The sequence below is a fragment of the Rossellomorea sp. NPDC077527 genome, assembly GCF_044542955.1.
Classification (GTDB): domain Bacteria; phylum Bacillota; class Bacilli; order Bacillales; family Bacillaceae_B; genus Rossellomorea; species Rossellomorea aquimaris_E.
Genome location: NZ_JBITVL010000003.1, coordinates 575,341 through 806,026 on the forward strand (window position 1 = coordinate 575,341; position 230,686 = coordinate 806,026).

The following is a 230,686-nucleotide window of genomic DNA, read 5'->3' on the forward strand; positions in this document are numbered from 1 at the left end:
CCTGAGACAACCAGCAGACTCAAAGTGTGGGCCGGGGTTAATTTTGCAACATCAAATAATAATTGACCGATCACACAGATGATACCACCTATCGTAAAGGCCCAAAAAAACATCGCTAACACTTTGTTTCCTCCTTTCCATCCCTACAAATACTCAATCGACACCGCATGAGCAATACAAGGGATCGATTCGCCTTGTTGAAATGTCAGGGGTGATAACAATGCCCCAGTCGCAATGACTAAGATGCGTTTATAGGTTCCTTTTTTCATTTCATTCAACAAATGCCCGTAAAGAACGGTAGCAGAACACCCTGGCCCACTTGCTCCTGATTGGACCGGTTGGTTTTCATTGTAAATCAGCATCCCACAATCTTTAAATTGTTGATCCGCCAGTGTGTATCCTTTTTGCTTAAGCATTTCGAAAGCCGTCTTTCTTCCGATTCTGGCAAGATCACCTGTAACGATGAGATCATAATAGGAAGGGTCTCTACCCAGGTCTTGAAAATGACCTGCAATCGTATCAACGGCCGCAGGTGCCATCGCACCTCCCATATTAAACGGGTCTTTCAACCCCATATCCATTACTTTCCCGATAGTTGCAGATGTCACTCTGGGGGTCGGTCCCGTGACTGATGATCCTTCTCCAATTACGGCGAACCCCGCCCCGGTTACGGTCCACTGAGCTGTTGGAGGTTTTTGGCCACCATACTCGGTTGGGTAGCGGAACTGTTTCTCTGTTGCGGAGTTGTGACTGGAAGCCCCTGTAACCACATGATGAGCTCCATGATAGTTGACTAAAAAAGCTGAGAGAGCTAGCCCCTCCATGGAGGTCGAACACGCCCCGAATAATCCGAAATATGGAATGCCATTCGTTCTTGCCGCAAAGCTTGAAGGGGTGATTTGATTAATCAGATCACCCGTCAAGAAAAACTGGACATCACTCTTTTGAAGGGACTGTTTTTCCATTGCAATCTGAACGGCATCTTCAATGAGTGTACGATTGGCTTTTTCGTACGTATCCTGTCCCATCCATACATCATCGTAAAACTGATCGAAGTCAGCCGAGAGGTTTCCTTTTTTCTCAAATGGTCCTCCTACTACTCCTGTAGAAAGGATGGCCGGGTTGGCAGGAAACATCCATGATCTTTTACCTTGCAGCATCAAATCACCCCCAACTGAATCAAAATAGTCTTGATTAACGCAACGACAAAGGCTGAGAATACCCCGAACACTATGACAGATCCTGCCAATTTAAAAATGTTACCACCGACACCGAGGACGAGGCCCTCTGTTCTATGTTCAATGGCAGCGGAGATGACGGCATTCCCGAATCCCGTGACAGGTACAGCACTTCCCGCCCCTCCAAATTGGCCAATATGGTCATATACTCCGAAGCCAGTAAGAAGCATAGCCAGGAACACCATTGTGGCAACTGTTGGATTTCCAGCCGTCTGTTCGGTGAAGTTGAAATAATAGATGTACACATACGTAACCGCCTGCCCGATCAAGCAGATAAAGCCACCGACAAAGAATGCTTTGATAACATTTTTCAGGAGGGGACGCTTCGTTTCATATTGTTTTTCCAACTGTTCATACTTCATCTGTTCGGGTGTTTTTGGTGTTTTCCCCACAAGGCATTCCTCCTACGTTTTTTCCTTCTGAAGCTTAACGATTTCCTGGAACCTGCTTTCAGCATCCTTCTTCGTAATCGACCCATTTTTAAGTTTTTCTTTCAAGCGGATGGTTTCAAGGAAAATTTTATAATCACTGGATAATATAAAATCTTCCCTGGGATATTTATCTTCCAGATAGTCATCCATTTTCTTTTCTATCTTTTTCATTTTGAATCTGTGCAAATGCTTCACTTTGTAAACTACAAGCGTTTCTTCTTTTCCCTGGATGACTGCCACATCATAAAGTTCATCCATTTTGGAGATCTCTCTTTTGATGGCATGACCATAGCTGTCTGTCTCAGGATTGTCCACTAATTCGATGGGCGGTGGATTGGTCTTCTTCATTAGTGCAATCTTGCTGTCGTTTCCATCTTCCTTATTTGCGCATCCGAACAAAACGCATAAAGCAAGTGGAATGATTATTGAGTTCTTGTTCATGCTCTATCCCTCTTTTTTTTGTACTCATCGTTTATTTTTTTCATAAAGTCATTTTTTATGAAAAAAAGACTGCCCAATTTGAGCAGCCTTAGCTTTTTTTCACTTTCGATCCACAACCGCATCCTTTTTTCTTAGTGGATGAGTTTCCTTGCTTCTTTGTATTTGTAGAGGTTTTCTTCACTTTTTTTATCCTCCTTTACCCTGTTTCCCTTTTTAGTATATGTGAAGAAACCCGAGCTTGTTTCCACTAATTACCTAGGTCTTCAATCCGTTTTCCAACTTTGGACGGCAGCTTCTAAAATAGCGGCAATCCCGGCAACGGCTAAAAGTGTGATGAGTGGGTTGAAATATAGAGGAAAGAAGAAGAAACCTCCATAAAGAAAGCATGAAACCCAGATTCCCGTACACCAGTAACACGATAATAACTCACCGATAAAACCCTTCACTCCTCCTTTTTTAGGTGTAAGATAGATCGCTTCCTCCCCATTCTCTTCCACTTCCGTATATTCATCAAAGAACGGGGCTCTTATAAATTCGGTGATTTTGTCTAAGACAATCAGATGGGTTAGCCGAAAGACGGCTAATCCAAGGGCAATCAGTTCAATCAATGTAAGCTGCAATGGAAAGACTCCCTTCACATTTCAAATTATACAAGCCCAAATTTCCAAAAGAGGGCAGATGTCCGTTACCTAATTGCCTACATCACAATATGTTAGTAATGTAAATGAAATTCATTTTAAGGAGGAACTTCTATATGGGTTGCGGAAGAGATAAAGACAGTTCAAAAAATCGTGGTTGCGTATGTCAAGCCGTCCGTGCTATTAAAGATATTCAAGACGTAGCAAATGAAGAGTGTAACGATTGTAAAAATGATTGTTTCCTTGAGCCACTTGGTTCAATGGTGAGTCCAAGTAATCGTTTAAATACTCGTATCTTCAAGTTATATCTGAAAAACGGTGAGACTTTTAAAGCGCACATCAAAGGATGCCCTTGGAAATCACCATTTTTCCGGGTAAAAGAAGTATTCGATAACTGTTGTGCAACGCTTCAAGTATTAAAGCCTGACTACGCTGATAGCACTGGTTCTAGATCAGGTTCTGGATCAGGTTCTGACATGGAGACCATGGGCAATAATACTGAATGGGTATTCACTGGAGAATGTATCACAGTTGATCTGGATTGCTTCTGTGCGATTCAATGCATCAAAGACGTACACGTATTCTTAGAATGCGAAGACTGATCATCACGTTTCATATGAAATAAGCCAGCCGGGTACCCCGCCTGGCTCCTTTTTTTATTGCAGTCCGATCATCTTAATGGATCTCACTTCATTCTTCTTCATTTCCACTTCTTCACCTTGAAAGCTTCTGATGGTAATGTGATCCTCATCGTCTTGTAATATGACGCCTTTCACTGATTGATGACCATCAGAAAACTCACATGGAAACGGCACTTTTCCGTTAATGCTCGCAGAAATATAATCTAATTTCTCATCAATGGACAGTTCCCTGAACGGTCTTAGTTTTCTAAAGGTGGAAGCGGCCGTTTTACGTTCTGGAGGCTGAGAGACCGAGTGTGCTTCATTCACTTCAGATACTTCTAAACCATCTGTATGATGGATGTGTACCTCCTCGTCAAGGTATTTCTCTTCACGTCTGTCTAGTTGTTCTTCCGGTGCAGTTAGTTTATTAGTGGTTAATGAGTGTTTATTCTCTGGTTGAATTTGAGGCTTTTGTTTCTTGGGTGTGCGATAGGTCACCTGCATATTCCCTTTTACTTCGTCTAATCTTGGCTGGTTTATATATAGCAAAGGTTCTTTCCCCGCTTTTTTCTCTGTTCTCACTGAGACACCTCCTAATTGTTCTCCACTTTTATATGTATGCAGAAAGCGCCCAGGGGTTTCATTTTCATGTGAATTTTACAACTTTTGAAGGTATGACGCCATAAAAAAATGGCAGCGGGAATGAATCCCGCCACCATTTCTTACATTACCCTAATACATGATAGCCTGAATCTACATGAAGGTTCTCTCCCGTGATGCCCCTTGAGTAATCACTGAATAGGAACACTGCGGTATCTCCGACTTCTTCCTGCGTTGTATTTCGGCGAAGTGGAGCACGCTCTTCGATTTCTTTCAGGATGCTGTTGAAGTCCCCTACACCTTTTGCAGACAGCGTACGAATCGGTCCCGCTGAGATGGCATTTACCCGGATACCATGTTTCCCAAGGTCGCTGGCCAGATACTTCACACTCGCTTCAAGAGACGCCTTTGCTACACCCATGACATTATAGTTCTGCATGACTCTCTCACCGCCGAGGTACGTCATACTAACGATGCTGCCACCTTCAGTCATAAGATCCTTTGCCACTTTAGCAACCGCCGTCAAGGAATATGAACTGATGTTGTGAGCAAGCAGAAAGCCGTCCCTTGTTGTATTCATATAATCGCCTGCAAGCTCTTCCTTGTTAGCAAATGCGATACAGTGCGCAAGGCCGTGAATCACACCCACTTCTTCTTTAATGGTGGCAAAGCATTTCTCAATGTCAGCATCACTCGTTACATCACATGGCAGAACGAGTGAATTCTCTCCGCCTTCAAGTGTTTCGGCAAGATCTCTGACCCCCTTTTCAAAGCGCTCGCCAGCATATGTAAATATTAAACGTGCACCGGATTGATGCAGAGAACGGGCAATTCCCCATGCAATACTACGCTTATTCGCAACTCCCATGACAACATATGTTTTTCCTTTTAATGAAAGAGTCATTATTATCCTCCTAATTAATACATGTTATTAGTACCTACTACTAATTCTAACTCAATCCCAGGCAAAAGAAAAGAAGAAACCTATCGTATTCTCCTTTTTACATTCTCAATCTGTTGTAGATGTCTCTGTTCATGCTTACCTAGAAGTTCCAGCACCTGCCAGATCGGCATCTCCCCAAAGCGGTGATGGTTCATAGATTGATGTTTTAATTTCTCTTTAGAATAGTTCTCAAGAAACTGCGTAGTGAGAGAACGAGAATCATCCAATGATTTTAATAAATCTTCCTTGTTTTGTTGACTTGAGGGAGGCTCGATCGGTGCCTTTAATTTTTGAGAAGGATCATCAAAAACGGATAAATCTACATCTGTACCGCTCCTTCCAGACGGTCTTTTTGCAGATTCCAGTGCCAATGTCAAAAAGCGTGTTTCCGCACCTGCGAGATGAAGTACGATTTGAGCGATGCTCCACTCCTCTTTTGAAGGCTTTTGGTTCAGTTCAACATAAGATAAATCCTCAAGACTTTTCTTTACATTATCCCGGATTTCTACTATTTTCTTTTCCCACATAGACCATTCCTCCTTATTTATTTCTTCTCTTATTAATTAGGTGATATAAGACATAACTCCTCTTTAAAGTAAAACTTCCCAAGAAAAAAGTTTCTTGGGAAGTGTGTAGCCTTATTAGCAGTATTCACAGAATTCAAGTTCTCGTTTGAGTTCATCTACATATTCTTTTGAGCCCGTGACAATCAGGCGGTCATTCATGTGAAGCTCGGTATCTCCATGAGGTACGATGGAATCCTTTCCTCTAAAGATCCGGACAAAGATGACATCTCCGGTGAATGGGAACTTCCGAAGGGTCATGCCTTCAAATTGGCTGTTTAACATCCGGATCTCATAAAGGGATGTTTCCTGATTTGTCAGGATACTCATGACGGATGGTGACTCAATGAGCGCCCTTAATAAAGCTTTGGTTGATAAGAATACGGAATACACTTCAATATCCTGATCACGCAGGCTTTCATGGAGGTCCGGACTTTCAACCCTTACAATGACCCTGCCTACACCATATTCTTTTGCCGTGACGGCGAGGGTAGCATTCAACTCTTCATCACCAGTGGAAATCACAAGGATATCCGACTCGAAAATATTCTTATCTTCCAAAGTCTCTAATTCATAATCATCGATCTCATTGATCGTAAACAGGGAATCAGCGATACTTCGATCTGATTTATCCTGTTTGGTATGATATAGAACCGGCTCATACAAGGAGGATTGAAGCTCTCTTGATACCGGCATGGTTAACTGATTGGCACCAAGGAATGTAATTTTCAGCTTCTTCTCTTTTGCACTTTCCCTCGGGAAAAGCTTTTTGAAAATGATCGGTGTGATGATACATGTGATTACAGCCACTAAAATGAGGGTACCACTCATCTGAGCTGTAATAATCTCGATCCTTTCAGCGATTTTGGCAGCAGCAATCACCAATGATAAGGTTGATGTAAGGAGAAATGCTGAAGCAATTGTGGTTTTCGTATCATACCAGTACCTCAATAGGTAGACAGGGATGATCTTTGAAACCAGGAATGCCAGAACCAATAATGGAATGAGTAAGAGCATTTTCTTATCACTGAGCAGGGACCCGAGATCCAACTCGACGCCAATCATGACGAAGAAGATCGGAATGAGGAACCCGTAACCAAATGAGTCAAGCTTGTGAACCATTTCCTGATTTGGAGCAAGCAGTGAAACCAGTACACCTGCAAGGAATGCCCCCAGGATATTTTCCGCCCCTACCGTCTCAGAAACCGCCACCAGTAAGATGATCAGTGTAAAGACGGCTCGTGTTCCGATTTGAACGGTTCCTGTCGACAAACTCTTGATGAAAGGATTGTTCTTCAACCTCTTCGCAAGGAAATATAACAGGAGTCCTACCCCGAACAATATCAGAAGGAGCCACATATTCCCATGTCCTTCTCCGTAAAGAGAAACGAACACAGCAAGTAGAATCATGGTCACAAGATCTGCAATGACCGCTACAAGCAGGATGATTTGCCCGATGGCACTTTTCATGATATGGGCTTCTTTGAGTGTTGGTACTACGACTCCAAGGGAAATCGTTGAAATGATCAACGTCATCAAGAACGCGTTATCGATGAGACCGAATAAGACAAATACATACGACAGACCAAGGGATACGAAGAATATTCCGATGAAAATAATGATCGCTAATTTCAGTCGATTCGGCTCTTCTTTACCACTCGGTAAAAGCTCTTTCTTCTTTTTCCCACCGGAAAAAGCGGTGAAATCTATTTCAAGTCCGCTTAAGAACATGAGGAAGATAAACCCTAGGGTAGATAATGTCTCAAGCCACATGTCCTGATGAACGAGATTAAATCCACTCTTCCCTATTACCAACCCCATAATAATTTCCGCAATAACGACCGGGATGAAATTCAACTTGAATCGATGCAGTAAAATGGGAGTTAAAAAAGCTACAAGAATAACAATGACAAGTGATGCAACGGATGCATGTTGTTCCATTCATTCCTCCCCCTCTTCTCTTTATATTAAGTAGTTCATAAACATTGTCGCTAAGCCAAGATATATCAAGGTACTGATGACATCATTAATCGTCGTGATAAAAGGACCGGAAGCGACAGCCGGGTCTACTTTTAGCTTGTGCATAAGGAGAGGCACTAATGTACCTGCGAGTGTTGCAACGAACAGTGAGATCAACACGGATACACCAATAAGGATTCCTAAGAAGAATTCACCTTTCCACACATACACAATGACGCTGACAACAATCCCGCACGTTGTGCCTGTAATGAGTCCGGTACCCGCCTCCCGGATGATCAGGGACATCTTGTTCTCCTTCTCCAGGTCACCTGTTGCAATTCCCCTCACCGCAACGGCCAGTGCCTGAGTTCCCGTATTTCCAGCCATACCGGCAATCAATGGGATAAATACGGCCAGAATCGCCACTTTATCCAGAGTATTTTCAAACCGGCCTATGAGGCTCGCTGTGAACATTCCTAAGAATAATAAGGCAATCAGCCAAGGAAGACGTTTCTTTGCTGCATTAATAGGGCTTCGGTCAATGGAATCTAAATCGGCGATACCGGCAAGTTTGGAGTAGTCATCGGAAGCTTCTTCTTCCATGACATCCATGATGTCATCGACAGTAATGATTCCAAGAAGGTGGTGCTGAAAATCAACAACGGGCAGAGCAAGGAAGTCATAATCCTTCATTTGTCGTGCGACCGCTTCCTGATCTTCACTTACCCCTACAGACATGACACGGCCACTCATAATTTCACCGATCATGACATCATCGTGGCTAATGATCAAATCTCTGAGGGAAATAACCCCTACAAGCTTTTTATCATCATCGACTACATAGATATAATAAATCGTTTCGGCATTAGGGGCTTCATTTTTCAAAATATACATGGCCGAACGCACGGTCTGATTTTGGGAAATGGCCACAAACTCAGTGGTCATGATACTTCCGGCTGTATACTCTTCATAGTGCAGTAATTCTTTGATTTCTTTCGCCGATTCATCATCCATGATTGTCAGATAACTGACAACTTGATCTTTATCCAATTCATTCAAGACATCCACAGCGTCATCGGCATACATATTAGATAGCATTTCGGCTGCATATGTAGGGTTCATCTCGGCTAAAATATCCTGATAATCCTCTTCATCTATATCCAGGCTCTCAAAAAGCTCTGCCATTTCTTCCGGTGAAAGATAATGGTACAAACGGTTTCTCAAATCTTCATCTATTTTAGAGAAAAATTTCGCTTGGTCATAAGAGTGCAATTGAACGAATTCTGATCGAAATAAATCCAGGTCTTCTTCTTGAAGGGCTCTAATGAGAAGATCTTCATCGTACATTTCTTTTTCCTGCTTTTCTCTATCTTTTTCCTGTTCTTGAGTCACCTCAGACATCAAAGACACCCTCTTTCTTATCTTAATTTGTATATAGTCTTAATAATACTAGCAAATCTTGAGACGATTGTCTCTGATGAAATCATAACCATATGTGTATGACTTTCGTTTATTATGTAATAATAACCCCTGTTGAATACGAAACGCACGATTTGAATACTGAATCATTAATATGTCATAAAATACGGCAAAAGAAAAGAAAAAAGGTACTCTTTAGAAAGAAGGTTGAGGATGAAAATTGATATTATCGGTGATGTTCACGGCTGTTATCATGAGTTAACAGAATTAACGATGAAGCTGGGATATGAATGGAGTACCGGGATCCCCATTCATCATGACGGAAGAATGCTTGGCTTTGTGGGAGATTTGACCGATCGGGGACATCATTCCATTAAGACAATAGCCACTGTATTTGAATTGTTTCAAAGGGATTCCGTTCATTATGTCCCTGGTAATCACTGCAATAAACTCTACCGCTATTTCTTAGGCAACAACGTAAAAATCCTTCACGGCCTGGAAACAACGGTGGCTGAGCTTAGCGCCTTACCTCCGAAGGAAAGAAATCGATATCGGGATATGTTCATTGAACTATATGAACAATCCCCATTGTATAAAGTATTGGATCATGGACGCCTCATTATTGCTCATGCAGGCATCAAGGAAGAGTTAATAGGTAAACAGAGCAATCGGGTCAAAACCTTTGTCCTATACGGGGATATTACCGGAGAGAAGAATGAAGACGGCACGCCTGTCCGAAAAGATTGGGCCCGTGACTATAAAGGGGACCCTTGGATTATATATGGTCATACACCCGTGAAAGAACCACGGATTTTGAACAAAACAGCGAATATTGACACAGGTGCTGTCTTCGGTGGGAAGCTTTCTGCTTTAAGATATCCAGAAATCGAGGTAGTTAGTGTACCCTCTACCATGCCCTTTGTGGAAGAGAAATTCAGGGAATTAGAATGATGCACTACATGTATATACTAAAAAGAGACCCTTTTCAGTCTAACCGAAAAGGGTCTCTTCTCTTTTGATGATCAAGCAGTGCCCTCATATCACTAGGCATCGGGACCTCCAGGCTCAGCCAAGATTTACGGATAGGGTGAAAAAAATGTAACCTTCGACAATGAAGGGCCTGTCTGCCTATCAGCTTTACACTTCCCCCATATAAATCATCTCCAGCTAGAGGATGTCCGATAAATGACATATGAACCCTTATTTGATGGGTTCTGCCGGTTTCCAGTCTTAACTCAATATGGGCAAAATCAAGGAACTGTTCCACCACCCTATAATGGGTTAAAGCAAATTGCCCGTCTGACCGCACCTCTCTTTCAATGATGCTGTCGGACTTTCGGCCGATTCGCTCTTCAATCATTCCCGAAATGTCCAACTCCCCTTCAGCGAAAGCTTCATATGTCCTTTGGATTTCCCTTTCTTTCTGCTGAAGGCTGAATAGATGATGAACATGCCTGTGTTTTGCCACCAGGACCAGTCCGGAAGTGTCTTTATCCAACCGGGTAACGATATGTACCGTAGACATAATGTCTTTAACTTCGAAATATCCCAAGATCGCATTTGCCAGGCTTCCTGTCGGTTCATCTTTCGTGGGAATGGTTTTCATCCCCCAGGGTTTGTCAACGACAAGAACATCATTGTCTTCATAAAGAATAGACAGGGGGATATCTTCCGCCACTAACGTCTTACTCGGCTTCTCTACAGGAAAACTCACCTTTAGAAGATCTCCTGACGAAAGAGGATAGCGAACATTTTCTTCCTTACCATTGATAGTGATGGATCCTCCGTCAAACTTGACAGACGTCAAAGTCCGCTTTGAAATCTGCTGATCCATAAGAAACTCTCTCATTAACTTCCCTTCATACGTAGAAGGAATGCTCCATTCTAGTGAAAAACCGCTCATCCTAATACCTGCCCTTATTCATCCGCTACAAATGAATCATGGACACGTTTCCAGAACGGGAAGGGGCGGAAGCGGGCAAAACGAATTTTCTCATCCGCAACACGATACTGAATGCTCTTCACATCTTTATGAAGGAGAGAAAGATGATCGATCGTCACCAGGAAATCCGGTCCATTCACTGGTTTCAGCATGCACGTATGATGCGCAGGTAAAATGAGCGGTGACCCGATGGTTCGGAAAACCCGATTATTGATGGACGCCATTTCAGCAAATTGAATGGCCGGTAATGACGGGTGAATGATTGCTCCACCCAGTGCCTTATTATAAGCTGTACTTCCGGATGGAGTTGAAAGACAAAGGCCGTCCCCTCTAAAGCGCTCAAAATGCTGCCCCCTGATTTCCACGTCCATGACAAGGGTCCCTTCAACGCTTTTGACCGTTGATTCATTCAAAGCAAGATATCGGGTTTCCTTTCCACCATGCTGATAACGGATAATCGTTTCCAAGAGTGGATATTCAATGATCTGATAGGGTGTCTTAGCAATGGCTATGACGAGTTTCTCGATCTCCTCTGGCACCCAGTCAGCATAGAAGCCGAGATGCCCCGTATGTACACCGACAAATGCCGTCTTATCCAGCCTGGATCGATAGCGGTGAAATGCATAAAGAAGCGTGCCATCCCCGCCAACGGAAATGACGATATCCGGTTGATCATCATCATAGATCAAGTTGAAATCTTGTAGATACGTTCTCATTTTATGCATTAAGGTATTAGACTTCGAATCACCTTTTGATGTTATCGCGAACTTCATACGTATACCCCTTTCAAATCACTGCTGTTTTGGTTCAGGATTTTCTCTCCGTTGATCCTTTTCTTTTTTATTCGTGAAAATGACTTGGGCTTCCTGGATCTCCTCACGGATCAAACTCATTTCCTCATCAAGCCTAAAGGCCGCTTCAGCAGCTCGTTGTATCCGGAGACGTACTTGTTCAGGAATTTGACCACTATACTTATAATTCAATGAATGCTCGATCGTCGCCCAAAAATTCATGGATAACGTTCTGATTTGAATTTCTACCAAGATGTTTTTCTCACCCTGGATGGTTTGCACGGGATAGTCTATGACAATATGATAGGATCGGTAGCCACTTGGTTTTTTGTGGGTTACATAGTCCCTTTCTTCTATGATTTTAAAATCATTCCGGCTCCGAAGTTTTTCCACGACGATATGAATATCATCAACGAATTGACACATCATCCTGAGTCCTGCGATATCCTGCATTTCTGTTTCAATATTCGATAGCTTGATTCCTTTTTGATTCGCCTTATCAAGAATACTTGCGATGGGTTTTACCCTGCCTGTGACAAATTCAATGGGAGAATGTGTGTTGTGGAGTTCATATTCTCCCCTCATCCCTTTAAGCTTAATCTTTAATTCGTCTACAGCCTGCTTGTAGGGAGCTAAAAATTGTTCCCAGTGATTCATTCCCCTCACCTCTCGCCTACTTTTCAAGAAATACCTTTTCTACCTTTTCAACCATTTCGTCACCGTAGTTCCCGTTTCCTTCTATATTCTCTACCAGATAGTCAAGTTCTTCTGTGAATTGATCCAATTCAAGTGAAACATGTTCACTTTTTGCTACGACTGCCGCTTTTTCCTTTAATGCTTTTTTCAATTCCGGCCAGATTGACTCTTCCAGATATAAATACACATATTCCTCTTCGTTTTCTGTTAAATACACGAAAGCATAGCGATCGGAATCTGCAATGATCTGACAGGCAGCCGTTGTATCTTGAATGAGATCGACCTGGTCCGTATGTAAGTATAATGTACCGTTTTCATATGTTGTGTGTTGAAATTGAACAATTTTCCTCATGCGTTTCTTCATCCTTCCATTAAACAATCAGTATCATTTTAACATAATACAACCAATTCATCTAAACATTGAAGTTCCCAATTATTAAAGAGATAATAGAAGAAGTTTGTAAGGAAAGGATGCTTACGCATGGCACAGGAAATAGAAATAGAATTCAAGAATCTCGTAACAGAAGAGGAATTCAACCGCTTGACCTCTCACTTTCATATTAAGGAAGAGGATTTCATCTCTCAGGACAATCACTATTTTGATACTCCGGATCATCAATTAAAAGAGAAACAATCTGCACTAAGAATCCGGGAGAAAAACGGGAAGTATACGTTAACACTAAAGACCCCTTTTAACGAAGATCTTTTAGAAACGAATCAATCCTTATCGAAAAGCCAAGCAGACTCTCTCCTAGGGGAAGGGACATTTCCAATAGGGGAAGTCAAAGATGTATTGAAGTCACTTTCTGTTTCTTGCACTGCACTCCAACACTTCGGGACACTTTCAACAAACAGGGCAGAAATGAACTATAGAGATGGACTACTTGTTTTCGATAAAAGTTCTTACCTTCATAAAGAAGACTACGAGCTTGAATTTGAAGTGAAGGAACGTAAATCGGGTGAAGAGATATTTCTTGATTTATTGAAACAGCATCACATTCCAATAAGAAAAACGGACAATAAAATCAAACGTTTTTACTTGGAGAAATTAAAACAGGAAGAGTCTTGACCGATATAAGTATAAGAGTAGCAGTTTACGAAATGAGGAGTCTTTCACATGAATGTTCAGCAATTGAAAACGATGATGGAGCTCAAAGCATTGAACAGCTTAGGTTCAGTTTCTTCGATTCAAGATACAAGCAGTCAATCGAATGATCTGTTTCAACAATTATTAACAGAAGCCCTTCATTCAAGCACAAATTCCAAGAACATGAATCAATCTCTTGGAGCCGTCAATGAAGCCTGGCGTATTAAGTCAGCCTTATCAGTGACGCCAAGCATCCATCCGCAGTCCATTGTGAACAATGCTTACCTGGCTGCACCACAGGAGATTGATGAAATCATCACACGAGCGGCTGATCATTATGGTATGCCTAAAAAACTGATTCAATCCGTCATTAAACAGGAATCCAATTTCAATCCTGGTGCCGTCAGTCCCGCAGGGGCCGCAGGGTTAATGCAGCTCATGCCAAGCACTGCAAGAGGTCTTGGAGTCACCAATATTTTCGATCCTGAAGAAAATGTATTTGCAGGTACGAAGTATTTAAAGCAAATGCTTGATAAATATAACGGGGACATCCACCTTGCCCTGGCAGCCTACAACGCCGGCCCTGGTAACGTTGATAAATATCAAGGTATCCCACCGTTTAAAGAAACAACCGCATATGTTAAGAAAGTGACAGATCACTATTTTGCCTAATGGTCCGTCTTCTTGGCAAGGCACTCCTCCCCTTTGAGGTCGGCCTTGCCTTTTTGATACAAGCCGTATGGTTCATTAGACCCCCCTCGCCTCTTGTGTCAAATCATCATTCATTCAGACAAAACAGGATAGAAACATAAAAGGAGGCTACACTAATTTAGGAATAATCAGGCAGATGTAAGACTATTTGTTTGAGATATAGATTAATGCTTGCTAGAATGAACATACAATCTAAGTAAAAAGGAGTCATTCTTATGGTCGAGAAACCACAAATGCCCTATAACCTTATCGGCGAAAAGAAACTCTCCATGCTCGTTGAAGCTTTTTATGAAAGAGTATCCAATCATCCTGAGTTGTCACCAATTTTCCCGGATGACTTAACCGAGACATCACGTAAACAAAAGCAATTCTTAACTCAATATTTAGGTGGTCCTGCACTTTATACCGAGGAGCATGGACATCCTATGCTGCGTGCCAGGCATCTTCCATTTCCAATTACAGAAGAAAGGGCTAAAGCTTGGTTAAGCTGTATGCATGAGGCTATGAATGAAGTCGATCTAGAGGGTCCAGTAAGGGATGACTTTTTTCACAGACTCGTTTTAACTGCCCATCACATGGTAAATACGGATTCTACCAAGGGTTCTGCCATTGACTAGGACAAATAGCTGGCATCACCTTAAAGGGTGCGGTCGTGAGAAGAAACCTCTGGAAATATATATGTTTGTTGACCCTCTTTGCCCGGAGTGCTGGGCACTAGAACCAATCTTAAAGAAGCTGCATATCGAGTACGGTCAGTACTTTCGTATACGGTATATCCTAAGCGGACAACTCGCCTCTTTGAATTTGGCGACCAAAAGGAAGCAGGAAGATCTGGCACAACAATGGGATAAAACGGCAAGTCGCTCCGGGATGTCGTGCGATGGAAGCCTGTGGATCGATAATCCGATTGATTCACCCTATCTCGCATCTTTTGCCATCAAAGCAGCAGAACTTCAAGGTAAACACTCGGGTATTCGCTTCCTTCGTTTTTTACAGGAACGGTTATTCCTGCAGAAACAAGACATTTCGAACATCGACGTTCTGAAGGAATGTGCCCGGGCAGCAAAGCTTGATCTGAGCGAATTCATGAACGATATTAACTCTTCTACTGCATCAAAGGCGTTTCAATGTGACGTCAAGATTACATCGGAAATGGAAGTGGATGAAATTCCGACCCTGGTCTTTTTTAATGAAAATATCGAGGATGAGGGATTAAAGATCACCGGTTTGTATTCTTATGAGGTGTATGTTCATATTATTGAAGAAATGCTTACAACAAAGCCTGAGAAGCAGCCTTTGCCCCCACTTGAGGTTTTCATGAAGTATTATCGGGTGGTTGCATCGAAGGAAATTGCCGTAGTGTATGATCTATCTATAGAAGAAGTTGAAAAGCAAATGAAGAAATGGACACTTCAGCAAAAAGTAAAAAAACTTCCGGCAAAGCACGGAACCTTTTGGAAATATATCAATCAATAATTATTGTAGTATAATTAAATCTTCATAAAACAAGAAAAGCCGATGTTGTTTCCAACATCGGTTTTTCAATACGAACAAAGGGGATGGGAGAAATTTTTCACGGTCAAACAAAGGGGTATATGTTTGCTTGTGATCAACTTCACACCGATAATATATCATGTATCCACTTGTATTGGCAAGTTGTTTGTATGGTATTTCACAATATTGTCAAAATCAATTCATGTTCTTCCCTTCCTCTTCATATAAATGGTAATAAGACAACGTTCGGAGGGAATTAACATGCTCGTAAAAATGAAATATGGGATCCTCCTCCTCTTGATCCTCATCAGCTTTTTCATCAACATCCTTGGCCTCATGCACCTGATCCCCATTTATATCACGTCTCCCATCCTCTTTCTCTCCCTCCTCCTCTTCTTCCACTCCCTCGGAAACCGCAACCGATTCAGGGGATTCAAATCGATGAAATGAGGGACGGACCTTAAAAAATGAATCCCCGGCCTGAAGGAAGATGCCCTTCTGGCGGGGGATTTATTTAGTGATTCTATTTATTGAAGCTTCTCCAGCAGTTCTTCCATTTCATTCAGCTTTTCCTCAAAAACTTTACAAGCATCCTCCACCGGTTTGGATGTAGTCACATCCACTCCCGCTTTTTTCAGCACCTCGATCGGGTAATCGGAGCTTCCCGCTTTCAGGAAGTCGATATAGCGTTCCACTGCCGGTTCCCCTTCTTCAAGTATTTGTTGACTCAGCGCCGTTGCGGCAGAGAATCCTGTTGCATATTGATACACATAATAATTGTAGTAGAAGTGTGGAATGCGAGCCCACTCCAACCCGATTTCTTCGTCAATTGAAATGTCATCGCCGAAATACTTCTTATTCAAATTATAATACTCTTTCGTCAAAAACTCTGAAGTCAGTGCTTCTCCTTCTTGTGCTTTCTTATGAATGAGATGCTCGAATTCAGCAAACATCGTTTGACGGAATACAGTTCCTCTGAATCCTTCCAGATAATGATTCAAGAGATATAAACGTTTCTTCTCATCTTCAATCGTATTCAATAAGTAATCATTCAATAATGCTTCATTGCAAGTAGAGGCCACTTCGGCTACAAAGATGGAATAATGACCATACGTATATGGTTGTGAGCTACGCGTATAGTAGCTGTGCACACTGTGTCCGAATTCATGGGCAAGTGTAAAGAGATTATTTACGTTATCCTGCCAGTTCATCAGGATGTAAGGGTTTGTGCCATATGCTCCTGAAGAATAGGCCCCGCTTCTCTTCCCTTTGTTCTCCACTACGTCCACCCAGCGGTTTTCGAAGCCCTCTTTCAGAACATCGGCATATTCCTTACCAAGTGGCTTTAGACCGTCAAGAATCATGGTCTGTGCTTCGTCATAGCTTATGTCCATTTTGACCTCTTTCACAAGCGGCGTATATAGGTCATACATATGAACCTCATCCAAGCCCAGAACTTTCTTACGAAGTTTTACATAGCGCTGCAGGAGATGAAGATTTTTATTAACGGTATCAACCAGGTTATCATAGACTTCTTCGGGAATATTATTATTTGATAAAGCCGCATGTCTGGCAGAATCGTAATGTCTGACATTCGCAATGAAATTGTCTTTCTTCACCGCGCCACTTAAAGTCGAAGCAAATGTGTTTTCAAATTTACCATATGTCTCATATACCTTTTTAAACGCCTCTTCCCGAATCCTGCGATCACTGCTCTCAAGGAACCTGATAAAACGGCCATGAGTGATGTCCACTTCTTCTCCGTTTTCATCTTTTATGCTTGGAAATTCAATATCGGCATTATTTAACATCCCAAATGTATTACTCGCAGCACCGAACACTTCAGATGCCTGTGCCAGTAGCGCTTCTTCTTCTGCAGAAAGAACATGTGGACGCTGAAGATTAATTTCCTCTAATGCATGCTTATACTTTTTCAGTTCTTCCTTTTCCTCCAGAAAGCCTTTTAGCTTATCTTCGTCAATGGAAAGCACTTCAGGCACCAGGTAAGCAAACTTACTTCCTAATTGTGTATAAAGACTTTTGGCACGGTCATCCAATCCCTGATAATACGAATTGGTCGTATCCTGATCATAGCGCATGTGAGAATATGTATAAACCCTACCCATCCGTTCCATTATTTCATCCTGGAAAGCGAATGCCTGGTAAAGCTGATCTGCACTTTCACCCAATGTTCCTTTAAATTGATCCGCTTTCTTTGATAGCTCTTTGATTTCTTTATATTCCTTTTCCCATGTCTGATCACTTTCAAAAATGTCTTCCAATCTCCACGTTAACTTTTCTTCTACCTCTTTTCTACCAGGCAGACTTTTCACTGCTGTATCTTTTGACATATACATCCTCCATTCTAAATCTACAGAAAATTCCTTATAGTAACATTCTCTCTCATCTAAGAATTTCCTGCAACAATCCAATTTTGATTACACCTTTTTTAATATATGCTTCCACTTGGGAAAAAAATCATGACGATGCTTCTCAAAGGCTGAAAAATGATTCGGGCAGCTCCAGGTATTGGTTTGCTGGAAATGTTGATCATCTGTTCTTTCAATCACCTTCAGCCCTTCAAGCAGACTTAAATATCCTCTAACAACGTTTCTTAACCCTTCTTCTATTTTTATTAACGGAAGTCCGCGGAGCTCGATATGACCTTCTATAAGCCTCTTATTTAACCCGTGATACACACTCTCCACTGTAAATGCCCCACACTTCTTCAAACTGTCTTTCCAAATATAGTATTGCCATTCCACCTCATGATTTTTGATCATCATTCCGTGTGGGATAACCGGAAGGCCGATGTAAAGGGGAAGATACAAAAATGTATCCCCTTCCCCGTACACTTCTCTTAAGAACGCATCTCTCCCCGTTTTATTATAATTAAGTTTGTTATATATCCATTTCATTCTATAATGGTTCCATGCGGAAAAGGGGTTAGGGTGTTGCAAGGAAGCATTCGGTATGGTGAAAGGTAGGGTAATCTGATCAACGGGGATTGTGACAGGGGCTTCTGTCAAGAAACGAGAATTTGAAACCGGATAGAGATGGGTATACAGGTGAAAGCTGCTGATTTCAGGGAGAAAATGAAGGAGAAAATAATGTAAGTCCGGTGAATACCGGATAAATGCTTGTTGGAAAGTAGATAGCTTCAGGAGTTCTTTACGCTTCAATGATTGAGTGAGGATCCAAAAAGGGGTTATGCCATTTCGATGATACCCATGTGTACGTTCCTCCATTTCAGGAATCGGGATAGTGGAACATTGTATTTCGATCGCAATCTCCCTGTCATCTGTTTTCACATAAATATCAGCGATCTGTTTGATCTCTTTCAAATAGTGCTCGAGTTTTACATTTTTATAGAGAGAGTTTAATCTGTCATACAAAAGCTGCTTGCTTAACAGGTGCTTCGGGGACTCATTTTCCTTTTCCACGATACATCCAGCATGGGAGACATGGGCAAAATGTGGGACATTTCGATTTCCGATGCGCAAAATCAGTCCCGAAGAACAATATGGACATTGGAATTGCATGCCATCACTTCTTACCCTTTTCAAATCTTCCCTGGTGAAATGGATCGTCGTGAATATTTTCTGATTTACTAAAGCGGTTAACATAGAACACCTCCTCATGATTCATTCGCCAAAAACCGTGAAATTCCTGCATAAAAATGCCTTCAAGCTAAAATAACTTGAAGGCATTGTATTATAGAAGAGGAGACATCAATCGTGAAGTGGATTCCAGAATCCTGTAACCAAGATGTCTTTTCTGAAATTCTTCCAACTTCAATTCTTCCGAGTCTTCCAAGTCATGAAGATATTCCTTTACAATGGAGGCTGCACTTTCCGTTTTATACAGAAATGCATTCACCTCAAAATTCAGGTGAAAACTTCTCATATCCATATTCGATGTTCCAATCGAAGCCATTTCTTCATCAACTATTACAATCTTACTATGCATGAATCCCTTTTGGTATTCAAAAATACGTGCGCCCGCCTCCAGAAGATCCGGAAAATAGGAGCGGGAGGCATGGAATACGATTCGTTTGTCGGGTTTATGAGGGACTAACAGTCTCACATCGACACCACTTAAAGCCGCAATCTTAAGGGCTGAGAAAATGTCTTCGTCCGGCACAAAATAGGGGGAAGCCACCCAAACACTCTTTCTTGCCGAAGTAATCATCGAGAAGAATATATTCTTTAAAACGCTCAATTCATTATCAGGTCCACCTGCAATCATCTGAACTCCGCCGTCATGACTATTTTCAATCGGATCAGGACTTAGATATCCAGGAGTCAGGAAGTCATCATTCGTCATATAATACCAATCCTGAAGAAAGATCAACTGCAAAGTCCGGACCGCTTCTCCCCTTACAAATAGATGAGTGTCCCTCCAGAAGCCGAAATGGGGGTTCTTGCCTAAATATTCGTCCCCGATATTAAGCCCCCCTACAAATCCGATACTGCCATCGATGACAATGATTTTACGATGATTGCGAAAGTTGAACTTATTATTGAGAACGGGAATTTTCACAGGACCAAAGGCAACCACTTCAATTCCTGCTTGTTTCAATTCATTGATATAGTCCCTAGATAACTGCCAGGCTCCGACAGCATCATATAGGAACCGGATTTTGACCCCATCGTTCGCACGTTCAATGAGAATATCCTTTATCTGATTTCCAATCTCGTCATGTCGTACAATATAATATTCCATATGAATATGATGCTTTGCCGTCTTTAACCATGTTAGAATTTCACCAAATGTCTCCGTGCCATTCGTCAAGAGTTTTGTTTCGCTTGAAAAAGAGATGGCACTATTCCCGATTCTCTGTGCAAGCTGGAAATGCTTCTCTTGGAACAACCCAAACATTTCAGCATTGATTTCCTTCGGTCCAGGCTCAAATTTGTTATACGTTTCCTGATCCAGTATGTACTTTTTCTTATACATTTTTTCTTTTCGATAATTCCGTCCAAATAATAAATAAAAAATGAAGCCCAAAAACGGAAAAGCTCCTAATACGACCAGCCATGTCAATGTTTGGGTAGGGTGGCGATTTTCAAAGAAAATGAGGAAGCCAATGACAATGACCGAGAATGTAAAGACAATACTAATATACTTTACCATTCCGGATAAATACTGATCGAAATAGAAAATATAACTCAATATGAGAACAGCAATAAATAAGAGGACCCGCACTGTATTTTTCATTCACAAAACACCTTCCACCGGCTTAATGTCTCTTAAATGTGAAGCACTGATAAAAATGAAGGAATCCACCCACAATACTAAAGGAATAAATCGTATGACAAGTAAATAAATATAAAAAATACCGATTTCTGTATGAAACCGGTATTGAATCTTACGAAAAGTGCTCACTAAGTGTCTTAAAGACATTCTCCTGAATGACGATTTTACCATACTCTTCAAGGCGATGGACGGTCATTCGTGATTCATCAGCATATTCAAGCAGTATACTTAACGTATTGTCGATATCTTCTTCTGCAAAGTGTTCTTCTGAAAATTTAACGTAAATAAAATATCTATCTTCGAATGCAAGCAGCTTTGTTTCCAAGTGCTCCACAGGCAAATCTTTCATTCGCTGGGAAAGAGAAATGGCATCTTCAAAATCGTTGAATTTCAATGTGAAATCCAATACTACTTCAGTTTCTCCGTCCTGGTCCTGCTTGATTTGGAAGTGTTGATCCAGAAGCTCTTCTATACGCTCATCTACAGGAAGTTCCTTGAGCTTATCCTCTGGAATCGGAAGTTCAAATCGTTGACCATCTTTTGAAACCTGAGCTCTTGTAACAAGTACTTCAAGTCCTTTATCCAACGCCTGAACTTGGATCCAAAGCGGTCCTTCAATTCCAAAATCTTCTTCCTGGTGAACTTCATCCATCATTTCCCAGAATAATTCTTCGCTTCTTTCGCGATTATACCAGATTTCTTCGCGGTCAAATCCACGATCTTCTATATCTCCGTAAGAAATGTAAAACTTGACGGTATTTTCATTAATGCGTTCGATTTCCAATTAACACCTCTCCCTTCTTGCATGATGTTAGTGAAGGGACTACACCCTCTGAGCAGGTAATGCTCGATTGCTGGTGAAGATAGAAGATACATTTAGGTTAGTTTGTACCTTGTACTTCTATTTTATGATAGTAACACTGAAAATGGAATTAAACTAACACCCATTTTTTTCTCACAAATCCCATTAGGTGTTTTTGACATTTTAGCGAATATTTGCAGAAAATTCAAGTGATAATACCTAATCTAATATAAAAGAGACTGACCCGAAAGGAGACGCAACGTTCCTTAAAGGGTCAGCCCCTTTCACTTATATATTCTCATGCAAAGGCAGCTCTAATTGACCATCCTTTGCGCTTCCAGAAGTTGGAATGTGCGAACTTTTCTTGGAAGGAATCGTCTGATTTCATCTTCGTTGTAACCCACTTGAAGACGTTTTTCATCGAGGATGATTGGACGCCTTAAAAGACCCGGGTTTTTTTGAATGAGTTCAAACAACTCTTGAAGTGGTAAAGTTTCTAGATCCACATTAAGCTTTTGGAATGTTTTAGAACGGGTTGAAATAATTTCATCTGTTCCATCCTCAGTCATGCGAAGGATTTCTTTAATTTCATCAATGCTTAACGGTTCAGAAAATACGTTGCGTTCTGTATATGGAATCTCATGCTCTTCTAACCAAGCTTTTGCCTTGCGACAAGATGTACAACTAGGTGAAGTGAATAATGTAACCACGAATCATTCACACTCCCTTAAGGAATTTTTAATGATAGAGTACTTTATTTAAACATCGGCTGTACATTAAAATTAGTTTAAATAAGAAATCTCTATTATGTATTATACATGAATAACAGTCCATTGAACATAGTTTTAACTAATTTGTCAAATTTCCTATACATAGGTATAACATAGCTGAATCTTCTGCTTCTAGTATCGCTTTACCCTGTACATCTTTAGCTTAAACATAATATTGAACAATTCCATTTTTTCATTTAGAAAACCTTATTGCGAATAGACAATAAGGTTATTCTGTCTTAAAGATTTTTAAGGACATCACCATCACGATCTTTATCTTTCTTTAATACCTCTTCTACAGGCTGATAGGATGCACCATAAAATTTTTGGTCATTATAGGTGTGAATCAGTTCATACGTTTTCTTCATCGAATCGAAAATAAGATCTTCGGATTCATCACTGGGTGCCCAATAAAGAATTTCCATTTCATTTATCTCGTTCGTTGCCAGTGAACGGCGGGCATATCCAATACTGACGGCGTGTTCAAATCCTTCTCGTTTATAGAACTTCAAGCGCTTTTCAGTATCAGTATCATCATAATCAACAGGTTCAACTTCCAGAATAATCGCTTTCTTTTTTTCCTTCAGCTTATCTAGCAATTTATGGCCCAATCCTTGTCCGCGGGCATCTTTAGATACAAACAGATAATCAATGAAAATGAACTCATCCAGTTCAGCATACATAAGTACATGATGAGGACCCTCATCCTTGTGGTAGATGTCGCTTCTATCTTTAAGAAGGGATTCAAGATGCTCTTTTGATTTCATTTCCTCTACAGGGAAATATTGATTTAACTTTTCATACCAGTGCATGGATCTACTCCTTCAATTGAATTTTTAAATGACTTTGACTAACGTGATACCATTATGTTTCTCAAGAATGATTTGTTTATGTTAGATGTTAGTCTTATCCGTGGGATAATAATACGGAATCACAGGCTGACTGCCCATGAAGGGGAATATGTGGTTGAAAGCGGTTAATCTTACCAATATCTTAATGATACCAATATATCTGTTATTTTTCAAACGGAAAGCCATTTTTCAGGGATATTAACACTGATTAAAATAAAAAATGACCTGTAACGTTACAGGTCATTTTCTTCTGTTAAGGCGTATAATCTACTCCTTCAGTGTATGAATTACCGGCATCCCAAAGAAGGAACTCATTGACCCCTTGATCATTTAAAGCTTTGATCTGGGCCTCTACTTCCGCTTTACCATATGGTTTATAGTTGCCGCTGCCCAACCAGGAAGCGGTGAAATCCTGGAGCCACGGCCTGGAAATAGGCTTATTCTTTAGCTCAGCTATTTTCGCCTTTTCAACCTTGGTGTATTCAGACACTAATTCATATGGTTGTAAATCAGGTTTTGCAATCCCGAAATAAGGGGTCCAGTGACTCGGATAGATCATGGATGATATGACATCTACATTCTCTGATATTTTAGAGAAGTTCTGACCGATACCGGGTGCTTCGGGAAGTGTTGCCGTGTAACCGAAGATATCAACTGATACTTTCACACCATAAGGTTCTAATTTTTTATGGGCGTATTCAACAAAGTCGGTAACGGCATGCACACGCTTCTGAACATTATCAATGTCCTCTTTTGCATATTCCCCGCCATTATATTTCAGTTCATTATCACGCTTTTCGAATCCTTCCGGGAATCGAACATAGTCAAATTGGATTTCCTGAAAGCCCATTTTTGCAGCTTCTATTGCAATCCCTACATTGTAATCCCATACTTCTTTAAGGAATGGATTGACGAAGGAGTCACCCCCTCCATTTGACCAGACCTTATCGCCGTCTTTAAAAGACAAGTCCGGTCGTTGATTGGCAAGGACCGTATCCTTGAAAACCACTACCCTTGCAATCGGGTAGATTTTCTTTTCCTCTAACTTTTTTAACACAGCTTTTGGATCCTTGATATATGGCTGACCCACTTTAGCGTATGGAGAAGACGATTCAGGTACATAAGTTAAATTTCCCACGTCATCCTTAATATCAATGACCATTGCATTCAGGTCAGTATCATCCATTAATTTAGTAAGAGTATCAAAACGTGCTCCACCAGCTGAATGTGCTGTTACATAAACGCCCCTAATCGCATCCGGATACTCAAAATTCAAGCCAGAGTCATATACAAAACGAGGTACTGGACTTGCTATCTCTTTCTTACTCATCGAGAGCGTTCTCTTCTCATGGCTTTTTGCCGGTCCTCCTTCAGCAGCGAGTGCTGATTGAAACGGCGTGACGCATAGTGTGACTAAACATAAAGATGTCGCTACCTTACTCCATTTCAACATTAACCTCTCCTCTATAAAACAAGCTATCTAGTAAATTATGTAACCTCCTATTCTATTTTAACAAGGAAATTACTTGTAAGAAAAGGGTGAATCCACCTAGTCTGTCGAAATTTCCAAGGAAATGAATGATCTTCTATATATCATATGATTTTCTTCAAATATGAGAAGTATCCATGAAAAAAGCTCCCCTCAATGAAGGGAGCTTTTTCACTTTATTAATTTTTGTATGATGCTTGATATTGGGCAAATTCTTTTTCAGAACAATGAACGAAATGTCCTGGTGCCACTTCACGCATTTCAAGTTGTTCATTCTCTGTATAGTTATGAACAGCTGGATTATACTCTTTTCTTCTGCGTGTGCGCTCATACTCGGGATCCGGTAACGGTATCGCAGATAGAAGCGATTGAGTATAAGGGTGAAGCGGGTTTTTATATAGAGCATCACTTGGTGCCAATTCAACCAGTTTTCCATAATACATAACACCGATACGGTCACTGATATACTTTACCATGGAAAGGTCATGGGCAATAAACAAATAGGTTAAGCCCTTTTCTTTTTGAAGCTCTTGCATAAGATTTACAACTTGCGCTTGGATTGAAACGTCCAGGGCAGAGATCGGCTCATCGGCAATGATGAAATCAGGATCTACAGCCAGGGCACGGGCAATTCCGATACGCTGACGCTGTCCACCTGAGAATTCATGTGGATAGCGGCCGGCATGCTCTTTGTTCAAGCCCACCGTTTCAAGAAGCTCATGGACTTTTTTTAAGCGTTCTTCTTTTGAAGAAGCTAAGCCATGGATATCGATACCTTCAGCAATGATATCCGCAACCTTCATACGAGGATTAAGACTCGCATAAGGATCCTGGAAGATCATTTGCATTTTACGGTTGAACTTCTTTAATTGTGAGCGTGACTTTTTACCATGAACGTCTTCACCATTAAAGAGTACTTGCCCATCAGTGGCGTCATATAAACGAATGATTGTACGACCGGTAGTGGATTTTCCACAACCTGATTCACCAACAAGACCAAGTGTTTCGCCTTTATAAATATCAAAACTGATATCGTCAACCGCTTTAACCATATTCGGTTTACCAGGATTGAAATACTGTTTAAGATTTTTAATTTCTAATAATTTTTCTGCCATTATGAACGAACCCCCTCAACAAGCACCGGTTCTTTAAAGTTTGACGGCATTTGTCTTTGTCTTACTTTCACTGCTTCCGGAGGCTCAACCTGTGGGGCACTCGGATGCAGCAACCAGGATTTCACATAGTGAGTATCTGACACCTGGTAATATGGTGGCTCTTGTTCGAAGTCCACTTTCAATGCATAATCACTTCGAAGAGCAAATGCATCTCCCTTAGGAGGATTCAATAAATCAGGAGGAGTACCAGGAATCGCAACCAGCTCCTGCTCACCTTCTGTTTCAGTTGTAGGCATTGAACCAATCAATCCCCATGTGTAAGGATGACGTGGATCGTAGAATATTTCATCTACCGTTCCAGTTTCTACGATTTGTCCTCCGTACATTACCGCAACACGATCGGCAACATTGGCAACAACCCCTAAATCATGGGTGATGAAAATGATGGATGTTTCGATTTTATTTTGAAGGTCCTTCATCAGTTCAAGGATTTGAGCCTGTATCGTAACGTCCAATGCCGTTGTTGGCTCATCGGCAATAAGGATTTTAGGATTACAAGCAAGTGCAATCGCGATGACGACACGTTGACGCTGACCGCCGGAAAATTGATGTGGATACTGTTTAAAGCGAGTTTCCGGACTTGGAAGACCTACTAATTTAAGCAATTCAATGGCGCGTTTCTTCGCATCATTTTTACTCATGTTCTGGTGTTTCACAAGAGGTTCCATGATTTGTTTCCCAATTGTCATTGTCGGGTTTAAAGACGTCATTGGATCCTGGAAGATCATTGAGATGTCCTTCCCACGGATCTTTTGCATATCTTTCTCTGGAAGCTTTGCTAAATCTTTTCCTTCAAAAAGGATTTCTCCACCCTTAATGAATCCAGGCGGGTTTGGAATCAATCTCATAAGGGCTTTCGTCGTAACGGATTTCCCAGAACCAGATTCCCCAACAATCGCTAATGTTTCACCTTTATCTAAATGGAAATCCACACCGCGTACAGCTTGTACTTCTCCTCCATGCGTATTGAAGGAGACGTGTAGATCGTTCACTTCTAAAATTTTTGACATATTATTATCTCCCTTCTACTACTTACGCATTTTCGGATCAAGTGCATCACGCAGACCATCCGCCATTAAGTTGAAACTTAAGATAAGTAACGAGATTACCACGGATGGAACGAGCATCATGTGTGGGAATGACTGAATAGATTTATAGCCGTCATTAACCAATGAACCTAAAGATGCTTTTGGTGGTGCAATTCCCAATCCGATGAAGCTTAAGAAAGCCTCTGTATAGATTGCTGAAGGAACTGTAAACATTGTTGTAATAATGACTGGTCCCATTACGTTTGGAAGTAGGTGCTTAAAAATCAATCGATTACTTGTTGCCCCCAAGGTACGTGAGGCGAGAACAAACTCCTGATTTTTCAATTGAAGTATCTGCCCTCTAACAATCCGGGCCATGGTTGTCCATCCAGTTATAACCATCGCCATTGTTATGGAAAATACACCAGGTTCAAAAATGAGAATGAATAGTATGACCACAATAAGATTCGGGATTCCTACCAGAATCTCAATGATACGTTGCATAATATTATCCACTCTTCCGCCATAGTAGCCGGAAATTCCACCATAGGAAATACCAATTATGAAGTCAATTACAGCAGCTAGGATACCGATATACAAGGAAATCCTCGTACCATTCCAAGTACGTGTCCAAAGATCACGACCCAAATCATCAGTACCGAACCAATAATTTTCCTCGATTTGCCTTGCTTCATATACATCGAAGCCGTCAGCATCCTTCCCATCAAACGGAAGCCAACTCAATCCTGAAAGCGCTTCAATTTTAGGTGGGAGTTTTGCGTGACGTATGTTTTGATCACTAAATTTATATTCGTTCATTCCCGGTCCAAATGTAGCAAACAGGATGATGACCAATGTAATGATCATACCAAGGACTGCCCCTTTATTTTTCCTTAAACGAATCCAGGAATCCTGCCAGAAATTTAAGCTTTTTCGTGAAATTTTTTCAGCCTGACCTTCATCTGCCTTTTGAGGTTGGAAGAGTTCTGGACTTAGTTGATCCAACTTCTTTTTGTTTGCTTCCATTATTTCTTCCCTCCAGCTAAGCGAATACGGGGATCAATGATACCGTAAAGGATATCCACCAAGAAAATGACACCAATGAATAGTGCGCTATAAAACAATGTAATTCCCATAATCACTGTATAATCATTTAACTCAATTGAACGGACGAATTGTTCACCCAATCCAGGAACCGCGAAGATCTTTTCTACTACTAGGGCACCGGTCATAATGTTTACAGTCATCGGTCCCAAAATCGTTATGATAGGGATCATCGCATTCCTAACTGCGTGCTTCACGATTGTCCCTGCCTTTGTAATTCCTTTTGCCTTAGCAAGAAGAATATAATCCGAGTTCAGGATTTCAAGCATTTCTGTTCTCATAAAACGAGCAATCGTTGCAACAACTAATACCGTCAATGCAAGCGTTGGAAGGATTGTATGTTTATACTCACCCCAAAGCGCTACTGGTAGCCATTGCAGTTTAACACCAACATAATATTGAAGGAGACCTGCAAATACGAATGAAGGAATTGAAATACCCAATACCGCAAGAGTAGTTGAACCATAATCAATCCAACTATTATGCTTAATAGCTGCTATGATTCCAATGATTAATCCTAGGAAAGTCCCTAATACCATTGCCTGAAAACCTATTAGAGCTGAAGGACCGATTCGGTCTCCTATCAAGCTTGTTACTGGGCGGTTATCATATTGGAAGGATAAGCCTAAATCACCTTTCGTTAACCCTACCATGTAGTTAATGTATTGTTCTGGCAGCGGGTCGTTCAAACCATATTTATCCAGGATGATTTGTTGTTGTTCCGGAGTAAGCCTTTCTGTGTTTTGCAGTGGAGATCCAGGTAGGAGCTTCATCAGAAAGAAAGTGGCGGTTGCAATGATAAGCAAAGTGATGATCATATAAACGATACGTTGAATTGTATATTTGACCATTCTTTAGCCCCCCTTTTTTATCTTATTTTTTCTACATTCTCAATTATAGCGAATTTCGACAAATTTTCAATAAATTTTTATTTTTGTGATAATTACCGACATTCACTGGAAAAGGAGAGCATATGCCTATGCATACGCTCTCCCTTTTAAGGTTTGTCGAATGAGTTAAATACTACTCAATTGAAGCCCATTTGTAAGATGCATCCGCACCAAATGAGTGACGTAACAGACCTTTAACATATGGACGCTCTAAGAAAGCAGTTCCACGTTGGTACATTGGGCTGATTGCTTGATCGTCGAAAAGGATCTTCTCTGCATCAACCATTGCTTGCCAGCGAGCTTCAGGATCATCAAGAAGTTCACCTTTAGCTTGTTCAATTAACTTGTCATATTCAGGGTTAGAGTAACCCATTTGGTTATGAGCACCGTCAGTCACGAACATGTCAACAAATGTCATCGGATCTGGATAGTCAGGACCCCAACCAGCGAATGAGAAGTCATATTGACCTTTCGATTCTAATTCAAGTTTTTGCTTGAATGGTTGTGCTTTGATGTTGACAGTTAAACCTTCAAGATTTTGCTCAAGTTGTTCTTTTAAGAACTCACCGATCTTTTTAGAGCTGTCAGAGTCATAGTTTAATAGTTCTAATTCAATAGAATCTTTACCTAACTCTTCTTTCGCTTTAGCCCAATAGTCAGCAGCTTTTTTAGTGTCAAATCCACCGAAATCGCCAACCGCTTCACGGTATTCAGTACCATCTGGACCCGTTACGAAATCTTTAGGTACTAAGTAGTTAGCAGGGATAGATCCATTGTTAAGAAGAACCTCAACCATACCTTCTTTGTCGTAAGCAGAGTCAATTGCTTTACGTGCGTTTACGTTTTTCAACACTTCATTTCCTTCGTTTAAACGCAGGAAGTATACAGCAGTATCCGCTTTTGTTTTGAAGTTTTCATCTGACTTGTATTTGTCTACAAATTCAGCTGAAAGACCAGCAACATCAGCTTTGTTTGTTTCAAAAAGGTTAACTCCAGTAGCAGTGTCTTTAACGATATTAAAGTTCACTTCTTTTAACTTAACAGTGTCTGCATCCCAGTAGCTATCGTTATGAGTTAATTTAAAGCTTTGTTCGTGCTTCCACTCAGAAAGAGTAAAAGGTCCGTTATATACTACAGTGTCAGCTTCAAGACCGAATTTATCGCCTTGAGACTCAACGAATTTTTGGTTTTGTGGATAGAATGTTGCGAAAGAAAGTAATGCTTTGAAATATGGTACAGCTGTTTCAAGCTGAACTTCTAATGTTTTGTCATCAATTGCTTTAACACCTAATTCTTCAACTGGCACTTCACCAGCGTTTACTTTAGCAGCGTTTTTGATATCGTACATGATGTACGCATACTCTGCACCAGTATCAGGGTTTAAAGCTTTTTGCCAAGCGTAAACGAAGTCGTTCGCTGTAACAGGATCTCCGTTTGACCATTTCGCATCACGGATCTTGAACGTGTATGTTTTACCATCTTCACTGATCTGTGGTTCTTCAGCAGCCATACCAAGTACAGCCTCGTCATTTTCACCTAATCGGTAAAGACCTTCGAATACGTTGTTCATTACTTTGAATGAAACAGAGTCAGTTGCTAGAGTAGAGTCCATTGATGGGATCTCAGACGCCTCCAGCAGGTTAAGTACTTGTTCTTTCTTTTCGTCAGAACCGCCTGCACCAGTTCCTTCCTCTTTGCTGTCAGTCTTCTTGTCGCCGCCACAAGCAGCTAGGAAAGTACTGAGAGCCAGAAGAAGAACCAGCAAGAATGAAAACTTTTTCTTCATCTTGAAATTGACCTCCTCGTAAATCTCATATTTATTTATCTTCTAATTTTCAGAAGATTTGTTACTTATTATACATGATAGAGAAATTATTGCAATATGAATTTAACAGTTTTTTTGCTAAATTATCAGATTAGTAGGTATATTGATATTGAAACCCTGTAATATCAACGTTTCTTTTAAACATTTTGGAGAGTTCGTCCTATTACAATTGTTACAAACGTAAATTCTCATAGGCTAAATATTACTGTCCTTTAAACAGGGTTCCTGCTCTTTGAAATTCTCTCTTGTTATAAATATTAAATTTCCAGACTAAATATAAATGATAGAATTCATACTTATTTCAGTTAACATCTTCAGCAATATTCCGCTCTCATCATATTGTATTCCCAAGTGGCTGTGTGTCGGTACTACTTATTCACTTTGAGAAGAATTGAATATCCATGAGTGAGGATTGAATTCTTTATAATCCTTCATGTATACTTTTGATAAAAACACTTAAAGGAGTATTATGAAACGAATCAATCTATTTACTATCCTTACATTCCTTTTATTCGTCATTGCTGTTGTGGTGGCGTCACTTCAAGAGAAAAACCTGCTTCTTTCAATTATAGACAGCTTATTTATTATCGGGATTTTGTATGTCTGTCTCGGTTCCCTTCTATATATTTTCGAAAAGGGTTTTTTCAATGGGCTCGTGTACGCAATCAAGCGTTTCCGAAAGAGCTCAAAACTCGGAAAGTACGCTTCTGAGTTCGATGAGCTGGACGAAACAAAGGAAGCCCATGAAGAATTCAGTGTCAAACGCTCCTATTCCATTACTAAGTCTTTATTGACACTCGGAGCTGTGACTCTGGTGTTGTCCATTGTGTTGACCTATCTTCTGTACACTTGAATTATTCAGCTCATTTTCATATAATGTACTTATATGAATTGAGTGAAAAGCAAGGATGAAGAGTAGTACTTTTCTATATGATTTAAAGAGAGCTTGTGGCCGGTGCGAACAAGTATTCATTAGAATAGGAATGGACTTCTGAGCTTTATTTGTGAACCGGAGTAGCTTATAACGGATTAACCTCACGTTAAAGGGGTTCCATGTTCAACATGGACTAAGCTGGCTCATTCGAGCACTTAGGGTGGCACCGCGGAAATGATCCCATTCGTCCCTATTTTTTATAGGACGGGTGGGTTTTTATTTTGTTTATATATAGGAGGAAAAAGAGATGAAAACAATCTTTAGCGGCATTCAGCCGAGCGGAACGATTACTCTCGGCAATTACATTGGAGCGATGAAGCAATTCACAGAACTCCAGGAGGAATATAATTGTTATTTCTGTGTAGTCGATCAACATGCCATTACAGTGGCCCAGGATAAAATGGAGCTGCGAAAAAATATCCGCAGTCTGGCTGCCCTTTATATCGCTTGTGGAATCGATCCTGAGAAATCGACATTATTCATTCAATCGGAAGTCCCTGCACATGCACAGGCAGGATGGATTTTACAATGTGTCACCTATATTGGAGAACTAGAAAGAATGACTCAATTCAAAGACAAATCCCATGGGAAAGAAGCCGTTTCTGCAGGGTTATTGACGTATCCTCCTTTAATGGCTGCAGACATCCTGTTATACGGAACGGATTTGGTTCCAGTCGGGGAGGATCAGAAGCAGCATCTTGAATTGACAAGAAACCTTGCTGAGCGATTCAACAATAAATACAATGATATCTTTACAGTACCTGAAGTCCGCATCCCTAAAGTCGGTGCACGAGTGATGTCCCTACAGGATCCATTAAAGAAAATGAGTAAATCCGATTCGAATCAGAAGGCGTTCATTACACTCCTCGACGATCCGAAACAAATTGAGAAGAAAATTAAAAGCGCCGTAACCGATTCAGATGGCATCGTGAAATACGATAAAGAAAATAAACCGGGAGTGTCTAACCTCCTTTCCATCTATTCGATTCTTGAAGGTAGTTCTATAGAAGAGCTTGAACAGAAATATGAAGGCAAAGGATATGGAGACTTCAAGGGTGACTTGGCTCAAGTGGTTGTAAATGCCATTAAGCCTGTACAGGACCGCTATTATGAATTGATCAATTCCGAGGAATTGGATGATATTCTGGACCGCGGTGCCGAAAAAGCGAACTTCACCGCAAACAAAATGCTTAAAAAGATGGAAAAGGCGATGGGATTGGGACGAAAAGAAAGAAAGAGAAAATAATAAAAACGACGAGACACGGCAATACCAGTGTCCCGTCGTTTTTTATTTACTTTTAACAAAAAACCTTAAGCCACTTTCTCGGCTCAAGGTTTAGAGGGATACATTAATTTACCTTTGGACGATTCTCGACTTCCCACAGTTTTTCAAAAAAGGGCTGTCCTTTAATAAGGTTCTCACACAGTGTCAGGTGCTTGTCCGACCAACCGTACTGGGTTTCTTCATAGAGCATCTGCCATATTTCTTCAAAGTCCATCGCTTGGATTGTCCGGTAGCGCTGAGGTGCCCATTCCGTATACCAGTATCGGATTTCCGCAGTATTATTCGAACTGTGAAGTTGATCCAATGCCATGAATAACAGCTGCTTCAATTGCCTTTCTTTTCTCGTCAGTCCACTCATCATATATGGATTCGGTGAAAGGATGTGATAGGCATCCTCTCTTTTCGGATCCTGCTGAATGGAGTACTGCACCGTTTCATGGCTTTCCACCATTTCGTAAACCAATTGCTCTTGTCTTGGTATCAGCCTGCTCTTCCTGATTGGCACAGTATACCCGATTGTGTCAATTGCAAGTATTCCCGTACCATCTGTGACGATAAAGCAATAATCCAACTGTATCCGTTCATGGTTTTTTCGCAAGTATGCTTTCTGATAGACATTATTAAGCAGTTGTTGAGGTAACTCTGATAAATCATTCTCGATGTAATGAAACAGTGACTTGTCCACTTTAATCAGAGGAACCTGATCTAATAATTCAATGACGTCCTCTTTTCTCCACTCATGAAAATGGCAGACATTATAGCCATTTTCTTCGCCTTCGAACCAATTTACCCATACATCATGAAGATATAACATGATTGACCCCTCGCTTTGCTTCAATCTTATTTGTCAATCAGTATAGGCTAATCTGTGTAAATTTATTCCTATTAATCAGGGTTTTATAGATAGTCATTGTTTTTTCTGCGGGGTATATAAATCGAGAGCGTAATGATGAGGAGTCCTAATAGAAGTAAATAACATTCGATTCTAGAGGACACGAAAAAAATATAGTCTGTAAAACTCATTCCAGTCGTGAGCAGATTTAAATACATGATTAAGCTTACCCCTCCTGAAACAGCCAGTCCAAATCCTATAAAGAGCCCAAACAATTGTCCCACCATACCTTCCGCCTCTATCCCTTACATTAAGATAATGGAGCTCGTCCATGCTTTCTATAGTTTATGAAAGGAATGGGAAGATATGACGGAACCCGGTGCCTATTTTCACGGTTACTGCCCTGAATTCTATGGTAAAAATATTGACGACGGTTTACCAAAGAGTGAAATCGTTGATGTATCCTGGTTTTTTAAATAGTTTTGGACTAATCGATAACCTGAAGAATAGCCTAGCATATTCGGATAGGATTTCTGACCAAGAAGAAGCTGATCATGCAGGGGGCTCCGTCGTTTCACATCCAAATTGGGTTCTATCCATTTATCATAGAAGCTTGACAACTCTGCTTCCTCATACGCTTTGGTCCATGGGGCTACATACTTCTCCCCACAGTATTCCCGGACGGCATTTTCTGCGAGCCCCTCAAAGATAATGGAATCAAGCAGCGTATATTGGTCTTCCTTTTTACTTAATTTCTTCATTCTGACACAGTGATGGTATTCATGTACAAATAGTGCTTCATATTCTTTTGGGTCTTCCTGGTCAGTGATAAAGAAGAATATTTCATCTTTGAAGCACACCCCTGATTTTTTCATTGAAGACTGAAACATCCCCCTTTTTTCCTGCACGGGGAATAAATAAATCGGAACACTCGGGCCATTCCATTTCCTTCTGTATTTCTTTTCATATAATGAAAATCTCGCCCAGATATCTTTTTCTTTCAACTTCTCAAAGATGTCACCGGCATGCTGTGCAGACCGGTACATTCCATGCTTCATCAAATAGTGGTAAAACGATTGTTGGTCCTCTTTACCGTTGATTGTTTTCTTCAGCAGTTCTAATGGCTTACTGATTAAATCTTCTAACCATACATCGGTAGGAGCAACAGCCACCTTCATCCCTCTTTTCCGGCTTTTTATATCTATATGTAAGGAAGAGTGTATTCACAACCGGAAAAGCATCAACGGGTAAGCTTTAATCGCCTATGGAGCTGAATGCAAAAAAAGAGCCCGCCAAATTCGATTGGGGGCTCTCATGTTTCATTTAGTCCGTATACTTTTTGAATACGATGGTAGCATTGTGACCACCGAATCCTAATGAGTTACTCATCGCTACATTCACTGCCTGCTCTCTTGCTTCGTTTGCTACATAGTCAAGATCACAGTCTGGATCAGGTGTTTCAATATTGATGGTAGGAGGCAGAATACTGTCTTTCATGGCAAGGACTGTGAAAATCGCTTCCACCCCTCCTGCTGCTCCAAGAAGGTGACCCGTCATGGATTTCGTTGAGCTCATCGCTAATTTGTATGCATGCTCCCCGAATACTTCCTTCACGGCCATCGTTTCGTATTTATCATTATATGGTGTACTTGTTCCATGAGCATTGATATAATCCATCTCTTCAGGAAGGATTCCGCCATCTTCCAGTGCCATCTTCATCGCTCTCGCCCCGCCTTCACCAGCTGGTGCAGGCGCAGTGATATGATAAGCATCTCCAGTACATCCGTATCCGACGATTTCCGCATAAATCGTCGCTCCACGTTTAAGGGCATGCTCAAGCTCCTCAAGCACGACGATACCCGCTCCTTCTCCCATTACGAAACCATCACGGTTTGCGTCAAAAGGCCTTGAAGCTTTTTCAGGGTCCGTGTTAGTGGAAAGGGCTGTGTTTGCACAGAAACCGGCAACGGACATTTTGGTGATTGGAGCTTCAGCTCCACCTGAAACCATTACATCAGCGTCACCGCGCTGAATGACTTTAAACGCGTCTCCGATGGAGTTGGTACCTGTTGCACATGCCGTTACGGTACAAGAGTTGAATCCTTTCGCTCCCAGCATGATGGACACTTGTCCTGCAGCCATATCAGGAATGATCATCGGTACGAAGAATGGACTTACCCTACGGTATCCGCGTTTTTGGAATGTTTCGTATTGTTGTTCGAATGTTTCCATTCCCCCGATACCAGAACCGATCCATACCCCGACTCGGTGAGCATTTTCCTCTGTGATGGAAAGTTTCGAGTCTTTAACAGCCATTAAGGATGCGGCAATCGCATAATGAGTGAAGCGGTCCATCTTTCGGGCTTCTTTTCTTTCCACCCCGAAATCTTCTATATTAAAGTCTTTTAACTCTGCTGCCACCTTTGCAGGATACTCATCAGCGTTTAAACGCGTTAATGGTCCTACACCCGTTTTCCCTGCTAAAATATTCGACCAGGTCGATTCAACATCATTACCCAACGGCGTGACACTGCCTAAGCCCGTCACGACTACACGCTTCTTATTCATTTAAATCCATCTCCTTTATCTGCATGTTGTAGATTGTCTTATGATTATCAATTATTTACCCCAGCGCATGATGATCGCGCCCCATGTTAAACCGCCACCGAATCCTACCATGACGACGACATCGTTCTCTTTCACTCTTCCCGCTTCCAGATCCTCGATTAAGGATACTGGGATAGAAGCCGCTGAAGTGTTTCCATATTTATTGACGGTCTTGGACATCTTTTCAACCGGCAACTCCAGCCGTTGTCTCGCAGCTTCCATGATTCGGATATTGGCTTGGTGAGGAATCAGGAAATCCACATCCTCTTTTTTCAATCCAGCTTTTTCAATGACATTGATGCTGGATTCACCCATTTGACGTACCGCGAACTTAAATACTTCGCGTCCGTTCATGATCAATTTTTCGTCTTGATACAAATGCTTAGCTCCAGATCCATCAGATCCTAATTCGAAGGCAAGAATTCCTTTACCATCAGGAACGGGTCCTAGAATGGCTGCACCTGCTGCGTCCCCGAATAAAACGGCTGTATTCCGGTCTTCCCAATCTGTGATCTTAGATAGTTTCTCCACACCAACGACTAGGACATGCTTGTAAGCACCATTATCGATAAACTGCTTTGCTGTAATCATACCATACATAAAGCCGGCACAAGCGGCACTGATGTCCATTGCCGCAGCCTTCTTAGCTCCCAATCGTTCTTGAAGAAGGCATGCGACAGAAGGGAATGGATAGTCAGGGGTAACCGTTGCAACCAAGATCATATCGATATCTTCAGGGGTGATCTCTGCATCGGCGATGGCCTTTTTAGCGGCTTCAAAAGCCATGTCAGAGGTATTTGTTTCATTATTAGCTATTCTTCTCTCTTCAATGCCTGTCCGTGTTCGAATCCACTCATCCGAAGTATCCACCATTTTCTCCAGGTCGGCGTTTGTCAAAATCTTTTCAGGAAGATAACGTCCAATTCCAATAATACCTGTATTCATACTGGCGTTCCCTACTTTCGTTTTATATTTTTTTCATATACTTTAGGTTTATTATCAATTATTATGACTTGGTACTAATTTTATCGAAGATTTCTACTTTCTGCAATTATTTTTTACTTCTTCCATTCTTCTACACGTTTGACCATACTCGTACAACCCCATCAATCATAGGTTAATTAGTAGTCAGAGGGGGTGATGATGTGTCTGAAGAAAAACGGCAACATCCATTTGAACAGATGATGTTCGGGGGACGCAGGAAGAACCAGGAAGTACCTACTTTACAACAAGGAGAGAATAAGACAGATGGGGGATCACTGCTTGACGGAGTTCAATCTATCATGAATTCCATTGATGAGTTAAAACCCCTTTATAAGAAAATCAGTCCATTTTTAAAAAACGGCAAATAAAGCTGTTGTAAATCATAAAAAAACGGGCCATCGTTATTCGATGACCCGTTCTTTCATACACTTACTCTTTATGTAAGGCGTCCTGTTTACCTAATTCATATGCCTCATTCATGACCTGTGTGAATAGCGTCATGAATGGCTGTAACATTTCAGGTGAGAATTCGACCCCTGCTTGATCCAGCTGTTCCTTCGCTTGTGGGAAGTACTTCATGGCAATCTGCATAAATTCCATTGTTTTATCTTGATTCATTGCTTTGATTCCTTTCCATTCGGCAATTTGCCGGTATCGATATAGTTTTGAATATGCTTTTTCATTTCAGATTGAAAATCCTTCGGAATGACGGGACTGAATTTGCCCATGGATATGACTCCGTCTTCGAAATCAAACTCCAGGTTACCGGAATCCAACTTGTCATTTACGAGCCTATCGGCCACAATACTATACAGCTTATCCGCATGCTGAACAGTGCTCGTCAAGACCGTTGATTCCCCAAGATCTGATTGATCCGATACATACCCAATTGCATAAAGTCCCTTTTCCTTAAGCTTTTCGATTACAGCTACATTATAGCCGTCACCTGCAGGATATACAACATCGACATCTTCGCTTATTAAGCGGTCTAACTCATTAAGTGCGGCAGTTGAATCATCCCAGTGATTGGTGTACTTCACCTCAAGCTCTGTGTCACTGTTTTGATATTTCGCCCCGTCAATAAACCCCTGAACCTCCGGCTGCCAATCGAAGGCAGCGATCACACCGACCTTATGTGTCTTAGAGTGAAAGGCTGCTGTCATACCTCCAAAAAAACCCATTGCGTATCCCTTGAATCGCAGACTTGTCGTGTTTTTCTCAGTGGCATCCCCATTAAAGCTGACAAAATGAATGTTAGGGTAGTCAGCGGACAGATTATTAAATACCTCGGCATACTCACTCCCGTGCCCAAATACTAAAGTAACATCTTTTTTATCAAATTCATTCACTGCTTGCTTGATTGATGTATCATTCTTCATTCCTTCTTTATAGAAGACATCTGCATTATATTCCGATTGTATTTTTAATAATCCTTTATATCCCTTCGTTCCCCATACTCCATCATTTACTGCCTCAGGAACCAATAAACCTACCTTGTCTATTTCTGCGCTATTCCCTGTTGAACAACCACTTAGCCCCAGCAGGAATGCAACCAAGAATAACGCGTAACATCTCTTCATCATATGCAGCAACTCCTTCAAAGCTCGTGCAGCATCTATAAAAAGGACAATAGAAAATTATTACATCATCCTTATTTTACCCTCACCTTCCTCCTCATGAAAAGGAAAAGTTTTCTCATTCCTGAATTTCATGCATGTGAATCCCTTTTCGCTGTTGATCAATAATGCTCTCATGAGACTTGGATGGTCTGACAATGATCTCTTTACCTTTTGGTGTGCCGTGGCGAAATTTTGTTGAAAACTCTTCATCCGATATATACGAAAGAGCTTCGTTCCAACTTCTTTCAGATAATGGTTTAAGGATGAATCGTTCTTTTTTTGATGAAAGATTGACTATTGCTCTGGCAGCATCCTTCACATATATCGCGCCCGTTGGATCATCTACAAATCCCGAGATTTCTTCCCTTCCCATTAACAGTTGTGCAAACAGAAAATCCTCCGGTTGATGCATGCCGTATAGTGTGGGAATGTAAAAGATTGATCCCTCCGATTCAACATTCCGAATTCCAAATTCATTCGAATAAATCCGAACCACATGGGGGGGCTGGTCCATTTTTCCAAGGAGCCCATCCACCGCTGTCAAGTAACTGCCCTTTTCCCCTCTTAATTGGTCATAATATGGAAGGAACACAGTACATTCTGAGTTTACGTTCTGATTCCAATCCCCATATGGAACGTACTCAAGATTTGCATTCCTTCCAATTTGCAGCCATTTATCCTCAAATGCTTTATTCTCATCAATGGCGGTCACAGTCCATCCTTTTTCCAGAAGGGCGTCACAGAGCTCAAATCCCAAAAACTGTTGTGCAGCAAATACAAATGCATGATCCAAATCAATCACTCCAATATGTTAGTTATAACTCTTTCTCATGTAAGGAAAAGTAAGAGGCAAATTTTCCTCCGAGGGTTCCCCGTTTCTCAGGAAGGACAAAAAACAGATCCGTTGAAATTCCATTTTGTAAACGCTCCGTATATATATCTTTTATGAGTGAGAACTGATTTTTATAACGATTAAGAGTCATCGACTGTACAATATATAGTGGTGTCGAGATGGTCTTGAAGATTTCGTAGTCATGGGACTGCTTGGAGATGAAGGCTTCACATTCCTCTTCCTTCACCCTGAGCATCTGTGAAAGCTCTTTTATCACTTTTTTATAAAAAAATTTCTGTTCCTTTTCTTGTTCCAAGTGATCATATAATGACACACAAGGTGAAAGAATGACGACGCTTCTAATATCATGTTCCAATTTCGGGTACAAATTTTTCAAAACTAATGCGCCCATACCTTCTGCTAATATATGGATTTTTCCATTGATGATTTCATTCCTCTTCACGTACTGATAAAGTCGCCTGGACAGTTGCACGGCTTGATCGCTACCCCAATTCGCTCCATATAGATTACTATAATACACAATATATCCCTTTGCGGTCAGGTCTTGAATCCACTTATGGCGTGCCTCATGCTGAATCCAAAAGCTGCTTTTCCCATCTACATAGTGATGGGAATCCCCAATGATCATTACAGCGAATCCGTTCGGGCGTTCAGGATAATGAATCATGCACCACTCTTGCTCTAATTGAAACAATCGCTGATACATTCAAATTTCTCCTTTTACATAGTAAGTCTTTATAGTTTATGTGAAAAATCAGTAATGGTAAGGAAGAACGCCCAATGCCACCCTATTATTTGCAAATTCCGTCTATCATGACAGGGTTTACATTTCACAGATTAGTCATTTATTAATTGAGTTAGCTGTGGTAAAATAAGAAAGATTGAAATGAGTGACAACATACGATTGATTTAGTTGATTACATAGGAATGAGGTGACTTGGCGTGAGATTTTTCTGGATGTTTTTCTGGGCTTTTGCATTATCTGAAATGTTGACTTACGTAGTAAGCTCCATGAATGGAATCGAATTCCATTTTCAAACTGGACTGATCCTTACCGTTTGTTTCGCGGTATTGGTATTCCTTATCACGCTTGTTATTCCAAACGAGCCTGTCGAAAACCATTAAAAAAAGCAGCCAATACGGCTGCTTTTTTTTAATGTATCATCAATCCATCTTCTCCTGCATCGATGGTGATGGTTTGACCCGTTCTGATATGCCCGGCAATGAGCTCCCGTGCAAGCCTTGTTTCGATCTCCCTTTGTAGGTACCTCTTTAAAGGTCGAGCTCCATAAACAGGATCATAGGCTGATTCAGCAATGAACTCTTTCGCCCTGTCTGTAAGGGAAAGCGTGATATGCTGATCCTCCACCCGATGCTGGAGTTCTTCTATGAGCTTATCAATGATCCCTTTAATATTTCCGATACTTAACGGTTTGAATAGGACGATGTCATCCACCCGGTTAAGAAACTCTGGACGGAAGTAAGAGCGCAGTTGCCCCATTACGAGATCTTTTGTTTCATTGTCGATCTCATCTTCTCCTTTATTCCGTTCGAGAAGATGAGCCGAACCAATATTGGACGTCATAATGATGACTGTATTTTTACAATCAATGGTCCTACCCTGTGAATCAGTGATCCGGCCGTCATCGAGCATCTGCAGAAGAATATTGAATACTTCCGGATGGGCTTTTTCAATCTCATCCAACAATATGACAGAATAGGGTTTACGCCTGATTGCCTCTGTCAACTGGCCGCCCTCTTCATATCCAACATAACCCGGTGGTGCACCAATCAACCGTGAAACCGCATGTTTTTCCATATATTCAGACATATCGATGCGAATCATCTGCTCTTCGCTGTCAAACAACGTTTGGGCTAGCGTCTTGGCAAGCTCTGTCTTTCCAACACCTGTAGGTCCTAAGAAAATGAAGGAACCAATCGGTCTATTCGGATCCTTGATTCCTGCCCTCGCCCGAATGACTGCATCGCTGACCAATTGAACAGCCTCATCCTGTCCAATCACCCGCTCATGCAGAATGCGATCAAGTTTCAATAACTTCTCTCGTTCCCCTTCCACAAGCTTTGTCACAGGTATTCCCGTCCATCTCGCTACAATGTTAGCGACTTCTTCTTCTGTCACTTCTTCACGCAGCAGCCTGCCATCTTGTTCTTTCATCATTTCCTGTTCTACTGCTTCAAGCTCCTTTTCCATTGCCGGAATCCGGCCATGTCTGAGTTCAGCGGCCCTATTGAGGTCATAATCGCTCTCAGCTTCCTCTAGCATGCGCCGAAGTTTCTCAAGCTCTTCCCGTTTCTCTTGAACGACTGCGATGCTTTCCTTCTCCTTTGTCCATTTTAATTTCATGCTATTGGCTTTTTCCTTTAGATTACTTAGATCTTCCCTGATACGCTCGAGTCTTTGAAGACTGGCAGCATCCTTTTCCTTATTCAAAGCCGCTTCTTCAATTTCAAGCTGCATCACCTTACGTGTTACTTCATCGAGCTCGGACGGCATCGAGTCGATTTCTGTTCGGATCATCGCACATGCCTCATCAATCAAGTCGATCGCTTTATCCGGCAGGAACCGGTCTGATATATAGCGGTCTGACAGCCTGGATGCAGCTACGATAGCGCGGTCATGAATATTGACTCCATGATGGATTTCAAATCGTTCCTTTAATCCCCTCAAGATGGAAATCGTATCTTCCACGTCCGGCTCCTGTACGAGTACTTGTTGAAACCGCCTTTCCAAGGCTGCATCCTTTTCAATATACTTTCTGTATTCGTTGAGGGTCGTTGCTCCGATACAATGGAGCTCTCCTCTTGCAAGCATCGGTTTCAGTATGTTCCCTGCATCCATGGCTCCTTCCGTCTTTCCTGCACCGACAATCGTATGAAGCTCATCAATAAATAGAAGAATGCGTCCTTCACTCTTTTTCACTTCTTGTAGAACAGCCTTTAACCGTTCCTCGAATTCTCCCCTGAATTTAGCACCTGCGACCAATGAGCTCATGTCTAATTCAAAAATCGTCTTATCCTTCAAGCCTTCAGGAACATCCTTCCTGACAATTCTCTGAGCAAGACCCTCAACGATGGCCGTCTTCCCTACGCCTGGCTCACCGATCAAGACGGGGTTATTCTTTGTCTTACGGGACAGAATCCTGATGACATGGCGAATCTCGCTATCCCTTCCTATAACAGGATCGATTCTTCCTGAACGGACATCTGCCACAAGGTCTCTTCCATATTTTTTTAGGGCTTCGTACTTCACTTCGGGGTTTTGCGTTGTCACCTTACTCCCTCCTCTGATCTCTTCAATAATGGCTAGCAACTCATTTTCAGTTACATTTTGTTTCGTTAAATATTCTGTTACTGCATGATTCTTTTGTTTCCACAACGCGAGTACAAGATGTTCAATAGAGACGTAGTCATCATCCCATTTATTCTTTAGACGTTCACTGTCCTGTAGAAGTTGGTGAACGTCCCTTGAAAGGTACTGTCCATATTGGATTCCCTCCCCTTCTACAGCAGGCATGGTATCTAACTTCTCATCTAACCACTCCAACATCCCTTGTATGTTCAATCCTGCCCGATCGTAAATGGTTCCAAGGAATCCGTCTTCTGCCTTTAAGAGTGACCTCCATAAATGAAATACACCGACATCAGTATGTAGCTTTTCTTGGGCCAATTGCCCAGCCGATTCCAATCCTTGTTGAATGCTGTGAGTCAGATTTTCAACATTCACCGTTTTTCACCTCTCATTTTGACCTTTATTGACCTTTACTTACATTATATCCCTTTCTACGAAAAAAGGGAAAGGAAAAGGAACAAGGACCGCCTCATCGTGGCATCCTTGTTCCTCTTGTTTATGGTTTTCTCACATACGACCAAATACGATTGTGATTGGAGTTTTCAGGGAACCTTTCCCCAGCTTTCAAACGAAGTTTTTGAGGATTTTTCACCATGCTCCCCGTTTCACCGATTTCTATATACTCACCGTTGTTAGGAGCTTTGTCCCCGGCCCTGAATTGGCGTGATTGTCCCATTGTTACCCCTCCTTTTTCGAAGCAATGCTTCCTTCCTATTTTTCTACAGTACAGAGCATTCATGCATGCCATATGAAGGATAAATATGATAAACACGTTACGGTTCGGTTAACATTCGGAAAAAGGCTTTACAGTCTTTCCCTTTATGGTGTTAAATTAAAAAATGTGGAGAATAAAAGCTTGGAGGATACACAATGGATTTTTATCTGATCATGAAATATTTATTTTTAGGGATTTTTCAAGGTTTCACGGAACCCATCCCGATCTCATCGAGTGGACATTTGCTGCTTGCTCAGCACTTTCTTGGAATTGAAGATGCTACATTGACTTTTGAAATGCTTGTCAACACCGCTTCATTGCTCGCTGTACTCATTATTTACCGTGAAGACATCATACGTCTGATCGTGAATGGATTGGGCTATTTTAAACATAAAACACCTGAAACGAAAAGAGATTTCCATTTCATTATCTACTTGATTATTGCAACAATCCCTGCTGGGTTAATTGGTGTTTTATTTGGGGACATAATTGAAAAACATTTAACTGGAATCACTACCGTAGGAATTACCCTGATTATTACCGGTATCGCACTGTGGCTGATCCGTAACCTTAGAGGGAGAAAGAATGATGGAGATTTAAATGTAAAAGACGCCATCATCATCGGTCTTGCCCAGGCGGTTGCCCTCATCCCTGGGATCAGTCGTTCAGGTGCTACGATCGTAGCAGCCATGGCCAGCGGAATGAAATCCGAAACAGCGCTGCGTTTCTCATTTCTTCTTTATATACCTGTAAGTGTCGGTGTCATGGTATTCGGCATCAGTGATCTAATGGACGACCCTGATTTAGCCTCTAGGGCGGTTCCGTACTTAGTCGCTTTCATTGCATCACTGATCGCTTCATACTTCTCATTAAAGTGGTTCATGAATATTATGGCTAAAGGAAACTTGAAATATTTTGCGATATACTGTGCCGTTGTTGGCGCTGCCGTCCTTATTTTCGCTTAATCCCCTTCTGTCCGTCCGGTGCCTTTGTTAAGCTTGTAATAAGACATTAAGATGGAAATGATGTGATTTCATGAGTGAATACCTTGAACTCCCTTCTGAGATTAAACAATTATTTATTGAAAATGAAACAGTCAAAACCGTAGAGAAAGGTCGTTTTTTGTTTCAGGAAGGAAAAGTAGCACACGAGCTATATTTAATCAAAGGCGGACGAGTTCAAATCAGCAAGATCATTCCTGACGGTCGTGAATTGTCCCTGCGCATCTGTTCGAGTAACGATGTGATCGGCGAGCTGACGTTATTTTGCAAAGAGGCTACTTACATGCTCAGTGCAAAGAGTTTGGAGGAGACGGAGGTCTTTGTGTTACCTAAGGAGGAATTTGAAGAAAAGCTTTCCCAGAACGGTGACCTGACAATTAAGTGGCTAAAATGGATACAACTTCAAAATCGGCAGAACCAAACAAAGTTCCGCGACCTGATCCTTCACGGGAAAAAAGGAGCCCTGTACTCTACCCTGATCCGCATGACCAATAGCTATGGAAAAAGCGTTAAAGATGGCATTCTCATCGATTTGCCCTTAACCAACCAGGAATTGGCCAATTTTTGCGGATCACCCAGGGAAGTGGTGAACCGCTTACTCAGTGAATTGAAGAAAAAAGACGTCCTCAGCTCGGAAAGAGGATACATCACCATTCACAATCTAGATTATTTAAAAGATGAGATCGATTGTGAAAATTGTCCGGTGTCCATATGCCGGATTGATTAAGAAATATACAAAAAAATCCCCAGGGACAAGGTTGCCTCCTGGGGATTTTTCATGACTATCAGGGATTACCGAATGCCCAATGCGATCTTAGCATAACGGGACATATTGTCTTTGCTCCAAGGTGGATTCCAGACGATGTCTACATCTGTTTCTTTGACTTCTGGAATGTCCCTCAATGCCGTTTTGACTTGATCAACGATGGTTCCTGCGAGTGGGCAACCCATTGATGTCAAGGTCATTGTGACAGTCGCTTTTCCTTCTTCGTCCAACTCCACATCATATACTAAACCTAAATTAACAATGTCTATTCCTAATTCAGGGTCGACTACCTGTTCCAAGGCACCCATCATGTTATCTTTAAGGTCTTGATCCATGCTAATCACTCCTTGTTCTTAATGCTTGTATCTCCTTCTTACTCATTACCAATCTTATCAAATATATAAGTAGAAAACAAAAGGTTAGGCTGATAAATGCTTTTCAAACCACTCGACAAGTTTTAATACGCCTTCCCGTGTCACTTTGTGATCGGCTTTATCGTCTTCGATAAAGAGCAGATGGTCTTCATTCTTTTGATAATAAGGTAAAATGCTGTCATAGAATTCCCTTGTAAGGTTAAAAGGTACGACTTTATCACGTTTTCCGTGCCAGAACATGAGTGGTCTTCCCCCGAGCTTATCAGGTTGAAGGCTCAGATCGTATTGTGCAAGCTCGTTCATCATGCTATCGATTTCCTCTTGGCTGAAGGGGATGTCATATCCTAACGATTCCACTTGAGACAATTGGGCTTTGGCAAACTTAACATACGTAGGATTTCCCATCAATGAAACAGCAGAGGATATCCACTGATATTGTGTCAGTGCACCCAATGTCACAATCCCTCCCATGGATGTACCGGCAACACCGATTCCACTCGGAAGGATTAGTCCTTTTTCTTCAAAATGTGCTTTTAAGACCGATAATTCATGAATCGTATTCAAGACAATCTTCCAAAAGACCTCTCCCAATTGATATTCTGATTTCCCGGTTGCCCGCTCTCCGTGCTCTAAACAATCGGGGAGAATCACCCTGAATCCCTTTTCCGCCAGTAGATAGGCGTAGTGAAGATTATGCTCTTTCGCACTCGTAAAGCCATGAATGAAAAAACATGTGGGTAATGGTTTATCTATGTATTCTTCCTTAACAAGGTGAAGAAATGGGATGTTTTGAATATTTGATTTATCAACTAAAATCATGATTGTCCTCTCCCTCCTGATTGCATTTCACTTTACTATGATATCCTACATTTGGTAGCATGTATAATATTTAAATCGTAAGCGAGTGTAAACATTTCTTAAAGTCAATAAGCAGGATATGGACAACTTTCAAGTTGTCACGGTACACTATAATAGCCTTAGACACCACTAAGATTGGGGATTTGTACAAATGAACTTACAAGAAAAACACCTGATTGTTTTAGATCTGGACGGAACATTATTAACCGATGAGAAGAAAATTTCGTCCAAAACTCACGATATATTGAAAAAAGCACGACTAATGGGGCATGAAGTGATGATTGCAACAGGTCGACCATTTCGTGCAAGTGAATTGTATTATCAACAATTAGAGTTGACGACTCCCATCGTCAACTTCAATGGTGCATTCGTGCATCATCCAACTGATTCATCATGGGGTCTTTATCATGAACCGATGGATTTAAAAGTCGCAAAACAAATCATTGATGCATGTGACGAATTTAAATTTCGCAACATTGTCGCTGAAGTTATGGATGATGTATATCTTCACTATCATGATGAAAAGATCATCGATGTGTTTATGATGGGGAATCCATCCATCTCTACAGGTGATATTCGCAATGTACTGACAGATCACCCCACCTCCATGCTCATCCATGCCGAAGAAGAGGATGTGGCCGAGATTCGTGCACATTTAGATGATGTTCATGCAGAACTGATCGATCATCGCCGTTGGGCTGCTCCATGGCACATCATTGAAATCGTCAAAACAGGGTTGAATAAGGCGGTGGGCATTGACCGCGTTGCCTCTTCCTTGAACATACCCAAAGAAAGAATCATCGCATTCGGGGATGAAGATAATGACCTTGAAATGCTGGAATACGCTGGAACTGGTGTCGCCATGGGAAACGCCATTGAGCCACTGAAAGATATCGCGAATGAAGTGACACTTTCCAATGAAGAGGATGGAATCGGCCGCTACCTGCAAAAGCGCTTCGACCTATAATCAATTGGCAACAGTGGGTATATCTTCTTACTTTATGTTCATCGTGAGAAAGCCATACTAGTAAGGAGCGCATCTCGCGTTCCAACTTGCAAAAGGGGTGGTAGTGATGGGTAGAAATAAATCAAAACGATTTGTACAACAAGGTAAGATTGCTGTATCAAAGCATGATGAGCGCATCCCGTATCATCTGACCTACGCTGAAGCAGAAGCGAAAAAGCTTGCTTCCAATGAAGGCTCAGGGGGGCTGGAATAATGAGCAATCCTTTATTCCAACAGGCCCGTAGTGCTGTATCTGCAGCCAAACAGGCGTGCAGTTCCGGGGAAAATGCTCAAATGTCCATTGATCAAGCAAAGAATGCTTTGTCCTCTGCTTATGCTAACTCAAATGTTGAAGAACAAAAGCAGCTGCATGCTCTTCAAGATGAGTTAAACCGCCTATCATAAATAAGATGAAAACAGGGTTGCCCGTGATGGACAACCCTGTTCTTTTTATGGAATGGTAATCAGATATGGATGAATGATCTTACCATCACCCGCATCCCTCTCATAGAGGCTTAAGAAGAGACTCCCATTTATCTTTTTCATCTCAGGAAGGATGATGGAAAACGTCGTCCAGTGAGGCGCTTCTTTATTTACTTTGAGGAACGTTTCAGAAACCAGAGTCCTATGACCATCTTCAACTGAATAATAGAAACTTCCGTTCGATACACGTGCTTGTCCACTTACCGTGTATCGGCCTTTAACTTCCCTAACCTTCACCCCTCTGAAAGAAGGATTTTCTTCAGGTACTGTAAATGAAGCAACAGCTCGAAAAGGAGTATTGAAACCACTCATATCTTCTCCCAATAGCATGGCTTCAATGGTATAGTCGCCCTTCCGGACACGCTTCCCGCTTTTCGTGTAATCCCATCTCTCTTTCCAGACCTTTGTTCCACCTTTAGAAATGTGTATAGTTTGAAAAGCTTGTAAGAATGATTTCCCCACACTATAGCGATACATTACATTTCCCGCTTTATTTTTGATCGTATAGTCAAACATCTGACTCGTACGAAACGTAATGTCCATATCACGAGAACTATTATTGTAAAGGATAAGCTGAATGTCGACTCCCTCTTCTCCAGGGAAGGCTTCCACGGAAAAAATCAAGGGAATATTCTCAGCTCTGGTACTCAGAGGTGCACATAAAAACAGGGAAAAGCTGAAAAGTATATACAGAATCGCCTTCAAGGTGATACCCCTTTCTAATTAGTTTCACCTATAGTATCTGTTAAACATCAAATTCTAATCTTTTCTAAAGAACCCAAAAATCCCGGTGGTTTGAACGATATTCGTAAACGCATCAGGATCTACATCCTTGATGGTATGTTCAAGCTCGTACAGTTCATAGCGTGAAATCACAATGATTAACATTTCTTTGTCTTCTCCGGAGAATGCGCCTTTAGCGGGCAAGGTCGTAATTCCCCTCACCAACTTGGAGTGAATGGCTTCCCTCAATTCATTCGATTTCTTGGTGACAATCATCGCGGTCAGCTTCTCATGTCTGGTATGGATGGCATCGATTACACGTGTGGAGGCGTATAATGTGACTAAGGTATATAAGGCTTTTTCCCAGCCGTAAAGGAATCCTGCAGACGTGATGATAACCGCATTCATCAAGAAAAAATAAGATCCGACCGGTTTATCTTTCATTCTTGAAAGAATCATGGCGATAATATCCATCCCCCCGGTAGACGCCCCCCATTTCAATGTGATCCCTACGCCAATTGCGGCAATAACCCCACCGAACACTGCGTTAAGCAGAATGTCGGGAGATAATTTAATGACAGGGATCACTTCCAGGAAAAAGGACGTTAAAAATACTGAAATAAAGCTGTATACAGTAAAGGAACGGCCGACTTTCAGCCACCCCAGGATGGTCACCGGGATATTGAGGATAAATAATAATATACCTGTTGAAATATTAAAGGGTGCAAATTCCTTTAATACACTCGACAACAGCTGGGCAAGTCCCGTAAAGCCACTCGCATAAACATTGGCCGGGATAAGAAAAAAGTTCATGGCAATGGCCCCTAACAGGGATCCCACCAACACCACGACAAACTTTTTCGCTTCCAGCTGAACATGATCTCTCGACATACACATACCTCCTGCATCTTGTTGTTATTTTTCTATGTTCCACATTTCATCTTAACTAAACTCCCTCTATTATTCATCTTTTTATGATAAATTCATGGTCAATCGATTGTTATTTTTGTCAAAAATAGCTAGACTAAAGCTATATGAAAAGTCAAAGGATGATGAGGATGACAGTAAAATTATTTGCAGATAGTGCAAGCGACCTTCCTGCTGCCTATTTCAACGAACACAACATAGAGCTACTGCCGCTTAAAGTACATATAGATGGTCAGGACTACGAGGACTTGATCGACATCGAACCTAAAACCGTCTTCAATAAAATCAGGGACGGGCATATGCCGAAAACGTCTCAAGTGTCACCGGACCTATTCCTTAAACAATTCACTCAGCTTGCAGAATCCAACCAATCCGGCATATACGTTGCGTTTTCTTCTCAGTTATCCGGTACCTATCAAACAGCGGTCATGATTCGGGATCAAGTAAAAGAGGACTACCCCCAACTCGACCTGACAATCATTGACTCGAGATGTGCCTCACTGGGTTACGGTTTGGTCGTCATGAAAGCTGCCGAACTTCTAAAAAACGGCGGCACAAAAGAAGAAATCATAGAGGGAGCCCGTTTCCATTCAGAGCATATGGAACATCTCTTCACTGTAGAAGATCTCGAGTACCTCGCAAAAGGAGGCAGAGTTTCCAAGGCTTCAGCCTTTCTAGGCGGCCTCCTGAATATCAAACCACTTCTGCATGTAGAAGATGGAAAGCTTGTTCCGATTGAAAAGATGCGCGGAAAAAAGAAACTTCTTAAACGCATTCTTGATTTAATGTCAGAACGAGGCGAAAACCTTTCGGAACAGGTCATCGCGATCAGTCATGGGGATGACGAAGAACTTGCCCTTGAAATGAAACAGCTGATCGAAGAAAGATTTTCACCGAAGGAAGTTTACATCAGTATTATTGGATGTGCAATCGGATCTCATACAGGTACAGGAACTTTAGCCATATTTTTCTTAAACAAGCACTCATAAACTTCCCTCCCCTTCCTCATACTAAGAAGGAAATCCATTATGGAAGGGTGAAGCACGATGCCACATACATCAGATAATGAAAAAAAGGCAAAAGACAACAATGCCCTGCGTCAGGAAAAGAATAAAATCAAAGAAGTGAACCGGAAAGCCGGTAAAAATCAATACTCCAAAAAAACCGATCATCTGTAAGAGGTGAAACGGACGATGGCACCAGTTCTTAAATGAGCTGGTGCCTTTCTTATCTTTGAAATGAACTTGATACTCAAAAACCTTTCTACAATCCATCCAAAGAAGTTGTCTGTACCATCATAGCTTGTCTATAATGAAGAGAGAAAAGATTATGGAGGGATTACATATGGCAAAGGAAAGTTCATTCGATATCGTATCCAAGGTGGATATGTCAGAAGTAAGCAATGCAATACAAATCGCGTTGAAAGAGGTTCAAACACGATATGACTTCAAAGGCAGCAAAAGCGACATAAAGCTTGACGGAGAAGAAATCGTTCTCGTTTCCGATGATGAATTCAAAATGAATCAGTTGAAGGACGTCCTTCTTAGTAAATTGATCAAGCGCAATGTTCCGGTAAAGAATCTTGACTACAGCAAACTCGAGGGAGCATCAGGCGGTACTGTCCGTCAGCGCGCCAAACTGGTACAAGGGATTGACAAAGACAATGCAAAAAAAATCAACACCATCATCAAAAACTCCGGGGTGAAGGTAAAGAGTCAAGTGCAGGATGATCAAGTACGCGTAACAGGCAAAAGCAAAGATGATCTTCAAAAAATCATCGCAGCCATTCGTGAAGCAGACCTCTCCATTGATGTACAATACGTAAACTTCCGTTAATACGGTTTTTCAAAGAAGTCTAATGGGTACAATAACTCCATTAGACTTCTTTTGTTTAGGAGGCAGAACATGAAGAAAAAGGTCATCATTATCGGTGCGGTTGGCGGAGGCGCCACAACGGCATCCCAAATTAGGAAAGTCGACAGCGAAATCGAAATCATCCTTCTTGAGAAAACATCGTACTTATCATATGGGGCGTGTGGAATGCCCTATTATTTGGGAGATGTGATCAAAGATCGGGAAAGTCTCTTTGCAGCCACTCCTGAAACGTTACATACGAAAAAAAGGATCGATGTCAGAATGCATCACGAGGCGTTACAGATTAACAGAGAAAATAAATCGGTAACGGTAAGGGATCATGATCGTAACAGGGATTACGAAGAAACATATGATTATCTGGTTGTGGCAACGGGTGCCTCTCCTTTTATTCCGGACATTCCCGGCCTTCATCAAATCCCAGCTTTCCATCTGAGAACCGTTGAAGACATGGACAGGATTAAACAGTTTGTACAAACCGAAAAGCCTGGAACATGTACCATCATTGGCGGTGGGTTCATCGGTGTGGAAATGGCAGAGAACTTCACTCATCTGGGAATGAAGGTGAATGTCGTTGAAAGGTCGGAGCACGTCATCAGCACGATCGATGAAGAGACTGCATTAACCTTACAGGATCATATCAGTGAGAATGGAGTAACGTTGTACACGAATGACGGACTGAAGGAAGTGTTACCTGAATGCACCCTGAAACTTGACAGTGGAGAAACCTTGCAGTCTGATTTCATTCTTCTTTCCGTAGGGGTAAAGCCGAACAATAATCTCCCAAAGGAAGCTGGGTTATCCTTAGGGGAATCGGGTGGGGTCCTCTGTAATGAATTCATGCAGACTGACGATCCATCCATTTATGCTGTCGGCGATGTCGTAGAATTCATTGACTATATTGATGGAACCCCGAAACAAGTTCCACTTGCCTGGCCCGCCCACCGGCAAGCCTACATCGTCGCGAAGTACCTGTCGGGAAATCCGATTCCTTTCAAAGGGATGCTTGGGACAGCGATAGCGAAAGTATTCGATCTTTCCATCGCTTCTACGGGACTGAATGAGAAAGAGTTACATGATAAAGGATACTGCTATCAAACAGCTGTTCATGAAGGGAAGTCTCACGCAGGATATTATCCCGGGGCTCATGACGTATATGTCCGCGTCCATTTCTGTCCTGATACAGGTAAGATCTTTGGTGGAAATGTCGTAGGAGGAGAAGGTGTGGATAAACAAATTGACACACTTGCCACTGCCATTTACGGTGGTTTGACGATTACCGATCTTCAGGAGATCGAAACCTGCTACGCTCCTCCCTTTTCTTCTCCAAAAGGGTTGTTAAATATGATTGGATATAAAGGTGCAGGATTGATGAATAAGAAATAGGAACTAACAGGCTTCTCTTAGCAGTGGCCTGTTTTTTTTGGGGGATGTAATCAGATTGAATGGTGTTGTCGGTATCGGTAAAAATTGTTAAACGGCTGAATTTTCACTGAAAACGGCTGGATATTTTGCTATTCCGGATGGATATCATCGGGAAACGGCTGGATTTTTCAGTAAAACCGCTGGATTTTCCAAAGATTCGGCTGGATTCCTTCCCCTCTTTTACACTCAAATAATCCTACCTCCTCCCTGATCCAACCTCACCTCCATCTCCTCCCAAAAACCACGTTAATAAATATTTTTTCCGGGTAAACACTATTCTAAGATAACCTAAACCACCAACAAAGGAGTGTTTTCATTGGCACAGCAAAATCAAAAGCAAACATTTCCCCCGCAGCATCAGGATCACCAGCCTGGTACGGTGGGAGAAATGAACCCTCAACCTATTCACACAGATCAAAACTATAAAGGAAGCGGCAAGTTGGATGGGAAGATTGCCCTTATCACTGGAGGGGACAGCGGGATCGGCCGTTCGGTTGCTTGGTATTTCGCAAGGGAAGGGGCCCATGTGGCCATTTCATATCTTGACGAGCATGAAGATGCCAATAAAACAAAAGAATTGGTAGAAGCTGAAGGAGTCAGATGCCTTCTTTTCCCCGGAGATATTGGCAGCTCCACTTTTTGCAACGATATCCTGAATAAGACGATTTCCGAGTTCGGTAAGCTTGATATACTCGTGAATAACGCCGCGGAGCAACATCCTCAGGCAGGGCTTACGGATATTAGCGATGAGCAGCTTGAGCGTACGTTCAAAACGAATGTATTCTCCATGTTTTACTTGACGAGAGCTGCTCTACCTCATCTTAAGAAAGGGGCATCCATCATCAATACAGCTTCGATAACGGCGTATAAAGGGAATAAAGACCTGATTGATTACTCCTCTACCAAGGGGGCCATTGTCAGCTTCACCCGCTCCCTGGCTGAAAATATTGCATCCGACGGCATTCGGGTGAACGGTATAGCTCCAGGGCCGATCTGGACGCCGCTGATTCCATCCACCTTTAGTTCTCAAAAGGTTGCTGAATTTGGTGGAAACACCCCGCTTGGCCGGGCCGGACAGCCATTTGAACTGGGACCAGCCTACGTATACCTGGCAAGCGACGATTCAAGCTATGTTTCGGGGCAGATGATCCATATCAACGGCGGGACCGTCATTAACGGATAAAAGAAAAAGCGACTGAAGACAATGATGCTCTTTCTTAGGAGCATCATCTTTTCAGTCGCTTTTTACTATTCATTCACTTTACGCTCACTACAAGAACATCGTTTTACAAGATGATGCGGAACAATGATTCTCTTGATCGGCTCTTTCGGGTTCTCAATTTTTTGAATCAGGCTTTTCGCTGCCTCGTTCCCAAGATTAAAAATGTTGATATCAACTGACGTGAGCGGTGGTCTGGACATCTCAGCAAGAAGTACGTTATTGAAGCTGACAATGGAGATATCTTCAGGTACCCGGATGCCCATCTCATCGAGTGTATTCAAGACACCAAGTGCCATTAAATCATCTGCTACCACAAGTGCCGTCGGGGGCTCATTCAGCTGCATGAGCTCATTAATGGCTTCACGCCCCCCTTCACGAAGAAATTCTTCATGAATGATATATTCGTCCTTCATCTCGATCCCTGCATTCCTAAGGGACTTTTCGTATCCTAACAACCTCTCCACTGTCACGACGAGATTAAGATCTCCTCCGATAAAGCCAATGCCTTCATGCCCGAGCTCCAAGAGATAATCCGTTACTTCCTTTGTCGCACGGTAGTTGTCATTGTCCACATGTGTAATTTCTTCACAATATTTATAAGGTTTTCCGACGACGACAAAAGGAAAATTCCGGTCTTTTAAGTAGTTCATCACTTTATCTTCAACTTTCGAGTAAAGCAGGATGATCCCGTCCACCCGTCCACCCTGGACCATTTGAACGACCCCATCATATATTTCCTCTTCGGATTGACCTGTCGACATTTGAAGGGCATACTGTTTTTCTTGAGCCCCTTCACTTAACCCTCTTAATACCGTCGGAAAGAATGGATTTTGGGAAAAAGTACTCGCCGAACCTGGTAAAACAAGTCCTAATACTTGAGTGGACTGATTTGCCAAACTCCGTGCAATGAAGTTAGGGTGATAACCCAATTGCTCCATTGCTTCCCGTACTTTTTGTTTTGTTTTTTCGCTTATTCTTGGATTGTTTGCTATAACTCGCGATACGGTGGATGGTGCTACGTTTGCAAGTTTAGCCACATCCTTTATGGTGACCGCCATTCGTTCCACCTCCCTCTTTCGAAAAAAGCGAATCCCTGACACGGGATGCTTTCTATTAGATTAAAACGCTTCCAATTTATTATTTATAAAAGGGACAGCAGGGACTTAATCTAGTACCCTGCAAGAATTTCATTGCTTCTTCTTTCCTTTCCCCCGCTTCCAAACGAGATAGAGGAATAGAAAGAATAAGAAGTACATGGTCCCCAGTGTAAATAGATAAGGATAATTCAGCCCGCTCTTGCCTTTAAGCAAATAAATCTCTGCTTCTTCACGGTCCATCACGAGGTGAAAGTTACCATCCTTATCACTCCGTACCAGGTCATCACCGATTAATCCCTTTAATTCATGATTATCCGCTAAATCTTCTTTCGTTAATTGAATATTTTGCGTTTCACTCGTATTGTTGATGGCTATGACGGTTGTTTGATCCTTGTACGTGCGCTTAAAGATCCCCATGCCATCTTTGTTGTAGAGGGGTTCGATATTCCCTCTCGTCAATGATGGGTATTGTTGACGAAGCTCACCAAGTCGACTGATATAATCAATCAGTTCTTCATCAGCCCGGAAATTCATAAAGCGGCGGTTGTCAGGATCGTTGCCACCGTCCATCGCAATTTCAGATCCGTAATACATGATCGGAATGCCCGGGGTAGTGTACATATACGTAAGAGCAAGCTTCCACCTTGTTCCCGGGAATAGCTTCTCTTGAACAATCATTCTCGTAAATCGTTCCATATCATGATTATCTATGAATGTTCCCATTAGATAAGGATTGTCATAATAGGTTTCATTGTATTTCCAAAAGTTGAATAGCCGCTCCATGGAGGTATCCGGCTTCTGGAATACGGTACGCATTTCTTCAGCCTGAGGGACGTTGACGAAGCCGTCGATCCCTACATCATTGTACGCAGCAATCTTTTGGGGATCCCGGTCGAACACTTCCCCTAACAGGTAGAAGTCATCTTTCACAGACTTCACTTCATCACTGAATTCGTCCCAGAACGCTTGAGGGACATGACGCACTGTGTCCAGACGATATCCATCAATGTCGGTTTCTTTGATCCACCACTTGGCAGCATCAAATAGGTAGTTTTTCACTTCGGGATTTTCTGTATTTAAATCGGGAAGATCATATAACCACGCATTCTGAAGACTTTCTTCATTATTAAAATTCATCGGCTGTTTCTCATGGAACCAATCGGCTTTTTCAGGGTCATTCACCCAAGGGTGCTCGGGACCGACATGATTGACCACAAAGTCGAGCATGACTTTCATGTCCCGCTTATGAGCTTCTTCCACAAGTTTTTTGAATGTCTTCATGGATCCGAAATGTTCTTCCGTTTTGTAGAAATCAGTGATCCAATATCCGTGGTAACCCATCGGCTGATTATCGAAGATCGGTGTCAGCCAAATGGCGGTGAATCCCATGTCCTTGATATAATCCAGCTTATCGATGATTCCTTGGAAGTCCCCGCCCTGATAGGCCTTCGGGTCCTCTGTGTTTACGTTCTTATCATTGCTCATATCCCCATTATTAAAGCGATCGACCATCAGAAAATAAATGGTCTCATCCTGCCATGTTCGTTCTTCTTTTTCAACTGCTCCTACCGGAAGGGCGTAAAAAAGAAGAAACGGGACTAAAATGAGAGATAATACTCTTCTTTTCATCTCCGCTCCTCCTAAAATTGTTAGTAACGCCTATAAGATTATCCTTTTGTACCCCCTGCCGTCAATCCTGAAACGAAGTATTTCTGGAAGAACAGGAATAATAGGGCAATCGGTACGGCAATGAGGACCGAACCGGCAGCGAAGGTAGTAAATTCCGCTCCGAATTGCTTCGCCACCATATCATAAAGGGCAACCGGTAATGTGTACATTTTTTCTGAACGTAATAGAATACTTGCAATGATAAAGTCTGCGAATGGTGCGATGAAAGAAAACAGTGCAACAACGGCAATAATCGGTTTTGCAAGGGGCATGACGATTTGGAAGAAAATTCTCAAATGTCCTGCTCCGTCCATCTTGGCTGATTCATCAAGCTCTTTCGGAATGGTATCAAGATACCCTTTCATTAACCATGTGTTCATCGGGATTTGACCTCCAACATAAACGAGGATCAAACCAATGTGAGTATCCAAAAGTTTCGTTAATAATGCTAATACGAAAATCGCAATCAGTGCGGCGAAATTCGGTATCATTTGTAAGATCAAGAATGTCATCAGTCCATTTTTACGTCCTGCAAAACGGTATCGAGAGAAAGAATAAGCTGTCAGACTGACAAGTAAAACGGTAAGGGCCATCGTAGATAAACTGACCTTTAATGAATTCCAGTACCAAAGCATATAATTACTTTTTTCTAAGTCAAATAGTTCCTTATAATGTGCCAATGTAGCATTTTTCGGAATGATAGATGAACCGGATAAACTTTGACCCGGGTTGAAAGAAGATCCGATGATCCAGGCAACCGGGTAAAGAATGATGGCAAACATGATTCCGATGACTGCGTATGAAAGTGTTAAACGTATGAGTTTCTGTCTCTTCATATTCATATTACATCATATCCTCTTCTTGGAATGATTTCGTTCTCTTGAACTGCCATATCGCTACCGTGATGACGATGATGGATAATAATAATGTGATGGCCGCGGCTTTTGAATACTGAGCGGATGTCATCGTCAAACTGTAGATCCACGAGATCAGGATGTCCGTTCCACCAGCGTTCTGTCCTGTTAAAGCTGGTCCGCCACCATTGAACAAGTAAATAACATTGAAGTTATTAAAGTTAAACGTGTACTGCGTAATGATGATTGGAGCCGTTGCGAAAAGAACAAGGGGCAACGTGATGTTTTTGAATTTCTGGAATGCCGATGCACCGTCAACCGTCGCTGCTTCATAAAGTTCATCAGGAATGGATTGAAGCACCCCTGTTGTCATGGCAAAGATGAACGGGAAGCCCAGCCAGGCTTGAATACAAATCAATGCAATTCTTGTATACATCGGTTCGGTCATCCATGGTAAACCTTCAATTCCGAAGAATCCAAGGATGTCCCGGTTGATTGTACCAAATGATTCATTGAACATTCCGGCGAAAACGAGAATTGAAACGAAAGCCGGGATGGCCCAAGGCAGGATAAAAACCGTACGTATGATGGCTTTCCCTTTCAAATCCTTTTGATTGACAAGGATGGCAAGGAATACTCCAAGTGCTACCTGAAGTGTTGTCGCTCCAAATGTCCATACGAGCGTCCAGGCAAGTACGGTAATGAATGTTTCCCTCCAAATATCAATTTTGAAAATATCAACAAAGTTTTGAATCCCCACCCAGTCGACCAATTTAGCCGGTGGTGAATGATACAAATCGTAGTTTGTAAACGCCAGTAGGACAACAAAGATAATTGGGAAGATGACTACAAATACAAGCAGTAAAAATCCAGGAGACATAATAAGGTATGGGAATCCATTGTCGATCAGATTTTTGTACTGCTCACGGATCGTGCTAAGTTTCTCTCCCCTGTCTCTCTTTTCTCCGTTCTTATAAGCGTCCCGAAGATTGAACAGGTAAAAGCCAATTCCAAAAATAGATACAATGATTGCTAAAATACCGTATACCATTAAGAAAATGGAATGATCTCCGTATGAGACGTCTGTCCCTAGGGTCGTAATTCCCCATAATCCGTAGCCGATCAAATCTCTGAAGACAAGGATAAAGGCGGCTGTCATGATCAGGAAAAATCCGCCCTTCATAAACTGCCTATGATACATCTGACCTAATCCTGGGATTAGGGAAAGGGCCAGCGCTGTTTTTCTATGTTTTGTTTGATAGGATTGTTGCTCCATCCTATATTCCCCTTTCTACGTTCACGATTTTGATAAGCTTCAAGAGCTTTTTAAGAAAAAAAGTGTTTATTTCCTTAAAAAGCCCTTGAATAGGTCTTTAAAAGGATAGCAGTACCTCTCAGGATGAGAAGGTACCGCTATTGTTTAATAATTAGTTAGAATGATTAGCATCAATGTTCTGCTCGATTTGTTTCACCGCTGCATCAAGAGCCGCTTTTGGTTCTTGCTTACCGGTTACAACCGTTTGAAGTGAATCAGCCATTGGTCCCCAAACTTCTCCCATTTCAGGAATGTTTGGCATTGGAACCGCATATTGTGATTGCTCGGCAACCGCTTTTGCACCCGGGTTGTCAGCAATCGCTGGATCGTCGATCAAACCTTGGTTCGTTGGAACTTCCTGTGTTTGTTCGAAACGTAATTTCGCATATTCGTCTTGAGTGATGAACTCGATGAATTTTTGAGCCCACTCTTTATTTTTAGAATAGCCTGACACGTGCCAGCCTTTCACACCCATGAATGTTTTCATTGGCTCTCCGTTTGGAAGCTTAGGCATAGCAGCGATACCGATGTCGATTCCGGCATCTTTATATCCTTGGAAAGACCAAGGACCGTTCATGACTGAAGCAACTTTTCCTTCTCCAAATAGACCGTCAAGTGCAGATCCACCGTTTTCCCCAATGATTCCTTTAGGGAATAATCCATCTGTGTACCATTTTTGAATATATTCAGTACCTTCTACAGCACTTTCATTGTTTAATCCAAGGTCTTTCGCATCCAATGCCCCATCATTTTCAGCAAATACATATCCGCCGAATCCACCGATTGGTGCATGTGCGAAATAGAAGTTGTCCCATAGAGCTAAGAAACCATAGTTTCCATCTTTCGTGAAATCTTTAGCGAATGTATATACTTCATCCATTGTCTTTGGCGCTTCATCCATTAACGCCTTATTGTAAACAAATACCGGCGTTTCAGAAGACTTTGGAAGACCATATAATTTCCCATCATAACTCTCAGCTGTCATGGAAGATTCAGTGAAGCGTTTTTCAATGTCCCCATCCACTTCTAGAGGAGCAATATGCCCTGCAAGAGCAAGTTCACCAATTTGGTCATGTGGTAATGTCAATACGTCCGGGCCAGTTCCCGCAGGACCGTCTAAACGTAATTGTTCTTTCATTTTAGTCGCCATTTCGACTTCTTTCACTTCAACTTTGATGCCAGTCTCTTCTTCGAACTTGGCACCTACTTCATCCAGCCATCCAGTTTTCTCTTGATCTTCCCAGACAACCAGTTTTTCAGGTTTGTTTGCATCGTCAGCCTTTTTCTCTCCGCTGTCGCTGGATCCTTCCTCACGGTTTGGACCACAAGCAGCGAGCGCCCCTAATACAAGCATGATTACCATCAGTAATGATAACGCTTTCTTCATCTTGACCCCTCCTAAGTATGGTAAAAACGATTAATCCATATTTTAGATTGAACAAACGATTGCACTAGAACGCAAAAGACATCGCTTACATCCACTTGTGAAAACGATTGCACAACCTATCTCTTATTATACAAACTATAATCCTTTTGACAATACTTTTTTGAAAATTTTTTATAGTATCCACTGAAAAAAGAAAACGCTTTATCCCTCTATATATGTTTTATTGACATCCCTCCCTGTTTCGAATACTCTTTAATTGAAATAAACATGAGGAGGAAACACGATGCTATTGGAAGCTGTTTATCATAGACCGAAAGATAATTATGCATACGCTTGCACTAATAAAGAATTACACATCCGTCTGCGCACCAAGAAGAATGACGTAACCTCTGTCACTCTCCTACACGGTGATCCCTATCAATGGGAAGACGGAAAATGGATGTACGATCGGAAAGATATGGTGATGACCGGTACGGATCATCTATTTGACTATTGGTTCGCTTCCATTACCCCTCCCTACAGGCGTCTTCGATATGGATTTCTTCTTCAAGATGAAAAAGAAGAAATATTTTATGGAGAAAAAGGGTTCAACGAATCCCCATCTGAGGATATTGGTGATTTTTTCTGTTTCCCTTTCTTGAATTCCATTGATGTGTTCAATGCCCCCTCCTGGGTGAAAGATACGGTGTGGTATCAAATTTTCCCGGAACGGTTCGCAAACGGCAATCCTGATAATGATCCTGAAGGAGCACTCGCTTGGAATAGTACAGATCCGACACCAACCAATTTCTTCGGTGGGGACCTGGAAGGCGTAACTCAGAACATTTCTTATTTAAAAGACCTTGGAATCACAGGAATTTATTTCACCCCTATCTTTAAAGCGCACTCCAATCATAAATATGACACAATAGATTATTTTGAGATAGATCCACAGTTCGGTACAAAAGAGACAATGAAGGAATTGATCAAGGTTTGTCATGAGAACGGGATCAAAGTGATGCTGGATGCCGTATTTAACCATAGTGGATTCTATTTCGAACAGTTCCAGGACGTTCTTGAAAATGGTGAAAAATCACGTTACCGTAATTGGTTCCATGTGCATGATTTCCCTTTGGATATTGAGAGTAAGCCTCCTAATTATGATACTTTTGCATTCGAGCCTTCCATGCCGAAGTTAAATACTGAAAATGAAGAGGTTCGTAATTATTTACTGGAGGTCGGACGTTATTGGATCAATGAATTCGATATTGATGGATGGCGCCTGGATGTTGCGAACGAAGTGGATCACCACTTCTGGCGTGAGTTCCGTAAAGAAGTCAAAAATTTAAAACCCGACGTATACATTCTGGGTGAAATCTGGCATGACTCCATGCCCTGGTTAAGAGGTGACCAGTTTGACGCGATCATGAATTATCCATTTACGACAAATCTCTTGAATCTGTTTGCCAAGCAAACGATCTCTCCTGCCGCGTTCGTTGAGAATATGACGTCTGTCGTTCATATGTATCCTAAAAACGTGAATGAAGTAAATTTCAATCTAGTAGGAAGTCATGACACGCCCCGTGTATTGACAGAATGCGGGGAAGACATTCGCCGAGTTAAACAAGTATATACGTTCATGCTCACTTTCACGGGAACACCTTGTATCTATTACGGAGATGAAATTGGTCTTACAGGCGTTCAGGATCCCGGCTGCAGAAAATGTTTCCCTTGGGAAGAAGATCAACATAACCAAGATCTATTTGCACATATCCAAAAGCATATCGCTCTCAGAAAACAGTTTCCTTTACTCAGTAATGAAGGAACTCTTTCCTTCTTACCAGGTGACATACACGAGCATTGTCTTGCCTTTACGAAATCAAACGGAGATGAAACCGTGCTTGTTCTTTTAAACTGCAGTGAAGAATCAACCACATTTACATTACCCTTTGCACTCAAGGGTAAGAAAATCACGAATCTTTGGAGTAACGAAGAATTTGCAGCTGAGGCAGAATCAATCGAAGTGACGCTGGAAGGATTCGGTTTTACCATCATCCAATTCTAGTAAAGTTTTCATAAATGAAGGGACTACACCTCTATGGTTAGTCCCCTTATCTATTTAAGAAGTCTGGCCCCGGCCAAATAAAGGAGCCCCCCTATGAGTAAGAATCAAAAGAACATGACTCTCTTCGCCTTGACCTGGCCGATTTTCATTGAAATCTTCCTTCATATGCTGATGGGAAATGCAGATACGTTAATGCTGAGTCAGTACTCGGATGACTCCGTTGCAGCCGTCGGTGTATCCAACCAGATCCTTTCCCTCATTATTGTAATGTTTGGATTTGTTGCAACGGGGACGGCCATCCTGGTTGCCCAGCATTTAGGAGCAGACGAAAATCGATCAGCCGGCGAAGTGTCCATCGTCTCCATTGCTGTTAATGTAGTATTCGGTCTGGCATTAAGCATCGCCCTTGTGTTTTTCAGTAAGCCGATCCTATTATCGATGGATCTACCTGTCGCTCTCATGAATGAAGCATCTTCCTATCTGAAAATTGTAGGAGGCTTCGCTTTCATCCAGGCCCTGATCATGACGGCAGGGGCCATCATGAGAAGCTATGGCTATACGAAAGACGCCATGTATATCACGATCGGCATGAATATCATCAATGTGATCGGAAACTACTTATTTATTTTCGGACCTTTCGGAGTTCCTGTATTAGGTGTGGAAGGTGTGGCCATATCCACCATCACCTCAAGACTGATTGGATTCGTCGTAAGTATCATCGTGATAAGGAGACGAATACCAAATGCTCTTCCATTCAGGTCACTCTTCAATATTCCCGTCTCACACGTAAAGAATTTATTACGGATTGGGATCCCATCTGCTGGAGAGCACCTATCTTATAACGGATCTCAAATGGTCATCACGTATTTTATCGCAAGTCTTGGAACGAATGCCCTGACGACAAAGGTATATGCCCAGAACTTGATGATGTTCATTTTCTTATTCAGTGTCGCCATCAGTCAGGGAACTCAGATCATCATCGGGCATATGATTGGGGCAAGAGAATTTGACAACGCCTATGAACGGTGCTTAAAAAGCTTAAAGATCGCCATTGTCATCTCTCTCATCATGGCAGGAATTTTCTCCTTTGCAGCAGAGCCTCTTCTCCGGATCTTTACAAGCAACGAAGACATCATTTCACTTGGTAAGGTGTTGATCTATCTGACGATCATCCTCGAACCAGGTAGAAGCTTCAATCTTGTGGTCATCAATGCGCTCAGAGCTACTGGTGACGTCCGGTTCCCAGTTTATATGGGGGTATTATCCATGTGGGGAGTCAGCGTCACTCTTTCCTATATCCTTGGAATCTGGTTCGGTCTCGGACTAATCGGAATCTGGATTTCCTTCATAGCAGACGAATGGCTAAGAGGCATCATCATGCTCAAACGCTGGCGGTCCAAGGTTTGGATACACAAACGGTTCATCCAAAATGATAAAAACGCCTTGTAGAGGGACGGACCTTCCTATGGCACTATGTTATAAAGTCGAACACATTCCCAAAAGAGTCAGCTCTGTTATCTTTGAGTTGGCTCTTTTTCTCTTTTCAAAACAAATTGAAAGCGCGTTCAATTATTTAATGTTAACTTTTTTTACATTAAAACGCTTACATAGCAAATTAATACTTGAACTTTTGTTATTTTCTGAATATGATAAATAATATAACTTATACATGTCATAAAACCTAACATCAAAGAGGCGTATTCAATAAACATTTTAAAAAGGAGGAAATAACGATGAAAAAAGTGGAAGCAATTATCCGTGCAGAAGCATTTCTGTCTCTACGGGAAGCATTATGTCTTCGTGGATTTAGTGGTTTGACCGTATCGGAAGCAGCAGGGTGCGGGAAACAAAAAGGAAAACAAGGGATCTTCAGAGGAAATAAATTCGAACTGCAGTTAGTCCCAAGAGTAAAAGTGGAAATGATCGTCGACGACACTCAAGTGGAAGACATCATCGATCTCATAGTTGAACATTGCAGTACCGAAACCGTGGGAGATGGGAAAATCTTTATTTATCCTGTTGAGGAAGTGATTCGAATCCGTTCAGGGGAACGAGGGAAAAAAGCTGTTTTATAAAACTAATGTTTAATACAACCGCCAAGGTAAAACCAATTATGGAGGGATATCATTGATTAAAAAAATTTCTGCTCTGTCATTTTTGTCATTATTCGTGAGCACTACTGCATTTGCAGCATCCCCTACTGCTGAGTCTGTTCAAGCTTCCGTTGACTCCTTATGGGTCATGATCGCGGCCGTACTCGTATTCTTTATGCACGCCGGATTTGCAATGGTTGAAACAGGATTCACACGGGCAAAGAACTCTCTTAATATCTTGATGAAAAACTTCTTAACTGTAGCCATTGCTTCTGTCTTGTATTTCATCGTTGGATTCGCCTTCATGTTTGGCGGGACTCAAGGTGGGATCATTGGATTGGATAGCTTCTTCCTCTCAGGACGTGAAGACATCGGCTTCTTCCTATTCCAGTCTGTTTTCGCTGCTACTTGTGCAACCATCATTTCCGGTGCTGTTGCCGAAAGAATGAAGCTTAAAAGCTATATTCTTCTGACCATCGCCATGACTGGAATCATTTATCCTATCGTCGGTCATTGGGTTTGGGGAGGAGGATGGCTTTCAGAGCTTGGATTCGTCGATTTCGCCGGTTCTACCGTCGTCCATCTGACCGGCGCAGTCGGTGCCTTCATCACTGTATTATTCCTTGGTGCACGTGTCGGTAAATACAGCAAAGGGAAAGTAAATGTCATACCAGGTCATAATATACCAATTGGCGCACTCGGGGTATTCATTCTCTGGTTTGGATGGTTCGGATTTAATGGGGGCAGCAGCCTGGCAGCCGATCCTACTCTTGTGCCGCAGGTCATCACGACTACATTGTTCTCAGCATCTGCCGCCATCCTTTCATCCGCCTTTTACACGTTATTCAGATATAAACGGATCGATCCGTCCCTTACTCTAAACGGTGCACTCGGTGGACTGGTCGGTATCACTGCCGGCTGTGCCAATGTATCCCTGGTCGGGTCTCTCATCATCGGACTTATTGCTGGTGTCATCCTGGTAGAAGCTGTAACATTCATCGATTCGAAATTGAAAGTCGATGACCCTGTCGGAGCAATTGCCGTTCACGGGATCTGTGGGGTTTGGGGTACAGTGGCAGTAGGATTATTCGATGTTCAAAATGGGGTAATATATGGAGGAGGCGCGACACTCTTAGCTACTCAAGCACTCGGCGTCATCGCTGTCATTGCCTGGACATCCATCACTGTCGGGGGATTCCTCTACATCGTAACGAGAGTATCGAGCATTCGCGTATCACGTGAAGAAGAGCTTTCAGGACTTGACTTTACAGAACATGGATCCAATGCTTATGAATTAAAGGACACTGTGTTGGAATCAAACGTTTCTTCCGTTTCTCCATTCGGTTCTGATTTAGTAGAACGATTGAATTCAATTGGTTCAGGGCAAATGAGCGATAGCGTGAATCAACGAAACACAATTTAATGAATAGAAGGGCTGCTTTTAGCGGCTCTTTTTTTTGTTTGAAATGTTCGATATACAAACATAAGCTCATATGGTAGGCTTTCCAACAGCCTCCATACGAGCTTATTTAAGATATAGAAGAAATGATTTTCTCTTTTGCATCCCTAGACACAAAGTGCTTCTTGGAAAACACATTATAATGATTACCCCTAACCTCATCCAGAATCGCACGATATAATAAGGCAGCTCCCTTTACAGGGGTTCTCGAATACACCGGGTAGAGATGCATAGTACGAAAAGCTTTATCGTAATAATCCTCAGCAAGCTCGGCCATCTCTTCCCATATGGAACAAAAAGCTTCGTTTGCTCTATGTTCAACCAGGTCGTTAATCGTATATTCATATTTCACTAATAAATCCTGGGGAATATATAACCTGCCTCTCTCCAGATCTTCACCGATATCCCTCAGTATATTTGTGAGCTGCATAGCATACCCGAGATGAATGCCATCCTCTCTTAAGTACTGTTCTTTCCCAGGAGCAAGAATCGGCAGGAGCATCAACCCAACAGTACTTGCTACGTGATAAGAATAATCAAGGACATCGTCCATTTTCACATACACTCTTTCACCAAGATCCATCCTTTGACCTTTTATCATGTCCCTGAAGGATTGAACATCCATGTTATATCGCTTGAACACATCATCCAATGCGACCCACATCAGTTCATTCTGGTTATAATCCCCCTTTAAAAAGGATTCGAATTCCACCTCGAATTGACTTAATTCCTCTGAAGGGCTCATGCCTTCATCAACAATATCATCTACCTTACGACAAAATGAATATACAGCCCAAACCGCCTTCTTCTGGTCTTTCGGCAGTAGGGAAAATGCTCTGTAAAACGTTTTAGAATGCAGTTTAATAATATTTTCACATTGATCGTATGCTTCCGAAATCCTGCTCATGCAAGGACACATCCTTCCTTTCAGATTCGATTTTATACTGGTCTTTAAAGGCTTCTGCAACTAGTTTTGCGCCCTGCATGACAATCGGAACTCCTCCACCTGGATGGATGGATGCACCGACCGCAAAGATATTCTTCTCCGCAAACGGTTGTACTTGGGGTCTGAATGGCCCGGATTGTCCTAAACTTGGCGCAATCCCAAAGCTTCCCCCTGAATATAGCCCTTCTTGAACCGCGTCTTCCGGGGTCCTGATCTTTATCCACGAAATCCGTTTCTTCAAGTCAGCGTATCCCCTTTCTTCCATTGTATCCAATACAAGATTGGAAAGATATTCTGAAGCTGATTTCCAGTCTATTTCATCTGAAACTGGAACCGGGATCAAGACATATAGGACGCTTTTCCCTTCAGGAGCTAGTGTAGAATCAACCTTGGAAGGATTAAATACATAAAATGATGGTTCTTTAGGAATTCTCTTATTCTTGAAAATATCCTTCATATTCCCAGAGAAATCTTCATTCAAATAAAATTGATGTATTCTTTTATCATCATAATTCCCGTCGACCCCCATATACAAAAGCACACAGCCTGATGAAGGCTTATAGGATTTCGGTGCCTTCTTCTTCACTAATGTAGATGCAGTGGGAAAATCACCGTTGATAATGACGGATTCGATTTTTTCACGCCGGTCCCCAAGAACGATATGAGTTGCTCTACCACCCGAGGTCTCTATTTCAGAAACAGGTGTACAGGTCTTAATCACAACGCCATTCTTATCGCACGCCTTCCTGAGATGATCAAGCAAACTCGCATATCCGCCTTTGATATAGTAGATGCCGTGCTTGTGCTCACTAAAGGAAACAAGGCTGTAAATAGCAGGTGTGCTGTAAGGATCCCCACCGATGTAAAGTGTTTGCAAACCGTAAGCTGTCTGCAGTTTCCCATGCTGAAAATAATGCTTTAAATTCCCCATCACATTCCGGTAAGCTTTCAACTTAAACAATGAACTCATCGTTTTACGGTTGAGAAAATCCCTCGTTTTCAAAAAGGACGATTCCAGGAACTGAGGTTGCCCGATTGTAAATCGTTCATCCATATCCTTCATAAAACGAAGAAATCCTTCTTCATCTCCCGGGAATTTTTCCTTGATTTCTTCAAATTGCCTATCGACATCAGCATACTTCGTATATGTCAGCCCATCGGCAAAATGGACATCATAAAGGGGGTCGCAGCGGACGAGTTCTATTTCGCCCGTGTCAATTCCAGCCTCCGTCAAGATGGAAAGGAGCATTTCAGGTAATAGAACGATGGTCGGCCCTTTATCAATCTTGTACTCCCCTTCTTGTATAAAAGCAAGACGTCCTCCGATGGTCGCCTCTTTCTCATAGACTGTGACATCATGACCATCCTTTGCCAACAACAATCCAGATATCAGTCCACCAATACCAGACCCTACAACGGCTACTTTCATAAAGCTTCCTCCATCGCCGTTTGTCCTTCCATGAATGAAAAGGACGGATCCTCATTCATCAGCATATTGGTCGAAATCCTTGCTGATTCTAGGATCGTCGGCAGGCCGCTTCCAGGATGCGTCCCCCCTCCGACTAACCAGCAATGTTCCAGTTCTTCAAATTTGTTATGAGGGCGGAGAGCCATCATCTGAGTCAGTTGATGACCAAGGTTAAAGGTGGCTCCTTCATAAATATTGAATTCTGATTCCCAATGATGGGGAGAGATGATTTTCTCAACCATGATATGATCACGGATGTTTTCCAAGCCCGCTTTACGCTCAACCAGGTCTAAAACAAGCTCCCGGAAGGTTTGTTCATTCTCTGACCAATCAATACCGCTTATATTATTCGGTACAGGTGCAAGGATGTACAAGGTGGAATGTCCCGTGGGAGCCAAGGTAGGATCCGTTACACATGCATTTTGAATGTAAATGGAAGGATCACCGGAAAGCGTATAGGTCTCCGTAATTTCTTCAACATTCCTCTTATAATCCTCAGCAAATAGAATACTATGGTGGGGAAGATCATATTGTTTGTCGACTCCCAGATAGATCATAAAAGTAGAACAGGAATATTTTTTCTTTTTCAATTTTTCTTTACTGTATTTCTTCAATACTCCATCTTCAACCAGGTTACTCATCACATGGGCAAAGTCCCCGTTGATGATGACTTCATCTGCCTCGATCTTCTCCCCGTCCTCTGTCATGATTCCCTTCACGACATTTCCATCTTCAATCCACAATTTCCTGACCCCTTCACCGAGATGAATCACACCGCCATGCTCTTTCACGACTTTCTCCATGGCTTTTGATAATTGGTTCAAGCCGCCGATGGGGTGAAAGATCCCGTATTCATGCTCCATGAATGACAGTATGGAGAAAGCACCCGGACATTCCCAGGGGGACATTCCTAAGTATTTTGATTGGAAAGTAAACGCCAATCTCAATTCATGGTCCGTAAAATAATCACTTAACACACTATAAAGGGATTTACCCAGGGACAATTGAGGAAGTGCTCTCAAAACCTTCCAGCTGATATATTGATAATATCTATCCATCGGGCTTTGCAAAATCGGTTTTAAACGGGTCATTTTCTTACGGGTATCATTCATAAAACGCTTATACCCTTCTGAGTTTCCAGGATAATGACGCTCGATTTCCCTGGATAATTGTTCAGGATCCTTATACATTTGCACCTTTTTATCGGTAAATATAAGTTCATACATTACAGAGAGTTCCTTTAAATCCACATAGTCATGAAGATTTCTTCCTGAAGCTTCGAATAATTCTTCTGCAATTTCCGGCATACTTAAGAATGTCGGTCCGATATCGAACGTATAGCCATCCATCGTGACAGAGCCATTTCGCCCTCCTACAAATGATTGCTTCTCAAATATCTCTACATTATATCCCTTACTGGCAAGGAGCATCGCTGCAGCCAATCCTCCGGGACCCGCGCCGATGACAATTATCTTTTTGGCCATTGTGATAGCCTCCAATATCATTTATTTGTACAATTATTATACAATACTTATACAATTGTTTTCCACCAGAATGAACCTTCAAACTGTTTTTTTCAGAATGATCGTCTTCTTTCATTTCTAATGAGCTTGTCCTCCTCATTGGAAACACTAATTAACCGCCATCAGGACTCTTTCCGTTCTATGTTGCTGCTATTAAACAACAACGTTCATTCATTCAAAACTTGAAAGAAGAAAGAGACACAGTAAAGAGAGATTTCTCTTTTTACTATGCCTCCTTTTCAAATCATTATTACTTTAAATCTATGTTTGTACCGTTCTCTTAATTCTCATTCCCGGAATGAACCAATGCCCTATTCCACGATTTCGATATTATAATCCTTGAACCACACATGGATCTGGGCAAGATGAGCAAGTAACTGCGGACCGGTCATGAGTTGGCCGTACCAGGGGACTTCAAAGGCGGCTCCACCCGTTGCGGCAATTTCTTTCAGCTTCTCTTCATCAAACAATTCATACAGGACGCTTGATTGGTCTTCAAGTATCTCATTCAACCAATCACTGACCATTTTCGTATACACGGGATGATGGGTTTTCGGGTACGGACTTTTCTTTCGATACAGGACTTCATGAGGCAGTATTCCCTCCAGTGCCTTTCTGAGGATGCCTTTTTCTCTTCCTTCGTGCATTTTCATCTCCCACGGAATGTTCCACACATATTCGACAAGTCTATGGTCTGCAAACGGTACCCTGACCTCAAGGCTTGCTCCCATACTCATGCGATCCTTCCGATCTAATAATGTCGTCATGAACCATAGAAGATTCAAATAGAATAATTGTCTTCTCTTGGTTTCCACTTCATTCTCCCCTTCAAGCAAAGGGGTTTCCGCAACCGTGCGGTCATATTGCTCGAGGACATATTCCTCCAGATTCAGTTTCTTACTCCACTCTTCCTTTAGAAGGCCCTGACGTTCAGCTGTGGAGCGCATCCACGGGAAGCCTCTGCGATTAAAGTCTTCCGGCCTGTGGAACCATGGATATCCACCGAAGATTTCATCTGCACATTCTCCGGAAAGTCCCACCGTGAAGTCCTGTTTAATTTCCCGGCAGAACCATAGGAGAGACGAATCAACATCGGCCATTCCCGGCAGGTCCCTTACATGAACCGCCTCAATCAGATGATCCTTTAACGCTTGTTGACTGATCTCACAGCGATGGTGGATCGTATCAAATTCCGACGTCATCTTTTCAATCCAAGGTGCATCTGAGTTCGGCTGAAAATCGTTCGCTTTAAAATATTGATCATTTTCCTCATAATCAATGGAATACGTATGGAGATTCCCTTTCCCTTCCTCTTTATAACGATTTGCTGCCACTGCCGTAATCGCGCTGGAATCAAGTCCTCCAGATAAGAATGTGCAAAGAGGAACATCGGACACAAGCTGCCTCTGAATGGCATCCGTAAGCAGAAAGCGTACTTTAGAGACTGTTTCTATAAAGGAATCGGTATGTTCCTCACTTTTCACATTCCAGTACCTCCAACTATTGACCCCTTTTTTCGAGAAGATCATGGCATGGGCCGGACGCAGCTCCTTCACTCCTTTAAACACACCATTTCCAGGAGTGCGGGATGGACCGAGACCCAGCACTTCCGCTAAACCTTGAAGATCCACCTGGGGCCGAACATCGGGGTGAGCAAGCAAAGCTTTTATTTCAGAACCGAATAATAACCCTTCATCCTTTTCGAAATAAAATAAAGGCTTTACGCCCATTCTGTCCCTTCCTATAAATACATGTTCCTTCTCACTGTCCCATACCGCAAAGGCAAAAATACCATTTAAATGATGAACGCATTCCTCCCTCCACTCAATATAAGAGGTTAATAACACCTCCGTATCAGAATGTCCCTTGAAGGCATAACCCTTTTCAATAAGTACTTTTCGCAAATCTTCTGTATTGTATAATTCTCCGTTATAGCAGATGGTGAAGAGATGGCCGTTATGTTGAAGGCTCATAGGCTGCCTTCCACCTGCAGGATCGACTACGATCAATCGTTTATGGCCAAAGGCAACGTGTCGATCCATCCACACGTTCGTTTCATCCGGCCCTCTTTTAGAAAGGGTTTCTGCCATTTTTTCAACAACATCTTTTTGATTCGACAAATCTTGTTTATAATGGATCCAACCTGTAATTCCGCACATGGTGATCATCCTCACTTTCTCGTCAAACAAACTGGGCTCACTGACACATAAATTATTCTATGCTCACAGCCATAAATGGTTAATTGTCTCAATCAATCTTTACATGAATGAAATATGATAATTATGACAAGAAATGTAGTTAAGGAGGGATATTCACTTGAGCAACATATTTCGATCAAACATTTTAAAATCCCAAAAAAGATCCTTTTCCGAAGGCACTGCATTATTCGAAGAGGATACGTGGTTCTTTTTCGAAATCGATGCAGAGGAAGAATCCGAGCTCGAATTTTACCTCAATCATGAATTAAAAGTGTATAGAGATGGGGACTGGCTCTCCGGTGTTCTCTTAGAAGACGGTATCATTGTCACACCTTATGAGCGAATTAGAATCGAGAATGGCGATCGAATTCAAATAAAGAAGAATATATTGTATTCGCTGGAGAATTTATTAGAAGAAATTTCTGATGATGCCTTTCATCAATTTACAACGGCACTGAATAATCTGGGTTACTCTATCTATGATAGTATCTTTTGCCACAATCACCTTGTGTTCCTCGGCAACCAAAAAATCAAAGAAGGCGTGAACTTTATCACCTTCGATAACGGTGTCGAAGTGTGTGCCGTTCAGCATCACTTCACCTATTATAAAAAGAAACGGGATCGCTTCGAATTCACCCTGAGTACAGGTAGACGCATCGTAATTGAAAGTTTCAACCTTTGATTTGCCAACATACTCAAAAAAAATAACAAATGCCTGTCAGCTCTATCGACAGGCATTTGTTATGTTAAGAATCCTGACTCGTCACAAGGTGCAGATTCTTTAAATAGGTGTTCATATTATCCAGCGTCATGGGTCTTTCAATAAGATATCCTTGTGCATAATCGCAGCCAAGCTGGTCCAGAAGCTCTAATTGTTCCATTGTTTCCACACCTTCTGCCACAACCTTCATATTCAAACCTTTCCCCATTGTGGCGATCGACTGAACAATCGCTACATCCGGTGTATGGTCACTCATATTCTGTACGAAGGAACGATCAATCTTCAGAATATGAAGAGGAAGGTGCTTTAAATAACTGAGTGATGAATAACCTGTTCCAAAATCGTCAATTGCAAGCTTCACTCCCAATTCAGCCAGTGATCTCATCACTTCGATGGTATGAGCCGCATCATGGAGCATGATCGTCTCTGTTAATTCCAAACAGAGGTATTCAGGCTGCAGTCCGGATAGTAATAATGCTTCTTTCACATCACAGTGAAATGTAGGATGCTGGAACTGCTGTGCAGACACATTGACGGAAATATAAAACTTCGCATTTTGTTGATCTAACCATTTCTTCAGCTGTAAACAGGATTCCACCAGCACCCATTTTCCAATGTCATAAATCAGTCCCGTTTCTTCTGCAAGCGGAATGAACTCAGCTGGGGAAATTAATCCCCATAAGGGGTGCTGCCACCTTAATAATGACTCGCAGCCGATAAGCGATTGATTTGAAATGTCAATAATCGGCTGAAACGCGACGAACAGCTCCTCCCGCTCTATCGCTTTCCGCAAATGGGCTTCCATTTCAACCTTGCGGGTATTCTCTTCCTTCATCCCCTTGGAAAAGTAAACGGTATTATTCCCACCCTTTGATTTCGCCCATGTCAGAGCAGAATCGGCGTTCCGCAACAAATCGGTCGACTCTTCACCATCCCGCGGAAAAATACCTACGCCTATGCTGACTGAAATGTAGAACTCTTTGCCTTTATACGTGAAAGGTGCCTGTATCGTTTTCAATATATCTTCTGTGATAGCTGAAATAGAGGATTCATTCACATCTTTCGTGAGCAGAACCGTAAAGGTATCTCCACTGAATCGCCCCAAGTATGCCCCTTTAGGCAGAGTGCCCTGGATCCTCAGGGCAAGTTCTTTAATGATTAGATCCCCAGCCCAATGCCCGAGAGTATCGTTGATGATCTTAAAACGGTCCATATCCAGGAATAAAACAGCCATTTCCCTTTTTTTCTTGTTGGCCCTCTCAATATGTTCATCTACTAATTCTCTGAATTTCATTTTATTGGGAAGATCTGTTTCACCATCGAAATAGGCAAGCTGTGTAATCTTCTTCTCGAATTGCCGCTCTTTCGTGACATTTCTACCTATCCCGAAGATCCCTACACACTTTCCATCAACGGTGATGGGGATATTTTTGATTTGAAAGAAATTGACTTCACCGTTTTTGGAGGCAATCGGAAGATCATAATACTGCTCTCTCCCGTCCATCGCACGGTAAAAATGTCTTCTCACACGCCCCACGTCTTCTTCCCTGATAAATTGCAGGGCTGACTTCCCAAGAATCTCTTCTTTCGTGTAGCCAAAGGTTTTTATAAAGGAAGGGTTGAGTGAATTAAATCTCCCACTCAAATCCGTACTATAAACAAAATCTGTATTATTATCGAAGAGTGACCGATAGTACTCCTCTGAGATTTGGATATTTTGCGTCAGTTCCTTGATATCCTTTTCTGCTGTATTGATTAAGTGGGTTAACGACATCATGACATCGGAATCAGGCGTTAACTGAAAATCCACCTTCATATTCCGGATGGGTTCACGTACCCCTTCTGACAGACCAAGATACGTTAAGGAATGGGCCAGAAGTTTCACTTTATCGTCCCTCTGCCCGAATTCACCATAAGTAAAGAATCCACTCACTGGTGATATACGATTGAAATAGGTGAGTTCCTGGTCCGTTACATCACGTATGTATCTTCTTCTTGCAACACAATGATAGACAAAATGGGCTTCCACTGGATGGCGTTTCAATTGGGACAGAAGTTTCGTAGTGGAGTAAATCAAATCCTCCACGCTTACAAATCCAAAGGATACCTTATCCCCCACTCTCACTTCATGACTCAGTTCCACACTTCCATTTGGAAGTACATTTATGATATAGACTGCCATCTTTTTCTTCAATTCCTGCAAAAGAAATGGGAATTCGATGGATGAGTCCGGTAGATCCTTTACAAACCTCTTCCCTAAATAGGTTTCGAGGATCCGAATGGGTTTCACGTCATTCATTTCCTCAAGAATATTCCCCTTTGCCTTCGTAATGTTGAACGTCGGGCCGACTTCCTGCCATTCTTCTATGGCATTGGAACGAACCAATAATTCTTCATGACTCAAAGACGCCGTTACGAATCCGTCGGGTGATATTCCATGATTCGTGAATACATAGGTCGGTCTTTTATTCGGCAGGTCAGACGAAACACCTCCGACGATGACGATTTCATTTCCTTCCTCAGAAACACCTTCCAGGAATTCCTGAACCCCCAGCTGTAAGTGACTGGAAAAAACAATAAAAACCTTTGTATCAGATTTCCTCATCTCTTCGTACAGCCGTTTACCTAGTTGCTTACTTGAACCTGTTTTCTCTTGTAACAGCGAATCGACCTTTGTTTTCTCAAATACCGTAAACGATAAGACGACCTCTGTAACAATCCGCCCATCGCTCACTTGACCGTTTGAACTGCAGCCAATGAGTGTCCCGTAGGGTAACAGCCGATTGATTTGACTTTGCAGTTCTTCGATGACCGCAATTGGGGAATCCCCGACAAAGGCCTGGATCAAAAGATGAGCGTGTTGGTCTAAATCATGCTTATTTATGAATTCGCTTAGGGAGTGCTCGTCATGATATATGAGTTGAAAGGACTTTATCATTTTCTACACCTACTTGATAGACATCGTTTCTACCAAAATACCACAATTCGACAGATTTGGATATTCATTTATATAGAAATGGCCCCGTCAGCATCTCACAGATCACCTTTCTAAAGCCGCAATGAATATAAAAAAAGTTGACCCATTATAGAGCCAACTTCTTCAACCATTATGCAAATGGATGCCAACCTAACGGTAAACGTAAACCTAAATACAGAACAAGTAGTAAAGAGACCACCAACAATATCCAGAACATATTGGTGCTTTTGCCTTTATTCGTGCGGACGAGGACCATTTCAAACATTCCGATCACCCAGATACCGACTAGGCCTTTGATGCCATAAAGAGCTGGGTCAAGTCCTTGGTGCTTCCAGAATAAAAGAGCACCCGTTAAAATGATCAGCAAGTAGAATAATCGTAAAATCATATGTACAATTTTCATGCCTTTGTTCTTTCCTGCATTATGCAAGCCGACGGCTACAAAGAAAAGAATGATGGCAACGACCCACGTTGTAATATGGGCATGTGTAGTATCAAACATAATGAACCTCCTACAGGTAGATAGTTTACGCTCATAATATTACCACAGTCTGTACAACAACAGAAATTTAAACTAGGCCTGTAACGGATTTGTCAAAATTCCCAACCCTTCGATTGTGATTTCCACCTTATCCCCCTTCTTAAGAAAACGCGGAGGCTTGAATCCTTTTCCCACTCCTGATGGGGTTCCTGTCGCAATGATATCTCCCGGTTCAAGAGTCATTCCTTTAGACAGAGTGGATATAATGGTAGGAATAGTAAAGATCATTTCTCCTGTATTGGATGATTGCCTGATTTCACCATTAACCTTTGTTATGATGAACAGGTTGTGAGGATCATCGACTTCATCTTTCGTCACAAGATAGGGTCCCATCGGACAAGTTGTATCCAGGCTTTTCCCAATGAAGAATTGTCCGTGCTTCTTCTGAAGATCACGAGCTGTCAAATCATTCAAAATGGAATAACCAAATACATACTCCATTGCATCTTCAGGTGAAATCCCTCTCCCCTTCTTTCCGATGATGACGGCGAGTTCTCCTTCATAATCAAGTTCTTCCGTGATATCGCCGTGATGAAGCACCGTTTCTTTGTGACCGATGACCGTATTGGTCGCTTTGGTAAACATCATGATGCTTTTAGGGATATCTTGTTCACCACCCATTTCGATGGCATGATCCCGATAGTTTTTTCCTACACACATGATATTTCGCTTCACTCTCGGAATCGGTGCTAGCCATTCCACTTCATTTTGATCAAAAGAAGGGAGGTCCTGACCTTTTTCATTAATAATGTGATCCACATTTTCCAGAAAATCATTTCCCCGTTCAATCCCCTGAATCAATTCACCCGGCAACCCCATAACCCCTGCTAAATCAAGGATTCTTCCGTTCCGTTCCACCCCGAATGTTTCTTTTCCGCCTACCTTATAACTAATGAATTTCACCGCTGTTCATCCCCTTTTCAAGTTATCCTTTTCCCTTTTCAACTACGTTCCTTTTGCCATAACTTAATACCCGCCAAATCTTTTCAACTGGACCATATGTAAACTTGGATAACCATATCTCTGATAGGATCACTTGTATGACATAGATCCCCACTGCGAGCATCGTCCCAGTCGTTAAAGTCACTTCTCCATAGAGTCCAAAACCATATGAATAGAAAAGAAGTGTTCCGATGATCGATTGCATCAGATAATTGGTGAGGGACATCTTCCCAACTGAAGCGAGTGGCTTGCTCCATTTCATGATTTTTTGATTCAACAATAATAATGAAAGGATTATTGCATAAGATACTGATAAGAACGGACCTCCAAAAAAGTCCTGGATATAGGAATAAGCAAAATTATGTTCTATGATGAGTGGCAGTGATTTGATGATGATTCCAAAGAGTAACGTGATTCCTCCAATAATCATCCAAATCTTCTTATAGGATCTTACTTTTTCTAATAGTTGACATTTACTTGCCCCTGCCCCGATCATCATCATTGGCAGGATCGACAGTAACAAGAATATGAGATTGTTAGGTGAATTCACCATATACCAGTCTTGAAAGCGTTGCTCCATGATACTGCTGAAACTTCCCGATGCATAGGCGGCAACTGAATTCTGCAATGCGGCAATATCCGTATACTCAGTCACACCCGTCGGATCTGCAAAGGTCATCAATACTAGTAGTATACTGAAAAAAGCTTGAGGCAACAGAAATAAGATACCACCCAGCCACATCAATGCCTTTCCGGAAAGCCTCATGAATGCCAGAAGAACTAATCCAAACACGGCGTAATTAATCAGGATATCCCCTGACCAGATCAAGAAGGCATGGATACACCCGATTCCCAATAAAATAAGAAGTCTTCTGATTCCAAATCGGTAGAAGGACGTTCCCTTATCCTCAGCCCTTTGCTGCTGGATCCCTAGTCCATATCCGAACATCATGGCGAATAACGGATAAAAGCTTGCTTGAATCAAAACGTCAATCCATGGGTAGAGGGCGACATCTTCAGGCGTCTTCCACCACGTATACGGATCCAAATACAGAAATGGGGAATGAAAAGAAATCATGTTAATGATAAAGATGCCGAGTAATGAGAATCCCCTGATCACATCAAGGCTAACGATACGTTCTGTTTGTTCAATTGGTGACATGGTGTTCATTCATTTTCCTCCGATAAATTAATCTTGATTCCATTCTAACCTGAAAAAGGAAATTAGGCGATTATCACCTATTCATGTTCTTAACATAGAATAACAATAATTAACTTTGTCTTAAAGGTGTGAGTCACAATGCCCGCAATCGTAGGAATTGCTCAAGTCGTCAATGTCGGTTCCAGCGCCGTTTTCCATATTGGGGATGTATTTAACATCAGTCCGATTTCAACAGCCAAAACCTTTGCCGGGGCAGGTTCATTCATAACAGGAAAGGGAATTTCGGTTTATAATGAAAGCTCCTTGACCTACACCGTGGATGACGATGGAGTGGATCAGGGAATAAACTTTAACTTATGAGTGTGATGCCGAATGTCGAATTATTATATTCAACAATCTATACAAATTCAATTTATTAAAATAGGAGGAATGTCCAATTCTTCCATCCTCCAGATTGGAACATGCGGTCAAATTACGACCAATGACTTTCTTTATAATACAGGGGGCTATACCGAGCCTGCCCCTGAAGCCGAGAAAAACGGAAATGGAGGTACTCCTCCTTCTGTTTCACCACTTGTTCCATTGCAAACGCCAAGATAAGTGAATCGCGACAAAAGAAAGAGGTGGCAGTATGAACAATTACTATATGACCCCACAACAACTCTATCAATATATCGAGATGTTGAATTCGAAAATTGTCGCGTTGGAAAAGAAAGTGGATGACCTGTCACAGGAATTAACCACCCTCAGGGATACCCCGAAAATCAATGTTGAGAAAATCGAATATAAATTCGACCAGCTTAAAGTAGAATCTCTCGACGGCACGCTGAATATCGGACTGAATCCAAGCAATTTAAAGGAAACCATTGAAGACCTAGCAGTTGAGCCCAATGTCGATGTTAAAACGATCAAAAACTTAGAGCCTTATAAGGAGAGGATTACTTCAGAAATAAAAGCGTATATCGATTCAGAATTACCAACCCTCATCCAGGATAACGAAATGCAATTCCAGCGTTCTCTTGATCCGTCCTATTACGAAATGATACAGCAGGATCTGCTGAATCAAATGCCACAGAGAATTGACTTCTATTTACAAAACATCCCCTATATTGAATCGAAACAACAGGAAGGAGAATGGGAAAGGAAAATCATCGACAAAATTAAAAAGGACATCGAAACGGCCCTTTTCTCCTTTATGTCTCAAATCCCAGACCATATGGAAGGAATGAAGAACAATGAACCTCCAAGTAATCAATCGTGAATTAACCGTCGGAAATATCGATATTGCAGGGGTGGCCAGTTCCTCCCTCGTTCTCGTTGGGGATGCTGACATCATTCAGCTTGCCTCTGCTTTCGATACCCCTCCGGAATCACTCATCATCGGTCCATTCGTTCCTCTTACCCCTAAGTGATTATGCTTAAGAGATACTCGATCGTCAACTCTTTAGAAGGTGTTACCTTGGCCTTTAGTTCTCTTTATCAGATAGGGGATTCACAAAATATAAATGCACTGTCGAAAGCTTACGCCGTACAGCGTGAGAAGGAATTTTTCTTAACAAGCGAAGGCACTTTCGATTCTGAAGTGTTTACGAGTCCGATAGAGCTCCCCCGCATCAACCCGAATATAAGGGTAAACAGATTAAATCTTTGTCCGATCAAAGTGAACAATATGTATATACGTGCTACATCATTTTCGTCCATCATCCACATAGGGAACACTTGCAATGTGTATATGGAAGGTAGAGTCAAAAATATTCGTCAGCTCGAAAAGGAAAAGGGTGAAGAGGAGCAAAATTTTGAAACAATCGAAGAACCTAACTAGGGTGTTACTCATCTTTAACAAACCGCTTTTCTCATGAACCATCCCGTCGAGTTCACATAGGTTACTAATATAGACAAATCAAAAGAGGATGTTGATTATGCCCGCTTTAGTAGGTCCTGTCGCTATTCTTAACGTAGGTGGGGGAAGTGTTCAGTTTGGTGACACCGCTATTATTTCACCGAAGTCAGCGTCTAAGACATTTGGCGGATCCGGTTCCTTCAATACGGGTCCATTTCAATTAAGCTACAATGTCTTCAGCGTAAGTACCACCTTTGATTGTAACGTCGTAGACCAGCCAATAACCGGAAATAACTAAGACAACAAAAAGCCTATCAGGAGGCTTTTTGTTTTTTTATGAACTATCGTTTCTTTCTGCGTTCTACACTTTTCTTTGTTTTAATTAACTTGGTGGAAGGCTGCTTCCGTATCCATTTAATGAATGCATGGATTTTTTCATCTTTTCTTAAATCTTCAATCGTGTTCAACCTGACTCCCAGTTCATCATTGGTGTACAGGGAGTGTATCTGTTTATGACACGGAATACAAAGCTGCGCAGTGGGCAGGAATGTGCCGCCCACCTCTTTAGGTGTGAGATGATGAACCGTGATTTCGACGTTTCCCCTGGAACATAATTCACATGTGCCGACCGTTCTCTTCCCCATCTTCCATCATCCCTCTATACGTAATTAGTATAGGTTTTCCCTCATCTCTTAAAAAAACACTTCAAAGCATGGCTTTGAAGTGTTTCCGCTTATAATTCCAGTACATGCCCTCCATCAAAGAAGTATAGGTACTTTTCTGATACAGGTTCCTTCCAGATAGATTCTAATGCTCGGGTATATAACTCAATTTGGACTTTATACCTTTCCATTAATACCGGCCTAGCTTCAGAAAAGCCGCCCTGATAACGATCATGGATACCGTCGGTTTTATAATCCAATAAGACGATTCCCGACTCATCTCTGAATACACAGTCAATGACACCTTGTACAAGGATCGTTTCTTCAGGGGCTCCCTCTCCCGTTTCTGAAATTTCACTAAGGGGGACACTCATACTGAATGGAATTTCCCGTTGTATATTGTGAGCCTTAATCATTCGCTGACCAATCCCAGTTCTAAAAAATCCGATGATATTATCTACCGAGATGGAACATTTTTGCTCTTCCGTCAGAATTTCTTTATGAACAAGGGTTGATAAAAGATACTCCACCTTCTCTTCCGTCGGTTCCCCATCTTCGAAAGAAATATGCTGCATGACCGTATGCATGGCCGTTCCCTTTTCGGCTGGGGACAACTCTTTCGACTGCATGAATTGAGGGCGATTATAGACAGGTTTATGATGGCGTCTCAGAATATCGATACTTGACGCTTCGTCTCTTATTTCAAACATCCTCTTCAGCTCTGAGACAGATTGCTTCGAACGAAGATTCGTTGCACGTAAATGAGGGTACTTCCAGGACAGTCGGTGTAAGACTTCTTCTTTATGGACGGACTCCAGTTCCACCGCTGCACCAGTCCTCACGAGTTCTTTCCAATTATCATCCACACTTAAAGACTCTTCATCTTCTGCAATGAGCTCTGACTTATCAATCTTCGTGATTTGAAAGCGGGAAGGATGGCTCAGGATCTCCTCATTGATTCCGCTTCCCTCCGACACTTCTCCCCCCAACTCTTTGCCATGTGGATGACGCATGAGGGACGGACCTATCCAATCAAGATAGGAACTCGCAGCGGCCCGGTCGTAATCAGATAATAACCATTCAGTCTGACTTAAAGCGCCCCTCCATTTTTCAAGCGACTTCTCCAGACTCTTCACAGTGCCGACCAGGAATAATTTCTCCTTGGCACGGGTCAATGCTACGTACAGCACCCTCATCTCCTCAGAGATTGCCTCCATCCGTTTCTTTCGCTTGAACGCCAATTGTGGGAGGGATGGATAACTGATCCGTTTATCCGAATCGGTATATTTCACAGCCAAACCAAGATCTTTATCTAATAAGTATGCTGCATTCAAGTCCATAAGGTTGAATTGCTTAGAAGTGCCGGCGACAAACACAATGGGGAACTCAAGTCCTTTGCTTGAGTGGATGGTCATTAAACGCACCACATCCTCCTGTTCACTCAAGGCTCTTGCTACACCCAGATCATCCCCCCGTTCCCTCATCCTGTCAATGAAACGCAGGAAACGGAATAATCCCCTGAAGGAAGTCTCTTCATATTGACGGGCCCGGTCATATAGTGCTCTGAGATTAGCCTGACGCTGCTTCCCTCCAGCCATTCCCCCTACATAATCATAGAAACGGGTATCGCGGTAGAGCTGCCAGATCAATTCTGTCACGGAACCCTGACGTGCCTTCGTCCGCCAATTCTCGAGGTGATATAGGAACACTTTCACCTTTTCAAAAGTCTCTTCTTCTCTCGGATTGCCCGGTTTCTCGCTGGCAAACCTCTTTAACGCTTCATAATAATTTCCCGCCCTTGAATGGATCCGGACACTGGCAAGACCTTGTTCATCCAGTCCTACAATGGGGGATCTGAGAACCGAAGCAAGGGGAATATCCTGGTACGGATTATCAATCACTTTCAACAGAGAAAGCATAATGGCGATCTCTGTCGCTTCAAAATACCCTGTAGATAAATTCGCATAAATCGGGATACCCTGCCGTTTGAATTCTTCCATGATTTCCGCCGCCCAAGGCATAGAGCGTAGCAGGATGACAACATCACGGTACTGTATCGGACGTTCCGTTTTCGTCTTGGCATCGTAGATCGGTGTACGTCCCTCGATCATTTGTTTTACTTTATTTGCCATGTAACGGGCTTCAAGAACGGATTTCTCAATATCGCCTTCGTCAAAAATGGATAGGTTTTCTTCCTCACTACCGGATGAAGAATCCTCGGTTTCCTGGTTGATGATGGCCACTTCAATGGGAAATTCCTTCTCTTCTGGATAAGGTGCACCCTTTACAAGCTCTGCTTCCCGGTTATATTCCATCTCACCTACAGACGTTCCCATGATTTGTTTAAATATAAAGTTCGTCCCTTCCAATACTTCTTTCCGGCTTCTGAAATTTTGGGATAGATCGATTTTCAATCCTGATTCTCCACTGACTGGAAGGAACCGTGTATACTTTCCTAAAAACAGATTCGGTTCAGCCAGTCGGAAGCGGTAGATCGATTGCTTAACATCCCCAACCATAAATCTGTTTCCAACTTCTTCGCGTTCTTCTGTGATGAGAAGAAGAATGGATTCCTGAACCATATTCGTATCCTGATATTCGTCCACCAGTACTTCTTTAAACTTCTTTTTATATTGTTTTGCAGCCTCTGAAGGAACCAAATCATCATATGAAGGGTCTCTCAATATGTCGAGACAGAAGTGCTCTAAATCGGCAAAGTCAACGAGCCCTTTCTCTTCTTTCACTTGTCTGAAACGTCTGCCGAACTCCACCACTACTTCCGCTAGAGTGTGAATCACACCCTTCATCTTCCTCATATCTTCCAGGAATGTTCCGGGTCTTCTAGAGAAAAAATCCTCCTGAAGCTTCTCTACCGTTTTCTTCCCCTGATCACGAAGCTTCTTGGCTTCATCCACGATGTCCTTATTGAAGTCATCCCCTCGACAAGCCTTTAACTTTGTAAATGGTAAGGTTTGAATGGTTTCATATAAGTGATCCCAAGAAGTAGTAAGACTCCTTTCAAGACTCTCAACAATCTCTATATCACTGAGGAAATTCTCTGCTCTAGGGCCAGGTCCCCCAGGCACTCTGGTGAGTTCCAACGCTCGTTGAAATAATCGTTTGGCTCCATGAAGCTGTAGCCGTATATCGGTCAGCAATGGTTGGATAAAGGCAAGCTGATCAATTTCCACTCCTTCATCCAATTCATACATCTCTTCCAGCCCTAATAGCCATTCATCTGGGTTTGGATGAGAACGGGAAAAATCATACAGTTTCCTGATCATATCCTGCAGTGCCCCATCACTTCGATCGTTCGTGAACGTATCGACAAGCTTAAAGAAGGCATGATTATCCTCTTTGCCGTATTCCTCTTCAAACAGTTCATCCAGGACCTCATCTCGGATTAGGTCTCCTTCTGTTTCATCCGCGATCCTGAAACCAGGATCGATATCGATGAGGTAGTAATATTTGCGTATTACTTCAAGACAGAAGGAGTGAAGAGTAGAAATGGATGCCCGATTCAGTAAGCTCAACTGTTTTCTTAAATGATGGGAATGGGGATCCTCATCAATCGCTTTTTCCAGCGCAACCCCAATCCGGTGCCTCATTTCTGCGGCAGAAGCATTGGTAAAGGTAACAACCAATAATTCGTCCACGTCCATTCTTTCTTCTTCTGCAACGATCTTCTGAATGATCCTCTCCACCAGAACAGCGGTCTTACCCGATCCTGCAGCTGCTGCAACAAGAATATCCTGGCCCTTCGCCCAAATCGCCTTCCATTGGTCGTCGGTCCACGTTACATGATCTGGCTTGCTTGGAATTCTGTCATTACTCATTGGATTCTACCTCCTCTCTCACTTTCCGTAATAAATCTTCCGGTTTGGCTGTCGGCAGCACTCTATAGTCGTTTTCCTCCAACGACTGATCAAATTGACAGACGGATCGGAATGAACAGAACTGGCACGGAGTCCGGTCCTTCAGCTTATAGGGAGCAATCTCCGTCTCACCTGAGATGATGCGGTTCCCTGAAGCTTCATAGAGCTTTCTGACATGTTGACGCATATAATGAAAATCTTCATTTGAAGCCGCTTTTGATCGAGAAGTCAACGATCCATCCTTCTTGATCCCGGCTGAGATGATATCTGAATTCCCGGTATCGAGGGTTTGGTCCATCAATCGGACGATCTCTGAATCTCCTAACACAAGCCCCTTCATTTTAAAGCTTTTAAAAATTTCATTTTCGATCTGATCCATCGTCAGGATCTTTTTGCTATTGATCATCGGATTATGAACGTGGAAATAAAGGACGCCGGCAGGCTTCGCTTCCTTCCCGACGAATTGTTTCGAATTCGTTAAGACAATGTCCAAATACGTCAGCATTTGAAGGGCCAATCCGTAGTATACTTCCGTCATATCCAGATCCCTTGCACTCGATTTGTAATCGACGATTCTGAGATACACCCCGTTCGGATCTTCTGCTTTATCCACACGGTCGATCCTCCCCTGCAGCTCCATCTTCGTCCCATTTCTCAGTTGGAACTGAAACGGTGGAAGTGTTGCATGTGGTCCGAATCCAAGCTCCACCCCGACAGGCACAAACCCGCTCGCCTTCGCGTGTTCACTGAGGATAAGACTGGCCCGGCTGATGATTTGCTCAAGCTTCTGAGCAATATAATAATGCCGGTTTGAGCTTAATAGGATCTGGTGCTGAAGTTTCGGAGCGAGCATGAGTACTGCTTCCTTCGCCAACTGCAGACACTGTGATTTGGAGAGGGATGCCCACGTCAGACCATGACGCTCCACTTCTTCCGATATCCATTTTAAAGCTGAATGGAACATTTCACCGATATCCGGTGCTTCCAGCTTGAAGAAATCCCGCTCTCTCAGCTTCAACCCGTGGCTCGCAAAATGAGAGAACGGGCAGCTGTGAAACAACTCCATCCGTGATACACTCGCCAGAATATGATCCCCATACAACTCTTTGCTCGTATCCTCAGACAGTTGTTGTCCACGATTTTCGTAAAAGAGGCTCGATAAGATATGCCCGGAATGCCATTTCCAATCATTGGACGTTGTATAGAAGTTATACACATCCCACCAGAAATCATAAATGGGATAGTCCCTTTTCTTTAACTGCAGCTGGGACGTCAAATGGGAGATTGTCACATTCGGATGGCAGACGTAATGAAGCTGTTCTTCTTCTGTTAATTCCGATGGTTCATTGATGAGAAGCTTTGTACCCGCTTCCGGGAACATTTCGTTCAATCGTTTGATGAAAGATGAAGGTAGAAGCGCCTTCCCTTCTTCATTGGCGATCGGATAGCTGACGAACAGTCGCTCACTTGGAGTCGTGAAGGCTTTATATGCCACAAACTCCTCATCCAATAGCTTCGTCCTGTTGCTCGGCGCGATCTTGAATCCTCTATGGATCAGCGACTCTCGGTCTTCTTCAGACAGGACACCTTCTTCATTCATTTTCGCTGGAAGGACCCCGTCATTCACTCCAATGATGAACGCAGCTTTAATATCGCCAAGCCTGGATTTTTCCAAGTCCGCAATAATGACCTGATCAATGGCCGGCGGAACTAATGAGAATTCCATCGTTTCAATCCCCGCATCTAGAATGGAGGAGAATTTCTTCATGGTGGTTGTTTCATCACCGAGCATTTCTACATATTGATCGAGAAGATCCATTACTGCTGACCATGCCTGATCATGTTCCCTCGCTGCGATCAAATTCCCCTTCTCTTCTGCTTCAATACGCATCCGTTCAAGCTTTTCAGGTATATCCAACTCTTCGAGATACAAATATAGAGCCTCACAGAACTCCCTGCCAGTGGCCCGCTTCTTTAGTCTTTTACCAAAACGGATGATTGGTGCGGAAATAAATAATCGCAGCTCATTGATCTCATGCTCCAGTTCTCTTTCACGATCGGTCTGTGGTGCATCCACATGCTCAAGCCCCCGGAAACGACGGTATTTCCAACGATCCTTTTTCGTCCACCGGTCCCCCTTTATCCCGTAAGCCAGCACATAGTTCTCAAGTCGGTCCATTTTTTCACGCAAGTCTGTGGGGTTCTTCTGATAAGGGAACAAAAGGTCCGTTTTTACTGCCCTGAAGACTGGTTCATATCTCCAGTTCGTGTTCATGATCTCCAGTGTAGACCGAATAAGCTCAATGAGAGGATGATTTAACATCGTCCGCTTCTGATCTAGGAAAAACGGGATCGCATAATCTTGAAAAATCGTTTCGACTTTATCACGGTATTCCTGGCTGTTTCGTACCAAGACAGCCATATCCTTGTATCGGAACCCTTCTTCCCGTGCAAGCTTCCTGATTTCCCTGGCCACACCTTCTATCTCTGCCCGGCGGTTGGAAGCTTCCAGGAATTCAATGGTCCCACTTCCTCTATCAAAAGGGATGGTCGGCCGCTCTTCAAAATGACGCTCTAAATGAAGCAGGGTTTCACTCTGATAGCGAATTGGCTTTGTCATCATCTCTTCTTCCACCGTCTGCCCTGCCCCTCTGCATATATCCTGAAGGGTATGATACGTTTCATTCGTCATACGATACAGGCTCAATTCGTTCATAGCACCCATCAACTGTTCCGGATCCGTTGTAAGGGCAACCGTTACTTTTTTTGTATGCTGAATAAGCTGATCGATGATGAGATATTCCTGCGGCGTGAAACTATGGAATCCGTCTATGTAAATCTCTGCCTTCTTCAGAAGATCTGAATTTTTCACATGATCTGAAAGCAACTGAAAATAATCTTCTGAATCGATGTATTTCCCGAGAAGCCTTTCCTCGAACTTCTCGTAAATCAACTCAAGGTCATGAAGTTTGTCCTTCAATGCGTTGGACCGTTCATTGTCACCCTCAAACCCGTGCAGGTCGGAGGGAGATATACAATACCGTTTAAATTCTTTGACAATCGCTTCAACATGATGAATGAAACCCGGCTTGTCCGAGGCCTTGTTGAAAATATGAAGATCTTCCTTGTTTTCTTCTATAATCTTGCGGATCATCATGTTCAATCCGACTTCAGATAAATGATAACGGCTCATTCCTCCCGTTTCCTGGAGAACCTTCCACGCAAGGCGTGTGAAGCTGAACACTTGCCCCCGGATCATTCCGTTCAATCCCGGTGTGTTCACGAGCTCATATTCCGATATAAAGGACATTTGGTCCGGTACGATATAGATGATGGGATCGCCATTCGGGGCTTCCTGCAAGCTCCTTTTCATCTCATTCAATATATGGTAGGTTTTCCCCGTACCGGAGCGTCCGAGAATAAAACGTACAGCCATCCTCTCACTCCTTTTCTCATACTCTATCTATTCTAACCCATGGGCCATATGAATTTTTGTATAGGTTCATTATAGTACACAAGTAGAAATCTTTCCTGTCTCAATCTTGATTGAAAATATTTGGAACATCTACACATTGTTTTTTAAAAAATAAGGCATTTTTTCATGAATGCAACAGAAATTCTGCTGGTCTTATTGTGAAGGCATATTGCTATATATTTTCATTGCTTAAAGTGAAGTTTTTCTGGCAGGTACTTTGATTATCTTTTTCATTGCTTGGGAAGGGACGGTGTATCGTGGTCTGAGGAGGTAGGAGATCGGCAATTATTGCCAGACCTCCATCCTTTCCTGTAGATTCGATGTGTGCAGCTCGAATTGGACATTGTCGGGAGTAAGGAAATTGATACTCCATCCTCTGCCTCTCTTTAAAGGTCCCCTTACGATCTGCACCCCCTTCTCCTTCAGCAGATGAACAGCCTCATGGAATCCTTCCTCATCGATGCTGAAAGCGACATGATGGATTCCATAGCCCGCGGACGTAGCGAGATCCTCTTTTTCCTGAAGACAGATCCATACCGGTCCCCATTCCAGATACACATCCTTTCGTCCTTTATGTATGAGGGAAGCCTGCAGGATTTCTATGTAAAAGGGGAGTGAGTCTTCTAGACTTCTAGTGTTGATTGTCAGATGGTTAAAGCCTGAAATGTTCATTAATATCGCTCCTTTTGTGACGATCGACCGTTTTTATAAAAAAGAAAAGTCGTTCGATAGATTTCTAATGTTTGACCATGTGGATGGGGAGCTTATTGCGTCATTTCGGGTGGGAATTGCGTCATTTTTTCTATATTTGCGTCATTATATTTTTTATTGCGTCGTTTTTTCGTTTTATGCGTCATTCTGAACGGTATTTGCGTCATTTAACAAATAAAGGAAATCGACTGAGCGCTCGATCCCACCACCCTCTCTTTCTCCCCACGCCAAAAAAAGAAGGACCTCCTCATCCTTCCTTCCATTCATCCGCTAATAACCCAAATAAAAACATGTCATACCTCTTTCCATCTCTCTGAAGGAATTGACGGTAACTTCCTTCTTTCATGAACCCAAGTGATTCATATAATCGGATCGCCCTCTCATTATACGAAAATACCGTCAATTGAATACGGTATAAATTCAACTCGTGAAAGGCGTATGCGAGAAGACATTCCATTGCTTCTCTGCCGATTCCACTTCCCCATGACTTTTCGTCTCCGATCAAGATGCTGACCCATCCCACTCGATGGGTCCAGAGAATGCCGTCCAATTCTACAAAACCGATGATCCTTCCATCGTCCTTCAGACGGATCGCAAAACGAAAGGCATTCTCTCCCGGATTCATCCATTTCTTGATCTCTTCCTCTGATTTTGGCCTGTGGGGAAGGGCATCGAATAATCTCTGCACTTCTTCATTCAGTCCCCACTCCCTGATGCTCTTCACATCTTCTTCCTGAAATCCTGTTAAATAGATTCTCTTGCCTGTCAATAAACGTTTCATCCGTTTTCACCTCGACATATGTATTTCGAGGGTATTCATCCCTTTTCCTTTATTGCTCCCTGAAATCGTTTCGTCAGCTCTTGTTTATTGACTTTGCCCACATCGGTTTTCGGAAGTTCGTTTATAAAATGATAGTCTTTGGGAACCTTGAATTTTCCGAATTTCTGTAAACAATATGTCTCCACATCTTCAATTGATAAACGCTGTCCATTACGTACAGAAATGAATGCCGTTACGACCTCCCCCCATTTTTCATGAGGCAAACCGATCACTGCACACTCAGAAATTTCCGGATGCTCAGTTAACCAATGTTCAATCTCCAAAGGATAGATATTTTCCCCGCCTGATATGATCATGTCTTTCTTCCGTCCAACGATATAATAATCTTCGTCTTCATCATACTTTGCCAGGTCTCCGGTATGAAGCCATCCGTCTTTTAACACCTCTTGTGTTTGTTCAGGTTTTTGCCAATACTCTTTAAACAAATGGTCTCCACCTAATAACAATTCTCCCACTTCACCCTGTTCAACAGGATTTCCGGCATCATCCACGACCTTTACCCGGTTTAGCATCATCGCTTTTCCAACTGACCCCTTTTTCATACGTGATGGATCGATATAGAAATTATTGGGACCTGCCTCTGTCAATCCATATCCTTCTTTAAATGGGATCTTCTTTTCGTTGAAGAATTCATACACCTTCCCAGGACAAGGCGCGCCTCCTGATAGAAACACTTTCATTTTAGGAAAGGGGGTATATTTGAATTCCTCTCTTTCGAGAAGTAAGTGGTACATTGTTGGGACAAGCAGTACAATGCTGCATCCAAATTCATTCAGAGCCTGAATCGCCTGTTCTGGAACAAACCGTTCAGCGATCACTACCTTTCCACCGATCATCAGAAGGGGAAGGGATAATGCATTTAACCCTCCCGTATGAAAGGTTGGTAAGTAGGTCAAAGTACAATCATCCTTTGTCAGATTCCAGCTTACCACAGTATTCATTGCATTGGCCGTCACCGAACGATGGGAAAGGACAACTCCCTTTGGGCTCCCCGTCGTACCACCTGTATAAATCATCAACCATGGATCCGAGGGAGAGAGTAGATCCTGGGATAATCCTTTATTATTCCCGGAGTATACTTCCATCGTGATTTCGTCTATACAACTCTTCAAACAGCCTCTAGGAACTTGTGTGATAAGGGGATGAAGATTTTCTTTATAAAGGATGAGCTTCGGGGTACAATTTTCTGTAATCGCCCCTATCTCTGAAGGGGATAATCGCCAATTCAAGGGAACAAATACAGCCCCGATCTTTCCACACGCAAATAGGATTTCGAAGCACACCGTATGATTTCTGGCCAGGTACACCACCCGATCTCCTTTCACGATCCCTTTATCCTGCATATATTGAGCCCACTTAGACGCCCGTTCATCTAAAGTGCGGTAACCGATCATCTCGTTCGTAGCGGCATTCATTAACGCAATTTGATCAGGAGAGATCATTGATCGCTTCTGCAACCAATCTGTGACTCTTTCCATATTCATCTCCTCCTTGGAATGGTTGGTTTCATCATAGGAGATATTGGTTACAAATGAGTTACAGGACCGCTCTATCAGGATTCCGGCTACAAAAAAAAGACCTGGAAGACTCCAGGCCCAAACTCTTTACCAAATCATTTCCGCCCACTCAGGGTGATCGATGAATGGATTTCGATTTCCTTGATATTGTTCATATATGATGTTATTTCTGCGGATTTCCCTTTCATCGACGGGATCTTGCTCATTCCACTGCAGAAGTACAGACATTTTGCCCATATAAGGGGCACTTCCGTTGTTTACATTATTGTTCAATTCTAAATCTACCTCGCCGCTGTCTCCCTCATAACGGACATCCATGTAGAAAATCATTCGAGCAACATCACCTTTCACTTCATCACGAGGCTCCCAAGAGTCGCTATCATAGTAGTTCCCCGGGGCTTCGCTATGCTCGGTCCCGCCATTGTCGAAGTCCAGGTTTCCTCTTGTGGAGTTGACTGTCACATCCGTCGGCCGTAAATGATGAAGGTCCGTACCCGGCCCCTGGGCCGTCCCGAAATCTCCGTGAGATTTCGCCCATACGTGCTCACGGTTCCAATCGTTCACTCCGCCTCCGTTTGTCGTTTTCGATTGTGATCTGCCGGAGTATAGAAGGATGACATTATTTGAGTTGTTTGGATCTTCATCCGTATTGCGCAAAGCTTCCCATACAGCGTCATAAGAAAGGGTTTGATGATCATCAATGATGTTATGTAAAGCTGTTTTCAAGGCATCACCGGTTTTCCCTTCCGCTCCATTGTAGTATTCTTCATAAGCCGGAGGATCCGATGGGTCTGATGGAGGATCTGTCGGATCGGTTCCACCGCCTTCCACTGATTCGAACGCAGACGTCGACTTTACTCCCGGATGGGAAAAGTAGGCTGTCAAACTGCCTGTTACCTTGATTTTTTCACCCATTAGTCCCGGGTTACTTTGCAATCCAAAGGTTGAACGGTAGGAAGATGGAATTTGGACATACACCATTTGGTCTGCATTAGCCTCTGATGGTGAAGCAGCTAGTGCCAATGCATAATCGTTTGGAAAGTTATTTGTGATAACGGATGTTGTTGAGGTTGGCTGACCGACCACATACCCTTCAACCGACTGAGTGGAACCATTTTGGTTGGATATTGCTTGATCCACTGTATAAGGAGAACTCCACGTCCCACTTCCCGCAGCACTCATTTGACTCGGAGATACTTGACTGCACGCAATCGTAAAGAGAAATACAATAGCAAAAATCCCTAACACTTTTTTGTGTACAAACTTCAAACTGCTTCGCCTCCTTAAAATGTATTACACATTTAGCGTACAACACCCATTGTCATAATAGGTTTAATTTTGTGTAAATAAGGAAAAATGAGCCAAATTTCACAGCATTTGTGAAAGGAGATGATTTCGTAAAAAAAGAACCGTCCCACTCTAGGACCGGTTCTTCCCTACACTACATTCCCTCTACTAAAACAGAAGCGCCCATGCCTCCACCGACACATAATGACGCAATTCCCTTTTTCAAATCACGGCGCTTCATTTCATGGAGCAATGAAACAACAAGTCGTGCGCCTGTACATCCAACTGGATGCCCGATGCTGATTCCGCTACCATTCACATTCACCTTATCACGATTAAGCCCCAACTCTTTCTCCACTGCCAAATATTGAGCAGCGAATGCTTCATTGATTTCAAATAAATCAATCTCATCCAAAGACCAATTTTCAGTGGTATGTAAGCCTTTCTGAATGGCCGGTACCGGACCGATTCCCATCAGTTTTGGGTCTACGCCCGCTACAGAATACCCGACAATTCTTCCAAGCGGCTGTAACCCCCTTCTTTCTGCCTCTTCTTCACTCATTAAGATCAATGCCGCTCCACCGTCATTCAAGCTTGATGAATTTCCGGCTGTGACGGACCCACCTTCACGAAACGCTGGTTTTAACTTTTGCAGTTTTTCGACTTTAAGTCCTGCACGGGGGCTTTCATCTTTCTCGATGATTTTTTCGCCTTTGCGTTCTTTCACTGCAATCGGTACAATCTGCGAGTCGAAAGATCCATTTTCCATGGCAGTCACTGCACGCTCATGGCTCAACGCCGCATACTCATCCTGCTCTTCACGGGAAATGGAATGGATTTCGGCGAGGTTTTCAGCAGTTTCCCCCATCATAATGCCATGAATCGGGTCTTCAAGCACCTCCCAAACCGAGTCACGGATTTCTCCATGCTGCAATCGTTGACCGAATCGGTGCTGTTTTAAAATATATGGGCTGGAACTCATTGCTTCCACACCACCGGCAAGAACAATATCGGATATGCCCGTTTGAATTTGCATGGCTCCCGAGATGATCGCCTGCATGCCGCTTGCGCATTGGCGCTGGATCGTAAAGCCCGTTGTTGTGTCGTCAAATCCTGCAAGTAATGAAGCCGTCCTGGCCGTGTTTGGCTGATCAGTCCGCTGGATGCAATGCCCAAGAATCACTTCATCAATGTCTCCTTCAGACAATCCGCTTTCCTCCGCGGCTGCTTTCATTACTGGTACTATCAAGTCTGTCGGGAGCAGTTGCTTGAACGCTCCCCCAAATGCGCCTACCGGCGTACGAAGTGCCGATGTGATGACTACATTTCTCATCTTGTCACTTCCCCTTTCTTATGAAATTACATCATAATGCCACCGTCAACATGAAGGACGGTGCCATTTACATAATCGCTGTCATCTGATGCGAGATACAAATAGGCCTTTGCAATATCATCCGGTTTTCCTAATCTCCCCAGCGGGATCATGGCTTTCATTTGATCGATGACTTTCTCAGGAACACTCGCCACCATGCCCGTCTCCGTAAATCCGGGGGCGACTGCATTGACATTGATTCCTTTTCGACCTAATTCCTTCGCCCACGTTTTCGTCATCCCGACGACTGCTGCTTTTGTAGCGGCATAGTTGGTTTGACCGACATTTCCGTAAACTCCGCTGACAGAGGAGGTATTGATGATTTTGCCTTTACCCTGAGCGATCAGGTGGGGCAGGACTGCCTGGGTACAGTTGAACACCCCGGTTAAATTGACATCGAGCACCTTCTGAAAATCTTCGGAAGAAAGCTTATGAACCATACCGTCCCTGGTGATTCCGGCATTGTTGATCAATATATCGATCTTGCCGAACCGCTCTTTTACTTCTTTAACAAAAGAGTCAACGGAAGAACGATCTGCAACATCCCCTTGAAAAAAGGCTGCTTTTCCCGTTCCTAGATCATTCAGTTGTCGTGCTTTTTCTTCCCCGGTCTCCTGGTTGAAGTCCACAAGGGCAACATGACATCCTTCTTTTATAAATGTTTCAGATGCTGCGTATCCAATTCCGTTTGCTGCGCCTGTAATCAAGGCGACTTTCCCTTCAAGCCTCAAGCCAGTTCCTCCTTCTTTTGCAAAAACGATTGGATGATGTGAAGCAACTGATCCAAATCGTCTATGAGTGGTGAATGTCCACTATTCTTTAATTCTACAAATTGTGCATTTTCTCCTATATCCTCAACAATTTCCTCAGTCATTTCTTTCGTGATGACATAATCCCTGTCACCCCTTAATACCAGCACAGGAATCGAAATCGATCCTGCTTTCTTCGTTCCTTCAACAAGACCATTATGGGCATTGCTTATATTGAACGTATTGAGAGCCTGATAGATATGAGCCAGGTTCCGTTGTGTCCTCATATCATCGATGTATTCTTCGTAGCGTCCCTCATCGGGCTGGGCATGGGTATAGATAAGGGCATTCCATAGGCTGCGGAGAAACGCCCTGTCATTCTCATCATAGGCCGCTTGTACAGGGAAGGTCTTCCCCTTATCAACCATCACTTCATCTATTGTGCGTAGGCGATTTCCGAGATCCGGGGTACCGTCTTCTTTTGTACCGAAGAATGGATATCCCCTTGTCGAAGCAGATGCCAATAAGATAAGATTGTTACAATATTCAGGGTGATCAATGACAAATTGCATGGCCACCGCTCCTCCGGTGGACCAACCGACCATTGAAAACCCCTTGAGATCAATTCCGTCCACCCAATCCTTCAGATCGTCTGACAAATCTTTGATACTCTCAATTCCCCTGTGATAACTGGACTCTCCAAACCCTCGCAAATCAACGGCATAAATCTTATAACGTTCATCCATATTATCCAGGACAACATCCCAATGCTTAGATGACGTCATATTTCCGTGTACAAGCACGAGAGGAATATGTCCCCCGCTTCTTTCACGATAAGCGAACGTTTCACCATTCCCAAGCAATACTTTCTTCAGTTGAACACTTGTCATATCGTTTTCCCCCTTTTATCCACTTCCCCAAATGACGGTGGTTGCGCCCCAGGCGTACCCAATCCCGGCACTGACCAGGACCACCAAATCCCCATTCTTTAGTTTCCCTCTTCCTTCCGCCAGTTCCAATGATAAGATTTGATCGAACTGGCCAATATGACCGTATTCCTCCAGATAAATCGACTGCTCTTCGGAAAGACCCAATTCCTTTAAGACATAATGATGGGCGGACCTTTTCATGTGGAGCATGGCTACATAAGAGATGTCTTTCTCTTCATATCCGCTTTTATAAACCGATTCCCGGACAACCTTCAAGAAATGATCCATGGATTTCTGTTCCAGTCTTCTTTTCATTCCTTCAGGATCGGTCACATCCAGCTTATATCGGTGGAGAGAGTCTTTCGTCAACGGTTCCTTCGTTCCTCCTACCGGTACGATGACGTCTTCTGAAAATGAGCCATCCGTGATGATGGACGTTTCCAATACTGTATTTTTTTTGAGCTGTTTTTGGAGGATCATGGCCCCTCCCCCTGCCGCCAGGTTAAACATAAAACGTGTCCTGCTATTCTTGTAATCAATGAAATCACTGTTGCGATAGCCTCCTGCCAGGAGCACTGTTTTAATGGCAGGATCTGTTTCCAGCAGGCTTTTTGCGAGCTTCATCGCCATTATGGTGGTTCCGCAGCGCAAGGCAACATCGAATGACCAGGCATTGTATGCTCCGATTTCTTCCTGGAGCTTAATACTGGCAGTCCAGAGAGGGTACTCTTTATGCTCTTCCCCTACGTATATGACCACATCAATATCCTTTGGGTCGATGCCCGCTTTTTCAATGGCTTTTCTAGCAGCCCGGATACCCATGACGCACGTATGGTCATCCTCACTTGGAATCGTTTTCTTTTTGATCCCCATTTTGCTTTCTACAACCTCTAATGGAAGTCCTGCTTTTTCCGCAATTTGTTTACCGGTCATAGTGGATGAGGGTAAATATATTCCTGTACTCAGTATGCCGATTGTCATGAAGATCCCCTTCCTTTTAGCTTGCGATGTTTTTCTCTACTCTGCGCTCTTGCTTTATCCGTTTTCTATTTTTGACTTTCTTGAAGGATCCCACAATACCTGCCGGGAAGAACATCACGGCCAGAATATAAAGAATCCCGAAGAAAATGATCCAACGTTCAAAGATTGGATACGTTTTGGCGAGCTCCGTCAGCCAGTGGTGGGCAAATTCAATCAAACCTGCGCCAACAATCGGACCGATGAGCGTCCCGACTCCGCCGATGATGGTCATCAATAACGCATCAAGGGTCACATCCATGGTAAATACACTGGTATTGACAAATCGTAAGGACAACCCGTACAAAGAACCGGCAAAGCTTGCCGTCACACCTGCAATCACACTGGCTAAAATTTTATAATGGAGAACCTGGAATCCGATTGATTCGGTCCTCTGCTCATTCTCCCTGATTGCCTGGAGAACCGATCCCGCTGGAGATTGCGTGAATCTCTTTAATAGCCAAAAAATGACGGCCATCGCACCTAGACAGACGAAGTAAAAGACTAGTCGATCCTTGACTAAATCAGGTGTCCGAAACGTGAACCCATCATTCCCAAAGGTCAGGGTTCTCCATTTTTCAGCCCCTACGAGGAATAACCCTGCAAATGCCAGTGTCAACATCGCATAAAAATGGCTTTTAAGACGTAACGTCAAGAGTCCCACAATGTAGCTGACTATTCCTGCAAGCACTGAAGCGACAAAGATGGAGACCACAAGCCAGAACATGGTTGGTTCCATCCGATCGAGGAATATACCGGTGGAATATGCCCCGATTCCGAAGAACATCGCATGCCCAAAGGAGACAATGCCTGTATATCCCAGAAGGAGATCATAGCTCATGGCGAAAATGCCAAAGATGAATACCTGCGTCAGAAGAATCATCATGCTCCTGGAATCGTTAAAAAATGGGTAAACGATTAAGACAGCCAGTGTCATTCCTAATAATAAGTTTGACTTAAATTTGAGAATCTTCACTTTCTCACCCCTTTACCGTGAATAATCCCTGCGGTCTAAATATAAGAACGAGTGCCATTAAGATCATGTTGATTGCGAGAGATAATTCCGGAACATAATAGGTCATGAATGAACCGGACAACCCAACTAAAATCGCTGCAAATAATGATCCCGGAAAGCTTCCCATCCCTCCGATCACCACTACGATGAAGGCAAGGATCGCAAATTCCATCCCCATTTCGGCATAAATGACGCCAGAATATGGAGCAAGCAGGATTCCCCCCAATGCTGCAAGAGCGGACCCGACCATGAATACATACAAAAATACTTTCTTGATATTGATCCCAAAGGCTTCCACCATTTCTTTATTCATTACCCCTGCCCTAACGATTAATCCGATCCTTGTTTTATTCAAGATGAGCTGTACGATCGTGAAAATGATCAAACCAATAATAATAATAAATACACGATATTTAATGACAATGATATCCCCGATTGCCCAGCTTCCTGCTAAATATTCAGGTGCTTTGGCCGACAACTGATTCGGCCCCCATACCACTTTCAATAATTCCGAGAGAACGAGCATAAATCCCAGGGTAATCAAAATTTGCTGCACATGATTTCCATACACAGGCTGTATGATAAATTTCTCTGTTACCAAACCCAATATCAATCCCGTCACAATCGCCCCGATGATTCCGATCATAAAGCTCCCCGTCACAGAATACACCCAAACCCCGCTGTAAGCCCCCCATGCAAATAGTCCACCGTGGGCAAAATTCAATACATCCATTAATCCGAATATGAGCGTCAATCCAGCTGCCAGCAGAAAGATCAGCATCCCTGTCGCCAATCCATTCAGTGCCAGGTTAATGATGAGGTCCATCCCATCCCCTCCTCACGCGATTCCTAAATATTTCTTTTTCAATTCTTCATCCTTGACCAACGATTGCATCTGTCCATCGTGAACCGTAGTACCATCGTCGATAATATAGAATCGGTCGCCGATCTGACTCGCCATCAAGAAATTCTGCTCTACGAGGAGAATCGTCGTTCTCTCTTTCATTTCTTCAATCGAGTGCATCACCTTCTCGACGACAATCGGTGCGAGCCCCTTACTTGGTTCATCAATCAAGATAAGCTCATTATTGTTCAAGTACGCCCTTGCGATGGAAAGCATTTGCTTCTGCCCACCGCTTAAATTTCCGCCAGCTTTCTTCCAAAACTTCTTTAGATCCGGAAATAGATCAATGATCCAAGTCATGCGATCCTCGGTCTCTTGATCCTGGGTTTTCATGGCTACTTTCATATTCTCCTCCACTGTCAGGTCGCCAAATATCCCCTGATCCTCGGGCACATAGCCGATGCCTTTTCCCGCTACTTTAAAGGTAGGAAGACCTTGGATTTCTTCCCCTTTATAGATGATTGTTCCTGACGATGGCGGGTTTAGTCCCATGATGCTCCGGAGACTGGTCGTTTTGCCTGCGCCGTTTCTCCCGAGCAGGACGGTCACCTCCCCCTTTTTCACTTCAAAGGAGACGCCTTGAAGGATGTGATACTGCCCGATATACGTTTCGATTTGATCTACTTTAAGCAGTGTGTTCATCGTATAGTCCCCCTAAATATGCCGATTGTACCTGCTCATTTTTCATGATTTCCTTCGGATGACCATCTGCAAGCAACCGTCCATTGAACAACACCATGATGCTGTCTGATAAATCCATGATCATATCCATCTTGTGTTCAATGAGGACGATGGTTTTTGTTCCTTGGGATTTGATGGTCCGGATCACTTCGAGAATCTGCGGGACTTCTTCCAGTGACATTCCTGCTGTCGGCTCATCCAGAAGTAAAATTTCCGTATCCAGAGCAAGGAGCATGGCGATTTCAAGTTTTCTTTTTTCTCCGTGCGCAAGGTTGGCTGCAAGGGCGTCCGCTTTACCCGATAACATCACAAGCTTCAATAATTCATACGATTCGTCCATCATGTCACTGAATGATTTTATATTCCGATGCATTACATAACGGATTCCACGCTTTGACTGAACGGCTAATCTTACATTCTCTAAAACCGTTAAATTCGGAAACACATTGGTCATTTGAAAGGAACGGCCAACCCCCATGCGGGCACGTTTTGTCGGGGACAATCTGGTGATCTTCTTTCCTTTAAGGAAAACATCCCCACTCGTTGGCTTTAACTGTCCGCTCAATAGATTAAAGAGCGTCGTCTTCCCTGCTCCATTGGGCCCAATGATCGATTTGAATTCCTTTTCAGGTACAGACAATGTCACATCATCAACGGCTGTCTGGCCACCAAACCTAATACTCAGATTCTTGGTTTCTAAGATACTCAACCTGCTTCACCTCTCTTAGATTTCATGAAAGGGGCTGACTGAATGCGTCGAAACACCATGTCAGTCACCCCCTTTTTCATTTCTGTATGTCCCTCTTAGTTACGGATTGGAGGAGCCGTTTCTTCAGGAGAAAGCTCTCTAATCAATACCGGAACAGGGTATGGGACTCCCTCTTTCTTCTCGAGCTTTATGGCATACAGCGTTTGAAGGGCCTGATGATCCTCTTCTCGGAACGTCATCGTTCCTTTCGGCGTCTCAAAGCTCATGCCTTCCATCGTTTTAATCAGTTTATCCGAATCAAGATCGCCTTCTGTCTTCTTAATCGCCTCGACAATAGAGATGGCTGAACTCATCCCACCAGGGGTAAAGAGATCCGGTACTTCCCCGTCAAATTTCTTTTTATGCTCTTTCACCAGCCAGTCATTGACCTGATTGTCCGGAAGTTCATGGTAATAAACGGTGAACCCTTCCATCCCAACGAGGGGTTCCATGGTCGATAGTGCCGCAATGTCAGGTGCACCGGTTGATATTTTGATTCCTTTTTCTTGAACCTTCATATCTGCGATTTGATTCCAAGGGGAGTTGGCACCCGCCCAGATGACAAACAGATAATCCGGTTTACTATCGATGACCTTCTGGATATTGGATGTAAAATCGGTAGCGGCAGGATCGGCATATTCCTCAAGCACCACTTCTGCTCCAAGCTTTTCGGCCGCTTCTTTGAATGCTGCCACCCCGTCACGTCCAAAAGAATAATCCGGTGCCAAAGTCGCAATCTTCACGCCATCCTTCGCAATCGCGGCTGCACCTGCAACAGCATCCTGTGAAGAGTTGCGGGCCGTGCGGAAAATATACGGATTAAACTCGGACCCCGTAATACTATCTGCTACTGCAGGTTCGACAATCATGACCTTTTCATATTCTTCTGCAAGAGGCAGTACGGCCAACGTGTCACCCGAGCTTGATGATCCAACAAGGAAATCGACTTCATCTTCCTCTAATAATTTAGTCGCTTTCTGAACGGCCACCTCAGGCTTCGTTTCTGTATCTTCAAATACTACTTCTATCTTCTTTCCTGCTACTTCCATCGTTCCATCCGTCGCATATTCAAGCCCCAATTCAAACCCATGCTTCGTTTGCTTTCCATAAGACTCCAGTGCTCCTGTCAAAGAAGCCAGGACCCCGATTTTCACCGTCTCCTGTTCTTTACTTCCTTCATCTTCCGAGCCTCCGCTGCTTTCCGAGCTGCAGGCACTTGCCGACACCAGAATGCATGACAACACCAGGATAAAAGCTGTCCATCTAAACGATCGTTTCATATTTTCTCCCCCTCAAGATATGAACTAAAGCGATAATAGCTTTGTTTTCATATTAGGGGAGGAGAGTTACAAATGAGTTACAGGGTGTATTGATTTCTTGATATAATTGGATATATACGGTAATAGGCTTGTTTTTTGTGTATTTTGCCTTGATTCTGAACATCTTGGGCTCGATTCTGAATCATTCCGGCTTTAAAATCCCAAGAAATGGCCGGATTCCAATCTCTTCAGGTCGGGTTTATCAAATATCTAGAAGACACAAAACCCATTTCTTCACAAAATCTATTAATCACCCATGTTCCCTGCTCCCGTTTTCCTATATAATGAATCTACTAAATGTTAGTGAAATTGGAGGATTCATCCTTGCATATATTTCATCAATTTCAGCGTACCATCATTAAGAATTACCTTTTAGGAAGTTTCATTGCTGTGTTCGGTGTCGGTTCTGTGTTCATTTTTCAAACACTTGCCTTAAAGGAAAACGAGTTCATTGCCATGGGAAGCGTCATTTCCCTTTCTCTTATCACGATGTTCACCTGTGAATTGCTTGTGTATCAGAAGCATATTCACCCTATTAAACTCATCTATCAAAAACAGGATGGTCCCAACAAAGTGGACCTCCTTTTAACTGCTTATCAACAAGCGGAAAAGTTTCCTATTTTAACAGTTCAACGAATTATGCTTCCACATTTTCTAGGTTTGGCTCTTCCATCAACTGTTATGACGATAATGTTCATTCATACACACGCTCTTTCTTTTCCGTACTCTTATATTCTTTACGCTTGGTGTGGTGCTTTTTTAGTGGCGATCCTTCATGCGTTGATCGAGTTCTTCTTAACCTTTAAAGCGTGTCACGGTCTACAGGAGGACCTTATTCGAAAAACAGTTGAAACATATGGAATCGACCCATCTAAGCAGTCAACAATGTTTATCAGTCTGAAACGAAAGATTTTGGCCGCTTCCTTATTTCTTGCCCTGTTCCCTATCCTGTTGTTTTCACTCGCTTCACAAATTCGCTTATCGATTGAAGACTCCACCCTTTTAGTAGACTACTGGAAATGGGCCGGGGCACTGATCCTCATCATTACGCTCCTTGCCTTTTATGGCGCGGTCCTCATATTCAGAAGCATTGAGGAACCTGTAAAGGAGCTCGTCGGTCGCTTTGAAAAAGTGGAGAAGGGCCATGTTTCAACCGTCACGAATACGTACACGGATGAGTTTTCACATCTTTTCTCCGGATTTAATCATATGGTAGAAGCCATCAATCTCCGGGATCAGAAGAACCAGCAGCTCCTAGACCAATTTTTCGCCGTTGTGGCCGGCACCCTGGATGCCCGCGATCCATACACAGCAGGTCATAGCAAGCGGGTAGCGGAGTATTCCGTTTTGATTGCCAAACAGAGCAACTGGTCTGTAAGAGAGATTGATTTACTTAATAAATCTGCCCTCCTTCACGACATCGGAAAGATCGGGATCCGTGATGACGTGCTTTTAAAAGAGGGGAAGTTAACAGAGGAAGAGTTTGACCAGATAAAGCGCCATCCCGAGATCGGAGAAGAAATTGTCAAGGGAGTACAGCTCACGGAAGAACTTCTTCCCATCTTACCTGGTATCAGGCACCACCACGAGCGTATGGATGGATTAGGATATCCCGACCGATTAAAAGGAAATGAAATCCCCGTATTCGGTCGATTGATTGCTGTTGCAGATGCTTTCGACGCCATGACCTCTAACCGTCCTTACCGCAGAGGCATGCCCCATGAGAAGGCGTTCTCCATTCTGAAAGAAGGGAAAGGTACTCAGTGGGATGAGCAATTTGTTGATGCGTTCTTGAAGGGAATGGAGACTGAATCCGATTCTGTAAAGGAGACAGGCTGATGACGATGCATTCTCAAACCAAAAAGGATCAGATCGTTAACCGATCTGATCCTTTTTCAATAATGAGTCTTCTTACTACCCTCTGCACCAATGACCATTTCATACATTTGCCTGGTCGCCGTCATCGGATCGACGCCCAGTTCAGACTCTAGGTGATGTTTGCAGCGTTTAAACCATTTTACGGCCTGGGGACGATTATTCTTCTGATAATAGCTGTACATGAGAATCCTATAGGCTTCCTCCCAGAGTGGATCAAGTTCAATGATTTTGAGACAAAAATCGATGGCTTCATCCATTTTTTCCGCTCTGACTGCGAGCTGGGCCCGTTTCTCCAATCCTCTCAAATAGAGGAGAAGAAGCCTTTCCCTTTCCTTCTCGGTCCACCATGTTCCTTTTCGGTCGGGTAAGAACATGCCATTGTAGTGATAAAATCCTCTTTCAAGATATTGGATGGACTTCTCCACACCATTCTCCTTTAAACCTTCCGTCATCCAACTTGTGAATTGTTCTGCATCGTATTCAATATTAGCCGCAGGATTCAGTCCGTACCCTTCCTGATGCCTGTCGATGAAGAAAGCTTTCTCCCTCGCTTGTCGATTGGGCTCCAATGCATTGTTCAATGCGTTAAGTGCCACCTTGAAATCACGATCTGAACCTGTACCCTCTGGCCACAGCTCTTCAATGATTTCTTCCTTTCTCTTTAATTGTTGCCCCTGGATCAGGAAGTATTGAAATAATTCCTTTGCCTTTTCCCTTTGCCACTGCTTCTCTAAAACCAATTGATCCCCTAAACGTATTTCAAATCGTCCTAGGGTTCGGACCTTGATTGAGTAGCCCGGGTGAGAGGAATTGGAATCATACCCTAATCTGGTTAATAGTTGATGACAGTACGAACTATGAATCCCTTCTTGATATGCTTTCACTACTAATGGAATCAGACTTTGAAGGTCTTTCGGTCCAAATGTAGTCGGTTTGAAGAAGATAAACTCATACTCACCCATTTGAACTTCATTCAAACAAGAGGTCATACTTTCTATAAACAAGGGGGTGTCATCTATTTTATAAGCAATCGCGCTTTTCCACAGCTCTGTCATCATTTTGCCATACCGGTCACCGCAGGAATCGAGTTGTCTGCCAGCCCGTTCAAAGCTGCCTTTTGCCTCTTCGAATTCTTCCCTGTAGTAGTCCGTGATTCCGACGCTCAAAAGGATGAGGGAATGCAGCCACATATCCTCTACTTTTTCCGTTTCATGCAGCGCCTCTTCAGCCAGTTCCTTCGCTCTTTGAAAATCCCCTTCTCTTGCAAAAAGAATCGACAGACCCATATACGGCTCCGCTTTCCCTCTTGAAACATTGATCTTATTCATTAATTCCAACGACGTTTCATAGCAGCTTCTCGCCAGGGACGAATCGTAATCGCTGATCAATTGGACGGCATGCCCCATCCTGATCCATCCACATGCTTCTACAAACGGAGATTTCCCTTTGATTCCCTGGCTGATCCCCTGCTGGGCCAATGCTTTGGCTTCGCTTCCATTACCCATGAACGATTGGATAAGGGAAAGCAGCAACTCCTTCTCCCGATGAGATTGAGGAAGCTGATCTTCGCCTTCCTTGTAGAGGAGAACCTGTTTCGCTTCTTGGAGTTTGCCTGTACGGAGGAGCATCCTGGCCTTAAGATTGCCTTCTTCTTTTATAAAACCATTCATCTTCCCTTTGTCATACCATTGCTTGGCCTGTATCGCTTTACCTGAGTTCACCAGGTTTTCTGCAACCAATACGTATAGACGATTCATTTCCTCCAGATACTTTTCCTCCCCGGCCTCCAAGCAATCGATCGCCTTTAATAAAAACCGCTGTGCTTTCCCTGGTTGTATGGTATCCAGATAAATTCTGCCGATCCCTTCATACGCTTTACTCAGCATAACCGGGTCGTTTATTGCAAGTCTGATCCCACTCGTGTAAGCTTTTTCGGCTTTTTCATAAAACGACCGGTATCGAAAGAATTCTCCCTGATAAAACCACAAAGAATAGTAAACATCCTTTAATGACTCGGGTATTTCCCCCAAATAGTCACCAAGGGTTTCGAGCTGTCCGCCTTTCATCATCCCTTCAGCTTCCCGTACAAGGATGGCACATACAGCTTCGATGTTATCCATCTTCATATAATGAAAGATCGCTTTCTCCCACTTCCCACGGCCTTCAAAGAATCTGGCGCACTTTAACTGAAGTTCCTTATAAAGTCCAAGGTTTTCTTCTTTTAATTTACGTTCTAAAAAAGTTTGAAACAAGGCATGAAGACGAAAATGGTGTGCACCTTTCATTTCCTGAAGGAGGGCATTTTTCTCAGACAACTGCTTTAGCATTTGTCCGGATCCCGGCAGCTCAAAGATGGCTTCGCATGTGGTACCATCTATTTCATCCAGGATTGAGATTTGCTTAAGGAACTGCTGCACGATTGGTGTTTGCTTGGAGAACACCTCGTGGGCCAAATAATGAAAGAGTTCTTCCAGGGAGGAATGCTGCCCCACTATGAGAATATCCGGGTTGTCCTGTAGCTGCGAATGAATCATACTGACAGCAATCACCCACCCTTCGGTCAAGTCACAGATCGCATCAAGCTGGGATTCCGAAATGATGGTTTCATGAAAGTCCGTCAGCAGCATTTCCATCTCTTCTTTCGTCAAACACAAATCACTTTCAGTTATCTCCAGTAATTGACGGGATATTTTCATCTGTATAAATGAGGCCCATGAAGGTTTTGTACGTGTAGAAAGAAAAAAATGTATATGATCGGGTAAATATTCGATGATTTTCTCCATCCACTGATTGATGAGAAACGAATGATCCACAAGATGATAGTCATCAACAATGATGGTAAAGGAATGGGGAATCTTCATGCATTCATTAATAAATAATGCACTTAACCGATAGATATCGTCATCTTTCATATATTGACCCATGGACCGGACCTGTTCCTTTAGTTCTTCTCCAAAATGCGGGAACTGCTTTTGGATACTGTACACGATATTAGTGACGAAAGGGACGAGTCCGTCATCTGTCTGAGTGACGGAATACCAACAATAATCAGGTTTTACATCCTGCAAAAACTGGCTGATAGCCGTACTCTTCCCATAACCTGCCCCTGAATGAATAATCACTAACTTATAATCTGTAACCGTTCTCATTTTTCTCATTAAGCTTGGGCGCCTAATGTAAGAATCTTTGACAACAGGCGGCACAAACTTGGTTTCAATGATTGGAAATTCTGTCACAAAACCACCCTCGAAACGTACGAATTTTCTTACTATTCTACCATATTATATTGAATATAGGAGGACAACTAGTACATAATTCGCAAAAAAAGAAGACAACTCGCATTTGAGCCGCCTTCTCTTTTACTCTATTCTCTAAATTGTACATCCCATTCATTGATCGGCCAATAGCGAAGGTCCACTTTCCCGACAATCTGTTCCCGATCCACAAACCCGAAGTAACGACTATCCATGCTTCCACGGCGATTATCCCCAAGTACGAATATCTTCCCCTTTGGAACTGTTTTCTCACCGGTGATTTCCTGAAGGGTAAAGTCACCCGTCAGCTTACTCCCAATATACTCCTGCTTGAATTTCTTTAAGTAAGGTTCAGGATAATACTCTCCATTTACATATAGCTTGTCGTCTTTATAAACAATTTTATCTCCTGGCAATCCGATGATTCGCTTCACATAATCTTCTTCTTCATTTGCATGAAATACGACCACATCAAAGCGGTCCAATTCCCCGATATGATAACCTATTTTATTGACAACCAATTTATTTCCATCCTGAAGTGTCGGCATCATGGACTCGCCTTCCACCACATAGTTGGAGAAGAGAAAGGTGCGAATGATGATGAAGATGATTAATCCAATTCCCAGGGCTTTGATCCACTCGAGTCCTTCTCTTTTTACCTCTTCTCTCAATTTGATTCCTCCTGCTTTTTCCGTTCAATTCGTTGGTCTATTTCCATTTTCTTATTCAGATGTATCTCAATTCGTTTTCCTATAAACCATAATACGAAAATAATGGCTACAACAATCACTGTACGTATGGGTTGTTTTACTAATGATATAATATCATATCCGATAAAGCTTATGGTGAATATCATCACCATTTTCCCTGTCACCACTGCCAGCATATATTGAGCAATGCTGATGGAGGACATTCCTGCCACCACATTTACTAAAGCAGATGGAGTAAACGGGAAACATAACAGAATGAATAATGGTCCAAACCCATGCCTGTCTACCCATTTGGTCAACCGATTCACCTGACGGTTCTTTCTTAAGAAGCGGAAAACACGTGTCTCCCCGTACCTCCTTACCAAGAGGAATACAATCAGGGCACCGAGGGTCGCTCCGATCCATGAAAACAGAAACCCCCACCATAATCCGAACGCATTCGCATTGGCTGTCACAAACACGACCAGTGGAAGGAACGGAAGAAACGCCTCCAACAACGGAAGCAGGATCCCTGGAATCGGTCCAAATGAACGATATTGCTGAATTAATTCCATCATATTTTCAAGCGTAAACCAATCTTTTATCGTATTGATATTCATATTATATGTTTCCCCTTAAACGACCATGAACAGATATACTCATTTCGTCTTCACTACTTCCTATTTTCATCATATCACACCAGGACAGGATTTCCATACGGTATTCTTTCGCGTCGTTTTTATTAATACAAGGTTGCCTAAAGTTGTGGGTTGTAAACCTTTTTCTGGAGGGGAATTTCTGGTGATGAGGGGTCCTGACATGTAAAATCTATAATAGTAATGGAAGATAAATCTTCATCCAGCTGTTGATTCCCCTGTCTGTCCATCCGTTATGATCGACTTCTCTCCACTTATTATCGACCTTCCCCTCCGCCTTCATTCCGCACTAAAAAAGCTGCCTTCCCCAAGGAAATGGCAGCTGCCTTTCTATAAATACTTCCCGAACCAATCGACGATTTCCTGTAATCGGGCTTCCCGCAAGGATGGCTTTCCAGTCCGGGACAGATTATGGTTGGATTCCGGGATGCGGACGAATCTCGCCTCTTTGTTCTCCCGTTTCAACGCAATGAAAAGCTGTTCGGCCTGCTCAATCGGACAGCGGTAATCCTTTTCACTGTGAAGAATCAACAGGGGTGTGTTCATATGCTTCACGTAAGCGAGTGGTGAGTGCTTCCAAAGGGTTTCAATGTCTCCAAGATCACTTTGGATCTGCCACTCGGAGAAATAGTAACCGATATCACTGACTCCGTAAAAACTGATCCAGTTGCTGATGGAACGCTGGGTCACAGCCGCCTTAAATCTGTCGCTGTGCCCGATGATCCAGTTGGTCATGAAGCCGCCGTAGCTTCCACCGGTTACGCCCATGCGGTTTTCATCAATAAAAGGATATTCCTCCAATGCATAGTCCACTGCACGCATGATATCTTCATAATCTCCACCGCCGTAGTCACCCCTCACGGCATCGACGAACTCCTGGCCATAACCATGACTGCCTCGTGGATTAACATACAAGACAACATAGCCACTGCTCGCGAGCACCTGGAATTCATGAAAGAACGTATTCCCGTACATTGTATGCGGGCCGCCATGTATCTCAACGATAAGCGGATATTTCTTTCCTTCCTCGTATCCGACAGGTTTCAAGATCCAGCCTTGAACCTGCCAACCTTTCGCCCCTTGGTACATGAATGATTCGGGAGAAGCCACGTCACGAGCTGCCAGCCAATCTCCGTTTAAATCGGTGACTTTCGTCAGTTCTCCAGTCGGTACGTGAAGCGTAAACAATTCACCAGGCTCTGTCGGCTTACTCATCGTAAGCAGGATGATTTGTCGATCAGAATCCAGATCGAATCCATAGACATGCTGCTGCTCCTGTAAAAGCGCAGGATAAATTGCCCCTTCAATATGTGCATAGTAAAGAACGGTATTGCCCGCATCGGAGGCTAGGAAATAAAAGCTTTCATTGTCCTTTGACCACTGTATTCCCGTTTGGGAAGATCCCTGGATAGAGTCGCTATTGAGAAAATCCCCTACGGGAACGTCCATCCCTTCTGTCAGGCAAACGGAGCGTCCCGCCTGTAGGTCATGAACCCATACCTTATTATGAGTAGCGTTCTCATATTCACGATTATGACCCGTATAGGCAAGGTGCTTTCCGTCCGGGGACCAGCTTGCTTCTCCGTAGTACCCATGCTCCCCGTTTATTTGTTGAAACACTCCTGATTCAAGGTGCAATAGGTATAAGTCGGATTGAAACGAGAAGTCCCTATTGGTTGTCTTGTCCGTCGAGATGGACAGATATTTTCCGTCCGGGGACCAGGAGTGAAGGGCGTAATCATGCTTGTCATCCGTAACTCTTCTCATTTCTTTCGTTCCTATATCCACGCATACGACCTGTGAATATGAATCATCATGGAAGCCGCGATCATCGCTTTTATATTTCATGCTTGTGGCAATAAACGGCTTTGGCTTCTTCTCTTTTTCTTCCTTGTGATCAAACGTCTCGCCTTTCTCTAAACGAATCGACAAAGCAATCTTTTCACCGCAAGGAGACCAGACAGGATTCGAGACCCCATTCGGGCAGGCCGTGACCGGCTCTGCCTCCCCTCCATCCCGGCTGATCAAGTATAGCTGATTGACACCGGACCGGTTGGAGATAAAAGCGATTCCCCCTCCATCTGGTGACCATCTTGGTGACGAGATTTTTTGTTTGCCGAAGGTCCACTGACGGGTGGACTGATTTTTCAGATCGATACTATGTAAGGTTGAAACATATTCATCTTTTTCTTCGCATAAAACAGTTTGAACGAACAAGGCCTCTTCCCCACTTGGTGAGAGCCTCGGATCTGATACTGCTTTTAATTTGTAGAGGTCTTTTATCGTCATGCCTTTTTTCATTCCGGCACCTTCCTTTCTTTCTGTTCCCTTTCTATTTCGCCATTGGAAAACCTATTCCCTTCACGGATAAAAACCTGTATTCCTCTTCATAATAGAAACAAATTCAAATTCTACAACTTTCCCTATTGAAAGTAAATTGAAATCAACGTAAAATAAAAATACGAACACATGTTCTAATCTAAGGTGAAAAGGAGTCTTTTCATATGACAAGAATCCCGGAAAATGATCGAAATATTTTGGAGCAGGCGATTTATCTGCCCATGGTACTGACGATTTTGAATCGCGACCTGCAAATCGTCGACAGCAGTCCATTTAAATTAAAGCGTCCTTATTTAGAGTTGATCGAGGAGACGATGAAGGTCATTCAAGGGGAACTCGCACACGTTAAAAAGTATATGCGAACGAATAAGATGAAAGTTGAACGGATGCAATCGGATGATGCATTCACGATGTATATGTTTCTGTATAAAGGATATGAAGAGCACCATAATTACTTTAATCCGCGCCTCAGGAACCGGGTGGAGGATTTAATGAGGCATTATTTGTACCGACGCTTTATGGAAACAAAGACTGACACAACAAAAGAAGCGTGATGTTGTCTCACGCATCAGTTTTATGGATGTGTCTATTAAGATAAAACATTTTAACATTACCCGTTTCGGACTGGACCTTCGCATTATATTTACTTTCCATCTCTGCGATTCGCTGTGTATAGGCAATACGCAAATCAGAGGTGCGGAGCATTTGATTTTCAAAGGAACTGTATGAGATGGGGACCGTGCAGGTTTCATTATTTTGGAGAAAAATCCGTGTTGATCCGTTTGTCATCCGTTCATACCCCCGGACATGGGAATGAGAGACCCAGGCACATTCCTGCTTGACTGGAGAAGATGTCGGGAATAGATAAATGGACAGATCAGGATTTACCATGATGGGGGCTTTGTAGATGATACCCGTAAGTTTTTTTGTACCTTCTTTTCTGCCCTCATATGAGCAGCCAAAGAATTCACAGCTTTTCTTCAAGATATCAAAAGGTTTAAACGGGGACACCAATACGTCATCCATTTCTATTATTTTCGTAAATGTCCTGGCACCGTACTCCATAGGCTGAAGGATCATTGTATGGGGATTCACTTCATATTCTTCTATAATTCGAGATTTTTCTCTCATTTCATCGCCTCCATTTACATTTTTCTCCAAAATAATACCACAAATTTCGAGGATTGTCTGCTATATTTTTAAAAATTCTGAAATTAGACAATCGCCACTCATAAACGAATAAAAAATTATCTGAATATTTAATTTTTTAGTTGAATTTTTAATACTTACACCATATACTAATAAAAAGAATTCAGGGGTGACGTATATGGAAAGCAAAAAGTCCTATACAGAAATGATGAAAGCCGCCGCCGCCATTAACCGGAAGAAATCCGCTGAAAGAAGCGTAATGGAAATCTATATCGATATGGTGCTGCATGAAAGCATCCTAATGACACAGAAAACCAAACTTCTAACCGACATTGATGCCGCCCTGGATACTAAAGATAAAGAATTGTTCATGAAATTAACAAAAGAATTGAATGAATTGAACATAAGCTACGGATAATCATAAAATGGCTGACTCCACTTCTGAGTCAGCCATTCCCTTTTTAATGGACGGGCCTTTCGTCCTTCTTCATGCATGACATCCTCTCGAATGGCAGAAGCTAATGGTTAACTTGAATACGATGGAGCGAAACATCATGATCTTATTTATTAAAGTTCTGGTCCTATACTTGATCACCATCACGGCCATGAGGCTGATGGGAAAATCAACAATCGTTCAAATGACCCCCTACGACCTGGTAGCCATCATCATCGTAGGTACGATCGCATCCGAGCCATTGATCTCAACCAAATTCTGGCCGACCATCACAGCCCTTGTCTTTCTTGTCGGCCTCCACGTACTCTTCTCATTCATGACATTGAGTCAATGGGGAAACCGCTTCTTTCTTGGAGAACCGACTTTGTTGATAAAGGATGGCGAAATACTGGAGGATAATCTCGAGAAATCCAAGATCTCTCTTATTCAATTAACGTCCATCCTCAGGTCCCAGGGCTACCCTAAGATTTCAGATGTAGACTATGCCATGCTCGAACCCATCGGTGAAGTAAGCGTCATCCCCAAGGTAGAAAATACACCTGTTACCGTTCAGCACCTCAATTTAAACATCGACGACGAAGGACTCCCGATTTCAGTCATTGTAGACGGGAAGATTCAAGCCCGGAATCTTCAACTTCTGGGAAAGTCAAAAGAATGGCTGGAAGCGCAGTTAACCAACTCGAACCTGCATCATAAAGATGTCATCTTCGCCTATATGACGGAAAAAGCGAAAAACCTTGTCATCAGTAAAAGGGAAAAGGCCTAGTCACTAAAATGTGACCAGGCCTTTTTCTTCATATTCGCTTCAAGGATTTAAAATAAAAAATTCCCGTAAGCTTTCATTGTTAAATAGAATGCTACCATGGTATAAATTAAAGCTGTCCAAAATGAAATCGAATGATAAAATTGTTTCTTTTTTTCTTTTATCATATACTTGCCCCTTTGAGACATATAACCATCTCCGTTTACATAGATGATGATCAACGTAACTAATATCCCAATAATCAAAGACCATTCCATGATGGGCCGACCCGTTTTAAGATAACTTAAAAATGGTAACCCTAACAGTGCTAGCATAGTGAAAGCAAATCTACTACATAACAACAGCCATTTACTTTGTATCATTACTTCCATTCCATCAGCTCCTTTATGACAAAAAATTCAGATCATTAAATTATTACTTATATTACCATATACAATAAAAATATGTAACTTTTTCCAATTAAAAATCCGAACGATTTCGAATTTCATAAAAGAAGTTCGAAAAATCGTTCGGATTTTACTTTAACTAAATCACTTTTGTCCCAGCCTCTTTTCTCTTTACTCCTCTTTTTTCTCCGCCTCATATTGTTCAAGCATGGACAATCGTTCAAGCATGGTCGGGTGTCCATATCGGAAGATCTTTACTAAAAGTGGAGGATTTACTTGCGATAATCCAACCTTCGATAACTTCTGGAAAGAAGAAATGGCCGCTTCCTTGTCGCCAGTCATTTCGATGGCATATCGATCTGCCCTCGTCTCCTGATAACGGGAAATCCAGTTGCTTAAGGGGCTGATCGTGAACAACAGCATAGATGTGATCATCAAGAATAATGGTAAGGAGCTTAGGTTCGAGACCTTTGATACTTTGAGATTATCTTTATGGTTTGCCACAATTCCCCTCATCAGCTTGGACGTCAAGAACAGCCCAAAGAAGGAGAGAACGAGATAGATCCCGATTCCTATATAAATGTGCTTCTCTACGTAATGAGCCATCTCATGGGCCATGACGAAAAGGATTTCTTCGTCTGTCAATTTTTCAAGGGTCGTATCCCAAAGGACGATCCTTGAATTGGAGCCTACCCCTGTGACGTAAGCATTAAGTGAATTGGTCTTTTCCGACATATCGACTTCAAACACATGGTTTGCTGGGATATCAGCTCTATCTGCAAGAGTCAGGATCTGTTCCTCCAACGCTTTATCCTTCAATGGATAAAAATCATTGTACAGAGGATCGATCAGGACAGGCTGTACAAACATCATGAAAATCGTGAATGGCACAGATAAAGCCCAGGCAGCAAGCCACCATCGCTCTTTAAACCGTTTCATCAGGGCATACAGGACCGATACGATGATGAACATGAGCAGATAATTCACCCAAAAATCCGTGATTTCATCTTTCATCCACATCGAGAACGTCTGGGTGGATATGTTATAGCTCTTTGAGATCTTATACGAAATATACTGTAGTGGAAAAATCGCGATAAATGAAGCGATCGATAACCAAAACAAGTAAATGGCCGTTTGAAGGAATCCGTTCTTCACCGTCCCCCTCGCCCATTTCTCAAACACCCGTGAAACACCGAGAATCAGAATCAAGAAATAAAAAAGCCATTCATATGGAGTGGAAAGAAAGAACAAAAGATTCTTGATTTTAGAAAAGTCCTCACTCAACATGATTTCTTTATCATTCATAAAAGTGGCCGGATCTGCACTGCTACCTTTATACATTTCAGGTAAAGTGGAATCCGCCAGAAAAAATAAGTACACATATAAAAATAAGCCTAATAGTAAATAAGCCAATATCGATCTGAGCGCCCATTTTTTAGCCAACATAGTTCCTCCCTTCTCGTCTTCATTACTATATGTAATACCCTGTCCAAACTTTTAGAACCTAAACACGGGCGGTGAATGAAATGGAGCGGTTCGTACAGGGAAAATCGTTTATCTGCCTTTCTGGTGATGTACATTCCACCATTTCAATTTATCTTCCATATCTTCATTATATCTGCCCGAATAGAATTTTATCGGCCATTTTTTAAAATTATCTGCCGTTCCGAAAAATACAATCCATGCCCAATAAAAAAAGCCACGATCAGATCGTGACCAATAACCTTCTACATGATGAAGACTGAATACAAAGACAGAACAGAAATCGCCCCGATCACAACAAGGATGACATTGGCTCCAAAAAAGGCAATCCCAAAGGCAGCAACCGTCCCAACCACACCAAACAACAGGTTCCCCTCTTGAATCAATAATATGCTTGGAAAGATCAACGCACCTAGAACGGCAAATGGGACATTCCGCAAAACTCCTTGGAGAAACGGGGGCAGTTCTTTCCCTTTAAACACGAGGAAAGGTAGCATTCTGGGGATGTAGGTGACAATGGCCATCCCAATGATCATCCATACGATCGCACTATCCATCCGCTCTTCCTCCTCTCTTCATCATGTCCACTACCTCGACGATAACGGCTGAAACCATCGTAGCTGTCACGATTGACCAGCCGTTTGAAAGATTCGTGGTAAACAGGAGAATGCTATTCAGCGCACCTGCCACCACTGCCAAAAACGTGACCTTGACGCTCTTTTTCATGGAAGGAACGAGGAGACCGACAAACATGGCATACAGAGCGATCGTCATGCTGGCCTGAAGGAATTCCGGGAGTATCTCTCCGATGAAATATCCCACCCCGGAGTTCACGACCCAGCTCCCGTAGGATATGAGCATGACTCCTACGGCGAACCCTGTCCGTACGGTCCCTTCTTTGACACTGATGACCGTAAACGTTTCATCCGTAATGCCAAACGCGTAGAAAAGTTTTTTAAACAAACGGTCTTCCTCAAGCTTCTCACTTAACGAAGCAGACATGAGAAAGTGGCGGATATTGACGATGAACGTTGTGAGAATGATCTCAATAATCCCGGTACCGACCGCTATCAGACTCAATGATATGTACTGGGAAGCCCCGGCGAACACGAGCATGCTCATCAAGAGCGTCTCCATTACCGTAAGCCCCGTTGTCCGAGCCAATAAGCCAAATGTCAAGGCAACTGGCATGTATCCGATGGCTATACTTAGACCACCTTGCAGGCCAAGACGAAAATCACTCATTTTTTTTGTAGAAAGAAGTGCCTCCATCCTCTCACATCCTTTATAATAGAAGTCATTACTATTTTAATTTTTTGATAATTTATTATATTATACATATGGACGCTATAGTATACAAGAGGAGTTTTGAGCATGGAACATTTCCCGATACAAATTGGAGACAATATTAGAAAAATACGGAGAGAGAGAGGATTCAGCCTTGAACAAATGGCTGAACGGACCGGGGTAAGCAAGGCCATGATCGGCCAAATTGAACGAGGGGATTCGAATCCCACTGTTGCGATACTCTGGAAAATTGCCAATGGCTTGAAGGTTTCCTTCTCTTCCCTGATTGAAAAACCGAGCAATCAAGTATCCATTATTCACTATGAAGACGTACAGCCCGTACTTGAAGATGATGGAAATTATATCGTATACCCCATCTTCCCTTTCGATCCATTAAAAAAATGGGAAAGCTACCGGGTAGAGATGAAGCCAGGATGTGTTTATTTGAATGAGGGACATACAAAGGGTGTTGAAGAATACATCACGGTGCTATCAGGAGATATCGTCCTCAAATTGGCTGAAGAAAAATATGAATTACCGGCAGGAAGCTCGATTCGCTTCGCAGCTGACTCGGGGCATGAATATTCTAATGAATCGGATCAAAAGGCTGTGTGCCAAATGGTTATTTATTACGGGGAAGAATAATATAGAATCAAAAAAGCTGTTACGGGATGGGGCTCCATTCCGTGACAGCTTTTTTTCTTTATCCATATCGTGTCAAACGCTGAAGCCCGCCCGTATACTATTACATCTTTACCAAAATGGAGAGGAGAAAAAATGACCATGACACCTTCCTTACCCTCGTTTGACCTCCAATTCAATCATGCTGATTTACGGGATTTGGAAAGGGATGTATGGAGTAGTGCATCTGTTCCAGCCCGTCTACAAATAGAAAACTCCATGTATGACGTCCATATCCGGTACAGGGGATCCTATACAAGGGAATTGGAGAAAAAGTCATATCATGTAGAATTTGAAAAGCCAAGGGAATGGGACGGGTCATCAGAGATCCATCTGAATGCTGAAGTATACGATCCCTCCCACTTTAGAAACAAACTCTCCCTGGATTTCATCAGGGATTTGGGGATTCTCACTCCAAATAGTCAGCATGTACTCTTAACACAGGATGGGGAACCACTCGGTTTATACCTTCAGCTCGAGTCGGTGGATGATATGTATTTAAGTAAAAGGAATCTTCCACCTGGGACAATTTATTATGCTGTGAGTGACAAAGCGAATTTTTCCACTAAGAGAAAAAGAGGGCTTACATCAGGCTATCAGCGGAAACTCGGAAAAATGCAGGATGACCATCATCTCATCCATTTCATAAGGAGTATCAACACAGCTCCTTACGAGATACCAAAACTCTTAAACATCGAAAACTATTTGAAGTGGCTTGCTGGAGCTGTTTGCACGATGAATAATGATGGATTCACCCATAATTACGCGTTGTATCTCAACAGTGAGGATCACCTCTTTTCCATCATTCCTTGGGATTACGATGCCACGTTCGGGAGAAGAGTGAATGGGGAAATGATGGAATACGATTATGTGCCGATCACCGGTAAGACAAAAAACAGACTGACCTCACAGCTTATGAAACGGTCCCGATACAGAAAATTGTATAAGGAAATAGTAGAAGAAATTCTTGAAACGAAGTTTAAGGTTGAATACTTTGAGGATAAAGTGATGAACTTACATTCTTCCTTAAGACCTTATATCCTTATGGATCCTCATTTTCAGAAAGACATAGACCTATATGACAAGGAGCCCTCATTCATTTTCAAGTTTATTGAAGAACGCCGTGCTTTTCTGAAACAGGAATTAAAGTACTTCTAGGCAAAACATGAGTGGGAACAAGGAGTTCCCACTCATGTTTTTGCGTGATGCAGAGTTTACTGTAATGAAACAAGTGCCAGCATGATCGGGATTGTCACAATACTCAAAATGGTCGTCACCAAAGTACTTGCAGATACCAAATCAGGCTCTGTATTGAACTGGAGGGAAAACATCGTCGTATTCGCAGCAGTCGGCATACTGGCCAGGATAATGAGGATCGAACTCAAGGTCGGGGAAATCGGCAGTATAGATACGATCGCCAACGCCAGGATGGGTGATGCCACCATTCGCATGATCACGATAAACGAAAGAGCACTCCTCTCCACCTTCTTGCCTCCAAGAGTCGCCAGCTGCATCCCGAGAACCACCATGATCGTAGGAATCGTCGCTTGAGAAACCAGGTCGATGGTTTGATTTAAGAACAAAGGAACCTTAAGATTCAAAACCTGAAAGGCAAGTCCGATAACCGCTCCATGCAGGATCGGCATTTTGACGATCTTCATCCATATATCCTTTGAGTCCCTCGTCTTGCTGCTTCCGCTGATAGCATAATATAATCCGATTGTATTCATAAGGAATGATTGAATCACCATCATGATGACAGCATAGCGAAAACCGAGCTCCCCGAACCCGAACAGGATGATCGGTACACCATAATTACCTGAGTTCATGAATACACCGGAAAGGATCATAGCCGATGTTTTCTGTTTTGAATAATTCCTGATTCCGGCTACAATTTTAATAGAAAGAATCAATATTACACAAAGGGCGATACAAAAAAGAAAAATATACAGATAATCCATATTCAGTTCATTTTCGTAAAAGGTCTTGAATGCGAGGAATGGATACATCAGATAAATCGCCATCTTGGATATCGAGTTAATCTCGAATCCAAGCTTCTTCTGTCCGATGAAACCAACCAAAAAGACTAATAATGCAGGAAGTACGATGAATATTACGTCCATATTATGTCACCAACAATCTATTAAAATAAAAGAGAGGCTTGACTAAAAGAGCCAAGCCTAAGTGTACCATATTTACAGCATGTGGATGATTAAACTCATGACTAGTAGCACACTAATAATATTTAACCAAAACTTTAATAGGGTGAACCCTGCCAGTACTTAATTCCTCAAAACAGCCCGGCAAATCTTTAAATGATATCGTCTTTTCAAACAACACGCTCAAGCCCGAATCCTTACTTATAGTCTGATCAAAATACCATTTTGCATGCTGTTTATAATCCCATCCATCACTGGAACCCACAATCCTAAGCTCTTTTCGATAAAAGTCAGGTTGCAATTGAAACGATTCCTTATTCCCATCGGATAATATGCACATTTCACCTTCATGCTTCAGCGCCTGCTGGAGTGTCTTGAATGCGTGATTAAAACCCGAGCACTCTAATCCATAATCATAGAAGTCAGCCGGGCAGTCACTTGGATTTTCAAAGACGGTTTTCACCCCCAACTTTCTTGCGATTTCGCCTCTAGCACGGTGGGGTTCTAACATATCAATCTGACGAACGTTCAAATACTCTTTCAAATAATAGACTGTCAATAGCCCCATCGTTCCGGACCCTGTCACCAACACTCGATTGTTTTCTTTCGGATTCAATTTTCGGACACCTTTTGCTGCATCACAAGAAAGGATCACGAGCAACGCGTCTTGATGGCCGATACCTGTTGGAACGAAGATGGCTTTGCTTTCTTTCACGATTCCGTAATCCTTATGTCCGAAAAACGCCACAGCCCGGTCACCAATTTTGAATCCCTCGACTGCTTCCCCGGTTGCCACCACTTCCCCAAAACTTTCATAACCGGTTTCTTTTGGATAAGACGGGAAAGGTTCGGTAGGGTCATTTTCATTGTATTGAGGAAGCTCCGCCCCGATGCTGATGGCTCCTGCAAGGGTTTTGATTAGAATTTCATCTTCTTTCAAAGGTGGGATGGTATTGGTTGTCCATTGTAATGTCTTTTTTGCTTTTAATTGCAGAGAGGTTTGGATCATATCGTATCTCCTTTCAAAAATCTTCTCATTAAAAAGATCACCTTCAGAATAAACTGTGGATGAAACGTTTATTTTTAAAACTGCCACTTTTATTTTTAAATCTACGATTTTATTTTCAAAAACCTCATGTTTATTTTCAAATCTGACCATATATTTTCAAAAATGAAAAACTCCCACCAATCCACATAAAAAAGACCCGCCACCAGAGCCAAACCGCTCCACTAGCAGATCTCCAACACAGAACATAGACTGAATCCTATGTATTCTTCACTTCCCCTTAAACTCCGGCTTTCTCTTCTGACTGAATGCCAATAAAGCCTCCACCCGATCTTCTGTGGGAATCGTGATTTCGTATGCTTTTCTCTCAATCTGCAACCCGGTCTGCAGATCCACGTTCATGCCGTTCTTCACGGCAAACTTCGCCTGCTGCAGGGCAACCGGCCCGTTTGCAAGCATCGGTTCCACAAATGAATGAACCTCATTCAAGAAATTCTCTTTCTCTGCTACTCTTGTAACCAGCCCGATTTGGAGCGCTTCTTCGGAAGATAGTCTTTTAGCCGTCAGAATCAGTTCCAATGCTTTGGATTCCCCTACTAATCTCGGCAAACGCTGGGTTCCTCCAGCTCCCGGGATGATGGCAAGGCTTGTTTCTGTCAGCCCCATTGTTGTACCTGAAACAGCTATCCGGAAGTCGCATGCAAGAGCCAATTCCATTCCCCCGCCAAATGCATAGCCATTCATGGCAGCAATGGTTGGTTGCGGAAGGGTCGCGACTGATTGGAAGACTTCTCCGATCTTGTAGACGTTGCGGATGACCTGCTGTTCCGTCAAGGTTTTACGTTCCTTCAAATCCGCTCCGACTGAGAAGGCTTTTTCCCCGCTTCCTGTAAAGATGACAACCCGGACATCAGGGTTGATCCGAAGTGCTTCTACTACTTGCTGAAGCTCGTTCAGTGTATCATAATTAAAGGCATTCATTGCATCCGGTCGGTTGATGGTGACTGTTGCAACGTTTCCTTTCTGTTCTAGTAAAATGGATTCCATGTTTGTTCTCCCCTTTGCCTTAAGTGATTCCTCCTTATGTAAGATTCGACACAAACCGAGAAAACCCTTTCATTTTTTAAAAGGTCTGAACACTTCCTGCGTGAATGCATAGACTATTCGTGACATCTACCCATAAAGGAGCTGTATGATCATATGTATCATCCTTATAATCAGTACCCTTACTTCCAACATCAGCAGGACGTGAATCCTTACTACCGTGAAACAAAAAGCCTTCCCGATCAATGGGTTGACTATATTCAGCCTCTCGTAACACGTGCCTTATCGGAAGTGGAAGAAGGCATCAACCTGACGCACCTATTCCAGGAATTCATCTTATCGGGTGTTTTGGTCGGTCAGGGATTCACTCCTGAGCAGGCAATTGAACAGGTCGAGACGTGGGAAAAAGGTGAATCAAAGCTTTTACAGGCCAGTAAAGCAATGAAGTAAATAAAAAAAGATGCTCAGTGATTTCACTGAACATCTTCTTTTTTATGATTGCAGTACTTGCTCTTTCAGTGCTCTTCGTAGGATTTTTCCTGTTGTGTTTTTCGGTAGTTCATCCAGGAACTCGATGGAAGCCGGAAGCTTGTACTTGGCAAGGTGCTCCTTACAATACTCCAGCACATCTTGTTCGGTTAAGGAGGGATCGCTTTTCACAACATAGCTGCTAACGGCTTCACCCAATTCAGGGTGCGGGACTCCGATGACGGCTGCTTCCACGATACCGGGATGATTGTACAGCACTTCTTCGACCTCCCGTGGATAAACATTGTATCCCCCAACAATAATCAGCTCTTTCTTGCGATCTACAATATAGAAATATCCTTCTTCATCCATGCGGGCCAGGTCACCCGTATATAACCATCCGTCACGAATGGTTGCGGCTGTTTCTTCTTCCATCTTGTAATAACCCTTCATCACATTGGGACCTCTGACGATCAATTCACCGACCTGTCCTACAGGAACTTCTTCTCCCATTTCATCGACAACCTTGTTTTCCAGGTTCATGATCGATGTTCCAATGGATCCGGGCTTTCTTGGTCGATCAAGCGGATTGAAGCAGGTGACAGGTGATGCTTCGGATAAACCGTACCCTTCAGAAACCATGACATTGAATTTCTTCTCAAAGTTTTTCAGTAAGGCAACCGGTAAGGAAGCCCCACCTGAGATACAGAGTCGGAGAGATGATAAATCTTCTGGATTTCCTTCAGGATACTGAAACAGGAAGTTGTACATAGTCGGAACTCCCGCAAATACGGTTGGTTGATGCTTCTTCGACAATTCAAAAATGGCCTTAGGGCTGAAACGGGGAACGATTAACAAAGTCGCTCCTCTTAAAAGCGGTGCATTCAATACTACCGTCAAACAGAAAACATGGAACATCGGAAGTGCCGTAATGACGGTATCGTTTTCATTCATTTTCAGGTAACTTCCTACATCCGTTGCATTGGAGTAAATATTCTTGTGTGTAAGCATGGCGCCTTTCGGCTTTCCAGTCGTTCCTGAAGTATAGAGGATGATGGCTACTTCATTTTCATCGACAGTCTCTCCTTTGTATTCAGGATCTCCTTTTCCAAGCACACTTGTAAACGATTTCATTTTAGGATAAGCGAGAGAAATCTTCTCAAGGTCAATCCCCTTTGCCCGTTCATCCCCTGATTCACACAAAATGAAATGCTCCACATCCGTTAATAGGTGCTGCATCTTTTCAATCAATGGTACTAATAGATCTAATGTGACGATCGCTTTCACATCCCCATTTTTCAGGATGTAGCCAATTTCATCCGGTGTATAGATCGGATTAATTGGAATGACCTTCAATCCCAGGCGCAAGGCACCATATAATCCAATGACGAAATGCGGTGAATTCCCTAATACAAGTGCGACATGATCCCCTTTTTTCAGACCCAATTGCTCTAAGCCACTGGCAAATTTCGATACGGCACCATTCAACTCCCCGTATGTACTTGAGGTATTCAGAAAATGATAGGCCGTTTTATCTGCTTTCTCTTGAGCGATTTGATCTAACACTGTTGCAATATTCAATTGTATCCCTCCCCTTTTCGATAAACTGAATGAATGGTCATTCATCAAACTATTAAAAGTATTCAAAATATATTCTATATAAAGAAAAGTATTAATACAAGTATCTTGCCGTAAAAAAACCGCCCAATTTGGACGGTTCTTCCATTTATTCTAGTACACCAAATCCACAAATTCATCCTTCGTCACATTCCCGAAATAGTGCTGTATATCGACACCTTCCAGAGCTCCTGCAATGTCTTTTCGCTCATAACGGGTGCCTGTCAACTTTTCTTCGATATCCTCTACATTCCCTACCCCGAAGAAATCACCGAAGATCTTACAGTTATCGATTTTCCCTTTGTTTACTTCCAGACGGACATCGATGGATCCGACCGGGAAGCGGTGGGAATGCTGAAGATTGAATTTTGGTGATTTACCATAGTTCCAATCCCAGTTCTGATAACGTTCCTTGGAAAGCTCATGGATGTTCTTCCAGTCTTCTTCCGTCAGGACATATTCTTCTACGTCACTTCCGTCGAAAATATAATTCAGAAGGGTCGAGCGGAACTCTTCTATCGTCATTTTTTCTGAAAGAAATTCAGAAATGTTGGCCACACGGCTGCGGATGGATTTAATCCCTTTAGATTCAATCTTGTCCTTTTTCACCCGAAGAGCTGATACGACGTTTTCCATTTCGGAATCGAACAGGAGCGTTCCATGGCTGAACATCCGCCCCTTAGTGGAGAACTGGGCGTTTCCGGAGATCTTCCTGCCTTCTGCCATAATATCGTTACGTCCGCTAAGCTCAGCCTTCACCCCAAGTTTGTGAAGGGCTGTTACAACAGGCTCAGTAAATTTCTTAAAGTTGTGAAAGCTTTCTCCATCATCCTTCGTGATAAAGCTGAAGTTCAGATTCCCTAAGTCATGATAAACCGCTCCTCCACCAGATAGACGGCGGACGACATGAAGACCTTGCTTCTCCACATAGTCCGTATTGATTTCCTCAATCGTGTTTTGATTTTTCCCGATGATGATCGAAGGCTCATTGATATAAAATAATAAATAACTCTCATTAATATCTAAGTTTTTCAGCGCATATTCTTCAATAGCAAGATTGATCCTTGGATCCGTAATTCCTTTATTATCGATAAATAACATCTTTCTTCCTCCTAAATATCTACTTCCATATCTTTTTCCGCTAATAGCACGTCGCCCTTATAAAGGGTTTTTGCTTCCGTTACCAGCTGCTCCAGTTCTCCAAAATGCGGTAAGTGAGTGAGAATGAGCTTTCCGGCATTGGATTTCTGTGCAAGATTTCCCGCGTCGAGACTCGTCATATGACCAGCATTCGAGGCATCCATCCCTCCATAGAAATTACATTCACACAGAAGCACATCAGCGTCCTGTCCAAAGGAAACAAATTCTTCTCTAAAGGCAGAATCCGCTGTATAAAACAGGGCTTTGCCGTCCGCTTCAATTCTCATTCCATAGCATGGAACAGGATGCTTGGTCTTCACAAAGGTTACCGTGAACGGGCCAACCGATAATGATGTACCTTCCTTATATTCATGAGCTTTCATCAAATCTTTGTATGTAATCGTTTCAAAACCCTGTTGATCTTCTTTATGGGCATATACCGGTAATGTGCCGTTATTTTTCCCAAGGAAGTATTGAATCAATAATGCGTGTTGTAGTACACCGATATCTGCTACGTGATCTGGGTGATAGTGGGACAGAAGGACTGCATCCAGATCCGTAGCCTCTACGTGTTGTTGCAGATGGGAAAGTACACCACTGCCACAGTCTATCAGCATTTTAAAGCCATTATGCTGGAGTAAATACCCTGTGCTTGCTTCTCCTGCCTTTGGATAGCCGCCCCATTGGCCAATGACGGTTAGCTTCATTACGATCCTCGCCTTTCACAATAGTATGTATCCCTACTATACTTCATTGTGCCTATTTTTTCATTTTTTTCGCCCATTTTAGAATTAATCGTTGACGAAACTCATACTGTTATAATACAATAAAATAAATTAACACATCAGTTATATAACACGAACAATTGATGGGTGAAAACAAATTTACGGAGGGTGATGAACATGGTAAAAAATATCGTTGAGTTCTTTCGAAATTTGCCGCCTAAGTCTTGTGCACAATGTGGAGATACAATTGAGGAGCAGCATGAATGCTACGGCATTTATTGCGAGAAATGTACGACTGACTACGAATACTAAGAATGAAGGGGTAATAAAAAGGATGCCATCCAGGTTGATGGCATCCTTTTTATGTTTATTGTACTTCGACTGTTTCCATTGTGTGTTCGTGAATGTCTTCTCCTTTGGTTACATGAACCTGTACATTATAAGAACCTTTTTCCGGGAATGCATAGGAACCGCTATATTTTCCGGCTTCACCAGGAGTCAGATCCACCCACTCATGTTTCTCCTGACCGTCCTGATAAATTTCAAAGCGTACATTGGCATCTTCCAGTGGAGCTTCTTCATTTTCAACATGTACCATCATGTCCGCTTCTTCTCCAGCTTTAATACTGTCCGGCTTCATGAGATGAATAGATACAGTACTTTCATGGTCGCCATGATGGTGATCCTCTCCTGCTTCCTCATGCTCCCCTTCTTCTACATTACCAATCGCAATCTCTGTCTTTGGCATCGTGTGCATGTCCCTTGCCGTCACATGAACCTGTACGGTATACATGCCGTCTTCTTCAAACGTCTTTTCTGCTTTGTATACCCCGTCCTTGTCATGCTTCGCTTCAATCATTTCACTTTCTTCTTTATGATCGTTTTTCCAAATCTCATATTTCACTTCACCAGCATCCTTAACGTTCTCATCACCTTGTGTAACCTTGGTGGAAAGAGAAATGGTTTCACCTTTTTCTCCCTTCTCAGGTACATCTAACTTTGCCTCGATTGCTTCTAATTTCTCATCGTCTTTTGCTCCGTTATCTTCATTTGAATTACCGCATGCAGCGAATAATAACGCAAGAAAACCTACGAGCATAAACAAACTTAATTTTTTCATAACCGAACCTCCTTTAAGCAATTTTCACTGTATCACCATTATGTACCACTCAACCATTAGTATACACGGTTATGTTTACGGAGGGTTTGTCCATTTTATGAAGAAAAAACGGTAGATGTGTGTGACATCTACCGTTTTTTTCCTTACGCTTCTACTGTTTTTGTATATTGTTTCTTGAACAGCCCTACAAAGAACACTGCCGTCAATGCGACGAATACAATGAAGTATCCCAGTAGGATGAAGAGGTTTTGCCACATGAAGGCAAAGTCCCCACTTGAGATGACCGCTTTGAACGCTGATACTGAATAGGTCATCGGTAACAGTGCACTGATTGGTTGCAGTGCAGTCGGAATTAATTCGAGTGGGAATGTACCCGCACTCGTTGTCAATTGCAGAATCAAAATGATGATGGCGACAAATCGTCCCGGATCACCAAGGATTGTAACCAGCATCTGAATCAATGCCAGGAAGGTAAGACTCGTTATAATAGTAGAAAGTAAGAATAATGGTACACTTTCCACTTCAAGCCCCAACCCAAAGAGTAAAATGGCTGCTGCAATCAGTGATTGGATGATCCCCACTGACGTAAGCACAGTGAATTTGCCCAGGAACCAACTCATTCCGCTTGATGGGCGGTCAGATGGTTCTCGGAGTGGATACACAATAGAGATTAATAATGCACCTACAAATAGTCCAAGTGATAAGAAATATGGAGCAAATCCTGTTCCGTAGTTTGGAACATGATTGATCTTCTCATTTTTCACATCGACGGGACCGGCCATCATGTCATACGTTTCATCATTCGGTTTGACACTGTTGGCTTCTTTTGCTGCATCTTTTAATTTCGCTTCATATTCTGTTGTCCCATCCGATAGTTTCGTTGTTCCATCCGCAAGCTCCGTTGAACCATCGGCTAGCTTCTTGGAACCGTCAGCAAGTTTAGTAGATCCGTCGTATACCTGGTTAAGACCTGAGCTTAGTTCATTTGCTCCTGAAGCAAGACCTACTGTTCCCTGGTATACGTCTCCAAGCTTTTCATTTAGTAGACCATAGTTTTCCACTACTTTGTTTTGACCGGCTACAAGTTGATTAGAGCCTTCATCTAGCTGAACGGATCCGGCAACAAGCTGACCAACTCCACCTTGGAGTTTCTTCTGACCTTCGTTTAATTTCCCGATTTTATCAGCTAAGTCAGTTGCTCCACCTTGTAATCCGGTAATTCCAGTGCTTAATTTACCTGTACCTGTTTCAAGACCTGTAGCACCGTTTTTAATCTCATCTATAGCCGCTTGTAACTCTTCCTGTTTTTCTTTAGGAAGGCTCCCCATGAACGGTGCTAATTCTTGTTCAAGTTTTGTTGCTCCTGCTCCGATATGTTGTGCCCCGGCTTGGGCACTGTCGGCTCCGCCTTTCAAGGCACCGATCTGATCGGCAAGGTATTTAGATCCGGCCTGTAATTTTGCGGTATTATCCACGGCACTATCTAGTCCAGCGTCCACCTGTTCCAAACCGGCCTTGCTTTTATCAATTCCGGCAGCAAGAGAGTTCAACCCGGTTTGAACATCTTGTGTTCCCTTATATAATTGCTGTGATTTATCCGTCATGACACCGACGCCGTCTGACAGTTCTTTTGAGCCTTTAGCCAGCTTCTCGGCACCTGCGCGTGTTTTGGCCACACCGTCTGTCATCTCAACGTTCTTTTCAGCAAGGACCGCTAAATTATCTTTCAGCTTTTTGGCACCTTGAGAAAGATCAATGGCTCCATTATTGATTTCCCCCGCTTTATCGCTGGCCGTCTGGAAACCATCTCCCATTTCCTGAATTTTATCAAACATCGTTTCGGCATACGTTTCAGATACCGACTTCGAAAGACTTGCTTTGATTTCTTTCATCGCAGTATCGCCGATTTGAGCAGACAAGAAGTTAAAGCTCTCATTCGGTACATATTTGAGTGAAAGCTTCTGAGGATGATCTTCTAATAATGTCGTTCCATTTTCAGAGAAGTTCTCCGGAATTTCAACAAGCATGTAATAGTCCTGCTTCTCCAGATTCTTATATCCTTCCTCTTTATCAACGAAGTGAAAATCGAATTGATCGCTCTCCTTCAACTTATCAACGAGATCCTGCCCGATATGCAGTTCCTCTCCGTCAAACTCCGCTCCCTGGTCGCTGTTGACAACCGCTACAGGAAGGTCTGAAAGCTGCTCGTAAGGATCCCAGAATGCCCAAAGGAACATGCCGCTGTATAAAACAGGTATAAAGAGCACGGCTAGTATGGGAATGAGCAGTTTCTTGTTGCGAAAAATCGCTTTGAATTCTGAACCAATAAATGATTTCTTCATGTTTACCTCCTATAATTTCCGAAATAGAACTATTGACCAATATTCTCAAATAGTCAATTTTTGAGAAAAAAATATATGACTCCTTCATATGAAAGGTCATTACTTGCCGAAAGTGAAGAACGATCAATTTGATAACCCATTAATCAGATATAGCTCAAACAGATTGGCTATTTCATCTTTTTCAAGTGGACCATGTGTGCGTTCCCAATCAAATATCAATGCAACATATAGCTTCAGCAGAACGAATGCGGTCATTTCCGGATTGCAAGGCTTAATCGCATAAGAGGAAATCGCCTTTTCAATTCGATGACTCAGAAATTCAATGACCACTTTTTCCATGCGAACAATGACCTCGGATACAGCGGGTGTTCCCATTTCCCGGGCTTCCTGATATAGCTTGATCGTCAGTTTATGTTCTTTACGGAATTCGAGCAAACGAAATAATGCACGATGAACATTTTCCGAAAATGTCTCTTGGGGATCGATGACTTCTTCAGCTTCACTTTTCATTTCATGGATTAATGATGAAACAATTTCGTCGAACAATTCTTCCTTATTTTTAAAAAAGGTGTAAATCGTTCCTTTTCCCACATTTGCTAATTTTGCTACTTGGTCCATTGTCGTAGCTTTGTAGCCAAATAGTGAAAATGAATTGGTAGCAGCCTCCAGGATTTGTTTCTTTCGATCAATCGCCATGCACTCACTCCCCCTAATTGACCGTTTGACCACTTTTGTAATTTAGTCATTTTATTAACATAGATAAATTTATCACAACTTCATTTTTTCCACAAGTATTTTTTTCATTTTCCCACCGATCGTTTTTACATATCGAATAAGCCCTTATGAATAGGTTATAGGTATAGGATGTGACAGGAGGTGTCATATGAATATTTACGTAGTAAAAACCGGAGATTCACTCTGGTCCATTGCGTCGAAGTACGGTGTGGATATGAACCAGATCACTTATGGCAATCAGCTAAAAAATCCAAATATACTGGTCATCGGACAATGTCTTCTCATTCCTGAACCTTTAAAGGAGTATATCGTACAACCAGGAGACACGTTGTATTCTATCAGTCAAAAATACCAAATCGACCCAAATGATCTAAAGGCATTTAATCAGCTATCCGATCCTTCCAAGCTTTATGTCGGCCAATTGATTGTGATGCCGTCATTCATTCATAAAGTACGATCCGGTGACACCCTGTATACCATTTCTTATAATTATAAGGTCCCCATGCAGGAGATTTTAGATGTAAATTCGATCGCTAATCCCTCCCTTATCTACCCAAATGAACAGATTCGGATTCCAAACACGAAACCGGTGATTGAGGTAAATGCTTATACAACCAGAATGGACAGTGAAGGCATCGCAGAGGTATATGGTTTGGGTGTCTATTTTACTTATCTTGCTCCTTTTACCCACTCCATTACAAAGGAAGGCTCCATTTCGGAATTGAATGATGAAGGTCTAATTAAAGCAGCCTATGACCAGGATGTAGATCCCTTATTGGTATTGACCAACTATGTTGACGGAGAATTCAACTCAGATTTAGTTGCAACGATTTTAAGAAACAAGAACCTTCAAGATACTTTGCTTTCTTCCATACTTAAGAAAATGGAAGAGAAAGGCTATAAAGGATTGAATATCGATTTTGAATACGTGTATCCAGAAGACAGGGAAAATTATAATACTTTTTTAAAAAGGACCGTGGCGGCATTAAAACCAAAAGGCTATTCCGTGTCTACTGCCCTCGCCCCCAAAATAAAAGGCGATCAAAAAGGACTTTTGTACGAAGCACATGATTATGAGGCTCATGGAAAGATTGTCGACTTTGTTGTTCTTATGACCTACGAGTGGGGGTGGGCAGGCGGTAAACCATGGGCGATCGCTCCCATTAATGAAGTCAAAAAAGTACTGGACTATGCAGTAAAGGTCATTCCACGTAAGAAAATCATGCTGGGAACCCCGCTGTATGGACGTGACTGGAAGGTCCCATGGGTGGATGGGACTTTCGCTAAAACACTCTCACCACAAGCGGCGACTGATCTTGCAAGCAAATACGGGGTCAGGATTCAATACAGCGACCAATATCAGTCCCCCTTCTTCACTTATTGGGATGAAACCGGACAACAACATGAGGTTTGGTTTGAGGATGCAAGAAGCATGCTGGCAAAGCAAAAGGTGCTTAACGATTATGGATTAAGGGGAATGAGCTACTGGGTGCTTGGTTCCGCATTTCCACAGAACTGGATGCTTCAGCATTCGAGATACCGCCTTAAGAAGTAAAAACGAACATTCTAACGGAAGGTGTTCTTTATTACCCGCCAGTTGGGAATATCCTGCATGGAAGAGACCCTCATCACCTAAAAGGACCGCCAGTCTCCCGGCGGTCCCATTCATTTCAAATAATTCAACACTTTTGATACTGCCTTCTCTCCTTGCCCGATGCAGTCAGGAATACTCAGCCCATCATATGAACTGCCGGCGATGAATATTCCTGGAAGACGAGCTTCTGCATCATGGTGCATATCTTGAATACGCTCCAGGTGGCCGACCGTATATTGAGGCATGGAGTTTTTATATCGGGTGACAATCGTGAAATCAGGCTGTCCTTCAATATCCATGATCTTGCTCAAATCATCCAGGACGATTTGCTCGATGTGGTCATCGGATAAATCCACAATGGTTTCATCACCGGACTTTCCAAGGTAGCATCGTAATAATGCCTTGCCTTCAGGAGCCGTGTGTGGCCATTTTTTGTGAGTCCACGTTCCTGCTGTCAACGAGTAATCGCTGTTTCGGGATACGAGAAATTCTGTACCGGCGATGTCTTTTTTTACCGCCTGTTGTGAGAAGCCCATTGCAACCGTAGCGACAGATGTAGCGGGCATATCCTTTAAAAATGATAAGAATGGATAGGAGGGAAACATGGATTGTAATACATGATGGGGAGTGGTGACGATTACGCAATCTGCTTCCAGCTTTTCTCCATTCGTGAAAGTAATGGTGTAATCATTGTCCGCTTCCTTTTCTATATTTGTCACTTTCATGCCTTTGTGAACCGTATTTGGATCTAAACGTTCTTCCATTGCATCAATCAGGGATTGTAGTCCACCAGTGAATGTGATGAAGTTTCCTTCTTTAGTGTCAGGGTCTTGACCGCTCTTCTTGATACCTGCAATGAGACTTCGATGTTTCTGTTCTAATTCATAGAGCTGGGGAAATGTAGACATTAAACTCAATTGATCAATATCCCCGGCGAATATCCCTGTTAAGAGAGGTTCGATCAAATGGTCAACGACTTCATCACCCATTCTCCTTCTAAAGAATCTCCCGAGTGACTGATCTTCACGTTCTTGTGAACGAGGAAGGATGAAATCGGCCGCAGCCCTCATTTTTCCTGATAGTGAAAATAAACTTGTTGTGATGAAAGGGGCGATTTGAGTTGGAATTCCTACGATGGATCCACCGGGTATAGGATAGAGCTCACCACCGGCTATGACAAATGACGTACCCTTGCGATTTCGAACGAGGGCTTCCTCCATACCCAGTTTACCCGCTAAGCGTGAGACTTCCGATTTGCTTGATAAACAAGAATCCGGACCCTTTTCGATAACATAGCCATCTTTTTTGAAAGTCTGTACTTTCCCTCCGAGCCGATGAGTGGCTTCTACAAGCTTTACTTCAATGGGAAGTTTCTTTTCTCTAATTTCCTGTTGCAAATAGTAAGCCGTCGTTAATCCGGTGATCCCCCCACCAATGACTACGACCTTTTTGGTTTGTTGTTCCAACACGTTCATCGCCTTCTTTAACAAAATATCTTCAATTCCAATAATAGAGAAGGACTAAAGCGGTGAGAGTGAACTCATTTGCTTCAGTCCTTTCTGTTCAGCCAATAAAATAGAAATTATTTATTAAGGTGTTCTAATACGACATTTGCCATAGCATCAATGAATTCCGGTTTTGCATTCGGCATTTCAGGACGATAGTATGAAGCTCCAATCTCATCCGTTACGACTTTACATTCATAATCATTATCATAGAGTACTTCAAGATGATCGGCTACGAATCCTACAGGTGTGTATACAAACGTAGTATAGCCTTTCTCCTTATGAAGGTCCCTTGTCAGATCTTGAACGTCTGGTCCGATCCATGGGTCCGGAGTGTTCCCTTCGCTTTGCCATCCTACAGCATATTCGTTTACACCGGCTCCCTCAGCAATCATCCTTGCTGTTTCCTCTAATTGTTTCGGATAAGGATCGCCTGATTGTAGTATGCGTTCAGGCAAGCTGTGAGCAGATACGATCAGGACGGATTTATTACGCTCATCTTCGGACATCCCTGCATAGGTTTCTTTCACACGATCCACCCAATATTGAATGAACTTAGGCTCATCGTACCAACTCTCAACGGAAGTAATCTGAGGTCCACCCAGTTTTTCCGCCGTTTCTTTTGCACGTCCATTGTACGATTTAACGCTGAATGTAGAGAAATGCGGGGCCAGTACAATGGATACCGCTTCTTCAATACCGTCATGATGCATTTGTTCAACAGCATCTTCTACAAACGGTTCGATATGCTTCAACCCAAGATACATTTTAAACTCAATGTCATCTTGAATGGAGTTCAAATGTTCTTCAAGACTCTTTGCTTGATCCAGGGTGATTTTCGCCAGTGGGGAAATCCCGCCGATCGCTTCATATCTTCCACGGAGGTCTTCAAGTAATTCACTGGAAGGGACTCTGCCGTGGCGAATATGTGTATAGTATCGTTCCAAATCTTCTTCTTTATATGGCGTTCCATAGGCCATCACCAAAAGGCCCATTTTTTTCTTTGACATATCCATTCACCTCATTGTCAGTTTCATACATTCCATTATTGTGCCATGTTTCTTCTATAGAATCCATGTATCCATACTTTGGAATGTGCTCTACCTGGCACTGTATTCGTGTACGAAAGTTGCTAATCGTTTTAATGTATCAGGATTAACTTGAGGAAACACACCATGTCCCAGGTTAAAGATGTGACTTGGAAGTTCCATGCCCTGGTCCAGGATCGCTTTGGCTTTTTCTTCAATCACATTCCACGGAGCCAATAGGATGGCAGGATCAAGGTTACCCATAACCGTTTTTGTAATGCCCTTGTCTCTCGCTTCTGAAATAGGAAGTCGCCAATCCAGACCCACAACGTCAATCGGAAGATCGTGCCATTCATTCGCCAAGTGACTTGCGCCAACCCCAAACATAATCAATGGTACATTCTCTTCTTTCAATTCATTAAAGATTCTTTCCATAACAGGCTTGATGAACGTGCGATAATCCTGCACATTTAACGCACCGACCCAAGAATCAAAAATTTGGAAAGCTGTTGCCCCCGCCTTAATTTGAGCTTTCGCATACGTAACAGTCATCGCAGCCAGTTTATCCATTAATGCAAACCAAGCTTGCGGTTCTGCATACATGAAAGCTTTTGTTTTATTATAGTTCTTGGAAGGTCCACCTTCAATCATATAGCTTGCCATTGTAAAAGGGGCACCTGCAAAACCAATCAACGGTACGGATAATTGCTCCTGAGTCAATAATTTGATCGTATCCAATACATAAGGGACATCCTGTTCAGGATTGATTTCTCCCAGCTTTTCAACATCTGCTGTCGTACGGATAGGATTATCAATCACAGGACCGATTCCCGACTTAATTTCTACATCCACTCCAATAGAAGGAAGCGGTGACATAATATCTTTGTAAAGGATTGCTGCATCGACATCATATTGTTCAACCGGCAACCTTGTCACATATGCACAAAGTTCAGGTTGATGGGTAATTTCAAACAGAGAATATTTCTCTTTAATTTTACGGTACTCAGGCTGTGAACGACCCGCTTGTCTCATATACCAAACCGGAGTATAGTCCGTCTTTTCTCCCCTTGCCGCTCGTAAAAAAGTATCATTCATTTGTTTCATACCTTTGTTCGTCCACCTTTCTATGTAACTCCAATAATTCCATTGTATCCTAAAGTGAGTAGATTCTAAAATTGTCCTATTTATCATATGACCGTCCGAATTGTAACCCTTTTAAACTATAGACGTTTTAGGGAGAATTGTATAGTTTTCAAGGGAAAATGTCATAAATTTGCCGATTTTCAAGGTGTTAAGAAAAAATATCCATTAATCATGTTACAAGAGAGAAAGAAACGGGAAGAGTATAATAGAAGTGACTAAATTATTGAGGTGATTTGGATGAAGGTATATATGACGACTGGTACACATGATTTCCTGCAAAAGATAATGGATCAGCAGCCGGAAGAAACAATGATCTTGATGCAGGGCGAAGATGCATTGCTTCTACATGAAACAAGTGGAGAAAGTGTCTTTGAATCTCCCCGCAGCTATGAAGTTGTCGATCAATCCGGCAAACTTGAAAGCAAAGGATACGTAGTATTCAACAATATCCCCGTATCGGACGAAGGTAGACCGCTATTTGAATACCGGTTTAAAAACCGTGCAGGATTAATTGAAGAAGTGCCGGGCTTTACAGCCATACGTGTCCTTCGCCCTTTAGACAGTGATACATATGTCATTATGACTCTTTGGGAGGATGAAAGAAGCTTCCTGGGATGGCAGGAATCCAAGCAGTACGAAAAGGCCCATGCAAAACGGGGCACGGAAGAAGGAATCGATAATCAGAAGGATATCTTCCCACGCGCATCTTATGTAAGTAAATATTACGTATCAGGTCAATCCTGAAGACCAGCTGCCTGAATTAGGGCAGCTTTATTCATTATTCAATCTTTACAATTGCAGTGAAGGTGTACATACATAATTACAAATAATTAACAGTATACTTTATCGTATTGGTCACAGGCATCCTGAATGAAAGGAGAGGAGTTCCAATGAGTCAAATATGTCTGCTTTTGATTGACTTTCAAAAGGCATTTCAAGATCCTTCATTAGGAAAACGAAACAATCCTAATATGGAAAGAAACGCATATCGACTGCTTCAAGGGTGGAGAGAAAAAGCCTGGCCGGTTGTACACGTGCAGCATTCTTCATATGACATGGAATCACCACTGCATTCAAGTTCGGCAGGATTCAGTTTCGTAGAAGATTTCTACCCATCGCGACATGAAAAACATATCATCAAGCACCTCACCAGCGCTTTTATCGATACGGATCTGGATTTGTATTTAAAAAGGGAGAAATTTAAATCCCTTGTGGTCATGGGGTTCACCACCAATCACTGCATATCCAGTACCGTTCGCATGGCTAAAGACCTGGGATACGATGTCACCGTTCCTTTTGATGCCACTGCATGTTTTGAAACGTACTCGTTTGACGGTTCCTTATTTTCCGCTGAAATCGTTCACGGCCTGTCCCTGACAAATCTCCACCATGAATTTGCTACCATTTCTTCTACCGAGTCCTTGCTGTCATCACAATTGAAAGTAAGCAAGCCGGTTATTTTTTAGATTCCTTATCTGTTCTTGCAGAAGGGGCTTAGTCAAGGGGAATAATTATTCCCCTTGACTAAGCCCCTTCTGCATTATTCAGTAACATTCTTATTTAAAAGCAAACTCACTCTATACTATCCGTCTTATACAAAATACCGTTCCGGTTTGCATAAATGGCCGCCTGGGTTCGATCGGCTACGCCAAGCTTGCTCAAAATATTACTGACGTGGGTCTTGACGGTCTTAATCCCGATAAATAACTCTTGAGAAATTTCCTGATTCGTCAACCCTTCACCCAAACATTTTAAAACATCCATTTCCCTTGATGTCAATTCTTCATGAGGCATCTTTTCTTGAGGACGAAAACGGTTCATCATTTTATCGGCTACTTTAGATGCAATAACCGATTCACCCTTCACGGCTTTGTAAACCGCAGCTGTCACTTCTTCCGCACTCGCTGTTTTCAATAAATAACTATGGGCACCGGCTTCAATGGCAGGGAATACTTTCTCATCATCATAATAGCTTGTCAGAATGATAATCTTACAGCTTGGGTGAAAGGTAAGAATCTTCTTAGTTGCTTCAATGCCATTCCCGTTCTCCATTAATAAATCCATCAGTACCACATCCGGCATGTAAAGCTTTGCAAGTTGGGCCGCTTCATTTCCACTTTTCGCTTCTCCCAGAAAGTCGATTCGATCCTCTGTCATCAAATAGGTTTTCATGCCTAATCGGACCATCTCGTGATCATCTACAATCATAACTCCTATCTTATCCACTCGTTCTCCCCCTTTACATTAAACCGGAATGCGTAGATCAATATACGTTCCTTCTTTTTCTTTTGATCGTATTTGAAATAACCCCCCTATTTCTTCAGCCCGTTCTCTCATCGTCTGAAGACCGTATGAGGTCATCTTGCTTTCCTTCAAATCAAACCCCTTCCCATTATCACTGATGTACAATGAGAGATAACCACCCTTCTTCTCCGTGGCAATCTTCACTCTTGTAGCCTCAGAGTGACGAAGGATATTCGAAAGACTCTCCTGAATAATCCTGAACATATGCGTTTCGGTCCCTTTCGAAAGATCTTCAATCCCCTCAAGAGTGGCGTCGATTTCAATCTGTGTCTTTTCCTTTAATTCCCTTATCAAGATTGATAACGCTTCACCGAGGCTTTCCCCCCTCAAGTCAATCGGACGCAAATGAAGAAGAAGTGCTCTCATCTCTCCTTGTGCTTTCCCAGCAATGTCAGCTACTTGTTTCACGATGACACCGATTTTTTCGGAATCTTTCCCAATGCTTTTATGAGCCGCGGACGAAAGCATATTTAACGCAAATAATTGCTGACTGACAGAATCATGGAGATCTCTCGCCAGCCTCTGCCGTTCTTCCATGACTGCAGCCTGATGGGCCTGATCCGCAAGCTCGGATTTTTCATCAGCCAGACGCTGAAGTGATTTCACCTGCTCTTGGATGAACACGGCCAGCTGGTTCAATTCATCCGACAGTATCCCAAGCTCGTCATGCTCGAATCGATCGACCCTGGCGGAAAATTTCCCACTTCGGAGTAAAGTGACGAAGGTAGATATATCATCGATCCTGCCTTTGAATGTATAGCCTGTACGAAACCCGAAGTAAATGCTTAACAAAAGGAGAATGACCGCCATCCATACCGTCATGTATATTGAGAGTTCCAGAGATATACTTGGATCCTCTGAGAAATACAGATAGACTTGCAGTGATATAAAGCACAGCAGAATCGACATGACAGACATCATTAAAAAACTTTTGAAGATCCAATTTCGAATATTTGAGGATTTTTCCAAGCGCTTCCCTCCTTTTCAGAATACGTTATCTTTATATCCGGGTAATCCGGATTGAACCGATTTTGACATCGACAGTCAGTTTTATTTTTTTACTTGCTTCTTCATATTCAGGGGAACGGTAATACAGTTCAGAGCGTATATCCGCAGACTTCTGGTCAAACAATCTCACATCCCCAACCTGTACTTTCAAGGTAATTTCCACCGGCACATTCTCCGGTATGATCATCTTTACATCACCAATCCATCCTTTGATGGCAATAGGTGTTTCCCCTTCCGGAATGAAGGCTTTACTGAAATCAAAATAGTAATCTCCTATGGCGTTGTAAAGTTTCATATTTTCAAGTGGCCAGTTCGGTTCTGAAAAGCGTATATCCCCTACGATGAATCCTCTGTTGATTTTATTTTTCTTCTGAAGGATCTTTTCTCCCATCGGTTGATGCTCATCATTCATTTCCGGAATTCTATCAAACGGGTAATCACTGCTAATACTCACTTTAATCGGTTTATTCCTTACCACCCTATGAATGGCAATGGCAATAATGAAAACCGGCCAGAGTTTCCACCAATTCCCGTAATCAAAATCAACCAGATTATACCCGTCTAGAATGATCAACGCTCCAAGTGCGAGACTAAACAACCCGAATAACAATTTACCGAAGCTTTTTTTCAAGAAGCTGTCCACTGACCACTTCAATCCAAGCAGTAATAACAAAATAGGAATTATATTGACAAATATCTGCGTTATTTCCAAGGAAATGACACCTATATTCAATAGTAATAGCAACAGCCCTATTACCAATAACAAAAATGAAAAAAACCATTGTTTTCTACCTTTGTATCTCATACGTGCACCACCTTCACATCACTTATTAGATTCGCTATTGCCCTTGGCATTTCCTGTTAGTACTTCCATTATAGAATCGTTCCCATGATTATTTGACGAGCATTGGCATGATTTCTCCTCCGTCCACAGACGGAAAAATGTTTTCTTGCTGAATCACACCTTATCTGCGTTTTCATAATCTATAGTACAGATCAGGGCAAACGCCTAAGGTTTGAGGAACGACATTTGAGGAGGTTTTCTAATGGGGATAGATTTAACGGCTCTTCATTGGATTTATTTAGCTTTCATAGGATTGATCATACTTTTTATGATTTTCCGTAAAGACACAACCATTGTATGTATTTTGGGGATTTTCAGTATTGCCTTAGTGGCAACTGGATCGTTAAGTGGATCGATCAGCAGCATATTTAATAGTTTCATCTTTGCCATCACCGAATTGCTTTCTACGATTCTCGTCATTTCCATTATCGTTGCCATGAGTAAAGGACTGACGTCAACCGGAATAAATGATGTGATGATTCGGCCATTTACGAAGTTCATCCGCACCCCTGCACTTGCCTATTGGACCATAGGCCTGGTCATGATGTTCATTTCCTGGTTTTTTTGGCCCTCTCCTGCAGTGGCACTCCTTGGAGCTGTATTGGTACCGGTTGCCTTACGAGTCGGATTACCGGCCCTTGGCATTGCCATGGCTATGAACTTATTCGGTCACGGAATTGCCCTTTCAGGTGACTTTGTCATCCAGGCTGCCCCTAAGCTGACGGCAGATGCTGCAGGTATTCCTGTATCTGAAGTCATATCGGCCAGCATCCCCCTGATTATTGTCATGGGAGTGGTCACCACCGTTACGGCATTCATTTTCCTTAAGAGGGATATGAAAAAGGGGAACCTCACCGTCGATTCATCGTCTATTGCCGCTATTCGTGATGAGCACGATGCTTCACATCATCTTCTATCATCAGGTTGGAAAAAAGCGATCGCCATCCTGATTCCCATTCTATTCGCCGCAGATATTACGGCTATGGTCCTGTTTGACCTTCAAGGTGGAGATGCCACGGCACTAATCGGTGGAACATCCATCATCATTCTACTCTTGATTTCATTGGTTGCTTATAAAGGGAAGGGGCTTGAGAAGACGACCAGCTTCATGATCGATGGGTTTCAGTTCGGGTTCAAGGTGTTCGGACCTGTCATCCCCATTGCTGCTTTCTTCTACCTTGGTGATTCAGGATTTCAAACCATCATCGGTGATTTCCTTCCAGGGACGTCTCACGGAATCGTCAATGACCTTGGCGCAGCCCTTGCTGCCGCCGTTCCACTTTCCAAAGCAGTCGGGGCCGTTACTCTTACGACGGTCGGGGCGATTACCGGACTTGATGGATCAGGGTTTTCAGGTATTTCCCTTGCAGGGTCTGTCGCCAATCTTTTTGCTGAAAGCATCGGTTCCGGAATCGCTACCCTTACGGCACTTGGTCAGGTAGCAGCCATCTGGGTCGGTGGGGGAACCCTCGTACCATGGGCACTCATCCCCGCAGCCGCCATTTGCGGAGTCGACCCATTCGAACTCGCCCGGCGCAACCTCCTCCCCGTCATCATCGGCTTAATCGCTACTACCATAGTAGCAATGTTTTTAATATAAAAGGAGAGGGACGGACCTTGGCTTTCAAGGTCCGTCCCTCCTATCTTCCAGGTCTCTTCTCATAAAGGAAGATACATAGTACGAAAAAGGAGTATCCCAAAAGGAAACCGGCAGCAACATCAGAGGGGAAGTGAACCTGTTCCACCACCCTGCTTATCCCTGTCAAAAGGGAGAGGATGACAGCAAAAGTAAAAATCGCGATTCTCTTTCCTGCGGAAGAAATCTCTTTACTCACAAAATACGCGAGGACCAGTAAGAAAACAAGTCCGACCATAGCATGGCCGCTCGGAAAGCTGAATCCCTCTTCTCCATGAGAGTATGGTGGCCGCTCCCGTTCCATCAAGCCTTTGATCGCTTTATTCAATACATTGCTCCCGGCTACCAACACTACAATGGTGATGATGCCAACAAAGTCCTTCTTAATCCACCATAGATACAGAATTAAAGCAATGGTCCCAATTCCTATCACCAATTCCGTGCCGACCACTGAAAACCATTTGAGAAAGTGTAGACTATGCATATTCACAAGCAAGTAATCTTCTCCGAAAATGTCTATTTCATGATAAACAAAATGGGCGATGGCCATAAATAGTACGAAAGAAATGATAGCCGTTATGTAATGGATTTTTTTCATCGTATTCCCCCTAGCATTTCATTATAATTCCCCACTCCTCCCCTCACGTTTAGTGTTATAATATTCGTAATATTCACCAAACACTAGGAGGTTCTGCACTTGCTGAATGAATTATATCAGAAATTAGAAGAACGTTGGATAGAAATGGTTGAAATCAGAAGATTTCTCCATCAACACCCGGAGTTATCCTTCCAAGAAGTAAACACGGCAAAGTATATCGCGAATTACTACAAAGACCTCGGCATCCCCGTAAAGGAACAAGTCGGCGGAAACGGTGTCGTTGCCAGAATTGAAGGTTCTCTGCCCGGTAAGACCGTAGCCCTTCGTGCAGACTTTGACGCCCTTCCCATTCAGGATGAAAAGGATGTGGAATATCGCTCGACCGTACCAGGTGTCATGCACGCATGCGGGCACGACGGACATACAGCCACACTTCTTGTACTCGGGAAGACCCTCCATGAAATGCGTGACACCCTTTCAGGAACAGTGGTTCTCATTCATCAGCACGCTGAAGAATATGCACCTGGTGGAGCAAAATCCATGATTGAAGCGGGATGTCTGGAAGGCGTTGACGTCATCTTCGGAACGCATTTATGGTCCACCGAACCGCTCGGAAAAGTCCTCTACCGAACCGGACCGATCATGGCCGCAGCAGACCGTTTTGAAATTGTGATCAAAGGTTCCGGAGGTCACGGCGCACAGCCTCATAAAACGAAGGATTCCATCGTGATAGGGGCTCAAGTTGTTTCTGACCTCCAGCAAATAGTCAGCAGAAGAGTCAATCCGATCGAACCTGCCGTCGTGACCATCGGTTCCTTTATAGCAGATAATGCGTTTAATGTCATAGCGGATTCAGCTAAGCTGATTGGAACGGTACGCACCTTCAATCCTGAAGTCAGGGATTTTATTGAAGAAGAAATCGAACAGATTTTAAAAGGGGTATGCCTTTCAGGCCGCTGTGATTATGACTACGTGTATGACCGTGGATATCCTGCGGTAGTAAATCATCCTGAGGAAACAGACCTTCTTATAGAAAGCACCGATTCTGTAGATGAAGTCCATACCGTGGAAGAAATCGAGATGCAGATGGGCGGCGAAGATTTTGCCTACTATTTAGAACAAGTGAAGGGGACTTTCTTCTTTACAGGAGCCAAACCGGATAATGTGGATATTGCTTTCCCTCATCACCATCCTAAATTTGACATTAACGAAAAAGCCCTTTTGACTGCTGCAAAATCACTGGCAAGTGCTACACTTTCCTATCAAGAAAAACATTCAGCTTCAGAAACAGTTCAAAATTAACCAAAAAGGATCGGGTACGAATTTCGTACCCGATCCTTTCTTCTTAGTAAAAACGATGGTTCTGCTCCATTTTACTGACCACCAATACCCACCAGATCAAGAGCGGCTGGAACAATAATCTGATCCAAAGCAGCAGCTGATTCGCTTCTTCCTGTCCAGGTGCAGGTATTCCTTTAATGGCTGCATATATGTTTGCAGGGAACACAAGGACTAAATACACCGCCGTTACCAACCCGGTTTTTTCACGGGTCTTAGGGATCAACAATAATACAGACAATATAAATTCAATAATTCCCGTAATATAAACAAGCTCTTCCCTTAATGGAATGAATGGGGGAATCATTTCTGCAAATCCTCGAGCTTCCATAAAATGAAATACGCCTGCTAAAAAGAAGAAGAAGGAAAATAAAATAAGTCCTACAATCTTCCATGCCTTTTTCCTTTTATTCATCTATTACACACCTCGCTATTACTTGTTACTATACCTGAAGTCATACTGAAAATAAAAAGAAGTGTTTTCATCCAGGATGACCTTACAAAAAAGAAGATCGATCATACAGATCGACCTCCCCATCATATCTATTCTAATTCATTAAAGAAGCGAATCCGATAAGCAAATTTTGCCACTTCACCAAGTTGATCCAGCAGTTGATAATTCGCGTACGCCCCTACCACTGCCCCGACGCCGGGGATGAGCTGCAACATTTTCATAAAATCGATGTAATCCCGATATTCCTGCTGAAAGGTTCGCCAATCGAGCTCCTTCAACTTTTCTCTTTCTTTTTCCCAGTTTTCGATGATATAAAGGACTTCCTTCTTATGAGAATCACTGGAAAAAGCGAGCTGGAACACATACAGAAGAAATAAGCGCTCCTCATATTGTTTAGGATCATATCCATGTATTAATGAGCATTCACTTAAAAACTTCATCTTAATGGACAAGAGCAGCGGGAAATCCGCCAGACCAAGGAAGATCCCTCCGGCACCGGTACCAGCACCTTCAATGGTCGCAGCTTTCCGGTAAAACTCCATGCGTTCCTTCATCAGTACTTCCCGTTCTTGGAGTCCATGCACACATGGGATATCCTGAAGGGACACCCATTCGCTCCCCTTTAGAGTGACCTCCACCATTTTCTTAATACTTTCCGTTACGACCTTATGTGCTTTCTCCGGTATCCATTGGTTCACTTTCGTTTGTGCCTGCTTGGAAACCCTTTGGATAATGGACGATTTCCTGGTGAATTTCCTTTTCCAAGACTCGAGTTCTTCTCTTTCATGGTTCACTTTAAAAGCACCATCCTTTTTATCAGCCTTGACTCATTATACGTTCATCTTATCCGGGTCGTTTCACTAAAAAAGTGTTTCCTCCATTTTCTTTAACCGCTGCACTAAATAGAACTGACTGAAGAAGATGGAAAAAGTCAATCCTGCAAGCAGTGTGATCAGCCCGGGAAGCCATTCTCCTCTTACAAAGAGAGGCAGGGAAAATACAATTGCCTGAATCATCATCGACTGACTCATGATTTTTTGGAAAGATGATTTTTTCAATTCCCTTGACACAGGGTAAATGAGCACCCAGATCTTATAGTCAAAACGTTTGAATAATGGAATCATTTGAAAAGCTGTCAAATAAAGAAACACCAGCGCCGTCAAAATACTGAAAATGAAGGATGAATTTGAATAAATCAGTATTACACCGATGAGGGTCAATCGAATATAGAGACCTGAATATTCACTCGTTCTCACCAGTGAACGAAGATATAAATAACGATAGGTCGATGCTTGTGAGAAAGGTGCCTTCACAAGCCAATCCAGCCATTTTCTCCTGTGTACTTTCCCTTTCAATTTTGGAACATCCGTGAACATATTGGCAATCCGATAAAAAATCAGCATTCGCTGTTCTTCGAGATTGATCAATAAATCCCATTTGAGATTCTTCCCTTTTGTCGCTTGGTAAAAATAAAGGGCGTATCCGAGCATCAGCACGCTGATGGCGGCAGTCATCCACAGGTCTGCTTCTGATAAAACAAGGAATACGAGTACCGCGCTCAATAGAAACCTTACCAGACTGTCAATCCAATGAGCTTCCCTCTCCTGAAACCTCAGCATGAACCAGCGAACATAAAGATTCCAAACCTTAATGGCGAGTACAAATGCAAGCAGCGGGAAGAAGCTGCCGAAGCTATTGCCAGATACCGCTACATACATGGGCATAAGGGCCGCGAGCACCAGGAGCTGTATGTATGATTGGAACATAAAGCTGATCCAGATGCATTTGGTGAAATAACTTGATAAACGCCCCTCTAAAGGTAAAAGAAACACTGCATCCGCTTCCCGGAGAAATGTGTACACCGGGCTCCATGCCAATAAGAGACCCAGGATGAGAGCCATGATTAATGGTGCGGGAAAAGTTGGCTGAAGTGTCTTCACCCACTGATTATAGGTAAAGGCTGCTCCTCCCAAAGCAAAGATCAGGACAAATAATAAATGATCGTTGAACATGTATTTCAAATACTTTTGAAGCTCCTGGTTATACTCTACTATCCGTTTCTTCCAGATGCTTTCTACATTATTCATCATCTGATTCTTCCTTTGTCAGCTGGATATATATATCATCCAACGTTGCTTCCGGCATGGAGAACTCCGCCCGAAGCTCATCAAGGGTACCTTTCGCCCTGATCTTCCCTTCATGAAGGATGACGAATGAATCACAGTATCTTTCTGCAGTAGCCAATATATGGGTAGACATAAGGATGCCAGCACCGTCTTCTTTCATTTCCTGCATCCAATCAAGTAAAGACTGGATACCGAGTGGATCCAAACCTACAAATGGTTCGTCAATGATATACAGGCTTGGCTGGATTAGAAAGGCACACATGATCATGACCTTTTGCTTCATCCCCTTGGAGAAGTGGGCAGGGAACCAGCTCATCTTCTTCTCCATCCTAAATGCCTTTAACAGCTTGTCGATTCTCCCTTTATATTCAGATTCTGAAAGTCCATACGCCATGGCTGTTAGCTTCAGATGTTCCTCAAGGGTGAGTTCATCATATAAAATCGGTGTTTCAGGTATGTATGAGAATTGCTTGCGATATTGGTCGGCATCCTTCTTCAACGTATGGCCGTTGATGGAAACCTCTCCTTGTTTAGCCTCCATCAGACCGATGATGTGCTTGATGGTGGTACTTTTACCCGCTCCATTCAATCCGATTAATCCAACAATTTCGTTAGAATCAATGGAAAAGGAAATATCCTTTAAGACCGGCTTCCTTGTATACCCGCCGACAAGGTGCTTGATTTCTAATAATGACACGAGCAGCAACGTCCTTTCTCTTTTCACGTTTGTTTCTATTTTATCAAAATTCCTTGGGAATGGCATGTTTTGTATAAAGCTCTTCGTGTAAAGATTTTCGTTATTTTGATAACCCAATGATTCGTCCATTCTCTGTCAACTAGTGTGTGGTGGAAAGTGAGGGGAATTGCTTCGCTTTTCACGGACGTTCGGCCGATCCTCCTCAGCAAAGAGCACTTCCAGGGTCTCTGCACGCCCGTTTTTCGTAGGAGTCTTCGCAATTCCCCTCACCCTCTAATCAAGTATTTGACGACAGAGCTAATTGGATCATAATTATCAGTAAAGTGATTATTAGCTAAATTCGATGACTATTTCCTGAAGAAGATGATTTTGGGTGACGAACCATAACATTTCCACTTATAACAAAATCCTTACGCTTGGAACGTTGATTGGAGTGGAAGGTGCTCGACTCCTGCGGGAAAGCTGGACAGGTGAGACCCCGCAGGCGAAGCCGAGGAGGCTCACCGCCAGCCCCGCGGAAAGCGAGCACCTGGAAGGGAAATCAACCACAACTTGCTTCTATAAAAGGGGCCATTTAAGAAGAAAAACCAAAACCTTTCCATATTTTAGAATTCATAACCACCATGCCTTCTGCACAACATAATATCAGAAGGGGCCAGCAATAAGAAAAAGGGGATGGTTGTTAAAGACCAGCTAACCGATTTCACTATTGTTTGCGACTTGAAGGATTCGTCGTCTTCTATAGTGAATGACACACTCACCCAATTCATTTAATCAAAAATTGATAAATGAGGTGTTTGTTAAAGCACATTTTGACTAAATCAACTTTCTTACTAAGCTTTTTTAGCCTACAAGATAAGGGGATGGTCAGTTTGCACAGAGTCATTCATGTTCCTAACGATTTACACATATCATCCTTATAGCAAATGAGGTGTTTGTCCAAGACAGCTTACTGTTTCTATTGTCTTAATTGCTTAAATAGCGAAAAGATAAGGGGATGGTTGCATTGAACAAAGTTCATTCTACCCAAGAATGGTACACTTTCGAAGCTACTAACGAATGAGGTGTTTATCAAAGAGAATGAAGCCTGACATATAAACCTTAAAGTATTACCCCTTCGATAGAAGAGAGGCAGGAAACCCGTTCCTGTCTCTTCTTCATTTATTGTGCTAATAATGGTAAAATACATACACCATTACTGAAAGGTGGAAAACAATATGAGTGACTGTATTTTTTGTAAAATCATCGATGGGGAAATCCCGGCAATGAAAGTCTACGAAGATGATCATGTCCTTGCTTTTCTTGACATCAGTCAGGTGACGAAAGGTCATACGCTTCTTATTCCTAAAGTACATAAAGAAAACGTGTATGAGCTGACACCTGACATGGCGAGTCACCTCTTCTCTGTAGCACCTAAAATCGCAAATAGTATAAAGGCTGAGTTTAGCCCTGTAGGAATGAACCTGTTAAGCAATGCAGGTGAAGAAGCAGGACAATCCGTCTTCCATTTCCATATGCACTTCATTCCACGCTACGGCAATGGGGATGGCTTTGGAGCCGTATGGAAAACCCACAATGACGACTATAGTCAAGAAGACTTAAAAGGAATTGCCGATTCCATCGCTCAGCATCTATCTTAACAACGGGAGTCCGCCCCTATACATGTATAGGAGTGGACTTTTTTCAGAAAATTTAATCTTTGACACAAGAACTCTATATGTTATAATGTACCTATCTTTTCGCTGATGGCAATAGTGCACATTAGGAGAAGCAGAAATACAAAAGTTCAGTTTAGTTGAGGAGAGATGAGAAATGAATACAAAAACACTTGTATCCCTATCTTTATTAGTAGGGATCGGAGCTGTCCTGCACACAGTGATACCGGGAATCTTCCTTGGTATGAAACCGGATATGATGCTGACCATGATGTTCTTGGGCATCATCCTGTTCCCAGCCAAGAAAAACGTCTTGCTTTTAGGTTTATTGACAGGAGTCATCTCAGGATTGACGACTCAGTTCCCTGGTGGGTTCTTACCCAACCTGATTGATAAGCCCATAACCGCATTCGTTTTTTACGGATTGTTTCTCGCGACAAAGAAAATCACTCGTTCATTAGTAGGTGCTTCTGTTCTTACCGCTGTCGGTACACTCGTATCGGGAAGTATCTTCTTACTTTCTGCATATGTAATCGTAGGATTGCCTGGAGCTTTCTTCGCTCTATTTGCAGCAGTCGTACTTCCGGCAACAATTGTAAACGCCGGAGCGATGTTCGTCGTGTATCCGATCATCAACGGTATTTTAAAGCGTTCATCCATTCGAGAGGCTGTCACGACAGAACAGCTATCCTGAATAACGAAATAGAAAAGCCCTGGAGGTTATGCCATCGTCATAACCTCCAGGGCTTTTTCAATTAACCTGCCGCAAACCAGAACAGGATTCCTATCAGAAACGTGATCAATCCACCGGAGCCCAAAATGGTAGCACGCTTTTTCAATACATTCTTAGGAGGGTACATACCAGGTTTTTGAATACTAACGAAGTTATACACCATGCTTAAAAATAAAACGACACTGAGTGCAAAGAAACCAAAAATTATTCCGTCCATCCTTTTTGAACCTCCCCCTCTCCACCACCTCTTACCTTTATTTTTATGCTGTCAAGAAGACAGATATGAACGGACTTGTTTTAATCTGTCCTAAAAGGGAAAAGGAGAATACATATTGATTGTAGAAATATAGTATTATAGAAATAGAAGAACGAGGTGATAACATTATGAATAAAAAATCCTTAGCCTACGGACTTTTAATCGGTGGAGTGGTCGGAGGAGTCGCATCCCTTCTTACATCTCCTTCATCCGGAAAAGAAATCCGAGCACAAATCAAAGACAAAAAAGACGATTGGACTAGCGTCGTCGAGGAAATGAAAGGCCATATCGGTGAATTGAAAGAATCCATCGGTACCTTATCCCAGGAAGGAAAAGAAACCGTCCTTCAGCTCTCCAAGGATCTTCAAGCATCCTTCAAGCAATGGCAGGCTTCAACGGAACCCAACAACCAGCGACTTCAGGAAGAAATCCAATCCATCCAACGAACCATCGAAGAGCTGGAAAAGTCCATTAACTCAGCCAATACAACGAATCAATAATGAAATCCCCGCGAGCTTCTCATCCATTTTCACGGATAAAGGCTCGTGGGGATTCTCTTTTATTAACGCTCTTTTCACAAAGATTGTTGTTATTTTACACAGACTATGATTTGCAAATGCTCTGTCAATGAGTATGAACCAAAGGGTGATGCAATTATTGACAGAGCTAAATGGTTATTAAAATCAATATAGAATGAAATTTACATTGTTATACAAAGACATTTAAGCTTAGCAGTTGATTCTCGCTGCAGGTGCTCGACTCCTGCGGGAAACGCTGGACAGGATGAAAAGCGGAGGCGGCTCGTTCAGCCTCGACAAGCATAAGATGAATGAGCCTAAGAAGGCGTTTTTTGCCTTCTTGGATCATTTAGCTTATGACCTCGAGGGGCTAGCCGCCGTAGCTGGATCTTGAGACCCCACAGGGCTTTAGCCCGAGGAGGCTCACCGCCAGCCCCCGCGGAAAGCGAGCACCTGGAACGGAAATCAACCACCTCTCGCTTGTACAAAAGCAACAATGTTAAAAAAACAACCTTTTTAAAAAATATATTTATTTTTTTCTGATTTCTTTCAGTATAGTGATTACCCTGGAAAATCCCGTCATTACAGCATTCAATCCTTCTGTTTTTTCTGTTTTGAAGCAGATGCACCAACCAAAAATTATATACTTCGAAAAATTTTGTCAATTTAGCCTTTATTAATTATTACTTTATTGGCATAATAAAATATAAGCGCTTTCTTTTTTTGATAATCGTGAAGCTTATTCTTTGGAACTGCTTACAACGGAAACAAATTCAGAACGGCTTATATTAAAAAAAGATTTTCTAGCAAAGTGGGTGAATGAGATGAAGGAAAGAGAATTTACTTTAAAAGAGGCTATGCTCTTCAGCCAAAGGATGGCCCAGCTTAGTAAAGCTTTGTGGAAGGCCATAGAAAAGGACTGGCAGCAGTGGATCAAGCCATATGACTTGAATATCAATGAACATCATATTCTCTGGATTGCGTATCATTTAAAGGGTGCTTCCATTTCGGACGTAGCCAAATTTGGTGTTATGCATGTATCCACAGCATTTAATTTCTCGAAGAAATTAGAAGAACGGGAACTCCTTGAGTTTTCCAAGAGGGAGAATGATAAGCGGAACACGTATATTCAATTGACAGACAAGGGTGAAAACATTCTTCTCGATCTAATGAAGAACTATCAGCCTGAAAGTCACTCCATCTTCCAGGGAGTATCTCCATTACGCGAATTATATGGAAAATTCCCTGAAATGATTGAAATGATGACTGTTGTCCGAAATATTTATGGAAATGACTTTATGGAAATATTCGAAAAATCCTTCCACAATATTGAGAATGATTTTTCTGATGATAACGGTAAGCTCGGTGAACTATTTGAAGATGAGGAAGAATTGGCTTAAACTACAAGCTCTTCTGCAATTGTTTCATCAAAACAGGGTAAATGTTTTGTACAAGGCAGCTATTCACGACTTCATGCACATCAAGCATTGCATGAAGACCTTCTTCAAATTCTTTAAAAAGCGGAGTATTGTACACGAATCCTTCCGCTTTTTGTTTTTTAAGCTTCATGCTCAATCTATCACATATGACAAGCAGCTCTTCCACTTCCTTCTTGGACAATCCATTACGGATAATCAAACGGTAAAAAGGAAATCCATTATCAGGTATCATCTCCGCCATTAGCCTCTGATGATACTCTAGTTTCTCTATTCGCTTTATTAGTTCGTTCATATTCATCACCTGCCAACATACTCATACTCTCATTGTACAAAACTATCACATACCTGTCGCCTCAAACATCCCTCAAAAAATAAGAAAAAATCCTTCCAAAATGTATTGATTTTTTCCGGCAATCGTAATAAAGTATGTAAAGCATCTTATTAACCACTATTCGTCTAATGGAGGCGATTTTTTTATGCATTGCTGGAAAACAATCAATCTGGAAAAACAATTTGGGTTTTACCGAGTCTTTTTACTTTCATCGATCATCATGATGATGGTATTCTCATTAATATACGTACCTATTAATTTACTATTTCCAAGTTCGTTCTACGATAATCACTTCCTTGGATTCTTCGTGGGATTAGTGAGCATATATCCATTGCATAAATTTTTTCACATCGTGCCGATACTGCCCTTTGTGAAAAAGATAAAATGCAAATGCAACAGAAAAATGTATTTATTGCCGATTCTCTCGTTAAGAGTCGATCAACCGATCTCAAAATACCGCTATTTGGTCGCCCTTGTGGCTCCATTTTTCGTTTTGAACAGTATTTTGTTGTATGGGTGCTTTCATTTTCCTCACTACTCGCATTACTTTACAATGCTGCTTGCGTTTCATTCAGGAATCTGTGCCATTGACTTTATCTACGCAAGACAGTTGATGAATTCACCAAAGAATGCCTTGATCGAAGAAAATGAAGACGGATATGAAATATTGATTTATCAGTAAGGATGATGGATGGCCATTGATGTATTTACTCGATGGAAGAAGTCATCCTTCTCATATTTTTACGGCTCATTCACCATTTTCCTGGTTGCTTATGCGAAAAAAGCTTCATTTACATGAACCGGGTAATACTCTTGCTACCAATTAGGGAAAGAATTTGGTAATGTATAGTCTATAGGAGATAACGGGGAGGGGTTTGGATGATCTCCATGTTTTTAGTGCTTGCAGTTTTCATCTTATTTTATATAAATAAAATGACAAATGCATTATGTTTACAAAAAGAAATACCTGAAGAACGCCAACCTAAGGTGTTTAGAACCATCAATATCCTAATCACCATACTACTGGTCTCTTCATATATAGAAATCTTATTTACATAGAAGAAATGCGGAGGCGGCTTGGTAAGCTCCACAAGCATAACTGGGAAATCCCTAAAGGCGCACTTTGCCTTTGGGGATTTTTCAGTTGTGACTTCGAGGGGTTAGCCGCCGAAGCTGGATCAAGAAATGCAGAGGCGGCTCGTTCAGAGGCGACAAGCATAAGAAATGCTACCCGATAGGAAATAAACACCTATCCGGTAGCTTTTTCTTATGGACCCAAGGGGCTGACGCCTTCAATATTCACCTGATATTATCGACTTTGACACACTTATTATCGACTTTTCAAATATATTATCGACTTCACCCATTTTATTATCGACTTCTCAAATATATTATTGACTTTAAGCCTTTTATTATCGACCTTGATGCAACCCTTAAGAATCTTCAACGACAAAACGATGCCCCCCTCGACTTCTCCTACTAAAAAAGCAGACCCGGAAAAACCGGATCTGCTTTTTTCTATTCAAATTAGCAAACGTATGCTGCACCAATGATGATTAACAAAATGAATAAAACTACGATTAACGCGAAACCTCCGCCGTAAGCACCTGACATATGCGCTTCCTCCTTTCATGTACGAAAAGCATAAACATATGATATGAAGCAAAAGGGGCTTCCTATCTTAAGATATCGCCCCCTCTTACAGTCTTTATCCGATACATCTGAACCCTGAGGCTAAAATTATAGCCATGCTGCACCTACAATGATTAACAGGATGAACAGTACTACGATTAACGCGAAACCTCCGCCGTATGCATTACCCATAACTTTCCACCTCCTTTGAAGCGCTAATTTATCTTATTCAAGTTAGCTGCCATTTGTTTTAGGCTAATGTCATAAATTTAAATTTTTTTAGTATAGATATGCGGCACCAACGATGATTAATAAGATGAACAGCACTACGATTAACGCGAATCCGGAATTGTATCCACAGCTCATATTTATTACCTCCTTTTCTCTCTTCGCTCTTATCATATGAAGGAACCTAGGAAATGGGTGTGTAAAATGCCCATTTTTCTGAAGATAACTTTGGAAAATATTTTTTTTCATGGAAAAAGTGTGTTATAGTATGTTTTGTAGAAATTTGACAAGCCATCAAGCGAATATATTGTAGGAGTTGGTCACCATGAAAAAATGGATCATTTCAGTATCATTGGCTGCCGGAGTCGTAGGACTTGCAGGATGCAGCGGTGACGGTGCTGAAGGGAACAGTGACGTTGTTGCAACAACAAAAGCTGGAGATGTAACAAAAGATGAACTTTACAAATCGATGAAACAGAAATTCACTCCACAAATGGAACAAGCCCTTCAGGAGCTGGTATACACTAAAGTCCTTGAAGAGAAGTATGACGTATCAAAAGAGGAAGTTGATGAAAAGCTGAATGAAGCGAAAGATCAATTGGGACCTCAATTCGATATGTTCTTACAACAATATAACCTGGACGAAAAGTCGTTCAAACAATACTTAAAGCTTCAATTACTTCAAGAAAAAGCCGCCATTTCCGATGTGAAAGTAACGGATAAAGAAGTAAAAGAGTACTACGAGAAGTGGAAGCCGGATATCAAGGTGCGCCATATCCTTGTAGAAGATGAAAAAACCGCTAAAGAAGTCAAACAGAAATTGGCTGATGGAGCGAAATTTGAAGACCTTGCCAAGGAATACTCCACAGATCCCGGTTCTGCTGAAAACGGCGGAAGCTTAGGATGGGTAGACTACGCTGGTCGTCAAAACTTTGTTCCTGAATTCTCCAAAGCACTCGATACTCTTGAAAAAGGCAAAGTGAGCGAGCCGATCAAGACAGAATATGGCTACCACATCATCGAAGTGACAGATAAAAAAGAAAAGAAATCCTTTGACGACATGAAAAAGGAAATTGAAAACGAATTGAAGCTTTCCAAAGTGGATCCTCAAAAAATCCAGGAAGCCATGAAAGCTGAAATCGAAAAAGCTGATTTGAATATCAAAGACAAAGACCTGAAAAAATCATTCGATCAAGTATTGAATCCACCTGCAGCACCTGAAGGCGGAGAAACTCCTGCTCCTGAAGGCGAAGCTCCTGCAACGGAAAAACAGGAGTAATCAAAAAGGACTGAAGGCTACTATTAGCCTTCAGTCCTTTTTCTATATAGGTTAAGATGTTAATTGACGTCTCTTCTCTTTCTCCTCTTCCATCCGATGGATATAGACTTCCCCTTCTTTTTCGATCCACTCGTCTTCCAACGTCTTTTCTTCCTTCGCAGACTTAATTGTCATAAACGCACTCCCGAAAATCCCTGCTACAACCAAGTACATCCAAATAGGCAGTGTCAATTGCTTCATCTCCTTATAGGTTTGTCCTCTTTTATACACTATATGAAGACGACGACAAAATCATGACCATCCTATCAAAAAAAGGACCCGATTAGACCGGGTCCTCTTCGTCTTATTTATGAAACGTCGGCTTGTAGAACGAACGATTATCCAGGGCGAATACTCTTTCCGTATACTCTCCAGGTTTCACCCGTGATAGTGCACGATCCAGCATATTCATCTTCGCATCTACATTATCGATATAATGGAGAATTTCCGCTTCACGGATAAGTGGCGGTTTTGGACTCCCCCACTCCGCCTTGCCGTGATGACTCAGGACAAGATGTTGAAGGATCATGGTTTCCTCTCCTTCGATTCCGAGTTCCTCTGCTGCTTTTCCAATTTCATTCACCATGATCGAAATGTGTCCGATCAAATTCCCTTCAATCGTATAGGATGTCGAAGTCGGACCAGATAACTCAATGACTTTCCCGAGATCATGCAGGATCACCCCTGCATAGAGAAGATCCGTATCCAGAGAAGGATATAGCCCAGCAATGGCTTTCGAAAGATCCAGCATGGATACAACGTGATACGCAAGACCGGATACAAATTCATGGTGATTCTTTGTCGCTGCCGGATATTCCAGGAAAGGCTTCTGATATTTTTTAATCAGGTGCCTTGTGATGCGCTGAATGTTCGGGTTCCTCATTTCAAAAATATATTGTGTAATCTTACTTGTCATTTCATCGATGCTGACAGGTGCCGTTTCAAGGAAGTCTGAAATGGCGTATCCGTCCGCAGGGGATGCAGGGCGAATCTGCTTGATCTTAAGCTGGTTTTTTCCACGGTAACTAAGTATGTCACCTACGACTTTAACGATCGTTTCAGGCTGGAAAGCCTTCTCATCCTGCTCAGAAGCGTCCCAAAGCTTCGCTTCCATGTCTCCGCTCTTATCTTGAAGAATCAGCGTTAAAAACGGCTTCCCTGTATTTGTCGTACCTTTCGTCATCTGTTTAATTAAAAGGGGCAGGTCAATGGTCTCACCGACATTGAAATGTGTAATTCCTGTCATCTTTTCTCCTCCGTCCAACTATAATAGTAGTTTCAGTATATCATATTTTGATGAATAACAAGGATGGAAAGGGTTGGGGTGGCCTCCCACTTCCATAGAAATCTATCTCGGAATGAGGCTTTGTTTCATAACCCTTTCAAGGTCCGTCCCTCCAGTATCTTCAATATAAAAACCGTCTCATGTGAGAGACGGTTCCATTTTAGTTCACTGATGCTCTTTTATGCTTTTTACTGATCCAGACTTTCGTTGAGACGAGTCCTACCAGCATGACGAATGCGCCAAAATAGTAGGGGATGTGGATATCCCATTCAAACAAGGTTCCGGCAAGTAATGGTCCGGCGACGTTTCCCAGGCTGAGGAATGAGTTATTCAGTCCCATCACGGTTCCCTGCCTATTACCTGCCAGCTTTGAAATCAATGAGTTCAGGGAAGGGCGCAGCATGGAGTTCCCGACAAAGAATACTGCAGTAGTCAATAGTACACCCGTGAAATTAGTGGCAAAGTTCATGATGACAAACCCGAGTGCGCTTAGAAGCAGCGAGGCAGTCACGACTTTTTCCTCACCGAATTTCTTTGTCGCCCTTCCGACTCCAACACCCTGGACGAGGGTACCGATGATCCCGATGATCAGGATGATGATTCCTACTTCCTGTGGACCATAACCATATCGTTCCAACGCATAATAGCTGAAGATGGATTGGAAATTGGCAAGTCCGAAGCTCATGATGAATACCAGAACAAGCAAGAATCCGACCGGACTCATCACAGCATTCTTCATGACAACAAAACGGTTCTCCCTCTTTTCATCCGGATCATAAGTTCTTTCTTCCTTCGGATAGGATTCAGGTAGAATGATGACCGAGACGGCTGCGGCAATCGATGCGGCGATACCGGCAAAGATGAACGGATAAGAGAGATTGATTTCTGCCAGCCATCCCCCGATTCCGGGTCCGATGACGATGCCGAGTCCCATGGCGGCTCCAAGGATGCCCATTCCCCGGCCACGATTCTCTTCATCCGTGACATCCGACACATAGGCCATTGCTGTTGGCATTAATGCCGAACCAAAGACCCCCGCTAGGACCCTCGACAAAAACAGCATCCAAAGCCCTGTTGCGAAGGCAAAAATGAATTCTGCGATGGCAAATCCAATCAGCCCGATAGTGATCAACGGCTTCCGTCCGATCCGGTCGGATAAACGCCCCCAGACAGGAGCAAAGAGAAACTGCATAAAAGCAAATACAGCCACCAATGCCCCAAGTGTTTGGGCATTGGCGTTGAATTTTTCTACATAGAATGGAAGGATTGGGATGACCAGTCCGATTCCAACCATGACGATGAATAAGTTAAAGCTCAGTAAAGCCAGTGGACCACGATTTCGTTTCCACCCTGTTGTTTTTGTCATAGCTTGTGTTCCTTTCCTTCTTGCGCTCATTTCTCACCCGTGCATTCATCTGCTTTCATCTTGCACGGACTTCAATAAAACTCCTAGTACATTGTAACCAATCCAGATACTGATTACCATTGGTATCTGACCAAATCAGGAAATACGGATGGATTCATTTCGATACAACCTAATCACTTCATCGTCGTCAAATGTATCTTTAACATGTGGATGACAGGTGAAAAATATCATCTGATGGCTTACGGCCATTTTTCTTAGAAGTTTCAAAAATGCTTGAGTTCTGTCTTGATCAAAGTTGACCACTCCATCATCAATCAGTACAGGCAATGGATATTTGTCTCGGAATGACTGGATGAGCGCAAATCGAATCGAGATGTAAAGCTGCTCTTTCGTCCCTTGACTGAGTTCGACTGCATGAAAGACGGAACCATCCTTTCTCTCAACTTTGATCATTTCGTCCTCTAGTAAAAAAATGCGTTGATAGTGTCCTTCTGTCAGTTCTCGGAAGATTTCTTCTGCCTGTTGCAGGACTTTAGGCATTTTGGTTTTCTGATAGAGTTCGATAGTCTTGTTTAAGGATATTTGTGCTAACGTGTATCCTGACCACTCATTGGCCAGTTCCTGTAGTTCCGCTTTTTTGCTTTGGAATTCCTGAAGGATGGACGAATAACTTTTCCCTTCTTCTAACATCTTTATTTCATATACAACAGAGGCAAGTTCTTTCTGTTGAGTGGATACCTCAAGTGACAGCTGATCGATTGATTGAGTGATGAGGGTGATCGCTTTCATGATTTCTTCCTGTGCATCAAATTCAGCAAACGTACTGAGGGTTCGCCCTGTAAGCCTTGTCCTCATCCCACTGTATTGTGACCAAAGCCCATCTCTTTCCTCAACCTGAATGGCCTTCTCCCGAAATGCCGTTTCATCAACGCAACCTGAATCCTTAAAGAGGGCATTTATATCATCTCGAATCTTTCTGTTTTCTATGGTTCGTTTTTCGACTTCAAGAGAAAGAGGCTCCAATTCTGACTGTGCATTTTCAATTGTCAGCTGCTGCTTTTTTTGATCCTGCATGATTTTTTTTATTTGTATGAAGCTTTCTTCTACCGAAGTGAATGTCATGGAATGTCGTTGAAACCACATTTTACACTCTTCAACGTAATCACTTACGTTACGGGATATAGAGGCAACTTGTTCGGATAAATGTGTAAATGTTTCATAGGCATATACCAATTCTTTCATTTTGCCAAACGCGTCGCGGAGCGATTTCCAATTGAACTCGGGTGGCAGTCTCAATGACGCTTTAAGCTGTGCGATTTTTTCCTCCACGACAACGATTTCCTTCTCAAGCCATTTCTTTTTTTCATCCAGCTTATGGATTTTACCTTCCTGTTCTTCTAATGATAAGATGCGCTGCTTCCATTCGTTTCGAAACTCCATTTGTTCCTTGAGGCTTTGTTCTATTCTTTCAGGAGAGTAATCGTTCTTCTCTTCTCTTGGCTTTAATTCATTCACTCTCGTTCTGATTTTGTGCAGGGAGCGGGCTTCTTCACTAAGGGCTTTTCTTGACTGCATGCCAGTAACTCCTACTACGGCGATCAGAATGAAGCAAACCGCCGCAATGAACCAATCCGCCTTAAAGATTCCCCATGCACTGATTCCAAGTAAAAGAAGAAGGGCTGTGCTGCTTAACACCATCTGTTGAGAAAATGTTGCCTTTTTCCTGCTATAACTCTCTTCTGACTCCTGCAATTGCATGTTCATCCACTGCATCTGATCTTGTGAAGCTTGATGTCTGGACTGGGCTTTTACTGCACGTTGCAAGTCTTGATATTCATCCTCTGGCATCAAACGGTTTTCTAGTATTTCACATTTTCTTTCGATAGAATGAAGCTCTTCCATTCCCTCTTCATATTGCTTCAGCAGGCTTTCACGGTCATGGAGAAGTTTCGTATATTGCTCCACGCTTTGCTGAATTTGATCTGACATCATCAGGCTGGTATTGAGTGTCGGAATGGATTCCATCTCGATATCAAGCCCCAGCTCTCTGAGCGTGTCACTGATTTTTCTTTGAATCACGATCAACTCTCTGTTACGTTCACTTCTTTCCTCGTTCCACTTAAGATAATAGGTTTGTCTTGAAAGTATCTTTTCCATGAAAGGAATTTCATTCAGAAGTGAAAGACCGGCATTTTCCTCAACTATTTTTTGTTGAAGTTTTTCTTGCTTTGCGGTCAGGGTTTCAATATAGGATGATATTTGTCTTTCTTCGATTTTCAGCTCATTCAGCCTCTCCAAACCCTTTGTGGGAAATTCAATGTCTTTCAGTTGTGAAAGACGCTCCTCCACTTCTTTATATTGGACCAGTGTCCCCCAATTCTCCTGTGCAGCAATCAGGTCCTCTTTTCTTTCGGATAGGGCCTCCTTTTCAGTCTCAGATGATAAGATGTTTTCCTCAAGGGAACTGCGCTTGTCTACCAGGGGCAAATATTGTTCATTTTTCTCTTTCCCTTCCCGTACCTGCTTTTCAAGGGATTTTAATTGAGTTATTACCTCATTGATTTTGGGTTTTCTACCTGATTTCTTAAACAACCGATCTCTTTCTTTCTGCCAATCCTGCTCCAGCCTTAAAAGGGTATCCGTCCCTGTGGAACCTGCAGTGAAGAGATAGCGGTTCAGTTCTTCCTTTTTTAGGCGCTGAATGTTTTGGATCCCTTCGAGGTTGAAAGAGAATATATTCTGATATGTCGTTCGATCCATTCTCCCGAGTAACCGCTGAAGGGTGTCTTCCCCTTCCATTCTGCCGTCTTCGAATTGGACTGTTACGTCCCCTGTAGCTTTCCCTTTGATTCGTTGGATACTTACGATTCCCTCACCTTCGATTTGACAAAGAATCTTACCGCCGTATTCTGTCGATGTTTTCGGAACATACCTCAAAAGGGATTGCTGCTTCGTTGGAAAACCGAACAGCATGCTGTGAATGAATGACATGATCGTTGATTTACCTGCCTCGTTCTCTCCAAAGAATAATTGAAGATCCTTCAATGTATATTGCTTGTTTTCTATTTTTCCATATCCGTAAATATGAAGTTCAAGTAATTTCACTTATCTCACCTCCAGAATCAGCCCTTGCTTCGAATCAGACTCTCCGCTTCATTAATGATCAATCTTCTTTCCTCTTCATCCAACGTTGACAGGAAGCGATAAATGGATGGGTGTTCGTACAGCTCCGACAGGGCAGCCTTCCACTCCCCATCCCCCATGCCTTCAAGGGTGGCCAATACTTCCTGCTTGAATGGGTCTTGTTCCACGCCTGAGCCGGAACGAGTATAGCGAATAGAATGCACCCACTTCATTTTTCCATATCTCCCGTGCTCAGATTGCAGAGCCTCCAGAAGATCACCGTTCTCGATCATTCCTTTCATCTCTTCGGGTAGTGAGGACACATCCGTTAAGATGACTTCAATCAGCCTGTCATCGGATAATGACTCCAAAGCCTTTTCTATACGCTGATAGACCTCACCAAACCGCTGAGTGCCCTCAAGGGAAACTCTGCACGTTTCCCACACCAGATCGTGAGTTGGTATGAAAGACAACTCTGTATGATGCTCATCCAAAATGACTTCATAACATCCCTTTTCTCCGGTTTCTTTCCGGTGTCTGCCCTGGATGTTTCCCGGGTAGACGATATGTGGCTCTTCATGTAATATCCGGCGTTCGTGTATATGACCGAGCGCCCAGTAATGATAATTTTTCTCCAATAATTCACCTATTGTAAAAGGGGCGTATGTTTCATGAGATGAATGAATGCTTCCTTCACTTCCATGCAGGATCCCGATCGTATAACGACCCGCATTTCCTTTTGGATATTCCCCGATCTTTCGTTCTCTGATATGCCTTGTACCATAACTGAAACCCACTATATCAACAAGAGCCCCATTTTTTGTGGTAAGCTGTTTTACTTCAGCATCCTCTAGAAAAATATGTACATTTTCCGGCATATCAAGCTCCAATCGATGGCTGCCCAGATGATCATGATTTCCGTGAACGACATACACAGGGATACCGCTTGAATGCAGGAGATGAAATTGCTTCACTAATTTCGCCTGAGCCCGGATACTGCGGTCTTCTTCGTCGAACAAATCCCCACTGATGATCATAAAGTCGATCTGCCTTTCAATGGCTTCTTTCACCACTCTTTCAAAAGAAGCAAACGTGCTATTATGTATTCGTTCAAATACTTCTTTCGGTAAATGTTTCAGTCCCACGAAAGGACTGTCCAAATGTAGATCCGCTACATGAAAAAATTTTATTCTCTCCATGAAGTCTCCTCCTTGCATGCCGAATATACGTTCTTATATTCTTTCATTATATCCTAAAACCCGGGAACATTTCAGTAGGTAATCACAAATTACCCGATTCAAGTAAAAAAGCTGCCTCCACTGTGGAGACAGCCTTTTCCTTATTTTTTCGATGTTAGATCAATTGCTTTCTTAATATCTTTATACGAATTGGATTTCCCATATAGAAGGACTCCACCGCGATAGACACGAGCCCCGAATACTCCCAGCAGGATGATGGTCACAAGGAGCAGCACGATCCCAATAAGAGGTTCATAGGCAGGCAGATTCAGCATCCCCACCCGCAGGAACATGACCATCGGTGTGAAAAAGGGAATATAAGACGTCACCGTGACAAATCCCGATTCCGGATTTCCGAGACCGAACATGGAAATGAAAAATCCAATCATGATCAAAAAAGTCATCGGCATGATCATCTGCTGGACATCTTCAATCCGACTCACAAGTGAGCCCAGTAATGCAGCAAGGGTTGCGTACAGGAAATACCCGAGCAAGAAGAAAACAATTGAGTAAATGATGACACTGATGGATAAGGATTCAAATCCAAATCCATCAAAGAACCCACCCACTAGCTCATCTTTCTTGCGGATCATGGTAAAATAGCCTACACCAAGGATAACAGCTAATTGAGTCAATCCTGCTAGACCGATCCCAATGATTTTGGCAAACATTTGTTTAACAGGTGACACACTTGAAATAAGGATTTCCATGACCCTTGAGCTTTTCTCTGTCGCGACTTCCATTGCTGTCATATTGGCATAAGCAATGACGGAGAAATAAATAAAGAATAAGAGTACATATACAATGCCCCTGGCCTGACTTAGTTCTTCTTCAGACTTTGCACCTTCAACAAGCGCTTCTTTTTCAAATTCAACAGGACCGCTTAACAAGGTAAGCTCTTCCCCAGAAAGCTCCAGTTTACTTGCCGCTTGTGAGGATTTTACATTTTGCAGGGCGATCTGTAATTCTCCGGTTACGGTCGATTCCGATAATGAATTCGATTTATATAGTGCTTTCGGAAGCCCATCTGAGTTGACACTTAATACTAGCAAGCCTTTCAGTTCTTCCGTTTCAATTTCTTTTTCGATCTTTTCCATTGACTGAGTGGCCTGTTCTAATTGAATCTCGCTATTCATGATGTCCAGCTGTTGGACGAGTGGATCATACAACTTTCCTGTTTCATCCAGAACGGCTACTTTTTCCTGTTCATCTCCCGTGAAACTCGATATCACACTGTCGAAATTAGCCAGTAATACGAGTGCAGCGGCAATGATAACCGTCGAGATGATAAAGGATTTGGCCTTGAGCTTTGACATATAAGAATGACCAAGGATCAAGAAGAAATTATTCATAAGAAGTTCCCACCTTTTCTATAAAAATATCGTTCAGGGAAGGTTCCTCTAATTCGAATTTTCGAAGGAAGCCTTTTTGCACGACATGATGAAATACTCCTTGGGCAGCAGTCTCGGATTCTACCTGAAGAAGGACGCCTTCCGTTGTTTCTTTAAGCTTCGTCACCCCTTCTTGGTCTTTCAAATAGGTAAGGTCAAAGTCGGCATGAATACTGACATTCTTCTTTCCAAAGGAACGCTTGATTTCTTTCAGCCCCCCATGGACGACGGGACGACCTTTGTGCATAATGCACAAGCTTTCGCAAAGCTCCTCCACATGCTCCATTCGATGACTCGAGAATACGATGGTCGTTCCGTTCTTCTTGATTTCCCGGACGGCATCCTTTAACAGCTCGACATTCACAGGGTCCAGGCCGCTGAAAGGCTCATCAAGGATTAACAGTTTCGGCTTATGAATGACGGATGCAATGAATTGAATCTTTTGCTGATTTCCTTTTGATAGTTCCTCGACTTTTTTATGGAGATATTGAGGGACATTGAACCGTTCCAGCCAATAATCCAACTCCTTCAGGATTTCGCTTTTCTCCATCCCCCTAAGACGAGCGAGATAGACGATTTGATCGCTGACCTTCATTTTCGGATAAAGTCCTCTTTCCTCCGGCAGATAGCCGATTTCAGGACTGGTGGAATAATCAATCCTTTTACCATTCCACGTGATCAAGCCTTCCGTTGCATCCAATAATCCTAACACCATTCGAAAGGTCGTCGTCTTACCTGCACCATTCGCTCCAAGAAATCCAAACATTTCACTCGGGGGTATTTCAAGTGACAGCTCATCTACCGCCGTGAAATCCCCAAACCTTTTGGTTACCTGTTGTATTTTCAAACTCATCTTCAGCATCCCCCTCCATTATCGCCAGTAAAGTCTTCTTTCTCTCTTGTACTCTACGATTCTATCCATAAAAGGTTTCATTTTCCATTCTTTTTTCATTATCAAACTATTTTGACTTCCCAAAAAAATGATAGTATGAAAAAATAAAGGGGTACATCATTTCTACAAAAAGGGGTATAAACAATGAAAGTATACAAATTGACTGTATTTGAAAAAGACGGTAAGAAAATCCTGGATGAAGCATTCGAGGCTTCTTCTGACAGCGATGCAAAGAATTTGGGAGCAACCATGCTCGAGGAGAAAGGGTATGCTGAACATACTCACCGCTGTACCTCTCCGCTTGGAAAGTTATTACTCTTCCATGTATAAATGATTCTGCATTACAGGCGTGCCTGTAATGCATTTTCTTTCATGTACATGTATTCAAAAAAGAACCAGCCCCATCAGGCTGGTTCCCGTTGTCTTATTCTCCCTTGAATTCAGGTCTTCTTTTTTCTACGAACGCTTGAATGCCTTCCTTGTGATCGGACGTTTGGCGCATGAGCCATTGACCTTCCTTCTCAAGGTCGAGTGCATGCTGCAATCTATCTTTATTAAGTGCTACATAAACTTCTTTCGTCTTCAACATCGCTTTCGTCGGCGCACTCAACACCTGTTTCGTATATCGCTCGATCCCTTCCTCCAGTTTTCCAGAAGGAATTGCTTCATCGACAAGTCCTTTCATAAGTGCTTCCTGACCTTCAAATACTTTTCCGTTCCAAATCAACCGCTTTGCTTTATGCGTTCCAAGACGCTCCTGCAACAGAAAATGACTACCCCCATCAGGGATCAAGGCGATTCCAATGAAGTTCATGGCCAGCTTGCTGTCTTCTTCACATAATATATAATCAGACGCTAGAGCAAGGCTTAATCCAAGACCCGCTGCCGCCCCATGAATGCCTGTCAAAACCACTTTCGGCATGGAATATAACGTCATCACTAGCTCACTGATCGTATCCATGATCTTAGAGAACTGCTCTTCTCCGCTTAATGAAAGCATGGACTTAATATCTCCCCCAGAAGAGAACCCCTTTCCTTCTCCTGTCAGGATCAATAAAGAAATCGCTGGATCATTCTTCACTTCTTTTAATGCTGCCAAAAGCTCTTCCATCAGCTCCGCATCCAATGCATTCAACGATTGTGGCCTGTTCAGCCGAAGCCTCGCCACCTTACCTTCCTTATGTAGATTTACTGTTTGATATTGATTTGACACTGTCAAAAAAATCCCTCCCCTTTTTATTAGCATAGCGTAAAACTTAATTTTCAGGAATCATTTTTTAGAAAAGTTAAATAATTCGAGAGGGAGACCGACATAAAGCCAACCTCCCCTCCCAATTAAACCTGCTTCATTTGGTCCTGTACCTGGTCACGGAGGGCTCTTTTTAAAAATTTCCCAACTGATGTTTTAGGAATTTCCTCTAGGAATAGAATTTCATCTGGAAGCCACCATTTAGCAAACTGAGGCTTAAGGAAGTCCAGGATCTCCTCTTTGGTCACACTTCCTTTCCCCGAGTCTTTTAATACGACACACGCGATAGGCCGTTCCTGCCACTCTTCATGAGGCACTGCCACCACAGCTGCTTCAAAGATATGCTCATGGGCCATGAGTGCATTTTCAAGATCGACAGAGGAGATCCATTCCCCACCTGATTTAATTAAGTCCTTCGTACGGTCGACGATCTTGATGTAGCCTTCTTCATCAATGGTGACGACATCACCCGTATACAGCCAGCCATCACGGAATGCATCACTTGTCCGTTCATCGTCATAATACTCAGAAGCAATCCAGGGACCCCTTAAGGCTAGCTCGCCCATCTCAATACCGTCCCAAGCCACTTCGCCATCCTTCCCGACGATCTTCATGTCGAGTCCAGGGACGAGGATCCCTTGCTTCGCTTTCAGGTCAAGCTTCTCTTCGGCAGAGAGGTCATCCTGATAGCTTTTTGATGCTGCAATCACGGCAAGTGGACTTGTTTCAGTCATGCCATATGCATGCATGAACGGAATGCCGAATTTCTCTTCGAATGTGCGAATCATTCCTTTAGGGGCAGCTGATCCTCCACATAAAACGGACCGAAGACTTGTGAGATCATATTCCTTTTTCTCCAGTTCATTGAGTAATCCAAGCCAAATCGTCGGCACCCCGGCTGATATGGTTACTTTCTCATCCTGCATGAGCTGGGCCAGTAACCCTGGAGTAAAATATGGTCCAGGCAGAACCTGCTTCGTTCCGAACCACACCGATGCAAATGGGAGTCCCCATGCGTTCACATGAAACATCGGCACCACCGGCAGCGCCACATCCCTCTCACTGACGCCAGTCGTATCTGCAAGGCCGAGAGCCATCGCATGCAGTACGATCCCTCTATGTGAATAAACCACTCCTTTTGGATTGCCTGTCGTCGCGGAAGTGTAACACATTCCGGCAGGTGCATTCTCATCTATGTCCGTACTGAATTCAAAAGATGGATCTCCTTCTTCCAATAAGCGTTCATAATGATACACGGGCTCTAACACCGTCTCAGGCAGCTCTCCATCGGTCATCACGATAAATGCCTTGACCGTCGGGATCTGGTCTTTGATCTTTTCAATGAGTGGGACAATATCAGGGTCGATGAGCAATACTTGATCTTTTGCATGATTGATTATATAAACAATGTGCTGTGGGGATAATCGGATATTGATTGTATGTAATACAGCCCCACTGCATGGAATCGCAAAGTATGCTTCCAAATGACGATGGTGGTTCCACGCGAGTGTACCGACTTTATCCCCTTCTTCAACCCCCAGTGTCTGAAGGGCACTTGCAAGCCTCCGCGTCCGTTCCCCCCACTGCTTGTATGTGAAGCGGTTGATACCGGATTCGGTCCGTGAAACGATTTCTTTCTTAGGAAAATACTTTTCAGCCCGTTCAATCATTTGTGTCAAAAGCAGAGGTGTTTGCATCATATTCGATCTCTCCCCTCAAAATAGTAAGCGTTTTCAATTGGTGTTTGATTTTCTCTGTCTCATTCACTAATTCTACTTTACAGGTGGTTTATCCTTTAAGCATGAATGAAAAATTCCGGTATTGAGAGGAAGATAGACAAAAAAACACGCCGCAAAGGGAATGCGACGTGTTTCCTATTATGAAAGTAAATCATTTAGAATCTTGATTTTCTTTTCGGTATATTCCTTGAATCCAAGATTATAGGCATTCGGTTCCTTCGGGTTGGCGAAATGCGTAATCTTTCCGGTCTTGGGATTGATGAACTTGCTTGCCGCACCGCAGCCGATTCCGATGATGGTTTGGACTTCTTCCATGATCATGATGTTATAGATGCTATCCTGTCCAGGAAGAGCATACCCGACATTCTCCAGATTACCGAGAATGTTCTTCTGACGGTATAAGTAGTAAGGTTCATAGCCATGCCCCTTTGTCCACTCTTCTGCAAGATTCATCATCTTCTCGATCTCCAGCCGGTCCGCCACTTTGTACTTGTCCTTGTTCTTCGTCATTTCAGACGCCCTTTTAAAGGACAGGGTGTGGACCGTCAACGATTCAGGCATAAGCTTCTCCGTCTCGTCCAAAGAGTGCTGAAGTTCAGGAAGCTCTTCTCCTGGAAGTCCGATAATCAAGTCCATATTGATATTGTTCATTCCCATCTCCCGGGATAAATGAAACTTCTCAATCGTTTCCTCCACTGTATGATGACGTCCGATCGCTTTCAGCGTTTCCTGTGTATACGATTGCGGGTTGATGGAAATCCGGTCGATATTCCATTTATTAAGAACAGACAGTTTATCCGGTGAGATCGTATCCGGTCTCCCCGCCTCCACTGTCACTTCCCTTACCTTGTCGACATCAGGGAAAGAGCGGTACATCTCTTCATACAGGGCATCCATCTCTTCTGCTGTAATGGACGTCGGTGTACCGCCACCATAATAAATGGTTGTAATCTTGATGTTATTTTCCTTCATCCACCGTCCCATTTCCTGAATTTCATAATGAAGGCCTGCCAGGAATGAATCCACTCTTCCCTGCTTACCGAGAATGGCATATGCAGGGAATGTGCAATAGGCACATTTCGTCGGACAGAACGGGATACCGATGTAAATACTCACTTCATGCTGAAGATCATAGAGGTCAGGTACAACAGATAACTGACGATCCACGATGTTTTGCATCAACTGAATCTTTTCATCAGTAATCAGGTATTCTTCCTTTAATTTCGCATGAATCTCTTCTTTTGGTGTTCCAAGCTGCGTCTCTTTATGTAAGAGCTTCGTTGGGCGGATCCCCGTTAAGATCCCCCATTTTTGCCTGATGCCGGTCAAATCTTGGAGAACATTTAGGTACACATGGGAAATGGCCGTTTTCAACTGTTTGAAACGTTCTTTCTCATTTTCATACGGAGCCCAGTCATGTACATAATGGGCAGCGTACAACTGATTTGAAGACAATGAGGATAACACGGCCTTCGCTTCGATTCTTTCTCCTGAAGAAAGTTCTAATTGGACTTGAAGGTCTGGGCTGTCATACGTACCAAAGTGAATAGCCGACTCTTCAAAGAATAAATTTGCAATCAATCTTAGAGGGCGTTCAAAACGCTCATCCTCAATTCCTTTTATCAAAACATTCACGTTTTAATCACCTTTCACAAAAACAATTAAGCTTTTATAAGTGTACAAAAAAGGGGTGGGAATGGTCAATGGTCCGAATTTTCTCTTATATAAAAGAAAACCCCGCCTTCCACATGGAAAGCGGGACGTTCATTTTTTACGATTTAATGATATTCATCTTTTTCAAAAATGGGATGGGATGCTGTTTTCTGAACAATTCGGTTACAAAGTATGGAATGCCTTTTTCAACCTGGCTGCGGGTGATCCAGTTCGCCGCCTCCCTTACCTGCTTTGGTGCATCCCCTATTGCGACCCCGAGGCCGCAGCACTCCATGGAATCAATGTCATCGATCCCCGATCCGACCATCACGATTTGTTCCTTTTTCACTCCCAGGCGTTCAGACAGATACATTAGGCCACGGAGCTTTGAAACTCCCCTCGGTACGATATCCAGTTTATAATCAGATGTCGGAACGGCGTCCACTTCTTCATACATCCCTTTCAGTGAGGCGACGACATCCCATACATCCTCCCTGTGCTCCATGACCACAGATATTTTCGGAACAGACATTGGATTCTCCAGAAGATGGTCGCTTACACGATCCACGAACTGTTTGCTATAAATTAATTTCGATTCACGCTGCCAGGAAACCTTCGCCATCTCCCTTGCCCCTGTGTTTGCTTTGCCCACGATGGACTTCCTTTCATGGGAGAGGTGTACTTGGCTTGAGAAACCTTCCAGAAATTGAACAATTTCATACGTAATGTCTTCAGCAATCTTTTTCACATACATCGGTTTTTCAAGTTCAGCAGCGATATATGCACCGCTATGGGTTACAATCGGGCTATCAAGCTTCAGGGCTTTGGCCACTTTCTTTGCTGAAGCAAAGCTCCTGCTTGTAACCAATGTGACCGGAACTCCTTTATCTTGAACGTACTCAATTGCTTCCCTCGTTTCCTTCGCAATTTTTCCGTTATCATTTACGATGGTGCCATCAATATTTAAAGCAAGCATTCTATAGATCATCGTTGGTGTCCCCCCTATATGTTGTCTACTCCCTTTCTTTACTTTTATGAAGGAGGGTAGACAAATATGACAAGGGGCGGGATAGGAAATGTTGACTCATGAATGAAGTGTGGAAGGATTTGAGTGCTATACACCTTAGAAATGGGTGTTAATAGTGGAGTTACGTGAAAAGATCCTTACGATATCCGTTTAAATGGGAGGTCTGGAGTATGGATGAGTCTTTCTGGGAAGGGTATAAAACAATGATTGCGTCGTTTTCGGGCTTGAATGCGTCATTTTTGGATTTATTGCGTCATTCCCGAACTTAATTGCGTCGTTTTTTCAATTATTGCGTCATTTCCGACCCTAATCGCTTCATTTAACAATAAATGAAAAAAACACAGATACACACAACTAACTATCTCACCACTAGCACAACAAAAAAAAACCGACTCCCCATCAGGAAGTCGGTCCCTATTCACCACTATTATTTCTGCATAGAACCGTATAGTTCTTCAAGCGGCTTCATGATGACTTTGTTTAAGTCATTGATGACCATGCTCATGCGTTGCTCAGCTTCCATTAGCTTAGCAATTTTTTCGTGTTGTTGAACAAGTTGAGCCGTTTTTTGCGCTTGCTCTACTTCTTCTTGGGTGATTTCTTCACCGCTCATTTGTTTTTGTTGAAGCGTCATTTGAATGTTTCTGAAGTTTTCAAACATCTTGCTTGCAGATTCATCATTGTTTACTTCATCATACATTTTCTTCAGTTGTAAAAATTCATCGCTCTGACGCAATGCACTTTCTAATTCGTTCGCTTGATCGTATAAGTTAATAGCCAAAATACGTACCTCCTATAATTTCACTCTCCCCCACTATAACAAACAATAGTGGGGATTTCTAGGAAGGACCCTTAAACAGCGTAAATCAGGAGATCAAAAGGGCGATAATCCCTTGTACGATCCCGATCACTCCCCCGAGCAATGCCCCGAGATATGTGATCATTTTGAACTCTCTTCGTGAAATGCCAAGTACGAGTTCTTCCAATCTGCCAACGGAAAAAGATTCGACCTGCTCCTGCACAATATGCTGCAGATGCATCTTTTCCATCAGGTTCGGAATTTTTCGGGATAAGAGGTCCGTCCCTTTATCCACCCATTTAGGAAGTTCTGTGTTAAAGAAGGTTTCTTGATGCGGCTCGAGCCATTGTCTGAGCGGTTTGGATAGATGTCCTTCAATGTTGACGAGTTTGACGAGGGAGGTCTGAGCTGACCTGATCAAGTCTTCTTCCGGCAATCTATCGATGAATTCTTCCAGCTTCATTTGCTTCAGTTTCGCCCACTCTTTGATGAGCAGATTAAAGAGGATTTCCTGTGTTCCTTCATGCTTGATGAACTTCACGATTTCAGGCTGTACCTTATCCGCAACCGATGTGTTACCGAGGAACATGCCAAGCATATTGCCCAGCATACCGCGTTCTTTCAGAAAATCATCGATCATGACTTTCACTTTCATCTTTCCTTCCGGGCTGGTGAAATAGGTTTCCGCCCGATCAGCGATGAAGTCAACAAGCTTCGGAATACTTTCTGACACTTTTTCCTGCCATTTTTCAGGAAGTGTCTCTTCCAAGGTCCTAGATGTATACGAAGCTTTGGCATCCTTCAACTTATCTGCAACCCACTCCTCCAGCCATTCATTCAGTCTTTCCGAAGACACGGGGACTTGCAGGATATTGAGCCATTCGTTCACTGACTTATCGGATGTGAACACCGGCTTTAATTCTTCTGTGAGCCAACCGGTCACATCTTTTTGAAATTCTTCGTTCATTACTTTTTTCTGAAGGCTTTCAGGTGTGATAAGATGATCCACCACCATCTTCCCGAGTTGCTCCGCCAATTCCCCCCGGCGCTTCGGGATCAAACCCGGCGTGAATGGAACTTTAAATTTTCCAATATAATATGCCCGATAAGGTCTGAATAACATTTTTATCGCTAACGAATTGGTGACTCCTCCGATGAGGGCCCCTACAATTACCATAAACAATATGAGGATGAAAGCATCCAGCATGAGTGCACCTTCCTTTTCTACTTCTCTCGTTTGAACATTTTGCCCATGTTTACATAGAATGCTATATCAACATTAGCCCAATAAATCATTATAGAGTCATTATTACGGGTTATGCAAACGGGGAATGCCTGATGAAGATAAAATGTTCATTTCGTTCGCATTTAAATACAAATGATCATCACCATTTGTATGTTCCAACAAGAATAATGAAGAACCTTACATTTAAACGGCACATGACGTTGAAATGCGGGAATTCTCTTCTCGATGTCATATGCATGGAAACAAAAGCCGATTCCTTACAGATTATGTTGGATACGACGGATTCATTATTCGCGTCTTTACCAAATCTGGAGAGTATATGGGTTTCCACCGATGAAAGAAAAGGCATCATCCATCTGGGACCTGTTGTCGCGCTATTAATCAATCAGTCCATACAAACACACTCTTTAAAAGAATATTTTACAGAGTGTCAGGACTGGTTTCAACGAAAAGGTGGATTTTTCTACCTGCTTCCACTTTCCTCCTTTATCGGAAATGAAACAGGAGGAGTCGTTCACAACGGAAGCGATTGGGAAACCAAAGATCTCCCGCTTCCCCATCTGATTTACAATCGATGTCATTCTCGAAAGATGGAGAGATCCCCATCCTTTCAAAAGGCCCTTATCCGCTTACGGGAAAAGGACATTAGCCTATTCAATTCCGGCTTCCTGGCCAAAGATGAGGTCTACCATGCATTAAAAGACAGCCCTGTCATCTCACAGCATCTGCCTGAAACCGTACAGGGATTCGATTCCTTGGAAGAAATGCTGACCGATTTCCAAGATGTATTCATTAAAGGGATCAACGGAAGCAAAGGCCGTTACATCATGCGCATCCAGAAAAGAGACTCTGGATTTCACATGCGTCAAAACACATTTTCGACTGAAAACCCGCTGACCTTCCCGTCTTACTCCGCTCTCTACAAACAAATTCGGTCCTGGTGTAAGAGCACTTCATATATAGTACAGGAGACTATTCCCTTCCTATCAATAGAAGATCAGCCATTAGACTTTCGCTTCCTCTGTCACCAGAATCGGAAGGGGGATTGGGAGTTGGTTTCTTCCGTAGCACGCATTGCCGCACGTGATCAATTCGTGGCAAATGTCGATCAGGGTGGCAGGATCGAAAAACCCCTCCTCGTCTTACAGTCTTTCTTTTCTCCTCAGCAAAGCAGAACCATTCTGAAGGAGATGAAGGAATTATGTATCGTTTCCGCAAAGTTACTGGCCGATAGCCTTGAAGGGCATTTCGCAGAGTTTGGCATTGATGTGGGTATAGATGAAAGTGGAAAACCTTGGCTGATCGAGATCAACTCCAAGCCTTCTAAACGAACGTACTTAGAAAACGATCGAATTCGCCCGTCGGTTAAAGCTCTTTATGAATACAGTTTCTCAAAATGGATTGAATAAGGAGGATTATTACGATGAATCATTCTTTGGGCATCATGACCCTCACACCACAGTCAACGAACGATTACTTTCTTGAAATCGCCAGACACTCCAATTCTTATCCGATTGACCTTTACCTGTTCTCTCCTCAAGGGATATCTCCTTTAAATGAAACAGTGGAGGGGCTTCACTACGACAAGGTCAAGGGAGAATGGGAAAAAGACGTCTTCGAAATACCGGAGTATATCTATGACAGGACGTATTATCAGAATGATTTAACGTCCCGGCAGGCAAGGGCCGTCGTTCAGTGGTTAAAGAACCAGAAGCATATCCGTTTCCTTGGTTACGGATTACCAAATAAATGGCATTTGTATGAGAAGCTCACCCAAACCTCCCTTGCCCCCTACATTCCTGAAACCTATTTAGTAACGGATAGAAATCATTTATTACATCTCCTTAACCAACATAAAGATATCATCATCAAACCAGTGGATGGGGCTCACGGATTTGCCGTTTATCATCTCATAACAACCCAGCAGGAGATCAGGGTACGTACAACTAAGAAACAAGGGATCATTGAACAATCTTTCCCAAGTGATGAATTTTTTCTAAAATGGGCCGAACACATCCTTAAGCAGCACACGTTCATTTGTCAAAAACGGTTATTGAACCAGACAAAAGAAGAAGCACCTTTCGATATTCGCATCCTCCTGAATAAAGATGCGAGCGGAGAATGGAGAGAATTCCAACGGGCAATCCGTGTAGGTGAAAGGAATGGCATTTTGACGAATATCAGCCGTGGAGCATCCTATATTTCCTACATCGATTGGAAGAGTACCCATAATTCAGATTCGTGGGACTTTATCGAACATGAACTACGTACCATTTTAGAGGAGATCCCCCTACTTCTTGAGGAACAATTTTCTCCCTTATTTGAAATAGGTGTCGATTTAATCATCGCACAGGATAATTCCCTTTGGGTTCTGGATATGAACTCTAAACCGGGTCACAAAGTCGTACATTCATTACAGCCTGGTAAGCTTACACCATTATACAAAGCACCTTTGGATTATTGTGAATTTCTATCCTCTCAATCTCTTCTATCCTTAAGGCGAGGTGATTTTTAATGCTTCACACGTATAAAGTCGAACCATTTCAAGAAGAAGAGTGCTTACTCTATCTCCCCTCCGGATTCAGGCTCGAGGAAAGCAGCCTCCCACAGACAGTGATACTTGGGACCAAACGACAAACTGCCTCTTGCAGACGCCATCCGAATGGTCGCAATGTATTGGGGATCAGCACTGGCTTGGCCAGAAAACTGAATCTTCCTAGCAAGGTCGAATCCCTCTCACTTTTTTGTAAGGATGATTGTTTATATGCAGGAGTACTGATTGGCATATTCACTGCGGGGTTTACTAGCTTCCGGTTAAGCCCCATCGGTCAACGCTCTCATTTCTTTAAAAAACTATTATCGGTCCAATCTTCTCTTGGGGTTATTCCCTTTGTGTTTGGGGAGCGACATATCGATTGGGAAAATGGGTTGATTAATGGTTTTTTCCATTTTGGGGAAGGGTGGGAAGTGGAAAAGATCCCTTTTCCAAATGTGATATATGACAGACTTCCAAACCGGCGAAGCGAAAAGAGGAAAACGTATCAGAATCTGAAGGAGAGGTTGCAGAGAGAATACGGAATCCCTTGGTATAATCCAGGATTTTTCAATAAGCTCGACCTTTTTGAGAGGTTGGAAAACGACGGGACCGTTCAGCGATTCCTGCCGGAAACCCGACCATTCCAATCTTTCGATGACATGGAGCGGATGCTATCATCCTATCACCATATTTATCTCAAACCGAAAAACGGAAGTCTTGGTAACGGAATCCACAAAATCACGTATAACCGGTCTTCTGATGAATATTATTGCCGTTTCAGAGATCATGATCAGAAGAATCGGTTACTTAAATTTAATAGCTTGGAAAGACTGACAAATACTGTTTTCAAAAACCGGAATCTGGACACTTTTATCGTTCAGCAGGGGATTTCCTTACTGAAAGAAAATAACCGGCCCATCGACTTCAGGGTTCATACGAATAAAGACGAAGAAGGAAACTGGCAGGTCAGCGCAATGGCCGGGAAGGTCGCCGGTTCAGGAAGTGTGACGACTCATGCGAATAACGGTGGAATCGTAAAAGTGCTATCAGAACTATTTCCTGATGATACGGAAAGACAAAACATCGAAGAGCGTTTAAAGGATGCTGCCTTGTTGCTTTCATATGCGATCGAGGAGAATCTTGAAGGATATATTGGCGAAATCGGATTCGATTTCGGTGTGGACGACAACCATCAAGTATGGATGTTTGAAGCCAATTCAAAGCCTGGCAGATCAATATTCTCGCATCCCGAATTAAAGGATTATGATTTATTAACAAGAAAGCTCGCCTTATCTTTCGGAATCTTCCTTACTCAGCAAAGCTTACATCATCCTGAGGAAATGATTCCATGAATATCCTTTATGATCGAACCAAGAGGACCTTTTTTCACTCTGAAGAGACCATCACGACTTTCGGATTTGCAAAGAATTCCTTTCTTTTATCCACTAAAGACACCAATCAAAGCTATCTATTCGATGTGTCAACAGGTAAGAATTCTAAAGCCATCCCCCTAATCGGCATTGTCTCTAGTAAAGAAGGCAGAAGTAAATACAAGGGGAACTTTGAGTTATTCCGTTCGATTCAACAGGACGTGGAAAAATCCGGTGGAATCTGTTTCGTTTTTTCTCCGCAGGATGTGTTTGGAGATACCATTTGGGGGATCGTATATAACCAAACTTTACACAAATGGGTAAGGTGCCTTTTTCCGGTTCCGAATGTTATTTATAATCGGGTTCCATCACGGAACGCGGAACAAAACCAATCGTATGAAAAACTACTCGCCTTTATCAAGAAGCATAACATTTCTTTTTTCAACCCCCATTTTTTTAATAAATGGGAAATTTATGAACTTCTATCGAAGAACGCAGAGCTCAAATCATATTTGCCCCGGACTGAACTTGTGACGGATGAAGATTCCTTAACACGCTTTCTGTCAACTCATAAAAAAATATATGTAAAGCCCTCCCTTTCTTCCCAAGGGAAAGGGATCAGGCTGATTGATAAGGACCCGAATGGCGGGATAATGTGTAGAAGTGTAAAAAAAATAGAGAGATTCGCATCACTCTCACGCCTTCAACAAACATATCAGGAATGGTTCTCTGGCGGTCAATGGATCATGCAGGAAGCCGTTCCATGTAAGTCGCTCCATGATCACCGCTTTGATTTTCGCATTTTAGTTCTCCATACAGGAGAAGATTTTCGATTGATTGGGATTGGTGTCCGCATGTCTCAACGTCAGGAGGTCACCACCCATGTACCTGCAGGGGGGAAGGTCATTTCCTTGAAAGAGGCAGCTGACGCGGAAATAAAAAAGGAAATTTCAAAGATTGTTCAAGCTTGCGGGGAGGAGCTGGCTAAATCCTTTGGCTATGTCGGGGAGTTTTCCATCGACCTTGCACCGAGGGAACAAGGTGGTCTGGTTTTATTTGAAATCAATTCTAAACCTATGAGCTTTGATGAGGTTGAAATTGAAACTAAGCGGAGAATACAGCTTGTCCGTACGTTCCTCACACTCAGTTCCCAAAACATGGAAGGTTGAATCTTCGAGAAGGTTCAACCTTTTCTCAATCGTTTATCGTAATGAATTATAGATGGTTGAGAATCTGGTTGCATGTTCCTGTTCATCCGTCATGGCAATAAAAAGAGGCTTATACGCTTGTTGATTCGGAATCTCGAGGAGCATATCCCTGTAAAAGTCTGCCGCTTCCAGTTCATCCTTCAAGGCCCGAAGCACCCCCTCTTTAAAGGTGGTGAAACCCACTTTTTCTTTCTTATGCTCATAATACTCACCTGTTAATAAATAATGAAGATATTGAAACATTTCATAGTGTTCTTTTTCATCCTTTTGGGCATGTTCGATAAACTCCACGTATAATGGATTATTGGTCCTCGCTTTTAACTCTTTATAGAAATAATAACCTGTCCATTCATCACTTATTGCCTTTTGCAAATCACGAATAAACGAATTCATTCTCCGTCCCTCCCCTATCTCTTCAGTAAATTCTATTAGAGGAGACACGCATTTATGATACATTTCACAGCTGGTCCTACACAGGTGGAGTTAAAACGTTTACAATATGATTGGAGGTGATGCACGATGATCCAACATTTTCAATATAAGAACATGTTTGACAATAAACAGCTGCCCGGCTGGACATTCTCCTTTTACTTCGGGGGGACGAAATTCACAGGAATTTACCACAAAGACGGCAGAATCGAATGGACCGGTCACATTCCTGCAGATGATGTGGAAGAAACTCTTAAGAAACAGCTCCATGAACTGATGCTCTTCCATGTATATGAGTGATAAAGCTTACATAGTTCTTCTCTCACGAAAATTTCAGCATAGCACGTGCATAACTTCAGCCTCCTTTCTAACACTATAGAAAGGAGGCTGGTATACCATGAAAAGAGAAAATAAAAACGATCAATTCCTTCCAGACACGAATTATGAAGGAAGAGAAAAAGCATTCCTCGATGTGGACCGTTTCATCAACGAAGGTATGTCCGGAGGTTCTGTCCATATGAGGGAAAACACGACAAACATCGAAGAAGCCATTGAAATCACAGACTACGAAGAACCGCCACAATAAAACAAAAAAGCTGCACATTGGGGATTTCTTCCCCAAAGGCAGCTTTTTACCATTTATCGGCTTCTTACAAGCATATTGACGGCTTCTTGAATCGCATCTTCCGCTTTCAAGCCCTCTTCTTCTGATTCGCGTATGCACGCTTCCAGGTTTTTCGCTACAATGAGTCCGATTGTACGGTCAACGGCAGTTCGAACGGCTGATAATTGAGTCACAACATCCTTACAGTGCTTCTCATCCTCCATCATTTTCAATACTCCGCGAACCTGACCTTCAAGACGTTTCATTCGATTCGTAACTTCTTTAGTATATTCCATTCTGGACACCCCATAAGAATTTATTCATTCTATAATAGTATTAAAATAAGCGTATTTTTGCAATCATGCGCTCTTTGAATACTCGAACGATTTCAGTACAATAGTCATTATAACCTTATTTACTATAATATTGAACAAAGAGGGATCAGATGTTTACACATTTACGTAAAAAATACCCCGATGCCGTAATCCAGCACCATTACCCTACAAACCTTGAATCCACGATGGTATGGTTTACAACTAAACATGAAGATGAATATATCGGAATTGACCAATCGGAACTATCCCAGGGAGAACTGGAATTATTAACATGCTTATTTAAACAAGTTGAACCCTCTCCTGTAAACGTGAATGATTCTCCAGCTTCTGTCGAGTGGTACAATTATTTGTTAGCAAATGGAGCTCCCCCCGTCACCAATGGAGAAGAATTCCGTGTTATTCAGTTCAGTTTGAACGAAGGTCAGAATCAGTTTCAACTGAAAGAAGCATTTCAGCATTTATTGCCACATGGGACAATCCTTATTTTTCTAGCTGATCGCATGGGCCTGCTCATCGAAGAGAATAACGAATGGACAATGGACGAAGAGCAATTACAATCCATTTCCCATGTTATTGAATCGGATTTTTTCGTCAGCCCTTCTTTTTATATTGGGCAATTTCACGAATTGAATGCTCAATACCCTGCTTTCTTTACTCATGAGCGGGAGCTATTTTCTTTTTCCAAAACCATTCAGAAGCAGGAGTTCATCCAAACGGCTGTGACGATTCTGCCAGAATTCATCCTTCACCACTTTCCTCAAAAATGGGAGGAGCATATGTTCAAAAAGGTGATAGACGTCTTTACTGAAGATCCGGAAATGATTCAAACCATCAAGGTCTTCCTCGAAAACCAATCAAATATCAGTCAGACGGCCAAGAAGTTATTCCTGCATCGAAACAGCGTACAATACCGCATTGATAAATTTATCGAAAAAACAAATATCGATATTAAACGTTTTCAAGGTGGCATTCTTGCCTATTTTGCCTATTTAAGCTTCCAATCTGACAACCTGCCCAAAAAGAATTAAGTATCTTTGTGCAGGTTGACCATATCGATTTGAATCCGCTTTCTCTACAATGAATACATAGATGAAAACGATTGCAAATCAAGGAGGAGAAACTATAATGGCAGAATTAAAACTCGAACATATCCACAAAATTTATGATAGTAAAGTAACGGCAGTTAATGACTTTAACCTCCACATTCAAGATAAAGAATTTATCGTATTCGTTGGACCTTCAGGCTGCGGGAAATCCACTACCCTTCGCATGATTGCGGGACTTGAAGAAATTTCAAAAGGCGATTTCTCCATTGATGGAAAACGTGTGAACGATGTAGCGCCTAAAGATCGTGACATCGCCATGGTGTTCCAGAACTATGCCTTATACCCACATATGAGCGTATATGATAATATGGCTTTCGGTCTTAAATTACGCAAGTTCGACAAACAGGAAATCGACCGCCGGGTGCAGGAAGCGGCTAAGATTCTTGGTCTAGAAGCGTTACTTGACCGTAAACCTAAAGCATTATCTGGTGGTCAACGTCAGCGTGTGGCCCTTGGCCGTGCGATCGTACGTGATGCGAAAGTATTCTTGATGGATGAGCCATTGTCTAACCTTGATGCAAAGCTTCGTGTACAGATGCGTGCAGAAATTGCCAAGTTGCACCAACGTCTACAAACAACAACCATTTACGTAACACATGACCAGACAGAAGCGATGACAATGGCTACACGGATTGTTGTCATGAAAGATGGAGTCATCCAGCAAGTCGGTTCCCCTAAAGAAGTTTACGATAAGCCTGAGAATGTCTTCGTAGGAGGATTCATTGGATCACCTGCCATGAACTTCTTCCACGGATCACTTGAGGATGGAAAGTTCGTTATCGGAAAAACGAAAGTTTCTGTACCTGAAGGAAAAATGAAGGTCCTTCGCGAACAAGGACATGTGGGCAAGAGTATCATTCTCGGTGTGCGTCCTGAAGATATCCATGATGAGCCACTCTTCTTAGATACTGCTGAAGGTGCGAAAATCACAGCAAAAATTGAAGTATCTGAATTGACGGGTGCTGAAACGATGCTATACTCTCAATTTGAAGGACAGGAGTTTGTAGCCCGCGTCGATTCCCGCACAGACATTTCTGCCGGTCAAACGATTGAACTGGCATTCGATATGAATAAAGCACATTTCTTTGATTCAGAATCTGAGTCTAGAATTCGTTAAAGATAAGAAAATGGCGCAGCCTTAAAAAAGGGCTGCGCCATTTTATGTTAAAATTCCGTCAAATCTATACTCTTTCCCTCTTCATCTCCACATCGGATACATGTAAAAAGATGTAGGCAAGTATCAGAGCAGCTGCTATTCGGAATACCGTCGGCTAATTGTACATGTTGTATATCCATATACGCACTGTACTCATCGTAAAAATCATAATATCTTCCTTGATCGGTTGTGGAGTCCCCGCATTTCTTACAGAGTCCCCTATATTCAACGATCCCGTTACATAATGCGCAAGCTTTCATGCTGTGTCACCATACTTTCAATCTTATTCATTGTATAGTGTTATCCTTATTACATTTCTGATGAATTATGTAGAAATCTTGCAGGGATTTTACAGGAATAAATTCCCTGTCATCGTGTTGAATATTATTCTCCAGAAAATCCATAATACCTAGTAACAAGGCAGCCACAAGCCTTCTCCCATCCTACTCGCTGGGTTACGCCATAAATAGATGGCCGCTCATGGAATAGCGGGCTGGTGCAATTCCAGCTGACCCAACCAAAAAAATCTTATACATTTTAAGGAGATGACAGATTATGCAACAGCAACAATCTCGCAGCAATTCATCTAACCAACTAGTAGCTCCAGGAGCTCAACAAGCAATCGACCAAATGAAGTACGAAATCGCTTCTGAATTTGGCGTACAATTAGGACCAGATGCAACAGCTCGTGCTAACGGTTCTGTAGGTGGAGAAATCACGAAACGCCTTGTTCAAATGGCTGAACAACAAATCGGCGGCGGGTACCAAAAATAATTAGCAATTTCATATGAATGGATCAAGCCCTCGGTCAAATGACCGGGGGCTTTAATAGTGTTGAATCGATCTGTCATTTAGGATTGACCATGCTCGCTGGATCGATCCATTTATCATACTGTTCCTCTGTCAGGTATCCAGACTCGATTGCGGCTTCTTTTAATGTGGAACCCGTTTGATGGGCCTTCTTGGCAATTTCGGCTGCCTTTTCATATCCGATATGCGGGTTTAATGCCGTCACGAGCATGAGGGACCTTTGCACAAAGTCCTCAATGACTTCTGTATTGGCTTCTAATCCTTTCACACATTTATCGTTGAAGGATTTCACACCATCCGTCAGAAGGCGTACGGATTGCAGGAAGTTATAAATGATGACCGGCTTAAACACATTCAATTCGAAATTTCCTTGACTGGCGGCAAATCCGATGGCAGCATCATTTCCGAAGATCTGGGTTGCGACCATCGTCACCGCCTCACTTTGTGTCGGATTCACTTTCCCCGGCATGATGGAGCTTCCCGGTTCATTAGCAGGAATCGTCAATTCCCCAATGCCACTTCGGGGACCGCTCGAAAGCCATCTGACATCGTTGGCGATTTTCATTAAATCTGCAGCCAATGCTTTCACAGCACCATGTACATACACGATTTCATCATGGGATGTCAGGGCGTGAAACTTATTATCGGATGAAACAAACTTGATCCCTGTCTGCGCTTCGAGTTGTTGTGCCACCTTATCACCGAATGTCGGATCTGCATTGATACCTGTCCCCACGGCTGTTCCTCCAATGGCGAGATTGACAAGTCTCTGTAGGCTTTCTCTCATCATACTATAGGACTTTTCCATCATGGACCGCCACCCGCTGATTTCCTGTCCAAGCGTTAACGGAGTAGCATCCTGTAAATGAGTACGGCCTATTTTAATGATATCCTGGAACTGTTTTTCTTTTTCTGTCAGGGTTCCGATAAACTCCTGGACAACAGGAAACAGCTTTGCTTCAATTTGTTGAAAAGCGGCAATATGCATGGCCGTCGGAAACGTATCATTGGAACTTTGGGACATATTCACATCATCATTGGGGTGGACCTTTTCCTCCGAACCCCCCTCAGCAAGGATTTCATTGGCACGATAAGCCACCACTTCATTGACGTTCATATTGGATTGAGTACCGCTCCCCGTTTGCCAAACGACCAGGGGGAAATGGGCATCCCAAGTTCCTTCAAGAACTTCATTGCAAGCTTGACCTATAGCCTTCATCTTCTCTTCCGAAAGCTTCCCAAGTGAATGATTGACTACCGCCGCCGCTTTTTTCAGCTGAGCAAAGGCATATGTAACCTCAATGGGCATTTTCTCTGTACCAATCTGGAAATTTTCTTTACTCCGCTGTGTCTGGGCACCCCAGTATTTTTCTTTCGGAACCTTCATTTCTCCTATTGTGTCGCGTTCTATACGATATTCCATTCTCATTCCTCCCTGTTTAACATTCATCTACTTCCATATTTCCACTAAATCGTTCCATCTAACCTTATTCTGAAAAGTTTATTAGGGACTTCTCGATTTATTCAAAAAATTTCGGGGGAATGAAGGTATGTTATGATGGTTTGATGCCAGTTGGGGTCAAACTTGTGCCGCTTTAGGGGGAACTTGTGCCACTTTGGACAAAACTTGTGCTACTTCCACACTAACTCGTGTCAAACTATTCTAGCCTTCCCCTCAAATGCAAAAAAAGATGGATAAGCATCCTACTTATCCATCTTTTTTCATTCTATTGTATTAAGTTCAGGAATTGTTTTGTACGTTCATTCTTCGGGTTCTCGAATACTTCGACTGGAGAACCTTCTTCGACAATATAGCCGCCATCCATGAAGAAGACCTTATCGGCAGCTTCTTTCGCGAATCTCATTTCGTGAGTCACCACGACCATGGTCATTCCTTCTTCGGCAAGGTCTTTCATCACCTTGAGGACCTCCCCTACCAATTCAGGATCCAGGGCAGAAGTCGGTTCATCAAAGAGCATCACTTCCGGCTCGATCGCAAGTGCCCTTGCGATTCCCACCCTTTGCTGCTGTCCTCCTGAGAGTTGGAAAGGATAGTAGTCCACTTTGTCACCAAGTCCCACTTTTTCAAGTAACCTGATGGCTTTTTCCCTTGTTTCTGCCTTATTTCGTTTTTGGACGACTGTAGGTCCTTCCATAACATTTTCCAGAGCTGTCATGTGGGGAAACAAGTTATAATTCTGGAATACCATTCCCGTTTTTCTTCTTAGTTTAATCAGCTCCTGCTTTGACACTTTCTTATTGAAATCCACGGTTGTCCCCTCTATGGAAACAGTACCGTCATTAGGGATCTCAAGAGCATTCAAGCAGCGGAGCAACGTCGTCTTCCCTGAACCAGATGGGCCAATCAGAACAATGACCTGTCCTTTATCGACCTCTATATTCATTCCCTTCAATACTTCTAACTGATCAAAACGTTTGGTTAATCCTTTGATGGAAATCATATTCAATCTCCTTTACTATTACTTGGCAATATACCGATCCAGACGGTTCTCGATGCGACCTTGTATGATGGATAAAATAAAGCAGATGATCCAGTAAAGCAGCGCTGCTTCCATGTACATGAGAAGGAATTCATAGTTCGTTGCAGCGATTTCCTGGGCTTTTCTGAACATTTCCGTCACAAGAATCAAGGAAGCAAGTGATGTATCCTTTACAAGGCTGATAAAGGAGTTAGATAATGGCGGAATGGATACCCGTGTCGCTTGAGGCAGGATGATTCTCTTTAATGCCTGAGAATACGTCATGCCGATCGAATATCCAGCTTCCCATTGTCCTTTCGGGATCGACTGAATCGCGGCACGAACGATTTCTGAAGAATACGCACCTTTATTCAATGTGAAAGCGATGATGGCAGAAGGGAACGGATCGAACTTGATCCCCAGAGTAGGCAACCCGTAGAAAATGATAAATAACTGGACAAGTAAAGGGGTCCCTCTTATCGCAGACACATAAAACCGGGCAATCCCCCGTAAGATTGATATATTTGACAGACGGGCAAGAGCAGTCAGAACAGCCAGGATCATCCCTAAAGCAAATGAAATGAGCGTTAGAGGTATAGAATAATACAAAGCCCCCTCTAACATAGGAAGCAGGGAGCTTTGTAAAATATCAATCATTGCTTGAGGATCCTGGTAAATGCTACTTAGGAGATACATCTTCTCCGAACCACTTATCAGAGATTTCTTTGTACGTACCGTCTTCCATCATTTCCTCTAACGCTTTATTTACTTCTTCCACCAATTTGTCGTTCCCCTTACGGAACATCAGGCCACTCTGACCTGCATCTTCAGCTTCAGCCGCAATCTTGATGTTTGCGTTTGGCTGTTTCTTTAAATAATCAAGAATCGAAATCTTATCGTTGACTGTCACATCCACTCTGCCTTGTTCCAGAAGTTGAATGGACTGAGCTAGACCTTCAACGCCTTGGATTTTCGCTCCGTTCTTCTCAGCGATGTCACGGTAGTTACTTGTCAGGGACTGTGCAGAAGTTAATCCCTTGATGTCTTCGAACGAAGTAACATCCTTGTTATCCTTGGACACAACGACTACAGCACTTGATTCAATATATGGTTTAGAGAAATCATATTTCTTCTCGCGATCTTCGCGGATCCCCACTTGGTTGGCGATCATATCAAAACGCTTGGAGTTCAATCCTTCAAACATTGCATCCCACTGAGTTTCCTGGAATTTCGCTTCAACACCTAAACGTTTTGCTACATCACGGGCGATTTCCACATCAAATCCTGTTAGTTTCCCAGCTTCATCATGGAACGTGAATGGAGGATATGTACCTTCCGTCCCTACTAGTAATTCGCCATCTTCTTTCACTTTATCGTAAAGAGATGTTTTTTCATCTTTCGAATCTCCATTAGATTCTTCTTTATCTTTAGATTGACCACATGCAGCTAATACCATAGATAAGGTGATTAGCATAATGATGGATAATTTCCACTTTTTCATCGTAAAACCCCCACTATTCTTATCGGATTTAATTCGTTACGATTGTCATCATAAAACGATACAGGAAATAAGTCAACATAAATGTTTTAATTCGAGAATTTTTCTTGTATACATTCTAGTATGCATCCCTGAATACACAATCATGTAAAAAACGATTGTTATGAGATACACTATTTTATATAAAGAAGGGGGAAGTCAAAATGAAGGTTGCCTTATTTGGAAGTACGGGCAGGGTTGGTTCAGTCGTCTTACAACAGGCCATGCCAGTGTATGAAGTCAATTGTTTAGTTCGGAGAAGTAGTGAAAGTGTTTCTTCCGCCAAGGAGATGATTGGTGATGTCCTGAACGAAGAAGACGTGATGAAGACCATTGAGGGAACTAAGGCAGTGATCAGCTGCCTGAATACAGATAAAAATGATGTCCTCTCAAGAAGTATGCCCATCATATTGCAAGCCATGAGAGAACATAGAGTGAAACGAATCATCACATGTGGTACGGCAGGGATCTTACAGGCACGGAAGGATGCAAGTCTATACCGCTTTCAGTCTAGTGAAACGAAAAGAAGAAGTACAATAGCTGCAGAAGACCACTTAAGGGCCTTTTTCATGCTACAGGCATCTGAAATGGACTGGACCGTTGTATGCCCTACCTATTTACCAGACGGAGAGAGAGTGGGGAATTACAGGACGGAAAGAGATGTTCTCCCTGAAGGAGGAAAAAGCATTTCCATGTATGACACCGGGGATTTTATTTTCAAACAACTTGAAGACGACACCTATCTCAGGAGCCGGGTTGGTATTTGTTATTAAATGAGGAGCTGGGACAAAAGCCTTTCAACCAAAGAAAAATCCGAACGAGTGATTGGATGAGAATCTAATTCGGTCGGATTTTTTCTTGTTTATAAATAAAGCAAACACTGTGTATTTAGCTTGTTCTAGCTGTTGATTGGAGTGTAAGACGAAGACTCCTACGGGAAAAGCGGAATAGGTGAGACCCCACAGGAGCGAAAGCTGTGAGGAGGCTCGCCTTCCGCCCGAGGAAAGCGAAGTCTTGCACGGAAATCAACAGCGGTGTAACACGTGATCCCCAAAAGGGCATGATTACAGATCGTTGACCTCTAAATTGGATTCATTTAGTTATGTCCCATCCTCAACGTCATCATTTAAAGATGGTTCTTATGATTTCGTCTGTGGTCATCCCACTTTCGACTTCGAATGTACCTGGACGCAAGTCGTTTTCAACACCCCGGTTTTCCACTTCCTTATAGAAGTCCAACCCGCTTTCGATGATGTTCGCTTTCTCCAGTGCATTACCGACATCGATACTCGTCATGCCTGTAGAAACGGTAAGCATCGTTTTGTAAATCACTTTACCATCAGCGTTATCATCTTTTTTCTCTGTTTCTTTATCTTGCTGATTTTCGTTCATGGCTTGAAGCTGCTTCTCCCACTGATCTTCTGTATGTATGACAAAACCTTTCGATGTCAGCTTCTTCACCATTTCGTCTTCAGACAGCTTCTCTACTTTCGCTGGTTCTTCTTTCCCGGTACTCTTTGCTTCTGAAGGACCGAAAAGATACACCGCCCCAATCAAGGAGGTCGCGATCAAGATCCCTGCTGCAAAGCTCCGCAATGAATTCGATGTCACTTTCATTGTGCCACTAAGCCCCTTTCAGTCTTCTGGGTCATGTACGGTGAGAGTAAAGACTCTACTTCATTGGGCTTGAGCTTGGTTTTACCTGCAATGCTGTCAATCGAATAGCCTCTTTTATACAAATCAAGCATCTCACGCAGCAAATCCCGCTCTTCGGAATCCGCCGGTGCAGCACCTGCCTGCTGTGCAGTGATTTCTGCATCCAATTGGATATTACGTAATTGCATCTCCAGTCCGTGTACCTCATTCAATACAGAAATGGATACATGCTCTATCTGTTGCTCAAGCTTTGAGTTGGATTGTGTCGTTTTAACAAACGATAAAATGAGCAGCACTACTGCTGTCCCAAATAAAATGGCGATTATCCATCCCATCTTAGGATCCTCCCTTTATGAAACTTTTTTATCAATTAAATTATACATTGATAAAGGAAGAAATTCGATTTAAAACGACAAAATCCCACAAAAGTCCTGTTTTCTTAACATGATTTTGTATTTTTGCTTGATTGAAAGGGAGTATTTGTTGATAGCACTCTCAAATCGACAGGATATTTTCAAAAGTGAGAGGTTTATTTTCAATAATCCCGATTTATTTTCAATATCAAGATTTTATTTTCAAAACCCAAAATAAGAAAGAGCATCTGGCTATATTAACCAGATGCCCTTCCCTACTATCCTGCCATATTATCTTTCGTTCCTTGTTGAAGCTTATACATTTGATAATAACGGCCTAACCTTTTCATCAATTCTTCATGATTACCGCGCTCAACGATTTCTCCCCGATCCAGAACCAGGATTTGATCGGCATCCTTGATGGTCGATAACCTGTGAGCGATGATAAAGGTCGTTCTACCTTTTTTCAACACTTCCATCGCTTCCTGAATGACGGCTTCAGTCTCTGTATCGATGCTTGAAGTCGCTTCGTCCAGAATTAGGATTGCCGGATTAAAGGCAAGCGCCCGTGCGAAGGAAATCAGTTGACGCTGACCCGATGACAGGGTACTCCCCTTCTCGATCACCGGTTCATCATAGCCATTCTCCAGGTTCTTGAATACTTTTTCTGCGCCAACTGCTTTCAGTGCCGCCTCTACCTGTTCCCTTGAAATGCGTGGATCATCCAGACTCACATTGGAAGCAATCGTTCCTGTAAACAAGTACGGATCCTGAAGCACGATCCCCATATGTTCACGTATTGTCTGATATGGAATATCAACAATGTTCTTTCCGTCAATGAGAATCTTTCCTTCATTGCTATCGTAAAAACGGAACAAGAGATTCATGATTGAGCTTTTTCCTGAACCTGTATGTCCGACCAAAGCAACCGTTTCTCCTTTGTTAGCCGTAAACGTGATATCCTTCAACACATATTCATTTTCTTTGTATCCAAAATAGACATGCTCAAAGCGGACATTTCCATCATATCTGTCCATCTTCTCATCTTCTACAGGCGTCCCGCCCTCGTCTAGAAGCTTGAACACCCTCTCACCGGCCACAAGTGCCTGTTCAAGGTTGGCAAGCTGATTCACGATCCCTGTCACCGGCTGGAACAATCGGTTGATGTAATCGACAAAGGCGTAAAGTACGCCGAGGGTGACAACAGAACCGACCCCGATCGATGCTCCTCCGAAGTACCATATGAATGCAACAAAGGTAACATTCCTTAAAACCCCTACAAGGTTATGCGAGGTCATCGAATTCAGGCTGAGAAGTTTATTTTGATATTTGAAGTGTGTTTCATTCAAGTCTTCAAATTCTTCATTTGTTTTCTTTTCCCTGCTGAAAGCCTGAATGATGTTCATGCCTTGAATTGATTCATTGATCATGGCATTGATATCGCTGACTTTCGACCTGATGATATGGTTGTATTTAGAAGCATAGATGCGGTACAGGTACGTCCACACAACTAGAATCGGGATCAGGATCAGGCAGATCGCTGCCAATTTCACATCAAGGATAAAGAGCGCAATGTAGATCCCGATAATATAGATCGCACTCGAGAAGAAAGTCGACAGGACCGTCACATACAGATCCCTGATTGCTTCTGTGTCATTCGTGATCCTGGCGACGACCTTCCCTGCCGGCAGGTTATCGAAATAGCGGATCGGAAGTTTCTGTATATGCTGAAACACGTCATTACGCATCTTCTGAATGACCCGATTAGCGGCCTTCTGTAAATAGAACCGCTGACCGTATTGGAAGAAAGAAGAGATGACAAGCAGCCCGAAATAAAAGGAGATCAATTTAATAATCTTCGGGATTTCAGGATTATAAAATTTCAGAAGCTCATCACCCGATAACTTTTCCGCGGGATACGTCGCTGTCTCATTCCCTTTTGTAATCGTCATGTTTCCTGATGTAACAGTTCGTTCACCATCAAAGGACACAGGGGCTGGAACGAAATAAAACGCCCTGCCTACCTGAAGGATGCGGATATTTTTCCCTTTGGTCTCTCCTTCCATGAAATACTGTTCACGCTTATACCATTTCCCTTCATAAGGAACAGCTTCTTTCCCTTCCACTGTCTCATACCAGGTGGATTCAATTCCAAGAATATGGTCATCAATCATTTTTTTGGCAATGAACGGACCTGCAAGCTCTGCGGCCACTGATACACTGAGCATCAAAAGGGCCGCGATGATAATTTTTTTATAATTCAGGGCATAGTCTGTTAATTTTCTTCCGACTTTCATGCGCCCACCTCCTCAAGTGAGGAATCTTCAACTTGTTGGCGGTCGAATTGTTCTTTATACCAGCCACCATTCTCAAGAAGCCGTTCATGGACTCCTTCTTCTACTACTTTCCCATCTTCGAATACGATGATCCAATCGGCATGTTGGACCGCAGAAAGGCGATGAGTCGTAATAATCGTTGTTTTTCCTTCACGTTCTGTACGTATATTGTCTATGATTTTTGCTTCGGTTTTGGCATCGACGGCTGATAACGAGTCATCAAGGATCAGGATTTCCGGACTCTTGATCAGTGCCCTCGCAATGGAAATCCGCTGTTTCTGTCCACCTGAAAGGGCTACACCTTTCTCTCCGACAAGAGTGGTCAATCCATCTGGAAGCATCTCGAGGTCCTTCTTGAAATCAGCCAGTTCAATGGCTCTTTCAAGATCACCCTCCGTTGCATCATGTCTTCCGAATAAAATATTTTCTCTTACAGTCCTGGAGAATAGGACATGATCCTGTGGCACGTAGCCGATCCAATCCCTTACTTGTTGAATGGTCAACTCAGTGATCGGTATTCCCCCGATGGAAAGCGTTCCTTTCCCGGCGGGATATTCCCTGAGAAGCTGCTTAACGAAAGTCGTCTTCCCGCTCCCGGTCTTCCCGACGATACCAAGCGTACCGCCTTTATGGATATTTACATTGATGTCGGATAGATTCAGTACCTGTGAGGAAGGGTACTTGAAATTCACGTCATTGAATCCGATCTTTTCAGGGGAATCAATCCATTTTGGAAGCTGAGGATCCCTTACATCCTGCTCATAATCTAGGGTCTCTTGTACCCGGTCAAGTGAGGCATTCCCCCGTTGCATCACATTGATGAGTTCACCGATTGCAAACATTGGCCAGATGAGCATTCCTAAGTAAACATTAAATGAGACCAGCTCTCCCAATGTAATGGCCTGATGGAACACAAGGTAAGCACCATAACCCAGACCGATCAAATAACTCAATCCCACCAGGACTTTAATTGTCGGTTCAAAGAGTGAATCGATCCTGGCCACAGCGATATTTTTGTTGTATACATCTTCCGTCATGTCCGAGAACCGCTTCTCATCCGCTCTTTCCTGCACATACGCCCGAATGACACGTACACCTGCAATTGATTCGAGCACCTTATCATTCAAGTCCCCGAATGAATCCTGCGCTTCAGTGAATCGTTTATGAATCCTTGCCCCATATACCTTCATTAACAACGCCATGACCGGCAGCGGCAGGATGGCTGCGATTGTCAGTTTCCAGCTAATGAGAAATCCCATGGTAAACAGGATCGTTAACATGAATACGCTGGAATCAATTAACGTCAGGACCCCGAATCCTGCTGTAACCGAAATGGCTTTCAAATCATTCGTCGCCCTGGCCATTAAATCTCCTGTACGATTCTTCTCGAAGAACGTGGGCGTCATTTTTAACAAATGACCCATAAATCTGCTGCGAAGCTTTCGTTCAACGAGAAAAGCCCCGCCAAATAATTGATACATCCAAACATATGTCATTCCGTACGAAACGATGGCAATCCCTGCAATCAACCAGAGATACTTGCCCACCACATCCCAGGTCATATCCCCCAGGTGTATGTCATCGATGGCATTCCCCACAAGCTTAGGGGGCATCACATCAAGAATACCGACAATCGTCAATAAAACGATCGCCACTGTATACCTCTTCCAATTTTCGATAAAAAACCATGACAACTTCTTAAAAATACTGAACATTCCACTCTACCTCCTCATGTTGACTTCCTTTACTATCCGCCTTCTGTCTCCACAGCAGACATCATCTTCTTCATTTGAATCAATACCATCATCATTTCCTCCTTAAAAAATTCATCATTTATGTGATCAAGGATTTCCCTTGGATACACCGTTTGCCGGCAACACAGAAAAGACGGACGTCAAAAGGCGGTCAGATTCATCATGGTCATTGGTTTGACCAATCGGATCTCTTGCGCCTTATGAACGTCCGTCTTTATCTTAGGACATATAAAAGCACAGATTACATACATAACCTGTGCTCATTGATTATGATAAAAATCGATAAGGAGTTACTGGTCATGTGATGATATGAAATTGATATGAAAAGCCGCTGAGGCTCCTTGAATTCTATACATTTTCATCATCACAAACCCTCCATTCATTTCGTTTTTTATTCCATTAATAACCATACTATAGGCCTTGAATTGTGTCAATATTATTTTTATTGATAATTTTCTATATACTATATGAGCGTTTACTCTTTTAGTGAACGAGCATTTTCATTCAACAGTGACCGCTGTTCCGTAAGCAATGATTTCAGATGCATTCTGCATGACTGAGGATGTCTCGAGTCGAACGGCTATCACAGCGTTCGCTCCCTTTTGGGAGGCTTCAGTTATCATACGATCGATCGCCTGCTTTCTGGCTTCCTCCATCATTTCACTGTATTCACTGATTTCTCCGCCAATGATGGTCTTGAGCCCTGCAATGAGATCCTTTCCGATATGCTTCGACTGTACAGTGCTTCCCCTGACGAACCCCTTTAGCTCTTTGATTTCCTTCCCTGGTACAAAATCTGTTGTTACGATAATCATGATTCTCTCTCCCCTGCTTTCAATTTCCTCCAAATTTTCTTGGCAAATAATAAATAAAAGATGATGGGGAATGGGCACTGAATCAATCCCCAGATTCCCCAGAACCAGTACTGATGCCCATTTTTCCTGGCATCGATAAACAAATATATGCTTTGTATCAGAAGAATCGGAATGACAAGAAACAATAGTAAGAGATCTTCTTTTGTCATATCTCTTTCACCTTTTTCACATAGGTGATCCCTGTATAAATGGATGCTCCAACAAATGCGGCGCCTTGAAGGAGAAGAAATAGAACAGGCATTTGGAATAATGTAAGAAAGAACATTGCCAGGATGAAGCAGGCAAGAAGAATAAAGACGGAAAGATCTCTTCTGAACCTTTTCTTAAGCTGCTCTTGCTGGTCCTTTGCAAATCTCTCAAACCACTGCTCGGAAGGGGTACTTTGGTCTATCCCGTCATCTATGGAACGAAAGCCTTCATCCAATAACTTCATTAGTTCATCTTGTTCATGTTCATTGTTCATCTATTTTCAACTCCTTTCTCAGCCTGTTGATTCCGTGATGAACCCTCGATTTAACCGTTCCCGGCGGTATATCCGTCATATGGCCAATTTCCTCATAAGAATACCCGTAGTAATGTTTCAGGATGATAGGGAGCCTGATATCTTCAGATAATGTTGACAATGCGGACAACACATCATTCCACTCCTCATTTCTTGATTCTAATTCCCACTTCAGCTTTCTCGCATTCATTTCTTCCTTTTGCCAGTCTTTTTCTCTATTCTTTTTGCGCTGAAGATCAATATACCGATTGGTGGCAATCGAGATCAGCCAGGATGAGAACTTGGATTTTCCATTGTATTGATGGATCTTCTCCACACATTTAGCCATTGTTTCCTGAGCAAGTTCTTCAGCCTGATCCCGGTTCATGGTCACTTTGATCAAGTATTTCACCAGAAAAGGATAATGTTCTCTAAAAAGTCTAGCAAAAGCTTCATGATCCCCTTTTTTTGCTTGCTTAATCCATTTTCTCTCTTCCATCCCCTAATGTCCTTTCTATCCACCCCAACAGGTGAGTTCATTGATAAGACGTACAACAGGAAAAATCGTTCATAATTTGATTATACTTTATTAAAATATTTTACATTCATGCTTGAACGAAAAAATCCCTCTACTGAATCACCTTGCACATCCAGTAGAGGGAGGGTTCATTATCCGTTTAAGACAGCAGACTGTGTTTCTTCTTCTTTTACGTATTTAGGCAGGATGATTGTGTAGAATACCGCTACTATGATCAGGCATCCACCAACTAACCAGTAGAGCATTTCCACTGTTATAACAGAAGGGAATGCCAAAGCGATGACTCCCAGGGTGATTGATTGTGACAGCATCATCAGGGGATTGATCCACCCCTGTACCCGTCCCATCATTTTAGGATCGATGATACTCGGCATCCATCCTCCTATGGCAATGTTAACAAGCGGCAACCCCAGGGCTGAGATAAAAATGATCATCAGGAACATCCAGGTGGTCGGTGCGAAGGATGCAGCGATGATAAAGGTCCCTGAGATGACAAGGCCTGCCACAATTAATACATGGAACTTGAATTTCTGTGTCAACATGGAGGAGAAAATACTGCCAATCAGCACTCCTGCCCCGAATGCGATACCTAATAGGATTGAATATTCTTCATAAGAATCGGGAGCCAGCTTATATTTTAATATAAAGATAGGGATGACCGCGAAGCCACCGTTCACGACCCCGAAGACCACAAACCCTCCGATCAGTGATAAGAGCAGCTTATGATTCACAATATACTTCATACCGGCTGTAAAGTCTTTCGTGACTGATTCAATATTTAAATCTTTCAGAGAATGCTTCCCATTCGGCAACCTGACTTCTTCAGGAATAACACATTTCTTAATCAAGATGGCCGATACCACAAATGTAGCAAAATCCACCGCGATGGCACCGTAGATCCCAGTGGTCCAATAAACAAATATCGCTACGGCATTTCCAAGAAGCATAAACAAGCTCATCACCATCTGATTGAGTCCAGCTGCTGTGGAATAATCATCTTTTGAAAGTATTCCCTGCAGGATTCCCTGTTCCGCCGGGAAGAAAAATTTCTGGACACCACTTCTCAAGAATAGAACAGCAAAGATAAGAGGGAGCCAGCCGATAAATACAGCCCCGAATAATAATAGAGTAAGAATCGCACTGATCGTATCACAGTGAAACGCAATTTTTTGCCGGTCCATCCTGTCAGCAAAAACCCCTACAAGGAAAAACACAACAAGTGTCGGGATTGAATACATCATTTCCGTAACAGAAGCATACATCGGTTGATCAGAAAAACGATCCAGAAGATAAAACATAAATGCTGTCAATCCAATGACACTTCCCATATGCGAAGTGAAATTAGCGAAAAACAACTTCAAAAAAATCGGATTCTTAAAGATTTCAATCATTTTTTTCATACATTCCGTCCCCCATTAATAATTAACTACCTTCATAATATAGGGGACAGATGAACAGTATGAGGGTCTACTGGTGGTTTTTTCCTCCGCCTTGAGTCGGATAGTGACTGCGATCCTTTAGGACTCGAGTGAGAGCAGCGTTTTCGCCGTTAAATTTGAGGTTTCGCCGATATTATCTGGATTTCGCCGTTATATTTGAGTTTCCGCCGATATAATCTGAATTTCGCCGTTAAATTACGGATTTCGCCGATATTATCTGGATTTCGCCGTTAAATTACGGATTTCACCGATATAATCTGGATTTCGCCGATAAAATTTATATTTCGCCGTTATCTGCTCATTCAGTTTACCTTAGTTTCTCCATTCCAATATATGATCATATTTTTGCTTATAAAGAGCAAACTAATAATAATATCCACATTCAAAGAGGAAGAATCGGTACAGAAATAACACCTGCAGGAGTAAAGTGGTTCAACAATCAGAAGGAGAATGTTTTAACAATTAGATGACGGGGTATCTTTATTTTAACCGGTTAGAAACAAAGTAGAGTTTTCACGTTACAAAAAGTCGAGGTGATTTAGATGGTACGTACGATATTAATGGTGATTGGTGCAATTGTTGTGATTGGCTGGATTATCAGCATGCTGTAAAATCCACATTAGCCAAACATATTCCTGCTATTATTTAAGAATTTTTAAAGCATAGGAGCAGAATGGATCTTCCCCCATTCTGCTCCTTATTTTTCTACACAATATTTAGATTCTCCCCATCCCTCACCACTTAAAGAACTTACTAAAAAAGATTAAATATTTTTAAAACGGGTAAACAACAAATATCCTAATACAGAGGTGAATGACATGTATAGACATATCCTATTAGCATATGATGAAACAGATGGAAGTAAAAAGGCATTAGATGAAGTGACGAAATTAATGAAAGGTTCCATAGACTCCACCTTGACTGTACTCCATATTTCAGATGAAAAAACAGCGACTGCACCGCGTGACAACTATACGCCGACTCATGCGATCGCAGACACGTCACCTGGCTTTGACAATCAATATATGGGGAATCTATCGGTTTCACCAGATAACAAAGTCCATACGTCTGATGAGGGACGCCATGAAATCAGGACTCCCTCTTCCACTCATCCATTTTTGGTAAATGCGAAAGAAAAGCTTGCTCCCCATGGAGTAGACGCCAACTATATTCATCTATCCGGTTCGGAAGCGAAGCGCATATGTGAATACGCCAAAGAAATACAGGCAGACCTGGTTGTAGTGGGAAACAGCGGAAAATCCGGCATGAAAAAATGGGTACTCGGAAGTGTAAGCGAAAAGGTTGCCCATGACTGCGAATCAAGTGTACTGGTCGTAAAATAATCGATTCACCAGAAAGGGACGGACCTTTTACAGGTCCGTCCCTTTCTTTGCACTCTATCCCACCGTCAATTCATCGAAGCGTTTATGACTGCTCTCTTCATCAAAGCTACTATAGATCCGGTAATCCTCAGCATCTAATATACGATAATGCTTGCTGAACAAATTTTGTTGAAGGATGTACTCATCCGTTCTCTTAATATCTTTCCACCAAATCTTGCCTCCGAGGGTCTTTTCCTTTCGATAGTCGATCCCTTCACGCGCAATGGTCTCTATGACTTCAAGAGGTTCTCCTCCAAGACTCGCCATCAGGGTTTCACTGTCCTTGAACAACGCACAAATGGCAACGGAAGTAGTCCATCCTGCCATCACCCTCCCCTTCTCGACCTGTACCAGTGTTTTTTTCGATACGCCTATGACAGTAGCCATTTTGTCTTGTGTATAGCCGGCTTCTGTCCGAATGAGCCTTAATTTTTCGGATATGATTAAGATAATTTCTTCTTTTGTCATGGATTCACACCTCATTTGATTATAGTGTAATTTTACACCTAACCCAGTCCTTTTTTCAATCTCTATTGAATATTTCTTATGAAGCCCATCGATTTTTGTATCCCTTTGGTAGATTCATTATACTTTTAGTTAAACTAAACGCTTTAAACTTAAGCGATAAATCTATCTAAACACTGCATAAATGGCAAATACAACAGGAAATCGCATTTTTCCAAGGAGGAATCATAATGAAAAAAACGATCATAGTTCTGATCAGAGAGGATTTGAGAATAGATGATCATCCCGCACTCTTTGAAGCATCACAGGAAGGAAACGTGATTCCACTGTTTATTTTGGATGAGGCTGCCTCGTTCGGTGAAGCGAAGAAATGGTGGCTGCACCGTAATATTAAGACCTTCAAGGACACCCTTCAATCCATTAACGGCGATCTTTGGCTCGACAAGGGAAAAACAGAGGAAGTCCTTCTTAGGTGGATCGAGAAAACAAATGCTCAGGCTGTTTATTGGAACCGAGCATATCACCCTGAAGTGTACGATAGGGATCGAAAACTGGCTCATTCATTATCTTCTCAAGGAATTGATGTAAAAACCTTTGAGGGTACACTCCTTTTACCACCATGGAACATAAAAAAAGACGATGACACCCCTTATAAAGTATACTCGGCTTTTTACAAGTCACTCAGGAAACAAGACATTCCTAAACCGCGCCCTCCGGTTAGACAGATGAACGTTCCACAACTTAAAGACACTGGGATGAGTCTTAAGGATTTAGGGTTCATGCCATCTGTTCCATGGTATCATGTGATGGAAAGCATATGGGATCCAGGTGAAGATGCGGCTTTGAAAAGAATGAACGCATTTCTAGAAAAAGGCTTGCACGTTTATTCAGAAGGCAGAGATTTCCCAAGTGAGGGACATATCTCCACCTTGTCTCCTTATCTGGCTCTCGGGACCATATCTGTCAGAAGGATCTTTCATACACTAGTCGAAATGGACAGCAAACCGATTGAACCTTTCATTAAACAGCTCATTTGGAGAGAATTTTCATACACAGTTCTCCTCCATTTCCCAGAATCCCCAGCTCGCCCGCTTAACAAAAAGTTCGGTGACTTTAAGTGGCAAACAAATGAAGATGATTGGGAAAAATGGACAAAAGGCAAAACCGGCTATCCCATAGTGGATGCAGGGATGAGGGAATTATGGGCAACAGGATTCATGCACAATCGAGTGAGGATGATCGTCGCTTCCTTCCTTACCAAGCACCTTCTCATCCCATGGCAAAGAGGGGCAAAGTGGTTCCTTAATACCCTGATCGATGCGGACCTCGCCAATAACTCTATGGGATGGCAGTGGGTTGCAGGATCTGGCTTTGACTCAGCCCCTTATTTCCGAATTTTCAACCCTACACTACAGAGTGAAAAGTTTGATAAAGACGGGGCTTATATCCGCATGTGGGTTCCTGAATTAGCAAACCTTCCGAGCCCATATATACACAAACCAACAGACGCCCCCGCTGCTGTGTTGGAAGAGTGCAATATCTCGATGGGGAAAGATTATCCTTATCCCGTCGTCGATCACAAAGCAGCACGCAAGCGGGCTCTGGAACGCTACGATGAGATAAAATAGCTCTTGACTGCAACAAAAAGGACCCAATCATTGATTGGGTCCTTTCGAGTTCTGTCTTTAATCTCTCAAACGCAACTTAACGGTATCAAATTCTTCTTGTACTTCTTTAGATGGCGGATTGCCAACAAAGCTAAAGATAAATATTGCAATGGTAGCAAAGATAAACCCTGGAAGAAGTTCATAAATATCAAAGAGTCCTCCCGTTAACTGCTTCCATACAATAACCGTTACTGCACCTGTGATCATACCTGCAAGTGCACCATTTCTTGTCATGCGTTTCCAGAATAAGCTTAGGATCACGACCGGTCCAAATGCAGCACCGAATCCTGCCCATGCATAACTTACCAATTCAAGTACTTTACTATCTCGGTCATATCCAAGGAAAATGGCAAGAATCGCAATGACCACTACTGAAATTCGACCGACCAGCACTTCTTCTTTCTGACTTGCTTCTTTTCGGAAAATCGCTTTATAGAAATCCTGAGCCAAGGCACTTGAAGAAACAAGAAGCTGAGAATCCACTGTACTCATGATTGCTGAAAGGATGGCGGCAAGTAAGAAACCAGCTACCCAAGGATTGAATAATACTTGCGAGAACATGATGAACACTGTTTCAGAATTCTCTAATGGAGAATCTGCAAAATACGCAATACCTGAGAAACCGATGAAGATTGCCCCGAATAGGGAGACAATCATCCATACCATACCAATCAAGCGTGCTTTAGGAATTTCTTTCGTTGATTTAATCCCCATAAAACGAACGATGATATGAGGCTGTCCGAAATAACCCAAGCCCCAAGCAAGAAGTGATACGACTCCGACAAATGTCGCTCCTGTGTAAACATTCAGGTAAGAAGGATCGATGCTTGATACAGCACTTACCGTCGCATCCCACCCGCCGATCTCAGAAATAGCTACGATCGGAATGATGATTAAAGCAAGGAACATCAGGATACCCTGGATGAAATCCGTCCAGCTGGCTGCAAGGAATCCACCAAAGAATGTATAAGAAAGGATGACTCCTGCACCAACCCATAAAGCTAGTCTGTAATCCATATTGAATGATTCTTCAAGTAAAATTGCTCCACCCACTAAACTTGAGGAAGTATAGAACGTAAAGAAGATCAGAATGATGACAGCAGAGAACACTCGAAGAATTTTGCTTGAATCATGAAAACGGTTTTCGAAGAAATCAGGCACTGTAATTGAATCATTCGCGATTTCCGTATACACACGGAATGGCTTGGCAACAAATTGCCAGTTCAAGTACGCACCTACGGATAGCCCAATTGCTAACCAGATTGATCCCATACCACTTGCATAAATGGCACCAGGCAACCCAAGCATCAACCAACCGCTCATGTCTGAAGATCCCGCACTTAGGGCAGCTACTCCGGCAGTTAATCGCCTTCCTCCTAAAACATAGTCGGATAAGTTACTGGTTAACTTCGCTGCCATGTAACCAATAACACCCATTCCAATTAAATAAATAATAATCGATGTTAACGTCTGAATATTAATATCCATAATCTACTCCTTTGTTTGTTCTGTAAAAAAAGTGATGATTGATAAAATGATCAATGTCGGCATTGGGATTAATAACCATAACCAGGTTCCCATTGTTAATTCTTCACCCAATTTTGATACCCTCCTTCTTATGCATTTCAGTGTATTTTTTATACACTTTGTTTTTTAATGTTAAATTCCCGGCTGATGTAGACACAAGATTTATCATACCATAATACAGATTTTTTTAAAGTTTTCTGCCTTTAACAGAAAGAAACACATGAATAAATATACGATAATATTCGATATTATTGTCTTATACCAACTATTCCTCTATATTTATTCACAAAAAATTATTTAAATTTATTCAAAATACAGTACTTTTTTCACATCTGATTAAAATAACGCACCAAGCAGATACGCTTTATTCATAGTTTTTTCATAATCGAATTTTTTATCCCTGTTCATTGTGTCAAAAAATATCTCCATCTCTTTGTCGATGACACCCATTTTCTCTGAAATCCCATGAATTAATTGATGTTTCAAGGACTTGTCGTGGCCATTTGAAATAAATTCTTCTTTCGTTTCACCTGCAAGACCCACCCAAAGAACCTTCTGATGATTAATCTGTGTAAATGCCGGATATGTAAATACTCGATCAATATACCCTTTCATAATGGCCGGCAAACCATACCACCAAATCGGAAACACAAAGATCAACGCGTCATATCTCTTTAATTTCTTCCTTTCCTTCTCCACAATATGGGAAGGCTTCCCTTTCAGGGGGTTATCCCAGCCTTCTTCTCCTTTTTCATCTAATATCGGAAGGAATTCCTCCCGATACAAATCCAATATGGATGATTTACATTCTTTATCGAGAAGACCTTTCTGAATATGCTTTGTGATGGAAAATGTAAGTGAATTCGTTCGGGGATGGGCAACAATCATAAGTACTTTCAAGAAAAACAACTCCTTAAATGGACTTTAGTGATTACTGTGTGACAGTCTCTATTCAGGATAACATACTGACTTTTCATCAATTCCGTTTCCTATACTTTGTCATAAGTGAGGGGAGAAAATACAGGACTGGTAAGCTTCACGTCTTTCTCCACAAAAAAGAAGGTGAAATCATGATGATTTCACCTTCCATTATAGTGACAGTATGAGATACCCCAATCGGTTATCCTTCACCTCGTTGTATCTTAATCGTTCTTTTTTTCTCCGTTTCGGATACAAATAGGGCACAAGCAGCATCACCAGAAATATTGATGGACGTTCGAGCCATATCCAACAGACGGTCGATTCCCAAGATCAGCCCGATCCCTTCAACAGGAAGATTTACACTGCTTAAAACCATGGCAAGAAGAATCAGCCCGACGCCTGGTACACCTGCCGTACCTATACTCGCCAATACAGCTGTAAGGACAACAGTAATCAGCTGTTCCATGGAAAGATCTACATTATAGACTTGGGAGATAAACACAGTGGCCACCCCCTGCATAATTGCTGTACCATCCATGTTGATCGTAGCTCCTAAAGGTTGAACAAAGGAGCTCACCGATTTGGAAACACCCAGTCGTTGCTGGGCCACATCCATTGATATTGGAAGGGTTGCATTACTGCTTGATGTACTGAACCCAACGCTCATGGCAGGACTGAAGTTCTTAAAGAACCAAATTGGGTTCTTCTTTGCCAGAAGGAGAATGGTTCCTCCATATGTTATGAACGCGTGAACAAGCAATGCCGCTAATACGACAACAAAATAAAGCCACATCGCTTTCAAAGCACTGGAACCCTGACTTCCTATTGCTGAAGCGATCAATCCGAATGTTCCGTATGGGGCAAATTTCATCACAAGGGTCACAAGATACATCATCAAGTCATTCCCTTGTTCGACAAGTTTCAAGATGCCTTTCGTCTTCTCTCCCAGAGCGGTCAATCCGAACCCGATGAAGATGGCAAAGGCGATAATCTGAAGCATATTACCCTCAGTCATAGCCGTAAGGGGATTTTTAGGGATGATGTTCATAAGGGTTTCCCCTACTGGAGGAGCTTTTTCTGTTTTAAACCCTTCTGATTGGGAAGTATCGATTCCTTCCACCAAACCTGGATCGATGATATACGCAAGCGTCAAACCAATTACAATGGCAATGCATGTTGTTAATAAGAAGTAGACGATGGTCTTCAGTCCGATTCTCCCAAGCTTCTTCGGATCACCTAAACCTGCTGATCCAAGAACGATCGATAGAAAGACAATCGGAACCACAAGCATGCTGATCAGATTAAGAAATATTTTCCCCAGAGGAGTAAAGAGATAGGGATCTAGTATATCGAATAAATCTTTTGCAAAAATGTTAAGGATTAAACCTACTGCCGCACCTAGTATCAAGGCGGTGATAATCTTCGTTGTTAAGTTAAATTTCATAGATGAACCTCCCTATAATTTTCCAAATAATATAAAGGTATTTACCCTCATACCTTTCTGATAAAACCAAATTTTTTTTAACTTTCAGCAAGAAAAACCTCTTTCCGATTTTTCCCTACTGCCTTGTTCTTTTAGAAATCTTTATTCTCCTTCTTCCATTATACTGATTTTTTTAATAATTAAAGGTGAATAAAGGCGAATCGCATCCATTTTACTATACTGCAATACCTCCATCTCATAATTTCAGGTATTTCAGTGAATCCATTCTACCAAAAATATCTTTCCAAAAATTTCTTTTTATCATTCAAGGATTAATTCATACGCAATTGGGTAAATAGTAATAACAGCATGAAAATAGAAAGGAACATACGATTATGAATAAAACAGTCTATTTTCTTTCAAGTAGTCAACAGCGCAGCTTGATAGCTGAAGGGTGGGCCGAGAAGCTCAATGTGTCAGACTGGTCTTTCAAAAGTGCCGGATGGGTTGCTGAAAGTCGTACTGAATTCAGTATCTTAGCCATGAAAGAATTATGTATTGATATTAGTTCACTTCCTCTAACGCGCATTGAGATGAAAGAACTTGGTGACGCCTCGGTGATCGTTGCGATTCAGGATACAGAATATGACGATAAGATTGAACTGCCAACGGAATTACAGGAAAAGGTCATCTATTGGAATTTACCGAATCCAAGTAAACGGTCCGCAAATTTGATTGAAGAATGGGTTCATTATCAGGAAATTTGCGACGAAATCGCCATGAAAGTGAAAGATTTAGAAAATATTCTCCCACAATTACATTAAGAGGACTGATTACAAGGAACAGGTTTATGTAATCAGTCCATTTTTTTTTAGGTGAAATACTCAAGCTTTGCTTTAGGAAAATGCTTCTCCATATATGCGTAAAGGTGATCTTTGATCTCCTGCTCTTCATCTTTTTGATAAATGTACTTCCCTATTCCATATTTACCCCATTTATAACGGCGCTCTTCTTCATTTAACTCAAGCTTCGTCATCGGATAATTTTTTTCAATCACTCTCTTCGCAGGCTTTGTAAAACGATGTTGAATGAATTCGAAGGTTAAATCCTTCTTGGCTTCCTCGGGTAGATGGGCTTCGAGGTGTTCGAACATTTGCTTATAGCCTTCCTGCCATCCTTCATGGATATATATGGGCGCCACTATGAAACCTAATGGATACCCTGCCCTGGCAACCTTACCTGCCGCCTCCAGCCTCTTATCCAATGGGGAGGTTCCTGGTTCAAAATTCTTTATGACATAATCCGCATTAATACTGAAACGGAATCTTGTCTTCCCATTATGCTTCGCATCCAGCAGGTGATCGACGTGATGGAATTTCGTAACGAAGCGTAATTTACCATACTCCGATTCACCAAAGTGTTCAATCGCCCGTTTAAGCGTATGAGTAAGGTGATCCACTCCCACGATATCGGAAGTACAAGCCGCTTCAAAACGAGTGAATTCAGGTGCTCTTTCCTCGATATATCGATCTGCAGCCTCAAATATTTCATCTACGTTGACATATGTGCGAATATAGGGTTTGCTCCCCATTGTAGTTTGAAGATAACAGTAATGACAGTGCCCCATGCACCCTGTGGCAAACGGGATGGCATATTCTGCAGACGGCTTTGAAGTATCAAACTTCAACGTTTTACGGACTCCTACCACCAGGGTGGATTTAGCAATTCTGTATTTCTGGAAATGGTTTTCCCCAGGGAGATTTCGGACCTGATTATGGGAGGTAGTATAACGGATTTCCACATCCATATTCTCGAACTTTTCCTTTAATTGTTTCCCCAATGGATAATCCAGAGCATTAGGCTCAAAATAGACCAATTGAGGCACGAACGGTTTCACCATATTATTCCCTCCTAAAGGTCTCCAAATGATTGAGTATATGCCTGTTCCGCCTCTGATTCTGTACGATAAACAGCTACTTCATGGGTTAACGGATAATAGGTCTCATATAGAAATAATGCTAACTCACCCGGATTTTCCGGATCGTGAACAACCGCTGCTTCCTGAACATTGGCCACACTTTGAGTATGCGGGTTTCTGTAAATCACATATACAACATCACCTGCTTGATAAGGGGGATATTGATTATTTAATTCCATTTTTCTCACCTTTTTCTACAAGTCATTAGTATCATTTTCTGTTAAGAAGGGTGGAAATATAATGGTAAAAGATGTTTATAGGTATACGGGTTTAGAGAAAAAGAAGCTGCTTCTGCAATGCAGGAGCAGCCTCTTTTCTAAATCCCGTAAAATTCCTTTGTATTCCTGAATAGTTGCTTGTATACAGCTGATTCTCTCAAACCTTTTAATTCGGCAATCATTTCTACGGAACGGTGCATCAAACCGGGATGGGTCATTCTATTCTGGAAGACACCCTCAAATCTCCAGGGGCCGTCTGTTTCCACCATCAAGCCCTCGATTGGATATGTCTTTACAAGTTCTTGAATTTCTTCTTCATACAGAACATCAGGTGTGATGGATACGCTATACCCTTTTTCAATCATGCGTTCGATCGTTTTCTTATCTCCTTTAAACCAGTGAAAGTGCGCTTTATTCACTGAATGCTTCTCCAATAGATCACAGATGATCGGAGCATGTTCATATATCCCATGAAGGACGATGGGTTTATCCAGTTGCTTTGACTGAATGATAAAGCGTTCAAGCATTTCAATATAAGGCGTGAGGGACAAAGAGGGATCTTCTTTCATTTTATAATAAGGAAGCCCCACTTCCCCGATTGCGACAAGTTCTTGATGATGTCTCTGAATGAATACCAGGAGTTCATTTAATTCCGTTTCAGAAGGAAGTTCTTGCTCGGGATGATGACCCGCTGCCGTCTTTACCCGCGCATCCCTCCTCGCAATATCTAAATTCTGCTTGGAAGATGCTAGATGAAATGACACAGATATGAGGGATTCTACTGAATACAACCCTAGTTCCTGGAGTATTTTGTCACGTTCGAATGGCTCATAAAGGTCAAGGTGAACATGGGCATCTATGAGAGAAGATCTAGACATATTGAGATAACTCCTCAAAGATATTCGTTTTCCATTTAAGGAACTCCTCCGTTAATAGGATCCCTTTATCACGCGGGCGGGAAAAAGGAACTTTGAATTCCTTTTGCACCCGTGCAGGCCTGGTAGATAACACAATGATACGGTCAGACAAGAAAAGTGCCTCATCAATATTATGAGTAACAAACAGAACCGAACTCATATCCTCTTCCCATATCGAAAGGAGCCACTTCTGCATGTCCAACCGGGTAAATTCGTCCAAGGCAGAGAAAGGCTCATCCAGACATAAAAAGGATTGTGGACTTACAAGTGCACGAATAAAGGCGACGCGCTGCTTCATCCCACCAGAAAGATCTGCTGGGTATGCTTCCTCATATCCCTTTAAACCGGCACGTTCAATCATATTCATCGCTATTTGCCTATCCTTTTTTCCATGTAACTCCTGACCAAGCATCACATTCTCAATCACCGTACGCCACGGCAGAAGGGACGGACTTTGAGGCATATAGCTGATGGAGCCCCTCTGACCACTTATCGACTGACCATCGAGACGGATATCTCCTGAGTCCGGAGTGAATAACCCACCAATGACATGAAACAGTGTGCTTTTCCCGCTTCCAGATGGTCCAAGTATCGAAACAAATTCACCCTCTCCGACCGTAATGGAGAGATCATCAAGGACAAGTTCACCATCGAATGACTTGGACATGTTTTCAATAGATAAGGTCGTCATATTACTTGTCCTCCTTTCGATTCCACTTCACCATGATATTTTCTAACAAAAGGATGATACCGAAAAATACCAGGCTTAGGAGCATGATCATGAAAATCGCAACAAAGACCCTATCGGTCCGGAATGAAGACGATGCGAGTGTCATGTAAACACCTATTCCTTTCTGGGCACCTAACCATTCAGATATCACCGCTCCCATTACACTATAGGTAGCTGAAATTTTCAATCCGGAGAAAATGGAAGGCAGGGCATGTGGCCACTCCACTTTCCTGAATATCTGCCCTTTTGATGCTCCCGACATCTTCATATATAGGATGTACTCTGCATTCGTCTGTCTGAATCCATCCATTGCTGAAACCGCCACCGGAAAGAAGCAGATCAACGTAATGACGATGATCTTTGGTAACAATCCAAATCCAAACCAAATGACAAGTAAAGGCGCCAAGACGATAATAGGTATATTCTGCGACAGAATCATCAGAGGATAGAAGGCTTCCCTTACCTTTGGCAGGAGATGGAGCCCAACCGCTGCCCCGATTCCGATCGAACAGCCAATCACAAACCCTACAATTGTAAGAAGCGTCGTTGAAGCAAGATGTCCCTTGAATGCAGACCACGAGGCAACACCTTCTGACCAAATGTCTGAAGGGGAAGGCATCAGCCAAGCTGGCACATCAAATACTCTTATGCTGACTTCCCAAATGATGAATAAAAGGATGAGGACCAAGAAGGGTCTCCATCCTTTCGATAGCCATGTTCTCATCCTTTATACTTCTCCGTTAATTGGTTCATTTCAATACCATCGGGCTGATATAATACTTTGATTTGTGAGATGACGTTCTTGCTTCCTATTTCAATCATCCGTTCATTCATTTGTTCAATCACCTTAAATAAATCTGATAGATTTCCTTCCATCGTCGTTTCTAAGGGATGGACTTCATATCGGACACCTGATTGTTCTATGATGGCAATCGCCTCATCAACATATGGAATGACATCTTCGCCGTTCTTTGTCTTCGGAATGATTTGTATACTTACGAGTGCGTTCCCCATTTTATTCACCTCTTATTTCGGTAAGAATTCGTTCGTGAATGCTTTCTTGCTTTCAAGTTTCTTATCTAATAAATCATTATCATACATCCAAGATGCATAGTTCTCCCACACTTCAAGCTTTTGCTCTCCCCATCTTTCAGCGTCATCCTGATACTTAGGGGCTAACCATTCCTGGCTCTTAATGACTAATTCTTTATCAAGATCAGGAGCTGCTCCCAGAAGGATTTCACCTGCTTCTTTCGGGTTGTCGATGGCATACTCGTACCCTTTGGAAGTTGCGGCAAGGAATGCTTTAACCGTTTCTGGATCTGATTCGATCATTTTTTCATTTGTTGTCAGCACCGGAGTATAATAATCCAATTTCTCAGAATAATCCTTTACATACATCATGTTCAGCTCTTCACCGCGAAGCTCAGCCTCTATACCAGTCCAACCATAGTAAATCCAGGCAAAATCAACATCTCTCTTGACGGCAGTAAAGAAATCAGTGTCTCCCATATTAATGAAATTCACTTTTTCTACATCGGCATTTTTTTGTTTCATGATGGAATCCATCACGGCTTTCTCAACAGGGGACCCCCAGCCGCCATAGCTTTTCCCTTCAAAATCCTTTGGCTTTGTAATACCCTTACTCTTGGGGGATGCAAACCCCGAAGTATTATGCTGAATAACAGCAGCAATGGATACGAGAGGAACATCCTGGACTCTCGCCTGTGTGACACTTTCCTGGTAGCCTACACCGAATTCTGCTTTCCCTGAAGCAACAAGTTGATCGGCTCCGGATTCTCCAGGTAGGATGATATCGACATCAAGTCCCTGGTCCTTAAAGTAACCTTTTTCTTTCGCTACATATAATCCTGTGTGATTGGTATTTGGTGTCCAGTCGAGTACAACCGATACCTTTTTAAGACCTTCTTTCTTCTCATTGGCTGTATCTTTCCCGGCACTACAGGCCGTTAGTAAAAATACTGAACAGATGATGAACATCCATTTTTTCATCTTGTTTCCTCCTTAAATCTTTTGCAGTTTCAACGTTTATTCCATTATTCTTCGCTTATGAAGGTAAATGAATGTAAAACAAAAAAGCGTCCCGGGCTGAAAGCCTTGGACGCATCATTAAACTTGGTTATGTATCGTTTAAGAGAATGTTTCCTACGCTGGTATCAGCCAGTTCAGGTTCAAAGGGTCAGCATCTAAAGGATACAATCTCAACCGGCCATTCCGGTCCCCCTACACATAGAATATGAAATTAACGTTATCTTCTTTCCTACTGTGCCATAGAACGGTTTGTTATTCAAGTATTTCCTTTTAAATTTAGGATCTCTTTTCGCAAAGAGTGTATTGTTATTCTCGCACAGACTATGATTTGCAGATGCTCTGTCACCTGAGTCTGTGGAAGAGGGTGAAGGGAACTAGTGTTGACAGAGCAAAATGGTTCATAAATAGTCAAGAATGTGCATTAGTACTATCTTGGACAGTTTATTGGAGTGGGAATCAATAACAAGCCCATATATCCAAAAGCAACAATCGTTTACGAAAACAGCCTTATTTTAATCCCTGAAAATAATCAGAATTGATCAGTTCCTCAATAAAAAGCATGCAGGATGAGCCCGCTTCTGAATACCCTTGGTGTGAATACAAAAATGCATATTGCAGAAGGAAAAGGATGATGATAGACGGCAATAGTCGATTCTCTGTGGTGGTCAATGAGGTATTGCTTTCATATCCGTCTAGAAACACTTGTATACATCTGATTGAATCGTATCTCTTCTTGTTCGCGCTATTCTTGAGAAGACCTGCGAGGAAGTAAGCGATGTCTGTAATACGGGGGGCAGTCCGAATCCGCGCGAAGTCAATAACACCGATGATTTCTTCCCCCTTCATCAAGATGTTTCCCGAGTGGAAGTCACTATGAACAATTTGGTGTGGCAACTGAGTGTAGTATGACTTCCACCCCTCTATTCTTGATAGTAATCCTGCACCACGTTTTCCGATCGATGTGTTTCCAAGTACGGACATCCACTCTTTTACATGACGTTCAATATCCCAATCCACCACTTCCTGTTGACTGCGATACCCTTCAAAAAGGAGATGAATGTCTGAAAGGTATGCCCCGGCATTTGCTAGTGCTGTCATAGAATATATCTTTAAAGACCTTCCTTCCAGGGCTTTATAAAGTGAATATATTTGTTCTCCTTCTTTCACAAATGGGTACCCTGAAGAAGTTAATAATGGTGATTCAACACAATGGCGGTTTTCCAATAGATAGGAGGTTAAATAGAACTCCTCCCACCTTTTCTCAATGGATAAATCCTCTCTCTTCTTTAAATAATATACTTTCATTCCTTCCTTCACTCTTGCAACATTCGGATGAGGGCCCAGTGGCTCTATGAAAGTGGGATCCACGTCCCAATGTCGTAATATACCCCGCAGAGGTTCAATCATTTCTATTTCCTTTCAAACCGTAGTATTATACTGATAGTATGACTTTGAAGTATTATCTACATACAAAGGAAGAGAGGTTACATCCATGCAAAGAATACAAATGACAGAAGACTTATCTTTCTCCAGGATCATTCATGGTTTATGGAGACTTGCGGATTGGAATCAATCGAAGGAAGAGACATTATCACTCATTCAACATAATATTGAAAACGGAATCACAACCTTTGACCACGCTGACATTTATGGATCATATACGTGTGAAGCTTTATTCGGAGAGGCACTTGCCCTTGACCCCACATTACGGGCGAAGATGGAAATCGTGACGAAATGTGGAATCGTCCTGCCTTCGGATAATCGACCAGATCATCTAACACACCATTACAACACGAGTAAGAAACACATTCTCTCTTCAGTGGAGAACTCTCTCCAGAGCTTAAAAACGGACTACATCGACTTGTTATTGATACACCGACCAGATCCATTCATGAATGGTGAAGAAGTGGCCGAAGCCTTCACTCAATTAAAAGAAGAAGGAAAAGTACGACATTTTGGTGTTTCCAACTTTAAAGATCATCAGTGGAATATGCTTCAATCCTATTTGCCTTTTCCATTAATCACAAACCAAATTGAACTATCTGCTTACCACCTGGAGAACTTCGAAGACGGGACATTAAATCTGTGTCAAGATAAACGTGTTGCACCAATGGCATGGTCACCACTTGCCGGAGGGGCAGTCTTTAAGGGCGAAGATGATAAAGCAATCAGGCTTCAACATACATTAAAGAAAGTCCAGGAAGAAACAGGGGCAAAAGGAATCGACGAGATTCTGTATGCATGGCTTCTTAATCATCCGGCGAACATTATGCCTATCGTCGGGTCAGGTAAGAAAGAGCGGATTCAAAACGCGATTGATTCCCTCTCCATCACATTGAATCATGATCAATGGTTCGAGATCCTCCAAACATCCATGGGTCATGACGTACCATAATATGGTCCCGTATCAAATATAAAAAGACGATCCTTTTCCAAGGTCGTCTTTTTTAGCGAGCAATATCTCCACCAACATAATATTCAAGGTAGACATCCTGTAATTCATTCATCGACAGTTCGTAAAGCTGCTTTCCGAAAGATTTATAAACGCCAATCCTTAATAATTGCTGTATATAAAAATCCTTTTTAAATTCGGGTGTTTTTTTCTGGTGTGTTTTCGTTTCTTGATGTAGCATGTTCATCCCTCCAATTGAGGATATACCCCAATGAAGGAAGGGAATAAACATTCTTTCAACCATTCGAGAAAATCTCCTGAAAGTCTGCCCTGTTCGTTCCGATTGTTCAAGTACAGCAGTGGTGATGACCGCCCAACGCTTTTTCCCCTTCGATTTGAATGGTTGCGTGGTGAATGTCAAACTCCCTTTCCAGAAATTCCGAAAGCTGAGATAATATCACATCCCGATCCACTTCATCTTCTACCACCACATGACAACTCATAGCCGTGTATTCAGAAGTGATACTCCACACATGAAGATCATGAACTTCAATAACTCCTTTCAGGGCGGACATGCTTCTTTTCACTTGGTCCATATCCACATTTGCAGGAGATCCCTCCATTAAGATATGAATCGAATCCTTCGTTACTCTCCATCCGGAAATGATGATGAGGATCGCCACGATGACAGAAGCGATCGGGTCTGCCAGATTCCAATTAAAGAAGTAAATCAGGATACCCGCAATGATGGCCCCGACCGATCCGAGCATATCTCCCAGAACATGAAGAAATGCACTGCGGACATTCAAGTTATGCTCTGTATCCCCTCTCATTAGAATCCATGCGACAATGATATTAACCACTAAACCGATGACGGCGATGATCATCATACTTGGTGATACATCGGGTGTAACGATAAAGCGACGGTATGCTTCCCAGAAGATATAGAGGGAAACAAGTAACAGGGTGATTCCGTTCAGAAATGCTGCTACGATTTCAAATCGTTTGTAACCGTAGGTCTTCCCATTATTGGAGGCCTTTTCCCCTATATAAAACGCGGCGAGACTAAGCCCCAATGCCGCTGCATCACTGAGCATATGCCCTGCATCCGAAAGGAGGGCGAGACTATTAGTCATTACGCCCCCGATCACCTCGACAATCATAAAGGTAAAAATGAAAAGAAAACTGATCAATAATGCTTTTTTATTTTGAGTGTGGCCATGACTGTGATCGTGACCCATATGAAATCCCTCACTTTCGATCTTTTATCCTGAGTAACCGAAGGCCATTCAACGTGACAAGTAATGTCGCACCCATATCGGCAAATATAGCAATCCATAATGTAAGCATTCCTGGAATGACTAGTAATAAAGCAAGAAGTTTAATTCCGATTGCAAAGGCTATATTTTGTTTGATGATGGTAAGAGTACTACGGCTCAAACGAATGATATAAGGTAATTTTCTCAAGTCATCATTCATTAAGGCGATATCGGCCGTTTCCAATGCAGTGTCCGTTCCTGCTCCCCCCATGGCGATCCCAACGGTTGAAGCCGCAAGAGCAGGGGCGTCATTGATTCCGTCTCCTATCATAGCGACCCTTCCGTAGGTATCCATATAATCCTTAACGAAACCTAGTTTTTCTTCTGGAAGCAGCCCGGCCTTGATTTCTCTGACCCCGATCCTGGTTCCGATTGATCTTGCCGTTTTTTCATGATCACCTGTCAACATGACCGTTTGCTCCATCCCCATCTGGTGCAGATCATTGATGACCTCCCCACTTGTATCCCTCACCTCATCCGCCACGGCTACAATTGCTAAAGGAGTATCAGCCGTTCCAAATACCATAACGGTTTTGCCTTCTGTTTGAAGATTTTCTATTTCAGTTGACGGCGTATGAGCAAAAAGACTTTGAGAGCCGATATAGTATCTCTTATCGCCGATCAGTCCACTGATTCCTTTACCCGTGTGGGATTGAAACTCAAACACTTCACAGCTTCTATAGTCCATTTCCATGTCTTCTGCTTTTTTCATAAATGCGTGCGCAAGAGGATGCTGTGAATGAAATTCAAGTGCGGCCATCATCTTCCATAAATCCATTTCTTCCACATCACCTAAACGAATCATATCCGTTACTTCAGGGACTCCCTTCGTAAGAGTACCTGTTTTATCAAAGGCAACGGCCTTCAACCTTCCCAATTCCTCCAAATAAACGCCGCCTTTGATCAGAATGCCGTTTTTGGCTGCATTCCCGATGGCTGTAACGATCGCTACCGGAGTGGAAATAACCAATGCACAAGGACAGCCGACGACTAACACTGAAAGGCCCTGATACACCCAATCAGACCATCCCGCACCAAATAAAAGCGGTGGAATGATTGCTACAAGGAAGGCAATCACCATGATGACCGGCGTATAATATTTTGCAAACACATCGACAAATGCCTGTGAAGGAGCTTTCTCACCCTGTGCTTCCTCAACTAAATGAATGATTTTGGCCAGTGTCGTATCTTCTATCCGTTTTGTGACCAATACTTTTAAATGGCCTTCCTCATTTAGCGTACCGGCAAATACGGCATCACCACGGACTTTTTCCACCGGAACCGATTCACCTGTGATCGCAGCCTGATTGACGAAAGAAGAGCCCTCGAGGATATCCCCATCCATGGCAATTTTCTGACCAGGCTTCACCAACATGATGTCCCCGACTTCTATATCCTCTGCATCGACGATCATTTCAAAACCGTTGCGGATGATGAGTGCCTGCGGGGGAGCGATGTCCATGAGTGAGCGGATTGACTCCCTCGCTTTATCCATGGAATAAGCCTCCAACACTTCACTGATGGCAAATAAAAGGACAACAATTGCCCCTTCGCCCCATTCTCCTATGAATGCTGCACCGATAATCGCGATCGTCATCAGCGTCCTCATATCGAATTCGAGTTTAAGCAGGTTCTTGAAGCCTGCTTCAAATAACCGATACCCACCCGTTACAATCGCTGTTGCAAATGAAAGGGTTGAGAGAAAATGACTATTTTCTACACCCATCAAAGGTAATGAATATGCAATCAGGATAAAGAATACTGAAACAAGTAAATGCTTGTATCTTCTATAAAACGGCTCTTTTTCTTCCTGAACCTTTCTCATACCGTCTTCTGTTAAGCGAAGCCCTTCAAATGCGCCTGCTTTTTCTACCGACTCCTTTGTAGTGTCTCCGTATACAGTAATCTTGGCAGCACCAAAGTTGACCTTTGCATCTATCACTCCATCTAGATGCTGAACATTCTTTTCGAACTTGGCTGCACACCCTGCACAAGTAAAACCTTCGACCCGGTATGTTTGTTTAAGGGCAGCTTTACTAGTCACGTTCCTCCACCTCCAACTGATGTGTCACTGCAATCTCAATCAATTGTTTTACGTGATGATCATCCAAGGAATAATAAACGAGCTTTCCTTTTTTTCTGAATTTAGCCAATCCCTGCTTTTTTAATAAACGTAAATGGTGGGACGCAGTTGCAGTGGACGCCCCTACGATGTTCGCCACATCACACACGCATAATTCGTCTTCCACTGTTAGTGCGTACGCAATTTTCATTCTCGTTTGGTCGGATAATGCTTTAAAAATCTCCGCCACTTTAGACGTATTTTGTGTTAAAAGGTCCATTTTTAAGCGATTGACCTTTTCATTTTCCACACAAGACACTTCACACACATCTATATCTTTCATTTATACACCACTCCTCATTCAAACACCCTTTTGAATATAGTATATAAGAAGGCCGAAAAATGTTCAAACATTCTTTTGAATGTTAATTTTTTTTGGGGGTTTCCAACTATTGATATTCAGTACGGGTAACGACTGGTTGGGTTCTTCCCCAACAAAATAAAAAAAGCCCCGAAACCGGAGCTTTATAGAAGCCTAATTAATTTTGTTGAAGTTTTTTACGGTCGCGTTTCATGAAGAGATCGAGGGTGACCCAGAATACGACTGATGTAATGGCGAAGATGGCGATGGCGAAGTAGATGTCTTCTGTTTTCCAGTCTAATCGTGGGATAAAGAGGCCCAGTACGCCTGATAATATATAGTAGCCGCCAATTAATTTCAGGTATAATCTGCCGGTTTGGGACTGAACGTTTTCCAGATAGCCTTTTCCTGCTTTGCCGAAGAAAATGGCTATTCCTCTTACAATGACATAAACCGAAAAGGCAATGATAAGGGCTACAACAAACTCTTGATTAAACACGTCTGCCATAATCGTTCTCCTTTCCAACTATTCATTCTAAATGATTGTATTGTTCAAGAATATTCTCTATGATGAAATCATGCATCAATGTTTTGAATCGTTATATTTTAGAATAACGGAATAAGACATGCTTTGCAATCACAGAGAGACCTTCAATACAATAAATAAGATCGTACTATTTTAATAAGATTATATCCATTAAGGTAAGGAATACAAGGGCCATTCTGCCTTCAATTCTTACAATTGACCGAATTTTAATCAGGAGGTGATCGAAGTATAAGAAAAGGGCTCCCTTTCTTATGACTTCTACCCATTGGACATTCTATTTAATTTATTTCTAGTTGCCCTACTTATCGGACTGACTGCGTTCTTTGTAGCATCTGAATTTGCCATCGTAAAGGTAAGGAGTACCCGCATTGATCAGTTGGTCTCAGAAGGAAATCAGACCGCCGTTGCCGCAAAGAGAGTCATTACCCATTTGGACGAATACCTTTCTGCCTGTCAGTTGGGAATCACCATCACGTCTCTTGGATTGGGGTGGCTAGGCGAACCGACCATTGAAACACTTCTTCATCCTGTATTTGAACGAATTGAACTTAACGCATCCATCACCAGCATCATATCATTCGCATTGGCGTTTTCTGTCATCACCTTTTTGCATGTCGTAATAGGAGAATTGGCTCCAAAGACCTTCGCCATCCAAAAAGCCGAAAGAATCACATTATTATTTGCACGCCCACTGATTTGGTTTTATCGAATTGCTTATCCATTCATCTGGACTTTGAACAGTTCAGCCCGTGTGTTCACGGGGATGTTCGGTTTAAAACCCGCTTCGGAGCATGAAATTGCCCACTCTGAAGAAGAGCTCAGAATCATCCTTTCTGACAGTTACAAGAGCGGTGAAATCAACTCATCCGAATTCAAATACGTGAATAAAATATTTGAATTCGACGAGCGAATCGCGAAGGAAATCATGGTTCCCCGGACAAACATTGTAACTTTATCTGCAGAGTCCACTATTGACGAAGTGTTATCGGTCATTAAAGAAGAGCGCTACACGAGATATCCTGTCGTGGATGGGGATAAAGACAATATTCTCGGGATCGTGAATGTGAAGGAGCTCTTGACGACACTCGTAAATCATAAAAACGAACATGAAGACGTATCTTCTTTCATCAAACCCGTCATTCGTGTCATAGAAACGATTCCCATTCAGGCTCTACTCGTCAAGTTACAAAAAGAACGTTCTCCTATGGCCATTCTCCTTGATGAATATGGCGGAACGGCCGGCCTCGTTACAGTGGAAGACATCATTGAAGAAATTGTCGGCGAAATCAGGGATGAATTTGATATCGACGAAATCCCTGAAGTTCAAAAGGTAAAAGAAGATCACTATATTTTCGATGCCGTCATGCTCATTGAGGATGTGAATGACCTTCTTGGCATTTCAATTGAGGAAGAGGAAGTGGATACAATCGGAGGCTGGTTCCTCACTCAGAAATATGAAGTTAAGCCGGAGGATAAGATCGAGGAACAAGGCTATTGCTTCAAAGTGAAAGAAATCGATGGGCACCATATTCAATACTTAGAAGTAACAAAAATGAATAGCATCCAAAACCAAAAGAACGTGTCGGATTAACGGCACGTTCTTTTTTTGTTGATTTTGAATTAGAAAACGGTGATAGATTTCCAAGAGTACGTTTTTCATTATAAAAACATGTCATGTTAGACGTCTTTGCCGAGGAGGCTCGGCCGAACGTCCGTGGAAAGCGAAGCAGTTCCCCTCACCCTCCAGCACACAATCAATAACAGAGCATTCGAAGTTTAATGTCTGTGTACGAAATATCCAAAACCTTTACGAAAAGAGCCAAATTCTAAGAATAAATGATTGACTTCCACGTTCCATTAACATTTAAACAATCGGACATTTTCCGTTCATACTTTGGCCATATTTGATGGATAAGCTATTTAAAGAAGAAAGGAAGCAATTCATACAGGGGTTAAATAACTTAAGAGATTCCCCATCATATTTAAATGAATAGGAGTAGAGGAGAATGAATTTTATTAAACGTGCCTTCTGGAGTGTAAAAGCACGAACGGGGAAAAGCATCTTGTTACTGATTGTTCTGACTGTTATTTCGGTATTGGTTCTGTCAGGAATCACAATCCAGACAGCAGCAGACCAATCAAGTATCCTGGCCCGTGAGAAATTGGGCGGTGAAGTGACTTTGACCGTGGACCGGGAAAAGCTGATGGCCCAGCAGCAAAGTCAAGCTCAAAATGGGGAAAGGCCACGATTCCAATCAGTCCCCCTCCCACTTGATTCGGCAGAGGGGCTTACCAGCTCAGACTATGTGAAAGGCTATAATTATTATTCAACCACTTCTGCCCTTGCCAAAGACTTTACTGCAGTAGGCAGCGACGATACAACCGAAACGGATGAGCAGGGCGGCTTTGGTGGCGGCGGTAGAATGATGGCCGGTGATGTATCTGTTGAAGGGATCGTATTCTCGGATTCGGCAAGCTCCTTCTTAAATGGGGATGCATCCATCGTGGAAGGGCGGCACCTGACAGAGGACGACCTGAATAAAGAAGTAACACTCATTGAGAAGAACCTCGCTTCAGAAAATGACTTGAAAGTCGGAGACACTATCACCATTTCAAACACGGATGATACAAAATCCACCGTTGAAATTGTGGGTATTTATGAAACCACTGCAGAAATGGATGAAAGAGCTCAAAACTTCGCCTTTTTAAATCCATCCAATCAGCTATTTGTCCCATATACCGTTGCGAATACATTAAAAGGAACGACTGATACGATCGATCGGGCAGTGTACTATATGAAGGATCCGGCAGATATCCCAGCCTTTATTTCAGAAGCAGAAAAAAGCTCATCCATTGATTTTGATCAATTTAAATTGGATGCAAATGACCAATTGTATCAACAAATGATGGGGCCAATTGAAAATGTAGCCTCATTCTCAAATAATGTTGTATTCCTTGTCACAATCGCGGGAGCCATTATATTAGGTCTGATTGTCATGATGACAATCAGGGAAAGGAAATATGAAATGGGTGTACTGCTTGCCATTGGTGAAAAGAAAGGGAAACTCGTCGGCCAGTTTCTGGTTGAGATATTGATTGTGGCCGTTTTGGCGATGGGGATCTCCACATTATCAGGAAACCTGGTGGCCAATCAGATTGGTGAGCAATTGCTTCAGCAGGAAATCACTCAATCGGAACAAGCAGCGGACACCCCTGCATCATTTCGCCGTATGCCGTTTCAGCCTTCCAACGTCCAGGATGTGGGTACATTAGATGAATTGTCGATTCATACGACTGGTGAAGACCTGATGAAATTATTCGGCATAGGGATGATCGTTGTTATATTCTCGACACTGATTCCGTCCTTGACGGTATTAAGACTCAACCCTAAAGCAATCTTAACGAAGCAGGATTAAGGAGGCTCACGATGAGTACAATATTACGTTTCGAAAATGTCAGTTACAGTTATAAGCACGAATCTAAACAACAACATATCTTAAAGAACGTGACCGCTGAATTTAAACGTGGGACCTTCTATACATGTGTCGGTCCATCGGGATCTGGAAAGACAACATTCCTATCACTTGCGAGTGCTCTGGATTCCCCCACTGAGGGACAGGTCCTCTTCGAAGGAAAAAACATACGTAAAATCGGTTTATCCACATTTCGCAATAAGCATGTTTCGATCGTCTTTCAATCCTATAATCTCCTGCCTTATATGACGGCATTACAAAATGTCTTAACCGCGATGGAGATTACTGGAACACAAGTCAAAAATAAAAAAGAATTTGCCTTGGAAATGCTTCAAAAGGTAGGGATCTCCGAGGAACAATCCCGTCAAAAAGTATTGACGCTCAGTGGAGGACAACAGCAAAGGGTATCCATCGCCAGAGCTCTTTCCTGTCAGTCAGAGCTCATTCTGGCAGATGAACCAACCGGTAACTTAGATGAGGATACCGCTCGTGGCATTGTCGACCTGTTCAGAAATCTTGCTCACAATGAAAACAAATGTGTCATCGTCGTCACCCATGACCAGGGACTGGCTCAAGCCTCGGACACAGTCATTTCCCTTTCAAAGGGGGGGCTCTCCTTTAAAGATCTGAGGGTAAAGGAAAAAACCATTTAATTTTCATTAACGCAGCAATATCTTCCCTTAACGGATTCTCTTTTCGAGATCAAAAAATGTGGATAATCGCATTTTAATCAGCAATGTCAAAAGCACTGCAAATCGCAGTGCTTTTACTATTTTTCTATTGAATGGCATTAGGAAAAGCTTTATTCAGCCATGCCACCCTAACGTTCATTCAATGGAGAAATATTAATAATTACTTACTATCATCATTAAAGTATCCATCAAATGTTTTTGTTAGAGGTAAGCAATTCGTCTAATTTCCTATTCAATTCTTTTGTCGTCCCTGTAACGGGTAATCTTGTTTCGGGAGATTTTATCAAACCTTTTTTATATAGAACGTACTTTAACGGTGCTGGATTTGTTTCTTTAAATAACATAGATGTAATCGGATATAATTTTCTCCACACTTTCAATGCATCACTATGATTATTTTCTTGTACTTTATTAAAAACATCCAAGAAGTCTCTTGTGGCTAAATGAGAAGAGGCTAAAATCCCACCTGCACCACCTAAAAGTAAGTGGTGGTAATAAGAAGCATCTTCTCCTGTTAGATTAGAAAACCCTTCGATGGGATTCATAAGTAATTCTAGAGATTGTTTCAAGTTTCCACCTGAATCTTTTATTCCTATTATATTCTTGCATTTCGCTAATTCTTTTACAGTTTCATTCTCAATGTTCCGTCCTGTCCTATAAGGTACATTATAGATCATTATTTTTAAATTCGTTGCTTCTGAGATTTGTAAAAAATGATTGTAAATGCCATCTTGGCTTGGCAGATTGTAATAGGGTGAAACAGACAATATGCCATCTACTTTATATGCTTCAACTACTTTTAATTGTTTGATGACCTTTTTTGTGTAATTTCCTCCAACACCGACGAAAACGGGAATCCGTCCGTTAACCACTTCTAATGTTTTATCAAGAATTATCTCAAATTCATCTTCCTCAATCGCAGGACTTTCACCTGTCGTTGCTAATGGAATTAATCCTGAAATCCCTTGGTTTACATAGTGTTCAACTAATTTTGAATATGATAAAATATCGATCCTTCCATTGTGGAAAGGGGTTATTATCGGTAGCCAGACACCTTCAATTTTCAATACAAGCTCTCCCTTATATTGTTTTAATTATGTGGATTTTTCAATTAAATATATTCGTTTTATGCTCAGAATATCCTATAAAAAAATAGTGAATTCCTCAAAATAAGAAGTGCTTTCCCCCTTATCCTAAAGAATAAAACCTTTCATTCTTGGAAAAATAACTGCAAACAGTTATGAGAGGTGAATTATGACTAGCATCATCATTGGATTAATTCTATTAATGGTCTTAGCGTATCTAGGCTGGTCGATCATCTGGATAGCTCCGTTAGTAGCAGGTTTAGTAGCGCTGATGAGCGGGCTTGACCTGCTGCCTGCCTACACGGACACCTATATGACCGGATTTGTGAACTTCGCGAAGGAATGGTTCCCTGTCTTCCTTTTCGGAGCCATCTTCGGAAAGTTGATGGAAGATGTTGGAGCTGCTCAATCCGTCGCATATAAAATCACCAACATCATCGGCAAAGACAGAGCCATCCTTGGTGTGCTGATTGCAGCTGCTGTATTGACTTATGGCGGTGTAAGCTTGTTCGTTGTAGTATTCGCGATTTATCCATTGGCAATCGCCATGTTCAGGGAAGCGGACATCACTCGAAAGCTTCTGCCTCCTACCTTTGTATTAGGGGCATTTACCTTTACGATGACAGCCATCCCGGGGACACCTCAGATCCAGAATCTGATCCCAATCGAGTATTTCAAAACTTCTCCTACCGCTGCTCCCATTATCGGGACAGTAGGTGGATTAATCATGGCGGTCGGTGGGTACTTCTATTTAAGATGGCGTCAAAAGCAATTCACAAGTAAGGGAGATGCTTTCACTGAGCCAAAGGGCGGAAATGACGTGAAGGAAATTAAAGAATCGGAGCTTCCGAACTTCTATCTATCATTTCTTCCACTCGTCATCGTCGTCGTTACATTGAATGTGTTTAAATGGAACATCCTGACCTCCCTTCTTGTAGGGACCCTTTCCATCTTGATCATTAATTTCAAGCATTATAAAAAGTTCATACCTGCAGTCAATGGCGGAGCAAAAGGCTCGGTTATGGCCGTGATCAATACAAGTGCAGCCGTTGGTTTCGGAGCTGTCGTAACGGCTGCGCCAGGTTTCAAGACATTGACGAAACTGATACTCGGCATTAAAGGGAATCCGGTGATCTCAGAAGCAATTGCCGTTCAGACATTAGCCGCTATTACAGGATCTGCATCAGGGGGGATGGGAATCGCATTGGAAGCATTGGGTGATAAATATTACGAGTTGTCCCAAACAAGCGGAATCAGTGCCGAAGCATTTCACAGAATCGCTTCCATCTCATCCGGAGCGTCAATCCTGCCTCATAATGGGGCCCTCTTGACCTTATTTGCCGTAACAGGATTAACGCACAAAGATTCATACCTGGACGTAGCAGTTGTCGGACTGATCATTCCGACCATTGCCGAGGTTGTTTCAATCATTCTAGCCAATATGGGAATTTATTAATTAGAGGAGGAATTGAAAATGGTCAATGATAAAGTGGTATTCATCACAGGTGCTGCACGAGGGATCGGATTCGAAATCGGAGAGCATTTCGCTCAGAATGGGGCAAAGGTCGTTTTATCCGATATCAACCAGGAAGGTCTAGATGAAGCTGTTGATGAACTGAAAGGCAGAGGGTTCGATTGCCTGGGTATCAAATGTGATGTAACAAGTGAAGATGAAGTGAAGGCGGGAATTGATAAGACTGTAGAACATTATGGCAGAATCGATGTCCTGATCAATAACGCAGGGCTGCAACATGTCGCTCCCATTGAAGATTTCCCCATTGAAAAGTTCGAGCTCTTAATCAAAATCATGCTGACGGCTCCATTCATTGCGACTAAATTTGCTTTTCCGCATATGAAAAAGCAAAAATTCGGTAGAATCATTAATATGGCTTCCATCAACGGTTTAATCGGGTTTGCAGGAAAAGCTGCTTACAATAGTGCAAAGCACGGTGTAATCGGCTTGACAAAAGTATCGGCTCTTGAGGGTGCCGAACATGGTATTACGGTAAATGCCATGTGTCCTGGATACGTAGATACGCCACTTGTCCGCAACCAACTGAAGGATATTTCGACGACCCGCGGTGTAGAGTTGGAAAAAGTATTAGAGGACGTCATTTATCCCCTCGTTCCACAAAAGCGTTTATTATCTGTTGAGGAAATTGCTGATTACACCATTTTCCTTTCAAGCGACAAAGCGAAAGGTGTAACAGGTCAAGCAGTTGTTTTGGATGGCGGATATACTGCCCAATAAAAATAAGAATAAATCGGATCAGGATCCTGATCCGATTTTTTTATTTCATATGTTCAGGGAATACATTGAGGTCCACTCCCCACACAATCGGCATGAAAAAGTAGATCAAAAGAGTGATGAACACAATACTTATGAGATTTAACCAAAGCCCCGCTTTGACCATGTCCCCCATCTTGATATAACCTGAACCAAATACAACAGCGTTTGGAGGCGTGGCAACGGGCAGCATGAAGGCACAGGACGCTGCAAGACCCGCGGCTACCATCATACTGTAAGGGTGAACGTTTAAAGCGGCTGCCAAGGCTGCCATGATTGGAAACATCATGGTGGCTGTGGCCGTATTGGACGTGATTTCCGTCAAGAAAATAACAAATGCCGTCACCGCTACAAGAATAATGATAAAGGAAATTCCCTCGAGAACCGTCAATTGCTTTCCAATCCATTCAGCCAGTCCAGTTTCTTTGAATCCCTTGGCAATGGCAAGGCCACCACCGAATAGAAGCAGGATGCCCCACGGAAGCTTCTTTGCATCTTCCCAATGAATCAGGCGGGACTGCTTTCGTCCAGGCAGCAGAAATAAAGTGAGCGCCCCCGTTATGGCGATAATCGTGTCGTCAAGGGAAGGAATCCATTGATTCAAGAGAAACGACCTTGTAATCCAACATATAGCAGTGGTTACAAAGACGGTCAGAACAAGCTTTTCTTCAAACGAAACGCGGCCGAGGGAGCGGTTTTCCTTCTCAACAATCTCCCTTCCTCCCGGCAACTCTTTTATTTTCAATGGAAATGCCACTTTAATGAGATACCACCATGTTACCATGAGAAGAATGGCTGCAAGTGGCACTCCGAACAGCATCCATTTAGCAAAGGAAAAGTCGATACCATATAGCTGTTTTAATACCGCAGCAAATATCGTGTTGGGTGGTGTCCCGATTAATGTCCCCAGCCCTCCTATCGATGCACTATAGGCTATACCCAGCATGATGACTTTACTGAAATGCCCTGTCCTCTTTGCTCCTTCCTGCTTTAAACTTTCATTCACCTGATAAATCACAGCAGTTCCAATTGGGAGCATCATCATGGCCGTTGCCGTGTTGGAAATCCACATAGAAAGAAATCCAGTAGCCAACATAAACCCAAGGACGATCCGTTCAGTGCTTGTCCCGATCAATAAAATGATGTTCATGGCGATCCGCTTATGTAAATTCCACTTTTCCATGGCAATCGCAATGATGAATCCACCCATAAACAAAAAGATCGTCCCATCCCCATACGCGGACGTCACTTCCCCTCCCTTGAGTGCACCCGTAACAGGGAACAGAATGATCGGTAATAGGGACGTGGCCGGTATCGGGATCGCCTCCGTAATCCACCAGACTGCAATCCACACAGTTCCAGCAAGAACGGCAACCGCTTCTTTGGAAAGTCCTTCAGGAGAAAAAAAGAAGAAGATGAACAAAAATAATAAAGGACCTAAAAGAAATCCGATTTTTTTCCTTGGATCTGCTCCAGGTTCCGGCGTCCGATCTGCTTTCACCCCTCCTGTGACGTGGGTTGGCGTACTTCCTGAAGTGAAGAATTGGAAGGTATCCATCACATCCCGATGCCATCCCCAAAGCGTACCCCAAGCATGTTTCACCATTTGCATCCACTCATTCCCCCTTTACTTATATTATTGGTCCATACCCTTTCATGAAAGCGTAATAAACAAAAACTCACCAAATTTGTCTTGTATTCTTTTCTTCTCTCCCCATTTCAAAAGGCTGCCTGAAAAATGGACCATTTTTTCATAAAATGTTTTGTTGTAAAATAATGTTAGATAGATACGACGATTCTATAAAAGGAGAAACGATGAAAATCTATTATCAAATCAGCTATTTTGTAATCGGACTACTTATTTTCAGTTATGGAATCAGTTTGTCAATTAAAGTGCGATACTTGGGTATTCATCCATGGGATGTGTTAAACATTGCATTGTTTGAGAAGTTCGGCTTAACCATTGGCACGTGGAATATCATTGTGGGGGTCACACTCATTGCAGGCACGCTTTTACTAAAAGGGAGATATATTCATATCGGCACCATCCTGAACGGGGTGTTGGTCGGCATGCTTGTGGATTTTTTTCTTTATTATAATCTACTGCCCCCCAAAACGGGTTTGATGACGGATCTTCTCATTCTACTATCTGCCATATTGATGATGGGGGTTGGAGGCGGATTATATTCGGCCGCTCATCTGGGCACCGGGCCTAGGGACGGATTTATGCTCACCATTTCGGATTTAACCGGCCTTACCATCAGCAGGGTACGGATCATTTGTGAGTGCACGGTATTATTGATTGGTTTATTCCTTTCAGGACCAGTCTTCATTTTCACATTTATCTACACGTTCATCCAAAGTCCCATCTTTCAAAAATCCTTTCTCTTTTTCACTGAAAGACTGCACTCCCGCTTTCCTGCCCGGAGCGATATCAGTATGTAAAAAGGACAAATTGCCAGAGGCAGTTTGTCCTGATCCGTTTATGACATCTCGCATGCGACTAATCCATACTGCCTTTCCTGATCCAATTTCTTAATGAATGTAAATAAGTGCTGCACCTGTTCATTATGAAGATCTCTCTTATAATAATCCTCGAGAACCGATAACATTTCCCCAGGGTACATCAAACAGGTATGACTTCCCCAATCGGTCTGCCGTCCCTCAATTTTTTTATAGTAAATGCCATCCAATAGCGAGAAAAAGAGTTCATACCCCTTAGGGAAAAACGGGCTGATCCGCTTGGGGTAATTATGATTCCAGTCGCCCCCTTCATAATGAAACGTTTGATCCGTTAAATCACCGATAAACACTTCCACATCCGCCATCCTATCTCCTCCTCGGATTAAGCTTCCCTTCTTTATAATGTATAAACCTGTCCTCTTTTTTTAGAACCTATTTTTCTTAAATAGAAAAGAGCCTCCTCCCGGTATACCACCTGAAGGACGACTCTGACTGTTCTTATAGATACTTACGCTGTACGCTCCTGCCATCATAGGTGAAGAGCATGTCACGGTTCTCCACATGAGTTTCAATATGGACCGGTCTTCCCCAAAGCTGATGTAAGTAGGGTAATACCTTTTCCAAGTATTTAATATCAAGCTCAACATCCTCATACCAATGTTTAAGGTAAAGTTCACCACTCTTCATGTAATCCCCGTCATTTACGGTGATATAAGGGAAACCTCCATTCACCCGCATACCCACGAGTTGATCCCGAACATGGGTCCATTCCTTGTCGACAATTTTATAATCTTTCCCCTGCTTCTGGAACAGATACATATCTTCCCTCATTACTAGGTCCTTTGTCAGGTAGTTCCGCAAGAAGGAAATATCCGATTCGATCTCACGGACTTCAAACATTTTTTCCCTGCCGGAATTCGGTTTCACTCCCCGTTTCTTCATTTCTTCCGTAGGGTTATCGAAACGCTCCTCTATGTCTTCAAAAACTTTCAGACCAAGATAATATGGATTGATTTGAGTTCGGGACGGCTGTACGACACCTGCATTCAGTTTCGCAAACTCAATCGACTCACCGCTTGTCAGGTCCATTTCACGGATGATTCTTTGATGCCAATACGAGGCCCAGCCTTCATTCATGATCTTCGTTTCAAGCTGAGGCCAGAAATAGAGCATCTCTTCCCGCATCATGGTCAATATATCCCTTTGCCAATCTGATAGTTCCCTGCTGTACTGCTCGATGAAGAGGAGGATATCCTTTTCTGGCTGCGGCGGAAACTTCTTCTTCACCTTCTTCTTTTCCCTGCTCTTTGGCTTTTCGTCCAATGACCACAGATCATCATACGGGGATGCATGACTCGTTTCTTCTTCCTCCCACTCCACATCATCCATTGTCCACGACAGCTTCGGCCTCATGAGAGAAGGATCGATATGTTCATCCACAGCAAGAACAGCATCGAGGAAATTCTCGACTTCCCGCTTCCCATGCTCAATCTCATATCTTCTTACCCGTTCTGCTGTTGCCGCCATGCTCTCTACCATATCACGTTTCGTATTCTGAAAACGCACGTTATTCTTAAAGAAATCACAATGAGCCAATACGTGAGCTACGATCAGCTTATTTTGAATCAGTGAATTCGAATCCAGCAAAAACGCATAACACGGATCCGAATTGATCACGAGCTCATAAATCTTACTCAATCCCAAGTCATATTGAAGCTTCATCTTATGGAACTGCTTCCCAAAACTCCAGTGAGAAAACCTGGTCGGCATCCCATAAGCACCAAATGTATAAATAATATCAGCAGGACAAATCTCATAACGCATAGGATAAAAATCAAGACCAAACCCGGCTGCAATCTCCGTAATTTCCCCTATCGCATTCTGTAACTGCTTCTGTTCCTCTAAATTCATTTTCATCCCCCTCTTTATACTCTTATCTAAATGTATGAAGAGAAAAAGGATTTGATGAAAAGAAAAGCGGAGGCGGGTTGGGCAGGCCCGACAAGCATAAGGTGAATCGACCGGAAAGGCGCTTTTTGCCTTTTTGGTCGATTTAACTTATGACCTCGAGGGACTACCCGCCGGAGCTAGACAATTAGAAAAGCGGAAGGGGCTCGCACTGGGGCGACAAGCATAAGACGAGTAACCCGGAAAGGCGTCTTTTGCCTTTTTGGGTTACTTGGCTTATGACCTCGAGACCCAAGCCCCTGGAGCTGGACAATTAGAAAAGCGGAAGGGCTTTGGGAGAGGCGACAAGCATAAGGCGAGGTGGCATGAAGGTGTGCCTTTTCACCTTCTTGACAGCTTGACTTATGACCTCGAGGGCCTACCCGGCGGAGCTGGACAATCGAAAAGCGGAAGGGGCTCGCACTGGGGCGACAAGCATAAGCCATGTGTAAACCCAAAAAGCCTGTTCCCCATTTTAGAGGAACAGCCTTAATGAAATTTACGCCTTTATATTCTTTTGCATAACCCTCACAGGAATGAGCGTACTGAGCAGCAGGAGGGCAGATAGTGAGAAGATCACTGAAATGTGGAGCACTTCCAGAAGCAGTCCGACTCCCACCGACGACAAACCGAACAGAAGGGTCGTTAATGCTCCTTGAGCTGCATAGATCTTCCCCAGTTCCTGCGGTGGTGCAGTCTCCTGCAAATACGTTTGAAGCACCACATTTTTTATTTGATCAAACACCCCGAACAGAAAGGACAAGACGAGTGCCAAGAAGGCTATCTTGTTCCACGCAAAGATTATAGTGACAGCAGAAGTGATCACCATACAGACTGGCAGCCATTTATCTCGATGATTCGAAAAAATGGTATGAAGTTTAAAGATGGCATAGGAGGCCAGGACCAATCCGATAAAGAAACTGGAATTAATGAACCCCCACCACTCTTCACCGCGTTCGAGCTTCAAATCCACATACAAATACAGTACAGCCGCAATCCAGACGGTTCCTGATATTGACTCCAGTCCATAAATCCAAAAAACCGGAACCAGACCCTTACGTCGTTTCACTTCCGACCAACCTTCCCCAAGCTGTTGCCACCAAACCTTGCGAACTTCCAAAGTAGTCATCGGTATGACCGGTAGCTTCAACATGAAAAAAGTACTAGCCAGAAACAATACAATCACTGCAATGAAAAGATTCGTTTCATTCAAGAGCGCTAATAGGATTCCCCCCAGAGCCCAGCTTGAAAATTGAATGGTCTGATCGACAGTGGAAAGGAATCCATTGGCCCCCATCAACTCCTCCCGCTTCACTAGATACGGGACATAAGAATTTCTGGCAGGCAGTGCCCAACCATCCAAAAAAGAAATGATCCCGGCACACCCAAGATAGACCCACACGTTCCCCATATTGACAACCATCATCAAAAGGAATGTACACAGAAAAAAAGTTTTTCCCATTTGAGAGTAAGCGATCAAACTTCTCATCTGGAATCGATTCAACAAAAGCGGCGCTGCCATACTACTGATAAACCTGGAAAAAGTGATCACCAAAGGAACAGCCGTCATGTAAACAGCGGATCCTGTAAGATTATATACGAGAGAGATCAATCCTACGATATAGAATACATCTCCCATATTGGCCAACGCCTGACCAAACCACAGATTCCTGAATGCATTGGAATGCATGTCTCTCCCTCCCTTTATTCAATTTATAGATAGGTAAGAAAAGATCAGCATCACATCGGAACAAAGATCCCCTTTCAGAATCAAAACGTATTATGTATAGGTTTATTTTAGCAAATTGGTGCTTTTTTTGCAGATATCAATTTAAATTATTATTTAGGCAGTTTTAGGTACTGAATTATGATGAAAAGTAATGCTTACTATTATACACCATACAGTATTCACACGAGTTTTGTTACACTTTCGATGTTGATTGGGCCACTTTTCCCGTTTATCGGGCCACTTTCTCCAATTATTGGGCCACTTTAATGAAAAATTGTGCCAAATTGTGAAAACTACCCAGTTTTCGTTTGAAAATACCTTTCCGAACAAAAAAAGCCTTCTATCAAAGAAGACTTCATCTGCTCAAATTATTCCTTCACGGAAATATTCAGCACCTTTTCATTGTCGAGATTGTGGACCACTATGACAACGACTTTCTTATCGGCACCATTTTCCTGAACGGTAAATTCAAATGCGTCCGATACTTTGTTCTCTGTCATTTTTTTACGCCCCTGGTACTGATAATCCTTCACAGGCTGGCCTGGGTAGTCCTCTTTGATGACGGCCGTTGCGATTCGCCCAAACTTCTGATAATCGACAGGCTCTGCGTTTGCATGATTTGTTAGCAGTAGAAAAAATGCAGTTAAAAAGATCACCATTGATTTCTTCATTTTCATCACCTCTGTTTACGTTTCATTACATAGGATGAATTAAATATGTTTTTTTATTCACCCAATACAAGGAAATCAAGCATTTGCAACAGTACCAACTTTTTCAGAGAAATAAAAACGGTTTTCTCCACACAATAGGAGTACCCCTTCAGAAGGAGGGAAACCAAGTGAACAAAGTCGATTACGATCGGGCCTTGTACTACACTCATCGATCAGAATGGGATAACCTGTTGATCCTCATGGTGAGAACGAAGGATGACCTTCTTTCAAAAAGAATTGAACAATTCTTACATGCGTATCATTTTTCAAATGATTACACGGTTGTAGAGCGTAATCTCTATACGCTTTTACGATATATTGAACATGCAAACTTCACCTATAGTGTCGAGCAACCACTTGAGGAAACCTTTGCAGAGATGTAGTAAAAAGAGAATTCCACCTACGGCTGATCCAATTAGTATGCGCTATTGGATCAGCTTTTATTATTTTGAGTAGCATCACATGATACAAAACTAAACCTAACCAAAAAAAACGGCAACGATGCCGTTTTTTTTAAGACGAAATTTCACTTTTCACAAGTTCTGCTGCTTTCACATACACTTTCAGTTCCTTCATCAGGTCATCAACCAATTTAGCAGGTTCTTCTAATAGTCCATCCCCTTCATAATCAAAGCAGTGTGGATCGAGGACCAACTGTTTTGGAATGACATTTGCATACACTCCGCGACCGACGATACGAAGGTTGTTCAAACAGTTGATTCCACCTTTTCCTCCACCGGCACAAGCAAGGAGAGCAACAGGTTTATGTGCGAATTGCTCACTGCTTAAGAAATCGAGTGCGTTCTTGAGTGCCCCACTCATACCACTGTGATATTCAGGGGAAGCTAAAATGACCGCGTCCGCATCCTTCACTTTTTGCTTAAATGATTTAACCACCTCAAGTTCGGATTGTTCCTGTTCCCCGGTGTACAAAGGGAGTGTACCTGCACTTAAATCAATGAGACCACAGGTATACGTTCGTGCAATGAATCTTGAAGCAATACCGGTACGTCCACGTTTTCTCGGGCTTCCGTTTATAATGACAATATTCATAATAAAAAATCCTTTCCCATTCAATTTGACGTCAGCTTGTGTTTCACGGCATACAGAGCCGCTTGTGTTCGATCAGCTACTTCCAGCTTGGAGAAAATGTTCGAGATATGGGTCTTGACCGTTTTTTCCGTAATATAGAGACTGGAAGCAATTTCTTTATTACTCTTCCCTTTCGTAAGCTCAATCAAAACATCCTTCTCCCGCCTGGTCAGTTCATGTATTTTATGTGAAGGCTCCTGTTTTGATATTCTCGTCAGTAAATGATTGGTCGCTTTCGGGTGAAGAGAGTTTTCACCTGATAAAAGTTTTCGGATACTGTTTACCAATTCATCAGGTTCAATATCCTTTAGTTGATATCCTGCCGCTCCAGCTTCTATAGCAGGAATCACATGATTCTGATCCGAGAAGCTCGTCAGCATCAAAATTTGAATACCGGGATGATTCTTTTTTATTTCCCTTGTCGCCTCAATCCCGTCCATTACCGGCATCATCAAATCCATCAATATGATGTCTGGTTTCAGGTCTGAAGCCATCCGGACAGCTTCTGATCCATTCTTCGCTTCTCCAACAATGTCCAGGTCTTTTTGGGTTTTCAGAAAGAAGACCAACCCCCTGCGGACGACATGATGATCATCTGCTATCAAGACTCTAATCATGGACCGACACCTCCTAATACGGTATTTGGACTGAAATGATTGTACCCTTTCCAAGCTGACTGTCGATACAAAATGTACCTCCGATGCTTTCCACTCGATCCCTCATGCTTTGAATCCCCACTGATGGAAGGGATTTTTGTCCATCATACTGAAATCCGTACCCTGAATCTTTGATTGACAGATGGATGGATTGTAATCCGCTTTTCAATGTGTAGAGGATTTTTTTCTCACCGGAATGTTTTTTACAATTATTTAGTGCTTCCTGACTGACGCGCCATAACACTTCTTCTATTTTAGAGCTTAAGGAAATGACTCCTTCTACTTTCGTATCCAAGGTCAATCCAAGCATTTCTGCATACCCTTTCGCTGCCTCGACAACGCCATTTTCCAATCCATGAGGTCTCAGTTGCCAGATGAGTGCCCTCATTTCAGATAGTGCTTCCTGCGCAAGTCCTTGAATCGTTTTAAAGGTAGCTTTTTCATCCTCTGCCTCAGCCATCTCAGCCCCTCCCCTTGCCGTTAATGTAAGGGAAAACAGCAATTGATTGACCGAGTCATGAAGGTCCCTTGCCAATCGATTCCTCTCCCCGATCAACGCAACTTCCTGCTCCTTCTTTGTCAAGAGAATGCGTTTAATGGCAGACCCGATTTGGAAGGCGACCGATTCAAGAAGAGCCAGTTCGTCCTTAGAAAAATGAGTTTTCTCCGGTGCGGCCACATTCAGCAATCCGAAGGACTCGTTTCCGGATTGAAGGGGGACCGTCGCATGATAGGTGATATCTTCTGTTGCGCCTCTGTTCTCTTCAATGGCCTGCTCGATCCGTTGACATTCAATGATATTGGATGCTTTGGTGAGCTTCCCTTTTCGAAAGCGGTTCACACACCAGCAGCCTCCCG

At 42.5% G+C, this 230,686-nt stretch carries 233 protein-coding genes, 1 riboswitch and 1 other annotated feature (2 of these 235 running past the window's edge); of the genes, 74 read left to right on the plus strand and 159 right to left on the minus strand.

Features of this window, described 5'->3' with window-relative positions; translation table 11 throughout:
• The 5 genes from spoVAE to ACIGG7_RS12845 form a co-directional block, all read right to left on the minus strand.
• Positions 1-122, minus strand: partial view of a stage V sporulation protein AE gene (gene spoVAE, locus ACIGG7_RS12825; RefSeq protein ID WP_224941512.1) — the 5' portion only. 235 nt of this gene lie to the left of the window's left edge; the window shows 122 of its 357 coding nt (coding positions 1-122); its start codon is at positions 120-122; its stop codon lies beyond the left edge, outside the window.
• A 21-nt stretch (positions 123-143) separates the two neighbouring features.
• Complete coding sequence (spoVAD, locus tag ACIGG7_RS12830) at positions 144-1,160, minus strand: stage V sporulation protein AD (RefSeq protein WP_397549903.1); 1,017 nt, start codon at positions 1,158-1,160, stop codon at positions 144-146.
• Positions 1,160-1,630, minus strand: coding sequence for a stage V sporulation protein AC (gene spoVAC, locus ACIGG7_RS12835; RefSeq protein ID WP_224941514.1), 471 nt, complete (start codon positions 1,628-1,630; stop codon positions 1,160-1,162). The genes spoVAD and spoVAC overlap by 1 nt, the downstream gene beginning before the upstream one ends.
• Positions 1,631-1,642: 12 nt before the next feature.
• Positions 1,643-2,110 carry a sporulation protein gene (locus ACIGG7_RS12840; RefSeq protein WP_397549904.1) on the minus strand — a complete coding sequence of 156 codons (468 nt, stop codon included), beginning with the start codon at positions 2,108-2,110 and terminating at the stop codon, positions 1,643-1,645.
• 263 nt (positions 2,111-2,373) lie between these two features.
• Complete coding sequence (locus ACIGG7_RS12845; RefSeq protein ID WP_224941516.1) at positions 2,374-2,730, minus strand: DUF1360 domain-containing protein; 357 nt, start codon at positions 2,728-2,730, stop codon at positions 2,374-2,376.
• A gap of 134 nt (positions 2,731-2,864) precedes the next feature.
• On the opposite strand from ACIGG7_RS12845, the gene ACIGG7_RS12850 reads away from it, so the two are divergent.
• Positions 2,865-3,350 (plus strand): CotY/CotZ family spore coat protein, encoded by a 486-nt coding sequence (locus tag ACIGG7_RS12850; protein WP_224941517.1) that lies wholly within the window; start codon positions 2,865-2,867, stop codon positions 3,348-3,350.
• 54 nt (positions 3,351-3,404) lie between these two features.
• On the opposite strand, the gene ACIGG7_RS12855 is transcribed toward ACIGG7_RS12850, so the two are convergent.
• The 5 genes from ACIGG7_RS12855 to mgtE form a co-directional block, all read right to left on the minus strand.
• The gene (locus ACIGG7_RS12855; protein ID WP_397549905.1) at positions 3,405-3,953 is read right to left on the minus strand and encodes a CotO family spore coat protein; all 549 of its coding nucleotides are present in this window, start codon (positions 3,951-3,953) and stop codon (positions 3,405-3,407) included.
• Between the two features lie 145 nt (positions 3,954-4,098).
• Positions 4,099-4,875 (minus strand): enoyl-ACP reductase FabI, encoded by a 777-nt coding sequence (fabI, locus tag ACIGG7_RS12860; RefSeq protein ID WP_224941519.1) that lies wholly within the window; start codon positions 4,873-4,875, stop codon positions 4,099-4,101.
• A gap of 80 nt (positions 4,876-4,955) precedes the next feature.
• Positions 4,956-5,441 carry a DinB family protein gene (locus ACIGG7_RS12865; RefSeq protein ID WP_397549906.1) on the minus strand — a complete coding sequence of 162 codons (486 nt, stop codon included), beginning with the start codon at positions 5,439-5,441 and terminating at the stop codon, positions 4,956-4,958.
• A 114-nt stretch (positions 5,442-5,555) separates the two neighbouring features.
• Positions 5,556-7,418: a monovalent cation:proton antiporter family protein gene (locus ACIGG7_RS12870; protein ID WP_224941521.1), complete on the minus strand. Its 1,863-nt coding sequence runs from the start codon at positions 7,416-7,418 to the stop codon at positions 5,556-5,558.
• A gap of 21 nt (positions 7,419-7,439) precedes the next feature.
• On the minus strand, positions 7,440-8,783 hold the full coding sequence (mgtE, locus tag ACIGG7_RS12875) for a magnesium transporter (protein ID WP_224941695.1): 1,344 nt from the start codon (positions 8,781-8,783) through the stop codon (positions 7,440-7,442).
• 285 nt (positions 8,784-9,068) lie between these two features.
• On the opposite strand from mgtE, the gene prpE reads away from it, so the two are divergent.
• A complete protein-coding gene (gene prpE, locus ACIGG7_RS12880) occupies positions 9,069-9,806 on the plus strand; it encodes a bis(5'-nucleosyl)-tetraphosphatase PrpE (RefSeq protein WP_397549907.1) in 738 nt (245 codons plus the stop codon).
• 34 nt (positions 9,807-9,840) lie between these two features.
• Here the strand turns inward: prpE and ACIGG7_RS12885 are convergent, their stop codons facing one another.
• From ACIGG7_RS12885 to ACIGG7_RS12900, 4 genes are read right to left on the minus strand one after another with little or no spacing between them, the layout of a single operon-like run.
• A complete protein-coding gene (locus tag ACIGG7_RS12885; protein ID WP_224941523.1) occupies positions 9,841-10,758 on the minus strand; it encodes an RluA family pseudouridine synthase in 918 nt (305 codons plus the stop codon).
• 14 nt (positions 10,759-10,772) lie between these two features.
• The gene (locus tag ACIGG7_RS12890; RefSeq protein WP_060670229.1) at positions 10,773-11,570 is read right to left on the minus strand and encodes an NAD kinase; all 798 of its coding nucleotides are present in this window, start codon (positions 11,568-11,570) and stop codon (positions 10,773-10,775) included.
• An 18-nt stretch (positions 11,571-11,588) separates the two neighbouring features.
• Entirely contained in the window at positions 11,589-12,245 is a 657-nt protein-coding gene (gene yjbM / locus ACIGG7_RS12895) for a GTP diphosphokinase (protein ID WP_224941524.1), read from the minus strand.
• Between the two features lie 16 nt (positions 12,246-12,261).
• A complete protein-coding gene (locus ACIGG7_RS12900; RefSeq protein WP_224941525.1) occupies positions 12,262-12,636 on the minus strand; it encodes a UPF0738 family protein in 375 nt (124 codons plus the stop codon).
• A 129-nt stretch (positions 12,637-12,765) separates the two neighbouring features.
• Between ACIGG7_RS12900 and ACIGG7_RS12905 the strand changes: the two genes are divergently transcribed.
• The 5 genes from ACIGG7_RS12905 to ACIGG7_RS12925 all read left to right on the plus strand — a co-directional run bounded on the left by ACIGG7_RS12905 (position 12,766) and on the right by ACIGG7_RS12925 (position 16,026).
• Positions 12,766-13,353 (plus strand): CYTH domain-containing protein, encoded by a 588-nt coding sequence (locus ACIGG7_RS12905; RefSeq protein ID WP_224941526.1) that lies wholly within the window; start codon positions 12,766-12,768, stop codon positions 13,351-13,353.
• A 48-nt stretch (positions 13,354-13,401) separates the two neighbouring features.
• Positions 13,402-14,043 (plus strand): lytic transglycosylase domain-containing protein, encoded by a 642-nt coding sequence (locus tag ACIGG7_RS12910; RefSeq protein ID WP_224941527.1) that lies wholly within the window; start codon positions 13,402-13,404, stop codon positions 14,041-14,043.
• A 254-nt stretch (positions 14,044-14,297) separates the two neighbouring features.
• Positions 14,298-14,699, plus strand: coding sequence for a globin domain-containing protein (locus tag ACIGG7_RS12915; protein ID WP_224941528.1), 402 nt, complete (start codon positions 14,298-14,300; stop codon positions 14,697-14,699).
• Complete coding sequence (locus tag ACIGG7_RS12920) at positions 14,692-15,558, plus strand: ClpXP adapter SpxH family protein (RefSeq protein WP_224941529.1); 867 nt, start codon at positions 14,692-14,694, stop codon at positions 15,556-15,558. Before ACIGG7_RS12915 ends, ACIGG7_RS12920 begins: the two co-directional genes overlap by 8 nt.
• A 279-nt stretch (positions 15,559-15,837) precedes the next feature.
• A complete protein-coding gene (locus tag ACIGG7_RS12925; RefSeq protein WP_224941530.1) occupies positions 15,838-16,026 on the plus strand; it encodes a hypothetical protein in 189 nt (62 codons plus the stop codon).
• 77 nt (positions 16,027-16,103) lie between these two features.
• Here ACIGG7_RS12925 and pepF read toward each other — a convergent pair whose 3' ends face one another.
• The 12 genes from pepF to ACIGG7_RS12985 all read right to left on the minus strand — a co-directional run bounded on the left by pepF (position 16,104) and on the right by ACIGG7_RS12985 (position 30,730).
• Positions 16,104-17,927: an oligoendopeptidase F gene (gene pepF / locus ACIGG7_RS12930; protein ID WP_397549908.1), complete on the minus strand. Its 1,824-nt coding sequence runs from the start codon at positions 17,925-17,927 to the stop codon at positions 16,104-16,106.
• A gap of 87 nt (positions 17,928-18,014) precedes the next feature.
• Positions 18,015-19,202, minus strand: coding sequence for a competence protein CoiA (locus tag ACIGG7_RS12935; protein WP_224941532.1), 1,188 nt, complete (start codon positions 19,200-19,202; stop codon positions 18,015-18,017).
• Positions 19,203-19,290: 88 nt separating this feature from the next.
• Positions 19,291-20,796, minus strand: coding sequence for a cardiolipin synthase (cls, locus tag ACIGG7_RS12940; protein WP_224941533.1), 1,506 nt, complete (start codon positions 20,794-20,796; stop codon positions 19,291-19,293).
• 151 nt (positions 20,797-20,947) lie between these two features.
• Positions 20,948-21,619 (minus strand): adaptor protein MecA, encoded by a 672-nt coding sequence (gene mecA / locus ACIGG7_RS12945; RefSeq protein ID WP_224941534.1) that lies wholly within the window; start codon positions 21,617-21,619, stop codon positions 20,948-20,950.
• A gap of 332 nt (positions 21,620-21,951) precedes the next feature.
• The gene (gene spxA, locus ACIGG7_RS12950; RefSeq protein ID WP_032089161.1) at positions 21,952-22,347 is read right to left on the minus strand and encodes a transcriptional regulator SpxA; all 396 of its coding nucleotides are present in this window, start codon (positions 22,345-22,347) and stop codon (positions 21,952-21,954) included.
• Positions 22,348-22,646: 299 nt separating this feature from the next.
• Positions 22,647-23,219: a GNAT family N-acetyltransferase gene (locus ACIGG7_RS12955; protein WP_224941535.1), complete on the minus strand. Its 573-nt coding sequence runs from the start codon at positions 23,217-23,219 to the stop codon at positions 22,647-22,649.
• 292 nt (positions 23,220-23,511) lie between these two features.
• A complete protein-coding gene (locus ACIGG7_RS12960) occupies positions 23,512-24,711 on the minus strand; it encodes a putative glycoside hydrolase (RefSeq protein WP_224941536.1) in 1,200 nt (399 codons plus the stop codon).
• A 215-nt stretch (positions 24,712-24,926) separates the two neighbouring features.
• Positions 24,927-25,862, minus strand: a complete 936-nt coding sequence (locus ACIGG7_RS12965) for an ABC transporter ATP-binding protein (RefSeq protein WP_224941537.1) — start codon at positions 25,860-25,862, stop codon at positions 24,927-24,929.
• Positions 25,862-26,932 (minus strand): ABC transporter ATP-binding protein, encoded by a 1,071-nt coding sequence (locus ACIGG7_RS12970; RefSeq protein WP_224941538.1) that lies wholly within the window; start codon positions 26,930-26,932, stop codon positions 25,862-25,864. Before ACIGG7_RS12970 ends, ACIGG7_RS12965 begins: the two co-directional genes overlap by 1 nt.
• A gap of 18 nt (positions 26,933-26,950) precedes the next feature.
• Positions 26,951-27,976 carry an oligopeptide ABC transporter permease gene (opp3C, locus tag ACIGG7_RS12975; RefSeq protein ID WP_224941539.1) on the minus strand — a complete coding sequence of 342 codons (1,026 nt, stop codon included), beginning with the start codon at positions 27,974-27,976 and terminating at the stop codon, positions 26,951-26,953.
• Complete coding sequence (opp3b, locus tag ACIGG7_RS12980; protein WP_224941540.1) at positions 27,976-28,905, minus strand: oligopeptide ABC transporter permease; 930 nt, start codon at positions 28,903-28,905, stop codon at positions 27,976-27,978. The genes opp3C and opp3b overlap by 1 nt, the downstream gene beginning before the upstream one ends.
• Before the next feature lie 172 nt (positions 28,906-29,077).
• Positions 29,078-30,730 carry a peptide ABC transporter substrate-binding protein gene (locus ACIGG7_RS12985; RefSeq protein ID WP_224941541.1) on the minus strand — a complete coding sequence of 551 codons (1,653 nt, stop codon included), beginning with the start codon at positions 30,728-30,730 and terminating at the stop codon, positions 29,078-29,080.
• Positions 30,731-31,238: 508 nt separating this feature from the next.
• Here ACIGG7_RS12985 and ACIGG7_RS12990 point away from each other — a divergent pair.
• A complete protein-coding gene (locus ACIGG7_RS12990) occupies positions 31,239-31,622 on the plus strand; it encodes a DUF3899 domain-containing protein (RefSeq protein WP_224941542.1) in 384 nt (127 codons plus the stop codon).
• A 43-nt stretch (positions 31,623-31,665) separates the two neighbouring features.
• Positions 31,666-31,898, plus strand: a binding site (T-box leader).
• Positions 31,899-31,950: 52 nt separating this feature from the next.
• Positions 31,951-32,949, plus strand: a complete 999-nt coding sequence (gene trpS, locus ACIGG7_RS12995) for a tryptophan--tRNA ligase (RefSeq protein WP_224941543.1) — start codon at positions 31,951-31,953, stop codon at positions 32,947-32,949.
• Between the two features lie 103 nt (positions 32,950-33,052).
• Here trpS and ACIGG7_RS13000 read toward each other — a convergent pair whose 3' ends face one another.
• The 5 genes from ACIGG7_RS13000 to ACIGG7_RS13015 all read right to left on the minus strand — a co-directional run bounded on the left by ACIGG7_RS13000 (position 33,053) and on the right by ACIGG7_RS13015 (position 37,372).
• Positions 33,053-33,802, minus strand: a complete 750-nt coding sequence (locus tag ACIGG7_RS13000; RefSeq protein WP_224941544.1) for a YjbA family protein — start codon at positions 33,800-33,802, stop codon at positions 33,053-33,055.
• A gap of 83 nt (positions 33,803-33,885) precedes the next feature.
• Positions 33,886-34,107: a YuzI family membrane protein gene (locus ACIGG7_RS23735; protein ID WP_224941545.1), complete on the minus strand. Its 222-nt coding sequence runs from the start codon at positions 34,105-34,107 to the stop codon at positions 33,886-33,888.
• Positions 34,108-34,230: 123 nt separating this feature from the next.
• Complete coding sequence (locus ACIGG7_RS13005) at positions 34,231-34,992, minus strand: DUF2268 domain-containing putative Zn-dependent protease (protein ID WP_397549909.1); 762 nt, start codon at positions 34,990-34,992, stop codon at positions 34,231-34,233.
• Positions 34,993-35,143: 151 nt separating this feature from the next.
• Positions 35,144-36,388 carry a beta-ketoacyl-ACP synthase II gene (gene fabF / locus ACIGG7_RS13010; RefSeq protein ID WP_397549910.1) on the minus strand — a complete coding sequence of 415 codons (1,245 nt, stop codon included), beginning with the start codon at positions 36,386-36,388 and terminating at the stop codon, positions 35,144-35,146.
• A gap of 51 nt (positions 36,389-36,439) precedes the next feature.
• Entirely contained in the window at positions 36,440-37,372 is a 933-nt protein-coding gene (locus ACIGG7_RS13015) for a beta-ketoacyl-ACP synthase III (protein WP_224941548.1), read from the minus strand.
• Between the two features lie 200 nt (positions 37,373-37,572).
• Here ACIGG7_RS13015 and ACIGG7_RS13020 point away from each other — a divergent pair, with 200 nt between their 5' ends.
• On the plus strand, positions 37,573-37,779 hold the full coding sequence (locus tag ACIGG7_RS13020) for a hypothetical protein (RefSeq protein ID WP_224941549.1): 207 nt from the start codon (positions 37,573-37,575) through the stop codon (positions 37,777-37,779).
• A gap of 61 nt (positions 37,780-37,840) precedes the next feature.
• Here the strand turns inward: ACIGG7_RS13020 and ACIGG7_RS13025 are convergent, their stop codons facing one another.
• The 4 genes from ACIGG7_RS13025 to ACIGG7_RS13040 all read right to left on the minus strand — a co-directional run bounded on the left by ACIGG7_RS13025 (position 37,841) and on the right by ACIGG7_RS13040 (position 40,589).
• On the minus strand, positions 37,841-38,029 hold the full coding sequence (locus ACIGG7_RS13025) for a ComZ family protein (protein WP_224941550.1): 189 nt from the start codon (positions 38,027-38,029) through the stop codon (positions 37,841-37,843).
• Positions 38,026-38,994, minus strand: coding sequence for a BMP family ABC transporter substrate-binding protein (locus tag ACIGG7_RS13030; RefSeq protein ID WP_397549911.1), 969 nt, complete (start codon positions 38,992-38,994; stop codon positions 38,026-38,028). Before ACIGG7_RS13030 ends, ACIGG7_RS13025 begins: the two co-directional genes overlap by 4 nt.
• A gap of 112 nt (positions 38,995-39,106) precedes the next feature.
• Entirely contained in the window at positions 39,107-39,823 is a 717-nt protein-coding gene (locus tag ACIGG7_RS13035) for a hypothetical protein (protein ID WP_397549912.1), read from the minus strand.
• 22 nt (positions 39,824-39,845) lie between these two features.
• The gene (locus tag ACIGG7_RS13040) at positions 39,846-40,589 is read right to left on the minus strand and encodes a hydrolase (protein ID WP_224941553.1); all 744 of its coding nucleotides are present in this window, start codon (positions 40,587-40,589) and stop codon (positions 39,846-39,848) included.
• A 236-nt stretch (positions 40,590-40,825) separates the two neighbouring features.
• Here ACIGG7_RS13040 and ACIGG7_RS13045 point away from each other — a divergent pair, with 236 nt between their 5' ends.
• Entirely contained in the window at positions 40,826-41,008 is a 183-nt protein-coding gene (locus ACIGG7_RS13045; protein ID WP_219166952.1) for a DUF2929 family protein, read from the plus strand.
• Between the two features lie 28 nt (positions 41,009-41,036).
• Here the strand turns inward: ACIGG7_RS13045 and clpB are convergent, their stop codons facing one another.
• Both clpB and ACIGG7_RS13055 read right to left on the minus strand, forming a co-directional pair.
• A complete protein-coding gene (clpB, locus tag ACIGG7_RS13050; protein WP_224941554.1) occupies positions 41,037-43,628 on the minus strand; it encodes an ATP-dependent chaperone ClpB in 2,592 nt (863 codons plus the stop codon).
• A gap of 121 nt (positions 43,629-43,749) precedes the next feature.
• Complete coding sequence (locus ACIGG7_RS13055; RefSeq protein ID WP_224941555.1) at positions 43,750-43,929, minus strand: YjzC family protein; 180 nt, start codon at positions 43,927-43,929, stop codon at positions 43,750-43,752.
• 194 nt (positions 43,930-44,123) lie between these two features.
• Here ACIGG7_RS13055 and ACIGG7_RS13060 point away from each other — a divergent pair, with 194 nt between their 5' ends.
• Complete coding sequence (locus ACIGG7_RS13060) at positions 44,124-44,933, plus strand: undecaprenyl-diphosphate phosphatase (protein ID WP_224941556.1); 810 nt, start codon at positions 44,124-44,126, stop codon at positions 44,931-44,933.
• A 70-nt stretch (positions 44,934-45,003) separates the two neighbouring features.
• Positions 45,004-45,696: a Crp/Fnr family transcriptional regulator gene (locus tag ACIGG7_RS13065; protein WP_224941557.1), complete on the plus strand. Its 693-nt coding sequence runs from the start codon at positions 45,004-45,006 to the stop codon at positions 45,694-45,696.
• Between the two features lie 65 nt (positions 45,697-45,761).
• Here ACIGG7_RS13065 and ACIGG7_RS13070 read toward each other — a convergent pair whose 3' ends face one another.
• Entirely contained in the window at positions 45,762-46,070 is a 309-nt protein-coding gene (locus ACIGG7_RS13070; RefSeq protein ID WP_224941558.1) for a metal-sulfur cluster assembly factor, read from the minus strand.
• Positions 46,071-46,154: 84 nt separating this feature from the next.
• Positions 46,155-46,928, minus strand: coding sequence for a prolyl oligopeptidase family serine peptidase (locus ACIGG7_RS13075; RefSeq protein WP_397549913.1), 774 nt, complete (start codon positions 46,926-46,928; stop codon positions 46,155-46,157).
• Between the two features lie 190 nt (positions 46,929-47,118).
• Between ACIGG7_RS13075 and ACIGG7_RS13080 the strand changes: the two genes are divergently transcribed.
• The 3 genes from ACIGG7_RS13080 (at position 47,119) to ACIGG7_RS13090 (ending at position 48,378) form a co-directional block, all read left to right on the plus strand.
• Positions 47,119-47,934 (plus strand): Cof-type HAD-IIB family hydrolase, encoded by an 816-nt coding sequence (locus tag ACIGG7_RS13080; RefSeq protein WP_397549914.1) that lies wholly within the window; start codon positions 47,119-47,121, stop codon positions 47,932-47,934.
• A gap of 106 nt (positions 47,935-48,040) precedes the next feature.
• Positions 48,041-48,187 carry a hypothetical protein gene (locus ACIGG7_RS13085; RefSeq protein ID WP_224941561.1) on the plus strand — a complete coding sequence of 49 codons (147 nt, stop codon included), beginning with the start codon at positions 48,041-48,043 and terminating at the stop codon, positions 48,185-48,187.
• A complete protein-coding gene (locus tag ACIGG7_RS13090; protein ID WP_224941562.1) occupies positions 48,187-48,378 on the plus strand; it encodes a DUF3813 domain-containing protein in 192 nt (63 codons plus the stop codon). The genes ACIGG7_RS13085 and ACIGG7_RS13090 overlap by 1 nt, the downstream gene beginning before the upstream one ends.
• 45 nt (positions 48,379-48,423) lie before the next feature.
• Here ACIGG7_RS13090 and ACIGG7_RS13095 read toward each other — a convergent pair whose 3' ends face one another.
• Positions 48,424-49,080: a BsuPI-related putative proteinase inhibitor gene (locus tag ACIGG7_RS13095; RefSeq protein WP_224941563.1), complete on the minus strand. Its 657-nt coding sequence runs from the start codon at positions 49,078-49,080 to the stop codon at positions 48,424-48,426.
• Between the two features lie 135 nt (positions 49,081-49,215).
• Complete coding sequence (locus ACIGG7_RS13100; RefSeq protein WP_224941564.1) at positions 49,216-50,070, minus strand: YitT family protein; 855 nt, start codon at positions 50,068-50,070, stop codon at positions 49,216-49,218.
• Positions 50,071-50,237: 167 nt separating this feature from the next.
• Between ACIGG7_RS13100 and ACIGG7_RS13105 the strand changes: the two genes are divergently transcribed.
• The 4 genes from ACIGG7_RS13105 to ACIGG7_RS13120 all read left to right on the plus strand — a co-directional run bounded on the left by ACIGG7_RS13105 (position 50,238) and on the right by ACIGG7_RS13120 (position 53,364).
• Positions 50,238-51,095, plus strand: a complete 858-nt coding sequence (locus ACIGG7_RS13105; protein WP_397549915.1) for a DegV family protein — start codon at positions 50,238-50,240, stop codon at positions 51,093-51,095.
• 57 nt (positions 51,096-51,152) lie between these two features.
• The gene (locus ACIGG7_RS13110) at positions 51,153-51,284 is read left to right on the plus strand and encodes a DUF3941 domain-containing protein (RefSeq protein WP_098353057.1); all 132 of its coding nucleotides are present in this window, start codon (positions 51,153-51,155) and stop codon (positions 51,282-51,284) included.
• 166 nt (positions 51,285-51,450) lie between these two features.
• Complete coding sequence (locus ACIGG7_RS13115) at positions 51,451-51,942, plus strand: YajQ family cyclic di-GMP-binding protein (RefSeq protein WP_034763412.1); 492 nt, start codon at positions 51,451-51,453, stop codon at positions 51,940-51,942.
• A 69-nt stretch (positions 51,943-52,011) separates the two neighbouring features.
• A complete protein-coding gene (locus ACIGG7_RS13120; protein ID WP_397549916.1) occupies positions 52,012-53,364 on the plus strand; it encodes a CoA-disulfide reductase in 1,353 nt (450 codons plus the stop codon).
• 103 nt (positions 53,365-53,467) lie between these two features.
• Here ACIGG7_RS13120 and ACIGG7_RS13125 read toward each other — a convergent pair whose 3' ends face one another.
• Positions 53,468-53,593, minus strand: coding sequence for a hypothetical protein (locus ACIGG7_RS13125; protein ID WP_397549917.1), 126 nt, complete (start codon positions 53,591-53,593; stop codon positions 53,468-53,470).
• A 126-nt stretch (positions 53,594-53,719) separates the two neighbouring features.
• On the opposite strand from ACIGG7_RS13125, the gene ACIGG7_RS13130 reads away from it, so the two are divergent.
• Entirely contained in the window at positions 53,720-54,586 is an 867-nt protein-coding gene (locus tag ACIGG7_RS13130) for an SDR family oxidoreductase (protein ID WP_224941567.1), read from the plus strand.
• Positions 54,587-54,651: 65 nt separating this feature from the next.
• Here ACIGG7_RS13130 and ACIGG7_RS13135 read toward each other — a convergent pair whose 3' ends face one another.
• The 5 genes from ACIGG7_RS13135 to ACIGG7_RS13155 form a co-directional block, all read right to left on the minus strand.
• Complete coding sequence (locus ACIGG7_RS13135; RefSeq protein WP_224941568.1) at positions 54,652-55,683, minus strand: LacI family DNA-binding transcriptional regulator; 1,032 nt, start codon at positions 55,681-55,683, stop codon at positions 54,652-54,654.
• A 129-nt stretch (positions 55,684-55,812) separates the two neighbouring features.
• Positions 55,813-57,351 carry an alpha-amylase family glycosyl hydrolase gene (locus tag ACIGG7_RS13140; protein WP_397549918.1) on the minus strand — a complete coding sequence of 513 codons (1,539 nt, stop codon included), beginning with the start codon at positions 57,349-57,351 and terminating at the stop codon, positions 55,813-55,815.
• Between the two features lie 38 nt (positions 57,352-57,389).
• Positions 57,390-58,232, minus strand: coding sequence for a sugar ABC transporter permease (locus ACIGG7_RS13145; RefSeq protein WP_224941570.1), 843 nt, complete (start codon positions 58,230-58,232; stop codon positions 57,390-57,392).
• 1 nt (position 58,233) lies between these two features.
• Complete coding sequence (locus tag ACIGG7_RS13150; RefSeq protein WP_224941571.1) at positions 58,234-59,520, minus strand: carbohydrate ABC transporter permease; 1,287 nt, start codon at positions 59,518-59,520, stop codon at positions 58,234-58,236.
• A 151-nt stretch (positions 59,521-59,671) separates the two neighbouring features.
• Positions 59,672-60,946, minus strand: a complete 1,275-nt coding sequence (locus tag ACIGG7_RS13155) for an extracellular solute-binding protein (RefSeq protein ID WP_397549919.1) — start codon at positions 60,944-60,946, stop codon at positions 59,672-59,674.
• Between the two features lie 283 nt (positions 60,947-61,229).
• Here ACIGG7_RS13155 and ACIGG7_RS13160 point away from each other — a divergent pair, with 283 nt between their 5' ends.
• The 4 genes from ACIGG7_RS13160 (at position 61,230) to ACIGG7_RS13175 (ending at position 66,506) form a co-directional block, all read left to right on the plus strand.
• Positions 61,230-62,990, plus strand: a complete 1,761-nt coding sequence (locus ACIGG7_RS13160; RefSeq protein ID WP_397549920.1) for an alpha-glycosidase — start codon at positions 61,230-61,232, stop codon at positions 62,988-62,990.
• Between the two features lie 93 nt (positions 62,991-63,083).
• Entirely contained in the window at positions 63,084-64,439 is a 1,356-nt protein-coding gene (locus ACIGG7_RS13165) for an MATE family efflux transporter (protein WP_397549921.1), read from the plus strand.
• A gap of 284 nt (positions 64,440-64,723) precedes the next feature.
• The gene (locus ACIGG7_RS13170) at positions 64,724-65,065 is read left to right on the plus strand and encodes a P-II family nitrogen regulator (protein WP_224941575.1); all 342 of its coding nucleotides are present in this window, start codon (positions 64,724-64,726) and stop codon (positions 65,063-65,065) included.
• Between the two features lie 52 nt (positions 65,066-65,117).
• Positions 65,118-66,506 carry an ammonium transporter gene (locus ACIGG7_RS13175; RefSeq protein ID WP_397549922.1) on the plus strand — a complete coding sequence of 463 codons (1,389 nt, stop codon included), beginning with the start codon at positions 65,118-65,120 and terminating at the stop codon, positions 66,504-66,506.
• A gap of 106 nt (positions 66,507-66,612) precedes the next feature.
• Here ACIGG7_RS13175 and ACIGG7_RS13180 read toward each other — a convergent pair whose 3' ends face one another.
• From ACIGG7_RS13180 to asnB, 4 genes are all read right to left on the minus strand, one after another.
• Positions 66,613-67,449: a phytoene/squalene synthase family protein gene (locus tag ACIGG7_RS13180; protein WP_397549923.1), complete on the minus strand. Its 837-nt coding sequence runs from the start codon at positions 67,447-67,449 to the stop codon at positions 66,613-66,615.
• On the minus strand, positions 67,415-68,917 hold the full coding sequence (locus ACIGG7_RS13185; protein WP_397549924.1) for a phytoene desaturase family protein: 1,503 nt from the start codon (positions 68,915-68,917) through the stop codon (positions 67,415-67,417). Before ACIGG7_RS13185 ends, ACIGG7_RS13180 begins: the two co-directional genes overlap by 35 nt.
• Positions 68,914-70,440 (minus strand): phytoene desaturase family protein, encoded by a 1,527-nt coding sequence (locus tag ACIGG7_RS13190; RefSeq protein ID WP_397549925.1) that lies wholly within the window; start codon positions 70,438-70,440, stop codon positions 68,914-68,916. Before ACIGG7_RS13190 ends, ACIGG7_RS13185 begins: the two co-directional genes overlap by 4 nt.
• A 350-nt stretch (positions 70,441-70,790) precedes the next feature.
• Positions 70,791-72,647 (minus strand): asparagine synthase (glutamine-hydrolyzing), encoded by a 1,857-nt coding sequence (asnB, locus tag ACIGG7_RS13195; protein ID WP_397549926.1) that lies wholly within the window; start codon positions 72,645-72,647, stop codon positions 70,791-70,793.
• Positions 72,648-72,795: 148 nt separating this feature from the next.
• Here asnB and ACIGG7_RS13200 point away from each other — a divergent pair, with 148 nt between their 5' ends.
• A complete protein-coding gene (locus ACIGG7_RS13200) occupies positions 72,796-73,359 on the plus strand; it encodes a DUF2777 family protein (RefSeq protein ID WP_397549927.1) in 564 nt (187 codons plus the stop codon).
• 64 nt (positions 73,360-73,423) lie between these two features.
• Here ACIGG7_RS13200 and ACIGG7_RS13205 read toward each other — a convergent pair whose 3' ends face one another.
• The 4 genes from ACIGG7_RS13205 to ACIGG7_RS13220 all read right to left on the minus strand — a co-directional run bounded on the left by ACIGG7_RS13205 (position 73,424) and on the right by ACIGG7_RS13220 (position 79,029).
• Complete coding sequence (locus ACIGG7_RS13205; protein ID WP_397549928.1) at positions 73,424-76,336, minus strand: bifunctional diguanylate cyclase/phosphodiesterase; 2,913 nt, start codon at positions 76,334-76,336, stop codon at positions 73,424-73,426.
• Between the two features lie 169 nt (positions 76,337-76,505).
• Complete coding sequence (locus ACIGG7_RS13210) at positions 76,506-76,877, minus strand: YisL family protein (RefSeq protein ID WP_397549929.1); 372 nt, start codon at positions 76,875-76,877, stop codon at positions 76,506-76,508.
• 72 nt (positions 76,878-76,949) lie between these two features.
• On the minus strand, positions 76,950-77,819 hold the full coding sequence (locus tag ACIGG7_RS13215; RefSeq protein ID WP_397549930.1) for a fumarylacetoacetate hydrolase family protein: 870 nt from the start codon (positions 77,817-77,819) through the stop codon (positions 76,950-76,952).
• Positions 77,820-77,841: 22 nt separating this feature from the next.
• Entirely contained in the window at positions 77,842-79,029 is a 1,188-nt protein-coding gene (locus tag ACIGG7_RS13220; RefSeq protein WP_397549931.1) for a DUF418 domain-containing protein, read from the minus strand.
• 129 nt (positions 79,030-79,158) lie between these two features.
• Here ACIGG7_RS13220 and ACIGG7_RS13225 point away from each other — a divergent pair, with 129 nt between their 5' ends.
• From ACIGG7_RS13225 to ACIGG7_RS13250, 6 genes are all read left to right on the plus strand, one after another.
• Positions 79,159-79,380, plus strand: coding sequence for a spore germination protein (locus tag ACIGG7_RS13225; protein WP_397549932.1), 222 nt, complete (start codon positions 79,159-79,161; stop codon positions 79,378-79,380).
• Between the two features lie 12 nt (positions 79,381-79,392).
• A complete protein-coding gene (locus ACIGG7_RS13230) occupies positions 79,393-79,620 on the plus strand; it encodes a spore germination protein GerPB (RefSeq protein ID WP_224941587.1) in 228 nt (75 codons plus the stop codon).
• Positions 79,621-79,651: 31 nt separating this feature from the next.
• A complete protein-coding gene (gerPC, locus tag ACIGG7_RS13235; RefSeq protein ID WP_224941588.1) occupies positions 79,652-80,281 on the plus strand; it encodes a spore germination protein GerPC in 630 nt (209 codons plus the stop codon).
• On the plus strand, positions 80,256-80,432 hold the full coding sequence (locus tag ACIGG7_RS13240; protein ID WP_224941589.1) for a spore gernimation protein GerPD: 177 nt from the start codon (positions 80,256-80,258) through the stop codon (positions 80,430-80,432). The genes gerPC and ACIGG7_RS13240 overlap by 26 nt, the downstream gene beginning before the upstream one ends.
• Before the next feature lie 2 nt (positions 80,433-80,434).
• Positions 80,435-80,842, plus strand: coding sequence for a spore germination protein GerPE (locus ACIGG7_RS13245; RefSeq protein WP_224941590.1), 408 nt, complete (start codon positions 80,435-80,437; stop codon positions 80,840-80,842).
• A gap of 97 nt (positions 80,843-80,939) precedes the next feature.
• Positions 80,940-81,158, plus strand: coding sequence for a spore germination protein (locus ACIGG7_RS13250; protein WP_224941591.1), 219 nt, complete (start codon positions 80,940-80,942; stop codon positions 81,156-81,158).
• A gap of 43 nt (positions 81,159-81,201) precedes the next feature.
• Here the strand turns inward: ACIGG7_RS13250 and ACIGG7_RS13255 are convergent, their stop codons facing one another.
• From ACIGG7_RS13255 to ACIGG7_RS13330, 16 genes are all read right to left on the minus strand, one after another.
• Positions 81,202-81,504, minus strand: a complete 303-nt coding sequence (locus ACIGG7_RS13255) for an HNH endonuclease (RefSeq protein WP_224941592.1) — start codon at positions 81,502-81,504, stop codon at positions 81,202-81,204.
• Between the two features lie 89 nt (positions 81,505-81,593).
• Entirely contained in the window at positions 81,594-85,358 is a 3,765-nt protein-coding gene (gene addA / locus ACIGG7_RS13260; protein ID WP_397549933.1) for a helicase-exonuclease AddAB subunit AddA, read from the minus strand.
• On the minus strand, positions 85,351-88,833 hold the full coding sequence (addB, locus tag ACIGG7_RS13265) for a helicase-exonuclease AddAB subunit AddB (RefSeq protein WP_397549934.1): 3,483 nt from the start codon (positions 88,831-88,833) through the stop codon (positions 85,351-85,353). The genes addA and addB overlap by 8 nt, the downstream gene beginning before the upstream one ends.
• Positions 88,834-89,157: 324 nt before the next feature.
• Positions 89,158-89,544 carry a VOC family protein gene (locus tag ACIGG7_RS13270; protein ID WP_397549935.1) on the minus strand — a complete coding sequence of 129 codons (387 nt, stop codon included), beginning with the start codon at positions 89,542-89,544 and terminating at the stop codon, positions 89,158-89,160.
• Between the two features lie 286 nt (positions 89,545-89,830).
• The gene (locus tag ACIGG7_RS13275; RefSeq protein ID WP_224941596.1) at positions 89,831-90,364 is read right to left on the minus strand and encodes a GNAT family N-acetyltransferase; all 534 of its coding nucleotides are present in this window, start codon (positions 90,362-90,364) and stop codon (positions 89,831-89,833) included.
• Positions 90,365-90,399: 35 nt separating this feature from the next.
• The gene (locus tag ACIGG7_RS13280) at positions 90,400-91,902 is read right to left on the minus strand and encodes a class I adenylate-forming enzyme family protein (RefSeq protein WP_397549936.1); all 1,503 of its coding nucleotides are present in this window, start codon (positions 91,900-91,902) and stop codon (positions 90,400-90,402) included.
• 126 nt (positions 91,903-92,028) lie between these two features.
• Positions 92,029-93,153, minus strand: a complete 1,125-nt coding sequence (locus ACIGG7_RS13285) for an endonuclease (RefSeq protein WP_397550051.1) — start codon at positions 93,151-93,153, stop codon at positions 92,029-92,031.
• Positions 93,154-93,382: 229 nt separating this feature from the next.
• Positions 93,383-94,561 carry a thiolase family protein gene (locus tag ACIGG7_RS13290; RefSeq protein ID WP_397549937.1) on the minus strand — a complete coding sequence of 393 codons (1,179 nt, stop codon included), beginning with the start codon at positions 94,559-94,561 and terminating at the stop codon, positions 93,383-93,385.
• A gap of 26 nt (positions 94,562-94,587) precedes the next feature.
• Positions 94,588-95,331: a 3-oxoacyl-ACP reductase FabG gene (gene fabG / locus ACIGG7_RS13295; protein ID WP_397549938.1), complete on the minus strand. Its 744-nt coding sequence runs from the start codon at positions 95,329-95,331 to the stop codon at positions 94,588-94,590.
• Positions 95,328-96,239 (minus strand): intracellular short-chain-length polyhydroxyalkanoate depolymerase, encoded by a 912-nt coding sequence (phaZ, locus tag ACIGG7_RS13300; protein WP_397549939.1) that lies wholly within the window; start codon positions 96,237-96,239, stop codon positions 95,328-95,330. The genes fabG and phaZ overlap by 4 nt, the downstream gene beginning before the upstream one ends.
• 15 nt (positions 96,240-96,254) lie before the next feature.
• The gene (locus tag ACIGG7_RS13305) at positions 96,255-97,259 is read right to left on the minus strand and encodes a 3-oxoacyl-ACP synthase (RefSeq protein ID WP_397549940.1); all 1,005 of its coding nucleotides are present in this window, start codon (positions 97,257-97,259) and stop codon (positions 96,255-96,257) included.
• A gap of 16 nt (positions 97,260-97,275) precedes the next feature.
• Positions 97,276-98,232, minus strand: a complete 957-nt coding sequence (locus ACIGG7_RS13310; RefSeq protein WP_224941697.1) for a branched-chain amino acid ABC transporter permease — start codon at positions 98,230-98,232, stop codon at positions 97,276-97,278.
• Between the two features lie 43 nt (positions 98,233-98,275).
• Positions 98,276-99,136, minus strand: a complete 861-nt coding sequence (locus ACIGG7_RS13315) for a branched-chain amino acid ABC transporter permease (protein ID WP_397549941.1) — start codon at positions 99,134-99,136, stop codon at positions 98,276-98,278.
• Positions 99,137-99,148: 12 nt separating this feature from the next.
• Positions 99,149-99,856 (minus strand): ABC transporter ATP-binding protein, encoded by a 708-nt coding sequence (locus ACIGG7_RS13320; protein WP_397549942.1) that lies wholly within the window; start codon positions 99,854-99,856, stop codon positions 99,149-99,151.
• Positions 99,840-100,604 (minus strand): ABC transporter ATP-binding protein, encoded by a 765-nt coding sequence (locus ACIGG7_RS13325; RefSeq protein ID WP_397549943.1) that lies wholly within the window; start codon positions 100,602-100,604, stop codon positions 99,840-99,842. Before ACIGG7_RS13325 ends, ACIGG7_RS13320 begins: the two co-directional genes overlap by 17 nt.
• A gap of 95 nt (positions 100,605-100,699) precedes the next feature.
• A complete protein-coding gene (locus ACIGG7_RS13330) occupies positions 100,700-101,923 on the minus strand; it encodes a substrate-binding domain-containing protein (RefSeq protein ID WP_397549944.1) in 1,224 nt (407 codons plus the stop codon).
• Between the two features lie 363 nt (positions 101,924-102,286).
• On the opposite strand from ACIGG7_RS13330, the gene ACIGG7_RS13335 reads away from it, so the two are divergent.
• Positions 102,287-103,801: an HD-GYP domain-containing protein gene (locus tag ACIGG7_RS13335; RefSeq protein ID WP_397549945.1), complete on the plus strand. Its 1,515-nt coding sequence runs from the start codon at positions 102,287-102,289 to the stop codon at positions 103,799-103,801.
• A 56-nt stretch (positions 103,802-103,857) separates the two neighbouring features.
• Here the strand turns inward: ACIGG7_RS13335 and ACIGG7_RS13340 are convergent, their stop codons facing one another.
• From ACIGG7_RS13340 to ACIGG7_RS13355, 4 genes are all read right to left on the minus strand, one after another.
• Positions 103,858-107,076 carry an AfsR/SARP family transcriptional regulator gene (locus ACIGG7_RS13340; RefSeq protein WP_397549946.1) on the minus strand — a complete coding sequence of 1,073 codons (3,219 nt, stop codon included), beginning with the start codon at positions 107,074-107,076 and terminating at the stop codon, positions 103,858-103,860.
• A gap of 128 nt (positions 107,077-107,204) precedes the next feature.
• Entirely contained in the window at positions 107,205-107,765 is a 561-nt protein-coding gene (gene lepB, locus ACIGG7_RS13345; protein ID WP_224941608.1) for a signal peptidase I, read from the minus strand.
• On the minus strand, positions 107,762-108,403 hold the full coding sequence (locus tag ACIGG7_RS13350; RefSeq protein ID WP_397549947.1) for a TVP38/TMEM64 family protein: 642 nt from the start codon (positions 108,401-108,403) through the stop codon (positions 107,762-107,764). The genes lepB and ACIGG7_RS13350 overlap by 4 nt, the downstream gene beginning before the upstream one ends.
• A 366-nt stretch (positions 108,404-108,769) precedes the next feature.
• Positions 108,770-110,740, minus strand: coding sequence for a prolyl oligopeptidase family serine peptidase (locus ACIGG7_RS13355; protein WP_397549948.1), 1,971 nt, complete (start codon positions 110,738-110,740; stop codon positions 108,770-108,772).
• A 203-nt stretch (positions 110,741-110,943) separates the two neighbouring features.
• Between ACIGG7_RS13355 and ACIGG7_RS13360 the strand changes: the two genes are divergently transcribed.
• Complete coding sequence (locus ACIGG7_RS13360; protein WP_224941611.1) at positions 110,944-111,333, plus strand: YhjD family protein; 390 nt, start codon at positions 110,944-110,946, stop codon at positions 111,331-111,333.
• 7 nt (positions 111,334-111,340) lie between these two features.
• Here ACIGG7_RS13360 and ACIGG7_RS13365 read toward each other — a convergent pair whose 3' ends face one another.
• A complete protein-coding gene (locus ACIGG7_RS13365; RefSeq protein WP_224941612.1) occupies positions 111,341-111,910 on the minus strand; it encodes a competence protein ComK in 570 nt (189 codons plus the stop codon).
• A gap of 196 nt (positions 111,911-112,106) precedes the next feature.
• On the opposite strand from ACIGG7_RS13365, the gene ACIGG7_RS13370 reads away from it, so the two are divergent.
• Both ACIGG7_RS13370 and ACIGG7_RS13375 read left to right on the plus strand, forming a co-directional pair.
• Positions 112,107-112,346, plus strand: coding sequence for an IDEAL domain-containing protein (locus tag ACIGG7_RS13370; protein ID WP_224941613.1), 240 nt, complete (start codon positions 112,107-112,109; stop codon positions 112,344-112,346).
• Between the two features lie 136 nt (positions 112,347-112,482).
• Positions 112,483-113,148: a DUF421 domain-containing protein gene (locus tag ACIGG7_RS13375; RefSeq protein WP_397549949.1), complete on the plus strand. Its 666-nt coding sequence runs from the start codon at positions 112,483-112,485 to the stop codon at positions 113,146-113,148.
• A 47-nt stretch (positions 113,149-113,195) separates the two neighbouring features.
• Here ACIGG7_RS13375 and ACIGG7_RS13380 read toward each other — a convergent pair whose 3' ends face one another.
• The 4 genes from ACIGG7_RS13380 to ACIGG7_RS13395 form a co-directional block, all read right to left on the minus strand.
• Complete coding sequence (locus tag ACIGG7_RS13380; RefSeq protein ID WP_224941615.1) at positions 113,196-113,516, minus strand: hypothetical protein; 321 nt, start codon at positions 113,514-113,516, stop codon at positions 113,196-113,198.
• A 186-nt stretch (positions 113,517-113,702) separates the two neighbouring features.
• Positions 113,703-114,974 carry a M48 family metallopeptidase gene (locus ACIGG7_RS13385; protein WP_397550052.1) on the minus strand — a complete coding sequence of 424 codons (1,272 nt, stop codon included), beginning with the start codon at positions 114,972-114,974 and terminating at the stop codon, positions 113,703-113,705.
• 284 nt (positions 114,975-115,258) lie between these two features.
• On the minus strand, positions 115,259-115,570 hold the full coding sequence (locus tag ACIGG7_RS13390) for an AzlD domain-containing protein (protein ID WP_224941616.1): 312 nt from the start codon (positions 115,568-115,570) through the stop codon (positions 115,259-115,261).
• Positions 115,563-116,285, minus strand: coding sequence for an AzlC family ABC transporter permease (locus tag ACIGG7_RS13395; RefSeq protein WP_224941617.1), 723 nt, complete (start codon positions 116,283-116,285; stop codon positions 115,563-115,565). The genes ACIGG7_RS13390 and ACIGG7_RS13395 overlap by 8 nt, the downstream gene beginning before the upstream one ends.
• Before the next feature lie 102 nt (positions 116,286-116,387).
• Between ACIGG7_RS13395 and ACIGG7_RS13400 the strand changes: the two genes are divergently transcribed.
• Entirely contained in the window at positions 116,388-116,945 is a 558-nt protein-coding gene (locus ACIGG7_RS13400) for a helix-turn-helix domain-containing protein (protein ID WP_397549950.1), read from the plus strand.
• Positions 116,946-117,077: 132 nt separating this feature from the next.
• On the plus strand, positions 117,078-118,139 hold the full coding sequence (locus ACIGG7_RS13405; RefSeq protein WP_397549951.1) for a CotH kinase family protein: 1,062 nt from the start codon (positions 117,078-117,080) through the stop codon (positions 118,137-118,139).
• A gap of 56 nt (positions 118,140-118,195) precedes the next feature.
• On the opposite strand, the gene ACIGG7_RS13410 is transcribed toward ACIGG7_RS13405, so the two are convergent.
• From ACIGG7_RS13410 to ACIGG7_RS13420, 3 genes are all read right to left on the minus strand, one after another.
• Complete coding sequence (locus tag ACIGG7_RS13410) at positions 118,196-119,104, minus strand: AEC family transporter (protein WP_397549952.1); 909 nt, start codon at positions 119,102-119,104, stop codon at positions 118,196-118,198.
• A gap of 112 nt (positions 119,105-119,216) precedes the next feature.
• Positions 119,217-120,149: an alcohol dehydrogenase catalytic domain-containing protein gene (locus ACIGG7_RS13415; protein WP_397549953.1), complete on the minus strand. Its 933-nt coding sequence runs from the start codon at positions 120,147-120,149 to the stop codon at positions 119,217-119,219.
• A gap of 267 nt (positions 120,150-120,416) precedes the next feature.
• Positions 120,417-121,193, minus strand: coding sequence for an enoyl-CoA hydratase-related protein (locus tag ACIGG7_RS13420; protein ID WP_224941624.1), 777 nt, complete (start codon positions 121,191-121,193; stop codon positions 120,417-120,419).
• Between the two features lie 153 nt (positions 121,194-121,346).
• Here ACIGG7_RS13420 and ACIGG7_RS13425 point away from each other — a divergent pair, with 153 nt between their 5' ends.
• A complete protein-coding gene (locus ACIGG7_RS13425; protein WP_224941625.1) occupies positions 121,347-121,640 on the plus strand; it encodes a hypothetical protein in 294 nt (97 codons plus the stop codon).
• A 42-nt stretch (positions 121,641-121,682) separates the two neighbouring features.
• Here the strand turns inward: ACIGG7_RS13425 and ACIGG7_RS13430 are convergent, their stop codons facing one another.
• From ACIGG7_RS13430 to ACIGG7_RS13440, 3 genes are all read right to left on the minus strand, one after another.
• Complete coding sequence (locus ACIGG7_RS13430; protein WP_397549954.1) at positions 121,683-123,239, minus strand: fatty acid--CoA ligase family protein; 1,557 nt, start codon at positions 123,237-123,239, stop codon at positions 121,683-121,685.
• Between the two features lie 150 nt (positions 123,240-123,389).
• The gene (gene lplA, locus ACIGG7_RS13435; RefSeq protein WP_224941627.1) at positions 123,390-124,376 is read right to left on the minus strand and encodes a lipoate--protein ligase; all 987 of its coding nucleotides are present in this window, start codon (positions 124,374-124,376) and stop codon (positions 123,390-123,392) included.
• An 11-nt stretch (positions 124,377-124,387) separates the two neighbouring features.
• A complete protein-coding gene (locus tag ACIGG7_RS13440; protein WP_224941628.1) occupies positions 124,388-125,122 on the minus strand; it encodes an MBL fold metallo-hydrolase in 735 nt (244 codons plus the stop codon).
• A gap of 195 nt (positions 125,123-125,317) precedes the next feature.
• Here ACIGG7_RS13440 and yhfH point away from each other — a divergent pair, with 195 nt between their 5' ends.
• Positions 125,318-125,452, plus strand: a complete 135-nt coding sequence (gene yhfH / locus ACIGG7_RS13445; protein WP_079533738.1) for a protein YhfH — start codon at positions 125,318-125,320, stop codon at positions 125,450-125,452.
• A gap of 55 nt (positions 125,453-125,507) precedes the next feature.
• Here yhfH and ACIGG7_RS13450 read toward each other — a convergent pair whose 3' ends face one another.
• The 3 genes from ACIGG7_RS13450 to ACIGG7_RS13460 form a co-directional block, all read right to left on the minus strand.
• Positions 125,508-126,260 (minus strand): FixH family protein, encoded by a 753-nt coding sequence (locus ACIGG7_RS13450; protein ID WP_397549955.1) that lies wholly within the window; start codon positions 126,258-126,260, stop codon positions 125,508-125,510.
• A 143-nt stretch (positions 126,261-126,403) separates the two neighbouring features.
• Positions 126,404-128,602, minus strand: coding sequence for a YhgE/Pip family protein (locus ACIGG7_RS13455; RefSeq protein WP_397549956.1), 2,199 nt, complete (start codon positions 128,600-128,602; stop codon positions 126,404-126,406).
• A gap of 123 nt (positions 128,603-128,725) precedes the next feature.
• Positions 128,726-129,298: a TetR/AcrR family transcriptional regulator gene (locus ACIGG7_RS13460; RefSeq protein ID WP_397549957.1), complete on the minus strand. Its 573-nt coding sequence runs from the start codon at positions 129,296-129,298 to the stop codon at positions 128,726-128,728.
• 187 nt (positions 129,299-129,485) lie between these two features.
• Here ACIGG7_RS13460 and ACIGG7_RS13465 point away from each other — a divergent pair, with 187 nt between their 5' ends.
• A complete protein-coding gene (locus ACIGG7_RS13465; RefSeq protein WP_397549958.1) occupies positions 129,486-130,892 on the plus strand; it encodes a glycoside hydrolase family 18 protein in 1,407 nt (468 codons plus the stop codon).
• A 110-nt stretch (positions 130,893-131,002) separates the two neighbouring features.
• On the opposite strand, the gene hemY is transcribed toward ACIGG7_RS13465, so the two are convergent.
• The 3 genes from hemY to hemE form a co-directional block, all read right to left on the minus strand.
• The gene (hemY, locus tag ACIGG7_RS13470; RefSeq protein WP_224941700.1) at positions 131,003-132,397 is read right to left on the minus strand and encodes a protoporphyrinogen oxidase; all 1,395 of its coding nucleotides are present in this window, start codon (positions 132,395-132,397) and stop codon (positions 131,003-131,005) included.
• Positions 132,398-132,513: 116 nt separating this feature from the next.
• Complete coding sequence (gene hemH / locus ACIGG7_RS13475) at positions 132,514-133,446, minus strand: ferrochelatase (RefSeq protein ID WP_224941633.1); 933 nt, start codon at positions 133,444-133,446, stop codon at positions 132,514-132,516.
• 90 nt (positions 133,447-133,536) lie between these two features.
• Positions 133,537-134,568: a uroporphyrinogen decarboxylase gene (gene hemE, locus ACIGG7_RS13480; RefSeq protein WP_224941634.1), complete on the minus strand. Its 1,032-nt coding sequence runs from the start codon at positions 134,566-134,568 to the stop codon at positions 133,537-133,539.
• 276 nt (positions 134,569-134,844) lie between these two features.
• On the opposite strand from hemE, the gene ACIGG7_RS13485 reads away from it, so the two are divergent.
• Positions 134,845-135,351 carry an antibiotic biosynthesis monooxygenase family protein gene (locus ACIGG7_RS13485; RefSeq protein WP_224941635.1) on the plus strand — a complete coding sequence of 169 codons (507 nt, stop codon included), beginning with the start codon at positions 134,845-134,847 and terminating at the stop codon, positions 135,349-135,351.
• Positions 135,352-135,497: 146 nt separating this feature from the next.
• On the plus strand, positions 135,498-136,073 hold the full coding sequence (locus tag ACIGG7_RS13490) for a cysteine hydrolase family protein (RefSeq protein ID WP_397549959.1): 576 nt from the start codon (positions 135,498-135,500) through the stop codon (positions 136,071-136,073).
• Between the two features lie 106 nt (positions 136,074-136,179).
• On the opposite strand, the gene ACIGG7_RS13495 is transcribed toward ACIGG7_RS13490, so the two are convergent.
• From ACIGG7_RS13495 to liaF, 3 genes are read right to left on the minus strand one after another with little or no spacing between them, the layout of a single operon-like run.
• The gene (locus ACIGG7_RS13495; RefSeq protein WP_397549960.1) at positions 136,180-136,833 is read right to left on the minus strand and encodes a response regulator transcription factor; all 654 of its coding nucleotides are present in this window, start codon (positions 136,831-136,833) and stop codon (positions 136,180-136,182) included.
• An 18-nt stretch (positions 136,834-136,851) separates the two neighbouring features.
• Positions 136,852-137,880: a sensor histidine kinase gene (locus ACIGG7_RS13500; RefSeq protein ID WP_224941637.1), complete on the minus strand. Its 1,029-nt coding sequence runs from the start codon at positions 137,878-137,880 to the stop codon at positions 136,852-136,854.
• 31 nt (positions 137,881-137,911) lie between these two features.
• A complete protein-coding gene (gene liaF / locus ACIGG7_RS13505) occupies positions 137,912-138,724 on the minus strand; it encodes a cell wall-active antibiotics response protein LiaF (protein WP_397549961.1) in 813 nt (270 codons plus the stop codon).
• Positions 138,725-138,965: 241 nt separating this feature from the next.
• Between liaF and ACIGG7_RS13510 the strand changes: the two genes are divergently transcribed.
• Complete coding sequence (locus ACIGG7_RS13510; RefSeq protein ID WP_397549962.1) at positions 138,966-140,363, plus strand: hypothetical protein; 1,398 nt, start codon at positions 138,966-138,968, stop codon at positions 140,361-140,363.
• Between the two features lie 40 nt (positions 140,364-140,403).
• On the opposite strand, the gene ACIGG7_RS13515 is transcribed toward ACIGG7_RS13510, so the two are convergent.
• Positions 140,404-140,997 (minus strand): phosphatase PAP2 family protein, encoded by a 594-nt coding sequence (locus tag ACIGG7_RS13515; protein WP_397549963.1) that lies wholly within the window; start codon positions 140,995-140,997, stop codon positions 140,404-140,406.
• A 99-nt stretch (positions 140,998-141,096) separates the two neighbouring features.
• Here ACIGG7_RS13515 and ACIGG7_RS13520 point away from each other — a divergent pair, with 99 nt between their 5' ends.
• Positions 141,097-142,299: a M20 family metallopeptidase gene (locus ACIGG7_RS13520; protein WP_397549964.1), complete on the plus strand. Its 1,203-nt coding sequence runs from the start codon at positions 141,097-141,099 to the stop codon at positions 142,297-142,299.
• A 43-nt stretch (positions 142,300-142,342) separates the two neighbouring features.
• Here ACIGG7_RS13520 and ACIGG7_RS13525 read toward each other — a convergent pair whose 3' ends face one another.
• From ACIGG7_RS13525 to ACIGG7_RS13540, 4 genes are all read right to left on the minus strand, one after another.
• A complete protein-coding gene (locus ACIGG7_RS13525) occupies positions 142,343-142,750 on the minus strand; it encodes a DoxX family protein (protein ID WP_397549965.1) in 408 nt (135 codons plus the stop codon).
• 128 nt (positions 142,751-142,878) lie between these two features.
• The gene (locus ACIGG7_RS13530; protein WP_224941642.1) at positions 142,879-143,583 is read right to left on the minus strand and encodes an EcsC family protein; all 705 of its coding nucleotides are present in this window, start codon (positions 143,581-143,583) and stop codon (positions 142,879-142,881) included.
• A gap of 66 nt (positions 143,584-143,649) precedes the next feature.
• On the minus strand, positions 143,650-144,879 hold the full coding sequence (locus ACIGG7_RS13535) for an ABC transporter permease (RefSeq protein ID WP_397549966.1): 1,230 nt from the start codon (positions 144,877-144,879) through the stop codon (positions 143,650-143,652).
• Positions 144,869-145,612, minus strand: a complete 744-nt coding sequence (locus ACIGG7_RS13540) for an ABC transporter ATP-binding protein (RefSeq protein ID WP_224941644.1) — start codon at positions 145,610-145,612, stop codon at positions 144,869-144,871. The genes ACIGG7_RS13535 and ACIGG7_RS13540 overlap by 11 nt, the downstream gene beginning before the upstream one ends.
• Before the next feature lie 1,217 nt (positions 145,613-146,829).
• Here ACIGG7_RS13540 and ACIGG7_RS13545 point away from each other — a divergent pair.
• On the plus strand, positions 146,830-147,252 hold the full coding sequence (locus ACIGG7_RS13545; RefSeq protein WP_397549967.1) for an HIT family protein: 423 nt from the start codon (positions 146,830-146,832) through the stop codon (positions 147,250-147,252).
• A gap of 172 nt (positions 147,253-147,424) precedes the next feature.
• Complete coding sequence (locus ACIGG7_RS13550; protein WP_224941646.1) at positions 147,425-147,961, plus strand: tryptophan transporter; 537 nt, start codon at positions 147,425-147,427, stop codon at positions 147,959-147,961.
• 61 nt (positions 147,962-148,022) lie between these two features.
• Here the strand turns inward: ACIGG7_RS13550 and yhzF are convergent, their stop codons facing one another.
• Positions 148,023-148,217: a membrane protein YhzF gene (gene yhzF, locus ACIGG7_RS13555; protein ID WP_224941647.1), complete on the minus strand. Its 195-nt coding sequence runs from the start codon at positions 148,215-148,217 to the stop codon at positions 148,023-148,025.
• Positions 148,218-148,384: 167 nt separating this feature from the next.
• Between yhzF and ACIGG7_RS13560 the strand changes: the two genes are divergently transcribed.
• Positions 148,385-148,756 (plus strand): YtxH domain-containing protein, encoded by a 372-nt coding sequence (locus tag ACIGG7_RS13560; RefSeq protein ID WP_224941648.1) that lies wholly within the window; start codon positions 148,385-148,387, stop codon positions 148,754-148,756.
• Between the two features lie 842 nt (positions 148,757-149,598).
• Positions 149,599-150,174, plus strand: a complete 576-nt coding sequence (locus ACIGG7_RS13565; RefSeq protein WP_224941649.1) for an HTH-type transcriptional regulator Hpr — start codon at positions 149,599-149,601, stop codon at positions 150,172-150,174.
• Between the two features lies 1 nt (position 150,175).
• Here ACIGG7_RS13565 and ACIGG7_RS13570 read toward each other — a convergent pair whose 3' ends face one another.
• Positions 150,176-150,505, minus strand: coding sequence for a DUF1878 family protein (locus ACIGG7_RS13570; RefSeq protein WP_397549968.1), 330 nt, complete (start codon positions 150,503-150,505; stop codon positions 150,176-150,178).
• Between the two features lie 184 nt (positions 150,506-150,689).
• Here ACIGG7_RS13570 and ACIGG7_RS13575 point away from each other — a divergent pair, with 184 nt between their 5' ends.
• On the plus strand, positions 150,690-151,226 hold the full coding sequence (locus tag ACIGG7_RS13575; RefSeq protein ID WP_224941651.1) for a DUF3267 domain-containing protein: 537 nt from the start codon (positions 150,690-150,692) through the stop codon (positions 151,224-151,226).
• A 197-nt stretch (positions 151,227-151,423) separates the two neighbouring features.
• On the plus strand, positions 151,424-151,603 hold the full coding sequence (locus tag ACIGG7_RS13580; protein ID WP_224941652.1) for a hypothetical protein: 180 nt from the start codon (positions 151,424-151,426) through the stop codon (positions 151,601-151,603).
• A 468-nt stretch (positions 151,604-152,071) separates the two neighbouring features.
• On the opposite strand, the gene ACIGG7_RS13585 is transcribed toward ACIGG7_RS13580, so the two are convergent.
• The 3 genes from ACIGG7_RS13585 to ACIGG7_RS13595 form a co-directional block, all read right to left on the minus strand.
• A complete protein-coding gene (locus ACIGG7_RS13585) occupies positions 152,072-152,158 on the minus strand; it encodes a YjcZ family sporulation protein (RefSeq protein ID WP_082051156.1) in 87 nt (28 codons plus the stop codon).
• 126 nt (positions 152,159-152,284) lie between these two features.
• A complete protein-coding gene (locus ACIGG7_RS13590; protein ID WP_032089274.1) occupies positions 152,285-152,368 on the minus strand; it encodes a YjcZ family sporulation protein in 84 nt (27 codons plus the stop codon).
• Between the two features lie 87 nt (positions 152,369-152,455).
• Positions 152,456-152,542, minus strand: coding sequence for a YjcZ family sporulation protein (locus ACIGG7_RS13595; protein WP_032089275.1), 87 nt, complete (start codon positions 152,540-152,542; stop codon positions 152,456-152,458).
• A gap of 187 nt (positions 152,543-152,729) precedes the next feature.
• On the opposite strand from ACIGG7_RS13595, the gene ACIGG7_RS13600 reads away from it, so the two are divergent.
• On the plus strand, positions 152,730-153,683 hold the full coding sequence (locus tag ACIGG7_RS13600; protein ID WP_224941653.1) for a peptidylprolyl isomerase: 954 nt from the start codon (positions 152,730-152,732) through the stop codon (positions 153,681-153,683).
• A gap of 51 nt (positions 153,684-153,734) precedes the next feature.
• Here ACIGG7_RS13600 and ACIGG7_RS13605 read toward each other — a convergent pair whose 3' ends face one another.
• From ACIGG7_RS13605 to ACIGG7_RS13635, 7 genes are all read right to left on the minus strand, one after another.
• Positions 153,735-153,914, minus strand: coding sequence for a sporulation YhaL family protein (locus tag ACIGG7_RS13605; RefSeq protein ID WP_219165677.1), 180 nt, complete (start codon positions 153,912-153,914; stop codon positions 153,735-153,737).
• A gap of 112 nt (positions 153,915-154,026) precedes the next feature.
• Entirely contained in the window at positions 154,027-154,968 is a 942-nt protein-coding gene (gene yhaM / locus ACIGG7_RS13610) for a 3'-5' exoribonuclease YhaM (RefSeq protein ID WP_397549969.1), read from the minus strand.
• Between the two features lie 199 nt (positions 154,969-155,167).
• Entirely contained in the window at positions 155,168-156,373 is a 1,206-nt protein-coding gene (locus ACIGG7_RS13615; protein WP_397549970.1) for an MFS transporter, read from the minus strand.
• 135 nt (positions 156,374-156,508) lie between these two features.
• A complete protein-coding gene (locus tag ACIGG7_RS13620) occupies positions 156,509-159,478 on the minus strand; it encodes an AAA family ATPase (protein ID WP_397549971.1) in 2,970 nt (989 codons plus the stop codon).
• Positions 159,479-159,495: 17 nt separating this feature from the next.
• Positions 159,496-160,695: a metallophosphoesterase family protein gene (locus ACIGG7_RS13625; protein ID WP_397549972.1), complete on the minus strand. Its 1,200-nt coding sequence runs from the start codon at positions 160,693-160,695 to the stop codon at positions 159,496-159,498.
• A 140-nt stretch (positions 160,696-160,835) separates the two neighbouring features.
• Positions 160,836-162,086 (minus strand): ABC transporter permease, encoded by a 1,251-nt coding sequence (locus ACIGG7_RS13630; RefSeq protein ID WP_397549973.1) that lies wholly within the window; start codon positions 162,084-162,086, stop codon positions 160,836-160,838.
• A complete protein-coding gene (locus ACIGG7_RS13635; RefSeq protein WP_224941660.1) occupies positions 162,079-162,978 on the minus strand; it encodes an ABC transporter ATP-binding protein in 900 nt (299 codons plus the stop codon). The genes ACIGG7_RS13630 and ACIGG7_RS13635 overlap by 8 nt, the downstream gene beginning before the upstream one ends.
• A 183-nt stretch (positions 162,979-163,161) precedes the next feature.
• Here ACIGG7_RS13635 and ACIGG7_RS13640 point away from each other — a divergent pair, with 183 nt between their 5' ends.
• Positions 163,162-163,347, plus strand: coding sequence for a YhzD family protein (locus ACIGG7_RS13640; RefSeq protein WP_224941661.1), 186 nt, complete (start codon positions 163,162-163,164; stop codon positions 163,345-163,347).
• A gap of 94 nt (positions 163,348-163,441) precedes the next feature.
• Here the strand turns inward: ACIGG7_RS13640 and ACIGG7_RS13645 are convergent, their stop codons facing one another.
• The 6 genes from ACIGG7_RS13645 to ACIGG7_RS13670 all read right to left on the minus strand — a co-directional run bounded on the left by ACIGG7_RS13645 (position 163,442) and on the right by ACIGG7_RS13670 (position 170,691).
• Positions 163,442-164,236 (minus strand): enoyl-CoA hydratase, encoded by a 795-nt coding sequence (locus tag ACIGG7_RS13645; protein WP_224941662.1) that lies wholly within the window; start codon positions 164,234-164,236, stop codon positions 163,442-163,444.
• A 116-nt stretch (positions 164,237-164,352) separates the two neighbouring features.
• Entirely contained in the window at positions 164,353-165,966 is a 1,614-nt protein-coding gene (locus tag ACIGG7_RS13650) for a long-chain fatty acid--CoA ligase (protein WP_224941663.1), read from the minus strand.
• A 177-nt stretch (positions 165,967-166,143) separates the two neighbouring features.
• Positions 166,144-167,640: a coproporphyrinogen III oxidase gene (locus tag ACIGG7_RS13655; protein WP_224941664.1), complete on the minus strand. Its 1,497-nt coding sequence runs from the start codon at positions 167,638-167,640 to the stop codon at positions 166,144-166,146.
• Positions 167,641-167,776: 136 nt separating this feature from the next.
• Positions 167,777-168,646, minus strand: a complete 870-nt coding sequence (locus ACIGG7_RS13660) for a Cof-type HAD-IIB family hydrolase (RefSeq protein ID WP_397549974.1) — start codon at positions 168,644-168,646, stop codon at positions 167,777-167,779.
• A gap of 466 nt (positions 168,647-169,112) precedes the next feature.
• Complete coding sequence (locus ACIGG7_RS13665) at positions 169,113-169,466, minus strand: YlbF/YmcA family competence regulator (protein ID WP_224941666.1); 354 nt, start codon at positions 169,464-169,466, stop codon at positions 169,113-169,115.
• 85 nt (positions 169,467-169,551) lie between these two features.
• The gene (locus ACIGG7_RS13670; protein ID WP_397549975.1) at positions 169,552-170,691 is read right to left on the minus strand and encodes a DUF445 domain-containing protein; all 1,140 of its coding nucleotides are present in this window, start codon (positions 170,689-170,691) and stop codon (positions 169,552-169,554) included.
• 131 nt (positions 170,692-170,822) lie between these two features.
• On the opposite strand from ACIGG7_RS13670, the gene ACIGG7_RS13675 reads away from it, so the two are divergent.
• Genes ACIGG7_RS13675 through ACIGG7_RS13690 form a run of 4 tightly spaced genes read left to right on the plus strand, consistent with a single transcriptional unit; the run spans position 170,823 to position 175,805 of the window.
• Positions 170,823-172,139 (plus strand): YheC/YheD family endospore coat-associated protein, encoded by a 1,317-nt coding sequence (locus tag ACIGG7_RS13675; RefSeq protein ID WP_397549976.1) that lies wholly within the window; start codon positions 170,823-170,825, stop codon positions 172,137-172,139.
• 14 nt (positions 172,140-172,153) lie between these two features.
• Positions 172,154-173,245, plus strand: coding sequence for a YheC/YheD family endospore coat-associated protein (locus tag ACIGG7_RS13680; protein ID WP_397549977.1), 1,092 nt, complete (start codon positions 172,154-172,156; stop codon positions 173,243-173,245).
• Entirely contained in the window at positions 173,245-174,618 is a 1,374-nt protein-coding gene (locus ACIGG7_RS13685; RefSeq protein ID WP_224941670.1) for a YheC/YheD family endospore coat-associated protein, read from the plus strand. Before ACIGG7_RS13680 ends, ACIGG7_RS13685 begins: the two co-directional genes overlap by 1 nt.
• Entirely contained in the window at positions 174,615-175,805 is a 1,191-nt protein-coding gene (locus tag ACIGG7_RS13690) for a YheC/YheD family endospore coat-associated protein (protein WP_397549978.1), read from the plus strand. The genes ACIGG7_RS13685 and ACIGG7_RS13690 overlap by 4 nt, the downstream gene beginning before the upstream one ends.
• A gap of 33 nt (positions 175,806-175,838) precedes the next feature.
• Here ACIGG7_RS13690 and ACIGG7_RS13695 read toward each other — a convergent pair whose 3' ends face one another.
• A complete protein-coding gene (locus ACIGG7_RS13695) occupies positions 175,839-176,237 on the minus strand; it encodes a ferritin family protein (RefSeq protein WP_224941672.1) in 399 nt (132 codons plus the stop codon).
• 126 nt (positions 176,238-176,363) lie between these two features.
• On the opposite strand from ACIGG7_RS13695, the gene ACIGG7_RS13700 reads away from it, so the two are divergent.
• Both ACIGG7_RS13700 and ACIGG7_RS13705 read left to right on the plus strand, forming a co-directional pair.
• Positions 176,364-176,573, plus strand: coding sequence for a YheE family protein (locus ACIGG7_RS13700; RefSeq protein WP_224941673.1), 210 nt, complete (start codon positions 176,364-176,366; stop codon positions 176,571-176,573).
• Positions 176,574-176,670: 97 nt separating this feature from the next.
• Positions 176,671-176,859, plus strand: a complete 189-nt coding sequence (locus ACIGG7_RS13705; protein ID WP_224941674.1) for a hypothetical protein — start codon at positions 176,671-176,673, stop codon at positions 176,857-176,859.
• A 53-nt stretch (positions 176,860-176,912) separates the two neighbouring features.
• Here the strand turns inward: ACIGG7_RS13705 and ACIGG7_RS13710 are convergent, their stop codons facing one another.
• Positions 176,913-177,173 carry a metal-sensitive transcriptional regulator gene (locus ACIGG7_RS13710; RefSeq protein ID WP_224941675.1) on the minus strand — a complete coding sequence of 87 codons (261 nt, stop codon included), beginning with the start codon at positions 177,171-177,173 and terminating at the stop codon, positions 176,913-176,915.
• Between the two features lie 149 nt (positions 177,174-177,322).
• Between ACIGG7_RS13710 and ACIGG7_RS13715 the strand changes: the two genes are divergently transcribed.
• The 3 genes from ACIGG7_RS13715 to ACIGG7_RS13725 all read left to right on the plus strand — a co-directional run bounded on the left by ACIGG7_RS13715 (position 177,323) and on the right by ACIGG7_RS13725 (position 180,248).
• Complete coding sequence (locus ACIGG7_RS13715; protein ID WP_397549979.1) at positions 177,323-178,240, plus strand: PucR family transcriptional regulator; 918 nt, start codon at positions 177,323-177,325, stop codon at positions 178,238-178,240.
• Positions 178,241-178,337: 97 nt separating this feature from the next.
• Positions 178,338-179,435 carry an ABC transporter ATP-binding protein gene (locus ACIGG7_RS13720; RefSeq protein ID WP_397549980.1) on the plus strand — a complete coding sequence of 366 codons (1,098 nt, stop codon included), beginning with the start codon at positions 178,338-178,340 and terminating at the stop codon, positions 179,433-179,435.
• A 594-nt stretch (positions 179,436-180,029) separates the two neighbouring features.
• A complete protein-coding gene (locus ACIGG7_RS13725) occupies positions 180,030-180,248 on the plus strand; it encodes an alpha/beta-type small acid-soluble spore protein (protein ID WP_034763234.1) in 219 nt (72 codons plus the stop codon).
• Positions 180,249-180,321: 73 nt separating this feature from the next.
• Here the strand turns inward: ACIGG7_RS13725 and fumC are convergent, their stop codons facing one another.
• The 4 genes from fumC to ACIGG7_RS13745 all read right to left on the minus strand — a co-directional run bounded on the left by fumC (position 180,322) and on the right by ACIGG7_RS13745 (position 184,265).
• Positions 180,322-181,707 carry a class II fumarate hydratase gene (fumC, locus tag ACIGG7_RS13730; protein ID WP_397549981.1) on the minus strand — a complete coding sequence of 462 codons (1,386 nt, stop codon included), beginning with the start codon at positions 181,705-181,707 and terminating at the stop codon, positions 180,322-180,324.
• A 304-nt stretch (positions 181,708-182,011) separates the two neighbouring features.
• Complete coding sequence (locus ACIGG7_RS13735) at positions 182,012-182,746, minus strand: amino acid ABC transporter ATP-binding protein (RefSeq protein ID WP_397549982.1); 735 nt, start codon at positions 182,744-182,746, stop codon at positions 182,012-182,014.
• A gap of 18 nt (positions 182,747-182,764) precedes the next feature.
• Entirely contained in the window at positions 182,765-183,460 is a 696-nt protein-coding gene (locus ACIGG7_RS13740; protein ID WP_224941680.1) for an amino acid ABC transporter permease, read from the minus strand.
• Positions 183,444-184,265 carry an amino acid ABC transporter substrate-binding protein gene (locus ACIGG7_RS13745; RefSeq protein ID WP_397549983.1) on the minus strand — a complete coding sequence of 274 codons (822 nt, stop codon included), beginning with the start codon at positions 184,263-184,265 and terminating at the stop codon, positions 183,444-183,446. Before ACIGG7_RS13745 ends, ACIGG7_RS13740 begins: the two co-directional genes overlap by 17 nt.
• Positions 184,266-184,465: 200 nt before the next feature.
• Between ACIGG7_RS13745 and ACIGG7_RS13750 the strand changes: the two genes are divergently transcribed.
• A complete protein-coding gene (locus tag ACIGG7_RS13750; RefSeq protein WP_397549984.1) occupies positions 184,466-185,074 on the plus strand; it encodes an NAD(P)-dependent oxidoreductase in 609 nt (202 codons plus the stop codon).
• A gap of 349 nt (positions 185,075-185,423) precedes the next feature.
• On the opposite strand, the gene ACIGG7_RS13755 is transcribed toward ACIGG7_RS13750, so the two are convergent.
• The 9 genes from ACIGG7_RS13755 to ACIGG7_RS13795 form a co-directional block, all read right to left on the minus strand.
• Positions 185,424-185,918 (minus strand): hypothetical protein, encoded by a 495-nt coding sequence (locus ACIGG7_RS13755; protein ID WP_397549985.1) that lies wholly within the window; start codon positions 185,916-185,918, stop codon positions 185,424-185,426.
• Complete coding sequence (locus ACIGG7_RS13760) at positions 185,915-186,292, minus strand: hypothetical protein (RefSeq protein ID WP_397549986.1); 378 nt, start codon at positions 186,290-186,292, stop codon at positions 185,915-185,917. Before ACIGG7_RS13760 ends, ACIGG7_RS13755 begins: the two co-directional genes overlap by 4 nt.
• A 296-nt stretch (positions 186,293-186,588) precedes the next feature.
• Complete coding sequence (locus ACIGG7_RS13765) at positions 186,589-188,607, minus strand: ABC transporter ATP-binding protein (RefSeq protein WP_397549987.1); 2,019 nt, start codon at positions 188,605-188,607, stop codon at positions 186,589-186,591.
• Positions 188,604-190,361: an ABC transporter ATP-binding protein gene (locus ACIGG7_RS13770; RefSeq protein WP_397549988.1), complete on the minus strand. Its 1,758-nt coding sequence runs from the start codon at positions 190,359-190,361 to the stop codon at positions 188,604-188,606. Before ACIGG7_RS13770 ends, ACIGG7_RS13765 begins: the two co-directional genes overlap by 4 nt.
• Positions 190,362-190,900: 539 nt before the next feature.
• Complete coding sequence (locus ACIGG7_RS13775) at positions 190,901-191,215, minus strand: YbjQ family protein (protein WP_224941687.1); 315 nt, start codon at positions 191,213-191,215, stop codon at positions 190,901-190,903.
• The gene (locus ACIGG7_RS13780) at positions 191,212-191,424 is read right to left on the minus strand and encodes a sigmaY antisigma factor component (protein WP_397549989.1); all 213 of its coding nucleotides are present in this window, start codon (positions 191,422-191,424) and stop codon (positions 191,212-191,214) included. Before ACIGG7_RS13780 ends, ACIGG7_RS13775 begins: the two co-directional genes overlap by 4 nt.
• The gene (locus ACIGG7_RS13785) at positions 191,421-191,738 is read right to left on the minus strand and encodes a YxlC family protein (protein WP_397549990.1); all 318 of its coding nucleotides are present in this window, start codon (positions 191,736-191,738) and stop codon (positions 191,421-191,423) included. Before ACIGG7_RS13785 ends, ACIGG7_RS13780 begins: the two co-directional genes overlap by 4 nt.
• Complete coding sequence (sigY, locus tag ACIGG7_RS13790) at positions 191,728-192,255, minus strand: RNA polymerase sigma factor SigY (protein ID WP_397549991.1); 528 nt, start codon at positions 192,253-192,255, stop codon at positions 191,728-191,730. Before sigY ends, ACIGG7_RS13785 begins: the two co-directional genes overlap by 11 nt.
• A gap of 170 nt (positions 192,256-192,425) precedes the next feature.
• A complete protein-coding gene (locus ACIGG7_RS13795) occupies positions 192,426-193,694 on the minus strand; it encodes an MFS transporter (RefSeq protein WP_397549992.1) in 1,269 nt (422 codons plus the stop codon).
• A gap of 857 nt (positions 193,695-194,551) precedes the next feature.
• Between ACIGG7_RS13795 and ACIGG7_RS13800 the strand changes: the two genes are divergently transcribed.
• Positions 194,552-195,076 (plus strand): universal stress protein, encoded by a 525-nt coding sequence (locus ACIGG7_RS13800; protein ID WP_224941706.1) that lies wholly within the window; start codon positions 194,552-194,554, stop codon positions 195,074-195,076.
• Positions 195,077-195,130: 54 nt separating this feature from the next.
• On the opposite strand, the gene ACIGG7_RS13805 is transcribed toward ACIGG7_RS13800, so the two are convergent.
• Positions 195,131-195,583, minus strand: a complete 453-nt coding sequence (locus ACIGG7_RS13805) for a helix-turn-helix transcriptional regulator (RefSeq protein ID WP_224941707.1) — start codon at positions 195,581-195,583, stop codon at positions 195,131-195,133.
• Positions 195,584-195,810: 227 nt separating this feature from the next.
• Here ACIGG7_RS13805 and ACIGG7_RS13810 point away from each other — a divergent pair, with 227 nt between their 5' ends.
• Positions 195,811-197,208 (plus strand): cryptochrome/photolyase family protein, encoded by a 1,398-nt coding sequence (locus ACIGG7_RS13810; RefSeq protein ID WP_397549993.1) that lies wholly within the window; start codon positions 195,811-195,813, stop codon positions 197,206-197,208.
• Positions 197,209-197,265: 57 nt separating this feature from the next.
• On the opposite strand, the gene putP is transcribed toward ACIGG7_RS13810, so the two are convergent.
• The 3 genes from putP to ACIGG7_RS13825 all read right to left on the minus strand — a co-directional run bounded on the left by putP (position 197,266) and on the right by ACIGG7_RS13825 (position 201,139).
• Complete coding sequence (gene putP / locus ACIGG7_RS13815) at positions 197,266-198,735, minus strand: sodium/proline symporter PutP (RefSeq protein ID WP_224941709.1); 1,470 nt, start codon at positions 198,733-198,735, stop codon at positions 197,266-197,268.
• Between the two features lie 375 nt (positions 198,736-199,110).
• On the minus strand, positions 199,111-199,674 hold the full coding sequence (locus ACIGG7_RS13820) for an NAD(P)H oxidoreductase (protein ID WP_397549994.1): 564 nt from the start codon (positions 199,672-199,674) through the stop codon (positions 199,111-199,113).
• Positions 199,675-199,894: 220 nt separating this feature from the next.
• Complete coding sequence (locus ACIGG7_RS13825; protein ID WP_224941711.1) at positions 199,895-201,139, minus strand: dicarboxylate/amino acid:cation symporter; 1,245 nt, start codon at positions 201,137-201,139, stop codon at positions 199,895-199,897.
• A gap of 374 nt (positions 201,140-201,513) precedes the next feature.
• On the opposite strand from ACIGG7_RS13825, the gene ACIGG7_RS13830 reads away from it, so the two are divergent.
• The gene (locus ACIGG7_RS13830; protein WP_224941712.1) at positions 201,514-201,942 is read left to right on the plus strand and encodes a low molecular weight phosphatase family protein; all 429 of its coding nucleotides are present in this window, start codon (positions 201,514-201,516) and stop codon (positions 201,940-201,942) included.
• A 47-nt stretch (positions 201,943-201,989) separates the two neighbouring features.
• On the opposite strand, the gene splB is transcribed toward ACIGG7_RS13830, so the two are convergent.
• The 8 genes from splB to ACIGG7_RS13870 all read right to left on the minus strand — a co-directional run bounded on the left by splB (position 201,990) and on the right by ACIGG7_RS13870 (position 208,420).
• Positions 201,990-203,018 (minus strand): spore photoproduct lyase, encoded by a 1,029-nt coding sequence (gene splB / locus ACIGG7_RS13835; protein ID WP_224941713.1) that lies wholly within the window; start codon positions 203,016-203,018, stop codon positions 201,990-201,992.
• Between the two features lie 11 nt (positions 203,019-203,029).
• Positions 203,030-203,275, minus strand: a complete 246-nt coding sequence (locus ACIGG7_RS13840; RefSeq protein ID WP_397549995.1) for a transcriptional regulator SplA domain-containing protein — start codon at positions 203,273-203,275, stop codon at positions 203,030-203,032.
• 137 nt (positions 203,276-203,412) lie between these two features.
• Positions 203,413-204,192: a TatD family hydrolase gene (locus ACIGG7_RS13845; RefSeq protein ID WP_397549996.1), complete on the minus strand. Its 780-nt coding sequence runs from the start codon at positions 204,190-204,192 to the stop codon at positions 203,413-203,415.
• Entirely contained in the window at positions 204,185-204,922 is a 738-nt protein-coding gene (locus ACIGG7_RS13850; RefSeq protein ID WP_224941716.1) for an ABC transporter ATP-binding protein, read from the minus strand. Before ACIGG7_RS13850 ends, ACIGG7_RS13845 begins: the two co-directional genes overlap by 8 nt.
• Before the next feature lies 1 nt (position 204,923).
• Entirely contained in the window at positions 204,924-205,685 is a 762-nt protein-coding gene (locus ACIGG7_RS13855; RefSeq protein ID WP_224941717.1) for an ABC transporter permease, read from the minus strand.
• Complete coding sequence (locus ACIGG7_RS13860) at positions 205,682-205,975, minus strand: thiamine-binding protein (RefSeq protein WP_224941718.1); 294 nt, start codon at positions 205,973-205,975, stop codon at positions 205,682-205,684. Before ACIGG7_RS13860 ends, ACIGG7_RS13855 begins: the two co-directional genes overlap by 4 nt.
• Before the next feature lie 12 nt (positions 205,976-205,987).
• Complete coding sequence (locus ACIGG7_RS13865; protein WP_397549997.1) at positions 205,988-206,974, minus strand: ABC transporter substrate-binding protein; 987 nt, start codon at positions 206,972-206,974, stop codon at positions 205,988-205,990.
• A 133-nt stretch (positions 206,975-207,107) separates the two neighbouring features.
• Positions 207,108-207,217, minus strand: a riboswitch (TPP riboswitch).
• A 303-nt stretch (positions 207,218-207,520) separates the two neighbouring features.
• Entirely contained in the window at positions 207,521-208,420 is a 900-nt protein-coding gene (locus ACIGG7_RS13870) for a phosphotransferase (protein ID WP_224941720.1), read from the minus strand.
• A gap of 85 nt (positions 208,421-208,505) precedes the next feature.
• Here ACIGG7_RS13870 and ACIGG7_RS13875 point away from each other — a divergent pair, with 85 nt between their 5' ends.
• Positions 208,506-209,408, plus strand: a complete 903-nt coding sequence (locus tag ACIGG7_RS13875; RefSeq protein WP_397549998.1) for an aldo/keto reductase — start codon at positions 208,506-208,508, stop codon at positions 209,406-209,408.
• A gap of 52 nt (positions 209,409-209,460) precedes the next feature.
• On the opposite strand, the gene ACIGG7_RS13880 is transcribed toward ACIGG7_RS13875, so the two are convergent.
• From ACIGG7_RS13880 to ACIGG7_RS13900, 5 genes are all read right to left on the minus strand, one after another.
• Complete coding sequence (locus ACIGG7_RS13880; RefSeq protein WP_397549999.1) at positions 209,461-209,709, minus strand: Fur-regulated basic protein FbpA; 249 nt, start codon at positions 209,707-209,709, stop codon at positions 209,461-209,463.
• A gap of 43 nt (positions 209,710-209,752) precedes the next feature.
• Positions 209,753-210,646: a cation diffusion facilitator family transporter gene (locus tag ACIGG7_RS13885; RefSeq protein ID WP_397550000.1), complete on the minus strand. Its 894-nt coding sequence runs from the start codon at positions 210,644-210,646 to the stop codon at positions 209,753-209,755.
• Between the two features lie 10 nt (positions 210,647-210,656).
• Positions 210,657-212,768, minus strand: coding sequence for a heavy metal translocating P-type ATPase (locus tag ACIGG7_RS13890; RefSeq protein ID WP_397550001.1), 2,112 nt, complete (start codon positions 212,766-212,768; stop codon positions 210,657-210,659).
• On the minus strand, positions 212,761-213,129 hold the full coding sequence (locus ACIGG7_RS13895) for an ArsR/SmtB family transcription factor (RefSeq protein WP_224941725.1): 369 nt from the start codon (positions 213,127-213,129) through the stop codon (positions 212,761-212,763). The genes ACIGG7_RS13890 and ACIGG7_RS13895 overlap by 8 nt, the downstream gene beginning before the upstream one ends.
• 196 nt (positions 213,130-213,325) lie before the next feature.
• Entirely contained in the window at positions 213,326-213,655 is a 330-nt protein-coding gene (locus tag ACIGG7_RS13900; protein ID WP_224941726.1) for a hypothetical protein, read from the minus strand.
• 304 nt (positions 213,656-213,959) lie between these two features.
• On the opposite strand from ACIGG7_RS13900, the gene ACIGG7_RS13905 reads away from it, so the two are divergent.
• From ACIGG7_RS13905 to ACIGG7_RS13915, 3 genes are all read left to right on the plus strand, one after another.
• Positions 213,960-215,285: a hemolysin family protein gene (locus ACIGG7_RS13905; protein WP_397550002.1), complete on the plus strand. Its 1,326-nt coding sequence runs from the start codon at positions 213,960-213,962 to the stop codon at positions 215,283-215,285.
• 415 nt (positions 215,286-215,700) lie between these two features.
• Entirely contained in the window at positions 215,701-217,110 is a 1,410-nt protein-coding gene (locus ACIGG7_RS13910; RefSeq protein ID WP_397550003.1) for an ABC transporter permease, read from the plus strand.
• Between the two features lie 11 nt (positions 217,111-217,121).
• The gene (locus tag ACIGG7_RS13915; protein WP_224941729.1) at positions 217,122-217,820 is read left to right on the plus strand and encodes an ABC transporter ATP-binding protein; all 699 of its coding nucleotides are present in this window, start codon (positions 217,122-217,124) and stop codon (positions 217,818-217,820) included.
• Positions 217,821-218,047: 227 nt separating this feature from the next.
• On the opposite strand, the gene dapA is transcribed toward ACIGG7_RS13915, so the two are convergent.
• Positions 218,048-218,926, minus strand: coding sequence for a 4-hydroxy-tetrahydrodipicolinate synthase (gene dapA / locus ACIGG7_RS13920; protein WP_224941730.1), 879 nt, complete (start codon positions 218,924-218,926; stop codon positions 218,048-218,050).
• A 187-nt stretch (positions 218,927-219,113) separates the two neighbouring features.
• On the opposite strand from dapA, the gene ACIGG7_RS13925 reads away from it, so the two are divergent.
• Together ACIGG7_RS13925 and ACIGG7_RS13930 are read left to right on the plus strand one after the other, a co-directional pair.
• Positions 219,114-220,400 carry a GntP family permease gene (locus tag ACIGG7_RS13925; protein WP_397550004.1) on the plus strand — a complete coding sequence of 429 codons (1,287 nt, stop codon included), beginning with the start codon at positions 219,114-219,116 and terminating at the stop codon, positions 220,398-220,400.
• Positions 220,401-220,418: 18 nt separating this feature from the next.
• Complete coding sequence (locus tag ACIGG7_RS13930; RefSeq protein WP_224941732.1) at positions 220,419-221,195, plus strand: 3-hydroxybutyrate dehydrogenase; 777 nt, start codon at positions 220,419-220,421, stop codon at positions 221,193-221,195.
• A gap of 40 nt (positions 221,196-221,235) precedes the next feature.
• Here the strand turns inward: ACIGG7_RS13930 and ACIGG7_RS13935 are convergent, their stop codons facing one another.
• A complete protein-coding gene (locus ACIGG7_RS13935) occupies positions 221,236-222,837 on the minus strand; it encodes an SLC13 family permease (RefSeq protein ID WP_397550053.1) in 1,602 nt (533 codons plus the stop codon).
• Between the two features lie 209 nt (positions 222,838-223,046).
• Here ACIGG7_RS13935 and ACIGG7_RS13940 point away from each other — a divergent pair, with 209 nt between their 5' ends.
• Positions 223,047-223,676, plus strand: a complete 630-nt coding sequence (locus tag ACIGG7_RS13940) for a YczE/YyaS/YitT family protein (protein WP_224941733.1) — start codon at positions 223,047-223,049, stop codon at positions 223,674-223,676.
• A gap of 38 nt (positions 223,677-223,714) precedes the next feature.
• Here the strand turns inward: ACIGG7_RS13940 and ACIGG7_RS13945 are convergent, their stop codons facing one another.
• From ACIGG7_RS13945 to ACIGG7_RS13960, 4 genes are all read right to left on the minus strand, one after another.
• Positions 223,715-224,059 carry a hypothetical protein gene (locus tag ACIGG7_RS13945; protein ID WP_397550005.1) on the minus strand — a complete coding sequence of 115 codons (345 nt, stop codon included), beginning with the start codon at positions 224,057-224,059 and terminating at the stop codon, positions 223,715-223,717.
• Between the two features lie 133 nt (positions 224,060-224,192).
• Positions 224,193-225,605 (minus strand): SpoVR family protein, encoded by a 1,413-nt coding sequence (locus ACIGG7_RS13950; RefSeq protein ID WP_224941735.1) that lies wholly within the window; start codon positions 225,603-225,605, stop codon positions 224,193-224,195.
• Positions 225,606-226,140: 535 nt separating this feature from the next.
• Complete coding sequence (locus ACIGG7_RS13955; protein ID WP_397550006.1) at positions 226,141-227,331, minus strand: MFS transporter; 1,191 nt, start codon at positions 227,329-227,331, stop codon at positions 226,141-226,143.
• A 407-nt stretch (positions 227,332-227,738) separates the two neighbouring features.
• On the minus strand, positions 227,739-228,041 hold the full coding sequence (locus ACIGG7_RS13960; protein ID WP_397550007.1) for a DUF3889 domain-containing protein: 303 nt from the start codon (positions 228,039-228,041) through the stop codon (positions 227,739-227,741).
• Between the two features lie 167 nt (positions 228,042-228,208).
• Between ACIGG7_RS13960 and ACIGG7_RS13965 the strand changes: the two genes are divergently transcribed.
• Complete coding sequence (locus tag ACIGG7_RS13965) at positions 228,209-228,463, plus strand: YhdB family protein (RefSeq protein WP_224941738.1); 255 nt, start codon at positions 228,209-228,211, stop codon at positions 228,461-228,463.
• 130 nt (positions 228,464-228,593) lie between these two features.
• On the opposite strand, the gene ACIGG7_RS13970 is transcribed toward ACIGG7_RS13965, so the two are convergent.
• The 3 genes in view from ACIGG7_RS13970 to ACIGG7_RS13980 are tightly spaced (at most 20 nt apart) and all read right to left on the minus strand, a layout consistent with a single transcriptional unit that may run on beyond the window.
• Positions 228,594-229,133: an NADPH-dependent FMN reductase gene (locus ACIGG7_RS13970; RefSeq protein ID WP_224941739.1), complete on the minus strand. Its 540-nt coding sequence runs from the start codon at positions 229,131-229,133 to the stop codon at positions 228,594-228,596.
• 20 nt (positions 229,134-229,153) lie between these two features.
• Positions 229,154-229,789, minus strand: a complete 636-nt coding sequence (locus ACIGG7_RS13975; RefSeq protein ID WP_397550008.1) for a response regulator — start codon at positions 229,787-229,789, stop codon at positions 229,154-229,156.
• Positions 229,790-229,802: 13 nt separating this feature from the next.
• On the minus strand, positions 229,803-230,686 hold the 3' portion of the coding sequence (locus tag ACIGG7_RS13980; protein ID WP_224941741.1) for a GAF domain-containing sensor histidine kinase. The gene runs 232 nt beyond the window's last position; 884 of the gene's 1,116 nt are visible here — the last part of the coding sequence; its start codon lies off the right edge, out of view — the gene reads right to left on this strand; the stop codon is at positions 229,803-229,805.

Bases quoted from the DNA above. Each gene is read 5' to 3' on its own strand.
- ACIGG7_RS12990 (WP_224941542.1), top strand. From the start codon at position 31,239: ATGAAACGAATCAATCTATTTACTATCCTTACATTCCTTTTATTCGTC.
- splB (WP_224941713.1), bottom strand. From the start codon at position 203,018: ATGGTGAAACCGTTCGTGCCTCAATTGGTCTATTTTGAGCCTAATGCT.
- ACIGG7_RS13225 (WP_397549932.1), top strand. From the start codon at position 79,159: ATGCCCGCAATCGTAGGAATTGCTCAAGTCGTCAATGTCGGTTCCAGC.
- ACIGG7_RS13615 (WP_397549970.1), bottom strand. From the start codon at position 156,373: ATGACAAAAACAACAGGGTGGAAACGAAATCGTGGTCCACTGGCTTTA.
- ACIGG7_RS13955 (WP_397550006.1), bottom strand. From the start codon at position 227,331: ATGCATTCCAATGCATTCAGGAATCTGTGGTTTGGTCAGGCGTTGGCC.
- fabI (WP_224941519.1), bottom strand. From the start codon at position 4,875: ATGACTCTTTCATTAAAAGGAAAAACATATGTTGTCATGGGAGTTGCG.
- ACIGG7_RS13105 (WP_397549915.1), top strand. From the start codon at position 50,238: ATGACAGTAAAATTATTTGCAGATAGTGCAAGCGACCTTCCTGCTGCC.
- ACIGG7_RS13760 (WP_397549986.1), bottom strand. From the start codon at position 186,292: ATGGGATGGATAATCGCCATTTTATTTGGGACAGCAGTAGTGCTGCTC.
- ACIGG7_RS13805 (WP_224941707.1), bottom strand. From the start codon at position 195,583: ATGACAAAAGAAGAAATTATCTTAATCATATCCGAAAAATTAAGGCTC.
- ACIGG7_RS13590 (WP_032089274.1), bottom strand. From the start codon at position 152,368: ATGGGTAATGCATACGGCGGAGGTTTCGCGTTAATCGTAGTACTGTTC.
- ACIGG7_RS13245 (WP_224941590.1), top strand. From the start codon at position 80,435: ATGCTTAAGAGATACTCGATCGTCAACTCTTTAGAAGGTGTTACCTTG.
- ACIGG7_RS13975 (WP_397550008.1), bottom strand. From the start codon at position 229,789: ATGATTAGAGTCTTGATAGCAGATGATCATCATGTCGTCCGCAGGGGG.
- ACIGG7_RS13565 (WP_224941649.1), top strand. From the start codon at position 149,599: ATGAAGGAAAGAGAATTTACTTTAAAAGAGGCTATGCTCTTCAGCCAA.
- ACIGG7_RS13580 (WP_224941652.1), top strand. From the start codon at position 151,424: ATGATCTCCATGTTTTTAGTGCTTGCAGTTTTCATCTTATTTTATATA.
- ACIGG7_RS13160 (WP_397549920.1), top strand. From the start codon at position 61,230: ATGCTATTGGAAGCTGTTTATCATAGACCGAAAGATAATTATGCATAC.
- ACIGG7_RS13800 (WP_224941706.1), top strand. From the start codon at position 194,552: ATGTATAGACATATCCTATTAGCATATGATGAAACAGATGGAAGTAAA.
- ACIGG7_RS13700 (WP_224941673.1), top strand. From the start codon at position 176,364: ATGATCCAACATTTTCAATATAAGAACATGTTTGACAATAAACAGCTG.
- ACIGG7_RS13150 (WP_224941571.1), bottom strand. From the start codon at position 59,520: ATGGAGCAACAATCCTATCAAACAAAACATAGAAAAACAGCGCTGGCC.
- ACIGG7_RS13935 (WP_397550053.1), bottom strand. From the start codon at position 222,837: ATGGTGAAACATGCTTGGGGTACGCTTTGGGGATGGCATCGGGATGTG.
- ACIGG7_RS12960 (WP_224941536.1), bottom strand. From the start codon at position 24,711: ATGTTGAAATGGAGTAAGGTAGCGACATCTTTATGTTTAGTCACACTA.
- ACIGG7_RS13710 (WP_224941675.1), bottom strand. From the start codon at position 177,173: ATGGAATATACTAAAGAAGTTACGAATCGAATGAAACGTCTTGAAGGT.
- phaZ (WP_397549939.1), bottom strand. From the start codon at position 96,239: ATGACAAGTGTTCAACTGAAGAAAGTATTGCTTGGGAATGGTGAAACG.
- mgtE (WP_224941695.1), bottom strand. From the start codon at position 8,783: ATGTACGATGAAGATCTTCTCATTAGAGCCCTTCAAGAAGAAGACCTG.
- ACIGG7_RS13170 (WP_224941575.1), top strand. From the start codon at position 64,724: ATGAAAAAAGTGGAAGCAATTATCCGTGCAGAAGCATTTCTGTCTCTA.
- ACIGG7_RS13810 (WP_397549993.1), top strand. From the start codon at position 195,811: ATGAAAAAAACGATCATAGTTCTGATCAGAGAGGATTTGAGAATAGAT.
- addA (WP_397549933.1), bottom strand. From the start codon at position 85,358: ATGAGTAATGACAGAATTCCAAGCAAGCCAGATCATGTAACGTGGACC.
- ACIGG7_RS23735 (WP_224941545.1), bottom strand. From the start codon at position 34,107: ATGGTGGGACAATTGTTTGGGCTCTTTATAGGATTTGGACTGGCTGTT.
- ACIGG7_RS12970 (WP_224941538.1), bottom strand. From the start codon at position 26,932: ATGTCAAAAATTTTAGAAGTGAACGATCTACACGTCTCCTTCAATACG.
- ACIGG7_RS13680 (WP_397549977.1), top strand. From the start codon at position 172,154: ATGAATCATTCTTTGGGCATCATGACCCTCACACCACAGTCAACGAAC.
- ACIGG7_RS13145 (WP_224941570.1), bottom strand. From the start codon at position 58,232: ATGAATATGAAGAGACAGAAACTCATACGTTTAACACTTTCATACGCA.
- ACIGG7_RS13330 (WP_397549944.1), bottom strand. From the start codon at position 101,923: ATGAAACGATCGTTTAGATGGACAGCTTTTATCCTGGTGTTGTCATGC.
- ACIGG7_RS13075 (WP_397549913.1), bottom strand. From the start codon at position 46,928: ATGATTTTAGTTGATAAATCAAATATTCAAAACATCCCATTTCTTCAC.
- ACIGG7_RS13845 (WP_397549996.1), bottom strand. From the start codon at position 204,192: ATGTCTAGATCTTCTCTCATAGATGCCCATGTTCACCTTGACCTTTAT.
- ACIGG7_RS12955 (WP_224941535.1), bottom strand. From the start codon at position 23,219: ATGCACTGGTATGAAAAGTTAAATCAATATTTCCCTGTAGAGGAAATG.
- ACIGG7_RS13085 (WP_224941561.1), top strand. From the start codon at position 48,041: ATGGGTAGAAATAAATCAAAACGATTTGTACAACAAGGTAAGATTGCT.
- addB (WP_397549934.1), bottom strand. From the start codon at position 88,833: ATGGCTGTACGTTTTATTCTCGGACGCTCCGGTACGGGGAAAACCTAC.
- ACIGG7_RS13090 (WP_224941562.1), top strand. From the start codon at position 48,187: ATGAGCAATCCTTTATTCCAACAGGCCCGTAGTGCTGTATCTGCAGCC.
- ACIGG7_RS13015 (WP_224941548.1), bottom strand. From the start codon at position 37,372: ATGAATACAGGTATTATTGGAATTGGACGTTATCTTCCTGAAAAGATT.
- ACIGG7_RS13485 (WP_224941635.1), top strand. From the start codon at position 134,845: ATGAAGGTATATATGACGACTGGTACACATGATTTCCTGCAAAAGATA.
- ACIGG7_RS13625 (WP_397549972.1), bottom strand. From the start codon at position 160,695: ATGGAGAGAATAAAATTTTTTCATGTAGCGGATCTACATTTGGACAGT.
- gerPC (WP_224941588.1), top strand. From the start codon at position 79,652: ATGAACAATTACTATATGACCCCACAACAACTCTATCAATATATCGAG.
- ACIGG7_RS13635 (WP_224941660.1), bottom strand. From the start codon at position 162,978: ATGAGTTTGAAAATACAACAGGTAACCAAAAGGTTTGGGGATTTCACG.
- ACIGG7_RS13420 (WP_224941624.1), bottom strand. From the start codon at position 121,193: ATGGAATCCATTTTACTAGAACAGAAAGGAAACGTTGCAACAGTCACC.
- ACIGG7_RS13230 (WP_224941587.1), top strand. From the start codon at position 79,393: ATGTCGAATTATTATATTCAACAATCTATACAAATTCAATTTATTAAA.
- ACIGG7_RS13560 (WP_224941648.1), top strand. From the start codon at position 148,385: ATGAATAAAAAATCCTTAGCCTACGGACTTTTAATCGGTGGAGTGGTC.
- ACIGG7_RS13515 (WP_397549963.1), bottom strand. From the start codon at position 140,997: ATGAAAAAAATCCATTACATAACGGCTATCATTTCTTTCGTACTATTT.
- ACIGG7_RS13380 (WP_224941615.1), bottom strand. From the start codon at position 113,516: ATGGAAGTAATGATACAAAGTAAATGGCTGTTGTTATGTAGTAGATTT.
- ACIGG7_RS13915 (WP_224941729.1), top strand. From the start codon at position 217,122: ATGAGTACAATATTACGTTTCGAAAATGTCAGTTACAGTTATAAGCAC.
- ACIGG7_RS13115 (WP_034763412.1), top strand. From the start codon at position 51,451: ATGGCAAAGGAAAGTTCATTCGATATCGTATCCAAGGTGGATATGTCA.
- ACIGG7_RS12935 (WP_224941532.1), bottom strand. From the start codon at position 19,202: ATGTTAACCGCTTTAGTAAATCAGAAAATATTCACGACGATCCATTTC.
- ACIGG7_RS12910 (WP_224941527.1), top strand. From the start codon at position 13,402: ATGAATGTTCAGCAATTGAAAACGATGATGGAGCTCAAAGCATTGAAC.
- ACIGG7_RS13455 (WP_397549956.1), bottom strand. From the start codon at position 128,602: ATGAAGAAATCATTTATTGGTTCAGAATTCAAAGCGATTTTTCGCAAC.
- ACIGG7_RS13575 (WP_224941651.1), top strand. From the start codon at position 150,690: ATGCATTGCTGGAAAACAATCAATCTGGAAAAACAATTTGGGTTTTAC.
- pepF (WP_397549908.1), bottom strand. From the start codon at position 17,927: ATGTCAAAAGATACAGCAGTGAAAAGTCTGCCTGGTAGAAAAGAGGTA.
- ACIGG7_RS13685 (WP_224941670.1), top strand. From the start codon at position 173,245: ATGCTTCACACGTATAAAGTCGAACCATTTCAAGAAGAAGAGTGCTTA.
- ACIGG7_RS13025 (WP_224941550.1), bottom strand. From the start codon at position 38,029: ATGAATCAAGATAAAACAATGGAATTTATGCAGATTGCCATGAAGTAC.
- ACIGG7_RS13060 (WP_224941556.1), top strand. From the start codon at position 44,124: ATGGATTTTTATCTGATCATGAAATATTTATTTTTAGGGATTTTTCAA.
- ACIGG7_RS13165 (WP_397549921.1), top strand. From the start codon at position 63,084: ATGAGTAAGAATCAAAAGAACATGACTCTCTTCGCCTTGACCTGGCCG.
- hemE (WP_224941634.1), bottom strand. From the start codon at position 134,568: ATGAAACAAATGAATGATACTTTTTTACGAGCGGCAAGGGGAGAAAAG.
- hemH (WP_224941633.1), bottom strand. From the start codon at position 133,446: ATGTCAAAGAAAAAAATGGGCCTTTTGGTGATGGCCTATGGAACGCCA.
- ACIGG7_RS13425 (WP_224941625.1), top strand. From the start codon at position 121,347: ATGTATCATCCTTATAATCAGTACCCTTACTTCCAACATCAGCAGGAC.
- yjbM (WP_224941524.1), bottom strand. From the start codon at position 12,245: ATGAATCACTGGGAACAATTTTTAGCTCCCTACAAGCAGGCTGTAGAC.
- ACIGG7_RS13550 (WP_224941646.1), top strand. From the start codon at position 147,425: ATGAATACAAAAACACTTGTATCCCTATCTTTATTAGTAGGGATCGGA.
- putP (WP_224941709.1), bottom strand. From the start codon at position 198,735: ATGGATATTAATATTCAGACGTTAACATCGATTATTATTTATTTAATT.
- ACIGG7_RS13190 (WP_397549925.1), bottom strand. From the start codon at position 70,440: ATGGCCAAAAAGATAATTGTCATCGGCGCGGGTCCCGGAGGATTGGCT.
- ACIGG7_RS13255 (WP_224941592.1), bottom strand. From the start codon at position 81,504: ATGGGGAAGAGAACGGTCGGCACATGTGAATTATGTTCCAGGGGAAAC.
- ACIGG7_RS13860 (WP_224941718.1), bottom strand. From the start codon at position 205,975: ATGGGGAACGCACTCGTAAGTATACAAATCATTCCGAAGACAAAGAAC.
- ACIGG7_RS13715 (WP_397549979.1), top strand. From the start codon at position 177,323: ATGTTTACACATTTACGTAAAAAATACCCCGATGCCGTAATCCAGCAC.
- ACIGG7_RS13545 (WP_397549967.1), top strand. From the start codon at position 146,830: ATGAGTGACTGTATTTTTTGTAAAATCATCGATGGGGAAATCCCGGCA.
- ACIGG7_RS13220 (WP_397549931.1), bottom strand. From the start codon at position 79,029: ATGAACACCATGTCACCAATTGAACAAACAGAACGTATCGTTAGCCTT.
- ACIGG7_RS13275 (WP_224941596.1), bottom strand. From the start codon at position 90,364: ATGAAACGTTTATTGACAGGCAAGAGAATCTATTTAACAGGATTTCAG.
- ACIGG7_RS12900 (WP_224941525.1), bottom strand. From the start codon at position 12,636: ATGAGGAAAATTGTTCAATTTCAACACACAACATATGAAAACGGTACA.
- ACIGG7_RS13185 (WP_397549924.1), bottom strand. From the start codon at position 68,917: ATGAAAGTAGCCGTTGTAGGGTCTGGTATTGGTGGACTGATATCTGGA.
- ACIGG7_RS13370 (WP_224941613.1), top strand. From the start codon at position 112,107: ATGGAAAGCAAAAAGTCCTATACAGAAATGATGAAAGCCGCCGCCGCC.
- spoVAD (WP_397549903.1), bottom strand. From the start codon at position 1,160: ATGCTGCAAGGTAAAAGATCATGGATGTTTCCTGCCAACCCGGCCATC.
- ACIGG7_RS13585 (WP_082051156.1), bottom strand. From the start codon at position 152,158: ATGTCAGGTGCTTACGGCGGAGGTTTCGCGTTAATCGTAGTTTTATTC.
- ACIGG7_RS13030 (WP_397549911.1), bottom strand. From the start codon at position 38,994: ATGATGAAGAGATGTTACGCGTTATTCTTGGTTGCATTCCTGCTGGGG.
- ACIGG7_RS13825 (WP_224941711.1), bottom strand. From the start codon at position 201,139: ATGAAATTTAACTTAACAACGAAGATTATCACCGCCTTGATACTAGGT.
- ACIGG7_RS13720 (WP_397549980.1), top strand. From the start codon at position 178,338: ATGGCAGAATTAAAACTCGAACATATCCACAAAATTTATGATAGTAAA.
- ACIGG7_RS13600 (WP_224941653.1), top strand. From the start codon at position 152,730: ATGAAAAAATGGATCATTTCAGTATCATTGGCTGCCGGAGTCGTAGGA.
- ACIGG7_RS13840 (WP_397549995.1), bottom strand. From the start codon at position 203,275: ATGGAATTAAATAATCAATATCCCCCTTATCAAGCAGGTGATGTTGTA.
- ACIGG7_RS13870 (WP_224941720.1), bottom strand. From the start codon at position 208,420: ATGATTGAACCTCTGCGGGGTATATTACGACATTGGGACGTGGATCCC.
- ACIGG7_RS13690 (WP_397549978.1), top strand. From the start codon at position 174,615: ATGAATATCCTTTATGATCGAACCAAGAGGACCTTTTTTCACTCTGAA.
- ACIGG7_RS13950 (WP_224941735.1), bottom strand. From the start codon at position 225,605: ATGAATTTAGAGGAACAGAAGCAGTTACAGAATGCGATAGGGGAAATT.
- ACIGG7_RS13660 (WP_397549974.1), bottom strand. From the start codon at position 168,646: ATGATCTATAGAATGCTTGCTTTAAATATTGATGGCACCATCGTAAAT.
- ACIGG7_RS13785 (WP_397549990.1), bottom strand. From the start codon at position 191,738: ATGAACAATGAACATGAACAAGATGAACTAATGAAGTTATTGGATGAA.
- ACIGG7_RS13960 (WP_397550007.1), bottom strand. From the start codon at position 228,041: ATGAAGAAATCAATGGTGATCTTTTTAACTGCATTTTTTCTACTGCTA.
- lplA (WP_224941627.1), bottom strand. From the start codon at position 124,376: ATGTTATTTATCGATAATAAAGGAATTACGGATCCAAGGATCAATCTT.
- ACIGG7_RS13350 (WP_397549947.1), bottom strand. From the start codon at position 108,403: ATGAATATCAATACGATAAAAGATTGGTTTACGCTTGAAAATATGATG.
- ACIGG7_RS13900 (WP_224941726.1), bottom strand. From the start codon at position 213,655: ATGGCAGACGTGTTTAATCAAGAGTTTGTTGTAGCCCTTATCATTGCC.
- ACIGG7_RS13270 (WP_397549935.1), bottom strand. From the start codon at position 89,544: ATGAACATTTCAGGCTTTAACCATCTGACAATCAACACTAGAAGTCTA.
- ACIGG7_RS13970 (WP_224941739.1), bottom strand. From the start codon at position 229,133: ATGAATATTGTCATTATAAACGGAAGCCCGAGAAAACGTGGACGTACC.
- ACIGG7_RS13670 (WP_397549975.1), bottom strand. From the start codon at position 170,691: ATGCTGGATGCTTTCATCCTCATATTGTTTATGGTAATTGTAGGGGCC.
- ACIGG7_RS13395 (WP_224941617.1), bottom strand. From the start codon at position 116,285: ATGGAGGCACTTCTTTCTACAAAAAAAATGAGTGATTTTCGTCTTGGC.
- ACIGG7_RS13415 (WP_397549953.1), bottom strand. From the start codon at position 120,149: ATGATCCAAACCTCTCTGCAATTAAAAGCAAAAAAGACATTACAATGG.
- yhzF (WP_224941647.1), bottom strand. From the start codon at position 148,217: ATGGACGGAATAATTTTTGGTTTCTTTGCACTCAGTGTCGTTTTATTT.
- ACIGG7_RS13755 (WP_397549985.1), bottom strand. From the start codon at position 185,918: ATGAAAGTGACATCGAATTCATTGCGGAGCTTTGCAGCAGGGATCTTG.
- ACIGG7_RS12840 (WP_397549904.1), bottom strand. From the start codon at position 2,110: ATGAACAAGAACTCAATAATCATTCCACTTGCTTTATGCGTTTTGTTC.
- ACIGG7_RS13070 (WP_224941558.1), bottom strand. From the start codon at position 46,070: ATGGATCAAGACCTTAAAGATAACATGATGGGTGCCTTGGAACAGGTA.
- ACIGG7_RS13100 (WP_224941564.1), bottom strand. From the start codon at position 50,070: ATGTCGAGAGATCATGTTCAGCTGGAAGCGAAAAAGTTTGTCGTGGTG.
- ACIGG7_RS13765 (WP_397549987.1), bottom strand. From the start codon at position 188,607: ATGAAAGTCGGAAGAAAATTAACAGACTATGCCCTGAATTATAAAAAA.
- ACIGG7_RS13925 (WP_397550004.1), top strand. From the start codon at position 219,114: ATGACTAGCATCATCATTGGATTAATTCTATTAATGGTCTTAGCGTAT.
- ACIGG7_RS13400 (WP_397549950.1), top strand. From the start codon at position 116,388: ATGGAACATTTCCCGATACAAATTGGAGACAATATTAGAAAAATACGG.
- ACIGG7_RS12985 (WP_224941541.1), bottom strand. From the start codon at position 30,730: ATGAAGAAAAAGTTTTCATTCTTGCTGGTTCTTCTTCTGGCTCTCAGT.
- ACIGG7_RS13880 (WP_397549999.1), bottom strand. From the start codon at position 209,709: ATGGTTGAAAGAATGTTTATTCCCTTCCTTCATTGGGGTATATCCTCA.
- ACIGG7_RS12915 (WP_224941528.1), top strand. From the start codon at position 14,298: ATGGTCGAGAAACCACAAATGCCCTATAACCTTATCGGCGAAAAGAAA.
- ACIGG7_RS13180 (WP_397549923.1), bottom strand. From the start codon at position 67,449: ATGAGCAGGATTTCGGAAGCATACGATCAATGTGAAAATATTATTAAA.
- ACIGG7_RS12905 (WP_224941526.1), top strand. From the start codon at position 12,766: ATGGCACAGGAAATAGAAATAGAATTCAAGAATCTCGTAACAGAAGAG.
- liaF (WP_397549961.1), bottom strand. From the start codon at position 138,724: ATGAGATACAAAGGTAGAAAACAATGGTTTTTTTCATTTTTGTTATTG.
- ACIGG7_RS13205 (WP_397549928.1), bottom strand. From the start codon at position 76,336: ATGATAAAGTCCTTTCAACTCATATATCATGACGAGCACTCCCTAAGC.
- ACIGG7_RS12870 (WP_224941521.1), bottom strand. From the start codon at position 7,418: ATGGAACAACATGCATCCGTTGCATCACTTGTCATTGTTATTCTTGTA.
- ACIGG7_RS13640 (WP_224941661.1), top strand. From the start codon at position 163,162: ATGAAAGTATACAAATTGACTGTATTTGAAAAAGACGGTAAGAAAATC.
- ACIGG7_RS12965 (WP_224941537.1), bottom strand. From the start codon at position 25,862: ATGGCAGAAAAATTATTAGAAATTAAAAATCTTAAACAGTATTTCAAT.
- ACIGG7_RS13210 (WP_397549929.1), bottom strand. From the start codon at position 76,877: ATGTTTGATACTACACATGCCCATATTACAACGTGGGTCGTTGCCATC.
- ACIGG7_RS13930 (WP_224941732.1), top strand. From the start codon at position 220,419: ATGGTCAATGATAAAGTGGTATTCATCACAGGTGCTGCACGAGGGATC.
- ACIGG7_RS13775 (WP_224941687.1), bottom strand. From the start codon at position 191,215: ATGATTATCGTAACAACAGATTTTGTACCAGGGAAGGAAATCAAAGAG.
- ACIGG7_RS13365 (WP_224941612.1), bottom strand. From the start codon at position 111,910: ATGAGAGAAAAATCTCGAATTATAGAAGAATATGAAGTGAATCCCCAT.
- ACIGG7_RS13320 (WP_397549942.1), bottom strand. From the start codon at position 99,856: ATGAACACACTGCTTAAAGTAGATCAAATCGAAACGTATATCGGGCAG.
- ACIGG7_RS13110 (WP_098353057.1), top strand. From the start codon at position 51,153: ATGCCACATACATCAGATAATGAAAAAAAGGCAAAAGACAACAATGCC.
- ACIGG7_RS13875 (WP_397549998.1), top strand. From the start codon at position 208,506: ATGCAAAGAATACAAATGACAGAAGACTTATCTTTCTCCAGGATCATT.
- ACIGG7_RS13740 (WP_224941680.1), bottom strand. From the start codon at position 183,460: ATGTATCTCCTAAGTAGCATTTACCAGGATCCTCAAGCAATGATTGAT.
- ACIGG7_RS13280 (WP_397549936.1), bottom strand. From the start codon at position 91,902: ATGGAAAGAGTCACAGATTGGTTGCAGAAGCGATCAATGATCTCTCCT.
- ACIGG7_RS13155 (WP_397549919.1), bottom strand. From the start codon at position 60,946: ATGAAGAAAGCGTTATCATTACTGATGGTAATCATGCTTGTATTAGGG.
- ACIGG7_RS13055 (WP_224941555.1), bottom strand. From the start codon at position 43,929: ATGGGACAATCACGCCAATTCAGGGCCGGGGACAAAGCTCCTAACAAC.
- ACIGG7_RS12885 (WP_224941523.1), bottom strand. From the start codon at position 10,758: ATGAGCGGTTTTTCACTAGAATGGAGCATTCCTTCTACGTATGAAGGG.
- yhfH (WP_079533738.1), top strand. From the start codon at position 125,318: ATGGTAAAAAATATCGTTGAGTTCTTTCGAAATTTGCCGCCTAAGTCT.
- cls (WP_224941533.1), bottom strand. From the start codon at position 20,796: ATGAAAAATACAGTGCGGGTCCTCTTATTTATTGCTGTTCTCATATTG.
- ACIGG7_RS13360 (WP_224941611.1), top strand. From the start codon at position 110,944: ATGACAAGAATCCCGGAAAATGATCGAAATATTTTGGAGCAGGCGATT.
- ACIGG7_RS13945 (WP_397550005.1), bottom strand. From the start codon at position 224,059: ATGGCGGATGTGGAAGTGTTTATCGGTGATTTAACGGATCAAACGTTT.
- ACIGG7_RS13780 (WP_397549989.1), bottom strand. From the start codon at position 191,424: ATGACAAAAGAAGATCTCTTACTATTGTTTCTTGTCATTCCGATTCTT.
- fabF (WP_397549910.1), bottom strand. From the start codon at position 36,388: ATGAATAAGAAGCGTGTAGTCGTGACGGGCTTAGGCAGTGTCACGCCG.
- ACIGG7_RS13525 (WP_397549965.1), bottom strand. From the start codon at position 142,750: ATGAATAAAAGGAAAAAGGCATGGAAGATTGTAGGACTTATTTTATTT.
- ACIGG7_RS13855 (WP_224941717.1), bottom strand. From the start codon at position 205,685: ATGAGAACATGGCTATCGAAAGGATGGAGACCCTTCTTGGTCCTCATC.
- ACIGG7_RS13650 (WP_224941663.1), bottom strand. From the start codon at position 165,966: ATGATGCAAACACCTCTGCTTTTGACACAAATGATTGAACGGGCTGAA.
- sigY (WP_397549991.1), bottom strand. From the start codon at position 192,255: ATGGAAGAGAGAAAATGGATTAAGCAAGCAAAAAAAGGGGATCATGAA.
- ACIGG7_RS13240 (WP_224941589.1), top strand. From the start codon at position 80,256: ATGAACCTCCAAGTAATCAATCGTGAATTAACCGTCGGAAATATCGAT.
- ACIGG7_RS13570 (WP_397549968.1), bottom strand. From the start codon at position 150,505: ATGAACGAACTAATAAAGCGAATAGAGAAACTAGAGTATCATCAGAGG.
- ACIGG7_RS13510 (WP_397549962.1), top strand. From the start codon at position 138,966: ATGGGGATAGATTTAACGGCTCTTCATTGGATTTATTTAGCTTTCATA.
- ACIGG7_RS13315 (WP_397549941.1), bottom strand. From the start codon at position 99,136: ATGGACCTCATCATTAACCTGGCACTGAATGGATTGGCGACAGGGATG.
- ACIGG7_RS13440 (WP_224941628.1), bottom strand. From the start codon at position 125,122: ATGAAGCTAACCGTCATTGGCCAATGGGGCGGCTATCCAAAGGCAGGA.
- ACIGG7_RS13490 (WP_397549959.1), top strand. From the start codon at position 135,498: ATGAGTCAAATATGTCTGCTTTTGATTGACTTTCAAAAGGCATTTCAA.
- yhaM (WP_397549969.1), bottom strand. From the start codon at position 154,968: ATGACAGGAATTACACATTTCAATGTCGGTGAGACCATTGACCTGCCC.
- ACIGG7_RS13465 (WP_397549958.1), top strand. From the start codon at position 129,486: ATGAATATTTACGTAGTAAAAACCGGAGATTCACTCTGGTCCATTGCG.
- ACIGG7_RS12890 (WP_060670229.1), bottom strand. From the start codon at position 11,570: ATGAAGTTCGCGATAACATCAAAAGGTGATTCGAAGTCTAATACCTTA.
- ACIGG7_RS13675 (WP_397549976.1), top strand. From the start codon at position 170,823: ATGAAGATAAAATGTTCATTTCGTTCGCATTTAAATACAAATGATCAT.
- ACIGG7_RS13405 (WP_397549951.1), top strand. From the start codon at position 117,078: ATGACCATGACACCTTCCTTACCCTCGTTTGACCTCCAATTCAATCAT.
- prpE (WP_397549907.1), top strand. From the start codon at position 9,069: ATGAAAATTGATATTATCGGTGATGTTCACGGCTGTTATCATGAGTTA.
- ACIGG7_RS13140 (WP_397549918.1), bottom strand. From the start codon at position 57,351: ATGAAAAGAAGAGTATTATCTCTCATTTTAGTCCCGTTTCTTCTTTTT.
- ACIGG7_RS13355 (WP_397549948.1), bottom strand. From the start codon at position 110,740: ATGAAAAAAGGCATGACGATAAAAGACCTCTACAAATTAAAAGCAGTA.
- ACIGG7_RS13770 (WP_397549988.1), bottom strand. From the start codon at position 190,361: ATGTTCAGTATTTTTAAGAAGTTGTCATGGTTTTTTATCGAAAATTGG.
- ACIGG7_RS13450 (WP_397549955.1), bottom strand. From the start codon at position 126,260: ATGAAAAAATTAAGTTTGTTTATGCTCGTAGGTTTTCTTGCGTTATTA.
- ACIGG7_RS13135 (WP_224941568.1), bottom strand. From the start codon at position 55,683: ATGGCGGTCACCATAAAGGATGTGGCTAAACTTGCAAACGTAGCACCA.
- trpS (WP_224941543.1), top strand. From the start codon at position 31,951: ATGAAAACAATCTTTAGCGGCATTCAGCCGAGCGGAACGATTACTCTC.
- ACIGG7_RS13940 (WP_224941733.1), top strand. From the start codon at position 223,047: ATGAAAATCTATTATCAAATCAGCTATTTTGTAATCGGACTACTTATT.
- ACIGG7_RS13895 (WP_224941725.1), bottom strand. From the start codon at position 213,129: ATGAAAGATATAGATGTGTGTGAAGTGTCTTGTGTGGAAAATGAAAAG.
- ACIGG7_RS13120 (WP_397549916.1), top strand. From the start codon at position 52,012: ATGAAGAAAAAGGTCATCATTATCGGTGCGGTTGGCGGAGGCGCCACA.
- ACIGG7_RS13725 (WP_034763234.1), top strand. From the start codon at position 180,030: ATGCAACAGCAACAATCTCGCAGCAATTCATCTAACCAACTAGTAGCT.
- ACIGG7_RS12925 (WP_224941530.1), top strand. From the start codon at position 15,838: ATGCTCGTAAAAATGAAATATGGGATCCTCCTCCTCTTGATCCTCATC.
- ACIGG7_RS13910 (WP_397550003.1), top strand. From the start codon at position 215,701: ATGAATTTTATTAAACGTGCCTTCTGGAGTGTAAAAGCACGAACGGGG.
- ACIGG7_RS13595 (WP_032089275.1), bottom strand. From the start codon at position 152,542: ATGAGCTGTGGATACAATTCCGGATTCGCGTTAATCGTAGTGCTGTTC.
- ACIGG7_RS13830 (WP_224941712.1), top strand. From the start codon at position 201,514: ATGAATAAAACAGTCTATTTTCTTTCAAGTAGTCAACAGCGCAGCTTG.
- opp3b (WP_224941540.1), bottom strand. From the start codon at position 28,905: ATGGTCAAATATACAATTCAACGTATCGTTTATATGATCATCACTTTG.
- ACIGG7_RS13310 (WP_224941697.1), bottom strand. From the start codon at position 98,232: ATGACACTGGCTGTCTTAATCGTTTACCCATTTTTTAACGATTCCAGG.
- ACIGG7_RS13305 (WP_397549940.1), bottom strand. From the start codon at position 97,259: ATGACAATCGGCATACTGAGTACAGGAATATATTTACCCTCATCCACT.
- asnB (WP_397549926.1), bottom strand. From the start codon at position 72,647: ATGATCACCATGTGCGGAATTACAGGTTGGATCCATTATAAACAAGAT.
- ACIGG7_RS13535 (WP_397549966.1), bottom strand. From the start codon at position 144,879: ATGATGAATAATGTAGAAAGCATCTGGAAGAAACGGATAGTAGAGTAT.
- ACIGG7_RS13375 (WP_397549949.1), top strand. From the start codon at position 112,483: ATGATCTTATTTATTAAAGTTCTGGTCCTATACTTGATCACCATCACG.
- ACIGG7_RS13850 (WP_224941716.1), bottom strand. From the start codon at position 204,922: ATGACGACCTTATCTATTGAAAACATGTCCAAGTCATTCGATGGTGAA.
- ACIGG7_RS13290 (WP_397549937.1), bottom strand. From the start codon at position 94,561: ATGAGAAATGTAGTCATCACATCGGCACTTCGTACGCCGGTAGGCGCA.
- ACIGG7_RS13705 (WP_224941674.1), top strand. From the start codon at position 176,671: ATGAAAAGAGAAAATAAAAACGATCAATTCCTTCCAGACACGAATTAT.
- ACIGG7_RS13250 (WP_224941591.1), top strand. From the start codon at position 80,940: ATGCCCGCTTTAGTAGGTCCTGTCGCTATTCTTAACGTAGGTGGGGGA.
- ACIGG7_RS13410 (WP_397549952.1), bottom strand. From the start codon at position 119,104: ATGGACGTAATATTCATCGTACTTCCTGCATTATTAGTCTTTTTGGTT.
- ACIGG7_RS12850 (WP_224941517.1), top strand. From the start codon at position 2,865: ATGGGTTGCGGAAGAGATAAAGACAGTTCAAAAAATCGTGGTTGCGTA.
- ACIGG7_RS13460 (WP_397549957.1), bottom strand. From the start codon at position 129,298: ATGGCGATTGATCGAAAGAAACAAATCCTGGAGGCTGCTACCAATTCA.
- ACIGG7_RS12865 (WP_397549906.1), bottom strand. From the start codon at position 5,441: ATGTGGGAAAAGAAAATAGTAGAAATCCGGGATAATGTAAAGAAAAGT.
- ACIGG7_RS13745 (WP_397549983.1), bottom strand. From the start codon at position 184,265: ATGAAAAAGTGGAAATTATCCATCATTATGCTAATCACCTTATCTATG.
- fumC (WP_397549981.1), bottom strand. From the start codon at position 181,707: ATGGAATATCGTATAGAACGCGACACAATAGGAGAAATGAAGGTTCCG.
- ACIGG7_RS13630 (WP_397549973.1), bottom strand. From the start codon at position 162,086: ATGAATAATTTCTTCTTGATCCTTGGTCATTCTTATATGTCAAAGCTC.
- opp3C (WP_224941539.1), bottom strand. From the start codon at position 27,976: ATGGAAGCAAACAAAAAGAAGTTGGATCAACTAAGTCCAGAACTCTTC.
- ACIGG7_RS13885 (WP_397550000.1), bottom strand. From the start codon at position 210,646: ATGGGTCACGATCACAGTCATGGCCACACTCAAAATAAAAAAGCATTA.
- ACIGG7_RS13750 (WP_397549984.1), top strand. From the start codon at position 184,466: ATGAAGGTTGCCTTATTTGGAAGTACGGGCAGGGTTGGTTCAGTCGTC.
- ACIGG7_RS13040 (WP_224941553.1), bottom strand. From the start codon at position 40,589: ATGTATCAGCGATTGTTTCAATTAGAGCAAGAGTGGTGCATGATTCAT.
- ACIGG7_RS13000 (WP_224941544.1), bottom strand. From the start codon at position 33,802: ATGTTATATCTTCATGATGTATGGGTAAATTGGTTCGAAGGCGAAGAA.
- ACIGG7_RS13795 (WP_397549992.1), bottom strand. From the start codon at position 193,694: ATGAAAAAAATGATTGAAATCTTTAAGAATCCGATTTTTTTGAAGTTG.
- ACIGG7_RS13390 (WP_224941616.1), bottom strand. From the start codon at position 115,570: ATGGATAGTGCGATCGTATGGATGATCATTGGGATGGCCATTGTCACC.
- ACIGG7_RS13865 (WP_397549997.1), bottom strand. From the start codon at position 206,974: ATGAAAAAATGGATGTTCATCATCTGTTCAGTATTTTTACTAACGGCC.
- ACIGG7_RS13080 (WP_397549914.1), top strand. From the start codon at position 47,119: ATGAACTTACAAGAAAAACACCTGATTGTTTTAGATCTGGACGGAACA.
- ACIGG7_RS13065 (WP_224941557.1), top strand. From the start codon at position 45,004: ATGAGTGAATACCTTGAACTCCCTTCTGAGATTAAACAATTATTTATT.
- ACIGG7_RS13695 (WP_224941672.1), bottom strand. From the start codon at position 176,237: ATGAATTCGTTTATTCGTGATTTGCAAAAGGCAATAAGTGATGAATGG.
- ACIGG7_RS13735 (WP_397549982.1), bottom strand. From the start codon at position 182,746: ATGATTTCCATCAAAGGATTAACCAAACGTTTTGATCAGTTAGAAGTA.